This is a genomic window from Rosistilla oblonga (assembly GCF_007751715.1).
Classification (GTDB): Bacteria; Planctomycetota; Planctomycetia; order Pirellulales; family Pirellulaceae; genus Rosistilla; species Rosistilla oblonga.
On sequence record NZ_CP036292.1, the window covers coordinates 1,384,112 to 1,614,797 of the forward strand.

The window sequence follows — 230,686 nt, forward strand, 5'->3', positions numbered from 1 at the left end:
CGGGTTGTCTTGGAAGTATTGCATTTCGCGATACATCTCCCGCAGCGATTCAAACCGCCGCTCCAACACAATTCGCTGAGCGATCTGGCCGATACCTCGCGTCCCCGATCGGAAGGTGTCGGGATAACCTGGCGAGAAGTTGACTGCCGATACGGTCCCACCGATGCCGTCGACTTGCATCGCTGCATGCTGCACCTTGCGAACCATGTTCATTCGGTCGAGCATCGGCGTCCGGCTGGTGCTCGCTTCGATGGACGACTTCGGGATTCGAAGCACGATTTCGACGGGCGTAAGTGGGCCGATCTGAGTTTCAAACCATTCGTAATCCTGCAGGATCTTGGCGCCGGGCGAAAACAGATCGTGGACCCTGGCTGTCGATTGCAGCCGCGTGATGCCAGCGATTCCGGCCGCCATCGTCACTGCGGTGATCAGCAGGATCGCAGGCGACCAGCGGGCAATTCGATCGACCACGCCTTGAAATGCAAAGCCTTGATCCTCGCCGGCCCCAGTCGCCAGCTTCGCCGCCCAACGCCGCGGCGACCACAGTTCCAACTGGCACGGAAACAAAAGAAACAGGATCCCCGTTCCCAGTACGACGCCGACGGCGGCAAACAGTCCAAACTTCTGGATCGGCAGCAGGAAGCTAGTGACCAGGGAAATCAGTCCCAGGCTGGTCGTCAGCGACGACAGCCAGCAGGGCGCAAATGCATGCCGAATCGCTTTGCTTGGTGCTCCTTGCAGCCCTTCGCTGGCGACGACATCGCGGTAGATGTTGACCAGATGCACACCGGTGGAAATGCTGAGCACGAAGACCAACGAGGGGACCATCAGCATGACGCTGTCCATCGTCGATCCGGCAAACGAAATCAACGCCAGGCTAAGCATCTGGCAATAAACGGCGTTCATGAAGACAAACGCGCTGATTGCGATGCTGCGAAAACTGAGATAAAGGACAACGCAACCGATCGCATAACAGACGATCGTATACCACTCCATATTTTTCTGGCTGGCCTCATCGATTGCGACGCCATCGTAGGTCGATCCGGCGATATGAATCTGGTCGCTTGGCAAACCGACAACCCGCTTGGTCGTCTCGCGAACGTGAGCCAACATCGCATCGCGCAACTGCCACCCTTCAGCCGTTAGCATCAGCACAACCGAACTGATCACCGGATCTCCCGCCGCCTTGGGCGCACCGACGATCCAACCATTAAGGCGCGCAATCGCTTGCGATCTCTTAAGCGACAGCGGATTGTCGGTCAATTGCTTGACCAGATCGTTGCCCGACGTGACATACCGAAACAACCGAATCTGCCTTTGGCCTGCGATGTCGACAGGTTGCTGCAGTAGCTCCGTCAGCTCTGCCTGCCGCGGATCGTCCAGATGACAACCGTCCCAACTGAGTATCAGAACGTCGTCGCTAACGAATTGCTGCGAAAACCAAGCCAGATCCTTGGTCTCTTGGAACCGCTCGGGCAACCAGTCCTCGGGGCGGTTCGAATTGGTCGCCAAGGCGTCGATCGCGCCACGAGCGATCGGCAGCAAACCGAGCAACGCCAACAACAGGATGACGATTCGATAACGGTTAAAAATGTGAGACCTCATCATGCCCCAATTGGAAGCTAGTCTTGGACCATACGGACAGGGCTAAGATAATAGGCGATAATTTGGGGAAGGGTAAGCAGTTCAGCGGTCAGCAGCTGGCCCAGCGGAAGCGCGAGCGTGGTTTAGGTGCCCCGGCCCAAAAACGGAACGACCAGGTGTTGCAGAGCGATCGCCGCCAGTTCGGCGTTGACATCTTCCGTCGTTGGCGATTCGAGCGTGTCGGTCACCTCATCGGCGATCAGTTGAGCGAACCGCAGCCGCGCTGCCTCCAGCGTAATTCGAAATTTTTGGGGTGTAACCTGCGTTTCGAATTTGTTGCCAACACGAACCGCCAGCATCGACTCGGTGTCGTCGGGCTGCTCCGTTGCCAAGCGAAGTGCACTGTACTCAAAATTGCCGGGATTGGCGTGTTCGAATCGCTCCAATGCCCGCCATACGCGAGCCAGCAGACATTCCCGCCAGTTATCCAGCCAGGCCGGATCATCGACCTGCATCTGATCGATCGGCGGGACCACCTCCGACGGTTCGCGTCGATATTGTGCCGTCGCCGCCCCTCGAGCCGAACGCAACAGGTAATCGCGTAGACGCCCCTTTTCCGACTCGCCAAACCCCTTCGACGCGAGATGTCCCAACAGCAAGACCAACGATTTGTCGGCCGCTTCGCCATCGCCCCACAGATCGATCAGGTAGTTTCGCATCGCGGTGATGTAACGCATCGTGTAGCCGCCGGCGCTGTCGGCTTGCGACCAACGGGTCGATTGCCGCGCCAATTGGATCGTTCGATCGGTTGGGTGCGATGGGGACATGATCTGCTATTGAACCTTCAGGTGAAGGCGAGGGACTTTGTCGACGTCAGTTGATTCTTTGGAAAAGAATATTGTATTTTCGGCCTGCTTGCTGTGGCTGACCACGACAAACGTCACCTCGGGATCGGGGAACGTCAGTAGGAACGCATCCAGTTCGTCGCCGAAAAAACGGACGTTGTCGTTCGCCTTGTCGGCCAATCGCCCCTCGGTGTTGTCGATCGTGGTGCTGCACAGATACTTCGCTTTGCCAAGGTTCTGAGCCGTCGGAGAGTTCTTCCAGACCAGCGCTCCCTCCCCCTGCTCTTTCCACTGGCTAGCTTGTTGAGCGTCGAGCCCGTACAGGCGAAGTTCCAGTTTCGCCGCCGCGCCTCCTTTGACAGCGAGACTGATGACCGCGTCCTGCAGTTTGGCCAACGGGTGCTCCCAGCGGCTGACGTCGAACCTTAAATAGATGTACTGCAGCGAGCCGTCCGTTTTTTCAGGCAACTGCACCGACAGCAAATCCTGTTGGCCACGCGATTTGTCGTCGCCACGGACAACCGTCGTGTCGGCGCCGGTTCCCGAGCGTGTTGTGATCTGTTGGAATCCCGACAGCGGGCCGCTGGAATAATCGGCGGCCACCGAAATTTGAGCGGCAACTTGCGAGCTCAGTTGGTCGTCGGGAGTCATCAGTCGCAGGAAGAGATCGTAAGTTCCCGGCGGCAGATCTTCGCTTTCAAACCGCGCCAACATCTCCAACGACTTGCCTGGTGGAGGAATCCGAGCGCCGGCGACCCGCAGCGGGAACATCGTGGCCGGCCGCTCGCTGCCGCCGGATTGCGGTTTTAAGAAGACTCGGGCCTTGGCCGCGACACCCGCTTTGCCGGCCAGGATTGCGGGATCGACTTGGCGATTGGCTGCCGTATTCACCAAACGGAATCGAATCAGCCCCGACTGTCCCACCGTGATCCGATCGGATTCCAAAGTCACCGCCTCCATCTTCAATGGCGCAAGCATCTCGGTCGTCACGACAACCGGTTTGGCCTTGAGCGGTTTTGTCGGCGGTGCGGCGACGTTGTTTCCCGATTCCGGTGGGCTCGACTTGGGCCGCATCGCAACGATTCCCACCACCACAGCCAACAAAGCTGCGGCGATCGCCCCCGCGGCGAGCGGGATATTTGAGCGGCGGTTTTTCGTCGAACGCAAAGGACGTGTCGGTGGTGTGTCTTGAATCGTGATCTCGACCGGCAGGCTTTCGTTCGACGTCTCGGTGGCAGCAGCGGAAGGAGACGCCGGTTCATCGGTCAACGACTTCAGTTCCTCCAACAACGCGTTGGCGCTCGGCGGTCGATCCTTGGGCTCTTTTGAGAGCAACCGGTCGATGAGGTCCGACAGTTGAGGCGGAACATGTTCGACGAACTCGTTCAGCGAACGCGGCGAGTGGGCGATGATGGCGATCAACATCATCGCCACATTGGAATAGCGAAACGGCAGCTGACCGCTGCACATCTCGTACATCACGATCCCCAAACTGTACAGATCCGAGCGGTCGTCGACAGGTTCGTCGGCAGCTTGTTCGGGCGAGAGATAGCCGGGCGTGCCGACGACTGCGCCGCGACGCGACAGCGAATCGACGGGACCTGTCATCGCCGCTAGACCGAAGTCCAAGATCTTCGGCCGCCCCTTTTCGGCTTCGATCCAGATGTTCGCCGGTTTGATGTCGCGATGGATGATCCCCTGCTGATGCGCCGCGCCGAGCCCACGCGCGACCTGGCGTCCGATCGCGATGATCTGTTTCGTGTTGAACTTGTAGCCTTTGCGCAAGACCTGTTCGAGCGATTGGCCTTTCAGCAGCTCCATCGCCAAGAAAGGTGTGTTGTTCTGTTCATCGACCTCGAAGATCGTCGCCACATTGTCGTGGTGCACCGCCGCTTGAGCGCGGGCTTCGCGGACGAACCGATCCCGCGCATGCTTCGACGCCGCAATCCGCTGGCTCATCACTTTTAACGCGACTTTGCGCTGCAGCCGTTGGTCCTCGGCCAGAAAGACCTTCCCCATTCCCCCTTCGCCGATCAGCTCCAAAACTCGATACGCCCCCAGCCGCCCAAGCTCATCGGGCAGTTCTGGCGGTGACAAATACGGATAATCTTCGGAACGCGTGCTCATCCGCATTTTGGGGTGATCGAGATCGGGACGCTTGCCGTGGCGTTGGGCATCAAATCCCCAGACTAAGTCCCGCATCGGCCCTGTTCAACGGTAGAAATGCTCTGCCGGAGTAATTCTTCCGGTGCCCTCCCTCTCGATCGGACTCCGCTCGATCGTTCTCCTGGTGCAACCGGCTGGGCACCGTCGATCCGATCATCGCGGTTACGACTGAACCGGTGCCGTCGGGCGAGCTCATCGGGCGTCCCAGTTAGATCGCTCAGGCGGCTCGTTCAACCTGCGGGAATCCAGCCAGCCGAGTCCGAGTGCGTGTCGCTTTAAAAACACGTTGTGGTTTGGTCGGCATGGATTATGGCAATATCTCCCGTCCCGGTAGCGATCGTTGGAAACATTGGTTCAGCCGACCCTCGCATCACTCGACTACTTGCGACTTCGCCCGCAGCCGAGAGTTTCTCAAATCGCATTGGGCTCGGTTTGCAGGGCGCCCCAAAGCGCTTGGATCGCAAGCTCTGTCTCCTGCAAGCTCGCCGCTCCGCCAAGGCAGACTCGGAGCGCTTCGGGTGCTTCGATATCGACGCAGAAGCGATCCGATGCCACCACGCCCAACGCATAGCCGCGCATCCAATCGACAAGATGGGCCCGCGTCCAGGGTTTTTTCAAACGGATCCAGGCGTGAAAAGCATGTTCATCGGTTTGCACGATGTCGGCCGGCAGGTAGCGTTTGAGCAACCGCTGTCGCGCCCGGGTCGACGATCGCACCGATGCCAACACGGCGTCGGCCAGTCCCGATTCAATCCAATGAGTTGCCAAAGTGGCGCAGACCGGCGACGCCATTACGGAAACCGCTCGCAGCGCCGACAGCACGCCGCTGGCCCGTTGGTCGCGTGGGGCAACCAGATACGCGATCCGCAACCCCGGTGCCAAACACTTGGCTAACGTCGTCACGTAGAATGTGATCTCGGGGGCTAGCGCGGCAAACGGCGGTGGGCCGGCTGTCGGCAGCATCCCGTAAGCATCGTCTTCGATAATTGCGATCCCATGTTTGCGAGCGACCTGCACGATCTCGCTGCGGCGCTGGATCGGCATCGTTTCAACCGTTGGATTGCGAAGCGTTGGATTGACGTAAACCACACGCACCCGATTTTCTCGGGCCGCTCGATCGAGCGCCGCTGGCAACATCCCGTGAGCATCTCCAGGCAGCCCCATCAAGCGGCGGCGCAGCGTCGATGCGACTTCTTTGATTCCCGAATACGTGATCTGATCGCACCCGATCACATCGTCGGGCGATCCGATCTTGGCGACAATCGCTCCCAACGCAACATGCGCTCCCGCCGTCACGTAAACAGCTTCGGGACCGGCATCGATCCCGCGATTCGAAAGCCACCGGATCGCGGCGGCGCGATCGCGCATCGATCCGCCCAGCGGTTGGTATCGCAACACCGAAGGCATCGATTCGGAAACCACTTGAAACGAATCGGCGATCGCCGTCAGTACATCGGGATCGGCGACATCGGGCGGTTGATTCATGGATCGATCCGCGAGGTCAAATTGCCGGCCGACGCGGGTCGGTTGCGGCGAACTGCGGCGGACAAACGTCCCCGCCCCGACTCGAGCTTCGACCAGCCCGCGTCGCGCCGCTTCGGAGTATCCGCGGGCGATTGTGGTCACGTCCAAATTCAAGCGTTTGGCAAGCGTCCGTTGCGTCGGTAAATGGTCGCCACCTCGCAACCTCCCGTCTTGAATATCGGCAGCGATCGCTTCGGCCACAGCCAAATAGATCGGGATGTCTGGGCGCTCGACATCGGGCAACCAGTCGTCTCGTCGCTGCGATGTTTTGTTCTTCACAACCATCCCTCTCTCGAACCCGTGAACGCCAATTGGCCGGAAGTGCGTGGCTCCTAGCCTAGATGAATAGCCATTCAATCGCTAGCAGCTTCTGTGTTGTAAATCGCAACTAAAGTGAACGTTGCACCAGTCGAGTTTCAATTGCGCGGTTGATTTGCCTATTGATTGACTGCATCCAAAAGGTCGATTGAATGGATTGCTAACGATCTGCCAAAGCTAGATTGACGGGGCGGCTGCGGTGGAGCATTACTACTTCCATGAGCACCCATTCACCCGATCCGACCACGACTTCCAAGCCCAAGCTGACTCGCGATGAACAGATCAAGGCGGACAGCCAATATCTCGCTGGGGAGATCGCCCAAGAGTTGGCCGACGAATCACCGAGCTTTGGGACCGAGACGCTGAAGCTGCTGAAGTTCCACGGCACCTACCAACAGGACGACCGCGATCAACGCAGCGTGCTCCGCAAACAGGGAAAGGAGAAGGCGTTCTCGATGATGGTCCGCTGCCGGATTCCTGGCGGTCGGTTGACGCCGCGACAGTTTCTCGCACATTTGGATATCTGTGACCTTCTGGGCAATTCGACCATGAAGATCACCACGCGTCAGACGATCCAATTGCATGGTGTCGTGCGACGTGACTTGCAGCAAACCATTCGCAAGATCAACGCAATCGGACTATCGACACTCGCTGCCTGCGGGGATGTCAATCGCAACGTGATGTGCTGCCCTCGCAAGCAAAACGATCCCGTTCATCGCGAACTCCAACGCCTTGCGGATGCCTTGGCTGTCTCGCTCGCTCCGCAAACATCCGCTTATCACGAACTGTGGGTCACCGACGTACAAACGGGGGAACGCATGTTCGCATCCCACACTCCCAGCGATCCGTCCGGGGATGAAAGCGAGGGCGGAGCGGAGGCACCATCAAATGTCGAGCCGCTGTATGGGCCGACCTATCTGCCGCGAAAATTCAAATGTGGGATCGCATTGCCAGCGGACAACTGCATCGATATCTACACCCAAGACCTTGGCTTCCTGGCAGTCGTTCGCGACGGACGCGTGATCGGATACAACGTGTTGGTCGGGGGCGGAATGGGGACCACGCCCAGCCAAAAGAAGACCTATCCAGCGGTTGCCAAACGGATGGCGTTCTGCACCGCGGAACAAGCTGTCGACGTAGCGAAAGCTGTTTTGATCGTGCAACGCGACAATGGGGATCGAAGCGATCGAAAGGTCGCCAGGATGAAGTATCTTGTCGACCGTTGGGGAATCGAAACGTTTCGCCAGCATGTCCAGCGTCTGCTTAACTTCCCGTTGGGAGATTGCACCGAGGATGATGTCCAGGACGTCGACGATCACATGGGCTGGCAAGCTCAGGACGATGGGCTCTTCTCTTACGGGGTGAGCATCGAAAACGGGCGAGTCAAAGATCAAGCCGCCAAGCAACTGAAAACCGGGCTGCGAGAGATCGTCAACTATCTGGGAACGGAGGTTCGTTTGGCGGGGAACCAGAGTCTGATCTTCTGCGACATCCGCCCCGACCAACGCCAACGCATCGCCGAGATCCTGGTTGCCAATGGGATTCGCCCGACCGAAGAGGTAAGCATGGCGCGACGGTACGCGATGGCTTGCGTGGCACTTCCGTCGTGTGGTTTGGCGATTACCGAAGCCGAACGGCGACTGCCGGGATTGATCGACGACCTGGAACGCGAACTCGCACGTCTGGGGCTGTGTGCCAAGCGGTTCACGATCCGCATGACCGGTTGCCCCAATGGATGTGCCCGCCCCTACGTCGCCGATATCGGCTTGGTTGGCAAAGCGGTCGATCGCTACACGATCTACGTTGGCGGAACCTTGCTTGGAACGCGGTTGGCTTTCATCTATCGCGACATGGTCGCCGCGTCGGACCTGGTGCCTCAGTTGGTCCAGCTGTTCACAGCCTACAAACATCACGCCAGCGATGGCGAAAGCTTTGGCGATTTCTGTAATCGATTCGGTGATGGGCTCGCGGCGATCGTCGACGACACCGCAGCGAGTCTAACTGTCGACGGGCCTACATCGATTTAATGCAGCAGCAAACGGCAGCAAGTCTCTCCACGGCTCGCTTCCTTTCGGATAACTCAGGAGCAAACAATGGAACAACTAAAAGGTTTGTGGCGCGACACGAAATACCTGTGGCTCGGGTTTGCGTTTGCCAGCGTCGCATTTGCTGCGTTTGGATCCTGGTACCACTTGGCCGTGATCCCCTGCCTGCCCGTCTGTTTCACCTATTTCGCATGGATGCGGTACGACGAAAACGGCAAACCCAAAAACGATTTCAACGGCGCCGACCATTAAACAGTGGTTGCAAGCCTGCGGAATGGCGTCGACGCCCGCTTCGTGGGAGCGTCCGGATGCCTGGCGATGCCGTTATTCGCAGTTCTCCGACCCGTGGGCGTTTCTTGCTCGCTCGCGGTGTCATCGCTGGCAAGCCGAATCCAAAATCTTCGGCCGTCCCTTTTCGGCTTCGATCTAGATGTTCGCCGGATTGGTTTCCCGGTGGATGATCTCGTGCTGATCCGCCGCGCCGAGCCCACGCGCGATCTGGCGTGCGATCGCGATGATCTGTTTCGCGTTGAACTTGTAGCTTTTCCGTAAAACCTTTTTCGAGCGATTATCCCTTCAGTAGCTCCATCGCCAAGGAAGGTGTGTTGTTCTGTTCATCGACGCCGCAATCTGCTGGCTCATAACTTTTGAAGCGACTTTGCACTGCAGCCGTTGGGGCTTTCGGCTGGAATGACCTTCCCCATTCTCACTTCGCCGATCAGCTCCAAAACTAGATACGCCCCCAGCCGATCAAGTCGCTCGCAGTAATCTACTCGCCTTCTCAGGCGGCCCCCCAACGCTTGGCTTTTTGCGTAGCGTTTCAGCGATTCGAGTCGCTATCCGTTCCGCATTCGAATTGTAAACGCGGCCTGTGGATCGCAATGTAATAACGCACGCCTGGCCTACCAATGTGTGGTGCCTGCGCTGGCGTACTGTGACAAGAAACCGGACGCGGTGGTCGTGGAGATTTTGTCGAGTTTATTTCACTTCCTGGCAAACCCTGGCGGCGCCGGAGGGACGCTGTGAATAACTTGTTGTGGGGCGACGAGGTTATCGGCAGAGGTTGATGAAGCACGTCATTGGACGCATGCGGCAACTTCCAATTGCAAATTTACAAGGACGTTCCCATGAACAATACGAGTCGCAAATCTCGACGCGTTAGAAAATCAAAGTGGTGGTTGTCGATGTTGCTCGCGACCGGACTGCCAGCCGTGTGTGCGCCCAACCAATCCGAGGCCCAACAATATGGAGCCCGTTACGGACTGGGGCACGTTGCCGGCGAGGGTGTCGGTCTGGACGATGGTTACACGCGGATCGGCGCGTTTGTTCCGCTGATGCAACCCAGCAGCGATGTGCTGTTTTTCACCGATACTCAACTGCTCCTTTATAACGAACAAACCGAAGCCAAAGGGGGAAATTTGGGGGGCGGTGTTCGCTATTTCGACGCGACGATGAATCGCATCTTCGGCGGATACACGTATTACGATTACCGCGATCGCGACATCGCGCAATACCATCAGGTCGGCTTCGGTTTTGAGACGCTAGGGTCGGTCTTCGATGCCCGGATGAACGTCAACTTGCCAACCAACACCGACGTGCAACAGGTCTCGACGGGGCTGTTGGGGACACCACGTTTCGGAGGTGCCGCGGGGCAGAACATCATCGTTGGAGTCGAAGGTTATCAGCAGGCATTGACCACGATCGACGGCGAGATGGGAGGCCTGCTGTACGGGGAGGATGCCTTCCAGATCAAGGCATTTATTGGTGGATATGGCCTGTATGGTCAGGATACAAGCGAAGCGGGCGTGAAGGGGCGGTTGGAGTTCCGCGTCAACGATACCGCTTGGGTAAACGGCTTTCTGCAAAACGATGGCCTGTTCGGTACGACGGGGGGAATGTCGGTCGAATTCCGATTTGGACGTGGCAATCCGGGCAGCTCGTTGCAAAGCGTTTCGAACCGGATGAACGATCCGGTCCATCGACGCAATCACATCGCGGTCCACGATACGTACCAGGACATCCTGGCAACCGCCGCTGGCAACGCGATTACGGTGTTGCACGTCGACAGCAATTCCGCGGCAGGCAGCGGCGGCGTGTTTGATCCGGTCAACACGTTGGCGGCTGCATCGAACCAGCCGCAAGATATCGTGTTTGTGCACGGCGACAGTGTCTTTGATGGCGAATCCATTCTCGTCAGCACCGAAGGGCAGAGGTTGTTGGGGGAAGGTTTTGCCCACAGCTTTGTTAGCGATCAGGGCTCGTTTTTGCTGCCGCGAGTTAATCCAAACGCTGCGACGCCGCGGATTATCAACGCCCCGGACACTGCGATCACGGTGGCGGCCGACAACGTGGAGGTGGCCGGTTTTGCGATCGCCGACACCGGCAGATTTGGCATCTTTGGTGATGGCGTCAGCGGCTTTGACGTCCATAACAATACGATTGAGCGGTCTTTTGTTGGCGTCTTTTTCGACAACGTCAACGGGACCGGTTCGATCCAGAGCAACACTGCCAACAACAATCAATTCTTAGGGATTTCAGTGGTGGGGAATATGACCGGTGATATTGCGAATAACACCGCGAATGACAACTCGGGCCCAGGGTATGCGTCTGGCATCGTGGTGGATGGCAATTTGGACGGCAATATGATCTTCAACACCACCAACGGCAACCAAGGGATAGGGATTGTTGTCACCGGTAACGTGACAGGTGACCTGGCGGCCAACACCGCCAACAATTCGGATGGGGGATCGGGTATCGTGGTTCAGGGCAGGGTCAACGGCCTGGTGCAAGCCAACTCGGCGAACAACAACGAGCGATACGGCATGGAGATCGGCGGGGATGTGATCGGCGATGTGCTGGACAACGTCACTAACGAAAACGGCGATGGCGGCTTGTTCATCGAAGGTCAATTGCTTGGCTCGCTCGCTCGCAACGAGGCCAACGATAATCTGAGTTCGCTGGGGCTGTTGCAAAGCGGCAGCGGGCTGTTTGTCCTAGGCGGTGTGGAAGGCGATATCGTCGAAAACTCGACAAACGCCAACGCCGTCGACGGGATGTTTATCCGCAGCGATGTGACCGGCGATGTTAGTGGCAATTGGTCTCAAGAAAACGGCGGCAACGGAATCACAATCGTTGGCGATCTTACGGGAGATATGAACAATAACAACGCGGTCTTGAACGCTCAAAATGGTGCGCGTGTGCTGGGCAGCCAGACGGGCAATGTCGTCGGCAATACATTTGACGACAACGGAAACGGATTGTTCATCAGCGGAAGCCTGGTCGGCGAGGTTCGCGACAACATCGCCAGCGGAAACAACGATCAAGGCATCGATATCGCCAACAACCTGACAAGCACTGCTGTCACTGGCAATATGACAAATCGCAACCTCGGTCATGGCTTCCGCGTGGGAGGCGATGTTCTGAGAGCCGCTCCGGGAAATCCGGTGGTCTTCGAAAACAACCAGGCCAATGAGAACCGGAACAACGGATTCGAGTTTGCGGGAAACGTTGACGCAGTGATTCGTGATACGGTTGCCAATGACAACGGTGGGCATGGTCTGCGAGTGGGAGGACTCGCAGTTGGGCAAGTAATCCAAAATCAAACCAACGCCAATGGTGGATCGGGAATGCGTTTTGAAGGCGATGTCGCAGGCCTAGCAGCTCCAGGCTCGGCGCCTCTCGCGTTCGCATCCAACGAAGCAAACGGAAACGGCACCGCAGGACTCCACAATGGGATTCATGTTGGTGGCGGTGTCTATGGCTTGGTGGCGGGTAACGTCACCAACGATAACAGTGTCAATGGCTTCCAAGCCGGAGACGTTGCCGGAGAATATTTCTACAACAACACTGCGAACAACAATCAGTTCAATGGGATCGTCTTGGAAGATGTCAATGTTCCCGGCGCGGGACGATTTTCGCTTAACACCGCCAACGGCAACGGCGGCGACGGAATCCGAATGAACGACACCAACGCCACGATCAGCAACAACACGGCCAGCAACAATGGCGACGACGGGATCGATGTTGACGGCACACTCTTTGCCGCACCAGGGCCCAATACTTTGCTTGGCAACGGAGACGCCGACGGTGGCGATCTCGATAACAGCGGATTCGAAGGAGATCAGCCCGGCGAATAGTTGCTCCTCTTGAATCGCTTCAGATATCGTTCGTGAGTGAACGTGACTGCAGGGGGCTCCGCGAAGATTTCGCGGGGTCCCCTGTCTCTTATTTACAGCACCAGTTAATCTGCGCGGATTGTTGTTAATCACACCTTCTGGTATCACAACCATTGCCGTCACAACAGCGAGCCTCATCAAGATCCATTAATTTCGAATATTCATGAATAGGCTGACAAAATCCACGCGAGCGTGGAGCGACTTGATGCAGGATGTGCGTTCGGGCGATCCCGCTGCATTGGACGAATTACTTGCTTTGACTGGCCACTATTTGAATGAGGCCTCGGCGCGTTACCCATTGCCAGCAAACATTCGGTCCAAGTTGAGCGATTCCGATCTGGTGCAAAACACCCTGCTGGAAATCGCTCAAGATCTCGCCAAATTCCGCGGTACAAACCAAGCCGCATTTCTGGACTGGGCTCAACGCACGCTGCGGAACAATTTTGTCGATGCGCGACGCAAGTTCCACGATGCCGAACGACGCGACGTGCGGCGCGAAGTCGAACTCGAGTCGGGACTTTTCCATCGCGAGGGTTCGCCAAGCAGGATCGTGAAGAGAGCCGAACGCGATGAACAACTGGAACAGGCGATCGCAGCGCTCCCCGATCGCGCTCGCAAAGTGATCGAATTGCGCAACATCAAAGGGATGAGCTGGGAAGCGGTTGGCGACCGATTAGACGTTTCCGCCGATGCGGCCCGAAAATTGTGGACCCGCGCCGTAAAACGCCTCCAAGAAATATTGGCAGTTCAGGAGAGTAGCTTTGGCTAACCCCGCCGCCGATGGCGACGACCCCGTCCGTCCGGCAAGCGATCGACAGTTCGACGAATCTGCAAGTTCCGAAGACCCACGCCGCGATTCCTCTTTCACCGAACCAGCGTCCGATGAATTCGACGAAAACGACGAACAATTCAGGGCCGTCGTGCAACGTCTGCAGCGTCGCTGGCCGCAGGATGCAAAGACCGATTATAAATTCGAGACGATCGATCATTCCGAATTGAGAATCGCGAACTACGCATCGGGAACAAAGGTCGGTCGATTTATCCTTGAGCACAAAGTGGGGCAAGGAGGTTTTGGGATCGTCTTCAAAGCGATCGACCCGCAATTAGAGCGCGATGTCGCCATCAAACTTCCCCGTGTCGATTGCGATGCGGGGCAAACCGATCGCATCCATCGCGAGGCGAGAATCGTTGCGACGCTGGAACATCCCAACATCGTCCGCGTCTACGAAGCTGGGATCGACGGCGAAACCTCGTTTATCGTTTCCCAGTTCTGCGACGGCCCCGATCTGAGAATGTGGCTGCTGTCCAACGACAACCATCCGTCACCGGAGCAGTCGGCCGAACTGATCGCCGAGCTCGCCGATGCGATCGCGTACGCCCATCACAATGGCGTCCTGCACCGCGACATCAAACCGGGCAATGTGCTGTTGTTTCCGAACAACGGTTCGACGCCAGCGTCTTCGAAACCCGCGCGATGTCGTTTGCCGTTCATACCAAAGATCACCGATTTCGGCCTTGCGTCGATGCAGTCCGACGATTGGTCCCGAACCCGCACTAGCGTGGTGATCGGGACTCCGATGTACATGGCTCCCGAATGCATGGGGGCCGGTACGCAGCGGCCCGGCGCGGGATGCGACATCTACAGCCTGGGAGCCATTCTTTACGAATTGCTAACCAAGCGACCACCGTTGGAAGGTGAGTTCTTCGGTCAGTTGCTGCATCGGATTGGCAACGACGTCCCCGTGCCGCCGCACGTGGTCTTCCCGGACGTCCCCATCGATCTCTCGTTGATCTGCAGCAAGTGCCTGAGCAAAGAGGTCGACGATCGGTATCGATCCGCCGAGGAGTTGCACGACGACCTCCGCCGTTTCCTCGACGGCCAGCCGATCCATGCGCGATTGCCCACCTGGCGAGATCGTTTTGCGCGGTGGACCTCACGCCCCCAACGACTCCGATTCGCCGGGCTCTATACGATCTGGATGCACTTAATCGTCGTCAGCTGGCTGGTGGTGCAATTATCCACCTCCATCGCGCTGGGAGTAAAGCTGCCGGACATGGCTGCGCACATCCGCGACATCGCGATGGTTTCGTGTCTGTTGCACTTGCCCAACGCCTGGCTCGGTTGGCGCGTGTTCCGCGGTTCGCGGTGGGCGTTTATCCCCGCGATGCTTACAAGCGCCGCGTCGTTTGGGATCCTCTGCTATTCGGCATTCAACTCCAGCGTTGCGTTCGATTACAACTATCCCACCACGCTCTCGAAAGTTGCGATCTTCTCGATCCTGATCATTGCCAGCCTGATCGATTCGCTCAATTACGTGTTTGCGACCCCAGCTCATTTGCGCACGGCCCAGCCCGACAACGATTTCCGCCGATCCTTGCTCTAGGCTCTGGCCTCCCCCTCGATCGCGTCCTGCGCCAGATTCGCACCGGTAGAACTCAGGGCAAGTGGATAATTTCATTTGAATCGCTGTGGAAAGAATCCGACGGCGTGATAAAACACATCGATTGAGATTGGCAATCGACTGAGGGCCCGGTTTTGACAGAGACACGAAGTGAATCGCTGGACAACTCCCCTGAAAGGCCAGACGCCCTGACACCGCACACGGTAACAACCCTTTCAGACAGGAGCGTCGAAGAGGTTTTTCTACGGCCAGGGATGAAGGTCGATCGGTTTGTGCTAGAACGCGAAGTGGGCCGCGGTGGATTTGGAATCGTCTACCAAGCGTTGGATCCCAATCTAAATCGTTTCGTGGCGCTGAAGATACCGCGTTGCGATTCGCGCGACGCGCACGTCAGCCGCTTGCAACGCGAGGCGCAAATAATCGCCACGCTCGACCATCCTGGCATCTGCCGGGTCTATGAAGCGCAGTTCGATAGCCGCATCCCCTACATCGTTTCCCAATTGTGCGACGGTCCCGATCTGCGCGAGTGGTTGCTGGACAACCCCAATCGATTGAGCTTTGAAGCGATCGCCGAACTGATTGGTCTGTTGGCCGATGCCCTGCAATACGCTCACAGCCAAGGAGTGCTGCATCGCGACATCAAACCGGGCAACGTGCTGTTATTCCCACCAAAAGCTGACAACACCACCCCCTCGACGCTCTCCTTCCAGCCTCGGCTGACCGATTTTGGCCTGGCCTCGATGTCCTCTGCCGATTGGTCCAACACACGTACCAGTGTGGTCCTGGGAACGTTGATGTACATGGCACCCGAGTGCCTCGACGGCGCCGAGTCCGCGCCAGCCGCCGGGGCAGACATCTACAGTCTCGGCGCGATGATGTACGAACTGCTGACCGGCCAACCGCTCATGGAAGGCGCCCAGCTAGGCGAATTTCTGCAGCGAATCTCCAACGAAACGCCCGAGCTGCCACATCGCATCCGCCCCGATACGCCGATCGATCTGTCGTTGATCTGCAGCAAATGCCTTCGCAAAGAGGTCGACGAACGCTACCGATCCGCTGCGGAACTAAGCGATGACTTGCAGCGGTATCTCGATGGCCGTCCCGTCGTAGCGCGGATGCCCACCCGGTACGAACGATTTACCAAATGGTGCTCGCAGCCCCAGCGACTCCGCATCGCCGGGCTCTCATCGCTGTGGTGTCATCTATTAGTCGTAGGATGGATGTTCTCCCAACTGGCCGTCATCATCCCCCTGGGGCTCACTTCTCAAGCCGACATCGTCCAGTCGGTACAAGATTTTGTCTGGAGTGCGGGCTTGGTTCATCTGCCCAAAGCGTGGCTCGGCTATCGCCTAATCCGTGGTTCGCGTTGGGCCTTCTGGATATCTGCGGTAACCAGTCTAGGATGTCTGTCCATCTTTCTCGTTTCCGCTTTCGACACCAGCGCCGCCTTTGAACACAGCTTTCCCACGCCGCTGACCAAGGTCTCGGTCTTCTCGATATTGATCATCGCCTGTCTTGTTGAATCGATCAATTATCTGCTAGCGATTCCAGCTTACCTTCGCACCCGAGCCAAGAAACCTCGCCAACAGCCGGTGTCGTGATGAACGCGGAGCATTCGAACATCAATTCCCCGCAATCCGACCGAACAATCGGTATTCTCGTCCGCATTGGCAAACAACCAACCGCTGCCGTTTCGGTTTGATCATCCGGCAGTTATTATCGATGCATGGAAGTATCATCAGAACTCGCAGATGCGATCGTACGTTATGTTCACAGTCCCGAATATCGACCCTGCAAGCCGAAGCAGATCATGCAGGCGTTGGAGTTGGAGGACGAACAATATCGCGAAGTCCGCCGCACGGTGAAGTGGCTCGTCCTGCAAGGACAACTCGATTACGCATCGAACCATCTCGTGATTCCGCCCGGTGAGGTGCATGCGACCAAGCGGCGGCAGAGTTCTCCGCTGGTCCGCGGCATCTTTCGGCTGGCTCAAGCCGGTTTTGGCTTCATCCGCCAAGAGGGAACCGGCGAACAAGCGGCTCCGCTGGAGGACGTCTTTGTGCCCGAACCGTATGTCGCCGACGCCTTCGACGGCGACTTTGTCGAAGCCCGTCTGGTCACCAACCGCTCGCGATCGCGGGGCGGAATGGAAGGGCATATCGAACGGGTGATCAAACGCGCCACGCGGCAGTTTTCCGGAACGTTCCGCAAAAGCGGGCAGGAGAATCTCGTCCTTCTGGATGGCACGCATCTGAAGCATCCGATCTCGGTCGGCGATACGCGGGGCTTGCCGCTGAAGAACGATGACAAAGTGGTTGTCGAAGTCGTTCAGTTCCCCGAGCGCGACGGCAGCGGCGGCCAGGGCGTGATCATGGAGGTCTTGGGGAGCAGCAAAAATCCGGCTGTCGATACGATGGCGGTGATGCGGCAATACGGTTTGCCCGAAGAGTTCCCCGAGGAAGTGATGGCCGCAGCGCGGGAACAAGCCGACAAGTTTGACGAATCGATTCCGGCCGACCGTCGCGATCTGACCGATCTGCTGACGCTGACGATCGATCCGTTTGATGCCCGTGATTTCGACGATGCGATCTCGCTGCAGGCGATCGAAAACGATCACTGGCGGCTGTCGGTTCACATCGCCGACGTCTCGCACTTCATCCCCGAAGGATCGATCCTCGATCAGGATGCCAAGCAGCGGGCGACCAGCGTCTATCTGCCCGACCGCGTCGTGCCGATGATCCCCGAGATCATCAGCAACCATTTGGCCAGTCTGCAGCCCGATCGGGTTCGGTATGCGAAGACCGTCGAAATCGAATTCACCGGCGGCGGTGCGGTTGTCGCCACGCAGGTCTACAACAGCGCGATCCGCAGCGATTGTCGGCTGACTTACGAACAGGTCGATCAGTTTTTAGATAACCCCGACTTGATGCGGCAGAAGCTGGGGGATGCGATCTGCGATCAATTGCAGCGAATGCACACGTTGGCGATGAAGCTGCGAGCCCGCCGGATGGAGCAGGGATCGCTCGAAATGGACCTGCCCGAGATCAAGATCGATCTCGATTCCAACGGCAAGGTCCGCGGTGCCCATCTGGTCGTTAACACCGAAAGCCACCAGGTGATCGAAGAATTTATGCTCGCCGCGAACCAAGGCGTTGCGACTTGGTTCGACGACATGAAGTTCGATTTCCTGCGCCGCATCCACCCCGCTCCCGAACGCCGCAAGCTGCGCCAACTGGCTCAATTCCTGAAGGATATCGGTATCCCCGGGGATGATTTAGAGAACCGCCACGCGGTCCGCCGAGTCTTGAAATCGGTCAAGAACACGCCGTTGGATTATGCGGTCAACTACGCTGTACTTAAGGCGACTAACAAAGCGATCTACGGTCCGCATCGCGAGGGGCACTACGCTTTGGCGATGGATCACTATTGCCACTTCACCAGCCCGATCCGCCGCTATCCCGACCTCACGATCCATCGGATGGTGCAGAAGTTGACCGAAGGGAACAAGAATCCCAGCGATCCGATGCCGGTGTTGATCCGATTGGGGCACCACTGCAGCGATCAAGAGAAGAACGCCGAAGCAGCCGAACGCGAATTGATCCGCATCAAGTTGCTGCATCATATGAATAAGAATATCGGCGAAACCTTTGAAGCCGTGGTCACGCGGGTCCATCCCGACGGACTGTACGCACGCGGGATCAAGATGCCGGCCGAAGGTTACATCTCGATCGATAAACTGCCGCCGGACAACTACCGCTTCGAACGCAAGGGGCATCGATTGGAAGGCTTCCGCGAAGGGAACCAGTTCCGGCTGGGAGATCGCGTGGTGGTCAAGATCGACAAGGTCGACATGCAGGCGCGGGAGCTGTTCTACGGCTTGGTCAGCAAGGATCGCGGCAAGGGGCCGAAGCACCATCTGAAGAACAAAGCCAAGCCGGCGACGGCGGGAACTGCGAAAAAACGGGACCGCCGCGGCGGCAAAAAGAAACGCAAACACTAGCGGTCTCGGTGGGGGCAAATCGCGACACGCGAAGGGCCACGCCAGCACGGCGGCGACGAGAATCGACGAAGAATTTGCATCGGGGCGGCGGAGCGTGCATGATTGGTGCTTCCTGCCTTTCCCGCTTTCCTCCGTTTTCTCGTTTCAAGAGTGCTGTGATGGAACCCCGCCGCTTTGTTGCTTGCCTGTTTGCACTGAGTCTATTGGTTATGAGTCACCAGGTTGTTGGCCAATCGACCGCGCCCGAATTGACGACGCTCGATTCCCACTTCCCGATGCAGGTCCCCGCCAGCAAGCAGGCGATCGAGTCGCAGAACGAACACGTTCGCACGATGCTGCGATTGGCTAACGGATTGATTCCGATGCCCGAGTTGGCCGATCCGCAGCCGACGATTTATGGCCGCCGCGAAATGGACGGCTACAGCATCGAAAAGATCTACTTCGAGAGCCTGCCCGGTTTTTATGTGACCGGGAATTTGTATCGCCCCGCCAAGGCAGCCGACAAGGCGCCGATCGTCTTGAGCGCCCACGGCCACTGGACCGACGGTCGATTCTACGACGCCGGTGACAAAGCGGCGCGAGCGGCGATCGCGATGGGAGCCGAGCGTTTTGAATCGGCAGCTCATAACGTCATCCAAGCTCGCTGCGTGCAGTTCGCGCGGATGGGATGTGTCGTCTTGAACTGGGATATGGTCGGGCACGCCGACAGTCAACAGATCTCGATCGACCGGATTCACGGTTTCCGCACTCAGGCCGCCGAGATCGAAAACACCGCCGACGGTTGGTTGTTGTTCAGTCCTCAGGCCGAAAGCCATCTGCAATCGCCGATGGGGCTGCAGACGATCAATACGTTGCAGGCGGTCCGCGTCGCTCAGATGCTGCCGGGCGTCGATTCGTCGCGAATCGCGATGACGGGAGCCAGCGGTGGCGGAACGCAGACCTTCGTCGCCGCTGCGATCCAACCAGCGATCACCGCCGCGTTTCCCGCGGTGATGGTCAGCACGGGGATGCAGGGAGGATGCACCTGCGAAAACGCTTGCTATCTGAGGATCGATGGCGGAAACATTCACATCGCATCGTGCATCGCTCCGCGTTGGTTGGGGATGACCGCTGCGGACGATTGGACTCGCACGATGCCGACCGACGGATTTCCCGAACTGCAACGCGTCTACGAATTGTTTGGCGCCAAGAACCGCGTCAGCCTCGCCCCGGCGATCCACTTCAAGCACAACTACAATCACGTCAGCCGCGTCGCCTGTTATTCGATGCTGAACAAAGCGTTTGGGCTGGGGCTGCAGGAGCCGATCCTCGAATCCGACTTCCAACGGTTGACCGCGGAAGAGCTGACCGTTTGGGATGACCAGCACCCTGCCCCGCCGGCTGGCTTGGACTTCGAACGCAAGCTGCTGAAGGCTTGGCACGAATCGACGCAGCGGAAACTCCAGCGGACGCTAGCGGTTGCTGATGACAAGGGAGCAGGATTTCGCGACGTCGCTGGGCCCGCGGTCGAAGCGATGGTTGGATACCGCGCCGACGAAGGCGTTGCAAAAGCTGAATTCGATTTGGCGTCGAAGCAGGAAGATAATGGCAGCCTGGTGATGACGGGGGACCTGACGTCGGCTGGCGAGGCGGACAAGTTGCCCGTCTACTTCAACTATCCCGATCAATGGAACGGCAACGTCACGCTGGTCGCCGACGTCGGCGGAATCGCCGCGGTCGAGAAACGCCTGGCCGATCCGGAGTCTCCCTACGCGAAACTGCTGGCATGGGGAACCTGTATCGCCACCTGCGATCTGCCCGCTGCCGAAGGAGATGACGAGGGGACGAAACAGAAACTGGTCCGCCAGGATCGGCTAGCCGCCTGTTTCACCTACGGATACAACCGCGCTTTGTTGCTGCGTCGCGCGAAGTCGTTGCTAACGTTGGCTCAGTTCATGCGCAACCACGAGCGGACTCCAAAGCAGATCCAGATGGATGGTCTTGGGGAAGCGGGCCCGATCGTCGCGGTAGCTGGTGCTGTCGCGGGACCGTTGGTCGACGGTTGCCGCATCGACCGCGGAGACTTCCGCTTCCAGGATGTCGCCAACATCGCCGACGCCAACTTTGTTCCCGGCGGAGCCCGCTATCTGGACCTGCCTGGAATCTTGGCCCTTCACGCACCGCGGCCGTTGGAAGTGAACGGCGGGGCAAAGGGAACGTTCGACGCAACGGAAGCTCAGTATAAGAAGATGGGGGCACTGGGCAGCTTGAAGATCGCCGAACACGAGTCGGCTAATAGCCAATGATGCGCAAGTGTCTTGCGACTTGAAGCGACTTTTGAACAGGGGAATGTTTGTGGATTGATCGATTGCCCTTGTTCCGATTTTTCCGTCGCGATAGAGTTGGCAGCGGAGAGTTATCCGTTGCCGCAGATGATTCGATTTTTGCTAACGCGTCACCGATTGTTCCCCCGATAGAATACGTGGACAGTCATCCTGAACGCTAGCAAAGTCGCTTATTTCTGCTACGGATTGCATTTCCCAACGACACGGAATGCGGCGTATTAGATTGTCCTGATGCGGGTTTTCCACATCACCAATACTGCCGCATGGCCTGTCGCATCACTGCGGCCAGGTTGCATCTTCACCGTACAGGGAGCCTTCTACCGATGCAGATTTTTGGTCCATACCGCGTGAGTACACCTCAGCCGACCAATAATGTTTCGCGCACCAATCAAGTTGTCGAAAATCGAGCCACCAGTGGCTCGAGCCAACCCGTCGATCAATTAGACCTTTCCTCGGAAGCTCAAGGGATCAATCGTCTCTCGGGAGCCAACGAGACCGGCGTGGTCGATGGCATTCGGTTTGATAAAGTGGCGGATATCCGGCGGCAGATCGCCGACGGCAGCTACGACACCGACGACAAATTGAGCGCGGCGTTGGATCGTTTGTTGGACGAAGTGGGTTAATCCCCCGCGGCGGCCCGACTTGCGGAGCGCAAACCCGAACCAGCGAATGACGGCCTGCCATTGGTCCCCGCTTGCCAAAGGCGTATACTTCTTCGCTTGACGCACCCGATGCCACCGGCGTCCACTTTTCGAGGACGCGGTGTCGTTTTCTCTCGCGTTCGGTTTAAACTGGAAGGGGCTTCCAGCATTATGCGTTGCCTCCCGAATTCCCCTGTCGTGCTTTGAGTTACGTAGTTGTGTCCGATTCAGCCCCACTTGGAAAAGTTGCCGTTTCGCTGACTCCCCAAGAGAGATTTGAGGAGTTTTTGCAGAGTCGCGGCCAACGGAACACCGAGCAGCGTCGATTTCTTGTCGATCGCGTGTTCAGTAACCACGAGCACTTCGACGTCGATTCGCTGATCGAGCAACTGCCGCGCAAGGGGCAGGAAAACTACGTCAGCCGTCCGACGGTCTACCGCGCCCTCAAGGAATTTGTCGATGCTGGGCTGTTGCGCTGCTTCCAGTTGGAGGGGCGTTCGGTCTACGAACACGATTACGGTTATCCGCAGCACGATCATTTGTACTGCACTCGCTGCCAGAAATTGATCGAGTTCACAAGCGAAGAGATCATGAAAATTCGGTCTCAGGTCGCGGTCCAACACAGCTTCCGTGTGACCAGCCATCGCTTGATCATTCAGGGGGTCTGCCAGGACTGCTCCCGCCGGCGGAAGAAACGCAAGCAGGACCTAATCTAGGTCTGTTTCCCCCAAATTGGAGTGCTGTAGGGGTGGCGACGTTGCCACTACTGGCAATTAATTGGGTTGCTTGGGTAATATGAAGGCGTTCAACGGGGAAACGCCTTGCGATTCGACTCTCGCACTGCCGAAAATGAATGGGGTTCCGTGCTGCCAGCATGTCTCAGAAGCAATCTGATGGCATCGGCCCAGCAAGTCAATTCTTCACTCACTTGGACTAAGGCTCGTGAATTCAACAACTCGATTTTGTACGGGAGCTCTGATTGGGCTGTGCGCTGTATTAAGCAACGCGCTGACCCCGGCAGCATCATCTGCTCAGGCATTCCCCCCCAATCGCACGTTGCTGTCCAACGAGACCCAAGCGATTTTCGAGTTTCTCGATGTGCCGCGGTTTGAAGCCCGCTGGGAGAATTCGGTTACCGGGTCGCTCTCGGAATCGCAGGTTTTTAAACCGTTTTTCGATTCCCAACGGGAGTCGCTCCGCCAGCGTCTGTCCGAATCGGGGCTGGCGTTCAACTTCACGCTGAACGATATCCGTGCGATCGCCGCGGGCGAAGCGACGCTCGCTTGGCTGCAACTGCGGAATACCAACGCGGTTTGCATCCTGATCGACACCCGCGGCCGCGACGCTCAGACGGCGGAGGTGCTGCAACGCATCGATGCTGAACTGAAGGAGCACCGCGGCGCGACGATGACCAAGATCGATTACCGAGGTCACGCCGTATCGACCTACATATTAAAGAAGAAGCTGGGCCAGATCAAAGTCGAGCAGTTTAGTTATGTTCGCATCGACGGCCGATTGATCGCGGCGGATCAATTGGATGCCGTCAAAGGCTTGGTCGATCGCATCGATGGTTCGGGCGACCTGATCAAGGCGAACGACTTTGTGGCGGTGGAGTCGAAGATTGGCGAAGGTGCCGATGACGATATCCGTTGGTTTGTGCGGCCGCTGGGTTTCGCTCGCGTGTTGGAAGCTCGCAGCGGTGGCTTGAAGAAGCAACAGCTCGATACGATTCAATTGCTGCAGGAACAGGGTTTCGATGCGATCCGTTCGGCGGGGGGCCACGTCCGCTTGGACGATGAGAAGTTCGACGTTCGTCATCAGACTTACGTCAACGCGCCGCCAACCACCGATCTGCCCAGCAAATACAAGTTGGCCGGCCGGATGCTGCAGTTCCCCAACGTCGACGAACAGGATCCGCCGGCTTGGGTGCTCCCCACCGTCGCCTCTTATCTCGACGGAAACTGGAAGTTGGAAGAAGCCTTCTGGGCCGCCGAGACGCTTGTCAATCAAGCCGTTGGCGATGAGATCTTCCGCCGCGTCGTCGATGGTATCAAGAAAGACAAAGACGGTCCGCAGATCGATCTGGCCAACGACATCATCGCCAACTTTCGCGAGCGGGTGATCATGCTGACCGACAACGTCGAACCGGTTTCCAAAGACAGCGAACGGATGCTGATCGGTGTGCTGTTGAAGAACGAGGCGGTCGTTAAGGCAGCGATCGACAAGGCGATGAAAAGCGATCCCAACGCCAAGGAATTCCCCTACGCTCACCACAACTGGATCTGGCAGGTCACGCAGCCCGACGAGGCCGATGATGAAATCGAGCTCGAAGGTTTTGAAGACTTTGAAGAGTTCATCGACGAAACCGATGGCAAGCAGGCCACGCCGCTGTTGAACCAATGGGCGATCACTGTCTACGACGGCTATCTGTTGTTTTCCAGCCACGCACAGATGCTTGTCGATTCGATCGAACACCAGCGTCAATCCGAGCGTCAGGCGTTGCAGGACGCTCCCGATTTCGTGCGGATGCGTGCGGCGTTGCTGGACCAATACGGACCCGATCGTGCGATCTGGCGGGTGCTGCGATCCGACCGCGCCTTTCAAGCCAAATATGAACTGCTGCGTCGCGGTGAGTTGAAGCAGTCCGATTCGGTGCTGGCGGCAATCGTTCGCCGACTCTTCAAGGATTCCGAAGACACTCCCGAAGAGGAGGACTTGAAGGTCGACGGCGCGAAACTGCCTGCCTACGACGTCTTCAAAGAGCATCTGCAACCGTCGGGCGTGACCCTGAAGACCGAGCCCGACGGCTGGTTCCTGCGGGGACTGATGCTCAAACCGATCGATGCTCCCGCACCAAACGTCGCGGCCCAGCGGTAGCCGCCCGCGCTGCGGGGAGCCGCAAGTTCCTCATCTCGAATCCTGGAGTAAACACTTATGGCCAACGACCCCATCGCTTTACTGGCACCAGGATTGCGCGGTTGGACGATCGCTGATCGCTTCGATTTTGCGGAGCGAGGCGAGATCTCGCTCGACTCCGGAACGCTTTCGATCGGCAAGGGCCGACCGGCCAGTGGACTCAGCTATCGCGGGCCGCAACCGGGCGACTTCTACCGCATCGCTTGGGAGGCTCGCCGCACCGCCGGCAGCGACTTCTTCTGCGGCCTGACCTTTCCGATCCGCGGCAGCCACGCGACGCTGATCGTCGGCGGTTGGGGGGGCGGTGTGATCGGGATCTCGAACATCGACAACATGTCGGCTGTCGAAAATCCGACGACCGAATATCGCGAGTTCGAACTGAACCGCTGGTATCGGTTTGAGATGGAGGTCAACAAAACGGCGGTGCTGTTTGCGATCGATGGTGAACGCGTGATCGATCTGGATCACGACGAACACAAATATTCGGTCTGGTGGGAGCAAGAGCAGATGGCGCCGATCGGGCTGGCCACCTGGGATACCGCCAGCGAGATCCGCAAGCTGACGCTGACGAATCTCGACGGCTGATGCATCGCCGCGATGCCGAGGATCTGCGTCGCGCTGCCGATGCAAATCAGAACGGAACCGAAGAATAAAAAAAGAGCCTGGCCGGAAACTTTCCGGCCAGGCTCTTTCTGCTTAAGCAGCTTGAACTCGCGGCGATCTTATTCGTCGGCCAGCGGTTCTTTCTTCTCGGTGATCACTTCGCACTTCTCAGCTTCGTCAGCGTTCATCTGAGTGTATTCCGACCATTCGTCGGGAACGTTGTCTTCGTGGAAGATCGCTTCGACGGGACATTCGGGAACACACGCTTCGCAATCGATGCATTCTTCGGGGTGGATGTAAAGCATCTTCTCACCCTCGTAAAAGCATTCGACGGGGCAGACGACAACGCAATCTGTATATTTGCAACCGAAGCAAGGTTGAGCTACTACATGAGTCATTCTTGAAAACCTTTCTGGATCTTTTCTTACGCGAATCTGGATGGGGCCTTGGGGAGCCAGCCGGCCAGAAAACTCACATCCCTGAATTCAGTTGATCGGTAACGTACCTGTCACAGCACCAATCTTTTCCAATTTCCCCGCAGACACAAGACGACAAACGACCGCATAAAGGTTCGCGCTTGCATCAGTCGGAATCGTAAAGCTCCAAACGACTTATGTCAACGAAACCAACGCTCCAAATCACGCGATCGGCCTAACATTTTGCGGGCTCTCTATTGAGATCCGATCTCGCTAAGCCGGCTTGGATTCATCACTCGGTTCCCGGCGACCAAGCGTTCTGCGCCCGCCATCGCAACCAGTGGTCGGCGATCACGATCGCGACCATCGCTTCGGCCATCGGGATGAACCGCGGCAGCAGGCAGGGATCGTGGCGGCCGCGCGTGCGGATCGTCGTCGCCTCACCCGAACTGGTCACCGTCGCCTGTTCGATCGGCAGGCTGCTGGTCGGTTTCACCGCCGCGCGAAGCACGATCGGCAATCCCGTCGAGATGCCTCCCAACATGCCGCCGTGCCGGTTCGACTTGGTTGTAATCTGGCCATCTTCGCCGGTGGTAAACAGGTCGTTGTGTTCGCTGCCACGCATCGTCACACACCCAAACCCGATCCCATATTCGACTCCCAAGACCGCCGGCAGACTGAACAACGCCTTGGCCAGATCGGCTTTCAATTTGTCGAACACCGGTTCGCCTAGTCCCGCCGGGATGTTGGCCGCCACGATCTCCGCCGCACCGCCGATCGAATCGCCCGCTTTGCGGACCTCTTCGATCTTGGCGATCATCTGCTGGGCAACCGCTTCGTCGGGACAGCGGACGATGTTCGGTTGGCCGTCGGCGAACTCTTCCACTTGCTGCAGCGTGACGCTCGCCGGATTGGCGATCTCCGCTTTCAGATCGCCCACCTGCGTCACGTAGCCAAGCACGCGGCCGCCAAACGCTTCGGCGAGGATCTTCTTCGCTAGCGCTCCGGCCGCAACGCGGGCTGTCGTTTCGCGAGCGCTCGAACGTCCGCCGCCGCGGTAGTCGCGGAAACCGTATTTCTGATCGAAGGTGAAATCGGCGTGCCCCGGCCGATATTTGTCTTTGATGTCGGAGTAGTCTTTGCTGCGTTGATCCTGGTTGCGGATCAAGATCGCCAGACTGGTCCCGGTGGTCCGCCCCTCGAAGACGCCGGCGAGGATCTCCGGTTCATCGGACTCCTTCCGCTGCGTCACGATCTTGCTTTGGCCGGGTCGGCGGCGAGCCAGATCGGGCAGCAGGTCGTCGACTGAAAACGGGATTCCAGCGGGGACGCCGTCGATGATCACGACGTTACCGGGGCCGTGGCTCTCGCCAGCTGTCGTAATTCGCAGTGCCTGTCCGAACGAGTTGCCTGTCATGGGGATCCGTTTCGTGTGAAGTCAAACTGTCCCCAGTCGCAAAAACTGACGCAGAAACCAGGGATTCCTGCCGAGAATCGTCAAATCCAGCCCCGAAACGCGTGCCAAAGGGCCTTATTTCGGTCAAAATCCTCGAGTGCAAAGGTTTCACTTGCGGGACGCTAATACCGTACCTAAGATGAAATTGAACGCCAACCGACGGCAACTCATCCGGCCTATACCGGTATTTTGTCAGAAATCTTCTCCTCCGAACAGAGACGCTATTCTTGACACTCTCGGACATCGATCGACAACTGCTGGATCGTTGCTTGGACAACGAGCCACAATCTTGGGAAGCGTTTATCGATCGCTTCTTGGGGCTCGTGGTCCACGTCGTCAACCACACCGCCACATCGCGCGGCGTTACGCTGCCCGTTGCGGAACGAGACGACATGGTTGCGGAAGTCTTCCTGACCCTCGTCAACAACGACCGAGCGGTGCTGCGTCGCTTCCGGCGTCAGAGTAGTCTGGCGACCTATCTGACAGTCATCGCTCGCCGCGTGATCGTGCATCAACTGGCGACCGCTCAGCGGAATGCGGCTCAGAAAAATCGCATCGCCAGCGAAGAGACGCTGATCAGCCCGGTGGAACAACAGATCGAGGATCGCGATCAGCTGGAACAGTTGCTCTCGCGGCTCGATCCCAAAGAAGCCGATGTGGTGCGGATGCACCATCTGGAAGGGAAGACCTACCGCGAGATCGGCAACCATCTTGGCCTGCCCGAAAACAGTGTCGGCCCGATGCTCAGCCGCGCCCGCGACAAGATGCGTCAAAGCCAACCGGGCGTCTAGCCGGTTGCGATGAACGCCTCAACATTCTCTTTGCGCATTCAGGGCCAAAGGCCAGGCGATTTGCCTAGCCCAGGCCAGCGGCCTGGGACCCCATCGCACGCGAACATCGCGAGGGCCAACGGCCCGGCAATTTGTCGGCGAAGTGATTCGAACTCAGAGCAAATCGGCGGGCCGTTGGCCCTAAGGATCGAAGGCGGCAATCGCCAAACCCGGGCCGATGGCCTGGGTGCAAATTGCTGGAGCTTCGCCCCGCCAAACCAAATCGGCTCCCGAAACGAGTCCCATGGACCGCGAAGCGGCCCCAAATGGTAGCCGGTGGTTTGAGCGTAGCGAACACCACCGGAACAGATCGCGGAAACAAACGACGCCCCCGACCGGTGTCGCACGTCGATCTACGATCCCTCCGGGAGCGTCGCGCTTGTGGGCATCGTGTTCCGGAGGTGCGCCGCTGCGCGACGACCTCCGGCTACCATCTGCGATCTCTGCGGGAACGTTGCGCTCGGTACCCTCTACAGCATCGCGCTCATTCGCCGACCGCGGCAGCTTGGCGTGACAGAGGCGTCGGCGTCTGTTCGAGAGCTTCCGCGGTCCCTCCGCGTCGCCAATCGGCCACGCCAGTTGCTTCGCCTGTCTCGAGGTCGATCATGATGCTGTGAGCGGCTCCCTGGCGGCGGGTGGGAGACAGATCGACGTGATGGCCGCGGGCTTCCAGATCGGCCTTCATCGATTCGAACAATCCACCACTTGTCGATTCGAAACGGATCTGGTCGGGGAACCACTGGTGATGGAACCGCGGGGCTTCGATCGCTTTTTCGAGCGATCGATTCATAAACAACGTCTGGACCAGGATCTCCGTCACGGTGTTGATGATCGTCCGGCCGCCGGGGCTGCCAACCAACAGTTTCGCCTGGCCATCGACGCGAACAATCGTTGGCGATTGGGAACTGAGCATCCGTTTTCCAGGAGCCAGCAGATTGGCGGCGGTTCCGATCTTCCCTTCCTTGTTGGTGTAACCGGGGTACCAATTGAAGTCTCCCATCTCGTTGTTCAGCAGAAAACCGGTTCCGGGAACGACGATCCGGCAGCCGAAAGTTCCTTCCAATGTGTAGGTGTTACTGACGGCGAGGCCATCGGCATCGATGACTGAGAAATGAGTCGTCTCGGGGCTCTCGTAGGGACCTTCGCTCAACGGGATCGATCCGGCGATCGCTTCGCTAGGCGTTGCGACGTCGGGGCGAATCGTTTTGGCAAGCTCGACGGCATGTTCTGTCGTGAGCAGATGTTCTGGGATCTCGACAAAGTTGGGATCGCCCAGCCAAGCAGCTCGTTCGCGAAAACCACGTCGCATCGCCTCGACTAGATAATGGACCTGATCGGTCGTCCAGAAAGCATCCGTCGCCGCTGGCAGCGGAATCGCGGCGAGCATTCGCAAATGCATCAACACCGTGATCCCACCCGACGACGGCGGCGCGGCTCCAAAGATTTCGTACTGGCCGATCTTGCCAGCGATCGCCGGCTGGATCTCGGCGGTGTAGTTCTTCAAGTCGCTCTTGGTGATCAGGCCGCCGTTGCGCTTCATCTCGGCCACGATCTTGTCGGCGATCGCCCCTTCATAAAAAGCGTTTGGTCCTTGGTTCGCGATCAATTCCAACGTGTCTGCCAGATCGGGCTGAACCAGCACGTCGCCCGCTTTCCAGAACCTGTCCGCGGGAGGGCCGTAGACTCGACGCAGTTCGGCGAACCGCGGTTCGGTTTGAATCGATTGCAGTTTAAACAGCGAGTTCAGCGAGTAGGCCAAGTATTCGTCGACAACAAACCCGTTGCGAGCCAGTGCAATACACGGTTGGATGATCTCATCCCACGGCAACTTGCCATATTTGGCGTGAGCCAACGCCATGCCGCGGACCGTTCCAGGGACGCCCGCCATGCGGCTGTGGTGCCGCTGTTTCCATTTGTCGAAGCTGTATTCGTCGACGCTTGCCGGAGCTGTTTCGCGATAGTTGACGCAGACGACCTCTTCGTCGGGAGGAGCGATCATCATGAACCCGCCGCCGCCGATATTGCCAGCTTCCGGCCAAGTGACCTGCAATCCGAAGGCGACTCCAATCGCCGCGTCGACCGCGTTACCGCCTTTGGCGAGTATCTCTCGTCCCACCTTGGAAGCCTCGGCGGTGTTCGATACGACAACTCCACTCTTCCCCGTCGCTACATCGACAGGCGTGCGATCCGGCAACGGGAACTTCGCCTGGGCATTGGCGACGCCGCTGAACAGGAACGCTGCAAAAACAGTTACAACGACGACCGTCAACAGACACTTTCGGGATGACCTGAATCCAGGTTGGAACGATATAAACATTGTCTTCATCATCTTTGCAGGTGAGACGAGGAGGAAAGTTAGGTATTTCGCGAGCATTCGAATCACTTCGAATTGATCGATGGGAAATGTGATTGGAATGTGGTTTGTGGAGCAGTCGAACCGCCACCGGACGGGCGAACGACTGGCCAGTTGATGTTACGTTTTAAGACTCTATTGTCTTTCGATCTCAATCGGCGGGCTATTCAAATCAATGGGCTTGCTGCCGGCCCAGCGGATCCCTTCGACCATAATCGAGTTTGGGCCGCCGGACGATTCGGGATGCGGGCTAAAGCACAGAACTCGCCCGTCGTGAAACATCGTTCGCACGATGGCGTGAGTTCCAACCATGGCACCTTTGGGAGCGCCCTTCTTCGCAATCTCGGTCTCGTAAGTCGCGAGGACTTCATAGCCCGGAAGCTCTGGATTGTCGTGGGGGATCAACAGCGGCCCCTGTCCGTAATAGACATCCAATTCGGTTGCTTTCGATTTCAGCACCTTGCGTCCGCTGGGAGAGAGCCCCAACGAGACAGTTCCGGTTCCGCGAGCCCAGTGGCTGCGATCCCAAACCCTTGCGTTGACGATCCCTAACGACCACGTGTACTGAGACGATGCGAGGTAGGATCCGGCGCAGATCCCGACATAGCCGCCGCCGGACCGGACGAAGCTCTTCACCACCTCGCGTCCTTCTTCGCCCAGCTTTTCAGCCTGCTTGCTGCCCGATCCACCCGGCATGATCAAGACGTCGAACTTCTCCAAAATGCCTTTTTGGATCTCTTCCGGTGTCACGCGGACCGCATCGAATCCCGCATCGCGAACCAGGATTCGTTTCAGGTTTTTGGGGCCATTGGCAGAGCCGTCAGAATGGTCGTAGATCGCGACGCGTATCAGGTTGTCGCGCTCCGTTCCAGGTAACGATTCCGCACGGGCAGATTCTGTAGTGACTAGGCTACAGAACAGCAACAATTGGCAGAACGTCGCGAGCGATCCAAGAGGAGCTTGGGGGAAGGCGTAGTTTGATCGTAGCATTGGTGAAGACTTTTCCGGGTTTCAGGTAGGCGAGGGTGGAGGGAAGCGTGCAAGCGATAGACGCTAATTCGAGGAGGTGGCGAAGCTCGAATCATCGAACACTGGCGGCTTGGGCGCTGGTTTTGCCAAGGCGATAGTTTTCGCTTCTTGTAATTCCTTCGACATCGCTTGCATCGCCGCGCGTGATGCTTCGGTGTGTAGCTTTTTGATCTCATGCACCGGTGCCTTGCCTTGAGACCACCGCTGTTTGGCGCGAAGTGTCGTCGTTAGTAGACGATCCTCGAGAGCCCACAGATCGCTCCAGATACCGGGCAGCAAGTCGCTGCGGATCGCTTCTTTGTCCGGGGTAAGGCTCCACTCGCGAAGCGTGATTGCGATCTCTCCAATTTCTCCACCACGCTCGTCCGTCAGATCATCGGCGACGCCCGCGACAACAAACGATGGGACCGCGATGGTGAATTTGGGATCGCCCAACATCGTCCACATCGTGGTCAGGCGAGGATCTTCGCCGGGGCGGACGCCATGGAATACCGCAGCCGATACCGTGGTCGTGCGGCTGATCGTATTTTTGGTTGCAATTCGCGTGGGGAGAGTGCCCGGCTTGCCGTTGACCGAACCTGGCAACGGATTGCCATGTTCGTCGCTCAAGTCTCGAGCGCATTGCCGGAGGACTTCTTCGACTGAGATACCATCCGATGACGTCAGTTCGAGAATACCACAAGCTCGCAGGTAGCGATCGCTCGACGAGACATCGCTCAGTTCAACGGGACTCGGATTTGCGCCGAGTTCCTGAGCGGTCGTTGCAAAGTTGGAGCGAACGATGTAGCCGCGTGGGGCGACCTTGGGATCGTTGGCGTCAAACATCTTGTACTGCTTGGGCCCGGTTTCAAACAACGCAGCTCCGCCTTGAGCATCGATGACACCAAAGTTTGCGATCGTCGCCCGCCCGCTGTTGTTGGTCTCTTTCAGTAAGTTCTCGAAGTCGGCAACGGTCGCACATGTCTGCAACGCCATCCGCATCAGGGTTCCGTTGCCGGGGCCCGACGTCTTGCCCTCGATCTTCAAATCTTTGCTGAGTGAATTTTCGATGCAGAACCCCGCCTCGTTGACTCCCATCCAGACCGACGATCGGCTGCCCGCATTAACGACGGCGATCGCTTTGAATTTCCCGCCAGTGATCTCCGCCATTTCGTTGTGCAACCGACTGCCGTAGTCGCGATTCTTCCACAAGATTGGACGGCCATCGGGGGTTGCGCTTCCGCTGATCACAGCCGTCGTGCAAGCCAAAGCTTGAGCAACCATGCCGTTCTCTGTAAGCAGTAGCAAGAGCGGGAGAGACATTTCCAGAAGGCGGGATCGCATCATGATTTTCATCATTGCGTACTTCTTGTGCTGAGGTGGGGAGTTTCAGGCGGGGCACGTTTGGCTGCAACCATGTGGCCTAACGTACTGCTGATATTACCAGAAGATCGGTGTGACGCCGGTGTTATTGCCAGGATTTCGATTGATCCGCTGGGGCAGTCGATTGCGCGGCACAGTCTGCCAACGGAGAATGTTTCCTGGAACGGCACGCGTTGCCGCGAGTTTCCGAAGGTGATTTCGGCCCCTCAAGCTTGCGGTCGGGTGGCCGCCGAATTCTATATCAGCCATGGCTTTGAGTAGATCGGCTATCCCGGCCCGCCCGATCGTTACAACGATCGTGATGAAGTCTAGCCGGAGGCCGAGAGGGGCTGGTTGAGGATGCTATTGCAGCCACGCCCATCCGGTCTGTTCCGGGCGATCGAAGCCCCACGAAGCGGCCAGCGCGTCGGCGGCTTGTTCGATGTCGGTGATCTCTCCCCAGCCGCCGTTATGCAGATGTGCGTGAGCGAATTCGTGAGCGATCACGTATTTGGCAAACGCTTCGGAGGCCCGATCCAGCTTCGGTCGCAGCACGACACAGCGGCTCCCCTTCCCCACGGCACCTGGGCTGGCGATGAACAGCCGCGATCCCTTGCCAGGTTGGTAATCTTCGATCGCGACATCGAACCGTGGATCGCTGGCGAAATCCAACTGCACGTCCGCCGGCAGAGATTCCAACACATCCAGCACGCGCTGTTGCAACGCCGGAAATTCGGCAAACGGTTTGATGAAAGTCGCAAAAGCCTCGCGGTGGTCTGACATAGTTGTTCTGCATCAACCGGCGATTCAAGGATCCAGGGAACGGAAACTGTAGGCTAGCCGATTTCGATTGCCTGCGTCTTCCGAACCGCAAAATATAGCGGTTCGCCCTGCTGCCCCCAACTGCCCCGCTCCAAAGTCAGCACCGCATCTCTCGTCGCCGCCGCGGATCGTTAATATTCGTCGATCGTATAATTGATCGGCGCTTTGGTTGTCTCTAGCCTATGGAGTCGAACGTCCCCCAAACTGGACCGTCTAACGCAACCGGATAAGCATCGAAGGATACCACGATGAACTCTCAATCGCACGCAACGCAGCCGACAACCGATCAAAGGAATGAGGCTCGCAAACGCCCCCGCCCGGCAAGCAAGCTCCAACGACTGGCATCCCAGGCAAACTCGCTTGTCGGCCGATCGATTTGCGTTGCGATCCGAACGTTGTCGATACTTTTGATCGTCGGGGCTGCTGTCTCAACGGTGCTGACGACTACGATGAGCACGGTCGCAGCCAAGGAGACGTCGTCGCCGGTTGAGTTTCGAATTGGATTTTTCAATATCTATTTGGGGCTGGCCGATACATCACATCGCGCTGCGGTTGTGCGGCAGATCCAACGCACCGCCCCCGATATCATGGGGCTCAGCGAGATCAATAACGCGGACCATTCACTGCTGCCGACGCTGGTCCCTGGGCTGCCCAACGTGGTCACTCAGCCCGGCGGCTTGCAGCCGGCGTTGCTCACCCGTTATCCGGTACTGTCGTCCGGCTCGCTTGGCTCCACCGCACCAGCGAACGAATTCCGACGCAAGCACTTGTGGGCTGTGCTCGATGTGGGGCATGAGAGTCGGAACTTGTTGGTCTACGTCGTTCACACCGAATCGTGGTGTTACAAAGGGCCATGTGCAAACGTCAAAAGGCCTGCGTTGGAGTTCCCGCGAGCGATCGAATGGATTCGGCTGAAGCAAGACATCCAGGCGAAGCGGAAGCAAGATCCCAATCTCGATGTCGTCGTGATGGGAGATTGGAACGACGATAACCGCAGTCCGCAAACCGACGCGTTTGCGGCCCAGCCGGACGGAGTGTTCAGCGGGTTTGTGTTAGGTGCTGATATCGACTTTCCCGTCCAGCATGCACCCTATCCCGACTATCAATGTGAGCAAGCTGGTCTACGGTTGCTGGAGTCGACCGACACCGATGGTAACCGCAACACCGTTTGGGCTGGCACGCCAAATCCGGCGCTGCAGACCGCTGTGAAAATCGACTACATCGCCCACAGCGAGGGGATCAAAGTTGCAGGGCACGAAGTCCTCAATTCCGAAGTCAGCGACCCCGATGCGGGACTGCGGAAATACGGCGAGCCGTTAAACGTCGGTGATTCTCGCACCGCCAGCGATCACTTGATGGTCTTCGCCGACATGGCTATCGAATAGTCTTCGCAGCAGTTGGGAACGGAAGCCATCGACCAAACCAGATCATCCTTGCGGCATGTCGCGTTGAAATCGGTTGACTCGTTTACGGATCACCGATAGACGCCGCGATAGGTTGTCCCTTGGCTGACCTGCGGGACGTAGCCGCTAGCCGGTGCGTAGGGTGGCTGCTGTGGAGCGTATTGCGGTTGCGGCGGTGGATAGTTTGCCGCCGGCATCGCCGCTTGAGCCTGCGGCGGCGGATAGTTTGTCTGCGGGTAATTCGCTGGTGGCGGACTAGCCGTTGGCGGCGGGAAACCTTGCAGCGGCGCGTAATTGGCCTGCGGTGGCGGGACGGTGTAGGTCGGCGGCACCGGGCTCATCGGCGGCTGGCCGATCCGGGTTAGGTCGATCGGCCGCTCGTTGCCATCTTCAGGCATCGCAAACAGTCGCGGATCGTCCGACAACAATTGGTTCACCGAATACGAACCGATTTCGATCTTCAGCGCCAACGGTTCGCCTCCGTTGGGCGTCAGCCGCAGTTGAACATCGTGCGGCAGACTGCATTGCACTTCCTCAAAGTAGCGAAAGTCCTCGCCCGAGGCGTTTGCCAGCAAGCGACCATCGGGACCGTACAGCAGCAATTCGGTGACCACACCTTGCCGCTGGTCGATCACCATCACGCGGCGATACGTTCCGTCGACCATCGGTTGCGACAGCTTCAGTTCCAGCTTGCCGTCAGCTCGCACCGTCGGCCCTTCTTCGATCTGGCTGACGTCGATGTGAGCCATCCCCAAGGCGTCGACCAACCACGTCGGATCGACCGGCAGGATCGCTCGCTGCAATTGCCGTTGGTAATCTTCGTGTCGAGCGAAATAGAGACTGGTCCCCATCCCTTCGGGAATCTTCATCCAGAACAGCTCTTCATTGCTCCCCAGATCCATCCCGCTTCCCATCACCACGGGTAGGCTGGCTCGCATCCGGATCCGCCGCGGCCGTTCCAACGCCAGGTTCGCGCGCAGGCTGGGCAGCGCCGGCATGCTCAGGACCTTGATCGATGCGGAGGTGCTTTGCAGTTTTTCGATCCGATCGGTTCGATTGACAGCCGCCGCCAATTCCTCGCGCGACGGAGTCCCTTCGAAGATCTCCGGCGGCGGACTGAAATCGGTGACCGCTTTGCCACGATAACAAGTTGCACCACCGGCGACCCAGGTCACGGACAGCGTCAGCAGAATCTGCAGCCAGCGTTGGCGATGCGATGGTTCCGAGTTGGGGCCCCGTGGATTCATGATTCCTCGACTTCGCAGTAGAGCAGTTCGGTCAATTCGTCGCGGATCTGATCCCGCTCTTCCCGCGGGATCTCGCACTCGGCGACTTCGATTTGCGAGTTGTCGGCGATCACCTGGACCACCAACATCCCTTCGACTGCCCCTTCTTCATGGTCCAACGGGCGGACGACCCGCTTCCGCATCAACATCAGTGCCAGCAGATAGCGAACCGCTTCGCGATGCGGTTGTTCGGACATTTGTTTCAGCAGATCCAACAGGACGTGGTTGGGCGCCAGCTTCATCCGACCAGCTCCCGCTTCGGGCATCTTGCCCTGCCACCAACCGATCGCCTCTTCGGGCGGTCCTTCCCAGGCCTCGGCGGAGATGTCCTTGCGCGCGAAATCCTCGTCGTCTTCGAAGACGACGGAATAAAACGTTTCGCCAGGCTTCAGCGGCCGATCCAGGACGCTGCAGCGTCGCGAGCAACGGCTGACTTTATATTCCGACAACAAGACTGGGGTGCCTCAAGCAACGGCCGATTCCCGCGGCCAGAAAGGTCGCCCCTCCCGGCCAATAGCAAATGGTCAACGACCTGGCTTCTACCACATCGGAAACGGCCAAAGCAATAGATATGAAAGGCATCCCCCGCGCTGGAGTCGAGGCTTCAGCCGAACGATGCGCACCGTCGGCTGAAGCCTCGACTCCAACGCACCGCGGGACATTACGCCTGCGTCCGGAAGAACGTATCGCGGCGGCCGCCGTTGCCTTCGACGAAGCGGATTTTTGCGAAACATTGCGGGCAGCGTCCCTCGTAAAACGCTCCGCCTTTGCGATCGCGATAGGCCCGCACGTAGATGTTGCAGCAAGAGAAGACCACGCCCAAAAACGGTTTGGCTTTGCTGTCGCCGCCGCGACTGGCCGAACCGTTGGGATCACTCGTTAGATCAAGCTGTTCAGAAGGCTCCATCCTGGCAACCCTGCTAGCAATACAAGGAAACGTCACGCATCGACTCAGCCGTCTATTTCGGCCGACGGCTATCTATCGATTAACCGCGATTTCGATCCGCTGCAATACTTCTTCGCGTCCCAGAATTGCTAGCGTTTCAAACATCCCAAATCCGACAGCCTGACCGGTCGTGGCAACTCGCAACGCGTGGATGATCTGACCGATCTTGATCCCCTTGGCCTCGACAAACGCCTTCACGGCGACTTCGGTTCCGGCGACGCTGAAGTCGTCGGCTTTACCGAGTTCAACGGCCAGGTCTTTCAGCAGCCCCACCGCCTCTTCGGGCTTGCGGATTCGTTTTTCGAAATCCTTCTCGACGTAGGTCAGTCGATCGGCCGGGATGAAACAGAATTCGTAATCGATGATGTCGCCGGCAACTTTCAAGCGATCGCCAACCGCCGCCACGATCTGCCGCACGCGCGACCGCGTCGCGTCGTCGGCTTCCGCAACCCAGCCCGCTTTGACAAGGAACGGCAACGCCATTTCGACCTTCCGATCAACGTCGAAGTCGGCCATGTGATCGGCTTCGAAAGCCAACAGCTTCTGCGGATCGAAACTGGCCGGACTCTTATTGACCCGAGCCAAAGTGAAGTGCTTGATCATCTCTTCGCGCGTGAACCGTTCGGTCGAACCGTCCAGCGACCATCCCAGCAGCATCAGATAGTTCAAGATCGCATCGGGCAGGAAACCGATCTCGCGATAGAAGTCGACGATCACGGGATTAAACGTGTTGGCATCGGTATCCATCCCGATCCGGTCGGCGATCCGTTTGCCGTAATCGGTTAGCGCCGCGAAGTCGCGTTGCTTCAGATATTTGTCCAGCTTCCGTTTGCTCAGCTTCGCCGATCCGCCCGGTTCGGCTACGTAAGGCAGGTGCGCGAACTGTGGCAGTTCGAACCCAAGCGACTCGGCGATGAAGATCTGCCGCGGCGTGTTAGGCAGGTGCTCGGCGGCGCGAACGACGTGAGTGATCTCAAAATCGTGGTCGTCGACGACGGTCGCCAAGTGATACAGGCACGAACCATCGGCTCGTTGGATCACGTGGTCCTGTTCGGCGGCCCAGTCGACGCGGACTTCGCCACGGACCAGGTCGTCGATTTGGCAAACTCCCTCGCGAGGCATCTTCAACCGCACCACGCCGGCTCGCCCTTCGGATTCGAACGCCGCCGCTTGCTCATCGGTTTCCGCCATCCAACGTCGGTCGTAGACGAATGCGCCCCCCGCTTTCTCGGCCGCCTCACGCTGCTGCTGCAGCTCTTCCGGCTTGGCAAAGTCGCGGTAGGCATGCCCCGATTTCAGCAATTGGTCGACAGCTTCGCGATGGCGATCGGCTCGCTGCGACTGATAATAGGGAGCGTGCGGCCCGTCGACTTCGGGGCCTTCGTCCCAGTCCATTCCCAACCAGCGGAAGCCATCCAAAATCGGCTGCAACGCTTCTTCGACGTTCCGCTGTTGATCGGTGTCGTCGATCCGCAAGATGAACTGGCCTCCCGCCTGCCGTGCGAGCAGCCAATTGAACAGCGCCGTGCGAACGCCGCCGATGTGAAGGTAACCTGTCGGACTGGGGGCAAAGCGAGTGCGGATCATAGAACTGGGGTGTCGATGGAAACGAGAATCAAAAGCGAACGTCAAATAACATTAAGATGGTGAAGCGAAGCTCACGCCGCTGGGCGTTGCCACGACCACCGGCATCGGCGTCGATTCCACGCCGATTCGCCCCATTAGCCTGATCGATTGGGCGAAGATCCGCTAGTCCACCCAGCGTCCCGCGGCCGATCGAACCAACGTCTCACATCGAGATCCTCGGAGAATCACGTCCCATGGCCGAAAACAAAACTCAGCCGACCGACGCCAGCGTCGACGATTTTATCGCAGCGATCGACAACTCGCGACGGCGGGCGGACGCTTTGACAGCTTTGGCGATCTACAAGGAAATCACTCGCCTGCCAGCGGTGATGTGGGGGCCGTCGATCATTGGGTTCGGAACATATCACTACGTTTACGCGACGGGGCGCGAAGGGGACATGCCAGCGGCCGCCTTCTCGCCACGCAAGTCGAACATGACCTTCTACGTCAGCGACACCTTCGACGGTGCCGATTCGCTGTACCAACGACTGGGGAAACACAAGCGATCGGTCGCCTGTCTGTACATCAACAAGCTCGACGACGTCGACTTGGAGGTCCTACGCGAGATCATCGCCCGGCAATACCCCCACGGATACGCCTGCTGATGCAGGCTGGAGACGAATGCCCCGCGCTGGAGTCGAGGCTTCAGCCGATCGATCTCGTCGTTTAACCGCGTGCCCAGCGGGCCGCGCGTTACGAGAAGCTGGCCCCACGAATTGGCAAGACAAGCCGCAAACTGCGCGGGGCGTTGCCCACGCGGTTAAACGATGCGCTCTGCACCGTAGTCGCGTGTCGTTTAACCGCGTGCCCAGCGGGCCGCGCGTTACGAGAAGCTGGCCCCACGAATTGGCGAGACAAGCCGCAAAACGCGCGGGGCGTTGCCCGCGCGGTTAAACTATGCGCTCTGCACCGTGGTCGCGTTTTCGTTTCACCGCGTGCCCAGCGGGCCGCGCTTCCTGGGCGGCGATCACGCAACTATCGACGATGATCGCGCGGGGCGTTGCCCACGCGGTTAAACGAAGCGGTGAAGTATAAAAACTACTTCTTTGCGTACTGGCGCAGCGGCTTGGGCAGCGGGAAGGAGACCTTTTCCTCGCGGACGGTTTTCAGTTCGACTTCGGCGGCAAAGTTCTCTTCGAGCCACTGGATCGTGGCGTTGACGACCGATTCGGGAGCGCTGGCACCGGCGGTGACCAAGACGGTCCAATCGGCTTGGAACTGGTCGACCGAAAGGTCTTCGGGACCGTCGATCAAGAAGGCGGGGCGATCGGGCGATTCGGCCAGCTCGCGCAGGCGTTGGCTGTTGCTACTGTTCTGGCTCCCCAGCACGATCACCGCGTCGGCGTCGTCGCTCAACAATCGCACTGCCTCCTGGCGGTTCTGCGTCGCGTAGCAGATGTCGTCTTTGGGGGGGCCCTTGAGTTCGGGGAAGCGAGCCTTCAAGCGGTTGATGATCCGCGTCGCGTCGTCGACACTCAAGGTGGTCTGCGTCAGATAAGCCAGCTTCGATTCGTCCGACACGTCCAACTTGTCGACATCCTCTTCGGTTTCGACAAGGATGATCGCCTCGGGAGCTTCCCCCATCGTGCCGATCACCTCGTCGTGCCCATCGTGCCCGATCAAGAAGATGGTGTAGCCCTGCTTGGCGTATCGGATCGCTTCCAGATGGACCTTGGTCACCAGCGGGCAGGTGGCGTCGATCGCCGTCAAGTTCCGCTGTTTCGCAAGTTCACGCGTCGCGGGAGCGACGCCGTGAGCGGAGAAGAGGACGGTGGCCCCTTCGGGAACGTCGGTCAATTCGTTGACAAAGACGGCCCCTTTGGAACGGAAGGTGCGGACGACGTATTGGTTGTGGACGATCTCGTGATAGACATAGACCGGCGGCCCCATCGCTTCCAACGCGATCTCCAGGCTCTCGACCGCCATGTTGACGCCCGCACAGAACCCACGCGGCGCGGCAAGGTGAATTTTCATAGTAGAATCGTCTTTATCCCAAGGTCATCAATTTCGTCGAAGTTCCGCTACCGATAGGATAACCGGACAACGATTTTCTGCCTAACGCCCTTTTCGCGTTCTCCTTAGGCGAAGTCGTCGTTGATTTGCAGCCGGCCGCCGCAGTCGCGGCCACCACCGATTCGCTCCGTCGCAGTCCCCCTTCATATTAAATAGGTCCTCGCCATGCCAGCCTATCGTGTCGAGCGTTCGATCCTGATCGATGCGGACGCTGAAACCGTGTTCGATACCGTCGCCGATTTCAGCACCTGGAGCACCTGGTCCCCCTGGTTGGTGATCGCCCACGAAGCTGTCGTGACCGTGACCGATGACCCCAAGAGCGTCGGATCGATCTATCGCTGGAGCGGCGAATTCGTCGGCCGGGGGGAGATCGAACACCGCCAATTGGATCGACCTCGCAAAATCGTCGACACGCTGCGATTCGAAAAGCCGTTCAAATCGACGTCGCAGGTCGAATTCAGCGTGCAAAGTGAAGCTGGCCAGACGCGACTCTCCTGGGCGATGGATGGCACCCTCCCCTGGTTCCTGTTCTGGATGCGACGCAACATGGAGACCTTTATAGGCATGGATTACCAGCGCGGACTCAAAATGCTCCGCGAATACATCCAGACCGGCCGCGTGTTGTCCAAGAGCACCGTCGAGGGGATCGAAAAAATTCCGCCGCGCCGCGTGATCGGGCTCCGCGAGTCATGCCAGTTGGCCGAGATCGGCCCGGTGATGGAGAAGACCTTCGCCCGCGTTGGGGAAGAGTTCTCGCGACGCAATCTGCCGTTGGACGGGGAGATGTTGAGCGTCTACCACCCCAGCGACATGATGCGTGGCCAGTTCGAATTCACTTGCGGATTTGTCGTCGATCCAAGCGTCCCACTGCCGGCGGGGCTCGTCGAGTGCTCGATCCCGGCAGCCAAGGCGTTGCACATCAAGCATGTCGGCAGTTACGAAAACCTAGGCAATGCGTGGAGTGGTGCTCACCAGTTTGCCAATTACCGAAAACGTAAACTCGCGAAGACCGAGACGCTGGAGATCTACCGCAACACGCCGGAGGATACGGCCGACGAAGACCTTGTCACCGACATCTATCTGCCGCTGCGATAGCTTTCAGTTTTTAAACCGCCAACGGGCAACCGATTTTTGCGAGCCGACCGCCGCCCCCCGGGCCAAGATCCGATCCCCGCGTGCGAATCCCTTTGGGGACGCCGCGTTTAAGTAACCACAACGATTCCTGGTCGGGTCCAAAAAACGAAGTTGGCCACCCAGTGCAAATCTGCGATTCGATGTAAGGTATCAACTAGGCACGCGATAGCAGCTTGTCGGTTTAATCACAACGAGCTTCCTTGCATTAGCCGTTTGGGCGTTAGCCCCGGTTTAGTGGCAGCGGAACTGGGGCTAACGCCCAAACGGCTGATTAAACCGACAAGCCGCTAGCGTCCGGTTCTCCCGTAAGAAAAAACACCTAACGAGCGAAGTCCCATGTCCGACGATGTCACTCCCGAAAACGAACCGGCTGCCACCGATGCGACCACCCCGCCGGCACGCAAGCCGGTGATCCTGGTCGCGCTGACGCTGTTGTTCGCCGCCTTCACGATCGGCGGTCGCTACTTCATCATCGAACTGGAAGACTTGGCTGGCATCAGCATGGATGTGCTGAACGTGATCACCTTGTTCGGCACCGGGGCGTTGTTGCTGGGATGGGCTGGCTGGGCGTTGCTGTTGAGCGGTTGGAACTGGCCGCAGCGGATCGCGGTGGCGGGGCTGTTGATCGGACTTCCGCTCGGATTTCTGAGTCTGTTTCGCCCGGTCGGCGGCGGCGATATCAATTTCCTGAGGTTTGAACCGGTCTGGACCGAGCGAGCTCAACCGGCGGCGCTGGCCGACGACGCCGCGGTTGTGACCGTCGATCTGAAAACCGAAACGCCGGCCGATTTCGCTCAGTTCCTGGGACGCGAGCAGACCGGCAGCGTCGACGCTCAGATCGATCCCGAAAAATTCGCCGACAGCCCAATCCTTTGGAAGCAAACGATCGGCCTCGGTTGGCCGGGCTTCGTCGCTCGCAATGGCTTTGCCGTCACGATGGAACAGCGTGGCGTCAACGAATGCGTCAGCTGTTATAAGATCGACGATGGCACGCTGGTCTGGTTGTACGAACATCCGGCCCGGCACCGCGACGCGATGAACCTCGGACATGTCGGTCCGCGGTCGACACCCGTCATCCACGACGGCCGGGTTTACGCCGTCGGTGCGGTCGGCAACTTCGTCTGCTTGGACGGCGCCGATGGAACGCCGCTGTGGCAGGTGGATCTGAACGAACTGCTGGATATCGAGCTGGCGGAAACGACCGACAACGATGGACTGACGGTTCAATACGAAGAGAACACGTCGCTGGCGTGGGGCCGCAGCAATTCTCCGTTGATCGTCGACGACAGCGTGATCATCGCCGGTGGTGGGCCGCGCGATGGAGACAAAGCGACGTTGATGGCCTTCGATCTGCAGACGGGCGAACTGAAGTGGCGCGGCGGCGACGAGATGATCGCTTACGGATCGCCCACGATCGCAACGGTCTCTGGCATCCGACAGATCCTGATGACCGCGGAGAGCCAGGCGATGGGATTCAATCCCGAAACCGGCGACGTGTTATGGACGTTCGAACGCAGCGGCGACAGCGACGGCGGCGCGAACACCTCGCAGTTGTCGGTCGTGTCGGAGACTGACGTGATGACGACTAAAGGCTATCCCGGCGGCGGTGGCGAACGGATCCGATTGAACGTCGACGGCGACAAGATCACGCCCGAATCGGTCTGGTATAACGCCAGCGTTCTGAAAACAAAACTGACCAGCCCCGTGATCTACGACGGCCACGCATACTCGCTTTCCAACGGGTTTATGGAATCGACCGACCTCAGCGACGGAACGCGAAACTGGAAACAGCGCGGCCGGTTTGGGCACGGTCAGATCCTGTTGGTCGGCGACAAGATCTTGATCCACAGCGAATCGGGGACGCTGCATTTGATCGACGCTTCGCCCGAAGAGTATCACGAATACGGCGAGATCAAAACGATCGACGGCATCTGCTGGAACACGCTTTGTCTGTACGGATCGAAGCTGTTGGTCCGCAGCGATTTGGAAGCCGCTTGCATCGACCTGCCGATGTTGAGTCAGCCCGCTGCGGATCCCGTAGCCTCGGAAAATCCCGAGCCCTAGGCACAGCGGCCCAAAGGTTGGAATTGCCCCGCATTTGCACTACGCTCATCCAGTGAAATCCGCATCGTGCCCTCCCCGAAAAACTCGCTGAAGGCTCGTTTCTCGACCCTCCCAGCTCCGCCGGGCGGGTGAAGTTGCCAGTCGAACGCCCCCGTCCGCCGCAGACAACACCCTTCCGGGCTGTGACCTGAAACCCTCCATGCCTTCCCCCGCCAGCCCGCTCGAAAATTCGCACGCCGCGCCGCCAAGCCTCGCTGAAAGCCAAGCCTACTGCCGACGTTATGCTCGCGCGCGACGGGAGAACTTTGTCGTCGCCAGTTGCTGTCTGCCGCGCGATCTCCGCCAGGACTTCTACAACCTCTACACCTACTGTCGCACCGCGGACGATCTCGCCGACGAGATCGCTTCGCCAGCCGAGAGTCTTTACCTGTTGGATCTTTGGCAACAGCAGCTTGATTGCTGTTACGACGGTCAACCGACGCACATCGCTTTTGTGGCGTTACAATCGACGATCGAGCGTTTTTCGATTCCGCAGAAACCTTTCCTGGATCTATTGGCTGCCTTTCGCCGCGACCAAGACCAATCGCGATACGCGACGCAGGAGGAACTGGCGGACTACTGCCGCTATTCGGCCAACCCGGTCGGGCATCTGATCCTGCACTTGGCGGAGGCGTTCGATCCGTCGCGGGCGCTACTGTCCGATTCGATCTGCACCGGTTTGCAGTTAACCAACCATTGGCAGGACGTTGGCGAGGACTTTCACCGCGGGCGAGTCTATCTGCCGCAAGACCGCTGCGAGGCGTGGGGCGTTACCGATGCGATGCTCGCCGCGCCGACAGCCTCTGCGGAATTGAAGTCGCTCGTTTCCGAACAGGTCGAAATCGCAAGCCGCTTGTTTGACGATGGCCGCCCGCTACTGAAACAAGTTCCCCGCTGGCTGCGGTTGGATTTGGAGTTGATCCTTGCGGGCGGCGAAGCGGCGCTGCAAGCGATCCGCGACGCCGATTTTGATATCCTGGGCAAACGGTGCAAAGTGCCGTTGAAGACGCGGCTCGCCTGGGTCGCGCGTACCGCTTGGCTGCAGTGGTCTGCCCGATGAACAACTCTCCCGCTTCGATCGCCGCCAGCTATGCCGTAGCCGCTCGCGTGGCTCGGCAAGCAGCCAGCAGCTTCTATCCTTCGTTCTGGCTGCTACCGCGAGCCAAGCGACAAGCGATGTGCGCGTTCTACGCTTTTGCTCGACTGACCGACGACGCCGCCGATGCGGCGGGGGAGATCGCCGACAAGCGACGCTGGCTGGAGGATTGGAGGCGGTTGATCGAGTCAACCGTCGCGGAGGATCAGCTCCCGCAAGCGTTTCCCACACATTCTGCGGATGCTGAATCGCTGCAGCGGTCCGAGCAGGCAATGCAGATCCTGCCCGCGTTGCAGCACGCGCAGCAACGCTACGCGATCGCTCCGACGCTGCTGCTCGAAATCATCGACGGCGCGCTCGCCGACCAGCAGGACCGATCGATCACAACGCAACAAGATCTGGACACTTACTGCTACCAAGTTGCATCGACTGTTGGGCTGGTCTGTCTGCAGATTTGGGAGTTTCAAGGGGAAGCAACTCGGCAGGCGGCGATCGATTGTGGCAAAGCGTTCCAGTTAACGAACATCTTGCGCGACGTCCGCGAAGACCTGCAGCGTGGGCGATGTTATCTGCCGCAGTCCGATCTGCAGCGGTTTGGCGTCGATCCGCAGCGGCCCGCCGACGAACAACAGGCAGCTTGGGAAGAATTGCTGAGGTATTACGGTGACCGCGCCGAGTCGTATTACCAGCAGGGTTGGCTCGCTTGGGATGGCATCCATCCCGACGGGCGACCGATGTTCAGCATGATGTGGCACAGCTATCACGCGTTGTTAAAGAAGATCCGCCAGCAACCGCTGCAGGTTTTGCAGCGACGTGTGCGACTGACGTGGCGGCAGAAAATGAACATCGCCGCCAGCCACTTTGTCCCTGGCTATCCGCGGCGACTTGCCGCCGTGTCGCCTCGCCGCGATGAAGAGGCTTGATCGATGGAGACGTCACCGCCGCGCATCGCGATCGTCGGAGGAGGATTGGCCGGGATGGCCGCTGCGCTGGGGCTATCGCAGGCCGGATTGAAGGTGACGCTAATCGAAGCTCGCAGCAAAACCGGCGGCCGCGCTGGTTCCTTCATCGATCCGACCACGGGGACGGAGATCGATTATTGCCAACACGTCGGCATGGGCTGCTGCACGAACCTGCTGGACCTTTTAAAGCGGACCGGTCAGCTGGACGATTGGCGGCGTTATCGATCACTGACGTTCATCGGTCCGGCGGGAGAAGTCTGTCCGTTTGCGGGATCGCGTTGGTTGCCCGCTCCGCTGCATTTGATGGAGGCGTTTTCGGGTTTAAGCTACCTGTCGCAAGACCTTCGCAAAACGATCGCTCAGGGAATTTGGAAGCTGATGCGTCTGCGTCCGGAAGACCAAGCGAACTGGCCGACGATGCAGGATTGGTTGACCGCTGCGGGGCAATCCGAAGCGGCGATTCGAGAATTTTGGGACGTGATTCTGGTCAGCGCCCTCGGGGAGGCGACCGATCGCGTCGCTGTCGCTCCGGCGCGGAAGGTCCTGGTCGACGGCTTCCTTTCGCACCGTGATGCCGGCGACGTCTGGGTGCCTCAGTTGCCTCTTTCGGTCTTGTTTGGTCAACGCTTGCCCGACGACTTAACCCGGCGTGGCGTCGAGATCCGATTGTCGGCGCGGGCAACCGGGATCGAGAGTCACGGCGGACGCGCGACCGGCGTGCGGTTGAGCGATGGCTCGACGATCGCCGCCGATTATCTGTTGATCGCGACGCCGTGGCATCAATTGCAAAATGTATTGGGGGACGCCAGCGATGCGGTCGACGATGGCGAATCGATCGCATCGATCCCCGCCTCGCCGATCACGGGGATCCATTTGTGGTGCGACCGGCCGCTGACCGATGCGGATCACTTAGTTTTTGTCGGCCGCACGATCCAGTGGCTGTTCCGCCCCACGTTTGCTGGGGATCAACCGGGCCGCATTTATCATCAAATCGTGATCAGTGGATCGCGCGACTTACCGCCGCGGCAACAGTTGTTGGACGAAGTCATCGCCGAACTTCGCGAATTGCTACCCGCAGCCCGCGAGGCAAACGTTGTCGATTCGCGGATCGTGACCGATCCCAAATCGGTCTACTCGGTTTCGCTGGCGACTGAAAAACGTCGGCCCGCCGCGACAACACGGTTACCCAACTTGTGGCTCGCTGGCGACTGGACCGCCACCGGTTGGCCCGCGACGATGGAATCGGCCGTGATCAGCGGCTATCGCGCGGCCGACCAGATCGCAGACAACTTGGGGCGGCGGAGCGGGAATGAGCAGCCGGCGCTGGCGAAATCATGGCTCGCCCGGTTGTTGATTCGTTAGGTGCAGTGGCTGTAAGAAAACGCGGGGCGTTGCCCGCGCGGTTAAACTATGCGCTCTGCACGTGGTCGCGACTTCGTTTAACCGCGTGCCCAGCGGGCCGCGCGTCTTGGGCGGCGATCGCGTAACTATCGTCTGCGGTCGCGCGGGGCGTTGCCGCCGCGGTTGAACTATGCGCTCTGCACGTGGGCGCGCCTTCGTTTAACCGCGTGCCCAGCGGGCCGCGCGTCCTGGGCGGCGATCGCGTAGCTATCGACTGCGGTCGCGCGGGGCGTTGCCGCCGCGGTTAAACTATGCGCTTCGTAGCGTGGTATTGATTGGGGCGCGGGGCTTTCGCCAACTCTTGGCATTCCAACGTCGATACAATGAACCCCTGAATACTTCGTCGCGAAAAAAACATTCGCTGATTAGTTCCCCATTAAACCGAGCGGATTGGCTGCAGTGGGGCTTAGTGTGCCGGTGAGTTGGCTGTAGCGGGTTGCATTGCGGCGTTCGTTTGCTTTGCCCCCTCGACGCCCACTCAATCTGAGGTAAATTTTGGAGCAAACGCAACGGCCTCGCAACTGCGGGGTAGCAGTCGATTTCGTTGCGTCGCTCGCAATCCCCCTCCCCACAAGATCGCTTCACGGCGGCGTGCTACCCCAGCACGTAGACAACTGAGACAAAGGAAGTCAGCAATGAACGCAGGCATTGTATGGTTGGTTTGTTTTGCATCGGCTATCGCGGCCCTCGTTTGGGCGCGGCGGTTTTATACCGCGATGATGGAGGCCGATGAAGGAACTGATCTGATGCGAGAAATCGCAGAGAGTGTTCGCCAAGGGGCTGACGCCTATCTGAAGCAACAGTACCGCTGGGTCACGATCGTCTTTATTGTTGTCGCGGCGCTGTTGTCCGTGGCGGCATACGGCTTCGGATTGCAGAGCGGATTTGTGCCGATCGCGTTTGTCACCGGCGGCTTCTTCTCCGGGCTGTGCGGTTGGTTTGGGATGAAGACGGCGACGCAGGCGAGCAGCCGGACCGCCGCCGCAGCTCGCCACTCCCTGGACCAAGGCTTGCAGATCGCCTTTCGCAGCGGTGCGGTGATGGGGCTGACCGTCGTCGGGATGGGACTGATCTACATCACCGTCTGGTTTGCGATCCTGTATTGGATCTGCCCGATGCTGGGGCATCCACTGTCGCTGCAACAGATCTCGATCGCGATGCTCAGCTTCGGGATGGGAGCCAGTGCGCAAGCGCTGTTCGCTCGCGTCGGCGGCGGGATCTTTACCAAAGCTGCCGATGTCGGAGCCGACCTTGTGGGCAAAGTCGAATCGGACATGCGAGAGGATTCGCCGCAGAATCCAGCCACGATCGCCGATAACGTCGGCGACAACGTCGGCGACGTCGCAGGGATGGGAGCCGATCTGTACGAATCGTATTGCGGTTCGATCCTGGCAGCGTCGGCGTTGGGCGTGGCTGCGATGAGCAATCCGGCGCTGATGCCCGAAGGCGTCTCGGTCGAATCGGCCCAGTTAGACGCAATGTTGTTGCCGATGGCGATCTCCGGCGTTGGGATCCTGCTGTCGATCGCTGGCATCTATCGCGTTCGGACCGGCGAAAACACTTCGCAGACACAACTGCTGCACGCGTTGGCTCGCGGTATCAATTTTTCAGCCGCCTTGGTCGTCGTCGCGGCGGTGTTGGTCAGTCTGTGGCTGATGCCTCGTATTCCCGGCACCATGCTGTGGGGCGTGTTGCCCGGCGTGGCGGTCAGCATCATCGTGGGCCTGGGAGCCGGATGGTTGATCGGCAAGTGGACCGAATACGCGACAAGCGACGAAGAACAACCGACGCGAAAGCTGGCCGAACAAGCCGAGACCGGGCCGGCGACGCTGATCATCTGCGGCATCGCCGACGGCATGATGAGCGTTTGGGTGCCGGTGATCATCGTCTGCGCTGCGACGCTGGCCGCGTACGGTTTCGCCTGCGGCGGTCACTTCAACAACTTTCAATACTTCCCGCTGGGCCTGTACGGCGTTGGCATCGCCGCGGTCGGGATGCTCAGCACGCTCGGGATCACGCTGGCGACCGACGCCTACGGACCGATCGCCGATAATGCTGGCGGCAACGCGGAGATGGCGGGGCTGGAAGAAACCGTTCGCCAGCGAACCGACGCGCTGGACAGCTTGGGCAACACGACGGCGGCGACAGGTAAAGGCTTTGCGATTGGTTCGGCAGCGTTAACGGCGTTGGCGTTGTTGGCAGCGTATGTCGAAGGAGTCCGCGACGGCTTCGATCGCTGGGCGACGGCGGAGGTGGTGCAGATCGATGAAGATGGTCTTTATAAGATCGCACCGTCGTTTGCACTCGAAAAGGCGGGCGAGGAAGTCACCCCGTTTCTGTTGATGCCAACCACCTCGCTCGATCCGACGTCGTTGGACGGCTGGAATGCGATCGACACGTCGGCGGGGCCGGCGCGGATCGACGCGGCGGTAGTCTCGCAAATCGAAAACGGTGTCCCTCTGCTCGCGTCGACTCAGGAAAACCTGATCTCCACGCGAACCGCGACGATCCGCGACTTCATGCGTTATTACGACGGGTCGCTGATGAATCCGCGCGTCCTGGTTGGGATGTTCATGGGGGCGATGGCGACGTTCCTGTTCTGTGCGATGACGATGAAAGCTGTCGGCCGCGCCGCGCAAGGAATGGTCTTGGAGGTCCGCCGTCAATTAAAGGAGAACCCGGGAATCAGGACCGGCGAAGTCAAACCCGACTACGAACGCCCGGTGGCAATCAGCACCAAAGCGGCTCAGCGCGAGATGGTGTTGCCAAGTCTGATCGGGCTGTTGCTGCCGATTGCGATCGGGTTGGTGCTTGGCGTCGGCGGCGTGATCGGTTTGTTGGCGGGATGTTTGACTAGCGGCTTCTGCCTGGCGATCTTCATGTCCAACGCGGGCGGATCTTGGGATAATGCCAAGAAATACATCGAGAGCGGTGCGCATGGCGGCAAGGGGAGCGAGGCGCACAAAGCGGCCGTTGTCGGCGATACCGTCGGCGATCCGTTCAAAGATACCAGCGGCCCTAGCCTGAACATCCTGATCAAATTGATGAGCATGGTCAGCGTCGTCGTCGCCGGCCTCGTCGTCCGCTTCAGCCTGGTCGCAATGGGCATTCTGTAGCCCCGCGGGGCTCACCGCCCTCTTTCTCGCGTTTGCAACAACGCACGGGCATAACAAACATCGAGAAGTCCGCCACACGATTCCTGGAACCGTGTGACAGTCGGACTTCTCGATATCTCATTCGCCGACCACTCTGCAATGGTTGTTACGGTTATGCAGCGGCCTGTGCCGATCACTGGCATAGAAAAGCTTTGCGTTGGCGGTTCGTTTAGTTAGAATCGCAGGAGCGACGTACAGTTTGTACTCGATCGATCACCAACACGATGTGGTATCCGCGCGTCGCCGGAGCCGGTGGCGTCGGCGGTTTCCGATGTTGTTGGTGTTGGTCCCGATGCGCCGGATCTTCTCGTCCAACGGCTGAGCTCTGAAAGCTCTCGCTATGGAATTGAAGTCTTTCGCAGCGGTACTTCGATCGGTTGGCTACATGGTGGGCGTGTGCGCACACCAACAAGATGGCTTGTCGTGTAAAGGCAATACCGCTGAACGAAGGAGCCTCGGACCGTGGAAAGAATTAGCGGCGGGATGTAGTGGACGAGGTTACGAGTCCCAGCGATTTGGTCTGATGCAAAAGGACTCGTAACCTCGTCCACTACGCTTCGTTGAACGGTATTGCGTGTAAGGGGGCCGCGCTGGCAGCGGTTGAGGCATTTCAGGGGAATCGTCGGCTAGTCACCCCGACGATGGGAGCAATCTGGTTGCGGTTCGGCGGGAAACCGTCTGTGTATTGGCTGCCGTTTTGCTGCCCGATACACCGGGTGATCGCGGAGGAAGGGGGAGTTGAAAGAATGAATGATTCGATCCAAGCCGCCCGGGAACCGGTTGCGGTCATGAGGTGGAGCGAGCTGCCATCGGCCAAGCCAACCCACGCCCTGGTCGAAAACGTCGACTTGGTTATCATCCGCGATGCCGATGAAGTTTTTGCCCTCTACGGACGCTGCTTGCATCGCGGCGCGATGCTCTCCGATGGACATATCGACGGACACAATTTGATCTGCGGCGTCCATCACTGGGACTTTCAATACCGCACCGGTGTCAGCGAATACAACAACAAAGAACGGCTGGCAAAATTTGCTGCCTGGGTCGATGTCGATCGCGATGCGGTGATGGTCGACGCGGCGGAGATTCGTGCCTGGCACCGGCAACATCCTCAGCCGTACAACCGCGATGCCTATCTCGGGCAATACGCCGATCCGACTTCAGCGACGTTGGAAGAACCGCACAATAGCCACATTCAGCGACTGGCCCGCGAGGGGCTTTCGGTTCTCGGACATCATGGCCCCGTTTCGGCGATGGGCGTTCCGTTGGCCCAGCTTCCCAGTTGGGACGACCTGCAATTTGTCACCGCCCAGTTCGCGCGGATGCCAATGTTGGATGATCACCCCGTTGGCACCGAGACCGTTATCGGGCCCAACGCCCGGCGACCGCTGAAGCTGAAGATTCCGATCTTTGTCAGCGACATGAGCTTTGGCGCATTGTCGGAAGAAGCAAAAGTCGCGATGGCGCGAGGCGCCGAATTGGCTGGCACGGGAATCTGCAGTGGCGAAGGGGGGATGCTGCCCGAGGAACAAGCTGAAAACAGCCGCTACTTCTACGAACTCGCCTCGGGCCGCTTCGGTTGGTCGATCGAGAAGGTCAGCCAAGTTCAAGCGTTCCATTTCAAAGGGGGCCAGGGAGCGAAAACCGGAACCGGCGGCCATCTACCCGGCAGCAAGGTGTGTGGCAAGATCGCCGAAGTCCGCGGTCTGACGCCGGGGACGCCCGCGATCAGCCCCGCCCGGTTCCCCGACCTCACTTGTCTGGACGATTTTAAACGCGTTGCCGCTGAGGTGCGTTCCCAGTCCGATGGCATCCCGGTTGGCGTCAAGATGTCGGCACAACATATCGAAGACGATATCGATTTCGCGCTCGATCTGGGTGTCGACTACATCATCTTGGACGGACGTGGTGGCGGGACCGGAGCGGCACCGGACATCTTCAAAAACAACATTTCGGTTCCGACCATTCCAGCGATCGCTCGGGCTCGCAAGCACCTCGATTTGCGTCGAGCCAGCGGCATCAGCCTGATTGCTACCGGCGGGCTGCGAACCGAAAGCGATTTCTTGAAGGCGTTGGCCTTGGGGGCTGATGCCGTCGCGATCGCCAACAGTGCGATGCAGGCGATCGGTTGCCTGGGGATGCGTGCCTGCGAGACAAACAACTGCCCTGTCGGCATCGCCACACAACAAGAACATCTACGCCAACGGTTGCAGATCCACGCCTCGGCGACGCGGTTGAAGAACTTTCTCGATGCCAGTGTCGAATTGATGTGCGTGATGGCGCGAGCTTGTGGGCATGACCACTTGAACAAATTCAATCTCGCCGACCTGACAACCTTTGACAAGACGATGGCCCAGTTGACGGGTGTCCGGTTTGCTGGCGTCTCGCCGTGAACGTTGATCTCCGGGCTGCTTGCTGACAACCAATCACTTGCTGTTCCTAACCCTTTCCTTCCACTTTGGAGAACGTAGAGATGAGTCAATTTTCCGATAGCCCACTGCTGCAAAAGACCCGCGAATTTGTCGAGCGTGTTGTGAACAAAGGCGAGTTTGTCGAAGTCATGCAGGACTACTTTGACGACAACGAGTATGTACAGATCGAAGGGGATGGTCGCACGCTTAACAGCAAGCAAGAGATCATCGATTTCGAAGTCGATGCGCTGAAATCGGTCACGAAGTATCACGGCGGAACGATCGGTGCGATTGGCGTTGCCCAAGACGATGGCAATGGCAACGGTGTCACGATGGCTGAATACAGTTTCAGTTACGACACGACGGATGGGAAAACCGTTGTGTTAGAAGAAACACAGATCGCCAAATGGAAGAATGGCAAAATGGTTTACAACCGCTATTACTTCAACCCCAACGCGTAGCGGTCTGAGGTGATTTCGATGGCATCGACGAACTGGACCAAAGCGCTTGAACCCGACGAACTGCCCGAAGGTCGTGTGAAGACGGTCGTGATCGGCACGCATTCGCTGTGTCTGACTCACTACGACGGCCAATACGGGGCACTCGATAACCATTGCCCTCATCAAGGAGGGCCATTGGGCGAGGGTTCGATTGAAAAAGGGCTGCTGCGTTGCCCCTGGCACGGTTGGGACTATTGTCCGTTAACCGGAAAGCCGCCGGGGGACCAGTTCGACGATGGCGTCCCAACCTACGCCGTCGAAGTTCGCGACGACGGCGTTTACGTTGCCATCGATTCACCACCGGAGCATCATCAGACCGTTTCCGATCTAATGATCCAAACCATGGTCAACTGGGGCGTTCGTTGGTGCTTTGGGATGGTTGGCCATTCCAATTTGCACATCGCGGATGCGATTCGACGCAAGGAACTCACTGGCGAGATGACGTTCATCGGCATCCGCCACGAGGGCGCTGCGTCGTTTGCTTGTTCCGCTTACGGAAAACTGACCGGACGGCCTGCATCCTGTTTGGCGATTGCGGGCCCCGGCGCAACCAATCTATTAACCGGGCTGTGGGATGCGAATGTCGATCGCGCTCCCGTGATCGCGTTGACCGGTCAAGTTGCCAGCCAAGTGCTCGGCCGGCACAACTTTCAAGAGATCCCGTTGGAGAAAGCCTTTGGCGATGTCGCCGGTTATTCTCACACGGTGTTAACAAATTCCGACCACTCCGAATTGATGTCCCTTGCCTGCAAGTCGGCACTGGTCAATCAATCCGTATCCCATCTGATCTTCCCCGACGAGATCGCTGGCCTGGATCAGCCCGACGCCTCGGCCGCTACTCCCGACGGCCGAATCGCCTCACGTAAGGTCTCGCCTCCCGAGTCGCCGTATCAGCAGGCCCTTGCGATGTTACAGTCGGCCAAGCGACCGGTAATCATCGTCGGCCACGGAGCTCGATACGAGATGGACTGCGTCGTCGAACTTGCTAAACAGTTAGATGCACCGGTGCTGACAACCTTCAAAGGCAAGGGCTTGATTCCCGACTCGCATCCGCTGGGCTGCGGCGTGTTAGGACGCAGCGGAACGCCAATCGCTTCTCACTTCATGAACGAATCGGACGTGTTGCTAGTGCTGGGAGCCTCGTTCTCCAACCATACCGGAATCACTCCCAAGAAGCCGACGATTCAAGTCGATTTGGATCCGATGACGTTGGCCAAATTTCACTCGGTCGATTGCTTGGTCAACGGCGACATCGGGATCGTGGCCGATCGCTTGAAGGCTGATCTACAAGTGAACGCAGCGATCGACCAGCGCGGTGAGATCGCAGAACGCTGGAAGATCTGGAACCGCGAAAAGGCGAGTCGACGAAGTGACGATCGCGCCGCGGGAGTCAACTCCGCATCGATCTTCGCCGCATTGTCGGCCGCCGTCGACGACGACGCGATTATCGCAGTCGATGTCGGCAACAACGCCTACTCGTTTGGTCGCTACTTCGAATGCAACCGCCAAGCGATCTTGATGTCCGGATACCTTGGATCGATCGGATTTGCGTTTCCTGCAGCGATGGGTGCCTGGGCGGCGACTCAGGAATCTGGCACTCCCTACAGCGGCCGCCAAGTTGTCTCGGTTTCTGGCGACGGTGGATTTGGGCAGTACCTTGCCGAGTTCTCAACGGCTGTCAAATACCAAATGAACATTACCCATGTGCTGCTGCACAACAAAGAGCTGGGAAAGATCTCCAAAGAGCAGCGTGCTGGAATGTGGGAGGTTTGGCAGACGTCGTTGCACAATCCCAGCTTTGCCCAATATGCAACCCTCTGCGGTGGATTGGGGATCCGTGTCGAATCCGCAGCCGAGCTGGATGCTGCCTATCAGCAGGCGCTTGCCTATCGGGGACCCGCGATCGTGGAGATCATGTCTGACAGCGAACTGATCTAGGATCCGACAACACATTCATATCGGGAATCGCTGCAGCGGAACACGATTCTAGTAACGACACCAACAACCGAACTTTGTTTTATGGCATGTTTTCAGATCCTTTCGCTAATCGGTGGCGGTATTCGTGGCGCATTTATCACGGCGTTCCTCGATCGTATCGAACAGAAATCAGGCCGACCGATTGCGGAGTCGTTCGATTTGATCGCGGGAACTTCGACTGGCGGCATCATCGCTGCGGGACTGGCGATGGGAAAACCCGCCGCTGAGATGCACGAGTTTTACGCAAAATACGGGGCGATGATCTTCACGCCTCGACCTCGCTACAAAGCCAAAGGGATCTGGAAACTTCTGTTCCCTGTCGCCAATCACATCTTCCGTCGCAAGACCGGAGGCGGGTTGGATGCGGCGTTCCGCGCGAGGTTTTGTCCTCACGCCTTGCAGGCCGCTTTCGACGAAGGTTTTGGCGACGCGACGATGCGGGAAGTCGATTTCACCCGTCTGATCATTCCAACGTTCAACTTAACCAGCGGCCAGCCCTACGTTTTTCGGTCGCCTCATTTGCCCAAAGGCTTCTACGATCAAGACCTCAAAGTTTCCGATGTCGTGATTGCTGCGACCGCCGCGCCAACCTATTTCCCGCATCGCGTGATCGCAGGCCAATCGTACATCGATGGAGGAGTTTGGGCAGCCGATCCGAGCATGTTGGCGTTTGCCGAAGCGATCCGTATCGGACAGTTCGCCCGTGGCGTTTCGCCCCAAGAACAAACGATTCAGAACGATCGGGATGTGGAGACCGAGGCCGATTCGAAGGCGATTCACGATGCGCAGGTGAGTGCCATGAGTGAGATTCGGTTGTTGTCGATCGGCACCGGCCGCGCCCAATTTTCGCTCAGCCCGCCGGGCGCCGATGCGGGACTGTTGTACTGGGCACCGAGGGTGGCCGAAGTAATGGGAACGTCGCAGGTTCAAGGAATCCATCAGCCGCTGAAGTTTCTGCTCGGCGATCGCTATCGCCACATCAACTTTAAGATGAAGGAACGTTGGCCGTTGGACGCGGTGCAGCACATCCCAGAACTGTTCCGGATGGGAGTCGAGCGAGCGGACCAGAGTTCCGCGATGATCGATGAGGAATTCCTCAGCCACCAGCGGCAACAATTTGTCCGCGTCGAGAATGCGTCCGGTGCTACTGAATTGAACGAGTTTGGATTTGAATAACAAGCGTCGCGGCCAGATTGAATTCCCCGATCGGTTGCAGCGTCTGGTGATCGGCACGCTGCTGATGCTGCTGACCTTGTGGGGGCTCAGCGAACGTTTCGAATGGACACGCGTGGTCGCGCTGATGCTCCAACTGGAGTTGCTGCTGACGGGAATCGCTGGCTGGTGTCCTATCTACTGGGGCTGCCGCACCTTCATCCCGCCCAAGTAAAACGCCCGTCTCGGCTGAAAATGCAACGGCCGGCGCGCTCGTCCCGGCTCCAGAGAGCTCGTCGGGATTGTTTGCTATCTGGGATAAAGATGCTTTAGCGCGATCGAAAGCATCGATGCCATGGAGCACGAGCGGCTCGTAGATCGAACTCTCCGATCGTGTTACGATTGGCCAGTCGCTACCATCTCGCGGCATTTCCCTGGAAGAGAGAGTCTCACGTGAGTGACCGCATCGTTTTTGAAGGTATCCGATTTAACGTCCATGAGATCGACGTGCCGACGGCTGACGGCAGCCCGATCAAGCGGCATGTCGCTCGGCATCCCGGCGCGGTGGTGATCGCGCCGCTGTTGGACAACGATCGCGTTGTGTTGATTCAAAACACGCGAGCGACCGTTGGCAAGACGTTGATGGAGTTGCCCGCCGGGACGCGCGAACCCAACGAAGCTGCCGAAGTCACAGCGGCTCGCGAGTTGATCGAAGAGACTGGCTATCGCGCCGGCAAGCTGACGCGGGCTCTCCAGTTCTACGCCTCGCCGGGGATCACCGACGAATTGATGCATCTGTTTATCGCCGAGGATCTGACCGAAGGGGATCATGCGCGGGAAGCGGGGGAAGCGATCGTGAACCGGATCACCACCTGGGCGGAGATCGACGCGATGATCGATCGCGGCGAATTCGAAGATGGCAAAACGCTGACCGGCCTGCTGTGGGTTCGCCGTTGGCTGGACCGTCAAAACCGCTAACTGAACCTCTTGTCGACGCCTTTCTTTTCTGAACACCTCGCCTCTCATAAGTCATCATGCAAACCACCACGCTGTTAGCCGGAATCCCCGCCGAAAACGCCTCGCTGTTTCACCGCATGCCGTTGTCCGTCGGCGATCCCGCGGCTTGGATCCAAGTCGATGATGAGACGACGGTAATCGTGCGGGACATCGAAGTCGACCGCGCGCGGCGACAACTGACCGCCAACCACTTCGGTTCGCCCGGCGAATACGCTCCCGCCGGTGGGCTGAGTCCCGATCGCGCGACCGCTACGGCTCAAGCGGTTGCCGAGTTTCTGGCTCGCAAAAAGATCGCATCGATTCAAACCGATCGCACACTGCCGTTCATCTTCGCTTGGCACATCCAACAAGCGGGAATCGAGATCGCCTACAACGCCGACCTGGGCGTGATCGATCGCCGCAGCAAGAGCGACCGCGAACTGGAGTGTTTGCAAACGGCTCAAGAGATGACGCAGCGGGCGATGGAGTTGGCGTGCCGCACGATCGCCGCAAGCACCGCCAATGCCAGCGGCCAATTGGTGCACGAAGGGGAATTGCTGACCAGCGAACGCGTCAAAGCGATCGCCGCGCAGTTCTTTCTCGAGCACAACTTTGCCATGGAACACGGATCGATCGTCGCGACGGCTCCCGAAGTCGCCGACTGTCACCACGCCGGCGCCGGGCCGCTGAGAACCGAGGTGCCGATCGTCGTCGATCTGTTCCCGCGCGATTTGTCCAGCCGCTACTGGGGCGATTGCACGCGGACTGTTGTTCACGGGCAAGCGTCCGAAGAAGTCAAGCATATGCACGCGGCGGTGGTTCAGGCCAAAGCCGCTGCGACGGCTGCACTGCGAGTGGGAAACACCGGCGACGCGGTGCACCAAGCGTCGACCGACGTCTTGATCGACCGCGGCTATCCGCTGTCGCGCGGCACGGTCACCGACCATCCATCGATTCAACATGGCACGGGGCACGGGATCGGGCTGGAGATTCACGAACCGATTCTGTTGGATGACGGCGGCCCTGAGATCCTGCCAAATGAAGTCCTCACGATCGAGCCCGGTTTGTATGGTCGCAGCCTCGGCGGTGTCCGCGTTGAGGACATGGTTGCCGCAACCACCGACGGCCCCGTCGTCTTCGGCACGCTGCATCAAGGACTCGATTGGAAGTGACCGCGGCGAGCAATTAGAATGTTCAACGCGATCGTTCTCCGTTTGCCAACCGCCCCGCTTTTGTCTGCCTCTCCAGGACCTTTGAGCATGTCACCTCGCTATCTTTTCACTGCCGTTGTGCTGCTTGTCGTCAGCATCGCTTCCGTCGCGTCGGCTCAACGGCCAGGCCGCGTTGCGCGTCCGACAGGCGATTCGTCCGTCAGCGATCCCGAACTGTTGGGGCTGCACAAGGAGTTCGTTTCCAAAGCGGAGAAGTTGGCGGCGGAATACGAACGGAAGAAGAACCTCGACGGAGCCCGCGAGGTTTACGAATCGATGACCCGTTTGATTCCCGAATACGAAGCGGCTCAGCTGGGGCTGAAACGAATCTTAAACGCTCAATCGACCCAGGATCGCAAGGTGGTCGAGGTCCAAGCGAATCGCGACTGGCAGGATACGCAGATCATTCTTGTCAAAGGGAACCCGGTCCACATCGAAGCCAAAGGAACTTGGTTTGTCGTCAACGAGACCGATGCCAACGGCTTGGTGATTCCCAAAGAGATCGATCCGAAGAATAACAAGATCAAACTGGGGACGCTGATCGGGATGATCGTCAGCCAGCCGGACGTCAGCAAATTAAAGCCGTTCCCGATCGGCAACGGGACCGATTTTATCGCTCCCGAAACGGGCAGGTTGGTGTTGCGGATGTTCGACGTCGAACCGCGCGACAACAAAGGAAGCATGTCGGTCTTGGTGCAAAGCACCTTCGGCCGCCCGTAGAGCCGACATCCACGTCACCCCTCGTTTAACGAAGGATCCTCGGACCGTGGAAAAAAATTAGCGGCGGGACGTAGTGGACGAGGTTACGAGTCCCAGCGATTGGGGCTGGTGCAAAAGGACTCGTAGCCTCGTCCACTACGCTTCGTTGTTTAACCGCGTGCCCAGCGGGCCGCGCGTCCAGTCGCGTGACAAGCGTGGAGCTATCGACGTAACCGCGCGGGCGTTGCCACCGCGGTTAAACGATTGGCTCTTCAGCTTCCGCAGCTTCGGCGACTGGTTCGCCCCAGCCTGGTTCAAAGATTTTGCTGCACTCGGTACAGACGACTTCGGTTGCCAAGCAGGTGTCGGCGATCGGTTGTTTGGTCTGGCAGTGATCGCACTGCACTTCGACGTTCATCGGCAGCTTGCCCAAGGCGTCGAGCTGTTCATCGGAGAGATCGGGGATCTCGATATCTTCGGGCGCGATCGTGACCAACAGTTCACGCGTGATCTCCTGGATTCCGGCCAGCCGATTTGCCAGCCGACGGACCGTCCGTTCGAAGGCGTTGCGGGCGGTCCGGCCGTTGCCGAAGTGACGGTCTCGTGTGGCGTATAAGAAGGTCAGCCCATGCAGCACGCGGCGTCGGGTTTCGCTGGGCAGTTCGTATTTCGCCTTGCCACACATCAAACCGAAGATGCGACTCAATTCGCCCGGCGTGTAATCGATGAACTCCATCGTCGTGCCGACCCGCGAACTGAGCCCGGGGTTGGACCGGATCATCGTGTTCATTTCGTTGGGATATCCGGCTAGGATCACGACCAGCCGATCGCGTTGATCCTCCATCCGTTTCAGCAGCGTTTGGATCGCTTCGCGGCCGTATTGATCCTGCCCGCTGGCATCGATCAGCGTGTACGCCTCGTCGATAAACAGCACGCCGTCGAGCGCTTCGTCGATCTTGGCATTGGTCTTCGGGCCGGTCTGCCCCGCGTATTCGGCGACCAGCCCGCTGCGGTCGGTCTCTGCCAATTGCCCTTTATCCAATACGCCAAGAGCTCCAAAGATGTCGGCGATGATCCGGGCGACAGTCGTCTTGCCGGTTCCCGGATTGCCGACAAACGACATGTGCAGGCTCGGTTCGGTCGTCGGCAGCCCCTCGGCGACGCGGCGTGCTTCCATCTTCAAGAAGTTCGTCAGCGTGGAAACCTGTTCTTTGATGTTCTCCAATCCGATCAACTCGTTCAGCTTCGCCAGCGACTTCTGCAACCGCTCCTCGGGCGACAGCTGAGGTTCCGGTTCGGCAGCCGGCTCGGCCGTCGTGGGCCCGGCCTGCGCAGAAGCCGTCGGCGCTGGCGATGCCTGTCGCAGCGGAGGCTCTGGATTCTTGCGCAGCCGCTGCGAGTCCTCGCCGACTTTGCGAACCACCTCGCGCTCGGTTCGGCTGTCGCCAGCAAAATGAGCTTCGGTTTGCGCCGCCGCTTGATCGAGATCGTCTTGTAATTGACGCAGCCGCGCCGCGTCGGCGGTTCCGATCAAACCGTCCGCTTTGGCGACGATGTTCGCCATCCGGATCGCCAACGCCATGACTTCGCCCCAGCGATCGCGCAGCGGCGGCAGGACGATAAAGGGTTGGATCAGGTCGTGCCACTCGAAGTTCTCGGCTTCGTCCAACAGCCACTCGACCGCCTTACGCAGCTGAGCTCCCATGATCGGTTTGCCCCACAGATGCGTCAGCAGCACGCGGCCCAGTTGACGCTGTTCGATCAGGTTGGCCGCTTGGCTGGAGGCACCGACGGCGAAGACTTTCATGATGAAGCCGCTGTGCAGGTCGTCCATCTGGCTGACGAAATCGGTCTCGCCACCGTCGAGCATCCAGGCGTCGTGGTCGACGATCTGACGACCGCTGCTGATGAACAGGTCGCGCGTCTGTTGCAAGGCTTCGCGGTAGGTGCGGATCGAAGCCAAGATGGCGTCGTCGTTGGGAGTGTCCATTGCCTGTGGTCCAATTGATATGCGGTGATACAAACGCCAGCGTCTCGCTAGAATATCAGCATTTGCATTGGCGTGGAATCAACCGGGGACAGCATGATGGGCTTCATTCGCCAATGGCAGACGCAGTGGACGGCGATGTCGACCGACCAGCGGCGGCGGGCGGCTTGGGCATTCGCTTGGTTCTTCTGCATTCTGTTGGCCTACTTTGTGATCCGCCCGGTCCGCGAGACGATGGGGATCCAAGGAGGCACGAAACAGTTGCCGTGGCTTTTCCTGGGCACTTTCACAACGATGCTGATCGCCGTGCCGATCTATTCATTTGTTGTGGCTCGCTGCCAACGCAAACGTTTGGTGCCGATCGTCTACCGTTTTTTTGCCGTCAACCTGCTGCTGTTCTGGTTGGCGATGCACGTCGAAAGCGCCCAGGTCCACGTTTGGGTCGCGCGATGTTTCTTCATCTGGACCAGCGTCTTCAGCCTGTTTAACACATCGGTCTTCTGGAGCGTGCTGGCCGATCTCTATGACAGTCGCCAAGCCAAACGCGTCTTTGGAATGATCGCTGTCGGAGGCACGTTGGGAGCGATCGTCGGTTCGCTGTTGACGTCGCTGCTGTCGACGATCCTGGGCGTGCAGAACCTGCTGTGGTTGCCGATCGTGCTGTTGGAAGTCGGCGTCTTTTGCGCTGGCCGGATGATGAGAGCCGAACCGCCCGCAGTCGACGTTCACGATACCGACGGGGTTGCTGAATCGGAGTCGTCGGCTGACGCAAAGTCTGCCGACGACGAACCGGCACCGGGCGGAGGGATCTTCGAAGGGATCACACACGTCGCCCGTTCGCCTTACCTGGCGATGATCTGTCTGTTCCTGTTGCTGGGCCAATTGACCGGCACGCATTTTTATCTGGTGCAAGCGGAACTTGTGAAAGAGTTTATCCCCGAACGCGACGCGCAGACCGCTTTGTTTGGCAAGCTGAATCTGTTCACTCAGTTGCTGACGCTGGGGTTACAAGCCGGTGTGGTCGGGCTCGTGCTGCGAAGGATGGGAGTCGCGGCGGCGCTAGTGCTGCTGCCGGTCGTCTGCTTGCTGGCGTTGATCGGACTGGGACTGTTCCCATCGATCGCCGTTCTAGCGATCAGCGACGTCGTCCGCCGCGGGGTCGTCTACGGCGTGACGGTTCCGTCGCGAGAGGTCTTGTTCACGGTGGTCGATCGCGCCGACAAATACAAATCGAAAAGCTTCATCGACACCGTCGTGGTCCGCGGCGGCGATGCGATCAGCGGCCAAGCGTTTGCCTTCGTCCGGCAGTGGCATCTTGGACTGGCCGCGATGAACGCGTTGATGATCCCCGTCGTCATCGCCTGGGGAATTCTGGCGATCTACCTGGGACGCCAACAAACCCGCCGCGCCGCGGCGGGTGAAGCCGATTGAATGCCGCAGCCTTCTAATCTTCGAACTGCACGGCGGTCGTTACCATCGCGTCGCGAGTGTCGGTTAACGACAGGAACCATGTGTTCGCATCGGCGGGCGGTTTGGGAGCGGTGATCGTCTGGCCATCGATCTTGGCGGGAACCGTCTGCCAGTCGCGTTTTGATCGCGGGCCGCTGTCGGTGGTGTAGTGCAGGTTGGCCGCTTTCAGTGGCACCGCGCTGGTGTACTGCAGCGTGACCTGATCGCCATCGATCTGCGGAGTCGCGGGGGCGGGCAACGGATCTCCGCCGCGGCAATACGAATCGATGAACCGCCCGATCTCCTGAGGCTTCCAACCGGCGGGATGGCTGTGTCCCATTTTGACTTCGATCCGCATCTGCTTGGTCCCTGGAACGACGTCGAAGCTCTTTTGGTAGCTGTCCAGCGGATAGTGGACATCGTTGGTGCCGTTGACGAACAGGATCGGCACGCGGCAGTGTCGCAGTTGGCTGCCCGGATCATAGACAGCGACCCAGTCGTCGCGTCGATCGCCCAGGCGGTCGATCGACGGCTTCTGAACCGATTCCCCTTCGTGCAAGAAGCCGCAGCCGTAGACGGGGACCGCCGCTTTGAAGCGGTCGTCCAGCGAAGCGGCCAGACAGGTCGTGTACCCGCCCCAGCTGATCCCCGTCACCGCGGTCCGCTCGGCATCGACGTCGTCGAACGAACGGATCAGCGAATGAGCTCGCAAGACCGAGGCCGCAGCGTGGAAGGGCCAGTCGTCGGAGACCTCGCCGCCGATCGAATCAAACTTTTCGACGTGTCCCTGGTTGGGGCCGCCGTTTTCCAGTCGAGTCCGCGTGTTGGCGGGGTAACCCTGATTGGCAATTGGGACTCCCGTCTCGGGATTGAACGTGGGGGCGCTGGGGCGGCTGCCGCCAAGATCCATCGCGATCGCCGCGTAGCCTCGCTTGGCCCACAACCAAACCCATTCGGCAAACGCGGTCCCGCCACCACCATGGATCAGCACCACGGCGGGGTACTTGGCATCGGCGGTCCCTTCGCCAAGGGTGGTTGGCGAGGCGTAGAAGGCGAAAACCTCGGTCGGTTTGCCGCGATAGTCTTCGCCAGCGTACAGCAGCGAGTGGACGGGGCCCGTTTGGTCGACCCACCGCATCTCGGGCGTCTGCTTCGCCGACGCGACCATCGCCGTCAGAGTTTGAGAGACGTTTTCGTCCTTCGCATCTTGGGCGGTTAGTAGAACGGGGGGGAGCAGCAGAACCAGCATCAACGCGAAAGATCGTTTCATCTTGCCTGTCGGAGGTATAGGGGGAGGGGGAATCGTTGCCAGCGGGGGCGGAGCGGCTATTGTAACACGGCGGATTTTGCCGATCCGAGATTGCAGAGCCAGCCAGCAGGGGGAACTTGCCCTGCGGGCTGCTCTTGTTCGCGGGCTCGATTCGAGCGACAATAGGAATTGCAAGCTTTTCCGGGCTCTGAACCCTTCAAATCCCCGTCACACTCCCACTTTTCTTTGATCTCTATGGCCAAGCAACAAGAAGAACCCCAACTTTGGCAGACCGTAGCACCTTGCGAATTTAAAGGGATTCACGAGGATTCGGGGCTCGCCCAGGGCTTGCTGATCTCGGCGCGTCAGTCGCCAGGTTTTCCCGTTTTGGCGGGGCAGTTGGGGCACGCGTTTGCCAACCGAGCGACCCATCTGATGCTCGATTACAACGCTCAAATGGTCAACATGCGTTATCAAATCGACGGCATGTGGGAACAATTGCCGCCGCTGCCGCGCGACGCGGGGGACGCGATGCTTGTCGCCGCGAAAACGTTGTGCCGGATGAATCCCGCCGATCGCAAGAACGCTCAGCAAGGCAAAACGCTGGCGATCATGGGGCGCGACAAATACAACGTCAAGATTCAGAGCCAGGGTGTGCCGACGGGCGAGCGGGTGATGCTGACTCTGGACAAGAAGGACATCCCCTTCAAGACGCTCGACGATCTGGGGATGCGCGACAAGATGCAGGTCCAGCTGAAAGAGGCGCTCAACGATAAGGGGCATATGGTCGTAATCAGTGCTCCCAAGGGGGGCGGTCTGACGACGTCGTGGACGATCGCATTGGAAGCTGCCGATAAATTTGTCAGCGATTTCCAGGCGATCGAGCCGAAGGGGAGCGACGAACCGGACATCATCAACGTCAGCCCGAACTACTTTGGCCCCGATGCCAAAAACGATACCGCTCGCGATGCCGTGCGGGCGCTGTCGCTGCGTGAGCCCGACGTGTTTGTGATGCCAGAGCTTTACGACGAGGAAACGATCAAGCTGCTACATGCGCAAACCAAGATCGAAAAACAGGTGATCTCGCGGATCGTGGCTAGCGATGCTGTCGAAGCTTGTGCCCGGTTGGTCCACAAATATCGTGGCGCCGCCAAGGAGATCGTCGATATGCTGTCGCATGTCACCAACGTGCGACTGGCCCGTCGATTGTGCGAAACCTGCCGCCAAGGCTTCACGCCGCCGCCGCAATTGCTGCAAAAGCTGGGAATTCCGCAGGGCCGCGTGGCGATGATGTACCAGCCGTTTGTGCCGCCGCCGATCGAACAACAGGTCGATGAGAAAGGGAATCCGGCTCCGCTGCCACCCTGCCCCAAGTGTGCAAATCGCGGCTATTACGGCCGATTTGGGATTTATGAACTGCTGACCGTCGGTCCGAAACTGAAGGATGCGCTGCTGAAAACCAGCGACGTCAACAAGCTGCGGCAGGTGGCAAAAGCCGAAGGGCATCGCAATCTGCAAGACGAGGGGATCATGGCGGTGGCTCGCGGCACGACGAGCCTCGAGGAGATGCGGCGGATCTTTAGCAGCGGCAACAAATAGATCGCGACGCAACTTGTTTATCGCGTAGCACTTACGGCCCGCCGTGGAAGCTCTGGGCCCGTTGTCAATCAGGCGAAAATCGGTTAGAATTTCCGCCTCGATAGTGTTGCTGATATACCTTGTCCCAACCGCCCGTTTCGCGGCGGTAAGCCGAGGTCTTTCTTGGTCTGTTCCATGATCGCTCGCGCCGACGGTGATTCCACCCAAGGCGTGGGTTTTGAACCGCCCGATCTGAAGTGCCACCCTAGGCGTTTAACCGGTGATCGATGCGGACAGCGACAGTGGTGAAAGAGTAATCAAAGGACGCTTCATTGGCTGACGAAGAGAACGGAAACGGTAGCGGCGACGAAAACGAAAACGGCGGCGGTCCATCGCTCCCAATCGGAGGTGACAGCGGTGGCCACGGTGCCCTGCGAATGGTCGACCTGCCGATCGAAGATGAGTTGCGGGAGAGCTATCTGACGTACGCGATGAGCGTGATCGTCAGCCGAGCGTTGCCCGACGTTCGCGACGGTCTGAAGCCGAGCCAACGCCGGATCTTGGTCGCGATGAACGATCTGAACCTGGGCCCCCAATCGCGGCGGGTCAAGTGTGCGAAGATCTCCGGTGACACGTCGGGTAACTATCACCCGCACGGTGAAAGCGTGATCTATCCGACTCTGGTTCGGATGGCGCAAGAATGGAACATGCGGCACCTGTTGATCGACAAGCAGGGAAACTTCGGCTCGATCGCCGGTCTGCCCGCCGCGGCGATGCGGTATACCGAAGCTCGCTTGAGCGCCGTCGCAGCGATGATGCTGGACGATCTCAAGCTGGACACCGTCGATTACGTTCCGACGTACGATGAGGCTCGCACCGAACCGACGGTTTTGCCAGGCCGGTTCCCCAACCTGTTGGTCAACGGGTCCAACGGTATCGCGGTCGGCATGGCGACCAGCATCCCGCCGCACAATCTGAAAGAGATCTGCACGGCGATCATTCAGTTGGTCGAGAATCCCGATATCTCGATCGACGAATTGATGGACACCGTCCAGGGCCCCGACTTCCCGACCGGCGGAATCATCTGTGGCCGCGGTGGCATCCGACGCGGTTATTACACCGGCCGCAGTACCGTCGTGGTTCGCGCCCGCTGCCGCATCGAAACGGAAAAGAAACGCAACCGGATCGTCGTCAACGAGATCCCGTTCCAGCAGGCTCGCGACCGCGTGGTCGAAAAGATCGCAGCTCTGGTTACCGGAGACCGCATCAAGGGGATCGCGGGGATCCGCGACGAGAGCGACCTGAAAGAGCCGGTCCGATTGGTGATCGATCTCAAACGCGATGCCGATCCCGACGTTGTCCTGAATCAGCTGTATCAGTTCTCGCCGCTGCAGGACACTTTCTCGATCATCTTGTTGGCGCTAGTCGACGGCAAGCCGCGGGAATTGAACTTGCGGGAGATCCTGCAGGAGTTCGTTCGCCACCGCGTGACCGTAATCCGCCGCCGGACTCAGTTCCTGTTGGCTCGAGCGCGTCGCCGCAAGCACTCGGTCGAAGGTCTGTTGTTGGCATTGGCCGACATCGATCAGATCATCCAGATCATTCGCGCCAGCCGCACGCAGCCCGAAGCGAAGATCGGACTGATGGGCGTCGAGTGCCCTGCGTCGCTGATGGCTCGCGCTCTGGGCGACTCCGGATTCAACCAGTTCCAACAGGAGCGTGGTGTCTCCGATACGTATAGTTTGACAAGCGTTCAGGCTGACGAAATCCTGCGAATGCGGTTGGGCCAGTTGGTCAACCTGGAGCAGGAAAAGCTGGGCGAAGAGCACGCTCAATTGCTGATCGAGATCTCCGGCTACCTCGAGATCCTGGCCGATCAACAGCTGATCTACGACATGATCAAAGAGGATCTGGAAGAGATCATGCGTCGCTTTGGCGACAACCGCCGCACCGAGATCAGCGGCGAAGAGCTGGGAAATATCGACTTGGAAGACCTGATCCGCGAAGAGACGATGGTCGTCACGATCAGCCATCGCGGGTACATCAAACGCGTCGCTTCGAGCACCTACCGTGCGCAGCGTCGCGGCGGCAAGGGACTCAAGGGAGCGGCGACCGAAGAAGAGGATCCGATCGAACACTTGTTCGTCGCCAGCACGCACGCTTATCTGCTGTTCCTGACCACCAAAGGAAAGGTCTACTGGCAGAAGGTTTACGATCTGCCAAACCTCAGCCGCGAGAGCCGCGGACGCGCGATCGTCAACTTGTTGCAACTGGCTGAAGACGAAAAGATCGCCGCTTGCCTGCCGGTTCGCGACTTCAATCTGCCCGGGCACTTCGTGTTGATGGCAACGCAAGGCGGATTGGTCAAGAAGACGCCACTGGAAAACTACAGTCGGCCCAAGCGAGGCGGGATCATCGCGATCAAGTTGCGTGAAGGGGACGAATTGGTCAAAGCTGTGATCATCAAACCCGAAGACGAAGTCGTGCTGTCGACGGCTAAGGGAATGGCGATCCGGTTCTCCGAATCGGACGCTCGCCCGATGGGCCGCAACACGTCGGGCGTGAAGGGAATCAGCCTGGGCAAAGACGATCATTTGGTCGGCTTGGTCGTGGCCGATCCAAACGCCACGCTGCTGACGATCTGCGAACGCGGATACGGAAAGCGAACGCCGTTTGGCCCCAACGGAGACACCGACCCGACCGAAGACGAAACATCGTCGTCGGCGAAGTACCGCGTCCAGAACCGCGGCGGCAAAGGCGTTCGCGACATCAAGACGACCGACCGAAACGGTCAGGTGATCGGCAGCTTGCGAGTCGATGGCGACGAGGAGATCTTGATGATGACCGCGCGGGGCAAGATCCAACGCGTGGCTGCTGAAGAGATCAACGTGATCGGCCGTAACACCCAAGGGGTGCGGATCATGAACCTTGGCGAAGGCGATTCGCTGGCGGCGATCGTTCGCGTTCCGAAGGAAGAGGTTTCCGAAGAGGAAGAGGCTGCCGCGGCAGCTCCCGTCACCGCAGCTGATGCATCGGCACCGGCTAGCGATGGCGAGGCCGCTCCGGAAGCTGCGTCCGACAGCGAAGCGGCATCCGACGACACCGCGTCGCCCGATGACGAAAACGGCGCGGAGTAAGGCGAACCTCGATTGCCGGATCCAGCACCTCAACCGACACCTCCCCGCCATGCCCGCGTTGCGGTCATTGGCGGCGGGATCAGTGGCCTCGTCGCCGCTTTCGATCTGCGGCACCGGCATCCCGAATGGGATGTGGTGCTGTACGAAGCGAGCGATCGCGTCGGTGGTGTCATTTGCACGCTCCGGCAGGATGACTTTCTGCTGGAGTTTGGTGCCGACAGCTTTTCAGTCCAGCCTCCCGGTGCGATCCAGTTGTGCCGCGACTTGGGAATCGAAGATCGATTGGTCGATCCGCTGGAAGCCAACCGCCGGGCGTTTATCCTGCACGCCGGAAAACTGGTGCCGGTCCCCGAGGGCTTTGCTCTACTGAGACCGACCGATCTGAAGAAGCTGCTGGCCTCGCCACTGCTGTCGATTCCAGGGCGATTGCGATTGGTTGCCGAGGCGTTCATTCGAGGCAAATCGGATGACTCCGACGAGAGCCTGCAGAGCTTTGCAATCCGACGCTTCGGCCGCGAAGCCTTCGACCGATTGATCCAACCGCTGGTCGCGGGCATCTATACCGCCGACGCCAGCAAGTTGAGCATGCAGGCGACGATGCCGCAGTTTGTCGCTTTGGAAACCGAACACGGCGGGATGGTTCGCGCGACGCGGGCCCTGCAAAAGCAGAGTAAAGACGATGCGGCGCGGTCGGCCAGCGGAGCTCGATATGCCCAGTTCCGCAGCTTGCCCGGCGGGATGGGAGAGCTGTTCGACACATTGGTCGACCGGATCGACGAATCCAACATCCGCCGCGGGCAACGGATCGCTTCGCTGCAGCGAGAGGGCAACAGTTGGAACATCGAATCGGATCGAGGCGAAGCCGCATCATATGATGCAGTGATCGTCGCCCTGCCCGGCCCGGCTGCTTCGACGCTGCTGCGACCGCTTGCCCAAGAGGCTGCGGAAGAGTTGGCGGAGATTCCGTATGCAAGCTCGGCGCTGGTGCTGTTGGGCGTCGGCAAGGACCAAGTAGCGCATCCGCTGGACGGTTTCGGGATGGTTGTGCCAGCGATCGAGAAGCGGGAGATCATCGCTGCGAGTTTTCTAAATCGCAAGTTCGCCGATCGCGCCCCCGACGACATGCATCTGATTCGTGTCTTCATCGGCGGGGCGATGCAATCGCATCTGTTGGAACGCAGCGACGATGAGTTGATCGAAACCGCACGCCGCGAATTGGCAGCGATGATCGGTCTGCAAGGACCGGCGAAAATCCAGCGGGTCGCCCGCTGGAACAACGCGATGCCGCAATACCATGTCGGCCACTGCGATCGCCGCGATCGGGTCGAGCGGGCGATCGGCCAGCTGCCTGGACTGGAACTGGCTGGCAACGCACTACATGGCGTTGGAATCGCTCACTGTATCCGCACCGCCCGCGCGGCGGCTGACCGGATCGGCAAACATCTGGCGAGCCAACTCGGCGATTCGCCCCTCTAATTGCTTCCCGGCGGGGGGCCGTCTCCGCCTTCTAACGCTGCGGCGTCGCGATCTGTCGCGGACGGAATTTTCGGAAATTTCCGATCAAAGAAGATGCGAGAAAGACGCAAATAGGTTCAATTGGGAAGGATCTCCCGCCTGAATCGGTCGTCCCGCGAGTCGGCAAAGTCGCAATCGCTCGAAACGGGGCGTAGAATAGAAGAAAAGCTGCTTGCCGATCGGTCGGCTCGGAACGACCTGCGGTTATGACGTAAGGTTCCACGTCGCTCCGCAGCGCTTTGAAACCGGCGCGCAAACAAGTTTACCCACCTTTGTACGAGGGATTGCATAGATGAAATTTCGGAATCTCCAGTTCGCGCTGCGCCGTAGTGCCAGCTTGGCCCTGTTGCTGTTAGTGCCTGGAGCGGCGTTTGCCGACCTGCCAGCATTCGACAAAGTCTCCGAAGGCTACAAGAAACTGACCTCCTCGGATCAGCAGAGCGATAAGACTCTATTTAATGTCTGGACCCGCGAGAAAGATGGCCAAATGCTGGCCGAATTGCCTAAGGCATTTGCTGGCAAACGCTACTTCATCGCCTTGACCGTCGGCAGCGGTGACCGCTACGCCGGTCTGCAATCGGGCGACATGGTCGTCCAGTGGCGGCAGTACGACGAGCGATTGGCGCTTGTTTTGCCGAACCTGGAAGTCACCGCCAAGGGAGAAGCCGAAGCGAGTGCGTCGGTTAAGCGATTGTTCACCGACCGCGTTCTTTTGGACGTTCCGATTTTGGCCAAAGGCCCTTCGGGCGGCCCCGTGATCGATATGGACAACCTGTTGATCAGCAACGCCAGCAGCTTTTTTGGCAACCAAGTGCGGATCACCAAGTCGCGTATCTATAAGATCGAACAGGCGAAGGTCTTTCCCGAAAACGTCGAACTGGCGTACGAGATCGTCGGCAGCCGCGGCCAACTGCAAACAATTCACTATTCGTTCAGCGAAGTCCCTGCGACCAGCAACGGTTTCAAGCCGCGTAAGGCGGACGAACGAGTCGGTTATTTCACCACCGCTTTCACCGATCTGAGCAAATACACCGACGATGAAACACGCGTGCGGTACATCAATCGTTGGCACTTGGAGAAGCGAGATCCCAAGCTGCAGCTGAGCCCGCCGAAGAATCCGATCCGGTTTTATGTCGAACATACCGCACCGGTTCGCTACCGTCGTTGGATCAAGCAGGGCGTCGACTACTGGAACAAAGCGTTCGAGAAGGTTGGCATCGTCGATGCGATCGTGATCGAATATCAGGATGCGCCCAGCGGGGCTCATATGGAGAAGGATCCCGAAGATGTGCGGTACAACTTTATCCGTTGGCTGAACAACAACATCGGTACAGCGATTGGTCCAAGCCGCGTTCACCCTGAAACCGGACAGATCCTCGATGCCGATATCATCCTGACCGATGGTTGGATTCGCCACTTCAATTTCAACTACTACGAATTGATGCCCGAACTGGCGATGGAGGGGATGAGCCCCGAAACGCTGGCTTGGTTGGCTGACAATCCCAGCTGGGATCCTCGCGTTCGCTTGGCTCACCCCGCACAACGGTTGACGGTTCGCGAATCGGTCGCCCGTTCGTCCCGTTCGCCGATGGCTGGCCACAGCTTTGCCGCCGCCAATCCACAGTTGATGGGAGACGACGAATACGATGGCCTGTATGGCAACATCAGTCAGAAGAACGGCTTGTGCATGGCAGCTAACGGCCGCCGCATGGACCTCGCCCTGACTCGTATGAACTGGACCTTGGCTCTGCTCGAAGAAGAGAAGGCCGACGCTCAGAAGAAGAAAAAAGAAGAGGAAGAGAAAGCGGCTGCCGAGAAGAAAAAGGCGGAAGCTGCGAAAGCGAAAAAGGATGATTCCAAGGACGAAGATAAGAAGTCCGATGAAGCGAAGGACGACAAGAAGGACGATGCTAAGGATGAAGAAGCCGTAGCGAAAAAGGACGACAAGAAGGAAGAGAAGAAGGACGACGACAAGCCGAAAGACCAGCTGCTCGACGGGATTCCGGAGTGGTTTGTTGGACCGTTGTTGGCCGACCTGGTCGCTCACGAAGTCGGTCACACGCTGGGCCTCCGCCACAACTTCAAAGCCTCCAGCGTTCATTCGTTGGACGAGATCAACAGCGAAGCGATCAAGGGTAAAAAGACCTTTACCGGTTCGGTGATGGATTACACGCCGATCAACTTCCGCTTGGAATCGGGAGACGTTCAAGGCGATTACGCGATGATCGAAATCGGTCCCTACGATTATTGGGCCGTCGAATATGGTTACACCTTCACCGACGCCGATCTGCCGAAGATCCTGAAGCGTTGCCACGAACCGGAACTGCAGTATGCGACCGACGAAGACACATCGGGGCCCGACCCGTTGGCACGTCGGTACGACTTCGGTCGCGATCCGTTGGATTATGCCAAGGAGCAGATGAAGTTGGTTCAGTTGTATCGCAGCCGGATCCTGGACAAATTCGTCAAAGACGGCGACAGCTGGGCCAAGGCGCGTCGCGGTTATGAACTGACGTTAAGCAAGCAGACCAGCGCGGTCAGCATGATGGCCGGTTGGGTTGGCGGTGCGTTTGTGCATCGCGACAAGAAGGGGGATCCCGAGAATCGCAGCCCGATCGAAGTCGTTCCGGCAGAGCAACAGCGTGCTGCCCTGAACTTTGTCATCGAGACTTCGTTCAACGACGATTCTTATGGACTGACTCCCGACCTGTTGGCTCGAATGAGCGTCGACAAATGGCTCGACGAAGGCTTCAGCCGGGCGATGACCAACGAAGCGACCTGGCCGATCCACGACCGAATCCTCGGTCTGCAAGCCTCGGCGTTGACGATGATCATGAACCCGACGACGTTGCGACGCGTCTACGACAACGAATTCCGATTGCCAGCGGATCAGGATACGGTGACGCTGCCCGAACTGTTGGGCACGATTCGCACGGCCGTCTGGACGGAACTGGGCGAAAAATGTCCGGCCGATTGCAGCTCTCGCAATCCGATGATCTCCAGCTTGCGACGCAACTTGCAACGCGAGCATCTGGATCGTTTGATCGATTTGATGCTGAAGAAGACCGACACCAGTGCGGCCGCGAAACCTATCAGCAACCTGGCGATGATGCAGACGAAAGAGCTGAAGGATGAGATCGACAAATCGCTGGGCAAGTGCGGCGACGACATGGACGCTTATACCAAAGCCCACCTGTCGGAGTGCCAATCGCGGATCGAACAGGCGCTGAACGCTGGATACGTCTTCAACAGCGGCAACCAGCAACAGGGCCCGTTAATGTTCATCCTCTCGGGTGACGAACCATCGGCGGAGTGATCCCGATCGGGAGAATCCCAATCGATCTAGCTGCGGCGCGGTAAGCGTCGCAGCAAAAACAATACGATCGACGGAGTGAGCCTAGGCTCGCTTCGTCGATCGCTACGTTTGGGGGCAATGCAATCGCAGGTCCGCTGCCCTTCAGTCGCTCAAACGAGAGCAGCCAAGCAACCGCTCGGTAGTCTTCTCGTTTAACCGCAATACTGTTCAACGAAGCGTAGCGGACGAGGTCACGAGTCCTCTTGGATCAGACCAAATCGCTGGGACTCGTAACCTCGTCCACGACGTCCGTCCGCTAATTCTTTCGACGGTCCAAGGCTCCTTCGTTTAACCGCGTGGGCATCGCCCCGCGCTTCTCGTTTCCTGCCCGGCTCAATAGCCGCTCGGTTTAACCGAGGGCTGTCTTGTCACGTGCTTAGCGAACGAGGTAAGCCTAAAAGCTCTTCGACCAACTGCTGACGATCGACCAATCGGTTTCCAGTTGGATGCCGTTCAGGTCTTGGTGCAGCATCGGCACAAATTCGACATTCAGCAGATGGCCGCGGACCAATGCCGCCGCACCGAGTCCCAGGTTCAGCGTATATCCGCCGCGGAAGCTTTCGACGTTGGTGCTGATCATCGAGTCGGGGCTCATCGGATCGGCGCCGTCGTAGTTGGTCCGCCAGAGATTTTCGACGCGAATGCTGGTCGTGAAGTTATCGGTAATCAACTGGCTGTACCAGTTGTTCAGTCGGAATTCATCGCTGACCGAATATCCGCGATAGTTGCGGCCGATCGGCAGGTCGGTTTGAAACTGCGTACCAAACGAACCGAAATCGAAGTAGTGCTTCCAGGTGATGCCGGGGCGGGCATTAAAGGTTCCCGAACCGAGACGCATCGGATAGGGCATCGGTTGCTCCATCATTCCGCCCGAAGGAATGCTCGTCGTCCGGAAGATATCGCCGGTCGGCAGCGATCCGCCGAGATTCAAGATCACGTCGTCGTTGCTGTCGGTATACAAACCGATAAGTGCCCCGATCGTTGTGTCGCCAAATCCACTGTTATGCGTCGTGAACAAGCTGCCCGGGCCGCCACCGGCGGGATTCATCGGGCCGCGGGTGTGGTCCATCGTGATGCTTGGCAGCATGACCATCGCGTAGAGCGTGATATCCTCGGTCATTCCACGCATGATATGCACCATGTGCATCTCGTGCGTCATGTTATTGGGCGATGCCATGCGATTGGTGACGGGGTTGCTGGTCGCACCGAAATCGATCGCCTCGCTGTCGCTCAATCGCTGGGTGCCGGCGCGGTTGCCGTCCATGTACATGTTCATGTACTTGTATTCGACCATCCACTCGCCGGGAGCGTGCAGATGATCTCCCATCAAACCAGCCGGCGCATGCTTGTCGGCTCGAGACCGATACTCATCGTGCGCACTGGAAACATTTGCTGCCGCTAGCAGCATTAAGAACGCGACATTCAATCGCTTCATTTCAACATCCTTGCTCGCCTACATTTTCGGCCCGCCCCTCACTCTGTCGGAGATCGGAACGTCAGCTGTCGCATCATGAGCGAACTGGATCTGAAAGCCACATCGCTACGGCAGGCGTCGGAACAATCGTTCCAGCAGCTAAAAATTGACAGCGCCACCTGGCGGGGCTTTTTGCTGATTGCCGATCGCGGATCCTGCGGCTCGCGCCGCAGGCTTTATGCGATCGCCGCCTCCGCGGCTTTTAGCTCACCAGTTCAGCTGGTGGTGCTGCGCTGGACTGCTTCTCGCACGATCGCTCGCATTCTTGGTTCGGCGATCTGCGCTGCGGCTAGGACGTCGGCGTGGTCGGTGCGTTGGGGAGCGTCGGGACGGGCGATGTTGCTGACCATCGACATGCCCAATACTCGCATCCCGATCCGCTGAGCCTGCAGGACTTCCGGGACGGTGCTCATGCCAACCACGTCGGCTCCGATCTTACGCATGAAGCGGTATTCGGCGCGGGTTTCGTAGCTGGGGCCAAGCGTGGCGAGGTAGGTTCCCGAATGAGCCGGGAAACCGTTCAGCCGCGCCGTTTCGAGGGCTTTCTCGCTGAGCGCTTGATCGTAGGGGGATGCGCCACGCAAAGGGGCGTCGCTGCGCGTTTGCGGAGGATAGATTCCGTAATCGAATCGTTGCCCTGGGTGTCCGTGCAACATGTCGATGTGGTCGCGGATCACCACGATGTCGCCAACGCGATATTTTGGGTTCAGCCCGCCGGCGGCATTGGAGACGATCAGCGTGTGCGAACCGATCGCGGCCAAGACGCGGACCGGGAACGAAACCTGTTCGGTTGTCCAACCCTCGTAGCGATGGAAGCGGCCGGACATCGCGATCACCGGTTGGGAATCGAGCCAGCCGAAGATCAGTTGGCCGCTGTGCCCCGCGATCCACGATTGTCCCCAGTTGGGGATGTCGGAGTAATCGATCGCGATCGCATCTTCGATGTAGTCGGCGAGGTTTCCGAGCCCGCTGCCCAAGATGATCGCCACCCGCGGCAGTTCGGCTAGCTTGCACGCGATGAATTCCGCAGTCCGCAAAACTCGCTCGGCCGGACACTGTTGGTTGGGATGCTTGGTCATACGATTCTTGGTTGGAGGGCTCCGCGAAAATCAGAACGGCTGGATCGAGCCCGGGCTAATCATGGTGGGCTGTTAAGTGTTTGTGCTTATATAAATTAGCCGGCACGCGATAGCGAGGCGTTGTCCAAGGTAACCGGACGCTAACGCGTGCCGGCTGATACCTTAAATTGAAACACCAATCTGTGCTGGGGATTACGCCAGGCGGTCGTTGGCGAAATCGGCGACCGACTGGCGGACCAGGGTTCGCAGGTTCGGTTCGGCGGCGTTGGCGATCGCGATGATCTCCTCGACAACCGCTGGCTGCAGCGCGTCGGGCAAGCACATGTCGGTGATCACCGAAAATCCGACGACCTTCAGCCCGCAGTGGACCGCCACGATCACCTCCGGCACGGTGCTCATGCCAACGACATCGGCACCGATCGTCCGCAGGAATCTGTATTCGGCTCGGGTTTCCAGGTTCGGTCCGGCGACGGCGACAAAGACGCCTTTGTGGGCGCGAATGTTCTCGCGGCGGGCGATTTCCAAAGCTGTATCGACCAGCCGTTGGCTGTAGGGTTCGCACATGTCGGGGAAACGTGGCCCGAGTCGATCGTCGTTGATGCCGATCAATGGATTGTCACCCATCAGGTTGATCTGGTCTTCGATGACCATGATGTCCCCCGATTGGAAATAGGGATTCAGGCCGCCGCAAGCGTTCGAAACGACCAGCAATTCGGCTCCCAAAGCCTTCATCACGCGGACCGGCAGCGTGATCTGTTTCAGCGGATAGCCCTCGTACATATGGAAGCGGCCTTCCATCGCAACGACGGGGACGCCTTGCAATTTGCCGCAGACCAACCGCCCGCGATGGCTGGTGGCTGTCGAAGTCGGAAAGTGGGGGATCTCCGAATAGTCCAGCGAGGCCTCGATCTCGATCTCGTCGACAAGTCCACCCAGGCCTGTCCCGAGGATGATCCCGGCCCGCGGAGTGGTCCCCCAAGCGGCTTTGATCGCTGCTGTCGATTCTTGAATTTTGTCGTAGAGGTCGTGCATGCGGTTTCCTTTCAAGGGCTGGGCGGTCTATCAGTCACCCAGACGATCCGAAGTCGGTCGGCGCGGGTTGCCTTGGATGAACGATGCCGCATCATAAAACCATCGCCCCCAACGTGGCAACGGACTTGATCGGATTGGCATGTTCTGTTTCAAAAGTACTTCATCAGCCATCTCGGCCGCTGGTCTTGATTCGCAAACGGCAGCGACCCTTTGCACGAAAATCCGTTAAACTCAGCTTGCACCGTCGTCCCCCTCGGTTCGCCACCGTTTTTCCCGGCGGGAGGGCCGCATTTGTCGGCTGTTTTGTCTCGTTAATGTTCTTTAATCGCACGTTAAGCAGAAGCTATTCGCATGATCCCTTCCGTCGATCAGTTTGAAAAACTCGGAGCCTTCTATCTGGGCCGCGAGTACGATTTGAAAGCCGGCCGCAATCGCGACGACCTGCTGATGTACGATGCTAAAGATTTGTGCACTCACGCCCTCTGCGTCGGAATGACCGGCAGCGGCAAGACGGGGCTCTGTCTGTCACTGTTGGAAGAAGCCGCGATCGACGGCATTCCGGCTCTTTGCGTCGATCCCAAGGGAGACCTGGCGAATCTGCTGCTGACCTTCCCCGACTTCAATCCCGAAGATTACAAACCTTGGTTGGAACAGGGAGAAGCATCGCGGAAGGGGATCACGCTGGACGAATTGGCTGCCAGCAAGGCGAAGCTGTGGCAGGACGGACTGGCGTCGTGGGGGCAGGACGGCGAACGCATCCGCCGTTTTCAAGATTCGGTCGACATCGCCGTCTACACGCCTGGCAGCAACATCGGGCTGCCGTTGACGATTTTGAAGAGCTTCAACGCGCCGCCCCCCGAAATTTTGGAAGACAGCGAAGCGATGAGCGATCGGATCGCCAGCGCCGCATCGGGGCTGTTGGCGTTGGTCGGCGTCGATGCCGATCCGCTCTCCTCCCCCGATCACATCCTGCTGTCGAAGATTTTGGACACCAACTGGCGTGCCGGGAAAAACGTGACCATCGGCGACTTGATCGGGATGATCGCTTCGCCGCCGTTCGATCGCGTCGGCGTGATCAATCTCGATGCCTTCATGTCGCCAGCCGATCGAACCAAGCTGTCGATGCGGTTGAACAATCTGTTGGCCTCTCCCGCCTTCTCGACTTGGTTGGAAGGCGAAGCGTTGGACATTCAGCGGCTGATGTACACCGACGAGGGGAAGCCGCGGTTGACGATCCTGTCGATCGCCCATCTGTCGGATACCGAGCGGATGTTTTTCGTCACGATCCTGTTGAACGAATTGGTCGCCTGGATGCGGACGCAGAGCGGCACCAGCAGCTTGCGGGCGATGTTCTACATGGACGAGGTCTTCGGCTATTTCCCTCCCGTCGCTAAACCGCCATCGAAGGCGCCGATGCTGACGCTGCTGAAGCAGGCTCGGGCGTTTGGTTTGGGCGTCACGCTAGCGACTCAAAACCCGGTCGACCTCGACTACAAAGGGCTGTCGAACATCGGCACCTGGTTCTTGGGGCGGCTGCAAACCGAACGCGATAAGCAGCGTGTGCTCGAGGGACTCGAAGGAGCCGCGGCGCAGACCGGCGTGCCGTTTGACCGCCAAGAGATGGAACAGACGCTGGCCGGGTTGGGGAGCCGCGTCTTCTTGATGAACAACGTTCACGACGATGGGCCGCGCGTCTTTCAGTCGCGTTGGGCGCTGTCGTTCCTGTCGGGCCCGTTGGCTCGCGATCAGATCTCCCGGTTGATGAAGGACCGCCGAGAGCAGGCAGCCAAGGCGTTGGCCGAAAGTGGTGAACCGGCCGAATCGATCGCCGCCGGAAGCGCTCAAGGTTCGCGGCCGATGGTTCCCGCGGGGATCGAGGAGCGGTTTGTCTGCCCGACGCAAACACCGGCCGAATCGGCGTCGCTGGTCTACCGGCCGGCGATTTTGGGAAAGGGATCGCTGCACTTCGTCCGCAGCCGCGGGTCGATCGATCTGTGGCAGGATCAGATGCGAATCGTCTCTTGCGCCGCTGGCGTCCCCGATCCGCTGTGGATCGACAGCAAGCCCGCTCCACAGGATCTGCAGCTCAGCGATCGACCGGACGAAAGGTATACGTTCGCCGATCTGCCGACCGAATTGGTGAATGAGAAATCGTACAAGCGCTGGGCGGACGATCTGAAGGATTACTTCTACCGACACCAAACGCTGGCGGTCTACGAATGCGACGAAGTCGATCAGCTAGCGCCGCCGGGATCGACCGAGGTGCAGGCGCGATTGCACTTCAAACAAGCGGCTCGCGAGGCGCGGGATCGCGAGACGGAGAAGTTGCGTGACAAGTTCTCCTCGAAAATGCAATCGTTGGAAAAGAAGATTCGGACCGCCGAGGATCGCGTTTCCCGCGAAGCGTCGCAAGCCCAAGGGGCGACTTGGCAATCGATGATCCAGATCGGTTCGACGCTGTTAAACGGATTTATGGGGAACAAGATCAGCCGTCGGGCTTCGACAGCGGCCAACGGATGGAATCGCGCCGCGCGGCAGAAGGAGGATGTCCACCGCGCCGAAGCGGCGTTGCAAGCGTTGCACGGCGACATGGCCGATCTGGAAGAGGATTTGAAACGCGAGATCGACGAACTGGCCGAACGCTTTCATATCGAGAACCTGAAGCTGGAAGAGACGCTGATCAATCCACGCAAGGGGGATTTGCGAGTCGATTCGCCCGTGCTGCTGTGGACCCCGTGGCAAGTCGATTCGGTGGGGATCGCCCAGCGGCTGTTTTAGGGATCGCCGCGATGGTCGCCTTTCGCTCCGCGAAAGTGCGGATCCCGAATTCGCGCTCCGCGAACCGGACGCTAACGCGTGGCGGCTGATGGCCGCCTTTCGCTCCGCGAAAGTCGCGTCCGGCTCGCGACGCTCGAATACAGGGGCCGCACTTTCGCGGAGCGAAAGGCGACCTTGGGCAAATTCGCAGGCTTGCTGCGAGTGCAACGTTACCTGCTTTTTACGGTGCCAAATGCCGCAGCGCTCGGCGGTCGAGAGGACCGTTGTCGCGCGACGGCCCCTTTGCTGCAACTTGGACGCTCGTTAGGATTCGGCAGCTATGTCACATGGTCTGAACCCCGCTCAACACGAAGCCGTTAATACGCTCTCTGGTCCGCTGCTGGTCTTGGCCGGAGCGGGTACGGGGAAGACGCGCGTCGTCACCTTTCGTATCGCCAACCTGATCCGCAACGGCACCGCTGCCGATCGGATCCTTGCGGTGACGTTCACCAACAAAGCAGCGGGCGAGATGCAGGAGCGGATCGCCGAGCTTCTGGGGATCTCCAAACGCCCGTCCAAAAAAGACGATCGGCCGCGGCCCGTGATCGGCACGTTCCACTCGCAGTGCGTTCGCATCTTGCGCCAACACGCGACCAATCTGGGATACCCGAAGAAGTTCGCGATCTATGATCGATCGGATCAAGAGAGCATCGCGCGGAGCGTGCTTCGCGAATTGCGTTTGCCGACGGCGGCGCTGAAGCCGGGCGATCTGCTGTCGATCATCGGCCAATGGAAAAACGGCTCGATCCATCCCGACGCGGCGGTCAACGAAGCGCGAACCGACAAAGAGCACCTCGCGGCGGCTGGTTATCGGCGGTATCAGAATTCGCTGAAGGCTTGCGGCGCGATGGACTTCGACGATCTGTTGCTGAACACCGAGGTGCTGTTTACCGAACACGAAGAGGTTCGCCAATCGGAGGCCGATCGCTTCGATCACATCCTTGTCGATGAGTATCAGGACACCAACGGCAGCCAGTATCGGATCATCAAAGCGCTCGCCGATGCGCATCGCAATCTGTGTGTCGTGGGGGACGATGATCAATCGATTTATGGCTGGCGTGGAGCCGACGTTCGCCACATTTTGAACTTCAAGAAAGACTGGGAAGATGCGACCGTCGTCCGCTTGGAGGACAATTATCGCTCGACCGGATCGATCCTCGAAATGGCCAACCGGTTGATTCAGTACAACACGGTCCGGCACGACAAATCGCTAAAGCCGGCACGTCCGGCGGGACAGCGGCCGCGGATCTCGCAGTTCAAAGACGAGACCGAAGAATCGCAGCGCGTCGTCGGCGAGATCGGCCGGTTGATCGAATTGAATCACTACCAACCGGGCGAGATCGCGATCCTATTCCGGACCAAGGAACAGCCGCGGTTGTTCGAGCAGGAGTTGCGGAAGGCAGCCCTGCCCTACGTGATGATGGGCAGCCAGTCGTTTTTTGATCGACGCGAAGTCCGCGATGTCGTGGCGTATCTGAAGTGGGTCGAACAGCCCGACGATGAGGTCTCGCTGATGCGCGTGGCCAACACGCCGCCGCGCGGGCTGGGCCAGGGAACTGTCAAGTTGTTGATGGACGCCGCGGTGAAGCGAGGCCAGCCGATCTGGCAGGTGATGTGCGACGACACGGTCACATCGACGCTGCCGCCAGCGGCTCGCCGCGGAATCGACGACTTGCGTGGCATCCTTGTCGATGTGCAGAATCGGATCCGCGACGATGGACTGACCGAAGCGGTTAACACGCTGATCGCGCGAACGCGTTATATGGACGAGATCCGCACGCGTTACAACGAGCCCGAAGAGTGTGAAGCGAGAATCGCGTCGATCGGCGAAGTCGTCAACGCGGTCGATGCGTATGCCGATCGCGCCAAGAAACCCAGCCTGACCGACTTCCTCTCGGAGATCGCTCTTTCGGGACGCGAGATGGGGAACGAAAAAGATCGCGCTGCCCAACAGAACGCGATCTGGTTGCTGACGATGCACGCCGCCAAGGGGCTCGAATTCCCTGTCGTCTATATGGTCGGCATGGAGGATGGCCTGCTGCCTCACCACCGCAGCACCAAGGGAGACGACGACGCGATCGCTGAAGAGCGGCGGCTGTGTTACGTCGGGATCACCCGGGCGCAGGAAAAGCTGACTCTCTCGCTGGCGCTGACGCGTCGTAAATGGGGTAAGCCCCGGCCGACGACGCCCAGCCGGTTCCTGTACGAGATCACCGGCCAAGCCGATAATCCAAACCGCTACCGCAAGTAGCTCGTTGGTTCCCATGCCATGCTCAGCACCACCGCAGAATCGACCGACGACGATCCGCTGGCGTCGGTCTTGGGCGTGATCGATCTGAAGGAGGGCAAAGCCGTCCACGCGGTCCGCGGCAATCGCGACAGCTATCGGCCGGTTTGCTGTGCCGCGACAAATGATGGCGATCCGATCGCGTTGGCTCAAATGTATCTCGACTCCGACGTCGGCGGGTTGTACGTCGCCGATCTCGACGCGATCACCGCGGGGGCTCCTCACAACAAGCTCCTGAATCGCTTGGCGGATTTGGGAGCTCCGATCTGGATCGACGCCGGCGTCGTCGAATTGCAACTGCCCGCGTCCGACCGGATCGTCCGCGTCGTCGGGACCGAATCGATAGCCTCTTTGGAAGAGCTTGTGCCGCTGCGCGAGCGGTGGTCGGCTCGGCGGCATGGGATCGTTTTGAGCATCGATCTGCGCGAGAGAGTCGTTTTGGGGGGCTCGCCGGCTTTGGCAAGTCAAACGGCTGTCGAGATCGCTAGCCAAGCGATCAACAGCGGTTTCCGGCGGCTGATCGCGCTGGATCTGGCGGCTGTCGGGGCCGCTTCTGGCACCCTAACGTTGCCGATTTGCCAGGCTATCGCCGAGAAACACCCCCATGTGGAATTGACCTCCGGCGGCGGGATTCGGACGCTTGCCGACATCCATGTACTAAAAGAGGGGGGCTGTCGATACGTATTGGTCGGTACGGCCCTCCATGGTGGGCGAAAGAAGTTGTCCTTTGGCAGCGGAACTTGTTGACACACGCCAGTTTGCGGCGATAGTCTGTTTATAGGGATTTGTGTCCCGAATCCCTTCTTATCCCTTGGCGATTGCCGCCCCTATCGCTCCAGCCCTCGAGGTTCCGATGTCGCATCGCGTCGAAGCTACCCATGCCGCCAGTCTTCAAAACTCCCATCGCGCCCGACAGTTATTGGCTGCATGGTTTGTTGGATTGATCGCTGCAGTGGCGTTGGGGGCGATCGCATCGCCGGCTTGGGGCCAAGCGGCAGCTGGAAAGCCTCAATACGACGTGATGAAGTACCAGCCGAACTGGTTTACTGAAAAGTCGATCGTCAATCGGATCAAGCAGATTCGCAGCCAGATCGTCAGCGATCCAGCTCAGTTGAGCGAGCAGAAAGACTTCTTCGTCAAGATCTACCAAAACATCTTTGCATCGATGACCGACCCGGCGGAGTTTGCCAACTTGCAACCGCGCCGTGCCGAAGTGATGAAGGACATTTACAACGCCGCTCGCCGCGGCAACACGCAGGTTTCGCGTGGCCTGTCGATCATGTCGTTCCAGCAATGCAAAGCGATCGCTCAAGGAAACTACTACCCCGGTGCTCGGATCAACGCCGTCTTTATGATCGGCGAACTCAACGATCGCGAACCGAACTCGTTGGAAAAGAAAGCTCCGATCCCGATGCAAGCGGCGCTGCCGTTGTTGTTGGAGATCGTCGAAGATGCCAAGTACGACGATGGGCTGCGAGTCGCGGCGATCCAAGGGATCCAACGCCACGCTTCGCTGAACGCCGAGCGTTGGAAGCCTGAATTGCAAGACAAAGTCGCCGACCTGATGATCGCGACCGCTCAAGAGTCCGCTCCGAAAGATCGCAACCTCGAGGCCCACGGCTGGGTCCAGATGTTGGCGATCAACACGTTGGTCAGTCTGAAAAACCCGCGCCGCGTCGACCAAGTGGCCAAGCTGGTGATGGAGCTTCCGACCAAAGAGGATTCGTCGCAGATGGCTCTCGTTTACGCAGCCCGTGCGACTCCCAAGATCGAGATTCCCAAGGAGTTCAAACCGCAAGCCGATGCCGTTCTGAAGAGCTGGGCGACTCAGATCGTCGGCAGCATCGCGCGGGAGGCAAAGCGGATCGAAGACCTGGAAAAACCGCGTCCCAAAGCCTCGATGATGGGAATGGGAAGCGGTGAGATGGGAATGATGAGCGGCCCCGAAGGCTACGACATGGGCGGCATGGAGATGGGAATGGAAATGGGCATGGGGATGGGAATGCCGGGTGCGACGGCTGCCAAGCCGCAAACCGTGGAGATCATTCTCGCTCGCCGAATGCTCAACGACGTGATCGAATCGTTCCACCTCGGTCTGACCGGCACGCGGGCAAAGACCGATCCCGCGAGGGTCTCAAAGGGCCTCGTGGCTAATCTCAGCGACGAAAAAGAGAAGGCCGATGCGGTCCGCTTGGTGGCGCTGATCGATGAAGTCAAAGAGGGCGTCAACGATACGATGATTTCGAAGAATCTCGAATATGCCGAGAAGCTTCGCGAGCTCGAAGCAAAGCTGCAAGCGTTCGTTAATCCCGATGCCGCAGCCGATCCGAAGCCGGGGAACAATGCGAGCCCGTTCTTCGACGGCCCGTTTTCGAGTGCTCCTCCGGCGCTCAACCGCACCGAACCCAACGTCGCTTCGCGTCCTAAGGCAGCTGGACAGAACTAAGTTCGGTCAACGCCAGCTGGGTGATTCCGTATTTCCGCACGTCCCATTCGGCTGCGGTTAGTTCGGCGGTATCAAAAAAGTTGTCGCATTCGGCAACTAACACGCCGTGCGGATGGGCTTCGGCGGCGAAGCAGATCATCCGGTTCAGATCTTTGATCCGCGACTGGAACATCTCGTACGGCGGGCACATCAAAAAGACCCACGGCGTATCGGGCTCTTCGGCGTGCGCTTGGTGCATCAATGCACCGAGTCCACGAAACGCGTCTCCCGCGGTCAGCGAGATGCGCTCGGTGAGGTCGAGATCGGCGACGTTTTGACGGATCTGTTCCAGCGTTCGCCGGTTCTGCTCCATCGTCACGGCTCGGCTGGCTCCGCGGCTGATCGATTCGATCGCTAGCACGCCGGTGCCCCCAAAGGGATCGAAAACGATCGATCCTTTGATTCGTTGGCCGATCAGATTAAACAGGCTCTCACGCACCGAGTCTCGCATCGGACGCGTGCTACGGTCGCCGTTGTAGCGGACCTTGCGGCCCCGCATATCGCCTCCGATCACTCGCAGTGTGGTCGCTTTGGGCTTCACACCGCGCTTCGCCTCGGACGCCTGGTAAGGTTTTGATTTCTTCAAGAATTGTCACGTTTCGCAAGGATTTCACTGAACCGCCCAGGCGATTGCGTTCGTACAGCCTGGATTCTACGGTCTATCATGACGTCGCGTGGTGTGGCCATCAATGGGAGCCTGGGACAGGGCTGCGGATTGGATCTTGAAGATGAGAGTTGAAATGAGTTTACGAATTCTCGCCGCACCGCTGTTGCTGGCGATCTGCTTGACCAATCTGGCTGCCGCGCAAGAGTCCGACGGCGACCAAGCCGCCGCCGCCGAAACACCCGTGGCCGCGGAGCAACCGCCGGCAGAGGATGCGAAACCCGCGGCTGAAGAGAAGCCAGCTGAAGAGAAGCCAGCAGCCGAGGAGAAGCCAGCAGCCGAGGAGAAGCCTGCGGCGGACAAGCCTGCGGCTGAGGATGAAAAAACGGTGGCATCTCCCGAGGAGGTGAAGAAGTTGCAGGCGGTGTTCGATCAGCGGGTCAAGGAGTGGCGGAAAGCGACTCAGGAGTTTTGGGCCGAGGTCAACGAATTCCACACCGCTGGCGGCGACGTGAAATTCAGCGAACAGATCCGCTGGGCCGAGCGAGAATCGGCGACTCGCGACGCGATGCAGGCTGCGTTTCTGGCGGCTTCGGATTTAGTTTTCGCCGATCATGAAAATCGCGACGCGCGAACCTTTATGGCTCAATCGATCCTCTACCACGCGCAAAACGACTGGTACGAAGGGCTCAAAGATGCAGCGCTGGCGATGTTGGAAGTTGGCATCAAAGATGTCCAACTGAATGTGATCGCCGGTGTCGCCGCAGCGGCGACGGGAGACTTTGAAGTCGCCAAAGAGAATCTGAAACTGACTCCCGCCGAAGGCGATGAGGGGCTTTTGAAGGTCGCCCGCCGGATGAACTTTATGCTCGATCCGTTGCAGGAGGCGTGGGAGAAGGAGCAGAAGATTCGCCAGGCGGAAGCGGAAGCGGACGACCTGCCTCGCGTTTTGCTGAAGACGACGCGTGGTGATGTGTTGGTGGAACTGTTTGAAAATGAAGCTCCCAATACCGTCGCCAGCTTCATCTCGCTGGTCGAGGATGGTTTCTACAGCAACGTGCCGTTTTACCAAGTGGTCGAGCATGAGTTTGCTCAGACGGGCGATCGCGACGGCGATGGATCGGGAACTGCCGACTACCGCGTGCGCGACGAAGCGACTGGCGAGCGGGGGATCTTTCGCGGATCGTTGGTGTTGGCCAAGATCCCCAATCCCAACGCCGCTCACAATCCCGATGTGCCGGGAACGATCCCCGATACCGGCAGCAGCCAGTTCCTGATCACGCTGTTGCCCTTCAATCCCGACTACAAAGAACTCTGCTGCTTCGGCCGCGTGATCAGCGGGATGGGAGCGATCTCGACGCTCAACCGCGCCAAGGTCGAAAAGGAGAAGGACGCGCCGGTCGTGTTGCCCGATTCGATCATCGAAGCGGAAGTCGTGCGGAAGCGGGATCACGAATACAAACCCGAAACGCTTCCTTACTGATTCGCTTCGGCGGTCGCCGATCTAATCGACGAAGATTCCATTGAGCCGCTCGGCGAGCGGTTCCCAGCGATCGGCCGCCGCTTCGAAGTCGGCGTCCAGCCAGCGGACCGATTCTTCAGGCAGCACCCGCGGCTGTTCCTTGACGCTGCGGAACAACGGGATCTGCGAACTGTTCCCCATCGCCAGCCGCTTCTCGGTCTCGGGGCTCATCAAAAACAACGCCAACTGCTCCGCCGCGACCGGATGCGGTGCGTCCTTTAAGACAGCCAGCGTGTTGGGAATCCGCAGCGTTCCCATCTGATCGGGCTGCTGGTCGGGGTAGACGATCGCGACGGGAAAACCGAGGTCGCGTTCGATCACCGCGTCGTCGGTATCGGTCAGCCCCCAAGCGACTTGCCCGGCCGAGACCGCTTGTGCAACCTGCTTGTTCCCCGACAGCGTGACGGCGTTTTGTTGGATCTCGCGAAACAGAGCGTCCGCCTTTTCCTGACCCAACTGATTCTCGAGCACCGCCGCGTGCGTGGCCGTGGTGCCGAACAGCGGTCGCGCGATCGCCCCCTGCCCTTTCCATTTTGGATCGGCCAGATCCAAAACGCTTGTCGGCCATTGGTCCGGATCGGGCAATAGTTTTTTGTTCACGATCAGCACGCGAGCGCGAGCGGCAAACCCGCACCAAGTGCCATCCGACGCGATGCATCCGGCGGGCCAAACGGTATCGACCGGCCAGTCGATCTCTTTCAGCAAGCCGGCTTTCTGCAGCCGCACTGTGTGGATTATCTCGTTGTTCCAGAACAGATCGCAGACCGGGCGATCGCGTTCGCCGAGGATTCGGTTGACCAGCCCGATCGTCTTGGTCGATTCGATGTCGAACCGCGCGTTGACCTGGATCTCGCTGTCGACATGCCGGTCGAAGCTGCTCAACATCGGCGCGGCAAACTCTTGGTCGAGCGCCGAATAGACGACGACTTCGTTTTCGGGACGCGGCACACAGCCGCCGACCAACAGAATCAACGGAGCGATCAAACGGCAGCAATCGAGAGGGCGTTTCGTGTTGGGCATGTATCCAGCTATGATGGAGGGCTACGGAGAATCATCGTTTTGTTGTTCGACAAGCCAATCATTGTTGCAGGTTTCTCGCCGCCGCGAATCGGGGCCGCGCTGGCGTTATGCCTTTTCGTCGCCCCTTTTGCCGCTGCGCAGACGCGGCAATTCAGCGGCCGACACGTCACGATCCACACCGATCTGCCCGCTTCGGCGGCGCTCGATCAATTGCCGGCCGCCTTCGATGCCGCGGTCCCGCAGTGGTGCGAGTTTTTTGGCGTCGATCCCGATCGGCTCGCCGGCTGGCATGTGACTGCCTATCTGATGACCAGCCGCGACGCCTTCAAGCAGCGTGGTCTGTTGCCCGATCATCTCCCCGATTTCGCTCACGGCTACCAATACGGCAACTCCGTTTGGGTTGTCGATCAACCGTCGGACTACTACACCCGGCATCTGCTGTTGCACGAGGGAGTGCATGCGTTGATGTTCCAGTTGTTCGGCGGTGCCGGACCGGCGTGGTACATGGAAGGGATGGCGGAGTTGTTGGCGACGCATCGCTGGAGCGACGGCGAGATCGCGTTGCCGGTGATCCCCGAATCGCGGGAAGCGTTCCCGTTTTGGGGCCGTTTAAAAGTCATTCAATCGGCTCGCGACAAGGGCCAAGCGTTGCCGATCGACGCGGTGATGCGATACAGCCACAAAGCCCATCGGCAAGTCGAACCGTACGCCTGGAGCTGGGGAGCGCTGACGCTGTTGAACATGTATCCCGAATATCGCACCGCCGCGATCGCGGCGACCGATCGGGCGGGCCAACCGCCGCTGCAGTTCACTCGCAACTTTTACAGCGAACTCAAGGACCAGTGGCCTCAATTGCAGCTGCGTTGGCGGATGCTTGTCGACGGGCTCGACTACGGTTTTGATCCGCTGCGGAACCGGATCGATCTGACCAACTTTCCCGCCGCCGCCGAATCGTCGACCGCGACCAAACAGCTGGAGATCGCGGCCGATCGCGGCTGGCAATCGAGCGGGATTCGCGTCGCTGCAGGCCAAGCGATTCGGATCACCGCCCAAGGACGCTACACCTTGGGGGACGATCCGCGGCCGTGGGAATGCGAACCTCAAGGGGTGACGATCGAATATCACCGCGGCCATCCGTTGGGGATGCTGCTGGCGGCTGTCGCTCCGACAAGCGATGCCGATGCGACGCGGATGACAAATCCTCAGATCGTCGGCGTCGGCCGCGAGGGGACGTTTGTCGCGGAGTTCGATGGCCTGTTGTTGCTGCGGATCGGTGACGATCCCGCCGCGTTGGCCGATAACCGCGGCAGCGCGTCGGTCACCGTCAGTGTTGCCGCGGCGGAGCGGCCGTGAGTCGGCAAGGGGACGACGCGGGGCAGCTTTCATCGTCGCCGCGGCGTGTGGGATGGCGGTTCAGTCTGCGCGGGCTGCTGGGATTGGTCGTGGTCGTCACGATGGTCGGTTCGCATTTTTATACGAGCTGGAAATTGCGGCAGGCGATGGTCCAGCTGAAGCAGCTGCGCAGTGAAGTCGGCTACCTCAACGAGACCGATCGATCCAAGCTGGTCGTGGCGGTGGTCCCGACCGACGAACCGCTGACTTGGAAAATTCGAGTCCGAACCCCGGCGTTGCAATCCTATCAAATCGCCTACAGCACGCTTTGGCCGGCGGGATCGGCGGAGCCGACGTGGTATTCGGGGCAGCCGTTGCCCGGGGGGGAATCGCTGGTCACGCTGCGGTTGTTCAGTGACCCACGGGACAACCGCTGGAAAATCATTACACTGGTACGCAATCAGGGAAATCTGTGGCGGATGGCGACAGTCCTGTCCGATCGCCAGGCGGCGCTGTTTCGCGGATCGCACGATGCGATTCGCGGCGGCATTCAAGCCGAGACGGTCGTCGCCGCCGGACGTTCCCTGCGCGTGATCGAAGAGAAGTGGTTCGCTGGCGATGGGGGCCTGATGCTGTTTGGCCAAGAGGCGCCCGACGACGACATCGACGGTCTCTTTGCCGAGCTGCAACCGCTGCCCGGTCTGCCATTTGAAGTCCAAGAGAATCGACGTTAACCTCCTATTTTATAAGCCCAATGCCCAAAGACTTTCTTGCCAAAGCGGCCGATGAATACGACGTGATCGTGATCGGCAGCGGACTTGCGGGACTGACCACCGCCAACATCCTCGGTCGCCATGGCCATCGCGTTCTGCTGTTGGAACAGCATTACAAACTAGGCGGGCTGGCGACTTGGTTCCGCCGTCCCGGAGGGCATATCTTCGATATCTCGCTGCACGGTTTTCCCGCCGGGATGATCAAAAGCTGCAAGCGTTATTGGAACGATGACATCTCCGATCGGATCGTTCAACTGAAAAACGTCCGCTTCGAAAACCCGATGTTCTCGTTGACGACGACCTTCAATCGCAAGGACTTCACCAAACTGCTGACCGAACAGTTTGCCGTCGAACAGTCCGCCGTCGAAGGCTTCTTCGACACCGCCCGAAGCATGAACTTCTACGACGATCAAACGACGACCACGCGTCAATTGTTCGATCGCTTTTTCCCCGGCCGCGAGGATGTGATCCGGTTGCTGATGGAACCGATCACCTACGCCAACGGTTCGACGCTGGAAGATCCCGCGCTGACCTACGGGATCGTCTTTTCGAACTTCATGTCCAAGGGAGTCTTCATCTACGAAGGGGGAACCGAGGACCTGATCGCTCGAATGCAAAAGGAGCTGAAGAAGAACAACGTCGACATCTGCATCAATTGCCCCGTCGATAAGATCAACGTCAAAAATGGGCAGGTCGAATCGGTCGAGGTGCACAACCGAACGATCCGTACCAAGTCGGTGATCAGTAATTCCAATCTGCGATCGACGATCTTCAACATGGTCGGCAGCGAACATTTTGATCCGTCGTTTGTCGAAGAAGCCGAAGCGGTTCGCTTGAACAACAGCAGCACGCAGGTCTACATGGCGATGAAGCCGGGTGTGGAGATCGATGAATCGTGCGGCGATCTGTTGTTCACCAGCACCGCCCCGCTGTTCCGCACCGAAGCGTTGCTGAGCCGCGATATCACCAGCCGCACGTTCAGCTTCTATTACCCGCGAACACGCCCCGAAGGGAAGCGACGCTATGCGGTCGTCAGCAGCACCAACGCTCGCTGGGAGGATTGGTCGGGACTGAGCGAGACGCAGTACGAAGCGAGCAAGCAGGAGTTGATCGAGACGACGGTCGCCGCGTTGGACAAGTTTGTCCCCAACGTTCGCGAGAAGATCGACTGGGTCGAAGCCGCCACGCCGCGGACTTTCAATCACTACACTCGACACCAACTCGGCGCCAGCTTTGGCACCAAGTTCGAAGGTCTGGCGGTCAGCCGCAAGCTGCCCGAACAGATCGGCGGACTCTACCACGCCGGCAGCGTCGGGATCATCATGAGCGGCTGGTTGGGAGCGATCAACTACGGCGTGATCGTCGCCAACGACGTCGACCAACGCCTGATGAAACAAGAAGCCGCCCCGGCGTAGGCGACGGCTATAGGTCTCCTTGCGGTGTTCTAACAACCGCAAGGATTATGGGCGTTGCGAGGATCAGTGGTCTGTTGCGACGTCCGGGCGTTCGAACTTGGTGAACGTGCGGATGCCAAACAGAGCGATCACGACGAAACAGATCAGGGGCAAGTAGAACGAGCTGCGGACGCCTAGCTCGTCGATGAACTTGCCCTGCAACAGCGGCAGCACCGCGCCGCCGACGATCGCCATGATCAACCCGGCCGACCCGAGCTTGGCTTCCTCTTCGGGAAGATCTTTTAACGCGATCCCGTAGATCGTCGGGAACATCAGCGACATGCAGGCCGATACGAGGACCAAGCAGATCAGGCCGGTCTTGCCCGGCAACAGGATCGCTCCCAATGTGAAACCAACCGCCGCGATCGCAAACAACGCCAATAGTCGGCCGGCACTAACGTAATGCATCAAGAAGGTGCAGATGAATCGGCTGATTAAGAAGATCACCATCGCGGCGATGTTCCAGTTCTGAGCTTGGGCGAGCGTCAGCCCCACCTGTTCCATGCCGTAGTGAATCACAAACGTCCAACACGTGATCTGGGCTCCCACGTAAAACGCTTGCGCGATCACCCCTTCGCGATAATTCGGCCGGGCCAGCAATCGGCCGACGATCTCGAAGAAGGGGGCGTCCGGTTCGGGCTGTCGGAAATCGGGCATCTTGGCGACCGCAAACAGGCCCAGAAATGCCAACGCGACGGCAGCGATCGCGACGTAGGGCGTTCGCACCACGGCCAGGTCGTGCGTTTGGATCGCCAGGAACTCTTCCGGCGCTGTCGCTTTCATGTTCTTCAGTCCCGCGCTGGCAGCGCTATCCAATGCGCCAAACTCCGTGGCGAAATCGGGCAGCCCGTCGGGATACTCCGCGTGCAGGTACTGCACCGCGGCGGGATCGCGATTTTCGACAGCGTCGCGAAACGAACCGATGTTCAGGGCGGGGGCGATCAGCAGCGAGGCGACGATCATGCCGGTCAAGGATCCGATCGGATTGAAGGCTTGAGCTAGATTCAAACGCCGCGTCGCCGTTTCGGCGGGGCCCATCGCCAAGATGTAGGGATTGCAGCTGGTTTCCAGAAACGCCAATCCGAAGGTGAGCACATAAAAGCCGGCGATGAAGATCCAGAAATTGGTATTTAGGCTGGCCGGGATGCTCATCAACGCGCCGACGGCATAGAGCGCGAACCCGACCATGATCGCTCCTTTGTAGGAGAACCGGCGAATGAAAAACGCCGCCGGTAATGCCATCGTGAAGTAGCCGCTATAGAAAGCAAACTGGACCAGCGAACTCTGCGTGTTGCTGATCTGGAAGACCTCCTTAAAAACCTTCACCAGCGGGTTGGTCAGGTCATTGGCAAATCCCCACATCGAAAAACAGCAGGTCGTCAAAATGAACGCCAGCAAGTAGCGGCGTGGAACGACCGCGGGCTGGTCGTTGGCGAGTTCCGACGGCTCGCGATCGGCGAGCGATGAAGCTGATGTATCCATTGAGTATCTTGTATCCGCCTAGCTAATAATTCTGCGATTCCTTAGCTCACCCAGTGCGCCGACATATTGCCCGCGAGAGCCAGCATCGTTTCCAATCCGCTCGCCGCCATCGCGAGACAGCCCGAACGAGTCCACAGTCTATTCGATCACGATCCGTTTGCTCTACCGGAGCACCACGTGGACGTGCAAATTGCCAGGAGCGAAGAGAAGGACGTCTAGAACGCCTAAAATTGAGGCTGCCACACTTCACCCGCCCGGCGAAGCAGGGAGGGTCGAAAAACGAGCGATTAGCAAGTTTTTCGGGGAGGGCCTACTGCCGTATCGAACGACAGTGATTTGCACGAACTCGCCTCCCCGAACAACGCTTCGCTCGTTCGACCCTCCCCTTCAAACTGCGTTTGGCGGAGGGTGAAGGCTGACACCTTCTAGTCAAAAAGAAACTGCTTCGTGCTTTTTACCCGAGCTACACTGCGGGTTCGGATTTATGCAACATGAGCATGTTAACTCTATTGTATGGCGACACCACGGTTATGATGAGTTAGAGCGGCAACAGGCCTAAGCGTCTCGCTCTTACCGCGAGAAAGCTTCAGCGATGCAGTCGCACGATTACCTTAACTCACTCGACGAAAGCTGTGGTCGATTTTGCATGTCCGCAAAAGATGCTGGTCGTTGAAGTCGACGGCGGATACCACGACGGTGTCGTGGATGAAGATTTGAGACGTCAACGACACCTCCGATCACTGGGCTGGCAAACCATTCGCTTTACCGACAAGGAGGTTGAAGAGGATGCAGAAGCGGTAGCGCGTGCGATTGCCTGTAAACTAAACCTGCCGTACGAATTCAAAAATCGCAAAGCAACGGGGGCGGGAATGAAAAGCGTCAATCACCCTAAGCAACGCAGGTTGTGACTCGCGTCAAACGCTTCGACGAGCTCGCCATGCTTCCTTCTTGGTCCAGGGGTATCGGCCCACACTTCACCCGCCCGGCGAAGCAGGGAGGGTCGAAAAACGAGCGATTAGCAAGTTTTTCGGGGAGGCCCTACTGTCGTATCGAACGACAGTGATTTGCACGAACTCGCCTCCCCGAACAACGCTTCGCTCGTTCGACCCTCCCCTTCAAACTGCGTTTGGCGGAGGGTAAAGGATGGCGCCCACCTTGCGACCGCCAGCAGCCCACACCCCCGCCCGGCGAAGCAGTCTCCCTCTCGACAGGACTGATCTACATCAGCTGAAATATCCGTCTACTTTTTACCATGTGCTTTTAGCCTGCAACCAAACTCCGTGCCTTGGTGCCTCCGTGAGAGACTTCCGTTCCCCAGCAAACTGGCTCTCACAAATGCACCAAGGTACGGCGAAATCCTGAAGGCCACCTCAAATCGACTTTCGCGTATGATGGCGGTTTGATGCCACTGCCTTTGGCAAATTCTAAGCGACTCTCCCCGGCGACTGCCCCGACTTATGTTAGACCCATCGAACAACCTACTTGTTCAAGCCAATCCACCGTTTCGCTACCTGAAGCAATTCAATTCGGAAGAGTTCGCGAAGAAGGCGTCCTGCCGAGATCGACTTCGACAATCCGATACACGATGGTTTCCCGGCGACTATCTGTCTTCGGTGTTCGCTCGAGAATTGTGCGAGCGTCAGGCGTTGCCGTTCAAAGAGGTGCTGGAGAGTTTTGAATTTTTCGCCTGCGTGCGAAATCGGATTCGCAGCAAATCGGTGGCTGACTTGTGCTGCGGACACGGGCTGGTTGGAATCCTCTTCGCCATGTTCGATCGGGATGTCGAAGACGTTTGTCTGTTGGACAAAGTGCGTCCGCCGAGTTTTGATCTGATCCTCGCCGCGGCACAGGCGGTTGCCCCTTGGACTGAGGCAAAGATTCGTTACGTCGAAGCTCCGTTGAAACGAGCCATGGACCATCTCGATTCGGGGACCGCGATTTTAGGTGTCCATGCCTGCGGTGCAAAAACGGATCAGTGCATCGCCCATGCGATCTCGCTGCGAGGTACCGTTGCACTCCTGCCATGCTGCCGACAACATCGTTTGCACCCAGCACCGGAGTGTTTAAAGAACGTCCTAGGGGCTGATGTCGCCATCGACGTCGATCGCACCTACCGTATGCACGCGGCAGGCTACCGCGTTCGCTGGGATTATATCTCGCCCTCGATTACCGAAATGAATCGTGTCCTGATCGGCCGGCCGCAACCTCAAATCGACACCACGCCCGACACGCCCGCTGTCGCTTCGGCCAGCCAGTAGCTGCCGCTCGGTCGTCTTACTGCGGTGACTCGATGAGTTCCGCTTTTTCGGTTGCGTAGAGATTCCACAGCGTATCGAGTCGCGCGGCGATCTCCGTTTCGTTGCCGACGATCAACCAGTAGCGGTATCGATAGATCGATTTCGGGCCCATCAGGACTCGCGAGACCGGCGCGACATGCATGCAGGGGCCAGCCGTTGGATCGTCGCTGAGTCCCGCGGCATGCGGTCCAAAATTCCAGTGCTCCGTTGCGCTGGGTGAAAACAGTGCGACACCCTGCCCGGAGGCTTCGAACATCGCCATCGCTTGCCTTGGCGGCGACGCCTTGCCCCAGGGCGGCCCCGGACGTTGATGCTCGGGGCGCCATTTTCCCGATCCCAGATAGCTTCGCACGTCAGCGAAGTTGCGAGTGAAGTAGCAAGCGGGAACCTCCTGCGGATTCATTCTCGCGGTGCCCCAGCGATCCCCTTCGCGACGCATCGCTTGGAACTCGCATCGCACGCGGACGACGCCTGGCATGTTGGATTCCATCGTCGTCCACTGCCGCATCACCGCTTCAGCCTCTTCGTCGGCCATGTCCCACAGCTTGGGAATGGTTTCGGAATACAACCCATCCTCACGTTTTTCAAACACCGTCACGCGTGCCCAACTCCCCTGCCCTTTCACGCTGCCAACGCCACCTCCCTGGATCGGATTCCAGGACCACGGACTCCAGGACTTGTGCTGTCCATCGGCAGTTCGGTCGATCACGCGGCCGGCGTAATACGATTGTTGGATCAGCCGTCCCGGATCGGCAATGTTGACGAGGTTGCGAGGATATCCAGCAGAGGACAACCATGTAATCGCAGCTCCTTTCTCGCGGTCGATGCCCACTTTGATCGATCCGTTGTCGATCGTGATCAGATCCTCCGCGATCGATGTTTGCATGTTAACGCTGCAGACAATAAGCACAGCAATCCAAGTTTGCACGCGAGTTCGTTTCGGGAGATTCATGGTGGGATCCGCTTGCGCGTTAGTTGTTTGTTCTGCGGAGATTGTATCTCGAATCGCTGGGGATTTCGCGGCGTGGAGCGGTTACTTTCGGGAGGCCTTTTGCAAGGCGAGCTTTCGTTTCTGCATGCGCCTCCGACGAGGCGAGGTTTGTGAATTCGTTCGGGTCGTTTTCCAAATCGTACAGTTCTTCAAAGCCATCGTCGTAGCGGATGTAGCGATAGCGTTCATCGGAGACCGCATGCGACGGTTCGGGGCCAAAGGCGTACGACGTCAGCGACAACCGATCTCGCTTCCGCCCCGGATCTTTTAATTGCGGAACCAAGGAGAGCCCATCGCACTGCGACGGGATCGGCAAACCAGCCAGCTCGCACAGCGTAGGGTAGAGGTCGGTGAGCGTCGCCGGTTGGCGAGTCGCTTGGCCATCGGCACTCACTCCCGGGGCGTGGATGAACATCGGCACGCGGGTCGTTTGATCCCACAGGCAAAACTTTTCCCAGTTCTGTTTTTCGCCGATGTGGAATCCGTGATCGCTCCAGAGGACGACGATCGTATTCTCTTTGATCGGCGAAGCATCCAAGGCATCGAGCAACCGCCCGAGCTGATGATCGGTGTAGCTGATGCTGGCCAGATAGCCTTGCATCATCTTGCGCCACAATCGATTTTTTATCACCCAACGATGCCACGATTGTCGCTCGGGAACTCGGGCATCGTCGAGATCATTGTCCAAAGTTTCCGGCAATGTGATCTGATCGATCGGGTGCATGTCGAAGTATTTTTTAGGGACTTCAAACGGGATGTGAGGACGAAACAATCCTACCGCCAGGAAGAGAGGTTTGTCGTGTTTGGCATTCAGTTGCTGGGCAGCCCAATCGACAACCATATGGTCGCCGGTTTGTGCATCGGGAACCAACAGCGGTTGTGCGCCAAACAGATTGCGGCCGCCAACGGGGCGTCCCGGCGAGATGCCGGCTCGCGCGTCGGGGATGATCCGCGGCCGCGGCCAGTCGGCGGAGATCGGATCCAGAGGATCGCCGCGGTAGGCGTCCCAGGCGTCGGGATCGTTCTGCGAATCGCCGCGAGTCCACTGCAACGTGTGAAAGATCTTCCCACCGCCGGCCGCGTGGTATCCGTGATTGCGGAAGTGTTGGGATAAGACAACCGCATCTTTCAACGCTGGCGATTCGTCGCGCCAACGCGGACCGTGTGCCCGAAACAGATTGTTGTAGAGTCCCGAGCTAATCGGATGCACGCCGGTCATCGTGGCCACGCGCGACGCGTGGCAGACCGGTGCCGCGCAGTGGGCGTTGGCAAACGTCACGCTCCGTTTCGCAAGCCGTTCGAAATTGGGAGTCTTCACGCCCGCCTGATTATCCAGCGGCGAGATGTAATCGTTTAGATCGTCGATCGCGATGAACAACACGTTCGGCTTGGGCGGATCGGCGGCTTCCGTAGCGACCGAAGTCGCCAGCGCTACGCAAAGTAGAATGACTGTCTGTTTCATCTGTTTGTTCCGTCTTGGTTTGCTCCTCGCATGCGGTTGGCATGCGGAGGTTGTTCTATCCGGCGCTTGGCATTCGCCCGCAAGCACAGTGTTTTCTCGTTTAACCGCGTGGGCATCGCCCCGCGTTTTCGAGGGACGCGCGGCCCAACGTTTTTTTTCGTTTAACCGCGTGGGCAACGCCCCGCGTTTTCGAGGGACGCGCGGCCCGCTGGGACCGCGGTTAAACGAAATACTGTTCAACGAAGCGTAGTGGACGAGGTTACGAGTCCTTTTGCATCAGACCAAATCGCTGGGACTCGTAACCTCCTGCTGATTACCCACAAGTCGTCGCAAAAACAGCTCGTTTTGGCACGGTATTTGCGCTTGTAGTATTTCATTTTGCACAATGAAATCTTAAGGTGAAAGCATGCAACCGACCAGTATCGCATACGAATTTCAAGATATTCAACTTGGAGACAAACGTCTCAACGATCGAGCCGAAGCGTTGCTCGCCTCGCTGGCGGCCAACCCTTCGGCCAGTATCAACGAAGCTTGCAGTGGCTGGGACGAAACCAAAGCCGCCTACCGTCTATTCGATAACCCCAACGTCGATCCCGAAGCCATTCTCGGGGCTCACGCTGAAAAGACACTCCAACGAATCAAGGCCCAAGACACCGTTTGTATCGCACAAGATACCACCGAACTGGACTACACCGCGCATCCGCCCGAAGGCGTCCGTAATCTCGATCGCTTAGGCCGCCGTGGACTTTACGATCATTCCCACATCGCCTTCACTCCAGAGAAACTTTGTCTCGGGGTGGTCGGTGTTAAGTTTTACGATCGCGACAAAGAAGCGCTCGGCACCAGCAAGAAGCGAGAAGGCCAACCCCTACACACCGGCGAAGGGCAACGATGGCTCGATGGTTATCGCAAGGCCTGCGAGATCGCCGGAAAATGTCCTGAAACTCAGATCGTTTCGCTGGCCGATCGCGAAGGAGACATCTACGACATTTTCGTCGAAGCCGATCAGCATGAAACACCGGCTCAGTTCGTCATTCGCTCGCAGCGAAAACGCTCGTTGCCGGAGAAAGACCCCGATGGCGGGCCTGCGGCTTATAAGAAAATGCGTGCCGAAATCGCATCCGCCCAGCCGGTCGCTTACCGCGAAGTCCAGCTTCCCAAAACGCCCGAGCGAACCAAAGGATCGGGAAACAAACAACACCCCGGCCGTGAAGCACGCACTGCGAAGTTAGAAATTCGAGCGAAGCGGATGACTCTTCGTGCGCCACACAACAAGCAGTCTTCGATGCCGCCGGTCGAGATCAGTGTCGTTTGGGTGAGCGAAATCGATGGCCCAGGCGACGGAACCGAAGTCGACTGGCTGTTACTGAGTTCTCTGCCGGTCGACACGATTGCCCAGACGCTGCGGATTGTGGATTTGTATGTGGCTCGTTGGCCAATCGAAGTATTCTTTCGAGTTTTCAAAACTGGCTGCCGGGTCGAAGAGATCCAACTCGAAGCGAGAGACCGACTGATCCGCGCGTTGATGTTTTACAAAGTGATCGCATGGCGGATCATGTTTGTGACCTTCTTAGGCCGCGAGTGTCCAGAGCTTCCCTGTGATGTCGTCTTCAGCGAAGCGGAATGGAAGTCGGTCTGGAAAGTGGTGGAAAAGACGGCTCCTCCAAAGCAAGCTCCTGAGCTGTCACAATTCATCCCAGTCCTTGCGACCCTTGGCGGCTACAATCACCGCGAAGGCGACGGTCCGCCGGGAGCCGAAGTGATCTGGCGAGGCACGCGGCGAATGCTCGACTTCGCCCTCTGCTGGCAAGCCTTCGGACCAGACCAATGACTTGTGGGTAATCGACAGCTCGTAACCTCGTCCACTACATCCCGCCGCTAATTCTTTCCACGGTCCGAGGCTCCTTCGTTAATCGAAACGTTTAGGTCGATCGGTCTATGGCGTGAAGTGATGTAGCACGTGGCCCGCCCGATCGGTCAGGAGGATATTCGAGATTCGGATTTTACCGGCTGCTGTCGACGGATCGATACGGACAGCGTCGATAGGACTGCTCGGCGTGAACTCAATAGCATACTGGTGTGTTGCGTCATCGTGCTCGGGTTCAAACGTCACGCTTCGCGCTGCCAGGAAAGGCGGGCGGACACCTTGTTCACGCCAGAAGATTTGCCCACGGCCGGTGGAGTTCGATCGCATAGCAAAGCGAAGTGTCAACGGTTGTTGTGAGACCGGTTTGGGCAAGCCGTAGATCATATAAGGATCGCCGCCATCGCTGGTGAGGACCAACGCGTCGCCGTCACGTTTCAGCGTGCAGGTGCCATCGGGCTGCCAGCCTGCGACCGGCTTGCCACGTGGCTTGGCTGACTTCTTCGCTTGCTTGCCTCCTGTATTTTTCAGCCTTCCCATCCCTTCCATCCGCGGACGGTATTGCGACGGATCGAATCGCTTATTTCGCTGCGGGCGAACCGCATTGGTGTCGACCAAAAACGCTTCGATCAACGCATCCATCTGTTGCACCCGCTCGGGATGTTTTGCCGACAGATCGTGCTGTTCGCCGATGTCCTCCGCAAGATGGAACAGTTTGTAGCGGTGTTTTCCCGCTTCACCGCTGTGGAAGATGCGGATCAGTTTCCAATCGTTCTGGTGGACGCTGACCGCAGGTGGCAACCATTCGGGAATCGGAGGGCTGTGAGGGAAGTAGGTGAAGATCGCGTCGCGATCGAGCGATCCGCCCTGCAGCGCCGGTGTGATGCTGATTCCGTCAAACATTTGATCTGACTGTTTTTCGATCGATAACATCTCCAGCAGCGTCGGGTAGAAGTCGCTGCTCTGGATCACTTCGTCGCTGCGTGAGTTGGCCGCGACAACACCTGGCTGCACCACGATCGCCGGCCCGCGGACGCCTCCTTCGTACATCGTCGCTTTGCCACCACGCAGCGGCGCGTTGCTGGTCGCCGTGGTGCCGTCGACTTGGTTGTACATGTTACCGCCGTTATCCGAAGCGAAGATGATGATCGTGTTGTCGGCGATCTTCAGACGATCCAACGTGTCCAGCAGCGTGCCGACCGCATCATCCATGCTCTCGATCATCGCAGCGTAGGTAGGACTTCGCTGAGGATTTTTGGGATCGATTTGTTTTGCGTATCGATCGATCAACGCCTGTTTCGCATCAAACGGAGCGTGCACGCTGAACATCCAATAGTTCAAGAAGAACGGTCGCCGCTGGTTCTGTTCCATAAACGTCACAGCTTCGGAGGCCATCCGATCTTCGATGTGTTCATCGGGCGTCTGCGGATCGAAATCGGGATACCGCCAGGGAGCGACATAACTGCCAGCGGGACCGGGGCCTGCCCAGTGCGGCACGTCGATGTCGAAGCCATGTTCAAGAGGCGAATAGGGAGCGCTGCCGAGATGCCATTTCCCAAAGTGGGCGGTGGCGTAACCATTGTCTTTGAACATCTCCGCAAGCGTGTAGTAGCTGGTCTTTAGACGCGAGACCGAATTGGGAGACGTCGCCTTCAGATGAGGCGGGCCGGTCGAAGTCGCTTCGGCCGCAAGGATCACCTTCGGCAAATGACAATTGGGCGTCGTGATCCCCGTCCGCGCCGGACTCAGGCCCGTCAGGATGCTGGCTCGCGTCGGCGAACATAGCGGACTGGAGGAATAGGCGCGAGTGAACGTCATCCCGCGAGCCGCCAGCCGCTCGATATTTGGCGTCTTATAGAACTTGGTGGTGCCAAAGAGCGTCGTGTCGCTCCACCCCAGATCGTCCGCCAGGATGAATAGGACATTCGGTTTCGCCGCCAACAGATCTCCGTTCGGCGAGAACATACCGCCCGCAAGACAAGCAAAAAACAACAGCGAAGGGAGCGAGATCTTATTCAGAATCACAACAAACCTGTTTATGTAGGCGGCACGTGGAAAGAGCGAAGGACGAATCATCGACGCCGATGCGGCGAAAGGATCCGTTGAACCAGCCTGCCTATTCTAACAAGCGATACTAATTCAATGTCTCCGCGAGATCACCTCTTACCTACTTCAGATTGAACGCGTCGCACAGCTCGTCGATCACGCGTTTGGGCATCGCCGAAACCGCTCCGATACTCTTGGCATTGATTACCGCTTCGGCTGTCGATTCGAGGACTTCCAATCGGTCAAATGCATCCAGCACACTCGAGCCCGTCACCAGGACGCCATCGTTTTCCAGGATCGCTGCCGGGTTGCGGGAGGTGACAAAGTCGGCGATCGAACCGTCGGATCCGTACTGAACGCCGTAATCCGCTCGTCGCACGTCGCGAAGAAAGACGTAGCTTTCGGGAATCGTGCGGACATCAAACGGGACATCGGTCGCGCTGAAGGCGGTTGCGTTCACCGGATGCGCGAACACGATCGCTTGCACGTGCGGATGTCGCTTGTAGATCGCTTGGTGCGCACGTGCGGCGCGGCTGGCCAGTTTTCCCGACTCGCGTCGATCGCCGTCGACCAAGACAAAATCTTCCGCCGACAAGAGTTCGCGGTCTTTCTGCGTCGGCGTGATCAGAAACGCATCGCCATCCAGACGGGCCGAAAAGCTGCCTTCGGTGCTGATCAACAGTCGTTGCCGACAGCCGCGTTGAACAAACTCACACAACTGTCGGCGCAGCTCACGTTCGTCAGCCGATGCGACGCCGGGATCAAACGATTGGAAATCGACGCCACGCTGAGCGGCTTGATCCAATTGGGGATCGCTCAAAAATCGCAGCTCGCCCAACTGATTCGCTTTGATCAGCGTCTTGCCAGCAAATTCAAACGCTTCGAAACGCTTGAACGCCGACGCCAAACAATCCCCGCCGACGACAACGCCATGGTTTTCCAAGATCACGCTGTCGCAACCTTCGGAAAACGTGTTGGCGATACTCGCGCCAAGCGCTTCGCTGCCCGGACAGGCATACGGTGCAAAACCGATCTTGCCGCAAACGCTGTGCGCCTGGTGGAACAACCGCGTGTTGGGCGTCTGCTGACAGATACTGAAGGCAACCAAAGCGACGGGATGAGCGTGAACGATCGCCCCGATATCGGGCCGCGCCGCGTAGATCGCTTTGTGGAACGGGAACTCGCTCGACGGCGGATGCAAGCCATCGACGCTGCCATCGGCTGCGACACAGACGATGTCGTTGCGAGTCAGATTCCCTTTGTCGACTCGAGCCGGTGTGATCCAGATGTTGCCATCGGCATCGCGGATCGAGAGGTTGCCGCCGGATGTGGTTGTCATCCGGTAGCGGTAGATGCGATCCATCGTCCGCATGATCTCATCGCGTGGATGAACAAGGGCTCGAGTTGTATTCATGGTTCAGCAATTTCCAAGTTCGCGTAATCCGGGCCTTGATCTGACGCCGCGTCGCGACGGGCACGTTGCCCGCCGCGTCTGCATTTTACGGACGGGCGGGAAGCCTATCCTGCTTTCGGAGCCTATCCCAAGGGACGGACGACCGAGGTGCTGCGGTAGTAGTCCATCAGCGTTTCGATCGACAACACGCCGCCCCCCATGCCGCTCTTGTTGACGCCGCCGTAAGGGACGCCGTGGGCGAAGACGTTGTGGGCGTTGATCCAGCTGTTGCCGGCGGTCATCGATTCAGCCACGCGTGCCGCCCGATCGTCGTCTTTGGTCCAAACGCTGTTGGCCAATCCGTATTGCGTGTCGTTGGCCATCGCAATCGCTTCCTGTTCGGAACCGAACTTGGCCAAATAAGCAACGGGGCCAAAGATCTCTTCCTGAGCGGCGACATTGTCCAGCGAACCAGCCAGCAACGCCGGTTTGACGTAATTCCCTTCGTAGCCTTCGACGGTGGCAGCTCCGCCGCCGTACAAGCACTCCGCTCCGCCAGCTTTGCCTTTGTCCTGGTATCCCAACACGCGTTGGCATTGTTTTGGATTGACCACGGGGCCCATCTGAGCGTTTGGATCCAGGGGATGCCCGATTTTCACTTCCTTCAATCGATCGACGCAGTGTTTGACAAATTCGTCGTAGACGTTTTCGTGGATCAACCAACGCGTTGCGTCACAGCAGACTTGGCCGCTGTGGAAGGTGATCGCACCTACAAGTGCTTCCGCCGTCGCCTTGACGTCGACATCGTCGAAGACCACAGCAGCTCCCTTGCCGCCGAGTTCCAGTTTCACGGGGACCAGGTTGCGGCCACACGCTTCGCCCACCATCTGTCCGACTTCGGGCGATCCGGTGAACGACATCCGCTTGATCTTGGTGTTGTTCGACAACGCGGCACCCGCCGTCGCACCGCGGCCGGTGACAACATTGATCACGCCGTCGGGAACGCCCACTTTCTTGGCCAATTGAGCCAGATAGAGTGCCGACAACGAAGTGTCTTCGGCTGGCTTGATCACCACGGTGTTCCCGGCGGCCAAGGCGGGCGAGATGCCCCAACCGATCAACAGGAAGGGGAAGTTCCATGGGAAGATGAACGCGCACGCCCCCCATGGTTGCTTGAAAGTCCAAGCGTCGTGGCCGGGCACATCCAACTTGGTTCGCAGTTCCACCTTGTCGGCGAGGCCAACGAAATAGCGGAGCGTGTCGACGAAGTTTTGCACGTCACCAGCGGCTTGAGCTTGGATCTTGCCGGCGTCGAGCGCTTCGATCTGTGCGATGATTGCCTTGTCCGCTTCGACGGCGTCGGCCAGTCGCAATAAAATGCTGCTGCGTTCCTGCTGCGACAGCCCCGCCCAGGCGGGAAACGCTTCGTCAGCGATCTCCACGGCGCGATCGATTTCCGATGGGGAGAGGTCGTGGATTTCAGCGATCGTGTCGCCCGAACCGGGATCGATTGTCGGGATCAAGTTTCCCGAAGCCGCAGGGAAATCCTTGCCCCCCACGAAACTGGCAAATGGGCTCTGCTTCAGGAATGTCTCGACGGCTGGCAACAATTCGAACTTCGTCATAACGCTCATTTGGTAACTCCTGCGAGTGATTGGATTTCGTTTTTTTGTCGCTTTTGGGGGGCTCGTTCTCACCGGCGACTGTTTTGCAGATTCTTCATCTTATCGTTTCGGCGTGCGATGGCTTGCCCCCCAATGCAAATTGTCGCCCATCGGACGCTTTCAGGTCGTCGGCTCGCGGGGAGATCGAGATCGACGGGATCATCCTTTCGCCCTCATCGGCATGTTGATCCGGTGGTGACAGGGCTTTTAACTGTTTGTGCTTAGGCAAATTAGCCGGCATGCGTTAGCGGACTGTCGTTTTAGTCAGAACGAGCTTCCTTACATTGAGCCGTTTGGGCTTGGGCCCCGGTTTGGTGGCAGCGGAGCCGAGGCGAACGCTCAAACGGCTGATTCAACCGACAAGCCGCTAGTGGGCTGTCGATTTACTTACTTCAACTGAAGCCGCTGAGAATACGATCGACGTTCGCGAAGCGACGATTAGGCGCAGCGACAGAACAAATTCCGGCATCCGTATCCCCCGATAAGCGATGTTTCAACGCAAAGAATCCTACCCGGTGGGATCGGGGCCGGGGAATTTCCCAGCAGGTCCGAAGCGGGAGGGGGCTGCGCGAGATGCGACCCAAAGCCATGAAAAAGCTTGTGCTAGCGGGAAACCGCACCACTAGCGCAACCAGGAGTTGCAAACGGGGGGGCGGCCAGCGAGAATAACCACTGCTGACGAAGCTATTCTCACGGAGCAACCAGTGAGAACAAGCCCAAACACCCAATCCTCCGGGGATACCCTGGTGAGAAACATAGTTGCACTGGCCTTCGGGGGAGGTGTTGTGAGGAGTGATGGGAATCACGCTGCAACAAGTATTCAGGCAACATTTTGATGCGGTAGCTGCCAAGCGTCGCTTGTCGAGTGACATGTATCGGGCCGCCTGGGCTGTCCGGCATTGCCGTACTCGCGAGCTCGGCGGACATGTTAACAGCTGCCCAGTCGGACACGTCTGTCAGGTCGCTTACAACTCCTGTATGCACCGAAGTTGCCCGCAGTGCGCGTGGTTGCCGCGCGAGCAGTGGCTCGCCGGATGGAAACGACGACTGCTTCCCACGCCGCATCATCACATCGTCTTTACTGTCCCGCATTCACTCAACGAGTTGTGGCGATTCAACAAAGTCCAGTTCAGCAAGTTGTTGTTCGACGCTGCTTTCGAGACGCTGCACGAACTGCTCGCCGACCCGAAGTATCTCGGTGCGGTGCCTGGCATCTTGGCCGCCCTGCATACCTGGAATCAAAAGCTCGATGTCCATGTGCATCTGCATGTGTTGGTCACCGCAGGAGGTTTAGGGCCCCGAAAGCAATGGGGCAAATCGCAAAGGAAGTGCCTGTTGCCCAGGAAGGTGCTGATGATCAAGTTTCGTGGCAAGTTCAGGGCGTTTCTCCGCGAGAGGGTTGCCAAGAGACTGTTGCGGCTACCGCCGCAACTCAGCTCCGCCGGGTTCCTGGGTTTGCTTCAAAGCGTTGGCAGCCTCCCCTGGAACGTCAAGATTCACGAAGCGTACCTGCGTGGCGAGAGTGTCGCGATCTACCTGGCGAGGTACATCAAGGGGGGGCCGATGGGCCGCGCTCGACTGCTGGAAATTCGCGACGGCAAGGTCGAGTTTCGATATCGGTTGAGCGCTCTGGAAGGGGGCGACGGGAAGCGGCAAGGTATCGCGCAGTTGCCGGTTGAAAGCTTCATTCGACGCTGGCTCGAACATGTCCCACCGCGGCGGATGCAAACGGTTCGAGGAAGCGGTCTGTACTGTGGCAATCAACACAGTCAGCTCACCACTGCCCGCGAAAGCCTGGGACTTCGGCCGTTAGAACCATTGCCGCAGCAGCGGATGACGTGTCAAGAACGATGCGTTGCATCGGGGTACACCGCAGCCTCGCGCTGCAAACAATGTGGCGCGACACTCGTTTCACATTCCCCGTTTCCTGCCGGACGCGGTCCGCCCCGCTCCGCATTTCGACGTCGCTTTCCCGGACAGGTCGCATGAAGCTGCTGCAGAACTTCGCCCACACCAACCTCGCGTCACCCAGCGGTCCGAAGGTCCACTCGAACCACGCAGTCGCCATGCTGACAAGCGACCAGAATTGTTTGCAGGGGCACCATCGAAGTGGTAAAACTCTAAAGACAGCAACAGCTAAGAATCGCTGACACTCGACTAAATTAAAAAGTGCAACCAGACGCTGCACCGGATTTCGCCGTCACGCGTCACAAGAATCTACGTCTACACCGCGAAACCGGTGAGCTTAAACGTTATCTGACTACGTTGAGATGGAACCAACGCCGACCACAATACCAATCAAATGGACATTCTCCCATACGATCCCGGCGTTTTGCCCACATTGCCAGCCCCATCCGCGGGAGAACGCATCTCGTTTCGCGTTGACGGACTTCCACCGTACAAAGACGTTTCGCATTCAATCCGCAGCGTGACTCATCCACGATACAGATCATTTGTTGCACTGCGCAACGCTGCAACAGAAATAATGAATGGTCGCGCGTGGTACTTCGGACCGGTTAAACTCGACCTTACGATCCATGCACCTTCGATGCATCCCAATCGGGGCCTAAACGATTATCTGGGTGGCGTCATGGACACTCTCGACGGGTCAAGCGGTTTTACGTTCACGTATTTACCCATCGTCTTCGAAGATGACTGCCAAGTCTGTGCCTGTGCCACACGCTTCGTTCAAACGGATAATGCATTCTACGCCCTAGAGATTCAATTTATGGGCAACGATGTGGTCGATTTATAATCGCGTTGCAGGAAACGCCAGATAACCATCGCATGCAACGGAGCGGCGGTGGTGACTGTTTCGACAACGCACCATCATCGCCGCCGCCCGTTGATGCGTAACGTTATCCGACTTAGTTCTTCGCGATGGTTTTGCCCACTCATTTCACTAAAACAATCCTGACACGACAAGGAACCGACATATGAACTCGTTCTTCTTCTGGCTCACAATTGCCGCAAGTGCCGGTGCCTTGCTCTCGCAATTGCTGCATCTCGGTGTCATCGAAATCGTTATCATTGCAGTCGTTGCAAACTTTGGGTTCTATGGCTATCGTCGTCTTGCGCGTGACCGTAAACGCACTGCAATGAACTGATGCTCCACAAACTCCAACGCATGGATGACTTGCATCACACTTTGGAAAGACATGGCGGCCGACATGTACGCCCGGAGGCCTGTGCGACTGTGATGGCAAACTATCAACCTGCTGCCAATCGTCGGATAACAATACGTTGCACACGGAGCCGCGGGCCGCGCGGCTTTTTCTGCTTGCATGACTTTCGCCGCGGCCCGGTGAACGTTACCGTTGTGCCAAAAACTGAGGCCCCCAATGTCGCTTCAAGGTGAAGGCTCAATTACGTTTTGGTTGGATCATCCCGACGCGGATTGGCAAACCAACACAAGACCCTACAAGTTTGGCCCCATGTCGAGCCACGGGATCGAGGTAACAGCCTTCAAGAACCCTGACTTCACCGTGGCAATTCTGATCAGCGGTCCGCTTTCGCAGACGATCATGTTTCATGGGCCGATGCCCAAAGTTCTTCGACCCGATGGCGTGTTCGTCGCGATCACATGGCGCCACCCTGTGGTGACCCTTTACGTTGGTCCAGACAAAGTTGATGAGTTTGTGCTATCTGAGACTCACCGAGCTACCCTGCCGATCTGTATTACATCTCCGACTGACACGCCATCTCTCGACGTGGTTGGCGACGTGCTCGACAACTTCAGCCACGTGTTCAATACCGTTTCCGGGTTTCTAGACGCTACAGACCCACAGGTTTGTATCACGACGATCACAGATGGACTTGATCTGTCCAAGTTCTCCGTCGCATCATCCAGCACAGGGTCGTGGCAGGCATTTCTCAACGGCACTAAATCCGTATTTGACTTTGTGCGTCATCGATTCGGTGATTTTTTGGCTGTATGCTCTGGCTACGGCGATCGCCTTGCCCAAGCCCACGTTGCTTTAAAGGAAGCGGACGCTCGGATTCAACACGAAAAGGCCAACCAAGAAAAGCTTGCCACAATCGCTAAAGCTAATGAAATTGCGCGGGAGATCGGCAGCCATTTGACGTCGCACCGACAAGACATTTCTGAGGAGGACAAAGAACGGTTGCTCAACGAACATTTCTACAAGCCAATGCAACAACTTGCTTCCACCATCGTCACCAACGAACTTAGGATTGAATTCCAAAACTCATCAGACGATAGGGTGGCATAACAAATCGGTGCACACGGAGCCGCGGGTCGCGCGGGATTTGAAATCAACGTTGTTCGCCGCGGCCCGGTGACCTCGGACGTTCGCACACTGAAGAATGAAACCTGTTTGCCAGCATTGCAGCACACACTACGGCGAACTTCTTCGTAGTGAGCGATGGCGCGCGTTCCGCTGCACGACATGCCACACGGAGTCGTGCGAACTCTGTGTCGCCAGTGAGGACCAAGGCAACCACATCGCGTTTCTGCGCTGTCCGAATTGTGGCGGCGATTCGTTGGACGCTCTCGATCTGCGTGATCGGCACTCGATCTTTACGTCAACTGAACAACTGGCGTCATTCGTGGTTGGAATCGCCCTCCCCTGGGTAACTTGGTCAGTTTATCCTCGCCGAACCGAAACACTCATTCAACAGTCTCTACTGAAATTGTCTGATTTCAGACCACGGTTCGCTTTGCTGGACGAAGACGATGCAAAGGTGCGTGCATACTTGGCACAAGCGTTCCCAGATCGTTTCAACTGCGACACTCCGCAGGGATCGGGGGCACTGATTTGGATCGCCGACGGGACACCGCTACAATGTGCTGGTGGACCAAACGTGACCGAGTACGAGATTCTTAAAACATCGCGATCTTTGTGGACCACCGCAGCGAATTAGGTGCGAACCATGCGATGCAACGGAGCCGGGCTTGCAAGGTTTCACGAATGGAAAGTCAACTCTCCCGGCCCGCTGATCGCCACCGTTCGTCAACCTTTTCCACCACACGTCAAATGTACTTGCCTGGCAATTGCTTATGTCAAAAGCTCCTCATTACGCACTTCGGGCGTTGGTTCTGTTGCTTCTGTTGCAGCAGGGTTGTGGTATGGCAAAGCCGTCTGAAACGGACGAACTTAAGACCTTCGGATTGCTATACCACAACACTCAGCAGGTTTATCAGAAGCCACCGACAGAATGGAAGCAATTGTTTAAACTTGTAGACACTCCAAGCCTAAGAGAAGATTACGATCAGCTCACGCGGTTCAAGGACGCTGGCTACACCATAGTCTGGGGAACTGATGCAACGTCTCTGGCCGCATCCTCAACGATCCTTTGCTATGCTCCAAATACTTTGAAGGCCGGAGGTCCGGTCCTCTTCGCAAATGGTGCTGTAGTGCAGATGTCGGCTGAGGATCTTGCGAATGCGATTAAGAATGCAGAATGAGGCAATCGGTCAACATTGCCGCAGATTGACGAACCATCGCATGCACGGGAGTGGCGGTGGCCAGTCTGTTTTGAAATCAACGTCCTCTCCCGCCACCCCGTGATGCGGGACGTTATCCGACTGGAATCGAACGCATGGAGACAAACATCAATCCATACGCCTCCGACGCTACCAAGGCGGCGGGGGGGACCGATCCGTCACGAAATTGGGAGATAGCCGGTCGCCTCGCTGTTCTAGCTGTGACGGCCTCCTACCTCTGGAACGCGATTCGTGTTTGCTTCGACTCTGAAGCGCTCCGGCAGAATCTAGTGCTTGTCGTATTATTGGTCACTATCGGTGTTTTCGGTTTGTTTGTCATGGCGATGCCTTTGAATCGTTCTCGCCATCTTCGCTTCTTGCACGTCTGGGGCTGCCTTTCAATACTTCTGGCACTATACCTCGCGATTCCGCCAATCGCCGTGCATGCATGGCTCTTGATGTTGTGGAATATATCGCTGGTGGTTGGATCCATGTTCTCAGTTTACGCATTTCGGATAGCATTCTACTCTGTTGACAACCACGAGCGTGGTATGCCAGACGGCGGATAACCAGCGGATCCACCCGAGTCGGCGAGTCGGGGCGTTTAGACAATAGAAGATCTCTCGCACCGACCGGGTGATCCGTATCGTTATGCCTCATGAAACTCAGTGACCTTATCGATCCGTTGATGGTGCTTCTAAGTGACGCACATGCTGCAGAGCAGTTGCTCGACGCCGCTGACGGCCAGTTTGAGCGGCGGGCTTACATTCGCAGCACAATGGCAACAATCGAAGGGGCAATCTGGTTGCTCAAGCAGACGTGTCTGAAAGCGCACGCTCCGCGTGGTGCGAAACGCATGTCAATCGCCGAATACGCCATGCTTTCCGACGAGACCTATGACCTCAAGAACAACGGCGATGTCCGAACATCAACGAAATTCCTAAAACTGCCCGACAACCTGAGATTCACTGTCCAGATTTGCAATCGCTTATTTGGCTGTGAAATGGACCTACAGGTTGGTGCCGCTCCATGGGATAGGTTCCTAAAGGCTGTAGCTATTCGCAACCGGATAATGCATCCAAAAGTTTCAGCGGATTTTGAGATAACCGATCAAGAAATCGACGACTGCAAGAATGTAGTTGGATGGTTCAATACAATGTTTCATGATTTCGTGATGCAACTCACCAAGAATGCGGAGAACTTCAAGCCGCCAAGCGAGGCATGACAACGCAATGCACCGGAGCCGCGAAGTCGGGCGTTTTGACGATGGACAATCTTTCGTCGCGACCGGGTGCTTGCAATCGTTCTGCCACTGCCGTATTTATAATCGACGACTTCCATGAGAACCGAAAGCGAGAGCAAGACAGGGCGGTTGCGATTCTCCCTGAGGGTGTTGCTGATCGTGGTATTTATTGCCGCCGTCGTTTCCGCATGGACGGCGGCACGCCTGAAGAAGATTCGCACAGAAGAACGCATTGCATCGACGTGCCTTCAGCTTGGTGCGACCATTTCGTTGACCGACGACGACCGCGGTTGGATCACGGTATTACATTTCTCCAGGCCCACAAGCTTGAACGACGAACATTTACGAGAATTCGCGAAATTAAAACATCTAGAAGTACTGTGGTTGAGCCAGACACAGGTGACCGGCGATGGCCTCGAAGCACTTGAGCAGTTCCCTGCTCTTCGTGAGTTGCATGTCAACGAGAGCCAGCTCACACCTGAAGGAATACTGCATTTGAAGCAGCTCCAGCAGCTTGAGAAGATTCAGTTTTGGGGGCTACCTTTGAATGATCCTCGCGGCGAGCAAATACTCAAAATGCTACCCAACGTGCAATCCAATTGACGACATCTCGACGCTAATTGTCCAACGTCTCCCTCGGGGGTATGGCAGAACCATGCGGTGAACGGGAGCCGCCGATGACGCGGGTTTTAAAATCATAAGTTTTTGGCGGCGGCCCCGTTACCGCTGCCGTTCGGCCGCCCATTATCGGACCCCCTCAAAACGTTTCGGCCACCATGGCGGCAATGACGTTTCCAGTTCCGGATTTGTCGTCGGCCGAAGATAGAGATCGTGGATCGCCAACTGGCGCGATGGCCCCATGCCGATAACCCTCCTCCGGCGGCAACACAGCGGAGGCGTTGCGACAGCGGCGGTACAGGGCAGACGGTGCATTGGCACCGACGCGGTCGGTGTACACATCGAGCAATCGCGTGGCGTGCTCGACGCCATTCTCGGATGCCAGATAACGCGTGGCGCTGGGCAACGTGGTGCCAGGTCGCGGTCGATTCTGAGTCTAGATAGCAGCGGTTGTCGATTCGCTTTGCGGCGAGGGAGTGATTCGATACGAAAAAAGGCTTGGAACCAAATGTTCCAAGCCTCTTGATCGAATGTACTGTTTGAAGCGGTTCGCAAACGAACCACTGAAAGAAAAGTACCCCCGAAGGGATTCGAAGAATCAAGCGAATCGCCGGGTTAAACCGCAGTCGCAAGTCCCGGCGGTGCCGCTGGCGGTGTCATCCCTGCAGCAAGACGCCTTGGCAGCTGAACTTCTCTCAATCTGGCAATCGCTAGACCACCCCGCCCGCGACGACTTGCTTGCCGTCGCCCGTGGCCTGATCGCCGCAAGGCAGATCCCTGAACCAGAGGCCCAGGATCGCCCCAGGATCGCACCGAAGGGGCCGACGCGACAATCGAGACGCAAGGCAAGTTCTGCAGCGTCACACGCTAAACCGGACAACACCAACAAGCGGAAGACGGACGAACATGGAAGTGATTGAAGATTGGATTGATTCGGAAATTAAGCGGGAGATGGCAAGCTTTGGCCATCGCGGCCTGTCGGTCGAAGAGTCGGCCCGGCTGGTTTGTAGGTCGCCAGAGACAGTTGCGAAGTACCACGGCGGCTATTGCAAGCCGGTTTGGATTCCACTGCCTTCCGAGATCGCAGAGCGGGCTGCGGGGATCCGGCAACGCTGGGCGGAGGAGGAGCGACTTGCGCGAATGCAGGCGCCCGTCGATGTGGACTACGAACCGGCAGATTCATGCGGCACACGAAACGACGAAGGGAAGGTGAACACAAATGGATGAGACCGGAAAAGCTGACGAACAGACCGCCGCGAAGATCGTCGGTTCGCTGGGGGCAGTCGCGAAACACTTTGGTGTCCGCCGCGACACGGTCCGCAATGACTGGCGAACAAAGGGGATGCCAGGGGAGCTGGGAAACTACGACCTCGCTGCAATCGCGGCCTGGCGTGGACGGCGGCGACGAACGGCGCTAGACACGTCGGAGCTCGACGAAATCGAAGGTGGACCAACCGCAAAGCAAGTAGAGGACGCCAAGGCCCGCCGCGTGGTGGCCGACGCCCAGCGCGCACGGGCGGAAGCCGATCTAAAAAAGCTTGAACTGCGGATCCAAAGCGAAAACTTGATCCCGCTGGAACGCGTCGAAAACTTCCTTGCGGGACTTTTTACGGACATGCGAAGGCAGGTCTGCCGAATCGGCCTAGAGATGAAAGACGGCTATCCGGTCGAGCTGCAAGAGCGAATCAAAGCGGACTGCGATCGGTTGGTAGAGGCTTCGCTGGCAGAGGTCGAAAAGGCCGCCGCCGCATTGGCAGAAGTAGCGGAGGATCGATAGCCGTGAAAGCCTACCAAGTCAGAATTTGCGCGATCTTGAACGCGCTCGACAGCTGCCGTTGGGCGCTGACTGCCGACGACCTTTGCTTCATGCTGCGGATGGAAAACCACGAATACGACCAATCGACGATCCGGGCCGATTTGCACTTCCTGAAAGAGATCGACAGCGTGACGGCTGAAGACGCTGTCCGGCAAGATGGCAGAGCGGTGAAAAAGTGGCGTCGAAAGAAAGTTTGAGATTTTCCGGGCCGTTCGTCGTGGCGGCAAATGAGCCTTGTTAGTTTTGGGGGAACAGTCGACGGACGGGACGCAGCAACCAGGCGAGGATAGATCCAATGCACCGATTCAACTCAATGCCGTTTCAGCGGCGCAAGGTTAATCGAACAGTTGCAAGGCGGCAATTGCCGCCGCGTGTTGTCGCCACTGAAAGCGACTTTGACCCGCAGCCGCAAATGGACGAAATCGACGCGAAGATCGAACGACTCGACAAGATGATCGACGGACTGCTTGAAGCCTACGCAGGACGCGACGACGAACTTGCAAACCTTGGAATCCCGGGAGGGGACAAAATGGAAAGCGACCTAGACATTACTTACGTCGAACCAGTCGCCGAAATCGGCCGGCCACGAAACATCGAGCCGTACCTGTACGACAACATCGAGCGGACTTGGCTACGCCATCGCTTCCCCAGCGTCACAACGAACCTGCAGGAATTGGGCGCGGCTTTGCTCGCCTACCGGATGAACCCAGCTTCGCCAAAGCCGGTTAAGCGGTTCGAGCAGTTGGGGGTGGCTCAGTATGAAATCGGCGCGCTCGATGCCGAAGTTGCTTTCGGTGAAATGCTGGACTTCACTTTGAAATGTGAGGGCGAGACCGTTCAAGTCTCCGCTCAGAATGATGCCATCCTAGACCAGATTGCGATCATCGGCGCGATCGAGGTCTGAACGATAGGGAGCAAGCAGAGACTCCTTGGTAACGTAATTTACAACCCGACCCGAAGAACGAAAGAATCAGTAACATGGCAACCAAAACTCAACAAACGCCAGACCAGAGTCAACGACAGGCAATCGTCGACCTGATTGCAAACCAAGAGGCTGAACGACAGCACCAACTGCAGACCGCTTGCCTTGCGGTTGCGACCAACGAAAGCGTCGATGCCGCTTTTGTCCTAGAGCTTTGCAACCAACTCGATGTTGGTGGCGATGCTTTGGACGCTTTGATGCAACTGGCCGGTCGCGATGCCGAACAGCAGGACATCGAGCAACAGTTGACGGAGGCTGAGGCAAACAAGTCGGCTGCCTACGAGCGTGCTCGCGAGCTTGTCGATGCGGAAACACAGGCCGTCGCAAAGTACGAAAAATGGTTGTCGGAGAATCCACCGGATAGCGTGCCAACTGCTGCACAGTCTAAGGCGATTCGCAAGCAACGGTCCCCAGTTCTCGACGCCCAGGACGATCTGGCGGAGGCCCGCCGGATTGCTGACACTCGGAATCGAGAGGCGGACGCAGTTGCCAACAAGTTGAGTTACTTCCAGGCGGAAACGAAAAAACGCCGCAATGAAATCAAGGCCGAACACTCCGCCCTGTACTGGCTCTAGCGATTCGTGAGGAGCGGCCGCAGGCTGGACGGGGTTTCACTTGCCCCTGAAGGTCTGCGGCCCTCTTTTTTTGCAGCAACAACGAGACCGAGAACATGAACCCAACGATTGCCAAATTGACCCAAGCGGTTGACGACTTGCCCGAGGAACACGCTTGCGTTTTGCGGCCGATCGTCGCTGAGCTTGCGGAAGAAGACAAGCAGTTGGTTGACGCACTGGCTGACGTCACACTTGCGGGCCAACGCATGATGCACGAAACCCAGTCGGTTAAGCGTGAATTGGCAGCCGCAAACCGCAAGCTTGCCGGCCGATAAGGCACCCGCCAAGCAAGACACAAGACTTTCAGCGAGGGATAGAGCAATGGCTTCAGATGATGCCAAAATCCGCATGGATGGCGACACAACACCGGCGCGTGCAGCACTTCAGCAAGTTGTTGCGGAACTTCGGAAGATGGAGGGAACGATGGCCAAGATGGCCGGGAATTCCGCCAAGCAATCGCGAAGCGTCGCAAAAGAGTTGGGCGGAATTCAAAAGGCTGGCATGGGGGCAGTTAAAGGGCTTGCTGGTTTTGTTGGCGTTACAAGCTTCTTGACGGCCTCGCATCGTGCCGCCGCGTTGCTACGGTCAGAGCTTGAATCGATCAAGCGAATCGACACCGCCGCCGCCGATCAAGAGGTATCGCTGGGGCGTGAGTTGAAACGGTTTAAGCTTTTCTCCGGTGCGAATGGCCTGGACTTCGAAAGCTTGCGAGAGCGAGCGATCGCGGCATCGGGATCGACGCTAACGCCTGCGGAGATTATCAGCGCATCCCGCGAAACGGTTTCGGCTGGCTTCCGGGGGGGCGAGCAAAAGAAGCTTCGCGCAGAAGTGCCGATCAAACTTGCAGAATGGTTTGGGGACTCAATGTCCACCGACGAGTTCAAGGCGTTGTCGGCAGCCCTCGGGACGCTGACCGACAAGATTGACGGCTTTGATCTAGGACAAGGTGCAGCGATGAGTCTAAGCGCTTTGATGATGGCCCCGGGCGGCGATCCGGCCGCATTCAGTGAAAACATTCTTCGCGGACTTGTGCCAATTTTGGTTAACCAGTTCGGTTTTACCTTTGAACGCGCTCTGGAACTCGCTGTAACCGCGCAGAACACCACGCAAGACACGGAGGGTGCGCGCATTCGGACCAACCTTCCAAAGCAGTTGTCGCAAGTGCGAGAGGCTGGGCTGGTCTTCGGCGAGAATCTGTCGGGGGACGATCTGATCGACTTCCCCAAAGGTGACAGCGAGAACGCACAGAAGATCCGATTCCAGCTGCTGCGGTCTGCCGACAAGCGAGGCGTCGAGTTAGCGAACCGATTGAGGGATGCGAAAGCCGCTGGAGACGATGTAACCGCGCAGGCAATCATTGAGGAATCGGCAGGCGTTGCGAAAGTGCTGCTGAAGATGTTCGACAAAGAGAAGTTCAGTCAACTCAAACCCAAAGTCGCCGGCAAATCAACAGAGAAATTCTTGGGCCTGGACTTCATGCAATCGACGATTCCTGAGCAGGACACGAAAGGCTTCACGGCAATGCTGGCCGAAGTTGAAACCCAGTTAAAGGGTGGCCCAACCGCCGTTGCGGACTTACAAGAAACGATCCGGCAAAACAACTCGTCTGGCATGACCGCGGTTTCAACGCTGCAGAACGAATCCGATCGCACCATCGCGGTATTCAAAGGCGAGGACCGCGTTGGTGCGCTGCGGCAAACTGCGATTCAGAGCTTGCGAGGCATCAAGGAATCGGGCCGCATTGGAACCGAGACCGGCCGCGGTATCGACGAAACGATCGACCGCATCGGGCTAGCTGGTGCCAGTGAAGACGACGTGTTGGATTATTTCAATGATCGAATCGACAAGATCATTCGGGAGATCACGACGGAAACAGGCTACGTTCCCTCGATTGGATCGGGCCACGGATTCAGTCGCGGCGGTGGAAACGTCGGCCTGCGGACCAAGGAGAAGCTGACACCGTCGGAACAGCGGGAGGTTGACCAGCTGCGGAACCTCAAGGGCCGCGTCGGCGACGTGCGAGACGCGATCAAGGAAGAGGATAGCCAGAGGGTTGTCGAAGCGATTGATCGGCAAACCGAAGTTATGAAAGCCATGATGGGCAACCGGCCGCCCAAGTACAGTTCGGCCGCCGGTGCGATGCCCGTCGCCAGCCAAACTTCTGCCGAGTAGCGCCGGCCGCACTTTCGCGCTCAGTTCTGCTGTCCCGGTGGTTAGCCGAATGGATCTGCTGGAATACGATCTGTCTTGACTGACCTGCAAATCTCAGCTAATTGTCGCAATCAGTTGCACGCGAAATTTGACTCGATTAGGATGAAAACACCCGCAGAGTGGGTCTCTGCGGGTGCGATGTCAAGAAAAACTACTTTTTCTTGACCCAAAACATGAATGCCGCTTTACCGCATTCTTCAGCCCTCAACACTTTTCCGTTCCGAAGAGTGATGGTTTTGCTGAAGACCTGCTCGTAGCCCTCACGTTCTTCCTTTTTAGGTCGCACTTTCGACCCATCATTGCTGGACGTACTATCCATTTGAACTTCCTTCCGTAAACACGGCTGCATGCCGAAGTGTTGTCCAAACTAGCACGCGTACGTGTGGTACCTAGTTTGGTGTGGGTTGGCACGCGAACGCCACACGAACATTGTTACCGAAAACCCAATCTTAGCCAACAAGTGTTTCATGGTTGAACTTCATCAAGCGTACTTTTGGGACTGTCCAGACTGTGGCCGTGAGAACTTCTGCCGTGGAATCGTGCCTGAGTTTTCCCCGGAGGAATTGGAAGAACTCAGGGCTGACCATGGCGTCCAACCGTGGGAAACCGGGAATTTCGTCATGCGGCCTAATTCCGTAACCTGCAAGCATTGCGAACTGAAATTTTCCGTTTTAAGCCTTAAAGATGCTTGACACGATTTGACGATGCGGTTGATTCGTAATAAGATTCCTTCGCCTTCCAAGTAAACACGGCAAGGTAATAAGTTACAGGGTCAAGCTCGTTGGTACCGAGCTTGGCCCGTTTTTGTTGGTATTTTGCTTAACTGTATCGACTTGCCGTGATTCGTTGGGGCGAGATTCGCTGTTAGAGTCGCGAATTGGCTGGCTTCGTAAACGAGCCACGGCGGATTAGCGACTCAACTGGCAGCCAACGCCGAGGCCAAGAAGCCGGCCCCCTCATTCACTGGACGTCGCGATGAAGATTCTTGTGTCCAGCGTTGTGCGATTGCGTTCCCTGTAAATCTACCTGGATTGCACGTCAACATGCTAGCTAGCATTCTGCAGAGAGATCGATGCCCATCCTGGGCTGAAAAAAACATCGACGAGATCCCAGGAATACCTGCCATACTTTTGACGGTTCGACGCATTAGCAAGTAGCGTGCTCGCGATCTTTACGACCAGCGGGCGAAGGAGCGGATGCTTGCCGGTAAGAAACAGGACCCTGTGGAAGATCTTCCACAGGGTCCGACTAAAGCCCGCGACGAAGTCGGCAAGGTCTTCGGCGTGTCCGGCCGCTTGGTCGATCACGTCAAGCGAGTCAGATTGCCCGAAGTTCCTTCAGACGAAAAAAGCAACGCATGCACGCCAGGCAATCGCTTGACGCATCGTGGGCGTTGTCAAACTCCGACTGAAACAACTTTGCGTGAAGTTCATCAAGCTTGGGCCACTTAAAGCCACGGTGTGACGGGATGCGGCAGAAGTCGACGCTTTCCTTCATCGTGCATAGGAGGGGTTTTCGACGAAGCGGGTTTGGTATGCCAATGCGGGCACATTCTGCCCCGATTATGTTTGTATCGAAATCTACATTGTGAGCAACGACAGTTTTGGCGCTCGCAACGGCAGCAAGAAACGAATCGAGGATCGGCCGAAGCGGGCGGCCGTTTTCGCGTGCAAACGCAGTGGTGATTCCATGCACGCGTGTCGCCCCTGAATCAATCTTAAAGCCATCTGGCCGAATCAAATGATTCTCCAGCGGCTTAACCGTGTCGCCTGATTCCGCGATAACCCAAGCGAGCTGGACCACGCGTGGCCAATTGTTAGTGTCTGATTCATCCGCGTAGAAGTTTCGGGGCAGGCCCGACGTTTCGGTGTCAAAAAACAGATACATGTTGGCCCCTTCCATTCCAGAGCGGAGTCGACCAACCGGCCTGCAATTTGGCCAACATGATCGATTGTTGAATTAGTAGCTTCGGTAGATGTTTTATCCGCACACGGAGTGCGTTGGCAATAGTCGCGAGGCAAGCCTGGCGAGCACCGCCGCCACATGACACCATCGCAGCGGGCTATGTGCGCGGCTAAGGCTCGGGAGATTTACGACGCGAGGGCGAAGGAACGGCAGCGGGCCGCTGGTGGAAACCACGCAGCAAAAGCGGTTCCGGAAAATTTACCGGAACCGAAAAGGGACGCCCGCGACGCTGCCGGCAAGTCGGTCGAAATTGCAACGCGAACAGCCGACACCGCCAGCCGCAACCGCTCCCAAGTGCCGAAACAATCCCAAAAGCAGACGCAATTTGTTAGCCAACCCAAGGTGCCAGCGGACAAGCTTTGGGGCCACCGATTTTCTGGAGGTGGATTTGCCGAATTGCAGAGAATTGCTTTTCGTGGCGTCGCTTTGTGCCGATCCTTTACGAGTCGTCTGCCGAAAGCATCCCGAGGCCGAATCGAAATGTTTGCTACTCAACAAGCCGCCGGGGCACAGAGCCGAATCAGATGACGAAACGATTGGGGGCCAAGGCAGCAGTGCTTCTAGTCGCCCCATTCCTCACTCTGAGCGCAACGCGTCTGTTATCGGGGCATTCGCACGAAAAACGCAAATCTATACCTGGAACCAATAACAATGCCATTCAACGTAACGCAAGCAGCACGCCAACTGGGTGTTTCTAACGAAACCGTTCGCGTCGCAATTCGCGCAGGTCGATTGAAAGCCCGCTGTAATGGAAGTGGGAAAATCCGTCAGCATTTCATCATCGACGAAGCGGATCTTGAGGAGTTCAAGGCGGCCACCTTGTACGTCCCCGAGCCTGCCGCGTGGCGGTAATTCGGCATGCTAACGCTCCCCCGTCGCAATGCGGCAAAGGCGAGAAAGACTTGCAGGCAATCGAGTTAAACAATCGACACAGCGATCATCGATCACTCCCGAAAACAGGTGCTATTTGTTCGCTGGCACCTAGGGGCTGGCGTGCAAATTTTCGGTACCGGTTGGCTGGAAGTGTCCGCAATTCCGGACATCCCCCGCCGAGAATGTCCGGCGTGCTGGACAAACGCCGGGAAACCGATTCCGCAATTGTATTGACCCCTCGCGACCGCATCGGTTATAAATCGGGCGTCGGCCCCTCGCCTAGAAAACGAGACCGACCAGCCAAAGCCATCTCACATCGGCCAAGGCTGCAAACTGTATTACCTTCAAAACATGTGGTGCAAGCGTCCCGATGAGTAGCAGCATTCCCAAGCGTCGATCGGCATAGGCCGTTAGCAAGGTCTGTTGGCTGGGGCCGTAATACTCCCCGGTTTTCTACTGCTTATCGGGGCGCCTGCACGTACCGACCTAACGGTCGAAAGGCAGGCACCCTTATGTCTACCGTCCAAACCTCTCTGCATGAGAACCGGCTTTCCCGATTGACCGAAAGCGATTGGGTTTCCGGCCCCATCGCACCGGCACCTAAGCCGGTTCACCCCAAGCCCCACTGGATCAAGGGCCAAGACTTCGCCGACCAGTTGGCATGTTTTGCCATGCTCCTGGACGTCTCGAAACGCCAGTCCGAAGAGGACGCCAAGCGGACCATTTTTGCGTCGCTCGAGTCCATCGTCCTGCTGTGGTGGCGAGTCGAAGTCCGCAAACCGAACGTTTCACCGCTGCCCGCGAACTGCCCCAAAAAGTTGTTTGATCACGGGTGCCTTCGCAAAGCCGAGCTGCATGATCTGCAAGTTGCGTTCAAGCCCGCTGCGACGGCAACGCACCTGTTTCAGGCTGCTGACTCGTGTCTCAAGACGATGGAACTGCAATTCCAGGACCTTTTGGGCGGGGGGCTGTCGCAATGAGCACCACAACCGAAATCGCCGACGAGTCACGTGCCAACGACCGCCGAAGCGAGGCGAAATCGCTCATAGCCAGAGGAATGGACCAAACCGAAGCCTGCTGCCTGGCCGGATTCCGCGATCGGCCTGGCGAACGACTGAAACCGGATCCCAACACCGGCTGGATCCCAACACCGGATGAGATCCTATCCGAAGCTGCGAAGATCAGGTTGGAGTGGCCGGACGGGCTGGAACCATCCGGCCTCCAGCTGGCTGGCATTCGCAAGAATCGCGACACCCGCGCGGCACGTTGCTCGCGAACTGTTTCGATGCGGGAGCTTTCGGTCGACAAGCGATGGGAGGACGACAGTGAATAACCGCCAAGCCGTCTTGGACCGCTTCGACACGACGCCGGCCGATGCTATCCACCTTTGCGACCTGCAGCCGCTGCGCGACGGCACGCGACCGATAAGCGTGTCGATGCAACGCCGGGTCCTGCAATTCTTCGGTGGGTTCAAATCCGATCGATGTTGGTTGCCGATCGCGGAGATTGCTAAACAGCTTTGCCACGATGAACGCACGGTGCGGGCTGCAATTCGCGTTCTGGTTGCCGAGCAACTGTTGGTCGAAAGCGGACATCGCAACCGACGAACAAGGGCCGTCAACTGGGGCGAGATCGGACTTCGTATCCACCGCTCCGAATGTGGCCCGCTACCCTGTTCAACCGGGCAGGATGCCCAACCGGGCACCGGGCAATTGATGGCGGGCTGCCCTGATGAACCGGGCAGTAGTGCCCGCCCTATAACAGAACCAAGAGAACAATCGTCACCATCATCAAGGCGAGAGCCGAGACCGACGACGGCGAAGATCTTGGGTTCTGATTGGGAGCCCGCGGTCGAAGCGTTGCAGGGTGTTGGGCTAGGTCAGATCCCCAAAGCGATCGCGATGGCCAACGCCGCCGGGATGGCGCCCGATGAACTGGTCGACCTGGCCGCGATCGTCCGGCACGATTCCAGGCTGTCGGCTGGATCGATCATCGCAAGGTTGCGGGATGGCTGTTGGCCGGTCGACGACGTGGTCGGCATCGAAGGCGTTCAGCAAGCCCGACAGCGCCGCGCTGAGAAGATCCGCCAAGCACGCCACGATGCAGCAGAGACAGCCGAGAATCGACCCCAGCGTTGGATAATCGACGGTCTGGTCGGTCGAGATTTGCGAAAGGCCGGATTGATTGATCTGGCGGCCGATGCGGAGCTGCAAGCCGCCAACCGGATGGATGAGGTTGACCGGTTGCGGTGCGATCGGCTGGCGTTGGCGTGATCGCTTCCTGGTGGACAAACGGGCCAGACCGATCGCGGATTCTGGCCCGTTTACATTGTGGATAACTGGCATCGTTCGATGTTGAAAACGCGAACGGAAACGGGAACGAATCGCCGATGAAAACCGCTCGAAAACCGGCTCAATCCGCCCCGGTGAAACCGCCCGAAAAATGCCACCCTAGAAAAACGCGGCAAGTGCTTTTCTTTATAGGAGAAACGCACCGAACCGCCTCGATCGGCCCGAAAAAAGACCCACTTTCTCTTATAAAGAAAAAGGTACTACCCCGGGTGGGGGTGGGGCTCCGCGGGTCTTTGTCCCGAGAGCAAAACGCGCACACTTTTTTTGAAAAAAAGGGGACCACCCCCCCCCACCCAACCGGGGTGCAGGCATGGTTTTGACGCCGAAAAACGTAGGCGCGTAGGCAATTGGCGACGCGTCATTAACAATGGAAGTTGCGGCCGTGGTTGGTCGCAAAATGCCCCGGCCGAACCAGCTGGGGCGATCTTGGGTAGGCCGCTAGCTCCGGCCACACAAGGCGCAGCTGCAGGGTTTCACCTTTGCCCAGCAGCTGCGCTTTGGCCCTTCTCACACGAAAGGTGAATCTATGTTCGACTTGATACCGAGGCAGGGCGTTTCCGAGCATGCCAAGATTTTGCGGAAGATCGGAACCGACTGGAGCCCCACTACCCCTTGGGCCCGATCTGAAATTTCAAAGTCTGCACTGACTGAGCTATGCCGTGCCGGTTTGATTTTCGCGAGGCTAGATTATGGTTTCCGCCTTGCTGATGGAGGGGCGTTTCGCTGGCGGCTAAAACTGACTGGAGACCGCGGTGTCACTGGATTCTTGCGAAAGCAAATGGAAACCGCCGCCGCCGGCCGAACTGTTGAGCAGCGGAGTTTTGGTGAAATCGAAGAGGTTTGCTTGACGGAACTAGGAAGCTCCGCCAAGTCAGCTTCGGACTGGCAACGCAAGGTCTCGAGGTTTGTCGAACTGAGACGAGAACAAGGCTGGGCCGACGGGGTCGTTCGGATCGAAAGGGAGCAACAAACATCCCCGCAAGCCGCTTCCGTCAACATTGCGGCAAGCCAAGCAAACGCCGCGGCGAATGCGAGCGTAGGGGACATACACGTCACCGTTGTTAATGAGATCCAACCACCGGTCGTTGCGTCGCAAGGGACGACGGTTGCCGAGCCTGCCGAAGAAGAACCAGAAGGAGATCGCGGGCCGAGTGACTACGAATACTGGTGTTATCTGCTATACGGCGTCGCAGAGGCCTACCTGATCGAAAAGCACGGTTCCAGCCGCCCCCGACAGTCGGAGGTTTACGGGGTGCTGAAAACATCCTACGGGAACGAGATAGAAGCCCCTGGTGTTCCTGACAACTTCAAGATGCCAAACACAGAAGACGCATTCCTGAAGGCCTACCGTCGTGGCAAAAAGTCGCTTTCAAGAGCCAGGCCGGACAATTCGGACAAATAGCGGACAAGATCGGACAACTGAAAGAAAACGTTAAGTTTTTCAAGCCTGCAATTTGCGGGCTTTTTTTGTACCTGCCACCAAGACTCGGACGAATCGCATCGCTCGCCGCCCCATTGTGAACACCTCTTGTTTTTTGCAATGGGAGCAAAACATGGTAACGAGCGAATTGCTAACAGGCGCCGAGGTCCGCCAGCTGGTCGGAGTGTCTGCGCCAATCTGGATGGAGTTGATCGAGACCCAGCGCGTCCCGCACCCCGTCGACGTGGGCGGCCGGTTGAAGTGGCGACGGTCCGACATCCTCGAATGGGTGTCATCTATGAAGGCTGTGGGAATCTTCAATGCGAAGAAGCTGGAGGTGCCCGCGTGACTCGTGAGATCTATCTACGCGGCATCGATCCCGACCAATTCCGGGCCGAAATCGTCCGCGACGTCATCGAGGCTATCGGCCCTCTGTTGGCCGACAATCGCGAGCCGCGACTAGTCGACCGCCAACGCATGGCGGACCTGTTGGGCGTGTCGGTACCGCATCTCGACACGCTGGTCCGCGATGGCGTGATCCCGAGCAAACTGGTCGGCAAGCGTCGACTGTTCGATCCGGGGCCCGTGATCGCCGCGTTACCCACCGAGGGAGGCGTCGTCCAGTGAGCATTCAACAAACCGATCTGTTTGGCGCTTTCGACCGGGCCGCGATGGTCCCCGGCAACACAGAATCGAAGAAGACCCGCCGAGCGGCCTACGACGCCGCAAAACCCAAGGTGTCGGCCCGATCGCTGAGAGCGTTGGCTTTCCTCCACGATCGCGGATCACATGGCGCGACGCGCGAAGAGATCGCGATCGCACTGGGGACGGTACACCATGCGGTGTCATCGATCACGGGGCCACTAATCAAGCTGGGCTTGGCATCCGAGACCACGGGACGACGCGAGACATCGACCGGGACACGAGCTGTTGTCCTGGTCGCGACATCGCCGCGGGAGGTACTGGAATGATCGATCGACACACTATCTGGCGGCAGCGGTCGATCGAGATCGTTGCGCGACGATGCGGACTATCGCACCTTCCGCAACGCGATCAATTGCAGTTGTTACGCCAGCTGGTCGCCGAACGGCGGGCCGAAGTGGCCCGGAAATTGGAGGCGACGGAGTGAGCGGATTTATCAAGCTGCATCGCAAAATCGTTGACTCCGAGGTGTTCGCTGATGAGGGGATGTTTCACACCTGGACGATGCTTCTGCTGAAGTGCAACTGGAAGCCCGCGAAGTTCAAGGGCCGAACGGTGAAGCCTGGACAGATGGTCTTTGCTTGGAGGGAATTACCAGAGCGATTGCAGGGGCCGATGGTGAAGCCGTTGAGCATCAACACGCTACGAAAGCGGCTTCAGGCAATGGAATCGATTGGGATGTTGACGGTCGAGAACTGGGGCCGATGCACCGCGATCACAATCGTGAATTGGGGAAAGTATCAATCCGACATCGTGTCAAATTCTGACACGACAGACGGTCAAACAACGCAATCTACGGAAACCACCGTATCAAATTCTGACACGATAGCTGACACGATAGCTGACACGATAGCTGACACGATAGCTGACACAGATAGAAGAAGGTTAAAGAAGGGGAAGAATCCCCCTAAGTCCCCCAAGGGGGATCGGGGTGGTTTTGATCCTTTGAAGATCGAGATTCCAAGCAGCCTGGACAGCCCTGCGTTCCGTGCTGCATGGACTGAGTGGTGCCAGCATCGCGTCGAGCGCAAGGCCAAGCTGACAAAGACAGCCGCCGGAAAGCAGATCAAGCAGTTGGCCACCTGGGGGCACCAGCGGGCTGTCGCCGCGATCGATCACAGCGTACGCAGCGGATGGCAGGGCATCTTTGAGCCAAGCGGAAAATCGACGAACGCTCCTGAATCTGCAGGCCAGCACGAAATCACCCAACCACAACGACGCCAACGGAGGGCACCCGCATGACATCCGCCGCCGAAGAGATCGCCGAATTCGAAGAAATGTTGACCGCTGCAATCTTGGTCGACGCATCCGCCGGAGGCAACGCCATCGACGAAGTGCGGTCGAAGATCACGAGCCGAGACTTCACGCTGCCAGCGGCCCGTCGATTGTTTGCAGCGTTCGAGGACATCCGCGATAGCGGCGGGGTGCCTGACATCCTGCCCGTGGTTCAGCACCTGCGGGATTCCAACGGCGAGACAGTCAGCACGCGATACCTCCGCGAATTGGCCGGCAAGGGGCTTGCACACAACATCGACTACTATGTCGGCAAGATCGTCGATCGGGTTTGCCACGAACGGCACCGCAAGTTTCACGCGGACTTAGGGGGGCTGATCGATGGCGGCGCATCGCGGCCGGAGTTGCTGGAATTCATCGAACGATTTTCGACCAGCCTAACCGGCGGCATCTCACAGTCGCAGATCCGCAACGCCTACGACATCGGACAAAGCGTCCTAGCGAACCTCAGAGACGCCAAGCAGACGGGACGGGAACGCGGTATACGAACTGGCATTGTGCCGCTGGACGAACACACGAATGGGCTGCAGCCGTCCACGTTGACAACGATCGCCGCGAGGACATCGGTTGGCAAGTCGGCACTTGGCCTGCAGATCGCGGACCATGCTTGCCTAGCTGGCTATCACGTCCTGTATTGCTCGATGGAAATGTCGGGGGAAGAACTGATGGGCCGCAACGTTTCCAACGATTGCGGAATCGATTCTTCTCTGATCGCCGGTTGTGCGCTCGATGGCTCGATGGTGACCGACAGCGAGTTGTCAGAGATTGCTGTGAGCATTGAGCGGTACCGAGAAAAGCACTTGCTGATCTGGGACCCGCCGAGTCGGTCTATCACAGTGTCCGACATCCGCCGCCGTGCTAAGGCGATGCACATCGACCGCCCGTTGTCGCTTTGCGTCATCGACTACATCGACTTGGTTAAACCAGCCGACCGACAAACCGGCCGACGCGACATCGAGCTTGGCGACATCGCCAAAGGGCTCAAGAGCCTGGCAACGGAATTGAAGATCCCAGTTGTTGTGCTCGCGCAAATCAACCGCGCCGGAACCAACAGAGATGGCTCGAAAAACGAAGCCAAGCCGGATTTGCAACACATCGCCGACAGCGATCAGGTGGCGAGAGACTCCGACAACGTTTGGATTTTACATCGACCTCGACTCGATGAACCAGCGACAAGCCTGTTGATCCGAAAACAGCGAGGGGCACCAGTGTGCGAAATACCGCTCCACATGGCTTTACCCAAAACGCAGTTCACAGAACCGCCGATCAGCAGCCACACGAATTTCAACAAAGACCTACCCAGCGACCAATTGGATTACGACACGCTGGTTCGACGCGACTAGACCGACCCAACCAAATCACGTTACGATCAATTTGCCAACGGCTAGGCTGATCCCCGAAAACCGCAATCCTGAGCGGCTGCCGCTGGTGTTTTTTCAGGACGATCACAGGAAATCGATTCACGATGGCATCACTTCGCAAGGAATCCGACCGAGGCCGAACAGGCTGGCGACTGCAGTTTCGGCAAGCTGGCAAACGTCGATCGCTTTGGCTTGGCGACATGAGCAAACGGGCGGCCGATGGTGTCGCGCGGCACGTCGATGAACTGGCCAACGCCACCGCCGCGAATGTTTCACCCTCTGCAGACACGCTTCGATGGGCCGCCGGTCTCGACGGCCGGATCTATGAGACGTTGCACCGGTGGGGAATGGTCGAGGCTCGGGTTGCTGTCGATTCAGATTCCCGCATGTGCGCTACGTTCTTCCGCCGTTGGATCGCCACGAACTGCACCACCGCCCGCACGGCCAACAACTACGAACAAGCGGTGACGTGGTTCTGCAAGCACTTCGGGGACCGGCGGACGCTGTCGTCGATCACCCCAGCGGAGTTTGGCGAGTGGTTCCGATGGATGCGGCACGCCGACCGACTGGCAGAGTCGACGGCAAATAAGCACGCCAAGCGGATCAGGACGCTGTTCAAGGCGGCAATCGCTTCTCGACTCCTTACCGAGAACCCTGGCACGGGGACCAAGATCGGCGACGAAGTAAACCGCGACCGGGACCACTACGTCGACCGCGAAAGCGCCGCCACGATCATCGACAAATGTGACATCGAATGGGCCGCCATCTTTGGCCTATCGCGTTTCGCTGGTTTGCGTTGTCCATCGGAGGTCACCCGGTTGAAGTGGTCGGACGTCGATTGGGAGGCCGGCCGTCTGCGGATCGATTCACGGAAAACCGGCCTGCGGTTCTGTCCGCTCTTCCCCGAGTTGCGGCCGCTACTTGATGCCGCGTGGGATCTGGCACCCGAGAGGGCCGTCTACGTCATCCGCAACCACCGGGACGCCGAAGCCAACTTGCGTTCCCAGCTGAACCGGATCATCGAATCCGCGGGCCTGGTCCCCTGGCCTAAGGCGTTCGTCAACTTGCGAGCATCATGCCGGACGGACCTGGAGCAAAGGTTTCCGGGGCATGTTTGCGATGCCTGGTTGGGGCACTCTTCGAAGGTGGCCGCCAAGCATTACCTGCAAGTCCGACCCTCCGATTGGGCCGACGCGTTAGCAAGCGGCGCGCCAAATCTCGATAAATCGGCGGTGTCATTATCTGACGGCGGTGTCATCGGCGGTGACATAGAGGGCGATGATCTGGCATTTGCCAGCGGAGAAGATACGAAAAAACCCAGCAAAACCGGGCCGGTTTGTGCTGGGTATAGTCGTGAATGCTCTAATGAGTACCCCCGAAGGGATTCGAACCCCTAACCCCCGGTTCCGAAGACCGGTGCTCTATCCAGTTGAGCTACGGAGGCATCAGCACCGAAGTGCAATACCGTTGGCTGGCACAGAGCGATTTCGCTGCCGGTGCCAGACTGCCCAAATCTTACAAGATTTTCGCAGGCGTGCTAGTCCCGCAGGGGACAAATTTGCCGCCCCGCCAGTTTTGGCCCGCTATATGCCCTTTTCCTCTACTGACCGCTACAGGGTGAATGCCAAACGTTAACGCCCCAGTCTGCCGCATCGACGCCGTTATTGAAGCCAGGCGTCGGGATCGGCATCGCTCGGCATCCGCCAATCGCCCCGCGGCGACAGGCTGACGCTGCCCACTTTGGGGCCGTCGGGGACACATGTCCGTTTGAACTGATTCGCAAAGAACCGCTTGAAAAAGGTCTGCATCGTTTCGGCGAGCGTCGCGTCGTCGTAGGGCTGCGAAAAATTCGTCTGCTGGGCCAGCCAGAGGATCTTTTCGGGCGAATAGCCGTTGCGGATGAAGTGGAACAAAAAGAAGTCGTGCAGTTCGTACGCTCCGATCGTCGCTTCGGTGCTCTGACGGATCTCCCCGTCTTCGGTGGGGGGCATCAATTCGGGAGAGATCACCGCGTCGGCGATTTGGTGCAGCGTGGTCCGGACCGATTCGTCGAAGTGGTGGTCGCCGGCAAATCGGACCAGGAAGCGGACCAGCGTTTTTGGGACCGATGTGTTGACGTTGTACATCGACATGTGATCGCCGTTGTAGGTCGACCATCCCAACGCTTGTTCCGACAGATCGCCGGTTCCCAAGACAAAACCGCGACTCATCAGCACAAAGGTCCGAATCCGCGCCTGGATGTTTTCGAACACCAAGTCTTTGGCATCGTTGGGCGTTTTTATCAGCTGCTGCTGCAGCGTTTCGACGTCCATCTTTTCGGCATCGATTCCCAGCGGCTGATGCTGCAGCGATTGAAACGCTTGCAGGCACAACTGGCGAATGTCGATCGTCTCCCGCGTCACGCCCAGTTGTTGCATCAACCGATCGGCACTCTCGCGAGTCTGGTCGGTGGTTCCAAAGCCGGGCATCGTGATCCCGTGAATGCGCGAGGTCGGCCAGCCGTATCGCTGGCACATCTTCGCGGCAACGACCAACGCCAGGGTGCTGTCGAGGCCGCCGGAGACGCCGATGAAGAGGGGCATGTTTTCGGGCAGCTGACGAATTCGCTGGGCCAAGCCGGCCGATTGGATCTCAAAAATCTCGCTGCAGCGGTCGGCAAGTGTATTGGGATCGCTAGGGACAAACGGCCGCGGCGCGATGTCGCGCTGCAGTTCGCGATCGGGAGTGTGGGTGAGCGAAAAATCGATCTGGCGATAATCGCGCGGTAGCGAGCCACGGGCGTCGTCGAACGAACCGATCGTGCGGCGATCGTGCCCCAGTTTTTGTAGGTCAACGTCGACGGTGGCCGATGTCGCTCCCTGCCACGCCGGTTGGCCATCGCCCACGCGGCGCGAGTGGCTCAAGACGACTCCGTTTTCAGCGATCATGCAGTGCGCACCAAAGACGACATCGGTTGTCGATTCGGTCGGGCCGGCGCCGGCGTAAGCGTAGGCGGCGATGCAGCGTCCCGATTGCGATTTGACGAGATCGGTTCGCCAGCTGGCTTTGCCAACCGTTTCGGTGCTGGCGGACAGGTTTAATAGAATGTTAGCACCGGCGACAGCCATCAAGCCGCTGGGAGGATTGGGAGTCCAGAGATCCTCGCAGATCTCGATTCCCACGACTGCATCGCCCGATCGGAACAGCAGATCGATGCCAAAGGGAATCGATTGGTTGTCGACGGTAATCGTCGCCGGTTCGCTGCCGTCGGCGGCGCGAAACCACCGCGCCTCGTAAAACTCTTTGTAGTTCGGCAGGAACTGTTTCGGAACGATTCCCAACAGTTGGCCGTTGTCGATCGCGGCGGCGCAGTTGTACAGGCTGCCCGCGACGCTGACCGGCACGCCGACGACAACTAATTGATCGCGACCCGCCGATGCCGCGACGATCTGCTGCAAAGCCGCCATCGCCGCGTCGATCAATTGTTGTTGTCCAAACAGATCGGCGGCGGTGTAGCCGGTCAGGGAGAGTTCGGGAAAGAGGACGATGTCCGATTCGCCGTACTGTTGCAGCAGTTCCTCGATCTCGGCTGCGTTTTTACGAGGTGCACCAACATGAACTCGCGGGCTTGCGGCGGTGATGCGGACATATCCGTGGGGGTGCATGAGCGGGACGATCCTTGTTAGGCACAGGTTTTTGCAACGTGATTTGTAGTATACTCGCCACCGCCGCGGATCGGCGAGAGCGCTGAAGCGGGCGACGGGGCGCGTTGGGGTTGGCGTTTAGGTCGATCGGTCGTAGAACGCTAACGCTCGTTTTGCGAAGAACCGGACGCTAACGCGTGGCGGCTGATCGTTCCAATTGAATCACTGAATATTGCTGAAGCGGGCGATGTGATACCGGAGAGATATGCCCGATGAGTTCCCGATCGATCTATACCGACGACTGTTTGTTGTTTCTGGAAGAGCTGCGGCACAACAACGATTGCGCGTGGTTTGCGGAGAATAAGGAGCGGTATGAAGCTTCGGTCCGGGAGCCGAGCTTGCGGTTGATCGAAGCGATCGGCCCGCGGCTGGAAAAGCTGTCTCCCTTCTTTCCGGCGGTTCCCAAACGCGTTGGCGGTTCGTTGATGCGGATCCACCGCGACACGCGGTTCGCCAAAGACAAGACGCCCTACAAGACGAACGTCGGGATCCATTTTCGCCATGAAGTGGGCAAAGATGTCCACGCCCCTGGCTTCTACGTTCACATCGAGCCGGAGCGATGTTTTGTCGGTGCGGGATGTTGGCGTCCCGCTTCCCCGGCGCTGCTGGCGATTCGTCGCAAGATCGCCGACGAACCGACGCGTTGGAAACGGGCTCGCGACGCGAAGGCGTTTCGCGACAACTATCAGCTGGAAGGAGAGAGTCTGAAGACGACGCCTCGCGACTTTGCCAAAGACCATCCGATGATCGACGATCTGCGCCGCAAGGACTTCATCGGCTTGAGTCCGTTGGTCGAGAGCGACGTGACGTCGCCCGATCTGGTCTCGACAATCATCGCTCGGTTTCGAGCCGCGCGATCGTTGATGCAGTTCCTGTGCGAAAGCGCATGCGTGCCGTTCTGATCGCTGCCGCCGAGATCGGATGAAGCCCGAGCTGAGAAGGACTCAGAAGCCGCAGTCGAAGAAGATCTGGTGGTTTTCGAGCTGCAGTTTTAGCGGCAGCCGCAATTCGGAAGGCTGGTGCGGCAGCAGCGGTTGATCGGCGGCCAAGCAGTTTGTATTTGGCGCGTGGATCTCGGCGAGGATCCGGTCGGCGCCGATCCGTTTGATCTCCAGGTGGGATTCCGCGATCGCGGTTTCATTGGCATCGGCGATCACGCACCGCGTGCTGGCTTTATCAAAAGAGATCGAATACTTGCCGTCGGCATCGTCAGCTGTTTGTCGCCCAAAGCTGGTGACCAGTTTGACGCGATGTTCCAGCAGGCGTTCGTCCTCTTTTTTCAGGAAACAGAAGACGGGAAAGTTCTCATCCAAGGCGGTTTCCAGCACGCTGTGGAGTTCGCCGGCGGATGGGAATCCATCGAGCATCTCGTCGATCGTCGGGCGGTCGCCCCACTGGGATCGGACGATGAACTCATGTTCGAGCATCGACACATAATGTTCGGCATCGAGTTGCAACGCGGTCAGCATCCCGGCGTAATGACGGGTGTCGCGCGGTTCGTTGTCGATATTCAATCGCCAACGCCACTCGAGATCGATCATGGCGAATTCGACCGCCAGGTCGCGTCGATAGACCGGGCTGACGGTAGAGATCGCCTCCCACAAATTCAGAGGGTTGCCGCGTCGCCAAGACTGTTCAAATTGCTTCCACGCATCGCTTGTCTCTTCGTCGTTCGAATCAGTCATCGTTGTCTGCTAGTTCGATCTTCTTCAGGGTCTGGCGAATCAGACGAATGTGGCGTTGCACGCTGCGAATCGAAATTCTCAACGTGTCGGCGATAATAGGGTTGGCGTGTCCCTCTAACTGCATCAGCACGATGCTCTGCAAAATGTTCTTTCCCAATGCCTGCAGCAATTGGTCTAAGGTCTCTTGGACGATCAAGGCTTGTTCGGCGACCGGGCCGGTTGGGACCGATCGGATCGAAAAGAAACCGTTGCTGGACGAGTCGTCTCCCGCTTCGGAGATATGGATATAACGGCCGTCGCGTTTGGTGTATTTGATCGATTTGCGAAGCACGATCACACTCAACAAACGAAACAGATCCTGCTGAGTCTTCAGCTCTCCAAACCGCCCTGCTCCGGCTCCACTGACGAAGCTCCGCATCGCGCTGGCGGCAACACCTTCGACATCGCCGCCCAGTTGGCGGCTCCGCATCCGGCTGCGTGCAAACGCGACGAGGTAAGGGAAATACTGGTTGAAAACCTGTTCCAAGGCAAAGTTTTCACCGCGTCGTACCCCTTCGATCAATTCGTCGAGTTCTTGGCTGCTTCGATCGGAATCGTCATTCATTGTATTCTCGACTTGATTGAATTTATCGCTCAGGAGCGATTCATAGTTTCGCGTCAGAATCAATTCTGGTCCTGGAGGCGATTGATTGTCTAGAGAAATCCAGCAATTTAATCGATCGCCCGGGCGGTTACGGGATGTCCATTTCGGTTGCTTCGACGATCATCCCTGGGCCATCGCCCACGAGATCACCGCTGATGCCGACGGTCTGGGCAGTAATCACGCCCGGATCGATCCAATAGCCATCGGGAGTCAATTCCATTGTTCCCATATCGAGATCGAGGTTTCGCCGCACAACTTCGTAGTTGACCCAGATGTTTAGGAAGCCGTTTTGAGCGTTCAACAGATCGCTTAACGCGAAGATAATATCGCGAGCCGCGGTCGGGCCGCTCGACAATCCGCGAGCCTCTCGCAACAGTCGCAAGTCTTCGTTCAAACTGATCTGTTCAGCCGCCATACGGACCGCGGAGCGTTGCAGTTCGAAGTTCACCTGGTTGGCTCGCAGTTGGCGGATCTGGCCTCGCAGCAACTGCCATACGCCGTCCTCGTACTGATAATAATTACGGCGAGCTTGTTGGTATTCGATAAGCGATTGCCGGTAGGTGTTGCGTTCCTGCAGTCGGGTCAGCGGTGCGTCCCATTGCAGGCCAGCACGCAGGCGTCCCGCATCGCCGTTGAGTTTAAACGGATTGCTGTCGGTGTTCTGCAGGTCGCCGCTGAAGGTGATGTCGAGCGAGCTTTCCAGGTTGTCGGCGTTAAATTCGATCAGACGCCATGAATCGACAAGCGAAGCGCGAGCGTTGGCCCAGTCGCGTCGTTGTTGCCGCGCGATCTCGAGAGCCTCGGGGGCGCTGATATCGACTTCCGGCAGCGACACGCTTTCGATCCGGGCTCGGGCCTGGATCAGCTGCATCACCAACACGTCTTCGGCGATCGCAGCGATCAGATCTTGAGCAGCGAGGATGCCGTTGTCGCGAATCTGTTGCGACAGCGAACCATCGGCGTCGGCTTGAGCGGCCGTTTGCGATGCTCGCGACTGCAACATTTCCTGCAGCCCTTGGTCGATCGTATTGATCTCGATCGCATACGCGGTCATCCGTTTCTCAAGCTTGTTGTAATCATCGATCAACCCCTGCCCGATCCGATTGAAATCGGTCGGATCAAACAAGGCTTTGTCGACCATCGTCAACGGCAGCAGCGTGCAGATCTGATCCTTTTCGGTTTGGTAGATGTTCAACAGTTGCGACGAGGATCGCTGGCGATCGGGAACCGCTTCGGCCAACGCTTCGATATCGCGTTTCAGTCCTGGCAGGTCGGTTTCGATAAACGTCTTCTGCAGCTCTGACAGCGGAACCAGTTGTCCGTTCAGATCTGCCAGCAACTGGGCAACTTCCGGCGTCCAAGTGATTTTCAGCTCGGGAAGATTGGTCGCAGGGTTGATCGCCTCACGCCCTGTTTCCAGCAGCCGCGTGTTGATGTTGCCGACGACGGTACGGATGTCGGAGACCTGGTTGCGACGGTCTTTCAGATCGGGCGAGATCAATTGGAATTGATTCAGCACGGGGTCGCGGATCTCGACGCAGAGGTACGGAGGCAGTCCCAGGTCGCCCAGGAATGAGTCGACCGATGCGTTAAATGCCGCTTGTTGATTGACCAATTGGCTTTGTGCCGACAGGAGGGCTTGTTGAGCCTGAGCGACTTGCAGCCGTTGCCGTGGGATCGCTTCTTGGTCGGCGGGGATCGTGGTCAACATTTCGACAAGCGTATCGTTCAGCAGCAGCAGGTTCTCACGCAGCCGCGCCACGTTTTCCTCTTGGTTTTGAATCTGCAGTTGATCCTGCAGCAATCCCAGGAAGCCGCCCGCTTGAGCGACGCCGCCGCCACCGCCGATCCCCAGGTTTCCGCCGCCGCCGAGTCCTGCGAAGCCGCCGCCGAGTCCCGAGAAGCCTTCCAGGCCGACGCCGAAGACGCCGCCGCTGCGCGATGGGCCCGCATCGACGCTGCGACCGGTTGTGATCGAAAGATAGAAACTGCGGCGGTAGCGTTCGAAGGCGCGAACGTTCGCCAACAGCCGCCGTTCGGAGAGGGTCAGTCGTTCCATCACGCGGTCGCGGCCGGCATTGCGCAACAGCGGTTGAACGAGCGTAAAGTCGAGGATTGTCGAAGCGCTTTGCGTGTCGGGGCCGCTAAATTCCCATACGATCGAATTCGCCATCCCGACGACGAGGTCGGCACCGGTGGTGAAGCTGCGCTGCATCGACCAGGGGCGTTGGCCAACGCTGTAGGGGCCGACGGCCAGATTCGAACTGCTCTCGCCGCCAGATCCCGAACGCAACGGTCCGTCGGCTGTATAAAAGGATTGCAAGCCGCCGAAGAATTGCGTGTCGAAGCGGAACCGTTCGCTGCTGACATCCAACGCCGACAGGTAGAGGGTTTCGAGTTCTTGTTGGTAGCCGGGGGAATTCAACCGCGCCAATTGGAACGCGGTGTCGGAATCGAGCACCAGCACGCCGCGCTCATCCAACGGCAGGAACCGCCACCAATCGGGATTCTCCGCCGTGTTTGTGTCGCCGTTGGCGTGCCACAGCGGATAACCCCGCTTGCCGTCGACGCAGTTCATGTAGGTGTTCGATTTAGGATCGTCCTTGGGCATCGGCGGGCGATCGGGATCAAACGGATCGAACATCCGGCTCTGGCTGTCGATCTCGATCCGCAGCGCGTGCCCGGGATCTTCCCCGCTGTGACAGACCTTCTCGTCGATCAATTGGTACGCTTCGCGATCCGCCTTTTTGCGATACAGCGCACGGTTACAGCCAAGGTTGGGGAGGCCGACGCAAGCAATCAGCCCTACGATGGCAAATGACCTGAACTTCGCCGCGGCCAAACGCCGCGCAAGAATGATCTGGTTAACGGCTTCCATGCCTTAAATCCCTATGCCTGAAGTTGTTGCTGCGAGCCGACAGTCCATCGCTTGGACCGCGCAACCAACCGCCGTCGAAAACGCCGGGGCCGTTGCTACTCGTCTCGTATCCCAAGGTGGGGTGCCTGCGGTCGGTCGCAGTTTCGATCGTTTTCCATCTCCCCAACTCCTTCGCAGCCTGCGGGTTGCCACGATCCCCCGCCTGTGACGATGCGAGGGCGAGTGACGTTTGGCAGGCTTCGTCGCGATGGAGCGGTTTGTCGCTATCTGCGGGTGCGGATAGATCCGACCGATCGTGCCACGTGTTGGGACTATCAGTCCTGAATAGGTTCGGAGCGATTTGCGGTTCGACTTGAAACGGCTGGCGCGATTGAGCCTGGAGAAGCGCCCCGTGGGATCAGTTGATCCGGATATACCGGTTGTCCCGGTGTTGCCAATCGGCCTCAGGTCGACCACTCCAACGGAGGAACCATGGCCGGATTGACAGGTTTTGCTTGACGCTAGAAACGTCCCAACTTACCATCAAAGCATGGGTTAGACCTTCGTCAAACCTTTGCCCAACGCGATCGATCCCGCAAACGCTTGTCTCAGCTACTCTGGAACACCGATGGAAATCGTCATTCAAATACTGCTCGGCCTGTCAGTCATCGGATTCGGTGTGCTGATGTGGAAGAGTGCCGAGCGATGGACTTGGGTGCCATTGGTGATCGCGCCGATCGTGTTCATCGAGGCGGTGGTCTTTATGGGCTTGGTCGCGATGTCGTCCAAATCCCGCGTCGCATGGCAAAAGATCTCGGTCGAACTGGAAGAGCGTCTCGATAAGGCGACCGTTGAAGAGGAAGAGCTTAAATATGGCGTGATCGGTCTCGAAGGAGACCAGCGAGCCGTGGTGCCGATCGAATTGGCGCTGCAGAAATTGCGAGTCGAGGCTGGCCGCGTCTGGCGTGGGCTCTCCCCGCAAGGAGCCGCTCAAGGTCAATTCACTTTAAACATGCCGCAAAATCAAGCGGCCGCCGCCGCAGTCGATCCGGCTGCGGAACCGGCTGATCCAGCCGCCGCGCCAGCGGATGGTGCCGAATCGTCGGCGATCCCCGTCGATACGATCGTGTTCGCCTTTTCGGAGGTGATGGATCCGAATCAGAACCGCGTGCCGCAAACGTTCCTCGGACAATACCTGGTCACCCAAAGCAGCCCGCAATCGTTGACGCTGCAACCGCTGCGAGCCCTCTCGGCTCTCTCTAAGCGTCAGCAACAGGGAATCAGCCAAGCTCAATCCTGGGCGATCTATGAAGTCATGCCGCTGGATGGCCACGAGCCGTTTTTTGTCGAAGCGAGCCGGAAGCGAGACGAAGCGATCTTCGGCGATGCCGACGAAGAATTCTTGAATGCCGCTTTGGCTGGCAAAATTCCGGCAGAGGTGCTGCAGAGCTATTTAAAGGATGGCAAGCAGGCGCAATCGGATGATCCGCCCGAGGCGAAGTGGCGCAAGATCAAGCTGCTGAAAGATCATTCGGTGATCGTTGATGGTTCTGGCCAGCGGACCGCCACCGAGGGAAGCTATTTCGATCTCTTGGGACAAGCTGTCGACAGCCGGTTGCAGTTGGCCGACGGCGACGAAGTGCAGTTCAAAGCGGGGACCGAATTGGTCTTCAAGTATGAAGAAGCGACCGAGTTGATCAGCACCGGCGTGGCGGAATTGATCGATGAGATCTACGTCCGTCCGTTGAACGATTACGACGAGATCGAACGCCACGTCTTCGAACGCTTGGACGTGCTGGCTGAAAAAGTTGTCGTTCTGAACCGCGAAATCGCGATCATGAAAAAGGTCAAAGAAGCTAACGACACGATGTTGGTCAGCGGACAGGAAGACAAGTTGAAGCTGGAAGCGGAGCTGGCGCAACACCGCGTCGAGAAGGCTGCGATCGAAGCGTATGCCAAGGAATTGCAACAGCGAAAAGCTGCGATGCGAACCCAATTGGCAGCGTTGTACCAAGACAACGTCAAGATCGTTCGGAATCTCGAGCGGGTGCAAATGCAGCTGAAGCAACAGATCGATCAACGCACCGCTGCGGCCGGACTCTAATCTCTCTTCCGCCGCCGCAGGGTCGCAATAGCGAGTGCTGGCAAGATCTGCGGGTCGCGCCGATCGTGACGCCGCGGGCGACCCTACGCTTGGGCCACGCCAAGAAATTCATGCTCGCGAGTATTGCCGCTGGACGTTTGCCGTCGCGGTTGTCGACTGCTGTATAATGGCTCGCTGCCCGAGCGGTGTTTGTTCGCCGATCGCCGCGGAACACAAGCCGATGCCCTGCGGGCGGATCGTTCGACCGCGCGGCTTCATTCCCACCAAGGGGCTTTCCGGTCGTGGATCCATTTTTCATCACCTGTACGACCTGCAGTTCGCGGTTGAAGGTGCGCGATGAAAGTATGATCGGCCAGATCGTGGCCTGCCCCAACTGCCAAGCGATGGTCTTGGTGGAACCGCCGACCGAAGACCAGTTGACGATCGGGCGGCAGCACGACATCGACAGCCAGGCGATCACCAGCGAAGCGATTCACGAGGAACTGGAGTCCGAGGGAACGTTCGCCCAACCCGGTTCGGCCGACGCGACGGACGCCGATCTCGATGCCGCCGATTCGTCGGATTCGCAGTCCGTGTCAGCCTCTTTCGGGACCGCGCCCCCTGCGGAATGGCAGCCTTCCAGCTACCAAGGCTATCGCCAAATCGGCTTGATCGCCCTGGTCTCATTGATCGCAATCGTCAGCTCTGCCGCGATTTTCGGGCTGTTTATCCAATCGTCATTAAATAAAGAACAACAGGCAGCTGGAGAGATCGATCCCGCGGTAGAGGATGAACCCGCCGGCGGCGAACCGGCAGACGACGACTCCGCCAACGCCGACTCGACAGCGGAGGTTGATGAACCGCTGGAGGCCAGCGAGCCCGAAGACGCTGCAGCAGCGGCGACGCCAGCTGAATCCGACGGCGCGGCGTCTCCTGCCGCCGACGCGGAACCCGAATCGCAGCCGATGGCGACGACCGAGGCGGGAGATCCCGCTGACAGCGACCCCGCCGCGGCGGCAGTCGATAATCCCGCTGCGGATCCGAAAGCCAAGCTGCCAGCCGACGCGGCGAACGGTGCAGATCGGATTTTTGCTGAGGTGGGGCAGCCAGCTGAACAGCCCGAAGCGGGGACGATGGAGGAATTGCCGCCGAGTATGCAGATGTTTTCGAGCATCTTCGGCCAGGGGCTCGATCTGCAGGAACCCGAACCGAAGCCGCAAGCCAACGTGTTGAAGGCGATTCGTTTCGAACCGCCACCGGAACTCAGCACCCGCTATCCGGCGCCTCAGTCCCCCGTCGATGTGCAACAGCGGTTGCGGCAACCGCTGGGGATCAACCTCAATGCGACAACGCTGCACGCCAGCGTCGAAACGATTTCGGAGATCGTTTCGGTGCCGATCAGCTTCGATATCGAATCGCTCGATTCGGCCGGGATCAAGCTGGATGCAGCCGTCTCGGGCCGCTATCTGAACACAACCGCTGGCGATGCGCTGCGGGAGATCCTTGCGAAAGTCGGCTGTACGCTGCAGCAGACGGGCCCCGGGCAGATGGCGGTGCGAGCGGCCGAGCCGCAGATCGCCAAGGCTCTCGAGCCAGCGTTTGTGGTGGGCGACCTGCAAGATCCCGAACAGATCATCCACTTGGCGACTCAACTGGCTCATCTGGCCCAAGATCCGGCCGCATTGAGGTTCGACGCCGCGAGTGGCCGCGTGGAAGTGACGGGTTCGCCGCAAGCGATGTGGCGGACCGCGCTGGCGCTCGACGCGCTGCGGATCAGCCGAAATCTGCCTCCAAAACTGCCAGCGGCTCAAACGTCGCGATGGTTGGTCGACGGGAACCCCAGCGACTTGCCACGCCCCGATCCGGGAGCGATCGTGCTGGAGGGGGACCTGCCCCGTCCGATCGAACATTGGCTGACCCAAGTCGCTCAGCCGCAGAAGGCTCGCGTCCTGATCGACTGGCCCAGCGCTTGGCAATACGGTTTGACTCCCGAATACACCGTCCTCCCTTGGACCTCGCACGATTCGTTGGCTTCGTTGGAACAGGAGCTGTTGGAGCCGTTTGGGCTGACGATTCGCGATCTCGGCGACGGAAACTGGATCGTGACGACGCAGTACGCGTTGGCGATGTCGCCCAGAACGGTGGTCTTCAGCCCGCCGATCCCGGCGGAAACGCAATTTCTGGAGCGATTGGCGGCTGGTGCGGGGCACGAATCGCCGGAGACTTTTGCGGGGGTGATCGACCCCGTATCGCGGCGGCTGATCACTCGCGTATCGCAGTTTTTGCAGAGTCAGATCGGGGCGGAACTGTCGGCAAACCCGTAACTACTGGCGGGGAGCGGTTTTAGTGGCCTTTCGCGGCGATCCGGCCGAAGATATGGGCTACCGCACGAACGCAATTTAAGTCATACTGGGCGATCAAACCCTTATAAATTGGACGTGGTTTTTAATGCTCCGCTCGCATCTGATGCGGTCGGGAATCAAGCATTGGGGGCTGCGTGAAGTAGATATAGAACGTCAGTTTGTTGAGATTAGAGACACAATTTCATGGCCAAGAGCAATAAGAAAGCGGACACCATCTTCCTGGTCTGCGAAGAATCGGGCGATTACAACTACTCCATCCGTCGCAAAGGTGGCGGGGAAAAGTTGCGTCTGAAGAAATACTGCCCTCGTTTGCGCAAGCACACTTGGCACAACGAGAAGAAGAAATAATCTAAAAGTCAGCGGAAGGAAACGCCATGGCCAAGCGGTGGCGTCTGCTGCCTCATGATATGGGCCGGGTTGAGCATCTTATGCGCCAATCCCGGCTGCCTGCTGTGGTCGCCCAAGTGCTGATCCGGCGTGGCGTATTTCATTCCGAAGACGTCCAGCGGTTTCTCGAAAGCCGTTTGACCATGCTGCGTGACCCCGAGGATCTGCCCGGGGTTCCGGCCGCTGCTGATCAGATCCATCAAGCGATCCTCGATCGCAAATCGATTGTGATCTACGGCGATTACGACGCCGATGGGATCACCGGCACCGCGATCCTATTCAATGGGTTGAAGTTGCTTGGGGCGGACGTCAGCTATTTCGTCCCCAATCGGCTGGAGGATGGCTACGGTCTGAATTGCGATTCGATTCGCAAGCTGGCTACTCGCGGCAAGCAGATGGTGATCAGCGTCGATTGCGGGATCGCAAGTCCCGTCGAAGCTGATCTCTGCAAGGAGCTGGGCCTGGAATTGATCGTCACCGATCACCATCAGTTTGGCGATCGGTTGCCCGATGCCACGCTGGTCCATCCGCGTCTGCCAGGCACTCAGTATCCGTTTGCGGGGCTGTGTGGTGCGGGTGTCGCGTTCAAGCTGGCTTGGTCGGTTTGCCAGCGTGCCTGTGGCGCGAAGAAGGTGACCGAGCGGTTGCGTTCGTATCTGATGCAGTCGTTAGCGGTCGCCGCGATCGGCACGGTCGCCGACGTCGTTCCAATGTTGGATGAGAATCGGATTCTGGTCCACCACGGGCTGCGAAGCCTGTTGTCGAACCCATCGATCGGGATGCGCGAACTGCTGAAGATCACCAAGCTGGATCAGAAGTCGGCGCTCTCCAGCGAGGATATCGCTTTTATGCTCGCCCCACGGCTCAACGCGACCGGGCGGCTGGGGCAGGCTCAGTTGGGCGTCGAGCTGTTGACGACCGACAATCCCGTCCGCGCTGCGGCGTTGGCGGAGTATATCGACGGGCTCAACGGCAGTCGGCAGACGCTGGAGCGGAGCGTTTATCTGGCGGCTGATAAGCAAGCCAAGTCGGAGTTCGATCCCGATCAGGATCCGGCGCTAGTGCTCAGTGGAGTCGATTGGCACAAGGGAGTGATCGGCGTCGTCGCCGGGCGAATCGCCGAGAAGTACGGCCGACCGACGATCATCCTGTCGTTGGACGGTGCCGCGGGTAAGCCGGCTATCGGTTCGGCTCGGTCGGGCGGAATGGTCGACCTGCACGCGATGCTTGGCGAGTGCGACGAGCATCTGATCACCTACGGCGGTCACGCCGCAGCGGCTGGCGTGACCTTGGACGAGTCCTCGCTAGATCGTTTCCGCGAAGCGTTCTGCGAAGCGGTTTCACAAAACGTCCCCAGCGACTACGAGGCCGAGATCAGTATCGATGCCGAAGCGTCGTTCAGCTTGTGGAATCTAGAAACCGTCAAGCAGGTCGAGATGTTGGAGCCGTTTGGCGACAGCAATCCCCGGCCGATCTTCTGCGCCTCGGGAGTCTCGCTGAAAGAGCCCGCTCGGAAGATGGGAGGAGGCGACCGGCACCTGACCGTCAACCTCGTGCAGCAGAACAGCGCGATGCGAGCTGTTGCATTTGGAGCCGGTCAGTGGTGCGAGGAGCTGAACGAGTTGAACGCTCCGATCGATGTCGCCTACCGCCCAGTAATCAACGAGTTCCGTGGCTATCGGAAAGTCGAGATCCAGATCGTCGATTGGCGACCCTCGGGCCAGCGCGCTTCGGATTGATCGCGCGCCAGCGTTTTCATGTTTATCGCCGCCTGTTCTTTAAAGCGGGCAAACCCAGATGTTGCGATGACCTCTTAGGCCGTGGCGGCAACTGGCGTTTTGCGAGCCCCTTAAAGCGGGCGAACCCAGATGTTGCGATAGCGGACGGGGTTGCCGTGGTCTTGCAGCATGATCGATCCGCCCGGCGGGTGGCTGCTGTATTTCGAATTGGCTCGGCCGGTGGGGCCTGTCAGTTCGCGATGGTGATGCAGCAGCACGCCGTTATGGAAGACGGTCAGGTAAGCCGGCTTAGTCAGCTTTCCCTCGTCGTCGAATTCGGGCATCTCGTAGATCACGTCGTAAGCCTGCCATTCTCCCGGCGGTAGCGTGGCGTTGACCGCTGGTGGATATTGGCCGTAGACAGCGCCAGCTTGGCCGTCGGCGTAGGTTCGGTTGTTGTACGAATCGAGCACTTGGACCTCGAACGCCCCCCACAGCTTGATTCCGCTGTTTCCGCGTCCCTGGCCGTCTCCGACAACCTTCTTGGGCGAGGCCCATTCGATATGCAGTTGGCAGCTGCCGACGTTGTCCAGTGAGCAGAGGTATCCGGTGCCTCGCTTCGATTCCATGTAGCCGTCTTTGACGGTCCAGCGAGCGGGGGTGTATTGGCCTGGGACCTTGCTGTCTTGGTGGCCCCAGTTCGACAGATCGGTTCCGTCGAACAGCACGATCGCATCGCTTGGTGGAGCGGCGGGCGAGTCTGCTCCTGGCGTGACAGCGCGTGGGCGTGGACGCAGCAGATCGTGGATTCGCCACGGTTGCCCGGGCAGCAGTTGCGTGTCGGTGTAACCGATTGGTGTCATCGACTTGGGAGAAGCGTCAGCCGGTTTGGCCGCTGCTTTTTCCTCAGGCTTCTTCTCTTCAGCCGCTTTCTTGTCTTCGGCTGGCTTGTTCGGCTTCGCTTCCTGCTTTGGCTTTTCCGCCGCCGGTTGCTCCTTCGGCTTTTCGGCTTCCGGTTCGGCTGGCTTTTCAGCTGCCGCCGCGGGCGAATCAGCCGGCTTCGTCTCCGCCGCCGGTTGTTCGTTGGTCGCCGGAGTCTTGGCGGGGCTGTCTTGAGCGACGGCAAATGCCGCCGTAGCGACGATCAGGCAGAGGCAGGAGATCGAATGAGACATGGAGCGGTGTCATGGTGCAGAGTGGGAGGAGCGCGGCGAGTGTCGCCGCGCTAAAGAGGTATCGCTAACTGGCACAGCGCGAAGGCTGTGGCGAGCTAGTTTCCTTGGATCGCTTGAACAGCTTCGGCTGCCGCTTCGCGAACCATCGAGCTTTCGTCGCTCTGCAGTGCTTTCAGCTGGTCGACCGAACCCGCAGCGGCTTTGCCAAGCGTGCCGAGCGTGCGAGCAGCTTCCAAGCGGACGAATTCGTTTTCGAACTGCAGGGCTTCGGTCAGCAAGGGAACTGCTTGAGCGACCAACTTGGGATCGCCAGGCTGCAGTTTCAGCAGCGACCAAGCGGCCGAGAGTTGCAGGAACGAATCGTCGCACTTGAGGCGTTGCTGCAGTTCGCTCAACACAGAGTTCGATGTCGCGCCGATGCTTCCCAACGCGTAACATGCGCTGTAGCGAACGCGGCGATTGTCGTTGGACAGTTGAGCGACCAAGACGTCGCTGGCTGGCTGAGCGGCCGAACCGATCGAAGCGAGTGCGAATGCGATCTCACGGACTTGTTCGGGATCGTCGCTCGACTTCATCGCAGCGATCAGATCGGGTACCAGTGGCGCGGCGTCGGGTCCAAGTCGGCGAGCCAGTTCGATTCCCAGAGGGCGGAGCGATTTGTTAGCCAGGCCGGTTTTGATCACGCCCATCGCGGCGGTTCCCTTGTCGGCCAGGACGTCGACGATTTGCGAGATCACTGCCGGTTCGCTGTCTTGCAGCGCCTTGGTCATCGCTTGGATCACCATCGGGTTGGGGCCATCGCTGCCCGGTTTGATGTCGCCCAGAGCGCGGACTGCCAGTTGGCGGATGCGCGGTTGGTCGGACGAAAGGCCAGCGATGATCGCGGTCAGTGCGGTGGGCCGCTTTGCCGATTCGGGGTTCAGGGTCAGCAGGCTCCATCCGGCCAGCAGTTTCAATTCGGTGTCGGTCGCTTCGTCGAGAGTTGCTTCGAGAGCTTCGGCGCCCGATTTCGGTTCAGGGTATTGGCTGAGGGCAAAACAGGCAGCGTATTTGCCAGCTAGCGGCGCGTCGCTTTTCAGGACCTTAACCAGTCCGGGGACGATCTTCTCGCCATCGCCTTGGATCTTGCCGATCGCGATGATCGCTTGCAGTTGGACTTCGGGTTGAGCGTGGTCGACCAGCTCCATCAGTTGGGGAGTCAGTTCGGCAGCATCGGGGCCGATTTCGCTGACGACCAACAGAGCCCAGTAGGCGGCGTCGGGGTGAGTGAGCGTCTCGCGAAGAGCGGGGATCGCATCGCCACCCAGGTCGGCCATCGTGTGGATGACTTGCATGATCGTTTCGGGGTCGCTGCTCTTCAGGGTTTTAGCCCAGATCGGCATCGTCAATTCGCGCGGAGCTTTGATGCGGATCAAGGCCTTGATAACCGCATTGCGGACGCGTGGGTTGTTGTCCGTAGCGTGTGGGATCAGCGCTTTGGCGACGTCGACGTTGCCGTCGGCGAGGTAGCCCAGAGCGTAAGCCGACCGAGCGCGGAGGGCTGGTTTGTCGGAGTCGAGCAGTTTCACCAGGCCGTTGATCGCGGCGGTGCGGGCCGGGCCATCGGGCGTGCCAGCCAAGCCTTTGAGGGCGGCTGTCTGTTGTTCGGTTGTTCCCTGTCGCAATTCTTGCAGCAGCGAAGGGACGTCGGTGGCTTGGGCCTGGGCGAAGCTTGGGAGCGTCGTTTGGAGTATCAGTAGTGCCAGTAAAGCTTGGCAGGTACGCAGGGCGATGGACATATTTAGGAACTCGGTGATCGAGGAGGAACGGCTGCAGGGAAGGGAGGCGAGGCGAGCGATAAGGGGTTAGCCCGCAGCTTGTCGCGCTAGGTAAGACAAGCTTTTGATGAAGGCTTTCGCTTGCGAGACCTCTTGCATCGGCAGCGAGTCGAGCTCTGCACCGAGTTGGTCGTCGAGGGTTTCGCACAAGCGCGCGATCTCAAAATAAGCAGACGCTTCCAAGCGGCCGTCGGGGCTGCGTTCTTGCATCAGTTGTTCGATCCGTCGCCGGGTGCCATTCATCATGGGCTGCATCGTGGCGAGCGGCCAATGGATTTCACCGGTCTTGGGGTTGTACTGGCTTTCGGTCAGCGGCTTGGGACGCTTCATGTCCGCCATCCGGTGGACCTGTTCGGGAGTGATCTGGTTGCGATCGTAGCTCTTCGCTTCCTCGCGAATCCGTCGCTTTTCGTAGTAGGTCTCCGCGTATTTCACGCGGTTGTCCATCTGCAGCGAGCGAGCTTGTTCGACGTTGATCGCCGCTTTGGAGTTTTGCAGGTTGGCGTACCCGCTAGATCGGACCAAATCGGCCATTCCAGCCATCTCGCTACCCGCGATCGTCGATCCGGCACCGCTGCCGTAGCCACCGCCGTAAGAGTATGGGGGATATGGGTACTGAGCTAACGCCGGGGTTGCCGTCGCAGCCAAGCACGCAACGGTGAAGAGGAATCGCAACATGGGGGCAATCTTTTCTGAGGAATCGAAAACGCATTCGTACTATCAATCTTAGACTGAAATTCAGACTATTCAACTATTCCGTTGAGCTGCAGATACCATACCCGATCGGAGGTTCGGGCGGGAAAAAAACAGGACCACCGGTCCGCTGTTTGTCGTGTGCGATATATCATGCAGCCCCGGTTTGTATTTGCGACGGTGGGGCTGTGCGGGCGTTGGTCGGCGATCGGCCAAAAACTCTGCCATTCGCAAGCTCTGCCGGAGTCGGACATCCACGAAAACTCCACCGCCTACCCAGTTCTGGACAATCCTCAATGGAACAGAGTTTCTTAGCATGGCTGCGCGGCCGTCAGCGTTTGTTGCCACAAGTTGCCGTTGGTATCGGCGATGATGCCGCGGTCATCGATTGGCCTCAGTCGCGACAGTTGGTGACCAGCGTCGATACGATCGTCGATGGAGTCGACTTTTTGCTGGACCAACATTCACCTGCGGCGATCGGGCATAAGGCTCTGGCGGTCAATCTCAGCGATCTGGCCGCGATGGCTGCCGATCCGGTCGCAGCGCTTGTGGCGATTTCGTTGCCCAATGAAAACGCGACCCAGGTGGCGGCGGCGGTCTACGAGGGAATCCTCGCGACGGCGGCAGATTTTGGCGTCGCGATCAGCGGCGGCGACATCACCTGCTACGACGGTCCGCTGGCGATCTCGATCACGATCATCGGGCAGGCTGAGCCGCAGAAATCGTGGCTCCGCAGTGGTGCGCAACCCGACGACGCGGTTCTGGTCAGCGGTTCGCTGGGGGGCAGTATTCTGCAAAAGCACCTCGCGTTTACTCCGCGAGTCCGCCTGGCGCAACAGCTTCGCGACAACTTCAGGATCAACGCGGCGATCGACATCAGCGATGGCCTGCTGTTGGATCTGGACCGCTTGTGCGCCGCTAGCGGTTGTGGGATCGAGTTGGAGTTGGATCGGGTGCCGGTTTCGGAGGATGCACAAGCGTTGTCGCAGCAGGACGGCGGCGATCCGCTGGAACATGCGCTCGGCGACGGCGAGGATTATGAATTGATCCTCACCTGCCCTGCCGATCAGGCGGCCGAAATCTTGGCGGCTGACTTGGGAACGCCGCTGACTCAAATCGGAACTCTGACCAGCCGGACCGGGCTGTGGTCGAAGCTGCCTAATAAATTGATCCGCTTGTCGCCTCGCGGCTTTGTCCACGGCGGCTGATCCAGATTGCCGGGCGGGAGGTGAAATCGCCTGCCCGCCCTGCGGTTTTCGGGGAAGCGTGATCGCTAGGTAAACAGGGTCTGTCTGTTAAAGCAGACCAATGCGCGAAGCCGGAACTTCTGTAATGATCGTGCCGGCAGCGGGGGATGGGGCGCTCTATCGCCGGTCATCGGCCGAAGTTGATTTGCATTTCGCGATTCGTCTCGCAAACTTGGGCATCCTTCGCCCTTGCAGCACATACCGGAGAATCTTGTGCGACGAATTCAGCTTGCTTTCCTGGCTCTATCTCTTACTTCCCTAACCGGCTGCAGCGTCATCGGCGGCATCGAGCAATGGAAGTGCGATAACCTTGGGATGTGCCACTTCGGTATCCGTCCGACGCCGACCTGCGGCGCATCGCCTTGTCAGGAGCCTTCGTCTTGTGGCAGCCAGCCTTGCGGTGAACAGCCGTGTGGCGGTGGTCAACCGTGTCAGTCGCATCTGCACGAGCCCACGTTGGCAATTCCGCAGATCTAAAAGATCGCGATCTCCGCCGGACCGAAGGTGCTTCGGTCGCGACGCCCCGTGAGGCGCAAACCTCTCGTTTTTGAAGCCACCACAGCGAACTTGCTGAATCGGCGTGCGGATGCTTATCCCGCCGAATGCTCTTTGGGTGGCATGCCGTCCAGTTTTGGGCTGGCATATTGCGTGGCCTGTTGGTGGCCACGCGGTCGCGGGCCAGCCTAATGCTTGTAGGCTGGCTGGGATTGCCGACGAATGCCCTAGAGAATGAACTGGCGGACGCGGTTCGCTCTTCTTCTCGTCAGGCCCCTGCTGATATTCCGAATGGCACGATGTTGTGTGCTGTCGGTTCAGGCGAGATGGCAGCAGCGAATCGGGCCAGGTGCGTTTTTCGCACGGCTGATTGCTGGCTGCAGGGCCCGACGCTTTTCGTTTTTATTGCATCGGTAGCGGCGTCCGTCAGAGATCGGATGACCGATCTCTGCGAGAACGAGCTTACGCCGATTGCAGTTTCGAAGTCTTGATCAAGTGGTGCAGACGGCTCTTGGTGCGAGCTGCGGCGTTGCGGTGGATGATGTTCTTCGCACCAGCACGGTCCAATCGCTTGGCAGCCAGGCGGAACTGTTCTTCAGCAGCGCTAAAGTCGCCAGCTTGTACCGCTTCGCGAACCTTGCGGATTTGGGTGCGCATCGCGGTCTTGATCGCTTTGTTACGATCGCGACGGACAAAGCTCTGGCGGAGACGTTTTTTAGCACCTTCGGAATTTGGCATTCGTTGTTCCCTATACAAATCTCGTAGTAATTGATGCAATAGGAGCAGTTTGAGGACAGCGGGCCAAAATGTCTAGCCCAAAGTCACCGTTTCACCCCAACGAGCGACCGATTCATTCGGCGACCCGCATGCTTGGACACGTATATTTGATCGGAGCCGGTCCCGGCGATCCTCAGTTGATTACGCTGCGGGGGGTCCAATGTCTGAAAAAAGCAGACATCGTGCTGTACGATGGGCTAGTCAATTCGCAATTGCTGGCCCACGCCGCCGCCGATGCCGAGCTCGTCTGCGTCGGCAAACATGGCCAGCAACGGATCTGGACCCAAGACGAAATTCAAGTCGAATTGCTCCGCTTGGCGGGTGAGGGGCGGATCGTCGCCCGGCTCAAAGGTGGCGACCCGGCGGTCTTCGCGCGAGGAGCCGAAGAAGCCGCAGCGCTGTCGCAGGCGGGGATCCCGTTCGAAGTCGTCCCCGGAATCACAGCCGCCTTGGCTGCCGGAAGCTTCGCTGGCATCCCGATCACGCATCGCCACCACGCCTCTGCTGTGGCGTTGGTCACCGGGCATCAACAGGACAACGACGCCACCGATCTCGACTGGAACGCGTTGGCGAAGTTCCCCGGCACGTTGGTGATCTACATGGGAGTCACGACCGCCCACATTTGGTCGAAGGCTCTGATCGACGGCGGCAAGGCGACCGACACGCCCGTTGCGATCGTCCGCCGCTGCACCTGGTCGGACCAGCAGATCTTCCGCTGCACGTTGGCCGAGGTCGCCGATCGGTTGTCACCAGCCAACAAGATCCGCCCGCCGGCGATTGTGATCGTTGGGCCGGTTGCCGATCTGCCCGATCAGCTGGATTGGTTCCAGCGGCGCCCTTTGGTCGGGCAGCGCGTCTTGGTTACGCGTCCGAGTGGGCAAGCCGATGCGTTGGGGGAGGCCCTGAAAGAATTGGGCGCCGAGCCGTTGTATCAGCCCGCCGTCGAGATCGCTCCGCCAGCCGATTTTGCCGACGTCGACGACAGCATCGCCCGGCTTGCCGAATTCGACTGGATCGTCTTCAGCAGCCGCAATGGCGTCCAATACTATCTGGATCGGATCCTGGAGCTCGGCCGCGACATGCGGCTGCTGGGGCGTTGCCAGATCGCCGCGGTGGGCGATCGGACGGCGGAGGCTTTGCGGCGGTATGGCTTGCTGGCCGATCTGGTTCCCGAGGACTTCGAAGCTGCCTCGCTAGCGGCGTCGATGGCGCCGCAGGCCGCTGGGAAACAGATCCTTTCGATCCGCGCCAGTCGCGGCCGCGATGTCTTGCGACAGCAGTTGGTCGATGCGGGGGCAAGCGTCCGCGACGTGGTCGTTTATCAGAATCGCGACGTGCTTCAGGCGGACGCCAAGATCGGCCAGCGGATGGCCGACGGAGAGATCGATTGGACCACGGTCACCAGCAGTGCGATCGCGCGGTCGTTGGTGCAGATGTTTGGCGATTCGCTGAACCGGACCAAGCTGGCCAGTCTGAGTCCAATCACGACGCAGACGCTGCAGGGGCTCGGTTTTTCGGTAGCTTGCGAGGCCAAGCAGTACACGATGGATGGCCTGGTCGAAGCGATTCATCAGGCTGGCGATTAGCCGGATCGCGCGAGCGTCGCGCGATTTCCAGAGTTTTGCAGACCGGGCAGCTTACGCTTTTTCGGTCCCGACGCCGTCGGGGAGAGTGCCGTCGGCGACTTCGTTTTCCCACTGATCCATCAGCGGCCATTCGTTGGCAAGGGTGCCAAAGTCGGCCATTTTCAGATAGCCGCGCAGCCGATCGATGGTTGCGTTGAGCATCTTTTCGTCTTTGCGGAAGAACGGTCCGTGGCTGGGCAGCAGCCAGACGACGTCGCTGTCGCGAATCCGTTCGAGCGACTTGATGAAGTCGTTGATGTTGCTGCCGTGATGCGCATCGATCGCACCGACGCATCCGTCGCGATAGATGTTATCGCCACTGAACAGCACGTCGCCCAATCGGAACGACAGCTGGCTGTCGGTGTGCCCAGGCGTGTGCCAGACTTCCAGTTCCAGGTTGCCGATGCGGATCGTGTCGCCATCGTTGATCTGATGTTCGATCTCGACTGGCGGCATGTCCAAGTGGATGTTCTGAGCTTTGATCTCAGCAAACGTTGTCAGTTTGTCGCCGGTCTGCAACGCTTCGACAGCCAGCGGGTGCGACGTGACGGATGTCCGCAGCATCTGTTTCGCTTTGGCGAGCCCTTGGATGTGATCGACATCGGCATGCGTGGCGATCAGGGTCTTGCACTTCGACAGCGGAAAATCGAGTTGGCGAATCAGTTCGATGAACTCGTCGACGGTCTCTTCGTAACCGATGTCGATCAGCGTCCATTCGCCCTGGTCGTGGACGAGGTAGACGTTGCAGCCGAGTACTTCACCCGCCTGGAAGTTCAGTTCGATAACACCCGGAAACAGGGTTTTATGGGGCAACATTCGTCTGTTCGTGGCCTAAGTGAAAAGGAAAAATTATTTCCCTTAATGATAGGCCGCATCGCCCTAAAGCAACAGATGCGAGCTGGGCGAATTCGTCGATCGCTTCACCCCCGCTGTGGGCACGTTGCCCTGCCCTTTCGCAGCGACTATTCGACTTTGGTCGCTTCCATCTCGTAGATCGCGAGGTATTTGCCGTCGGGATACTTGTACTTTTCGGTCAGATGAAACTTCCCTTTGACAGCGACTGGCCGCGTTGAAAAGTTGGCGCTGTTGTCGCCGGTCATCTTGACCATGATGCAGTCATACAGAGCCGCGCCGGGACCGAAGCAGCATTCCTGGTTGTCGCGGACGAGGACAAACTGTTTGATCCCGACCTGTTGGAAGACCGATGCGGGGAGGATGAAGCCGCGAATCGTGACCTCTTTCCCTTGCAGGGCTTTGATCTCGGGAGTGACCATGCTGGGGTCGTAGTCGTCTTCCTTGTCCATCTCGAACAGGATCGTGTCGAACGAGATCTCTCCCTTGCGTTTGGGAGGCATTCGCCGGGGCGGAGCGGCTGGTTTGGCATCGGTCGGCGTCGGACGAACTCCGCGAGCCGGGCGTTCGGTCGTCGCCGCGGCGGCTTGTTCTTCTTGGCCTTTTTCTTTTTCGATCGGTGCGGCGGTTAGAGGCAGGACGACTGTCGATGCAAAGATCCAACAGGTCGCGATCCGCAGCATGCTGGAGGCGGGAGAGTGGGACAACATCTAGACGCTCGTTTCGTTGGGTGAAGGTTTTTTATTGCTTCACATAATCGGCTCGCAGTCGATAGAACAGAATGTTGTCGATGTCCTTTTTCGTGCGAAGCGATTTGTTCAGCTCGAATTGCCCGGCCAGCTTCATCTTCGTTCGCCCGTAGCGAACTGTCTTCGTGCCGGTCAGCGTGACTTCTATCATACTACTGGATCGCGGTTGGCCTCCGAAACAGCAGGTTCCCAGATCGGGTACCAAAATGAACTGTTTCAAAGCCCCTTCGCCCGACGCGGGGTGAATGTAGCCCTTGAGAAAAATATCTTCGCCGTCGATCTCAATCGCTTTTTCGGTCGGCGCGTCGGGGCCTTTGGCTCGTTCGAGTTCGTAGAACCCGACGCGTTGATACCCCTCGGGAACTTCGGTCAGATAGATGATGGTGTGCTCGGCGACGCCGCCGACCAGCAGCGCCACGTTCAGGAAGATCCCGGTTTTGGCGAGCATCAATCCGCCGTATTCTTCGGGAAACTGCTTGATCGAACGGACGGCGAAGATCCCGCAGGCCGCGCCAATCATCGCTAGCGAAAGGATCGGTTCGAACAGCGGCACCAGGCCCAGAAGGCCAACGATAAACAAGCTGACCGAGGCGATCGCCAGCTTGCTGAGGGCTCGATAGGGATAATCGACGGTGTCTGCGGTTGCAGACATCGGGGCAATGTCCGTGGCCATGGCTTTGTTGGGTCGGGCGGAATGAGGCAGCGACGAATGTCGGGAACTCAGGTCTGCGCCGGCAGAGTTCCCCCGCTGATGACAAGCCAGATCAGAATCGTCAGGCTCGTGGCGGTAATGCTTGATACGAACAACAGTCGCAGCGGGTTCACTGCGGAGATCGTGGTTGCCGATCGACCGACTTGCGGAAGCGCAGCCGTTGCCGCCGCCAATGGTTTCCCCGAATCGAAGACTTGGACCAGGCCCGATGCTGCGGAATCGGAGATTTGCGAAGTTTCCGCGTCTTTCTTAGGAGCGTCGGCTGCCGGGACGGGGAAGAACGTGTTGGCGCGACGAACCGCTGCCGGGTCGACTTTTTCCAGCTCGACAAGCGCCGCGGCCGCTTCGGGCAGCGGGCAGGCTCGCAAATAATTGATCACGGGAACGCGGACCCAGTTGTTGCCAGCTTCAGCCGTTTTGAACAGCTCCACCAAGGCATCGATCTGAGACCAGTCGCCCCAGCGAGCCAGATCGGGAATCACCAGATCGGCCAATTGCGGACGCTTCAGAACGTGGTGCAGCGAGCTGACCAATTGCTCTTTCGGAATCACATCGGTCTCGGTGCCATGGAATCGCAACGCCATGATCGCCGCGTACGTGTCGGCGTATTCTGCTTTTTTGTTGTCCAGGAAAAGTTTGTTCACCACGGGCAAGCCCTCGGCGCCGTTGAGCGTTAGATAACAAGCGATCAACGCATCGAGGCCGCCGCGAGTGCTCTTCTGCGTGCTGGTCAGCATCGCTTCGAGCATCGGGACGTCTTTTTTGTCGCCACACACGCCCAGCATCGTCAGATACAGCCGGCGGCGATCCGATGCGATTTCGGGATCTTTGATCCACTCGATCAATTGGTCGTGATGCATCTTGGGACCCAACGCTTTGACAGCCGAATACGGGGCGACAGCAAATTCGTCATAGGTGTCGCGCGCCAGCAAATCCTCTTCATCCTCCAAGAACTCTTGGAAGAAGACCAATCGTTCGACATCGTCGTCGGGCAGCTTGGTCAGTTTCAGCAGATAGTCTTCGGAGCGCTCGGTCAGCGGCAGCGGCGAAGACCACATCAGTTCGGGCGGATCGACGCCGGTCAGCATGAACCGTCGCCCTTTTTCCGCTTTGCCAAAATAAATCGATTTGACGCGTTGGTCGACTTTGACCAACTTCTCCCCTTTGAGGACAACCTTGACGGTCAGTTCGACTTCGCCGGTGTCCGATGGCTCGATCGCTTCGGTCGCTTCGGCGACGACGACAGCATCCATCGATGCCATCTCTTGGCGAAGGGTTTGGGAGACTGCGGTGCAGAAGGGGCAGGCCAACAGGTTGGTGGATTGGCTGAGCGTGGCGCAGATCAAAAGGAGGGGAACGAATCGACGTCCCATAGAACTATCCTCGGTTTAGGCGGGTGGGGTTCCTGCTGCCAACCGCTCCGCGTGCGAAGCTGTCGGCAGTGTGACGAATCGTCTCTACATAATAGGTGATTGTTCCGCAGAAAAGCACCCGTTGTCGCTTCGGATTGCCATAAAGTGCAAACTGGCCAAGCTTTGCAGATTGCAACGATTTTGTCGGCCACCTGAACATCCGACCGCCGAAAAGCGAGAGTCCAGTGCTTCATCCACATTTGAATTTTGGGTAGTGGACGAGGGCACGAGTCCTTTCGCGCCAGAGATTACGGGGACTCGTGACCTGGTCCACGACCAACAGTCCTAAAATCAAAGTTTGACAAACCACTAGTTCGCGTTGGCGTTTGTCGTGGCGGAGGTCTCCGCGCTTCGGGCGGGGCTGAACAGCGGTGACAGCAGCCCCACCAGTCCGACGACCAACAGCACGCACATCGTCACGCGTCGCAACCGGTGCCGGCCCAGCCACGTGCCAACGTGCAGCCCCATCCACGTCGCCACCAACAGCAGCGGGATGATCGCCATCGCCGTTAGCGAAGGGTTGATGATCCGCTGGCCGAACCAGTAGTACAGCAGTCCCCAGGCGGGGAGCATCGAGACCAGATACATCGTGAACAGAAACGCTCGCGTCCGCTTGGTGCTCCAGTCGTGAGCCTGCACCCACAGGACCATCATCGGGCCGCCCGTTCCGGTGCAGCCTTGGAAGAAGCCCGACGACAAGAAGGCGAGCCAGGTCCAGCCGACGTGCAGATGTTCGCGCGGCGTGGGGCGGAAGATCAGCAGCATCATCACGCACAGGATGACGACCGCCCCGATCAATTGACGCATGAATTGGACCGGGAAGCCATCGATCAACGAGAGGACCGCGATCCCGACCGGCAGCGATGCCATCCGAAGCGTTGCCGGAAAGGCAAACTCTTTCAGTTGCACTGTTTGGCGGTACTGCCACAGGCCCCATGCGTTTTGTGGCGTGGTCGCGACCAGCAGCGCCGCCTGCGTTTCGGGGATCCCCTGGCCAGCCCATAACATCAATGGCATGATGACCAGCCCGCCGGCAAAACCGGTCGCCGATTGGACGAAGATGCCCAGACAGACAACGGCAGCAAAGGCGGCGAGTTCTTCCAGTGGTAACATTTCCATCATGTTAGAGCGAGCTGGCGGTTTGGTGTAGGCCCGCCGCTGGAGTCGAGGCTTTAGCCGAAAATGCGCACCGTTGGAGTCAAGGCTTCAGCCGAAGATGCGCTCGGTCGGCTGAAGCCTTGACTCCAACGAAGATGCGCGCCGTCGGCTGAAGCCTCGACTCCAACACTTCTCAATCACGTTTCAAGCTGCCGATGTCCGATCTGTTATTTGTTTTCCCGCTGGCTGCGACAACCGCCTACATCGATCTGGCTTGGTGGCAGGTGGCGATCGCCGCCAGTCTGATCCTGATCAACGCAGCGGTCTCGCTGGCCCTGCGGTTGGATTTGGGCAAGCGGTTCCTCGTCGCTTCAGTCCGGCTGACACTGCAATTGATCCTGGTCGGATATGTGCTGCAGTGGATCTTTACCGTCAACCAACCCGCCGCGGTGCTGGCGATCGTCGCTCTGATGACGACGATCGCGGGGCTGTCGGCTGTCGGACGCAGCGAGCTGCGCTATCCCGGGATCTATGTCACCAGTCTGATCAGCGTCTGGGCCAGCAGCTGGATCGTGGCGGCGATCGCCGTCGTCTGGGTCGTCCAGCCCGATCCTTGGTGGCGTCCGCAGTACCTGATTCCGCTGGTCGGAATGATCTTGGGGAATGCGTTGACGGGGATCTCGCTCGGCTTAGATCGGTTCCTCAGCGAACTCAGTCGCGGAAGAGCGGTGATCGACGGAGCGCTCTGCCTGGGAGCGACCCGTTGGGAAGCTGTCCGCCCGACGGTCCGATCGGCGATGCGAACCGGGATGATACCGATCATGAACGCGATGACCGTCGCGGGAATCGTCAGCCTGCCGGGGATGATGACTGGGCAATTGCTGTCGGGAGTCGATCCGATGTCGGCGGTCAAGTATCAAATTGTGATCATGTTCCTGATCGCCGCAACCGTCGCGATCGGCACGCTCGGATCGATCATGATCAGCTACCGACGCTTGACCAACGACCAGCACGCCATCCGCTGGGACCGAATCGAAAAAAACGGCAAGTCGTAGAGAGGCCCTTTACATGTTGGGGACAGAAAGGCGAACGGAAGCGCCCGCACTCATTGAGGGCAACCTCCGCAACGCCATCTTTGTTAAGTACAACGTCGGCTAAGACGTGAAGGTTACGGTTTTCTAAACCGCAACAATGACCTTCTCGATCCAATCGAGTGCACCCTTGCTACGATAGAACCGATTTGTAGGTTCTTCAGTCTTTTGTTCAAAGTTCCTGCGTAAGGTGACTTCGTAAAGGCCGTCTTGGTGGTCGAATGTGATCAAAGGTGTTTTGCCGACTGCCTTTACTTTACCCTTGCCGACGTAGACAACGGCGCTGTCTTTGCCTTTCCTTTCGACTGCCAACGTTTCGAACTCGCTTCCACCAACTGCCTGTTGGTTGTAGCGATCACTGAGGATTTGATTGAACTCATTCCAATCTTGATCCGACTCCTGAGAATTCATGAGCTTAATAGAGAAAGTTCCTTGTTCTCGTTCAGCGGTTCCATGACGCTTGCAGGTCGCAATCATTGCGTCCATGTCAATTGAAACGACCTGAACCGGGGCTTCTGAATCGTCGGTTTGCACGACATCTCCAACTTTTAACACTGCGTACTCCATCTAAGGGTAAAAGTTTTGCTTGGCTCTTCATTAGCCAGTCTGGCAGTTGGGTCCATCCAATATGGACCAGTGCAACCAGCGTGCCACAATGGTCTTGGAGGGGCGATGTTTTAACAAATCGCTGTAGTTCTATTCTGGCGAGTGGCCGAGCAGTTATTCGCCGGTTGCGATCGTGACGCATGCAACTGTCGTATCGCCCGGGGGTGGAGCGGCAAATGTGCGGAGGATTGGAGGCCGATAAGACTTCGACGCGAACGGTCCATGTTTCCTTTCAGTCGATTGAGAGTTGTTATGCCATTTTTGGGCGGTAGCCTTGCATTTGAGAGATTCGACGTTTCGGGTTTTGATGCGCCGCAATTCATTGATGAGCACATCGAGGTCTTAGACAGCCATCGCGCTGGCCAGACGCAAACGTCGTCGACCGAAAACATTCACGTCGGTTTCCTCGGCGGATCGCATCTGTTTGATCCCGACTTCGACATCAGCAAGAACGTCATTAACGATGCGTTGCACTGTGGCGTGCGGATCGATACGAATCAGATCCCCGCCGCGATTCGCAACGCTTGGTTGCAGATGGAACTAGCGGCGCTGGCGAAAGATAATTCCAGCGGCGTGCCGACCAAGGCGCAGCGGAAGGAAGCCAAAGAAGCGGTCGAGCAACGCTGCGATGTCGAAGCGGCGACCGGCAAATATCGCAAGATGCAGCAGTTCCCGATTCTGTGGGACCAACGCAACAGCATGCTCTACTTCGGCGGATCCACCGGCACCGCCAGCGGTCACTGCGCCGACCTGCTGGAACGCACTTTCGAGATCGAACTGCGGCATGTCAGTGCCGGAACGATCGCGATGCAATGGGGACGCGACAACAAACAACTGGCCGATGTCGAAGACCTGGTTCCCGCCTGTTTTGTCCCCAACCATCACCATGGCGATATCGCCTGGACCAGCGAACATTCGCAAGCTCCCGACTTTTTGGGGAACGAGTTTTTGCTGTGGCTGTGGTGGACGTTGGAGAACGAAACCGACACCTTCGAACTGCCCGATGAGTCCGAGGTGACGGTGATGTTGAACAAGACGTTGACGCTGGAATGCCCCGCGGGCGAATCGGGCAAAGAGGTGATTTCGGCGGAAGCGCCGACGCGGTTGCCCGAAGCGATGCAAGCGGTTCGATGTGGCAAACTGCCTCGCAAAACCGGGATGACCGTTGTCCGCGATGGCCAGCAATTTGATCTGGTCCTGCAAGCCGAGACGTTTGCGATCAGCGGAGCCAAGATCCACGTCGACGAGGATATGGAGTTTGGCGTCGAGGACCGGATCGACGCGATCCGTGCGCTCAGCGAAACGATCGACCTGATGTTCCACGTCTTCTGCGCTCGCCGCGTCAGCAGCGCATGGTCGAAAGACCTCGGCGAGATCGTCAACTGGTTGGAAGTCAGCGATCAACGCGACCAGAAATCCGCAGCCTAAACGCAGCGGCTGGAGTCAAGGCTTCAGCCGACGGAGCGCAAAGTTGGAGTCGAGGCTTTAGCCGACGGTGCGCAACGGTCAAACCCAAACGAAGCCGCGGTAGCGGCGGCCGCATAAAGCCTGCGGCGCGAGCCGCAGGTTGCGTTCGATGCAATCTCCTCGCGAGCCTTGGTCAGGGGCGACACAGGTGCGCAATCTGTCGCCACCTCCGGGGCTTTTCGTTCTGATTGCGGCTTGTTCGGACCTGCGGCTCGCGCCGAGCCCTTTCAAGCTAGCATGGGCGTACCTCGGCATCCGTTTTGCACTGAGATCTAAGTAGCTTATTTATCGGAAGTTACGCGAAACGAGGTGGAATGATGACTGTTGATGAACTGCTTGATCGCTTCAAAAATGAGTGCCCTGTGGCGATGGGCACTCGACTGGTGCTCAATCATCTGCTCAGCGACGAGCGAATGGACACTCTATTTGCCACTCACGCAGGCTCTCAAAGATGCGGTGAACTCCTGTTCTCATCGGTCGCTGACATCATGGCCTGTGTTGCCTTGAACATCAAACCTTCGGTCAATGCTGCTTACAAAAAGCACAAAGAAAAACTGAAAGTCTCTGTCACATCCGTTTACAACAAGCTGCAAGGTATCGAGACCCAAGTGAGCCGCGCCTTGGTAAGTGAAACGGCGGCCGAGCTTTCGCAGTTGTGGGACCATCTCGAAGGTCCCAAACCACCGCCTGTGTTGAGCGGTTACAAGACACGGATCATCGACGGCAACCATCTGGCTGGGACCGAGCATCGAATCAAAGAGCTTCGGACCCTCGGCGCAGCCGCCTTGCCTGGCACCACTATCCCTATCTTAGATCCCGACAAGAAATTACTTATCGATGTGATTCTTAGTCGCGATGGGCATGCCAACGAAGCCACTTTACATCCAGAGATTCTTGAGCTTGTTGAAAAGGGGGAGGTCTGGATCGGCGACCGTCATTTTGCTTCACAGAAGATGATGACCACGATTGCCTTGGACAAGAAAGCCTTCTTTGTTTTTCGTCATTCAAAGGGCTTGTTACCAAATTGGGAATCGCAAGGAGAACGCCGGAAAATCGGGCGTTGTGACGGCGGAACACTGTACGAACAGACGATTGCGTTTACCTATCAAGGGCGTACGAGTTGCCCGCGGCGGGTCACGATCGAACTCGACACACCAACTCGCAAGGGCGACACCGCCGTTCACGTTTTGACCAATCTTCCCCAACGGGTTAGTGCGAAAAACGTGGCGAATGCTTATCGCAAGCGATGGAATATCGAAACCGCATTCCAGCATCTTGCCACGACACTGAACAGTGAGATAAATACGCTTGGATATCCTCAAGCGGCCCTGTTCAGTTTTTGCATGTCGATGATGATGTACAACCTAATAAGCGTAATAAAAACATCGATTGGCTGTGCAGCAGATGACGCGGATTTAGCCGACGAGGTTTCCAGTTACTATGCAGCCAAAGACGTCTCTGAATCGTGGAAGGGGTTCATGACGGCTGTGACTGAAAAGGAGTTTGATTCAGTCTATGGAAACCTAACCCTCAAACAGCTCGCCAAGGAGTTGGTCGACGTCGCTCGGAAACTCGATTTCAGTCAATACCGAAAGAGTCACAGAGGACCAAAGAAGCCACCACCGAAAAGGAAAAGCGGAAATCGTGGTAACCATGAATCGACAGCTAGAATCCTCGACCAAAGAGCCCCGAAATGCTAGCTTGAAAGGGCTCGGCTCGCGCCGCAGGCTTTATGCGATCGCCGCATACGCGGCTTGCAGATGCGATTGTCCGGCGTGATTGTCGCCACGCCGATCGACGGCGTGTCGGCCTCCGGCCTTGATGGGGGTGTTGGTCTAGAATCCCGGCGGCTTACACCGCCGGCAGATCTTGTGCCGGCCTCCGGCCTTAAAACTGGCGGTTCGGTTCCCACTCCCGGCGAACGCTTCCTGTTTTTCATGCACCCTTCGGTAGCCGCGGCAGCGGCGGCCGCATAAAGCCTGCGGCGCGAGCCAAATGGCACTCATTTTCACATTCCAGTAACATTTCCCTTCCCACCACATGCGATTGGCACTGAATTTGCGCTAGCGGTTTGGTTTTCTTTTGACTGCCAGAAAAAGCCATTCCATGTCGAGCGATGCAAGAACTCAGAACCTTAGTGCGGCTTTCGAACTGCTCAAACAGTGGACGGACATCGGCGATGCCGATGTGTTTGAAGAGCTTGGGCCAGCGGCCGTCTATAAAACAAGTGTAGTTCTGTGGCTGATGCTCTTCCAACGCCTCAACCCCAAGGCGAGTCTGCGAGATGCCGTTCTCCACTTTATCGCAACGGCTCCCCCGGAACTCAAGACGAACAAGCGACTTCGTGAGGGTTCGCTTTCGACGAAGAGCAGCAGTTACAGCGATGCACGACATCGGCTCAGCTTGAAGGCAGCTCATTGGTTCCAAGAGCGTGTCGCGTCGTCGATCGTTAACTCGACGGCGCCGACATGGGGTGACCGGCGTGTGTTCTTGATCGATGGAACGACCTTTACACTGGCTCCAGTGGCCGAGCTTCAGGCCGCTTACCCACCCGCCTCTAACCAGTACGGCGAAAGTGTGTGGCCAATCGCGTATGTGGTTTTCGCACATGAACTCAGCTCGGGGGCAGCAGTGCCTGAGGAGATTGGAGCTATGTATGGCCCAAACGCCGTCTCAGAAACTCGGCTTGCTCAAACTCTCATGAAGCGACTCCCGGCTAAATCCATCATCATGGCCGACGCTGGGTTCGGAATATTTTCGACTGCTTATCATGCCCATTTGAATGGACACAATTTTGTTCTACGGCTAAAGAAAGATCGATTCAATCGAATTCGGAAGCGGGCAGAGCTAATCCATTCGACAGCCACTTCGAAAAGCTACCGGGTGTCCTGGACTCCTTCGGCCAAGGAACGAGTAACCAATCCAGACCTCCCATCCGACTGTGTCATAGCGGCGATGATCCATGAATTGAAGATCGGGGAAGAGAGCCTCTACCTCGTCGAGGATATCGATGCGACGCCCAAGCAACTGCGCGATCTGTACTGGAAACGCAACGATATCGAAGTCGATATCCGCAACATCAAACTGGTAATCGGTACCGAAGAGATCCGAGCGAAGTCGAAGGAGATGTTTCTCAAAGAGTTCGCCTTGTCGATGGTAGCGTACAATTTAGCGACCCAATTGCGTCGCCAAGCCGCAGTGATTGCCGAGTGTGAGCCCCGCGAATTAAGCTTTACGGGCGTGTGGTCTGTCTACCGTCACATGCTGCAGGGGATTGAAGTCAGTGACCCCGGTCGTTGGATCGAACGTTTGGATCGCGTGCTGCACTACGCCTCAAAGCAAAAGCTTCCCAACCGCCCAGGCCGCAGTTATCCACGCGAGGCCTACGCCCGCCGCCCCAAAACCACCCACTTCCAGAAACGAAGAAAGAAAAGTAAACCCAACGATCCAGAAGAACCAACGTCAAAGTGAGTGCCATTGGGCGCGAGCCGCAGGTTGCGTTCGATGCAATCTCCACGCGAGCCCGGGTCAGGGGCGACACTCCGTGCGCAATCTGTCGCCACCTCCGGGGCTTTTCATCTGATTGCGGCTTGTCTGGACCTGCGGCTCGCGCCGCAGGCTTTATGCGATCGCCGCATCCGCGGCTTGTAGATGCGATTTGTCGGCTGAAGCCTTGACTCCAGCGCGGCGCTCATTGACTCCATCGCCGTAGCGCGGTGCTGCGCAATAGGCTGACGGCGGCGAACATGGCGATCCCTAACAGCGTCGCCATCGCCACGGCGGCGAAGGCTTCGTCGGCGCGCAAGCGGTCCATTTTTTGAGGGACCATAAATCCGAGGCCGTGGCCGCGGCTGCTGTTGCCGGCAAAAAACTCTCCCACGATCGCTCCGATCACCGCCAGTCCGGCCGATGTCCGCATCCCGGTGATCAGGTTGGGGACGGCGTGCGGTATCTGCAGCTTCCAAATCTGTTGCCATCGCGTGGCGTGGTTCAAACGAAACAGTTCCTGAAGGCCGCGCGGGACGCTTGTCAGGCCAGCGGTCGTGTTGGCGATGATCGGAAACAGGCTGACGATAAACGCGATCAGAACCACGCTCTCAAAGCCGGGTCCGCGGGTGTAGGTGATCAGCGGCGCGATCGCCACGATCGGGACGGTTTGCAAGATCACGGCGTAGGGAAAACAGCCGAGCCGCAGCAGCCGGAACTGGGCGAACACGATTGCGATCACCGATCCGGCAAGCGTGCTGAGAACGAAACCACAGACCGCCGCACGCGCCGTCAACCAAGTGGCCGCGGCGAGCTCCGGAGCGATCCGAACCGCAGCGGTGACGACGGTCCAAGGATAGGGAACGAAGTAATCCTCGACGGCGCACAGGTACTTCGCCGCCGACCAACCGGCGATCAACAGCACCAATGCCACCAACATCGGCCACAACGAATCGGTGAACCGTTCGACCCGCTGGTTCATTTGGCCTCTCCTCGCAACAACTGAGTCAAACGCTCGGTCAATCGATTGAATTCGATCGACGATCGCAAAGAAGCTTCGCGCGGGTGATCGAAGGGAACGTCGACGATCTCCGCGATCCGCGCCGGGCGATCGGTCATCACCAGCACGCGGTTGCTCAGGAAGATCGCTTCGCTGACGTTATGGGTGACAAACAATCCGGTCCATTGCTGTTGCCGCCACAATTGAAGGATCTGTTCGTTCAAGCGGCTGCGCAACAGATCGTCGAGCGCCGCGAAGGGTTCATCGAACAACATGATCTGCGGCTGCATCACGACAGCTCGAGCCAGCGAGACGCGCATCCGCATCCCGCCCGAAAGCATCGCCGGCAATTTGTTGCGATCGTCGTCGCGCAGACCGACCATCGACAGCACGCCCGCTGCGGCAGCGGTCGCTTCGTGGCGAGATTTCCCTGCCAGTTCCAACGGCAGCGCGATGTTCTCGAGGACCGTCCGCCAGGGGAGGAGCGTGGGATCTTGAAAGACGTAGGCGATCGGTGGGCGATCGCGATCGGCGACCGAAAGTTTCAAGCTGCCGCCGCTGGGACGCTGCAGGTCGGCGACCATCCGCAGCAGCGATGTCTTGCCGCAACCGCTGGGGCCAACGATCGCGACGAATTCGCCCGCTGCGATTTGAAGGTCCAGCGTTTCGATGATCGATTGCCCGTCGATCGATAGATTCAGCGAATCGGCAACAATCATCGAGTTGGAGTCTGCAGGGAGGGCGTTGGGATCGCGGGAAATCGAGCGCTGCGACGTTCGATGGGATCGACAATCGTATCAGAAAGTGGGCGGTCGGCCACCGTTGGGACTCATCCCGTCGGGATCTCCGATCACCGGCAGGTGCGTGTATTCGAGAGCTCGCCAAATGTCGCCCGACTTGCGGAACTTGACGATCAACCGGCGAGGGACCTGCGCGTTGGTGTGACTCTTGTCTTTCATCGAAACGGTGACGTTGATCGTGAAGTCGACGATCGCTTCGGGAGGCTGCAGATCGCTGCGGATCTCGAACTTGCGAAAGCCACCCATGTTGACCTGGGCCCGATCGAAGTGAAAGCGTGGCAGTTCCGCCTTGGCCGATTGGATCGCCGGTTCGGCATCGGGATCGATGAACTGAAAGACTCGCGCGTGGTCGTTCGCTTGCAGCGCTTCGGCGACCTGCAGGATCGAATCGACAAGCGATTCGCGGTCGGTCACCCAGATCTTTTCGACGTAGATCCCGATCGGAATCAACAGCAGGAAGACGCCAGCGATCACCAACCCCGCTCGCTTCCCCGTTTGCATCCAACCGTAAGCCGATGCGACGGCAAAGGCCAGCAGAATGAAGGTCAGCATGAACGGGCGTTCGGCGATTAGATCCACCATCGCACGGGTCTCCAAATCATCGGCGGTCGAGGCATCGTGGAGCTACGATTGTACGTCAGCCGAGGTGAGCCGTCGAACGGACGGTCAGCAGATCAGCCGCCACGCGCTGGCGGCTTGTCGGTCTAATCAGCCGATTGGGCGTTAGCCCCGGTTCCGCTGCCACTAAACCGGGGCTAACGCCCAAACGGCTAATGCAAGGAAGCTTGTTGTGACTAAACCGACGAGCCGCTGGCGCCTGCCGGCTGACACGTCTCCATTCGGGAGACCAATGCGCCGCCAGGATCAGGCGGCTTGAGGAAGCGTATCGTCCAGCGGTTGGATGTGCGTTCCGAGGGTCTCGATCTCGAGTTTGAAGATCCGATCGACCAATTGAGCCGCTGTTGGGCGGTCGGTCGCCGTCGGCGACGTCATCTCTTCCAACATCCCGACGACCGATTCGGGAACCTGGAATTTTTGCAACAGCTGGCGATTCAAAGGCTTCGCCGGGACTGCCGGTTTGTTGCGGCAGAGCATCTGTTGGAAGACGATTCCAAGCGAGTAGATATCCGATTGGCTGGTCGCTCTGCCCTTGCCTTGGATCTGTTCGGGAGCGGCGTAGGCGGGAGTTCCTTGGAAGCGATCGGCTTGCAGCGTGTCCCCTTCACGCATTGATAGTCCCAGATCGATCACCGTCAGGTGGCCGCTGAGACTGACCAGCATGTTGTCGGGTTTCACATCGCCGTGAATCCAACCGGATTGATGCAAGGCTTGGAGCGCTTGAGCGGCTTGGCGGATCCACCACAATCCGACTGGCAGAGGCTGCGAATATTTGCTGCCCAGCCAAGTCGAGAGCGGTTGTCCGTCCAGGCGTGGGAAGACGACATAGGGGCGCGGCGCGGAGAGCCGAGCGTCCAACAGCGCGATCAAATTGGGATGGCTGGCCGCTTGTGCGCTGGTCGCTTCCTGACGCAATTGCAGCTGGCCTTCCAGTTGCGCATCGATGCTGTCGGTGACCATTTTGACGACGTAGTCGGCGCGCGGGCTGCCGGCAGCTTCGGCGGGCTGCGCGTAAAACAGATCGGTCCAAGGCCCTTGGTGGAAGCATTCCAGCAAACGCCAAATGCCAACGCATTGATTCCGTTTTGCGCTGGGAACGCGATCCGTGGTGACACCTGTTCGATCGGTCATGTTCTCTCCGTCTGCCTTTGCAACGAGCCAAATAAATGCCCGTTAGCTAGGATCGGCGGATGAGATACTCGCCTGCAGATTGGGCGGCGCAACCGCTAAAGTCGACGCGACCGGCAACCCGGCATCCTGCGCCGACAATGCGGTTCAGCAGCGTTTTGCCCTGCAATTTGTCTACCCAAAGTCGCTTTCGGGGAGCAATGCTTGCAATTCGATCCAACGGGCTTCGGCTTCCGCCAGCTGCTCCGTCAGATCTTGGATCTCGTTGTGCAGGTCGAGCGCCTTTTTGGCATCGGTCGTTTCCAACAATTCTCGATTCAGCGCGTTCTTGCTGTCGTCCAGTCGAGCGATCTTCTTTTCGATGCTGCTGATCTCTTTCCGCAGTTTGCGGTCGTCGCGTCGCGCTGCGCGGTGGTCTCCCTTGGGCGCCTTGCCGGCGGGCGAGCCCGATTTGCCACGCTTGGCATTCAGTTCACGCTCTCCGTCGTCGACCTCCTTGTTGACCGCATACAGATACGATTCGTATCCGCTGCCGTAGTTCCGCACCTGTTGATCGCGGACCTCGATCACGCTGGTGGCGATCCGCTGCATGAAGTGCCGATCGTGGCTGGTGAAGATCACCGTACCCTTGTATTCCAACAACGCGTTGGCCAACGCATCGACAGTTTCGACGTCCAAGTGGTTGCCCGGTTCGTCGAGTACGAGGATGTTGTAATCGCCTAACAACAGGCCGGCCATACACAACCGAGCGCGTTCACCACCGGAGAGGACCGAGATCTTCTTGCGGGTGTGCGAATCGCGGAACAGCAACGATCCGGCGACGGCAAGGATCTGTTGATGCGTGGTCCCGGTGAGCGCCTTGGATTCCAAATATTCGAGGACGGTCCAGGTCGGCGTGAGGCTGGTGTAGACGTGTTGGGCGTACGTTCCGATCTCGCAACCGTAACCCCACTTCACCATCCCGGAGACAGGTTTCAACGATTTGACAAGCGTTCGCAGCAGCGTCGTTTTACCTTGGCCGTTGTCACCGACGATGCCCGCCCGTTCGCCATGTTCGATCTCCAGTTGAATCCCCGAAGCGACGGTATGATCGGGATATCCGATGCTGAGATCGAGACAGCGGACCGCAGGCCCTTGCCGCGGGTTGTCGATGATTGGCGCACGGATGTGGACCGTCGGCAGGTCGACTTCGACCTCGACGGTCTGCAGGCGTTCGAGTTGTTTTTGTTTGGATCGAGCTTGGCTGGCGGTGCTCGCGTTGGCGCGGTTCTTGTCGATAAACGTCTGCAATTGTTTCTGCTTGGCCAATACGGCGCTGTTGACGCGCAGATCGTGTTCGCGGCGTTCTTCCTGGTACTTCAAGAAGGCTTCGATCTTGCCCGGATACATCGTCAACTTGCCGCGGGTCAGGTCGAGGGTCTGATCGCAGGTCGCTTCCAGGAAGGCGCGATCGTGCGAAACGATCAGGCACGACGCGTTGAAGCCACGCAAAAAGTGCTCCAACAGAATCTGGGTACGAACGTCCAAGAAGTTTGTCGGTTCATCGAGAATTAACAGATTCGGTTCGTGCAGCAGCAGCGCGGCCAGTTTGACACGCGTTTGCCAACCGCCGGAGAGCTCTTTAACGGGACCTTCGAGGTAGACGCCTTTGAGTTCGAATTGGCCGGCGACCTCGCCGCACTTCCAATCGGGCTGGCCGCTGTCGCGCATCAGGAAGTCGAGCGCCGATTCGCCCGGTTCGAACGGGTCGTGCTGACGCAGGTATCCCACGCGCAGATTGTTGCTGTAGATGACCTCGCCCGAATCGAGTTCCTCTTCGCCCATGAAGATTCGCAGCAGGGTCGATTTGCCGGCGCCGTTGCGTCCGACCAAACCGAGTTTCACGTTGTCGACGATTGTTGCGTCGGCATCATCTAACAGGACTTGTTCGCCGTATCGTTTGAAACCGCCTTTGATTTGGAGCAGCGTTGCCATGGGGCCTTTGGGTCGTAGGAGGAAGCTTTGCGACGCCCGGCCGTGCAGGCAGCAGGCGTCGCATTTTTATAGAGGAAGGGGAAACTCGCGTGTCCGATTGTGAAGTATCGGCGAGGTCGCGGTTAGGGCTTGATTTCGCTGCCCAGCAGTTCCAGGAACGCTCGCATCCAAGCGGGATGGGCGGGCCAAGCCGGCGCGGTGACCAAGTTTCCGTCGACGTGCGCGTTGTCGAATCCGTCGGATGCCGGGACAAATTGGCCGCCGGCGACGGTGACTTCCGCGGCAACGGCTGGGTAGGCGCTACACTTGCGTCCTTCCAGCAGACCGGCGGCGACAAGGATCTGCGGTCCGTGGCAGACCGCGGCGATCGGTTTGTCGGCGGCGTGGAACGCCTTCACCAGATCGATCACCTTGGAATTCATCCGCAGGTATTCGGGAGCGCGGCCGCCGGGGATCACCAAGGCGTCATAGGCTGCTGCGTCGGCCGAATCGAAATCGGCGTTGATAGCAAAATTGTGGCCAGGTTTTTCGCTGTAGGTCTGATGCCCTTCGAAATCGTGGATCGCAGTCGCGACGGTTTGCCCCGCCTGCTTGCCGGGACAGACGGTGTCGACTTGGTGGCCGACGCACAGCAGAATTTGCAGCGGCACCATCGCTTCGTAATCTTCCACAAAATCGCCGACAAGCATCAGAATCTTTTTGGCAGCCATCGCCTGGGGGTCCTCGGGGCTAAAAGGGAGCAAAAATCGGTTGTCGCAGGAGGCTAACTCGCTCCAGACCACAGGCTAACCTGGGCCTCCTTTTTTAGCCAGGCACCCAGCCGAACGGCCCGCCGCAAAAAATATCATCGATTGGTGGAAATTCTGGCTTGACGTGGGCGGTTTCGGATTGGTACTCACCCTCCAGCCCACTGTTTTGTGTGATCGCAAAGCAGGAGGGCAAACGCGATCGTTTGGTTGGTCAGACGGTTGCGGAACTTGGATCGTTCGGTTCTGCGAAGAAATTGCCACGGATGGCGCACGCAGCGATCGGCGATCTTGATATCGCATCGAAAATGAATTTCGTTCGCGAACATTGGCTGGCGGGTTAGTTTTGCTTAAAGCGTGCCCGCGATGAAGGAGATTCGCGTTGATTGCAACGGTGAACTACAGACTTTGGATCGCATCAATCGCTCTGGTAGGAGCTGTGCTCTCAAGCCTTGATGTGAATACGCATGCTCAGGCCCCCGCCGACGCGCCGGTGCCTGTCCAGCCTCGTGCTGCCCAGCCAACTTCGTTTGATCCAGGCAAAGCCTTTGCCCTGGTTCAGCAAGCCAAGCAGGCGATAGCGGAGCGGAATCTGCCGGTTGCAGTTTCCGCCTTCCGCGAAGCTGCGGGGATGTTGCCGATGGTGCCCCAGCTGAGGCCCGAACTCGATGGGCTGTATCAACAGCTGCAATCGATGGGCGTTCAGGCGAAGGACCTGATGGCGATCGTCCCTTCGGTTTCCGCCGACCAGGCGCTCAAGCAAGCATTGCCCGGAGGCTTTAGCCTTCCGCCGATGCAATTGGCGGGCGGGGCGAATCCATCGGCCGCGATCGATATGACGCGGCTGCCAACAGCCGATGGTTCATCGAATCCCGAACAACAAAACCCGGCTATCACCAAGACGTCGCCGGTCGAACAGCGTTTGACCGAAGCGGGACGTTTGGTTGCGATGGGACAAGCTGCGATGAATCGCGGCGACTTCCGAACCGCTCAACGACTAGCGACGCAGGCCGACAGCTTGGAGGTGCCCGATGCAGCCTTCCGCCCAGGTCAAACGCGTCCTTGGCAGTTGATGTTGGATGCCGATTCGATGTCGCGTCGTCAGCCAGCGTCGTCTCAACAGGCTCAATTCAATCCAGCTCAGTTGGGCGGCGTGGTTCAAGCCGGTGCGACGATGCCGATCGGCAACACCGCGGGCAACGGCCAGGTTCAGCAGAGCGGATACAACGCGACCAATGAGGGTTCGCAGGTGATGCAGGTTCAAGCGAATCTGCCTCAAGTGCCTGAGCCCGGCGAAGCAGCGCAGATCTATCGCAAGGGTGTCGAAGCGCTTTCGGCTGGCAACAGCGAAGAAGCACGGGCCTTGTTCCTGGAAGCTTGGAAGAGCGAAGCGACCTTGGATCCTGCGACTCGCCAACAATTGAAAGACAAGCTGACGTTGATGCGTCCAGCGACTCTGACGCCTCCGATGGCAGAATCGACGGCTGCGTTTGATGCTGTCACTCAAGAGCAAACATTGGCTCGGGCACGTTTGATGCGTGAAGTGACCAGCGAATTGGCGAACGTCGAACAAGCCAAGAAGGACAATCCAATCGGAGCTCTGGAACGACTGCAACGTCTGCGTCGCAGCGTCGAAGGGAACACAGACGCCGATTCGGCATCGCGTCAGCAGATGCTGGCGATGGTCGATCGTCAGATCAGCACTCAAGAAAAATACGTCGAACAGAATCGTGCCCAGATCGATCTGGACATGACCAACGCTCGGATTCGCGAAGAGATCAACCAAGAGCAGTTCGACCTGATCGAATTGGACGAGAAGATCTCTCAATTGGTTGAACAGTTCAACGAACTGATGGATGACCAACGTTATCCCGAAGCGGAGATCATTGCCAAACAAGTCAATGAACTGAAACCCGATTCGCCGATCGCAACGCTGTTGTGGCACAATTCGCGAATGGGCATCCGCTTGAATCAAGCCGAAGAGATCAAGGGCAAAAAGGAGATCGGATTTGTCGATACCCTGCAGGCCGTCGATGAATCGTCGATTCCGTTCGACGACCGCAACCCATTGAAGTTTGCCGATGCTCGCGAATGGGCACCGATGAGCACCACGCGGTTGCAGCGTGAACGCGCCGCCAACCGTCGCATGGGCCCTCGCGAACAAGAGATCGAAAGTCGTCTGACGACTCCCGTGGAAGTGCGTTTCGACAACCGACCACTGGGCGAAGTGATCGACACGTTGAGCAAGATGACTGGCGTGCCGATGCACATCGACGATCGCGCTCTGTCGGCCTTCAACATGACTCGCGATCAATCGGTCAGCATCGATCTGAGCCAGCCGATCTCGCTACGCAGTGCCTTGCAATTGATCCTCAGCCCACTGGATTTGAGCTATGTGATCCGCAACGAAGTCTTGATGGTCACCAGCCGCGAGATGCAGCGATCGGATGTCTATCCTGTGACCTACCGCGTCGCATCGTTGGTACTGCCGATTCCTAACTTTACAACGTCGTACGAGACCGGATTGGCGGGAGCCATTCAAGCGGCTCACGCGATGGCGAACAATCGCTTGAACGTCAACACGGTCCCCGTGTCGTTGACCGGTCTGGCGGCAAATAACACTCCGATGTCGCCGACGTCGATGAACCCCAACATCTTGGCTCAAGGTGGCTTCACCGCTCCGGGAGCGTTTGGATTTGGCGGCAACGGCGGACATCAAGGTCAAACCACACAGCCCGGTTCGATGGGTGGTGGTGCGATCGCCGACTTCGATTCGCTGATGGAACTGATTCAAACCACCGTTGTTCCCGATACTTGGGAAGCGTTGGGTGGACCGAGTACGATGAGCCCTTATCCGGCCAACTTGAGCCTGGTTGTTAGCACGACCAGCGAAGTCCATGACCAGATCACTCAGCTGTTGGAATCGTTGCGTAAGCTGCAGAACTTGCAGGTCACGATCGAAGTTCGCTTCATCTCGCTGGCCGACAACTTCTTCGAGCGTATCGGACTCAGTTTCAACGCTCAGTTCGACGACAACGTTTCCGAACTGCCACTGGACGACCGCGGTCCTTCGGTTGCGATCGGTATCGGCGACTCCGCCGGCACGCCGACCGCCGACTTCGACTTTGTCTTTAACCAAGGCAGCTTCGGGGCCTCGGCACCAGCGTTTGGTGGATTCGATCCCGGTTCGGCAGCGAGCATTGGTTTTGCGATCCTCAGCGACATCGAAGCGTTCTTCTTCTTGGAAGCCGCTCAGGGTGACAGCCGAACAAACGTTCTGCAGGCACCTAAGGTGACGCTGTTCGACGGCCAGATCGCATCGATCAACGATCAATCGCAACGACCGTTTGTGATCAGCGTGACGCCGATCGTCGGTGACTTTGCCGTCGCTCAACAGCCGATCATCGTGGTCTTGAACGAAGGTACTGCGTTGAACGTGCAAGCGGTGGTCAGCGACGACCGACGCTTCGTCCGACTGACGTTGGTACCGTTCTTCAGCCAGATCGGTGACGTCGACACGTTTACGTTCGAAGGCCGTTCGTCGAGCAGCAATTCGTCTCGCCGCGACACCAACAACGACGGTGTGATCGACGAACAAGACGAAGAGGTTTCCGAGGAAGAAACCAACGAAGGTACCACGGTCCAGTTGCCGACCTTCGCGTTTACTTCGGTTTCGACAACGGTCAGTGTTCCCGATGGTGGAACGATCTTGTTGGGTGGTATCAAGCGATTGCGTGAAACACGATCCGAGCAGGGTGTGCCGATCTTGAGCAAGATCCCGTACATCAGCCGACTGTTTAAGAACGTCGGTACCGGACGTGAAACCAACAGTTTGATGCTGATGGTCACACCGCGGATCATCATCCAAGAAGAGGAAGAATTGGCTCAAACCGGATTCGATCCGACCCGTTAATCGGCTGCCAAATCTGTAGACTATCGACCCGCAGGAGTCGCGTTTCACGACGCTGCTCCTGCGGTTTTTTGTAGATAGAGCGGACCGCTGGCTGCGGAGCATTCTGTGGCCCAGCGCTTCGCTCGCGACACAACAGGATGACTTGCCCAGCCGCGTCGCATCTGGGCTGGGACCTTTTCTCGACTCCGAGCATTTCTTTGGGCTTACGACGATGAATTCGCTCATCTGCCAGCTGGTCCGACGCGCGCTTCACGCCGCTGCCTTGACCGGGATCGCTGTTTGCCTGATGGCGATCGATAGCGTGGGGCAGGAGCCAGAGGTGGAGCTGGCTTGGGACGATCAACCGGTCGTGCGGTTTCGCAAAAGCATGTTCCAAGGTGTGATTCTCGCGGGCGGCTACGTCAGCGACGCTGGAGATAACGCGCTGTCGATCGCGGACTACAAAGTCTCTGCGCGGTTGGCGGTTCCGTTGGGCAGCTTTCAGAATTTGTTGGTGCTGACGCCCAGCTTTCGGCAATATTTTGTCAACGCTGGCGATGCGATCGATGTGCCGGATCGGCTGTACGAGACCGGAGTGTCTCTCTTCACGCGGTATCAATGGAAACCGGGGCTCTCGATTTTGGCGATGGTTTCGCCCCAATTGCGGACCGATTTTGAAACCGAAGACGCCTCGTGGCGGTTGTCCGGTTTTGGCGTGATCGCGTGGGAATGGATTCCTGAAGTCTTAACCGTTTCGTTTGGCGCCGCCTATCTTGGCCGCGATGACCTGCCGGTGCTGCCGGCGGTTGGGCTCGATTGGCGGCCGAATGCAGATTGGCGATTGGAGTTGATGTTCCCGCGACCGCGGCTGATGCGTCGGATCGCCAAAAACGGACCGCTCAGCGAAACCTGGGCCTACGCCTCGATCGCTCCCGGCGGCAATACGTTCAACGTCCGGCGCAGCGATGGAAGCGACGACGAACTGACGCTCGGCGACATCCGCACAATGTTTGGCGTCGAACAGATTCGCGATGGCGGACGCGGCTGGTTTGCCGAGCTGGGGATCGCGTTTGCGAGAACGATCGAATACGAATCGGGAGACGAATACGACTTCGATGCCGGGATGTTTGGTAACGCCGGGGTGACGTTTTAAGGAGATTGTTGGAGTCGAGGCTTCAGCTGAAGATGCGCTCCGTCGGCTGAAGCCTCGACTCCAGCGCTTTGTCGGCTGAAGCCTTGACTCCAGCGCGGCGAGCTACTGGTTCGCCTGGCCTTTGATCGTTCGCTGAGCGACTTCCCATGCGGAATCGAGATGCTTCAGATAAGCTTCCGGATCGAGCAGACGGCTGGCGTCATCGGTTTCGATTTCGATCAACCAACCGGCCCCATACGGTTCCGCGTTGATCGCCGAAGGGTCGTCCAAGGCTTCCGGATTGATTGCTGTCAAACGACCGGCGAGGGGCGAATAGAGGTCGCTTTCAGCCTTCTTGCTCTCGATGCTGCCGATGTTTTCGCTGGCGGCGATCGTCGCTCCGGCGTCGACGATCCAGTCGAGGAAGTAGACGTCCTGCAGCAGCCGAACTGCGTAGGCGGACAATCCGAAACGGAAGCGTCCCGCGTCGGTAGGCATCGCCCACATATGGTTCTTGGCATACAGACGGTCTTGCGGAAAGCTCGCTTGGAACTCTCCCATGCTGAAGACCAGCGAGTCGTTCGACTCGGCAGACTCGCTCATGTGTAGCGAACCCCTTGGTGCTCGGGCTCAAAGAACGCGGGCAACAGCGAATCGGCACGCAGCAGACCATCCATCGTCAATTCGACTTGGTCGTCGGTGAAACTCAGCAGCCCCTCGTCGGCGTAGCCTTGCCAAACGTCGCGCCAGCGATCGATCACGTCGACGCCAAACTTCTGGCGGAAATAACCGACGTCCAGCACGCCCTTCTTCAGCAGCAAAACCATCTCGCGGATCAGCATCTGATGCTCGGTCGGTTGGAAACCGCGTCCCAGCGGCAAACGGCCCTCTTCGATCGCGCCCAGATACTGTTCCATACCGGGCAGGTTTTGGTAGTGGACGCCTTGGGCGTGGCCAAAGCTGGCGATCCCGGTGGCCAACAGATCGCTGCCACGCCACAGATTGTCGCGATAGCTGAAGCTGATTTTGTTGGGATCCTTGATCATCGTGTACGCGCTGCTGACGCTGTAACCGACCTTCTTCAGCTCTTCATACGCGTACGCAACCCAGGCTCGTTTGGTCGGCCAATCGGCGACGGGGGTCTCGATCTTGTTACCCAAGATGTCTTTGGAATAGACCGTGTTAAACGGCAGTTCCATCTGATAGATCGTGACGCTCTCGGGACTCAGTTCGATCACCTTCTCGATGTTGTACTTCCAATTGTCCCACGTCTCGCCGACCATTCCCGAGATCAGGTCGATGTTCACGTTGTTGAAATTGGCAGCTTCGATCCATTCCCAGGCGGTGTAGACCTGCTTGGAAAGGTGAGCGCGGCCGTTTTCTTCGAGCACCGAATCGGTGAAGTTCTCCACGCCAAGGCTCAGCCGCGTGACGCCCAAGGTTTCGCGAAGCGTCTTGACCTTGGTCTCGCTGAGCGTGCCCGGTTCGCATTCAAACGTCACCTCTTCGGCGCCATCCCAAGTGATGTGGCGGTGCAGTCGTTCCGAGAGCGCCGTCAATTGTTTGGGGCTGAGGAAGCTGGGAGTGCCGCCGCCGAAGTAGACGAATCGGAACGGTCGGTCCCCCATCACGGGCAACTGGCTGACCATTTCGATCTCGCTGCACAACGCGTCGACGTAGCGTTGCACCTCGGGGGCTTTAACGTCGGTGAAGACCTTGAAGTAGCAGAACTTGCAGCGTTTGCGGCAAAACGGGATGTGCAGGTACAGCCCCAGCGGCGTGTCGGGCTTGGGGGGACTGCCGAGCGTCTGCTCGACAGTTGGCAGGGCGTCGACCGTCCACTGAGAATAAGGAGGGTAGTTGGAGATGAAATAGCTGCCGACTTCAGTTTTGGAATCGGTGGTGCTCATGGAATCTCTCTTTTGGTGGTCGGATGGGGGCGGTGCGGGAAGACGAAAAACGTCCCGAGCGACGCGGTCTACGGTTGGAATCGACAACCCGCATGCATTCTTCGGCCCGAGCTGCTTAACAGTTTACTAGTAAATCAAGTTCTCGACAGCCATTGCCTATGGCAAATCCGTGTTTCAACGGGGAGGTGCCAGCCGAAACACAAACGCTTAATGGCTCGGCGGTCATTGCTTGCCGCCGAAGCAGAGCACATGTCCCTCTTCGGTCGTGAGAATCAGCTTTCCGTCGGCGATCGCGGGGGATGCTAGCAGAGCTCCTTTGACTTCATATTGCCAGGTCTGTTTGCCGTCATGCAGGTTGAACCGGTACAAGCGGCCATCGGTGGCGGCCAGCAGCACGCTGTCGCCAGCGATCACGGGAGATGCGTCGGCGCGGCGGCGGACCGTGGTCTGCCAGAGCTGTTTGCCGGTGGAAGCGTCGAGCGCCGTCAGACGTTTGCCTTGGCTGCTGACGACGACGACCTTGTCGGTTGCCGCGGCGCTGCTTCTGTATTCTTGCGATTTCTCGGGGTCTTCGTAGGTCCACTTACGAGTCCCCTTTTGCCAATCGAAGGCAAACACGTGCCCGCCGTAGGTTGGCAAAAAGGCTAGCGGACCGACAACCGCAGGCGTGCTGTTGGTGGGACTTTCCAAGGGCATCGGGTCGGACGCCTTTTTGCCGGTGTTCAGATCGACGACATGCAGCTGGCTGTCGCAGCCGCCCAGGAAAGTGCGGTCGCCCGCAACGGTGGCGGAGCAGCGGATTTGGTCGGCGGTTTCGTACTCCCAGACGACCGAGCCATCGGTCAGCTTCAACGCGTGCAGTTTGCCCGCTTCGGAGGTGATCAGGACTTTCTCGCCATGGAACATCGCTCCGGAATCGATCTGCCCGTCGGCTTCGAATTTCCAACGCTGGCTGCCGTCGGCGGTCGAAAGGGCGTAGACCATGCCGTCGTAATCGCCCAGGACCAACGTATCCCCTTGGATCGCGGGGGCCGCTAGAAAACCGGTATCGATCGAGACCTTCCAGATCAGCTTGCCATCGGCCAGGTTCAGGCAGAAGACGTTCCCCTCGGTATCGGCGGCGTAGATCCGCCCCGAATCGATCACCGGGGTCGCTTCGAAAGCTGCCGCGTCGGCGAAGTCCCAAAGCAGGGAAAGCGTTTCGGGGAGCGCGGCCTCGACCGCTCCGGTCGCTGCGAGATTGCCGCGTTGGACCGGCCACTGGGCCAAGCAATTGGAGACCGTCGCCACGCAGAGGAGGCTGGCCAGGAGAATGCCATCTGTTTTCAAAGGCTGCATCGCGTCGCTAATCGAGGGTTGCTGGAGCTGCGCGGGGCTGAACTGTAGCGCGTCCAAGGCGGATGAGCCGCGTGAGAGCGCGTTGACGAAAGAGCCCGCGTTCGGGAGTGGTTTCAAATCGGCAGGGGCAATCGGCGGCCTGGTGGCTGGCGAATGCCGATTCATTATACCGGGAACGGTCGCAGGGGGTGCAAACTGCCAAATTTTCTGACTTTTCAAATTCGTCGGGGGCGTATCTGACGAACTTTCTTCGCGTCGATTAAAGTGTATCGGATGACAAGGGATGCCGGCGCGGCAGCCATTGCAGAGATTTTTGTACACATCAGACAACCCTTGGTAAGATCTGTGGCCATGGACAGCAACGGATCCGATACCGTTATTACTTCGAAAATCGCTCCTGTCACCAGGTTTAAGTCGGACTTTATGATTTGTGTCAGCATTGGTCGCGGTCGCCATAAACGAATGATCGCCGAATATGAATGGATCGCTCAACAGGGGATCAAGCTTGTTGAGTTGCGGTTGGATTACCTGACGCGGACCGTCGATCTGCATCGCTTGTTGGGCGATAAGCATTGCGAGGTGATCGCCACGTGCCGTCGCCGCGAGGATGGCGGTCGCTGGAAAGGGAGCGAAGAAGATCGGTTGATGCTGTTGCGCTCGGCGATCGCTTCGGGAGTCGACTATGTCGATCTCGAGGGAGACATCGCTCACACCGTGCCGCGGTACGGGCGGACCAAACGCATCGTCAGCTATCACAACTTTGAGACGACGCCCGACGATCTTGCCGAACTGCACAGCGAATTGGCTCGCCGCGACGCCGACGTGGTCAAACTGGCGACGATGGCGAATTGCGTCGAGGATACGTTCCGGATGATGGAGCTTGTCAAAAACTCCGACGTCCCGACGATCGGGATCTGCATGGGCGACCTGGGGACTCCGACGCGGATCCTGCAGGGAAGCTGGGGATCGCCGCTGACCTTCGCGTCGATCGATTCGGAGCGGACGATGGCGCCGGGCCAAGTCGGTTGGAAGGAGATGCTGCGGTTGTACGATGCCGACAACATCAACGCCGATACGAACCTGTTTGGTGTGATCGCCGATCCGGTCGGGCACAGCTACAGCCCGTTGATTCACAACGCCGGCTTCAAGCACCAACAACTCAACAATCGTTACCTGCCGTTTCGCGTTCCTCCCGAAGATCTCGACTTCTTCATGGAGAACTGCCAGCGGATGGGGATCAAGGGGCTCAGCGTCACCATCCCTCACAAAGAAGAGGTGATGGAGTACCTGACCGAAATCGAGGCTTCGGCGCACGAGATCGGCGCGGTCAATACGATCGTCTTCGATGGCGACAAGCGTCGCGGTTTCAACACCGATTACCGCGCGGCGATGGATTGTTTGATGGAGTCGGTCGAGCACGATGCTTCGTCGGACGAACCGCTTCGCGGCAAGACGGCGTTGCTGTTGGGAGCCGGCGGTGTCTGCCGAGCGATCGCTTGGGGACTGCGGCAGCGCGGTGCGAACATCATCGTCACCGGAAGAAGTCCGGCGCGGGCCGAAGCTTTGGCCGCATCGGTCGGCGGCAACTCGATCGCTTGGGAAAACCGACACGATCCCGAGGTCGATATCTTGATCAACGGTACGCCGTTGGGAATGTATCCCAACCTCGACCAATCGCCTTACGATGGCCGCCAACTGCGAGCCGAAACGACGGTCTTCGAAACGATCTACAATCCGGGCCAAACGCTGCTGGTCAAGCTGGCGCGGCAAAAGGGATGCAAGATCGTCACCGGCGTCGATATGTTCATCCGCCAGGCAGCCTATCAATACAAGCTGTTCACTGGCAAGGAACCGCCGATCGCCGTGATGCGACAAGCCTTGGCTCGCGCTGTGAATCCCGCTCAGACTTGGGATGCGACCGAAGCGGCCAACGCCGACCAAGACGGCGACGACGAAGAGAGCTGAGATCCCGCGAGGCCGCGTGTTTGACGCGACCTTTGATCATCGATCCGCGAGGTTCAAAACGATCCGCGATCGGCAAGGCTCTCTTCCCAGCGGGAGGAGAGCCTCGTCAGCTGATCGCATGCTTGACTGCAAAGCCGTTGGCCGGCTTATTCTTTGCTCTCGACCAAGCTTTCGCCCTTGGAGAGGACCGACAGTTCGGTCGTCAATTGCTCGCGGAGATTCTCCAGCGACTGGAAGCCGAGGTGAACGTTTTCAACTTTGCCCGACTTGCCAATCATCACGGTCATCGGAAACCCGGTGACTTGGTAGGTCATCGCAATCGATGAATCCTCGTCGCGAGCGACGGTGATCGCCAGCTTCGACTGCTTCAAGAAGGCTTCGATCTCCGCCTTCGATTCGGCGTTGTTGATCGCGTACAAAACGACGCCTTTGTCTTTGAACTCCTCGGCGACTTCCGCGATCACTGGCATCGCCAATCGGCACGGGCCACACCAGGTTGCCCAGAAGTCGAGGATCACGACGTCTTTGCCGAGGTGCTTGGACAGCTTCAGGGTCGAATCGTCCATCAGCGGGGCTTCGAAATCAGGAGCGGGTTTGCCGACCAACGGGTGCGGTCCGCCTTCCATCGATTCGACCAAAGCTTCGACCGAAGCGAAGGCCTTGGCATCTTTAGGAGCTTCGAATTTGAAGGTGTCCGGACCGCCTTCGGCCCATTCCCACTTTTCAACGACGACGTTGACGACGAACTTAAACCCAGGAGTCTTCTGGACCTGCGGGTTGGCTCGCTTGATAAGTTCAGTCATGTCGATCAGCATCCCGGCCAGTTTGGGTTGCTTGCCGTCGGTGATCGTCAATTGGACAAAGCTGTCGTCGGCGCGATTCAGCTGCAACGTCTTGCCAGCTGGTTTGGCGTCCCCTTCGGGTTTGACCAATTCGACGCTGGTGACGTCGGTCAACAGGCTTTCGCGAGCCGATTCGCTGGGGATCGTCATCGCCAACAGAGCGTCGATGATCGGTCCGCCGGGCATGCCGGGTTCGACGATCAGATCGGCCAACGTGGCGGGGCTGTCTTTGGAGATGTAGGCGTCGGGGGTGACCAACATGTTCAACATCTTGCCGTCGGAAATGATGTCGACGTTCAGTTCTTCGCTGTCGACCCGGAGAGCGAACTTGTTAGGGAGTGCCGATGCGGCGGAGTAATCGGTCTTGGTTTCGAAGACAACTTGGCCTTCGGAGAAAACTTGTTCGCTGGTCTTAAATACGGCGGTGACCGCTTTGGCCGCTTTGATCTGATCGACAAACGCGGACAGTACAGGGGCTGCCTCGGGCGAGACCTTGGCCGGTTCCTGCGCGCTGAGCGAGCTGGCGGCAATGGCAAACAAGCCTGCGAGGGCCGGGGCCAGGTGGCGAGTAAACATCACTTGAATTCCTGTCAAAGGTTCTTTGGTGGGAGGTTTGGCTGGGCCGATCGCATTGCAGTCGATGGGCTGCCGTCGGTTGGTTCCGTGCCCATTCCTAACTGGTGTGCAAGGAGGGAGTTCCGTCAATCTTAGACGATCCCGACGCCCGAACCTATGCCGATGGAAGCGATTTCGAATTTATCGGCTGGTCGCCGGTTGGCGAAGAATCGCAGCCGGACGCTGTTGAGCCAAGTTCCGCTGGGGCAAGCGGCCGTCGACGGTGTCGACCGACACTGTCAGTCCGGCGACATAAAAAAGATACATATTCAGCATCGGGATGATCGACACATCCTGAAACATGCCGTTGAGCAGATAGCTGCTGACGGTCGCCAGCATCAGCAGGCCGATGTTTTGTGCCTCGGGACAGGCCGACGAACTGCGGGCGATCTGCCAGCCGGTAAATCCCCAGCAGATGACCAGGATGGTGAACAGACCTGCGCCGATCAGGCCGCTGTCGACCAGGTACGACAGCAGGACGTTGTGCTGATGGTAGGGCGTTGCTTTGCGGAGCGGCATCTCCCACTGAGGGGCCTGCGCGTACTCTTGGTTGAAATCGAAATAGTGCCCGTACCCGACGCCGCACAGCGGATGGTCTTTGAAAATTTCCCAAGCGATGATCGCCAGCATCGGTCGCAATTCGATCGATTCCGCCGCAGCGCTGGCCGACAGATTTTTGTCGCGTTTGAGATGGAGGATCTTGTCGCCAAAGCCGATCGCGATGACTGCCGCCAAGACGATCGCCGACGCGACCGCCCAGATTCGTAGCCCCCGGGAGATCCGATTCATCTGCGACAGCGAAACCGCAGCGGCTGCGGCGATCCAAACGCTACGGGTGAGCGTCGCATAGACGCCGCCGGCGGCTGCCAGCATCGCAAACCCATACCCGAACTTGGCGATACGGTTCCGTTGCTGAAACGCCAACAACATCGCGGCGAACGCAATCGACAACAGGAATCCATTGCCGGTTGGGTTCAGCAGCGGCCCGCGTCCACGCCCCAGAAATTCGACGAATTCGGGATCGATGATAAAGCGAGGGAAGATCACCGCCTTCAATTCCGCTTTTTCGGCTAGCGCGGTCAGCCCCAGATAGATCCCCAGCCCGATGAAGGTCCGCTGCACGATGCGCAGTTCGCGTCGCGACAGGCGTGAGAACCGGGCGACGAAATAGGTCCCCAGCGGCAGGAAGGCGTAGAAGATCCAGCGAGCGAGTGGTTCGGTCCCCGATCGGGGCGCGTCGGTTGTCATCAGGCTCAGCAGAAGCCAGCCGACGAAGGCGACGATCAACCAATCCATCCGGTTCATTTCGATCGGCCGGGTGCCGTCGCGGAGGCAGCGAACCACAAACAGTCCCAGCATGGCAAACCACAGGATGCGGTCGATGCTGAATTGGATCGGGCCGTTGATCGCAAAGAAGTTGGGGCCGAAGACCGTTCCGATGATCAAAACAGCCAGGACCAGCATTTGCAGCGAGACGCGGTGCGCAAGGTAGATACCCCACACTCCTGCGGCTAATGCAAACAGTAATCCTAAGAATTCCACCCGTCCTCTCCGGCAATCGAATCGTCACTCCAATGGTGCGATCAAACCTAGCTGCCAGAATCGAATGAGGGCGGGAAACTTAGGGCAAGAACCAAAAACTGCGACAACTTTTTAATGGGATCGCCTGACTTTGTGGCAGTTTCTCACAGGTAGCGTGCCGATTCTTGCAGCTGAAGTTAAACAGGGCGTTTCCGGGCGCGATTCGCCTACCGGGCCGCCTGTTTGCTTTCGCTGAGAATTCGATCGAGGATTCCGTTGACGAAACCGCGACTCTTGCGATCGCCGTACCGCTTGGCTATTTCGATCGCTTCGTTGATCGCGACTCGCCCGGGGGTTTTGCCGAAGACGATTTCGTAGATCCCCAATCGCAAGATATTGCGGTCGATGACTGCCATCCGGCTGATCGACCAATTGGACGAGTGTCTGGCGAGGAGCGAATCGATTTGTCCGCGATTATTCATGACTCCGCCCAGCAGCGAGCGAGCGAAGTCCGACAGAGCTGGGTGATTCCGCATCCGCGTTTCGATGAACTGATCGCGATCGCTGCGCGAACGCTCGGTTCCGAAATCGTATTCATATAAGAGCTGTAACGTGACTTCACGCGCTCGCCGACGAGTTGCCATAAGATCCAAATTCTGAAGTTGCTGATGTTGGGCCGTAAGTTAAGCACGCAATAACGTTTGCGCAAAGGGCCCTGCGATGATTGTCGCATCGGCTGCGGTGGTGTTGAAACCGATGCAATCCGAACGTTCATCAATTTTCGCTTGCCGTGAAAATATTTCCAGCCAAGCGTCCTAGAAAAGCAAGACTAGATTTATTCAGCAAAATTCCCATCCGTTATCCGAATGTCCGTGCCTCCATGGATTCATCCAATCCCGCGATCCCTGCATCTGAAAATGTCCAGCCCGAGGCGCGAGAGCCGTTTTTGGCCGATTCGCTTGCCGTAGGGCTGTTGGTTTCGCTGTCGATGACCGTGGTGCAGCGAGCCGTCGGGTTCGCCCGTAGTATCGGATTCTGCAAGTTTCTCGACGAAGAAACGCTGGGCCAGTGGGCGATGGCGCTCTGTTTTATCAATCTGATCACGCCGATCTTTCTGCTCGGTTTGCCGGGATCGATCGTCCGCTACGTCGAACATTTTCGTCGCCGCGGCCAATTGCAGGCCTTTATCTACCGGATCGTGTTTGGGACCGCCGTGTTGACGCTGCTGGCTGCGGTGTCGATGTTGGTTTGCCCTGGGCGATACGCCGAGTTGATCTTTCGCGACCCCAACGTCGTCCAGCCGGTGTTTGCTCTAGCGACCTGTTTGGTGGCGACGATCATCTTCAATTTCATGGAGCATTTGGTCAGCGGATTGCGGCAGGTTCGCGTCGCGTCGCTGATGCAGTTCGTGCACAGCGTCGGCTTTACCCTGCTGGCGATCAGCTGGATGGCGATCGGCGGCGGAGTTTCAGGGCTGATCCTGACCTTTGCTGCGGCGGCGATGTTGGGATGTGTCCCGGCGGCTTGGGTGCTGATGAGGAATTGGTCGGGGCTGCAGCGGTCGGATGACCCGCTGACGCATCGTTCTTTGGCGCGGCGGATCGCTCCTTATGCGGCTTCGCTGTGGGCGATCAATCTGATCGGCAACCTGTTCGATTTGTCGGACCGCTACATGATCCTGCACTTCAGCGTCGGTGGGCCCAGCGTCGGGCAAGCGATGGTCGGCGAGTATTTCAGCGCGCGGCTGCTGCCGATCTTTTTGCTCAGCCTGGGGACTCTGATCGGCGGTTCGTTGATGCCTTATCTGACGGCCGACTGGGAATCGGGGCGGAAGCGTCGGGTGAACCTGCGGCTTCGCAAAACGTTGTTGCTGCTCTCGGGAGCGTTTGCGTTTGGTTCGGCGGTGGGAATGTTGATCGCCCCATGGATGTTCAACAATCTATTGGACGGTCGTTATACGCAGGCGCTCGCTGTGATGCCGATCGCGTTTGTCTTCTGCGCCTGGAGCGGGCTGATCATCGTCGCTGAGAATTACCTGTGGTGCGCCGAGAAGGGGAAACTGATCGGCATCGCGCTGACGCTCGGCTTGCTGGCAAACATTCTGCTCAATCGGCTGCTGCTGCCGACGATGGGGCTATACGGAGCGATGCTTGCCACGGCGATCGCCAACCTCGTCGTGCTACTGATGGTGCTCTACTTTATGTCGACCCAAGGGTTTGTATTCGATCGCTCGATCGGCTTCGCTTTGATCTTGCCGGCGACGCTGCTGGCCGGGCCGTATTTTGCGCTGCTGGCGATCGCTGCGGTGATGGCGACTAGTTTGCACACGCAGCGTTACCTGGGAGAAGTGCTGGCCGAATTCCGCCAGCACGCTCTCAAATTGCATTCGCGTCTGGCGAACTCAAGCCTTGCGAATCTTTTCACGCCCCGACTTCACTCCTGAGGTCGCGTTCCGCGTGTCGACGATCAGAGATGAGTGTTCGACGATGAAGTCGTAATCGTAGGCGGAGTGATCGGTCGCGATCAGCACGCAATCCTGTTGGCTCAAGAATTCGGCGGTCAGTTCTTGGCTGGCCATCTCGGGCAGATCATGGTGCCGCATCTTGGGCAACTCAGGGACATGCGGATCGTTGTAGGTTAGATCGGCGCCGCGCTGCAGCAAGATTTCCATCAGCGTGAAGGAAGGGCTTTCGCGAGGATCGTCGACATCCTTTTTATAGGCGACGCCAAGCATGCAGATCTTGCTCCCCTTGATCGGCTTGCCGACTTCGTTCAGGAATTCGCTGGTCCGGTTGATCACATAGGTTGGCATCGACGAATTGACTTCACCAGCCAGTTCGATGAACCGGGTGTTGAGTCCCTGTTTGCGAGCTAACCAGCTGAGGTAAAACGGATCGATCGGGATGCAGTGGCCGCCGAGCCCCGGTCCGGGATAGAAGGCTTGGAAACCGAAGGGCTTCGTTTTCGCAGCGTTGATCACCGACCAGACGTCGATTCCCATCGAATCGAACAGGACTTTCAGTTCGTTGACCAGGGCGATGTTGACCGCACGATAGATGTTCTCGAGCACCTTGGCCGCTTCGGCGATCTCGCAGTTGTCGACAGGGATCGTTCCGGCAACGGCTTTGTTGTAGAGAGCGCAAGCGAGGTCGCGGCTGGGAATGTCGATACCGCCGACCACTTTAGGGATTCCGGCAGCGGAGAAGGTTGGATTTCCAGGGTCTTCGCGTTCGGGGCTGTAGGCAACGTAAAAGTCGACGCCAGCCTTGAGTCCGGACGTTTCCAAGATCGGCACCATCACGTCGCGAGTGGTGGTCGGGTAGGTCGTGCTTTCCAGGATCACGATTTGCCCGGGCCGCAGATGTGCGGCGATCGTGCGAGCTGTCGATTCTACAAACGACAGGTCGGGATCGCGGGCTTCATCCAACGGCGTGGGGACACAGATCAGCAGCGCGTCGGTCTCCGCCAGTTTGCTAGCGTCGACTGTCGCTGAGAAATTGGCATCTGAATACCACTTGGTAATTTTTTCATCGGCGATGTGCTTGATGTAGCTCTTCTTCGACTCCAGCGACTCAATTTTTCGCTCGTCGACATCAAACCCAAGGCAGCGAAAACCAGCTGACGAGAAGGCATCGATCAACGGCAAGCCGACATATCCGAGTCCCAGAACGCCAACGTAAGCGGTCCCTTGCTCGATGCGTTGCATTAATTCGTCGTAGTTATTTTTCATCGCGTGGTGCTGTCAGTTGGAAAGGGAATGGTCGGAGGAACGGGCACGAAACAATGCGGTTTGCTAGCGTTGCCGCTAGCGTGGCGATGCGATTTCGGCCGCTGTGCAATTTTGATTTCAACGTAGGATAGGCATTCAGGCCTTTCAGCTGCAAGCGAAATCGCTAGCGGGCGGGTATCTGTGCTCGCATAAATCGTGACTGCAGATAAATGCAGCTTTGTGCGCAGGTGAAAAATGCCGTTTGAAGCTGGTTTACGCTAGGTCAGGTCACAGCTGAGACGAACACGTAGCGTTTTAATATAGGAATACCCGCATCATCGCTAGCAAAAGCCTTAAGTCGAAAATCAAGCTTTCTCCACAGAGGCTATTTCAGTAGAGTTCCGCATCGACTAACCAAAATGGGCTCGCGCTAGCCAGCTAATTCGTCCGTCTTTAATTCTGCCGAGAAGCAACGTGCAAAGAGAATCCGCCCCCCGGCTGTCGGAAACCGAACAAGGAAGCGATGAATTTCCGGTGGCCGATGCAATACATGCGGCGCTGCGTTTCCTTAGGATGCTTCGCAGGAAGAAGCAATACATCGCGTTTTCGCTTCTAGTCACATGTGCTTTGGGGGCGTTTTATTACCTGACGGCGGACAAGGTATATGAAGCGAAGGCGCAACTGTTGGTGACGCAGACCAGTCCTGACATGCTCAACGCTGGCGTCTCATCGAATCTGACCAACGATGCATTGGTAGCAACTCACGAGCGATTGATTGAGAGTTCGGTTGTTCTCGGCGGTGCGTTAGATCGAATTCGCAAGCTTGATAACGAGTTGAAGATCGACCTCGTGGGCGTGTCGGAAGAGAAGTGGAAAGATTTACTGCGTAGCAATCTCTCTGCAAGTGCGGCGCGACGGACCAGTATCATTGAGCTTTCTTATCGATCCAAATCGACGCTCGCCGCGCGGGCTGTACTCGAAGCTGTCGTAGAGTCGTATCTCGAGTTTATCGACACCAGTCACAAAGATGTCTCGGTCGAGATCGCGACGATTCTCAAGGACGAGCTGCGAGAGAAGGAACACGACCTCAAAGCGAAACAAGAGGAGTGGGTTCAGGTGAGTCGCGAGGCAGGCGATCTTGGTCTGCGCAGCGGAAGCAACGTCGTTCATCCACTGGTCCAACGGGCGGTGAAGATGAACGACATTTTGGTCGCCGCTAGGGAAAAGCGATTAAAGCTTCAGGCGTCGAAAGTGGCAGTGAAACATGCGATCCAAACCGGTGGCGATCTGCGACAGTATTTGGTCGAACTGGAACCGACGATCGGCCGCGAACTAATGCTCAACGGACTCGGTATGAGTCCACGTTTTGCCCAGGTTAACGATCAGATTGAACAGAAGTTACTTGCCGATCGAGCCCTGTTGGAATCGCAAGCCAAGCACTTAGGTCCGGTGCATCCGAAGATTCAGATGCTGCAGCAGAAGATCGCCGATTCCGAGCGTTACTTGGCCGAATACCGAGCGAAAATAAATGCCGCCAACGGGCCTGACCAAGAACAACAGCTCGGTGATATGCTGCTGTCGATGATCAGTGAAGCACTTGCTGAGACGCAAGCAAATGAAGAACAGCTGGAGCGGGAGTACGCGGTCGCGGAAGCTGAAGCGGTTACGTTGAACAGCCGCATGACCTCACTGCAATTGGTCGAAAACGAACTGCAGCGGCTGCGCAATTGGCACGATACATTGTTGAATCAAATCGCCAACATCGACCTGCAAACCGAGGGAGGCGACATCCGGGTTTCCGTGGTTGGTGAACCTGTCGCGTCTCCCGGTGCGGTCGCTCCCCGCCTTAAAATAATCGGGTTGTTAAGTATTTTTGCAGGCTGCGGAATCGGGATTGCGATTGCGTATGTGACCGATCTGCTCGAGGATCGCTTTCAATCGCCTGACGAACTGCAGGAACAGGTTGGCGTTTCGGTGATCGCTATGATCCAGAGTTTAAATGGATCCGGGGAAGCGGGAGGCCAGAACCTGCATATGTTTACAAATCCCAAGAGCGCCGAAAGCGAAGCGTTCCGAACACTACGTACCTCGCTGTCTTTGCAAGGGAGCGATTTCTCAAAGCTGGCGATTACAAGTTCTGAACCTGGCGATGGAAAGACAACTGTGATCGCCAACCTTGCGGTTACTTACGCTACCGCGGGAAAACGAACGCTATTGATCGATTGCGATCTTCGTAAGCCAGGCTTAACTCGTTTGTTCGATATGCGCGGACTCGGTGGCGTCTCACAACTGCTGACCCAAGCGGACGTTGTTGCACCGATTTGGGCGAACGAAGTCAAGGGAACGGGGATTCCCAACCTGTCGATCATTCCCGCCGGTCCGCGACCGCAAGACCCGACCGAATTGTTCTCCAGTTCCCATTTTGGCGAACTGTTGGCATGGGCCGAAGCCAACTACGATCAGGTCCTTGTCGATTGCCCGCCAGTGGTCGCAGCGAGCGATGCAGCGATTATCGGTCGCTTCGTCGATGGTTTGATGATGGTTGTTCAACCTGCCAAGAATCATCGTAAGCTGGTGATTCGATCGGTCGAACAGTTGGGGCAGCTGGGAGTACAGTTAACCGGAATTATCTTGAATCGCGTTGACGACAGCGTTTCGGGGGGCCAATTCGGATACGGATATGGTTACGGCTATGGTTACGGATACGGCTATGGCGACGAAGAGCAAGACGAGGCGATCGACGCATTGCCAATGGAGCAAACGTCGACACAGTCACCTCACCGGAAAGCCGCATAGTCCCAGGCACGATCTCGTATCGCCGTATTGAACTTTCGAGGTTTCGGCGGCTGCCTAACGCAGCAAAATATCATGGACGATTCCCCTTCCACCATCGAACGGCTCGCAGGCAAGGCGTTTGACTGGGCACTCTACGGCGTGCTCTTTGTCGCACCGTTGTTCATGGGGGGACGAGGACCGTTGGGGAAGTTTGTCTTTGTCTGCTTCGTCAGCTTGATGACGCTCGCCTGGATCGTTCAATCTCTATGTCGCAAAGCCTTTGTGCTACGGTTAAGCGGTGCCGAGTGGATCATCGCGGCAGGAGCGCTATTGTTGGTGTTCCAGCTGATTCCGTGGCCCGAGTCAGTGCTACTGACCTTCTCGCCAAAACTCCGTGAATTATTGCCGATTTGGTTCTCATCCCCCGATCCCAACCATTTCCAAATCGGCACCTGGAACACGATTTCGTTGGCACCGAATGCCACTCGCCAAGCGTTGGCGGTCTACCTGGCTTATTCGCTGTTTTTCATGTTGTTGGTCCAGCGGATTCGGAAGCTTAAAGATGTTGAATGGCTGCTCCGTAGCCTGGCCTACGGCACGATTGGCTTGGCTGCCCTTGGGCTCGCTCAATTTCTCGCTAGCAACGGTAAATTTCTATGGCTTTATGAGCACCCTTTCCGAACAACGGACGGGGTCGTGACTGGGCCGTTCCAAAACAAAAACCACTTCGCTCATATGATGGCCTTGGGGATTGGGCCGCTGCTTTGGTTGCTGTCCATCGCGATCCGCGGAGACGCAACGCCAACGCATTCTTTTAAATCAAAACGGAATAGTCGTCGCCAATTTTCTGGAATGAAGGAGACTCAGGGCGTCTCGATCGAAGTCCTCGCAATCACCTTCGGAATCGGTTTGGTCACATTGGCAGCGATGCTTACGTTTTCACGTGGCGGTTTTCTCGTATTTGCTACGGCAACTCTTGTCGCTGTGGGGCTGTATCGCTGGCAGGGCCTCGGGCAGGGTACGATGTTCAAAATCGCCGCAGGTATTGGCACGATGGTTGTCGTGGCGCTTTGCATTTATGGTTATGAACCGCTCGCCCGGCGGTTGTCGACGCTGCACGAGTCGCAATCTCTTGAGGAGCTGTCACATGGACGCCGTGCCCTGTGGGACGCAATGCTTTCCGCCACACAAAACTTCTGGCTGACGGGCACAGGCATCGGTTCCCATCCCGATGTCTATCCGGTTTACATGGCAGAATTCTACAATGTCGACTTTACGCACGGCGAAAGCGGCTACCTGCAATTGTTGATGGAAGGTGGGGTTGGTGCGATTGCTTTGCTCGGGTGTGTCATGGGGTTTCTTTCCTGCCGCCTGCTCACCTGTCTGCGGCGTGTAGAATCATCCGCCCCCCAGCACACGATTCAGTTGGCGGCGCTAATCGCTCCGCTATGCGCGGGAATTGCAGTGAGCCTTATGCATTCCATTGGCGATTTTGTCTGGTATATTTCCGCCTGCATGTCTTGGACTCTAATTGTTATGGCTGCGGCCGTCCGCTTGTCAGAGCTGAGTCGCTCAAGTCGCGAATCTGGTGCAACAGGATCGGATTTGACTGGCGCCGGACGTTCGTTTTTTGGGTTGTTCCGCAGGTATGGTCAAGTAACAATTCCAGGCCCAGGGCACATCGTCGTTAGTGTGATTTGCATGGCGATGATTGGCTTTTCGATTACAACAATGTTGCCTTCGGCGCACGCCGCCACAGCTTGGAATCGATTTCGAGTTGTCACCAGAGATACAGCAGCGGGAGACGAAGAACGAAAAGGTCGCGAGGTAGCGTTACTTAAGAAAACGCTTGGCCTTGACCCCGCGCACCGGCAAGCAGGGGTACTGCTCGCCCAAGCGTCTTGGCGTGCGGAAAGCGATCCAGCGTCGAAAGTTATGGCTTCTGCCCCGACGAAAAATATCAGTGTTTTGCCTCCAGAAACTCTTCAGTTGGCGGTCACTGCGTTGACCCACAATCCGCTGTTGGGGACAGCCTATGTATTTGCCGTGCCTTCAGATTTCCTGGCCAATTCGACTGTCGCTTCCGATGCCCTGTTTGAGCAAGCATTACGAGTTCGGAAGCATGATGCACTAATTCACATGCTTCGAGGCAAGAGACAGATTTCTATGGGACGGTTAGATGACGGATTTAGGCATTGGCAATTCGCATTTAATCATGACCCAGGAATTCAGGCTTCGTTAATCGAGCAATTGCGGCCGATTTTCCCAGTGAGTTTTCTACTCGAAAAGTTGCAACCGGAAACACCTGGGTTATGGAGAATGTATTACGCATATCGGGAAGCGTCTGACCTGTCGGCAACGCAAATACTGGCGAAGCAATTAGTACATCGTTTGGCTACCAAACAAACGCAACAGAAAGACCCAGCAAAGCGCGCCGAGCTTTGCTACTCCTTGCACGCCTTGTATCGCCAGCTTGGCGAAGAACGACAGGTTGTCGACGCATTGCAGAAAGCCCTTGAGTGTCAGCCCAGCAATTACTCGTATCGGAAAGCGTTGGCTTTGGCGTTTTACCAACAAGACCACTTTGAACAAGCAGTAGAGCATCTTAAGTGGTGTCAAGCACGCAGATCGGATGACAGCAGTGTATCGCACGCGTTAGAAACCTGTCTCATACGCCAACTTGAAAATAATTCCGAGCATGCGAGGCGATGAAGTCGTCCAACGCACCAAATTTGTTACCAGGGAAGCCTGTCTTGTAGCAGAAAAAGAAACTTGATAGTACTGGCGGTGTGTTGTTGCGGTAAGCGGCTACAGAATCATTAGCGATCTGTACTCGCTACGGAAGAAGCATGCTCGCGATCGATACCCGATTCGACAGTGCTTTCTCAATTTGGCAACCACCGTATATGGTGGGCAAGAACGCGTGCCGTTGCACGTTAGAGTCGGTATTCGGTTGGATTAAATAAAGTAATGATTAAACGAGTTGTTGATGTTGTAATCTGCTCGATCACGCTGGTGCTGATCATGCCATTGCTTCTGGTTATTGCGTTAATGGTACTTGTCACCGATGGAATGCCCGTGTTGTTTCGACAGACTCGCGTTGGTAAAGACGGAGTCGATTTTAACTTAGTCAAATTTCGCACCATGTCACACCGCCCACCATCGCAGTTTGGCGACTTCGATGCGGGGGATGTATCTCGCGTCACGCGGATTGGCAAATTCCTGCGTCACTGGAAGCTAGACGAATTGCCTCAGTTATGGAATGTGCTTCGGGGCGACATGTCGCTTGTTGGGCCACGACCAGAGGTGCGAAAATGGGTAAATGTCTATCCTGCTGAATGGGCTGAGGTACTTAAGGTTCGTCCTGGGATCACCGATCCAGCATCGATTGTCTATCGTCATGAAGAATCTTTATTGGCTGCGAGCGATGAGCCTGAACGGTTCTACGCAGATACTGTCCTGCCATCCAAACTCACAATTTACAAAGAATACGTTTCCAGCGGCAACAATATTGCTAAGGATGCCGCAATTTTGCTCCGCACGATAGCGGCCGTCGCCGCACCACGCAAGGAATCTGCTTGATGAAAGTGCCATTTTTTAAGTTGTCCTGTGGCGACAATGAATACGCATATGTGCGTGATGTTCTTGATTCGGGATGGCTTACTACTGCGGGCAAGGCTCAAGAGTTCGAACTCCGATTTGCTGAGTGCGTCGGAGCAAAATACGCGGTCGCGGTAAATTCATGTACTGCGGCATTGCACCTAGCTTTAGACGCATTGGACGTAAAGCAGGGTGATCGCGTGTTTGTTCCTACGATGACGTTTACCGCGACAGCAGAAGTTGTCAACTATTTGGGAGCGCACCCAGTTTTCTTGGATTGTGATTACCTTACGCGAAATATTACCCCTGCGATCTTGCGTGATGCAATTACGCGATGTCCGGATATTAAAGTCCTGATGTTAGTTCACTTCGGCGGTCATCCCGCGCAGTTGTTAGATGACGAAAACGGCGACGAAGGTATTTTGGCGATTTGCAAACGTCATGGGATCCGAATTGTCCATGACGCTGCGCATGCCTTCCCCGCGCAGATCGATGGCAAATCGATTGGTGGCTTCCCTGACATTTCTTGCTTCAGCTTTTATGCCAATAAAACGATTACCACCGGAGAAGGTGGGATGTTGGCAACCGACGATGAAGCGGTCTACGCACGAGCGAAATTAATGCGATTGCATGGCATCGACCGTGACGTGTGGGATCGATTCACATCGAGCAAAGCCGGTTGGGAATACGATGTAGTCGCTCCAGGTTACAAGTACAACATGCCGGATCTAGCCGCTGCGGTTGGGCTGGCACAATTAGAGAACGCCAGCCTATTCCGGGCCGCTCGCCAACGATGCGCAGAGGTGTATTTCGCACGCCTCGGTAGCATTGAAGCCATAGATTTGCCACGTTCTGACGTGAGCCATGAAGACCACGCATGGCATCTATTCCCTATTACGCTCAATTCTTCGGCGTCTATCGAACGGGATTCACTTATACAAGAGCTTACCCAGGCGGGGATTGGCACGTCGGTGCATTATAAACCTCTGCACAGAATGACGTACTATCGTGACAGGTACCAGCTCAGGAAAGAAAAGTTCCCTTCGGCTGAACGTCTTTGGAGCGGAACATTGTCGCTTCCGTTGTATCCCACTATGACCAATGAACAATTGCAATACGTCTGCGATCAACTGTGGCGTTTGGCTGGTTCTTCCTGTTCATCGCTGAAATCTGCGGCGTGATGCAACCGACCTTAGATAACTCATGTCGAAGTCAACATGAATATGTATTGCTAACCCTCCAAGTAGTTTGGTAGGGATGCTAACTTGAATGTGCCATGAGGTTCATAACGTCAAACCTATACATGCAATTCATCAAAAATAGGTAAAAGGAACTGGGATGGATATCGAAAAATTAAAGTCCAACGCTGCTGCCGTTGCGACGCTTGGAAATCGTGACTGGCTGCTTTCGAACGGCGTGTACGATTGTGACAGCGGCTCGGATTACTATTGGGGAGAAGTGCCACAGGACGAGATGGAACAAGTAATTGTTGCCGCGGAGTCTGAGGGGTGGGAGCAGGCTGTTCGATCGCGGATACTGCCGAAATATCCTCATCTTGAAAACATGATTTTCGGCAGCTCTCGAGTCGATTGGATTGAACGACTACCGGGGAGCGGATTAAATATCTTGGACGTAGGGAGTGGTTGGGGACAAAACAGCTTCCTGATGGCGAAAAACCCCGCTAACTTTGTCGTTTCATTGGAGAAGATTCGTGCACGAGCCGCATTCCAGGCTGTGCGGATTCGGCAAGAAGGCGTGGGAAACATGCGTGTGTTTTCTGGGGGCCTTGAAGAATTTGACATGCCAGACAATTCATTCGACTTGGTGTCGTTTATTGGTGTGTTAGAATGGATCGGCCTTGCGGATCCGACCAGATCTCCGCGTGATGTGCAAGTCGACGCTCTGAAAAAGGTGCGCCGCATGCTGAAGCCAGGTGGCACCGTTTGCGTCGGGATTGAAAATCGTGTTGGTTTTAATAACTTCCTGGGCGCCAAGGACCATTCAGGGCTGCGGTTCACGTCGTTGATGCCACGCGCAGTCGCCAGCAAGTGGGTCGGGCTTAGGACTCCCGCATACCGATCGAATCAGAGCGCTGCTTCGTATCGTACATATACCTATAGCCGTGAGGGCTATGCGCAGCTGTTTAAAGATGCTGGATTCAGCGACTGCCACGTATGGGTATCCCACCCGCACTATGGGAACCCGAAGTGCCTGATCAACGCACGCAATAGCGAGGTGTCAGCATTCTTCCGCCAGGTGTACCGCCCATCTTCAATTAAAGACGTCTGCTTTACAAGCGCATTTCGGGTTCTAGGGCGATTGGGACTTGCGGCTAAAATGGCACCTCACTATGTGATGTTCGCGAGGGGGTAGCCGCGCATGAATTGTACTCTAGAACAGTTTGCAGCTTCAGCTGGCGGTCCGTTAGGTTGCCAAGTAACGGCAACTCAATACAGTTTTAACAGCGAACCGCATGGCGCCGTTAATCTGTTCATTGCTGATGAGACTGGGCCACGATTCGTGCTGAAGCGAGCTCGCGACAGCAAGCTCCATGCCGTGCTGGTTGACAGAAACAAAGAGCTTTCGGAATGCCTCGCGGCCGAACGGTGCAATGACGTTTCTGGCCAGCTCGTGACAGGGCGTGTTGTCGAATATTTGCACAAGTCTTGGATTTGCTTTCCGTTTGTTTTCGGAAAAAATGCCATGAGGCGTTGCCGCTTAGATTGGTCAGGGAGGTATCTGGACTCTACGTTCGAAACGTGTTTGAGGCTATGCCAAGCTCTAAGCGTGTCGGCAGTGACCCACGACGTAGCATTGGACTTTTGCAAGCAGGCTAACGCCAGCTTTAACGAGTCGTTTGATGAAACGAGTACAAATCGCTATATAGCAACACTTAAGCACACGTCGCTTCCTGTTGCTCCGACGCATAATGACATGTCTGCAGATAATTTCCTGGACGACGGCGTGCGTCTTTATTTGATAGATTGGGAATATTGGTGCATGGCGCCAGCCATATTTAATTTCTTTGATTTGCTCATGCATTTCCACTCTGTTGTTTCTGCCGGATATTTCCGCCGCCGCAAAATCGCAGACTATACATCAACTTTCCTGCGTGAGAATTGCCTCGAAACGCAGTTCTGGAAGAGCTTTCGGCTCAGCTTTCAGCAATCTGAATTCGGGACACTGGACCGCAAGCAATTGTCTGCGTTGTTCACCTCCTACTTGCAGACTAAAGCGTGCAACCAGTGGCGCACTTACCAATCACATTATTCGTATGATCGATCGTGGAAGCAGATTTTTGATGTGTGGCAGGGTGTTGAGCAAGAGCAGTCACCATTGTGGAACATACTAGGCTCCGAGTCACCTATCGCGACACGCTAGCAATTGAGAACATGTCATCCAACACCTTTATTAAAAATGTTTCAAGCAGCGGATTCGCGAGCTTTGCCGCACTCGGGTTGGGGTTTGCGTCCGGCGCAATTGCGGCGAACTTACTTGGTCCGAGCGGACGCGGTGATCTTGCGTCGTTGTTTTTGATATACAGCCTTGTAGCGCTAATAGGCGTGTCAGGCATAGATCAAGCTGTGGCGCTTTTGGTTGGTGAATCCAGGCAGAACTCTCGTAGGATTCAATCGGCGGGCTTGTTGGCAGCGGGTGTCTTGGCGTTGCTGATTACGCCTGTGTCCTATATTGCTATCGGCTGGGGCCTAGGGGGCGGAAAAGCGCATCTTGTTGATGATGCCAGGATTATTCTTTTGGGGCTTGGTGCGTATTTCTTTTGTCAAGTTTTCAATGCTATTGACCAAGGGGCGGGATTTTTTGGTCGCCGCGCCCTGTATATGGTTCTCCCGCCGGCAATCTATACGGCAGGATGTGTCTATCTAGCGTTCCAAGCGGTCGTTACTGTGCGACAATTCATCTTGTGGTATTTGTTCGGGTACAGTGTGGCACTAGTATTGCGCATTGTAACGGCGAGTGCTTCAGGGTTTCATGGCAGGAGCTACAGCACTTCGTCAATCTTCGAAGTATTCAGAAGAGGGGCGAGACTACACCTGCCCCAGCTGGCTTGGCTGTTAAGTTCTAAAGTCGATATGATCGTTGTCATTGCTGTCTTATCAAGTTTTGATGTTGGTCTATATGCCGTAGCGGTTGCTGTGGCCCAAATCCCAAAGCTTGTCGTTGATGCATATCTTGCTGTTTGTGTCACAACAATTTCTACGCAACGCAATGAAGAATTGAGGCAGAAATGTGCACTGGATTGCTTCCGGATGGCACAGTTGCTGTGTGCATCTATTGGCCTGTTAATGGTCGCCGGTGTTCCGTTTCTCATTCTTGTCGTATTCGGTGCCGAGTTTTCCCCCGCAATATTGCCAGCCGGAGCACTTAGCTTTGCGTCGCTTGTCATGTGTTTGGTCGCATCTGTGGATCGAAGCTTACGGGTTTTGCATTGCGTTAGGCCAGGGTTTATTGCATACGGAACAGCAGCTTTGCTGATGGTTTGCCTTGGAACGCCCATGGCCGTGCGTTATGGATTGATGGGGGTTTCGGTAGCCAGTGCATTGGGCAGCGCTATTTCATTAGTGGTTATCACATATTTGTTTGCGGCCCGGATTGAAGTGCCTTGGCTAAATCTTCTTTGTGTAAAGCCATATCGCTATGCTCGAAACAACACATTGTTTAGTAACGCTGCTTCAGTAAAGTTATGACATCAACGACTCTCGGTGCTATTTATTGCGTTCTTTCGGCCGGATTGTTTGTTTATGCAATCCAAAGTGCTACATGTGCACTGCGTTCGTTTGCTTACGCCGTCATTCTTAACACGCTTCCTCTTGTGGCGTTTGGATACCTGGGCAACAACGAAGAGACCCGGGTTGCGGGAGTCCCGATCGCATATATCCCATTTTGCGCAAGTGTCCTCGGTATTGCGTTCAGGACTGATTGGATTGATTTCCGAGTCGGGCGGCTTGATGTAGTCGGCGCAGCATTACTTGCGTTCATGTTGTTGCAAGCAGTGTTTCTCCAATCGCGTTTTTTTGGTTTTTTGCCCTATTATCTAATGTGGATATTAAATTTCGCGACACTTCACATGACAACTCGCGTAGTCTCTGGATTGTCACGTGAGCAGGTATCGCGAATTGTACACCACTTTGTGATTTCACTTGCAATTTGTTGCCTTGTTGGAATTGTGAAGTACTTCACGGGGATAGCTAGGGATGCAAACTTCATGCCAATGATGAACCGTAACGGAACGGCTTTTGTCATTGCAATTTGCACTCCGTTGATCTTGTTCCTGCGTGAGCAGCGATTGATTACAATTAGTCGAGTTGTAGTTTTGTATGCGGTCTACGCAATCTGCATCGTTTTCACATTTAGCCGAATGGGCATTATTGGATTCGTGTTTTCTACAGGATTTTATTTTATCGCATCTTTTTTGGCAGATTTCGTGTCTGGGAATTCTTCGAGATCTGCTTCGTCTAATCGATACGCAATTGTTGTCATGTGCCTCTTTGTTTCGCTGTTAATGCTGACGCCTCTTGCTGAAACTACTCGAGGGCGTTTCATTACTACGGTCCATACGATTTCACGCGTAATGGAGCACGCGGAGGTAGATTCTCGACTTGCCGACAGCAAGCGGCGGCGCTTACTCGATCAGGGGATGGATGTTGTCAGAACACACTTTTGGTTTGGTACAGGGGTCGGAGTTGAGTGCTATCAAGGGGCCCTTGCTGACCTTGGATGTGTTGAACTTGTTAAACCTCACAACTTCTACTTGTCCTATCTGGGGGAACTTGGGATCGTTGGGTTCAGCATTTTGATTGTCTATCTCGGTCTGTTGTATCGGCAACTATCGGCCGGCGCCGATTCCGGTATCGCAATGCTTAGCTTTCGTTCAATGTTTCTTGCAGCAATTTTGATGTTCACGATGAATGAGCATGTAACGATGCCCTTGCTTTGGTTTCTGTGGGGCATAGCGGTGGGTTTTGGGCGCGTCCGGCATGCTGCAAGGGCGCACGTGCAGCGGGATGCCGGCAGTATCTTCAATGGCAGCGGCGTTTGCGTGCTTTCTGTTCTTCCGAAGCAGCGGGGGGTTCTCTAAATGGTTGCATCAGCGTTTGGTTCAATGCAAACATCGGCCTGTTTGATTCTAGTTGTTAGAAACCAGCAGTCGCAAGTCGCTCGTGCAATATCGAGCCTTGCTATGCAAGACTATCCGAAGCATCTAACCGAGTTAGTCGTCGTCGACAATCGGTCTGTTGATGGGACGTTGCACGTTCTGCAGGAGGTCGCGGAGCGTATGCGGAAGCAAGGCGACAGAATTACCGTGCTAGAGAACGACAAGACGAGCTTGGCTTCCGGTTGGAATCTCGCAATTCGCAATACAAACGCGGATTTTGTTTGTCGAATCGATGCTCACGCAGAATTGGCGATTAACTATTTGCGTTTGGGTATTGAGACGATTTCTTGCGAAGGAATGCAACACTGTGTTTGTGTTGGCGGGGTGCTAGAGAGCCGGGGCCGTGGCGTGGGGCTCTCGGATGCAATCGCTGCGGCAATGTCCTGTCCGTTCGGTGTGGGCAACTCTGCATTTCGTGTTGGAGTGCGCGGAAGTCACCCAATTGAAACTGACACGGCTGTCTACGGAGTGTATCGTCGTGCACCAATTGCTACTGATGATATGCCGTTTGATGAATCTTTGGATCGCAATCAGGACATCGCATTGCATCACCTGCTTCGCAGAAGGGGGTGGACTTTTTTTACGAATCCTCAAATGCGAGCTGCTTATTATGTTAGAGACGCATTGAAGCCGTTTCTTAGAAAAGGTTTTGTCGATGGGTATTGGGTGATTCGATCGGGCCGGTTCTACGCCCGGCATATTGTGCCGTTGATGTTTGTTATTTACTTGGGTATCGCAATTGCACTAGCGACAACATTAGGGCTGTGTGTTTGGGTGCCGTTGTTCGTATATGCCTTGTTTGCGGTTGCGTATTCCATGCTGTATGGTAAGTCAATACCTGCCAAACTAGTGCTCCCTCTTCTGTTTTACTCGCTGCACGTTAGTTATGGAACGGGTTCGCTAGTCGCGTTACCTCGGTACGCATCCAATGTTTTGCTGCGATTATGTCGCATGGTGTTTTTTTGGAAAAACTAGACGGCGTTGCAGGCTGTTTGTAAAGTGCTGTCCAGTGTGATTCCCTAGCGAGGGCATTCTGACGCACTCCCCTATTCTTTACAAAACGCAGTGGGAAAGTCAGGGCGTCACCTTTATGGGCCCGCCCGGCCAGATGAAGCGAAATCTTTGAGGGCCAGGTTGCCCAAAACGCTGTGGGGGTCGATGTTTGTTGTAGTCAACTCGCCAAGCTTCAATCTTCTCGATTGCGTCGTCAAGCGCCAAGAACGAATTTCCATTTAGACATTCGGCGAGGACGCTTCCGTTGAATGATTCGATGAATGGGTAATCCGTTGGTTTTCCCGGCGTACTGAAGTCAAGCACGACGCCATTGGCATATGCCGACTGATCTAAAGCTATTGACGGGAACTCGGGACCGCTGTCAACGCGGATCCATTTCGGCAGCTTGCGATTGCGTGCCAGGCCTTTCAGAACTGTAATAGCATCATTGCGTCGCATCCGTTGCCCGCCCTCGATCGCACGACTCTCACGAGTAAAGTGATCGACTATCGTCAAAAGTCGAATCTGACGACCGCCGAATAACTCGCCGAACATAATAGCAGTCGTTAATGTGATTCGCATCTTGGCGATCGACGCGTGTTCGACAACTCACGCGTCGCTTCGGTATCTTTGTCCGTAGACTCAGTTTTCCCTCGCGGTAAAGCCGATAGATTCGCTTGGCGTTGTCAAACCAACGTTCTCGGCGAAGCAAGATATTCAATCGCCGATAGCCTTAGTGGACTCTGCTTGCGGCGAGTTCTTTCAGACGCATTCGTAGGGCGGCCTGCTCGTTGTTGGTGGGCTGGTAGCGATGACTCGAACGGGCTTAGCCAACCTAACCGCAAGCTCGGTGCTCGCTGATTCGGTAACAAGGCTTCGCTCCCTCGACGCATACACGAAGACGAGCCAGCCTCAGAGCTTTTCTGACAGAACATCCTGTAGAATATGTTTGTCCAAACTCAAGTCCGCCACCAACAACTTCAGTCGCTTATTCTCTTCTTGAAGATGCTTCAGACACCGAAGTTCTTCGGCGCCAAGCACGCCGAACTTCTTCCACCAGTAAAATGTCTGCTGGCTAATGCCAAGCCTGCGGTAAACCTCTTCAACAGGCGTTCCTGACTCTGCTTGCTGCAACGAGAAACCGATCTAATGGTCAGTGAATTTAGACTTCTTCATCCGCGTTCTCTCCATGGAAATGCCGACCCGATTTTAGCGCGACTTCCTCACTTTGCATGGATCAATTTCTGGGGGCAGGTCCGGCTGGCTCAATGAATCTCGTAGAGTGGCGACGCGATACGGTAAACTTGCCCGTTCCTAGCTTGCTTCGTTCAACTCGCCGCCATGCGGCGATTGCTCAAACTGCTTCGATAAACAGTGCCTAAGGTGCCTTGCCACCAAGCCGCTGAAAATAATATCGAACTTGAAGCTATGAATTAGGCCCCCCCCAGAAGCCAGGGTGCTTTCCGAACTGCCACGCGTTTTGTGTGCAACGATAGGTGGGATCAAGTCAGAGGCATGGTTAGGATTTGCCATTCAGTGCGTGCAGATTCAGTGCCGTTTACCGCTTTGACATGGAATTGTTCGCGACCGCCTGGCGTTAAGCCTGTTGCCAGGTAAGAGGTGCTGTTCGCCGGGATAGTCGCAAGCAGAACAGTTCCCGTTGCGGCTGTCCATCGGTAGATCTCGTAGCTGGTTTCGCTCTCTGAATCTTCCCACTGAAGCTGCGCCGAAGTACTTGACATAGCGGTGAGTGTGAAGTTTCCAGGGACTGTCGGCACAGTTTCCGCAGATGGCATCACGACAAGCTTCCAATCTGTTCGCGCCGACTTGTCGCCATTGATCGGGCGAACATGGAATTGTTCGCGACTGCCTGGCGTTAAGCCTGTTGCCAGGTAAGAGGTGCTGTCCGCCGGGATAGTCGCAAGCAGAACTGTTCCCGTTGCGGCTGTCCATCGGTAGATCTCGTAGCTGGTTTCGCTCTCTGAATCTTCCCACTGAAGCTGCGCCGAAGTACTTGACATAGCGGTGAGTGTGAAGTTTCCAGGGACTGTCGGCACAGTTTCCGCAGATGGCATCACGACAAGCTTCCAGTCTGTTCGCGCCGACTTGTCGCCATTGATCGGGCGAACATGGAATTGTTCGCGACCGCCTGGCGTTAAGCCTGTTGCCAGGTAAGAGGTGCTGTTCGCCGGGATAGTCGCAAGCAGAACAGTTCCCGTTGCGGCTGTCCATCGGTAGATCTCGTAGCTGGTTTCGCTCTCTGAATCTTCCCACTGAAGCTGCGCCGAAGTACTTGACATAGCGGTGAGTGTGAAGTTTCCAGGGACTGTCGGCACAGTTTCCGCAGATGGCATCACGACAAGCTTCCAGTCTGTTCGCGCCGACTTGTCGCCATTGATCGGGCGAACATGGAATTGTTCGCGACCGCCTGGCGTTAAGCCTGTTGCCAGGTAAGAGGTGCTGTTCGCCGGGATAGTCGCAAGCAGAACAGTTCCCGTTGCGGCTGTCCATCGGTAGATCTCGTAGCTGGTTTCGCTCTCTGAATCTTCCCACTGAAGCTGCGCCGAAGTACTTGACATAGCGGTGAGTGTGAAGTTTCCAGGGATTGTCGGCACAGTTTCCGCAGATGGCATCACGACAAGCTTCCAGTCTGTTCGCGCCGACTTGTCGCCATTGATCGGGCGAACATGGAATTGTTCGCGACCGCCTGGCGTTAAGCCTGTTGCCAGGTAAGAGGTGCTGTTCGCCGGGATAGTCGCAAGCAGAACAGTTCCCGTTGCGGCTGTCCATCGGTAGATCTCGTAGCTGGTTTCGCTCTCTGAATCTTCCCACTGAAGCTGCGCCGAAGTACTTGACATAGCGGTGAGTATGAAGTTTCCAGGGACTGTCGGCACAGTTTCCGCAGATGGCATCACGACAAGCTTCCAGTCTGTTCGCGCTGACTCAAACTCGTTGAACGCCTGCACGTAAAACCACTGTCGCAACCCTTGGGGGAGCCCGGCGGCGTTGTACGTTACGGTGTCTGCAGGCAACGTTTCCAGTAAGGTGGTGCCTGATAGACTGTTCCAGCCGTAAACACGATAGCCCGTTTCACCAATCGTATCGGACCAGTTCAGCGTTGCCTCGGTCGGCGATACTACAGTTAATACTAGATTGGATGGTGTGCCAAGTTCCAAGCCCCAATTAGCGTCCGAGGTAACCAAATCAAAAGCGACGTTCGATGAGCTAACCGAAAGGGATTCGAACGTAGCGCTGCCAACATGTCGGGTGAACGTTACGTCGTAGGTGCCTGGCGGGAGTTCGAGGGCGTAGGTGCCGTCGGTGTGCGTTGTTGTTGTGTATTCGGTGCTTGTGGTGTTGTTGGTTGCCGTAACGGTGATGCCGGCTTCGCCTTCTCCGGCGTCGGGTTGGTCGTTGTCGATCACGCTGTCGTCGAAGACGGTGCCGCTGAGGAAACGGGTGCCGATGTCCCAGCCGATGTCATCGAGCGTCGTCCAGTCCAACGGACTCATCGGTTTGCGTGTGCCGGTTGTTAAGCTGGGGTCGAGTGCGGCTTCGGCTCCTGCGTAGGAGACGTCGTGCTCAAAGTGCCCCCCGTCAACCGGGATCGGGCTGCCGTAGAGAGCGACCGACTTGGGGCCGGTGAAGTAGTCGCCGGGTTCGTTGTCGACAAGGGCTTGGTCCGCCGTGGAGAGTTCGGACAGTGATTTTGTCAGGCTAGTCCAGGTGTTGCCCGGTTGGTTGGAGATACCAAAGATGTGTCCCAGTTCATGTAACGCCACGCTGTAAAAATCAGTGGTCCCCGAGGTCGGTAATCCGACGTCAAAGTGCCATGTTGGCGAGGTGTCAAACGCGATACTGCCGCCCCAGGTACTCTGCTCATTCGCGCCGGATTGCCCACGCCACAAGACGGTGTCGACCCAATTAGGGTCGGTGTACTGGACGCCATACCCGGCGGATGCTTTGCCGAGCGTGGAACCGGTTAGATTGCGGGAGCCGACAAAGACGCGGACCTCGTTTTCAGCAAGCTGCAGATTCTGGAGATTAACGGTGCTGCCGGTCTCCGGATCTTGGAACGATGCGGTCCACGAGTTGCCGGCTGTAGGAGCCGGGATCGCGGTCAACGTATCGAGCAATCGCGTTTCGTAATCGGTTGCCGCCCGTTCCAGTGCAGCTTTGGCATCGGTGTCAAAGAATCCGGAATCGTCGTAGCTGTAGTCGAAGACGATATCGACGGCTAACAGGTCCCGCCGCTCCAAACTTTCCAGACGGATTCCGCGACGGCGCCCGCTGCGTGAGCGCCGAAGGTTAGATCGTTTGTTCGATTTGGTTCGGGAAGTCCACGATTTAAAGAAACTCATCAAAGCATCCAATCTCAATGCAACCAATGTCCATGTAGCCGTGGCCAACGAATTCATATCTGAATTGATGAACCTGCAGCATTCGCCATTGATGAATTTAGCTTAATTTTTGTCGTGAAGCGATTGCAAGGCTCCGAATTTGAGCTACCGGAAACTACTTTTGCTCTGACAATTTGAGTTTGTTGGCAAGTTGTTCGATCGCAAACTGTTTGCTGTCGACATGATATAGGTGACACTTTGTGCACTGGTCGCCGGCAGCTTGCGCTGTGTGGCATTTGGCACATGCGTCGAGTGTCAGTGGATCGAAGTCGTGGCCGGGATGTGGTTCACCCGTCGAGACGTTTTGTACAGTATTCTCGTCGGGCTTCCCTGCGACCTGGTGGCAGTATTTGCAGTCCATCAACATCGGTAGATTCATGTGTGGCCGATGTGAGAATCGCGTGAACGTCTTTCTTGGCCCTTGCTCGGGGGCCGCACGCCACGATGCCAACGAGTTGGCTCGCGCGGTCTGATGACAGCTGGTGCAAGCCTTGACCGTCTGCATCGACATGATCGCTTCGTAGTCGCTCGGGTGCATCGATTTGGCGCTGTTGGCTAGCCCGACCAACGCGACCAGCATCTGGTCGGCGTGTCCGCTGGGGCGATATCGCACGGCCAGTCGCAGCGAATCGCAGTACCAACCGCCGGCGGGCAACCGCTTGCTCGCATCAAACCGCTTCGGACGGGCGGGGGCTGGTTTGGCGGGCGCCGCTCCGGCCAAAGGATCGCTCAGAGGATCGTTTAACGGATCGCTCAGAGGATCGGTGAAAGGTTTTGCTAGCGGATCTGTTAGCGGATCGGAAGCCGGCCCCGACAGCGAAGGGACTTCCAGCGTGGGAGGCTCGGCCGGTTGCAGCATCGCCTCGGGAGCTTCGGTTTCTGGAACGCTAGGAATTTGTGCGATCTGTTCGACCGGCAGCTCTGGGCGTGGGATCGCCAGTTGGATGCGGAGCGGATTTTCGGGAACGATCTCCCAATCGGCGACTAATCGAATTTGCATCGCGCGGAGTGTTGGTGGGATCACGACCATCGGGCTGTCTTCGGGGAGCCAGTTCTTGCAAGCCGCTTCGATCAGTTGCGGCGAGAGCTTCGCCGCAAGCTGGCCTGTCGTCTGTTCGTCCAGCCCCGTCGCCAGGCTCAGTCGCTTGGCGATCGCGTCGTATCCCGTGTCGGCCATCTCATTCATCAAACGACGCACTCCGGCGGCGATGCTTTTGGCATCGGCCAGGTCGTTGGCGGCGTTTGAATCCAGCCGGCTCAGATCGCCGTTGGCCGGCAAGCGGTCCAACGCGGTGGCAACTTCGGGATCCGAACGCAACAACAGTCGCACGACCGGTGGTATCTTGCCGTCGAAGATCCCCGTCGCGTCGGCGGGCCAGGATCCGGCGGGATGGCCGCCGCGAGTCATCGCCTCGGTGTCGAGCATCGGAAATTGGACGATCGCAAATCCTTCGGCGATCCCGACTTCTAATGACTTGTCGTGGCAGCTGGCGCAGGCGACTTCAAACGATGCGGTCCGGCCAAGCTCTTGATCGGCGGTCGGCTGGTGGCAGCGATTGCAATCAAACGTTTCGTTCTCTTGGGCGAAGTGTTTGCCGGCGTGCGACGCATGGTTAAATGCGATCTTGCCGCCGCGGCCGTAGGGCCAATCGGTCCATTGGGGATGGCCGTGTGTAAAGCTGCTGAATTGATTTTTGTGGCAGGTCTGGCATTGCTCACTGGTCAGCGCCGACAGGTTTTGGTGGCTGCCGTGATGTTCGCGGTGACAGGTGGCACATGCGATATCGTCGTTCGCGACCGCTGCCCCGGGAAGCATCGCGTGCCAGCTGGATTTGTGTTCGGTCTGCGACAGGCTAACCAGTTGCAATTGCTCGGTCGAAAGGTTGTGTGCGTTCCGGGCTAGGCTGCGGTCAATCGTGTTGTGGTGGCAGTCCATGCACAATTGGGTTTGCGTCACGTTTTCGTGTGCGTCGCCGGCGGAGAAGAACCAACTGGACAGTGAGCCCTTGGCGGCGGGATGGCACGAAGCGCAGCGGTCGCTCTTCAGAGCACCGCCCAAAATTTGGGCGTGCGGTTGGATCAGGCCGCCCGGTGCGAAGGCTTCGGTTCGCCAGCGTCCTCCCAGCGAGATCAGGATCATGCTGACCGCGGTGAGGAAACAGAGGCTGGTTGCCACGCGGCGCTTTGCCTTCCACGATCGCTTTGGCGTGCAGGGAGTCGGCTTGAGTCCGCAGACGCCCTCTTCGTTGGGGCCCGAGTCGCACTTGCCGCCCAAGCAGGCGGGGCGGTTGCAGGACCAGGAGTCGCCGTTGGCGGTCGGCCGACAGGCGGACAACGCGGGACAATCCCCTTTGCCCGACGGGCCGTGTTGGCAGGGCGTGCCGGCGTCGCTCCAGCCGCAGACCCAGTTGTCACCGGGGCGGTCGTCGCGTGGCGGTTGTGGCAGCGGTTGATCGCTTTGTCTCATCTATCAAGCTCCCTGGAACCGTAACACCATCAACACATGCACTACGATGAAGACCAACATTGCCACGGTCAGCGCGATATGAATCGCCAGCCACATCCGCATTCGCAATTGGGTCGCATAGTGATAATCGAGGTCGTCGCGGTTGCGAATGAGTGCCGCCAAACGGCCTGCGGCTTGTTTCACGTTGCTGGCGAAATAGCGATCCAGTTCGCCCAGTTCGGTCAGCAGTCGACGCTTGCGATGGCTGGTCGGGACCAACACATATGCGAGGCTCGGCCGCGTCGAAAAATAGTGTTGCAGCCGCTCGCGATAAAACTTGGCGATCACCGGAACGTCGCCCGTCTGGCCGACTTCGGTAACGATCTCCGAAGCGCGATCGGCGATGGTGCGTCGGTGCCAACCGAAGCGATCGAAGCGGTATTCCCCCGCGATCGCAGTCAGTCGTTTCGCTCCGCGGCGGCTGATCCAAACGCCATACAAACCGCTGCCAGCGACCGACAGGAAGAGCAGCGAAAGGGTCGATTCGAAAAAGCCCGAGGCGATCACGACGGGAACATGCATCAGATAGATCGCCAACGCAAACAGGCCGGTGTAGATGTGAAACTGAGTCCAAACACGGACCGGCAGGATCGGCAGCATCACCAGTTTTTTACGCAGCCCCAGCAGCATCAGCAGTCCAACGCTGGCCAACAGAGTCCAGCCGGTCGCCATCGATGCGTGACCGAGTCGCTGGCGGATCAGCCAGGTGGCAACCGCTGCGATCAGGACAGCAATCGCTGTGATCGAGAGTGCGATCGTTCGTCGAGTTCGTTTGTGAAGCATTAGGGGTATCACCTTCGAGGGCTAACGGCGTCGGCTGATCCAATCGCTAAGATCTTCCAAGTTGCCCAGATCGATCCGGACCAAGGCGTCGTGTGGACAGGCGTTCTGGCAAGCGGGCCCCGAGGGTTGCGATTGGCAGAGGTCGCATTTGGTGGCTTTCATGATCGGCAAGCCGGCCGATTCGTCGAAATACATCCGACCTTTGGGATCGCGCATCGTCCGCATCTGAATGTTTTCATAAGGGCACGACGCGGCGCAAGTGCCACATCCGATGCAGATGTTCTCGTGGACCGAGACCGTGCCGGTTTCGGAATGGCGCGAGATCGCTCCGGTGGGACAACCGATCATGCAGACCGGGTCGGCACAGTGCATGCAAGCCTGCGTAAATTGGATCCCATCGTTGGCCGGACCACTGCGAGTGAACCGCGGATTGCCGTCGTGCGTCGTCGCGCACGCTTTGACGCAATCGTCGCAGCGTGTGCAGGCGTTCAAATCGATCACCATCGCTTGGCGACCGTTATTTAGTCGTTCCTGGACGATAAACTCCAGCATCCCGGTCGGCACTTGCGACGCGATGTCGTGCCGGGCGCGGGCTTGTTGATCGTCGCGAGAGATCGGATCGGGCAGCTCGGTCCGCCGGATGTACGGAAGCACGTATTCGGCGACGACTTCGATCGGGATGTGCAACGTGTCGACAAAGCCGACAGCTCGCAAAGATTCCTGCAGCGTGACGGGGGCTTGGTTGGAATCGCGATAGGTGTTGTGAACGATCTCGCGGAGGCCAAACATGTGCCCTTTGCCAAGATAAGCCAGCGTGCGATGCCCTTCACCGTAGCGAGAGCAGACGCGGGCGAAACCGCTGCGGATCAGCAACAGGTCGGTCGGCAGATGCCCTTCCATTGCGACAAGCGGTTCCGATTCGATCTGTTCGACCGGTTTCAGTTTCCGCGTGCGGCGGTAATCGGAATGCCATTCGAGTCGACCGAAGGAGCGCAACAGCGTCGCGTCGGCTACTTTTTGAAGACAGTTCTCCGGCAGGAAACGGAACAGTGGCGTTTCCCGCAGGTGAATCATCAGCCAGTTGGTGCGGTAGTTTTGTTCCAGCTGTTGGGCCAAAACGCGATCGCGTCGCAACAGACGCAAGCCCTGCCAGCGGACTTCGACAAGCGTCGCATGGCTGTCGGCGACGACGGTCGCTGTCCGCGGGGCGCGATACATCGCCGCGACTTCACCAAACATTTCACCGGGGCCGATCTGGAGCGTTCGTTCGTGCGTGACGACGCCATCGAAGTCTTGCAAAAAGATCGACGCCGTATCGCCGTGCTGCTGGACTCGCGACGATCCGCCCGGCGTGATCTGATCGACGGTTCGGACCTCGGGAAATTGAGGCTGCTTCCAGAGTGCGGAGATCGCCGAGAACCAGCTCTTCTGTTTGGCGGTCGCGCGGCCGAGCGACTGCGGTGGCAATTGCCCCAGCACGACGCGGACACTGCCGGCGAGGACCAGGAACGCACTGTTGCCATAATCCCCTTCGCGAACGATCACTTCGCCCGGTTGCACCTTGCGAATTCGGCAATCGTTGCGGAGCACTCCATCCAATGGCGTGTTAGCCGGGAACGCCGACTTATCCATTTCGGAGAATGGAGGCAGCGAACTGAGCCATTGCACGTCGCGCTCGAGCATGTCGGGATCAAAGGGTTGATCCCAACGCTGCGGTCTACGTATTTCGACGGTCGAGGTGGTTCCCATCCATGGGTCTCGCTGAAAGTGGGGGAGAGTGAAGTAGCGGCATTTTGAAGGAGATCGCTGGCCTGCGTCAATGCTATAAGTTTTGCTTTCGTAGGCATAGGAAAACGTGAGGAAATGCCCTGTGCCGTTGGAGCTCGGTCGGCAGCGATTACTTCCCCCTCCTCAAACGCAGTTTGAGTGGGAGGGTCGATCGAGCGAAGCAAAGTTCGGGGAGGGGAATTCGCGCAGCGAAGCGGCTTGATCCGCTGGTTAGGCCCTCCCCGGAAAACTTGCTAAACGCTCGTTTCCCGACCCTCCCAGCGTTGCTGGGCGAGTGAAGCGTGCAGGTGCCTTCACCCTCCCTCAAACGGAGTTTGAGTGGGAGGGTCGATCGAGCGAAGCAAAGTTCGGGGAGGGGAATTCGCGCAGCGAAGCGGCTTGATCCGCCGGTTAGGCCCTCCCCGGAAAACTTGCTAAACGCTCGATTCCCGACCCTCCCAGCGTTGCTGGGCGAGTGAAGCGTGCAGGTGCCTTCACCCTCCCTCAAACGGAGTTTGAGTGGGAGGGTCGAACGAGCGAAGCGTTGTTCGGGGAGGGGAGTTCGCGCAGCGAATCGGCTTGATCCGGCGGGTAGGCCGCTCTCCGGAAAACTCGCTGAAGGCTCGATATCCGACCCACCCAGCTGCGCCGGGCGGGTGAAGTTGTTGCTGGCAAAGATCACCAGGTGCTTGGGGCCACCACCGGTCGCCGGAAACGACAAAAGGCGACCCCGTGGAGGGTCGCCTTTTGCGAGCGTATCGATTGCGTGGGCAGAGCTTAAGGACTAGGCGCCGAATTCGACGCGGCGTGGTCCCAGTTGTTGCTGTAGGCGGGCAACAATGCTGCTGTGCATCTGGCTGACGCGACTTTCCGAAAGGTCCAGCGTAGCGCCGATCTCTTTCATCGTCAGCTCTTCATAATAATACAGAATGATGATCAGACGCTCGTTGCGGTTGAGCCCCTTGGTGACCAAACGCATCAGGTCGTTCTTTTGAACGCGACGCGTTGGGTCTTCACCCTTCTTGTCTTCCAGGACGTCGATTTCGCGAACGTCTTTGTAGCTGTCGGTCTCGTACCATTTCTTGTTCAGACTGACCAAACCGACGGCGTTGGCTTCCTGCTGCCACTTTTCCACTTCGGGAACGGTGATCTGCATGAACTCCGACAGTTCTTGAACGGTTGGCGGACGGCCGTGCTTTTCGTTCAGTTTCTTGTTCGCTTCGTTCAGCTTGCTCGCTTTGCTGCGAACCAAACGAGGAACCCAGTCCATCGAACGGAGTTCGTCGAGCATCGCACCGCGAATACGCGGAACGCAGTAGGTTTCAAACTTGACACCGCGGGAGCGGTCGAACGCATCGATCGCGTCCAGCAAGCCGAAGATACCTGCGCTGATCAGGTCGTCCAGTTCCACGCCTTCGGGCAACCGCTGCCAGATGCGTTCGCCGTTGTAGCGAACCAAAGGCATGTAGTTTTCAACCAGGCGGTTTCGCAGGTACTCATCGCGCACCTCCGGATTTGCCTTGTATTGGTCCCAAATCTCTTGGATTTCTTCTAATTCAGCTGCCGTCTTCGTTGCCATCCAAATCCTCCGTGATCTTCACCGGCACGTTTTCATATGAACCTCTCTCCGCTGCTAGCATCCATGCCGCTGACGAAAAGAAATTCAGTTTGCCCACAAACGCTATGACGTGCGGGAATTTTGTTTATCGGCTTCCATTTCGTTGAAGTGCTCAATCACCTCAGCCAAACGTTGCCTAAATCGAACTTCCACTGTTTGACATATCACTTGGTCCGCGATCGCACCGATGATGTAACCGACACCACTGGCCACGACCATACCAAACAGCCCTAACGTTACGACAGACGAAAGATCGTCGCTGTTGATAGCACCTCGTAAGGCGATCAGTCCGAGAGCCATCGCTCCGAGCGAAACCGCATACGATCGAGCCACCAGGTGGATCCTCCGACACCAGACGTTAAAGCTGTGCGATACATTCCCACAGGGGAAAGGTCGCCGCTTTACTGGTATCGTCCACATCGCGTTCACTTGTTCAGTCCGTTCGATCAGATTCTAAAAATTTTATTTTAGTGCGGGCGAGTTAAATCCGACTCTCGGAAGTTTTTGCTCGCCTATGGCATCTTTTTTGCGTAGTTTTCTAGTTTGATGGCAAGAGCAAATTGCGCGATTGCGCAGATTTTGTTGCCATCGTTGAGCCCTTCAAATTCGCCTGGCTTGCGCCACTTGCGCGATCATCCGGCGGCGGCAGCATGTCGCCATCGGAAGTCTGCGGCGGCAGCGGAAAAGCGTCATCATTTGTTTCGTTTGATTCAGCGCTTCGCAGGCCGAGAGCCAGGTCGACCAAGCGGCTTGGTTGCGGCAGATCGATGTCGTCGGGAACGTTTTGTCCCGTCGTGACGTAGCTGATCGGGGGAACGCCCGGGCCAGCAAACCGCATCAGATCGGGTTGCTGTTGGACTTCATCTAACTTGGAAACGATCACCGCACCGGGACGCAGGACCGCAAAGTTTTCGATCGCCGATTCGATCGCCGACCGGGACGACGTGGCAGACAATACTAAATGAGTTTCTTGGGGCTGGGCATGAGCCAGCAGTTTTCGGGTGACTTCCAGTTGTTGGATGTCGCGCGGGCTGCGACCCACGGTATCGATCAGGATCAGATCGACATCGCTCAGCCGAGCGATCGCCGCTCGCATTTCGTCCGCTCCCGAAACGACTTCCATCGGCAGCTGCATGACCTGAGCATATTTATGCAGTTGGTCGACCGCGGCGATGCGGAAGGTATCGATCGTGATCAGGCCGACGTTCCGTTTTTCCAGCAGCCGGAATCCGGCGGCTAGCTTGGCGATCGTTGTTGTTTTGCCAACGCCCGTGGGGCCGACTAGTGCGACGATCCGCTGTCCCTCTTGGGGAACATCGATCGGGCCGGTCGTGCGAAATCGTTTGCGGAGCGCTTGCCGCAGCACGGGGATCAGATCCTCGTCGGCCGTTGCGTCGTCGATCGGCGATTGGCTGGCGATGTATTCGGCGCTGGCCGAATCGAGTCCTTGAGCGATCAAGGCTTGGGCGACCCGCGAATTCGATTGGCTCGCGGGGGCGGTCGCTGGCGTTGGTGCGGGGCCAGTCGTCTTCGACTGTTCTAGTGCCTGAACGACCTGCGATAGCCGATTGACTTGTTCGGTTAAGTGTTGAACTTGTGGCGAGGTGGTCTGCGCCGCGGGGGCAGGCGTTGGGGGCGAATCGATCCGGCGAGCTGCTGGCGGGCTGGATGTTCGCTGGTTGACGACCGGTTTGGGTTTCAAGCCGGCGGTGACTTCGACGTGCGATTTACCAAGCAGTCCAAAGATGCCGCGATGGACGTCGCGCGTATGCAGAACCGTCGCGTCGCTACCCATCTGACGACGGATCTCGGCGAGCGCTTCCTGCAGCGTCGGGGCTTGGAAAGTGCGAATGTGCATCGTCGGTTACTCCTCGTACGGCTGGCCGAGGCGTCTGTTCGCTGTGTGGAATTGTGTACGTGTCATTATAATAATCGAAGCGATTTGGTTAGCCCTGGGCCTTCGGGTCGGTCGGTTTTTCTTTCGCCGGCGGATCGGTGACAAGGCCGATCGATTCGATTGCTGTGTCTTGAGTGATCTCGTTGTACGAAAGGATGTGGATGCGAGGCAACGACGAATTTGTCAATTGCTTCAGACCGGGGCGAATTCGTGGGCTGACCAACACCACCGGCGGATGCCCCGCCGCGGTCAGCTTTTTCAGTTCCTCACCCAATCGGTTGCAGGTGACGTCGACGGCCGCAGGGGACATGCGAATGAACAGGCCGCGATCGTTGTGTTCGATCCCCGCGGCGATCCGATCTTCGAGCGCCGGATCCATCGTCACGACGTGCAGGCGACTGTGTTCGTCTCGATATCGCGTGCTGATCGTCCGCGCCAAGCGATGGCGAACGTATTCGGTCAGCCAAACAGGGTCTTTGGTTTTGGGAGCGTAATCGCCGAGGGTCTCGAGGATCGTGGAGAGTTGGCGGATCGGGATGTCTTCGCGAAGCAGCATCTGCAGCACCTGCTGCACCTCGGCCAGCTTCATCACGCCGGGGACCAATTCGTCGACAACCGTCGGAGCCGTCTTTTGCAATTCGTCGATCAGGTGTTTGGTCGCATCGCGCGACAGCAGTTCTTCGGCGTGTCGCTTGGCGATCATCTTTAGATGCGTCGTGATCACGCTGCCCGGTTCGGCGATTCGATATCCGTAGATCATCGCTTGTTCGCGCCGCGTTGGATCGATCCAGACCGCGGGCTGGTTGTACATCGGGTCGCGCGTCTGTTGCCCTTCGATCGCTCCGGTCGTCATCCCTTGGTCCATCGCCAGCAGATGCCCGGGTTGGACCATTCCATTGGCGACCGGATTTCCGGCGATGCGAATCTCGTATTTGTAGTCGGGCATGTTGCGATTGTCGCGAACGCGGACCTTCGGCAGGATGATGCCGATGTCCGACGCGATCTGGTTGCGGATGCCACTGATCCGCTCCATCAAGTCGCCTCCCTTGGCGGGGCTGGCCAGCGGGATCAGTTCCAGGCCCAGATTGACCTCCATCGGATCGATCGCCAGTCGATCTTCGACGCGCGGTTCTTCGGGAGCCGCTTTGGCGGCGGCTTCGTCGGCCGATTGCTGCTGTTGGCGATTCTCTTTATCGATCGCCGAGCGGTTCATGACGACGGCTAGTCCGATACATCCGAGCCCGATCGTGGCCATCGGCAGGGTCGGCAGATTGGTCATCAACATGATGAACAAGAACGCGCCGGCGACTGTTAAAACGCGGGGATTACTGAACAGCTGGGTCAGGAATTCGACCGGCAGATTCGATTTTTGTGTGCTTCGCGTGACCAACAACGCCGCGGCCAACGAGATCAGCAGCGCGGGAACTTGGCTGACCAGACCATCGCCGATCGTCAATTTGGTAAAGAGCGCCGCCGCATCCGACAGGCTCATTCCCGCCTGCACGATACCGACATACAGACCGCCGATCACGTTGATTACGGTGATGATAATACCGGCGATCGCATCGCCGCGGACGAACTTATTGGCACCGTCCATCGCACCGTAGAAATCGGCTTGGTTGGTGACATCCAGCCGCCGTTGTTGAGCTTCTTTTTCGTCGATGATCCCCGCACTCAGATCGGCGTCGATCGCCATCTGTTTACCTGGCATCCCGTCCAATGCAAAACGGGCGGCAACTTCACTGATCCGGGTCGAACCCTTGGTGATCACGACAAATTGGATCACGACGATGATCACAAAGATGATCAACCCGACCTCGACCCGGTCACCCGAGACAAACTCGCCAAAACTCTGGATCACGCCGCCAGCGGCTTCCATCTGCCGATCCCCGGCTCCGGTCAAAATTAACCGAGTGGTGGCAACGTTTAGCACCAAGCGAGCTAATGTTGTGGCCAACAGGAGGGATGGGAAGACACTGAACTCCAGCGGACTGGGGACATAGACGGTGGTCAGCAGGACGATCACCGCGATCGTGATGTTCGCCGACAGCAAGATATCCATCAGCCCCGGCGGCAGCGGAACCAAAATAACTACCAAAGAGCCAATGATGCCCAGAGGTAGGATGAGGTCTCGGTAGCGAAGCAGCAGGTTCATGAATCGATTGATCGCAAACTTGGGTTCTATCGATGCCCCATTGGACTGGACTAGGAATTTTCCTAGTCGAATGACAGTCGCAAGGCGGCAGGAGAGTAGCCAATCGCTTGCCTAGGGTCCAGATCGTTTGTGATGGATTCGCGCAAGTCACATTCAGCAATCGGCTTACGTGTACCGGGATGAGGTGACGACAGCGAGGCGGCAAAACAGTTCCGAAAAAAATACGGTTTTGTTGTCGCTATTTCGTCGCTGAACGCATTAGTGGGATAGAAGACGAAACTTTTTAGTTGCACGCAGCCCTATCGGGGGGCGTGGTTTTACCAGGTTGTTTCATGTCCGCACGAATTAATTCATTGCCGATACGCCCTGAACGCGTCATGTCCGAACGGAAGCAGCGGGTGGCCCAGGCCTACCTTGAATCCCTCTACACGGGGGATGACACCGCCAGTTTCCCCGAGCGTGAGCGGGAATCGACAGTCGCAGTTCCAAGGAACCTCGCCGACGAAAAGATCTTCGACGGACCCGAGCTGCCGATCCTGGGAGCGGGTGAGCGCTTCGGCCCCTTCATGATCAAGGGGCTGTTGGGCAGCGGCGGAGTCGCCAATGTCTATCGAGCAAGCGATCGGATGGACGCAGACGTTGCGATCAAAGTGCCGCGCATCGCCAGTCCGTGGATCAACGACCTGATCGGCCGCGAGTTTCGATTGACGCGGTCGATCGCCGATCGTGGCGTGGTCGAAGTCCAGGGACTATATAACGTCGACAACATCCACGTGATCTCGCAGGAATTGATCGATGGGACGTCGATCGATAAGTGGGTTCGTCAGGGAATCCCGACGGGACAACTGCCATCGTTGGATCGCGTTTATTCGGCGATCGCTCAACTGGCTCAAGCTCTCGACAGCTTGCACAAACAAAACTATGTCCACCGCGACATCAAACCGAACAACGTTTTGGTCGACGGTTCAGGCCGGGTGAAGCTTATCGATTTTGGTTTGGCCACGCGGATCCGAACGCTCGGCAATTGGAGCAATCCCGAATTCCAATTGGGAACCTTTCGGTATCTCGCTCCCGAGATCGCACTGAGCTGCTGTCAAACGACAGCGTCGGATATCTACAGTTTCGGACGCGTCCTGTTTTATCTGTTGGCGGGCCGTTTGCCTTGCCTGGATCTGCCGTTGCAACCCGATTGGTCCGACGCGCGAATTGCGTCGCAGTTGAATCAGCAGTTGCCTTGTGGAACGCCGAGCGATCTGGTCAACCTTTGCATTGGAACCAATGCGTTTGATCCCGATCAACGTCCGTCGGCCGAGGAGATCACCGATTACTTGCAGTCAGCAACTTCCAAGCGAAAGCGGCGGCAAGCGGCGACCGCGGAATGCTTGCAAACCAAGCTGCGTCAAACGGTCAAAGCGAACTCCGCCGAAAGCGGTTTGGTCGTGCTGGCTCTCGAAGAGACCCAACAGGCATTTTTGGGCGACACCATGGATGCGCTCTCCGGAGACGACAACTATCTGGTGCTTAAAGGGCAGACTTGCGCCGGAGAGAATCTCCCATATCGGGCGATCAACCCTATCGTAAGCGAACTGGGACAGTGGTTGCAGAACTTGGATCCCTGCTTGCGTCGCGCATGGCCGCTGATGCCCGATTCCCCCGCAATCGCCGACTGGCCCATTTTGGGACTGCTCGCTTCTTCACACACGCGCTTCGCTCAGGCCACCTCTCTCAACGGGGCGAGAGAGACTGGCCTGAGCGATTTAGCGTGGCTGTTCCAAACGCTGGCCGAAGATCGCACGATCGTGCTGTGTATCGAACACCTGCAGCATGCCGACGGAGCCAGTTGGCAGTTCCTGCGACAGCTGCAAACCGTCGCTGAAAAACACCGCGTGCTGATCTTTGCATCGGTCGACGCCAACGACGCGGTGGCGATGAAGCAGGTTCAATCGATGGTGTCGGCGGACAACATCCACGCGATCTAACGCGATCTGTCCGAGTTGCGTTCGGCCGATTGTTTGCGGCCGACCGACTGTTGAGTTCGACCGACAGTTAAGTTCGACCGACGATGGTATGTCGGTCGATTGGCAGAGTGCAGATCCTGTCGCTAAGCGACCTAAGATCGCTGCAACATTCTCTGGCGTGGCGATGCCGGCTTCGCCATCGGGGATCCAGAATCCGGATCCGCGAGCATCGATTAGTTGTTGCTGGCTAGATACAGTCGGCTGTTTCTCAGCAGCGAACCTTTTTCGAAGTCGATGTTTTTCAACGCGACGGCGTATTCGGTCTTCGCGGTGAAGTAGCTTGTTTGGGCGTCGCTGAGTCGACGTTGGGCATCCAACAGTTGTTCCAGATTGACCGGCAGCCCTGCCCTTCGGTTGGCTTCGAGCGTTTCGACGGCATCGGCTGCGGCGAGGAAGCGGTTCATGTTGGTCTGCGTTTGCTGAAACGCGCGATCCGCTTCGGCAACCATGGCTGCCAAGTCATGGGTCACGCGCCGCGATTGTTCGGTGAGGATCGCTTGTTCGCGGGCCAGTTGCAGCTTTGCATTTTGCACCGCCGCGTGCGCCTGGCGGAATCCGACCGGCAGCGACAGTTCAAAACCGGCTTCCCATTCCTGGAAGTCGCCGCTGCCGAGATCGCGGAACGCGGAATCGTTGCCGATCCAGTTCTTGTCGAGTCCGCGATAGCGATAGCGGCCGATCATATCTAATTGTGGCAACAGGAAGTTTTTCGCAGCGAGCAGTTCCAATCGGCGTCGTTCGACAACCAACCGCTGCTTTCTGAGTTCCACGCGCTGGCGAAGCGCTTCGGCGGCGATCGAATCCCAATCGAAGCGAATCGGTGCGGCGACCGGTTCATCGCTGGGCCGCAGCAATTGTTCGCCACGTTGCGGCAGACCGATCATCAACCGCAACTTCCGTTCGGCGGCTTGCACACCGCCGACACCGGCGAATACACCGCCTTGGGTTCCGCTGCCCGATTCGGTCCGCTGCGTCGCTTTGCCAGCAATCGCATCTTCTAGTTCCGATTGGAAACGATAGTACTGCTCGCGAGCAAGTGCTTCGGCAGCACCGGATCGCCGGTTGGCAACCTTCTGCGCTTCGTAGTTCAACCACGTTTCGCGACTCTTCTCCAACGCAAAGTGTTTGGCGTCGAAGTCGCGGTAGGCGAAGTAGAGATCCCAATACGCGTTGGTCACATCGCTAACAAAACGACGCAACGCGAGTTCGAATTCCATGTCGTTGATGTCGCTGTTGACCTTCGCGATCAAGATCCCGTTATAGACACCGGGCCCGCCGCCGGGGCCGGCGATGCGATTGAAAGTCAATCCGCCGCCTTGCAACAAGGGCTGCCTGATCTCGCCCTCGAGTTGTTGTTGCCAAGCGCTGGGAGTGATGTTGCCGGTCGCGTTGTTGGCGTCGTAGTCGGTGATGCTGCGAAGCGCGAATTCGGCTCCCGTCGCACTTCGCTTGCTCAATTGAGCGATGTAGTCGTGGCGATCCTGAATGAAGACGTTTGATCCGCCGCCGAAGAAGCGGTTGTTGAAACGGCGGTCGTTGTTCTGGAACGTGGCCAGTACATCCAGTTGTGCGTCGAACGCACTCAACGCTCCCTCGATTCCAAACCGTGGATCGGTCTGCTGCAACGGGCGACTTTGTTCTGTCACGACGAGATCGGGAGACCGCATGATCGTGGCTCCCAGTTCTCGCATCACTTGCGTGCTGGAGAGGGCCGTCGACAACGCTTCTTCCAGCGTTATCTCCCAATATTGGATCTCGTTGCCCGACTTAAAGTCTTCCAACGTCAACGGACGCGTATCCGCTGTGTGCTCGATGCTACCAGCATTTCCGGTGTCGACACGACACATCACTGCATCGACATCGGTCGTGTCGTGGCATATCGTTTGGGACGCTTGATGATACGTGCGACAACCGGCGGCGGTTAGAGCCAGCATCGCAATCGCCCACGCCCACACCAGGATCTGCTGGTCCGCTCGCTGTCGGTGCGATTGTGTGATGCAGGTTTGGTGGTGCTCAACCATGGTGCAACCAAATGCCCAACTGGGGTGCCAACGGAAAATACAACGTCGCTCATCTCCATTGGTCGTTCCGATGGCAGTATCAAATCCATTCGAACCGCTGCGATTCGCACAACCGGTCCGAGTTCGGGGCTGCACCAATGGTGCAATCGGACTAATCGGTCGATTCGCGGCAATCGGCAAAGTTTGCCAACTCGGTCGACTAGGCCGCCGGCTGTGTAATCGATAGTCCCGATGTATCGGCTGTATCGTTGGAGTGATCCAAATCGAAGCGGTTTTATCGCCGCCATCGCCAAGGCCTGCCGATCGCTTGATAGCATGAAGGCTTGGGAAACTTCTTTATGCATGATTTCAAGACAACCGATGATCTGCTGCCGCATCCGCATGTGGAGCGTTTCTTTGCGCAGGTCGATCGAATCTGTGCCGCCGGCGATGACGCGCCACCGTTGTTTCCCGATTTGATCGATCGCTTGATAGCCGATGGGATCGTGGCGTCCGCTGCCTTTTGGTGCTGCGAGCTGGGGCAGACCACTTTGTCGGCGCGGTCGCCCGCTTGGCAGCTTCCGCTGCCCCATCCATTGCCCGATCTCTTGTCGCAAACCGCGGTAGGAGCGGCGGCGTCGATCGTACTGAACGCACCCGATGCCAGCGAAACCGCGACCGCTGGCCAACGCATCGCGACCGTTTATCGTGGCGGTTCCGAAGCGTTGTTGATTCTCGATGCGATGGTTCAGCCGGCGGCGTCACCGGCCGCGCTGCGGCAGCGTCAGGAATTGCTCGAAGGTTTTGCAGAGCTGGCGGGCAACCGCTGGGTTCGGGATCGCTTTGAAGCGTTGTCGCTTCGCCGCGACCCGCGCGATCCCCGGCAAGCGATGCTCGATCTCGTTGTCGACGAATCCAAGTCGATCGACGAAGCGACGCGTGAGCTAGCGAATCTGCTGTTAAATGCGACCGATGTCGATCGCGTCAGCTTGCTGCAATACCAAGCGGGCGCGACCCGTTTGCTGGCGTTGGCTCCGGCGGGAAAGATCGATCGCCGATCCGTATTGGTCCGTCAACTGACGTCGCTCGTGACGCAAGTCGCCGCCGGTGACGGGACCCTCGCCTATTCGATGGGTTTGCCATCGGACGACGCCCCGCAGGAAAGCTTGCTGCAATTCATCGACGAAGCGGAGAGTCGGCAGGTTGAAGTTCAGATGGATCAGTCGCGGTTGCAAGCCAATCCGACGGCGATCGTTCTGGAACGTTTCACCGTCGATCCGGCGTCGATGTCGCGCGATCGCGGGCTGGCATTGCAGGCGTTGCCCGTTCTGCGGCATTTGCTCGACCAGCACAACAGCGGTTTCCGGCGGCTGCTGAATCGAGTTCGCCACGCGTCGCCGGCGCGAAACGCAGCGATCGCCTCGCTTGTCGGCGTGGTGATGTTGCTGGCATTGCTGTGCATCCCTAGCGACTTCTGGATTCCCGTCGATGGCCATCTGCATCCGGTCGCCTCGCGAGGTGTGTTTGCGCCCGGGGAAGGTGTGATCGACAGCTTATACGTCGTCGATGGAGCCGTTGTTGCCGAGGGAGACAAGTTGTTGTCGATCCGTGATCCTCAGTTGGAACTGCGCGGTAGCGAATTGGACGGACAGATCGCAACGCTAAAGTCGCAGCTGGCGTCGGCTCAGGCAGCTCGCGGGCAAGGCGTCCGCGATGCGTCGCGCACTCGCAGCGGCGATCTTTCGGCGCAAGAACAAGATCTGGAGATGCAGTTGGCTGGGCTGCAGCGGCAACGCGAGTTGGTCTCGAAACATCGGCAGCAGCTGGACGTCGCAAGTCCTTTGGCCGGCACGGTGCAACGCTGGGATATGGAGCGTGAGTTGCGAGATCGGCCGGTCGCGCATGGGCAACATTTGTTGGACGTGATCGACGCCGATTCAGCTTGGGAATTGCGGTTGGATGTTCCCGATCATTTGATCGGTTACGTACTTGCTGCTCCACAAGACGATCCGTTGCCGGTCGAGTTTCGGATTCGCAGCGCACCGCAAGACGTCATGCCCGCTGTCGTGCGGCAGATCGCGGAATCATCACAGGTCGATGCACAGGGGCAGACGAGTGTCTTGGTCGCCGCTGGAATCGGTGACGAAGCGTTGCACGATCCACGGATTGGTGCGGGAGTGGTCGCGAGGATCTATTGCGGACGACGTTCGTTGGCGTTTGTCTGGTTTCGCGAGCTGATCGAATTTTGTCAACGCAGTTTCTACTTTTAACGGAGACGATCGCAATGGTCTCATTTCATCGACGCTATCTGTGCAGCGTTTGTTTGGCTCTGCTCGGGGCGTCGACACTCCCGGCGGGCGATCCGCTGGTGTTGCAGCGTGTGTTTGTCAAACGGATCGCCGACGTCGAACTCGCCGCTCCCAAAGCGGGTCTGCTGGCCAAGGTCTCCGTTGCCGAAGGGGCTTCGGTTTCCAAGGACCAGCCGCTGGCGAAGCTGGATGATCGGAACGCTCAAATCGATCTGCAGCGCGCGAAGATCGAATACGAAGTGGCGGTGCAGGAACTCAGCGATCGAGCGGAGATCGAATTGGCGCAGAAGCGACTCGAAGCCGCTGAGCAAGCGCGAAAGCAATTTGCGATTGAAAACGATGCCGCGCATCGGCTTGCCGAAAATCGGTTAGCTGTCCAAGCGACGGAGAAGTCGGCAGCGGTTGCAAAAAATGAACTCGATCGCGCACAACACGCTCGCAACGAGTTTGCCGATAGTGTTTCCGAATCGGAGATCGAAGGTTTGGCACTCACTTATCAGCAGGCGGAACTCGAGTCGCAGCAGGCAGAGTTTCAACGCCAACAGGATCTGCTGGCTGCTAACGCGTCGGACGAAGCGCTGCTGTCGCATCGTTTGGCGGCGGAGCAGGCGTCGATCGAATTGCAGCAAACCAAGACCGATCTGCAACTGGCGCGATTGAACGCGGACCTCTATCAAAATGCGCTCGATGCGGCGCAGCTGCAACTGGCTCAGCATCAGGTGCAGGCTCCGTTCGACGGTGTTGTGGTCGAACTGTATCGGCAGCAGGGGGAATGGGTGAAGCCGGGCGATCCGATCGTGCGGGTGCTGCGCTTGGATCGGTTGCGTGTCGAAGGCTTTCTGCCGACCCACTTGCTGCGGAGCGATCTGGTTGGTTCGCCAGCCGAGATTCACGTCGTTGGATTTGCCAAACAGTCGCTGGTCTTTCAAGGAGAGGTTTCGTTTGTCTCGCCCGAAGTCGACGCGGTGAACAACGAGGTTGCGATCTGGGCAGAATTTGATAATCCCGAACTGCTGGCCTGGCCGGGAATGCAAGGGACGCTCACGATCCACTTGCCCTTGCCCGATACCGCAGGCAAATCGCCACAATCGGATACTGAAGAGACACCGCAGCAGTGAGCCAATCGATGAATCAAGTTGCGTTTCCACAACCGCTGGCGTCAACGCCGCGGTTGGTGCTGCGCAACGATTTGATTCACCGTCGCTTGCAGATGGGCGACCGCACGCTATGGGTGACCAAAGATCCGATCGCGGGCGATTTCTTCTATTTCAGCGAACGCGAATACACGCTGCTGTCCGCGTTGGATGGTCGATCACCCGACGCGATCGCCGCCGATTATCGGCGGCATCACGGCAACGATGTCTTATCGCCCGATGGTCTGGTTGCGTTTCTGGCGGAGGTCCAACGCAGCGGTTTGTTGCGTGGGACGACCACCACGCCGGAAAGCGAACCGCCGGCCGCGGCGCGTTCGCAAGGTGGATTTGGCGGGGGGCTGATGTCGCCGTTGGCGATCCGTCTGCCCGGCGTTAATCCCGACAGGTTGTTGGATTTTATCGAACCGAAAACTCGCTGGATCTTCGCCCCGCTGACGCTTTGGCTGGCAGTGCTTTGGATGGTTTTGGGGGCGGTGATCGTCGGTTTGCGAGCGGAAACGTTTTTTCTCGAGCTTCGTCAATCGCAGGCCTGGGCCTCGGCAGGGATGATGGGAGTTGTGATCGTGGTGATCGCGCTCACGAAGATCGTGCACGAACTGGCCCACGCGGTGACGTGCCGGCGCTACGGCGGTTCGTGCACCGAGATCGGGCTGATGTTTTTGGTCATGATTCCCTGTTTGTACTGCGACGTTTCCAACGCTTGGCTGCAACCGCGACGAAGCCGAAGGATCGCGGTCTCGGCGGCAGGAATGTTCGCGGAACTTTGGATCGCCGCAACCGCGGCGGTGTTGTGGTCGATCACGATCGACGGCCCGCTGCACTGGACCTGTTTGTCGATCGTTGTGGTCTGCAGCGTCAGTACGCTGTTGTTTAATGGCAATCCGCTGATGCGATACGATGGCTATTACATCCTCTCGGATCTGTTGCGGATTCCCAACTTGGCGTCGGAGAGTTCCGCGGCGATGATGCGACGCACCAAGCAATTGCTGACGGGGATCGTTCCGGCGGATCGCGGCAAGGGATCCGAACCGCTGTTGATAGGATATGCGATCGCGAGCCTTGTCTATCGATTAGTGGTGATCGGTGCGATCCTGTTTGCGATCCACAAACTCGCAATCGCCTATCACCTGCAAATTCTCGCCTGGATGGTGACCGCGCCGATGTTGTTTGGTTTGCTTCGTGGCAGTTGGCGTCAGGTCGGTACGCTACGGCTTTCGAATTGGGAGCGGCGAGCGATGCGACGCGGACGTGTTGCGATCGTCAACCTGCTGGTGATCCTTCTGCTTGCGGCTGGATTATTGATTCCTTGGCCTCAGCGGATCGTGTTGCCGTTTATCGCCAAAGTCGGCGACCAACAAGACGTCTATATCGCCCAGCCTGGCAGCTTGATGTCGGTTGTCGCCGAGGGGACGCGGGTGAAGCGAGGTGATGCGATCGCCAGCCTGCGAAATCGCGAGCTGGATCTGGAGTTGGAATCGCTTGCCGCCGAGGAGACCACGCTGGAACAGCGGTTGGATCGCGTGGCATCGCTGCGCAGCGAAGATCCGACGGCCGCTGCGCAAATACCGGCGCTGCGAGAGTGGATCGCAGCGATCAAAGAAAAGATCGCGCTGCGAAAACGAGAACAAGCCGCTCTGCAGGTCGTCGCGCCGCGCGACGGGATGGTGTTTGCAGCCGCATCGCCTGGTGAATCGGCAACCGCAGCGGGGGGCGACGCCGGCTGGACCGGTTCGCTGTTGGATGATCGCAACCTCGGTTGCTTCCTGACGCGTGGAACTCATCTGTGTTCGATCGGATCTCCCGACGAACGAACCGTCGCGCTCTTCGCCTCGCACCGCGAGATCGGTTTCATTCGACTAGGACAGACGGTGGAATTACATCGGCTCGGGGCTCCCGGTGCCCGCGTGTCGGGCATCGTGACGCGGATCGATGCACAACCGGTCAGCCAGCTGCCGCATGAGCTGGTTGTCAATCAATTGGTGTCGGTCGAACCCAACGCCGGAAGCGGCGACCAGCCGATGGAGCCGACTTACCAAGTCGAGGTCGCGTTGTCGGATGTTGACCAGCCGCTGCGGCTGCGCGCGACCGGCAGCGCGCGAGTCCACGTCGGCTACCAATCACTGCTGCAACGTCTGTCGCGGTTTCTCGCCGATTCGCTGCGGTTTGAACTGAATCCCTGACCACCGCTGCAGCGACAAGCGATCTGGGATGCTGTCGGGGGGCGAGCTCCGCCGCGTGATTCGCTCGCGCTGCCCGAGCTGTAGGCGTGCGTGCTTTTGTTCTGGGCAGGGATTCCCTCAGGGCACACTTGTGTGACGGATTGTCTCGCCTTAAATGGCAACCATTTCATCTCCGATCAATTTGCGTAATGGTGGATCGGGTGCCTTCGTTTGCAGTGTTTTCTAATGCGGCGCGTTTTAATGGCGACGTTGACTTGATGAATTATGCAAAGTTGGCGGCTGCTTTTTAGCGATTGTTCGGCGTTTGGCATGTCAGCTGCAATAGTGAAAACGCAGTCGCGTGGGGCTCGGAAAGCTCCTTCCGATAGATCGGCGGTACTGTTCGGAGCCGTAAAACCCTCGGGGATCAAAAACAACTTTCGCGTCATATATAAGACGCTGATTCGATTCGATTATGAGTTCGGTACTGGGCGTCCGGTGAGTAGAGGTGTTGTTTATGGCGTCGGCCAATCGGTTTGGTGTGACTGTATCTGCTCGGGGTAGAGAAAGGTAGAGACAAGATGACTAGCTTTGTCGAACTGACGGGGGTGGGGAAGACCTATCAAGAGCCGCATGGTCGTGCGGTCATCGTCGAAAATTTTGATCTCAACATCGCCAAGGGGGAGTCTGTTTCTCTGCTGGGCGGATCCGGTTGCGGCAAGAGTACGATCCTGACGATGGTGGCAGGTTTGACCGCCATCACCGATGGCGGCATTCTCGTCGACGGTCATGGAGTTCACGGTCCTGGACCCGATCGCCGCGTGATCTTTTCGTCCCCCGGTCTGCTGCCGTGGATGACGGTGTTCGACAATGTGATGCTTTCGGTTCGGCAGGCCTGCCCCGAGGAGAGTGTCGAACAATGGCGGGCATCCGCCGACGACTATCTTGTCCAACTTGGACTCACCGCCACGCGAGATCGCAAGGCGATGACGCTCTCCACCGCGGCGCAACAGCGCGTTGGGATCGCCCGTTCGTTGGCGCTGAATCCTAAGATCTTGCTGTTGGACGATCCCTTCGATCAACTGGATTCCAAGGCGCGCCGAGAGCTTCAGGATGTGCTGTTGGATCTACAGGGACGCCATCGATTGACAACGTTGATGATCACGCGCGACGTCGAAGAGGCGTTGATTCTCAGCGACCGCGTCGTTCTGATGACCCACGCTCCCAAAGCGACAGTCGGTCGAATCATCGACGTTCCGTTTTCCCGTCCACGCTCGCGGACTGCATTGATGAAAGACGCTCGCTATCTCGAACTGCGACAGCAAATCAAAGCGTTCCTCGACGAAGAGGAACGCAACTGCGCCGCTTGATTGGCTGTAGAACCGCAGCGATCGATTTCCTCTTCAAACGGAAGTCAGCTTTCGTCTATCGCGGTTGGCATTGTTGAAACAGCTTCAGCGCAGCAACGGTCATCGGCACGTTATGGACTCGCAGAATGTGCATCCCTGCCGCGGCCATCGCTAGCGAAACGCCAACGGTTCCGGCGTCGCGAAGGATCAGATCGTCGCCGGTCTGTTTGCCGATAAAACCTTTCCGCGAGTGCCCGATCAAAATCGGCACGCCCAGCTTTAGGAACTCGGACACGCCCCGCAATAACTCGATGTTGTGTTCGTGCATCTTGCCGAAACCGATGCCTGGATCGAGACAGATCCGCTGGGCTTCGATCCCGTGATCCAGGCACTGCTGTTTGCGGTCTGCCAAGTATTGATAGATCTCATGCACGACGTTGTCGTAACGCGGATCGTCTTGCATCGTTTGGGGAGTCCCCTGCATGTGCATCGCGCAGACTGCCACCGCGTTTCGCGCGGCGACGTCGAACATCTGCGGATCGCCTTGCAGGCCGGAGACGTCGTTGATGATCTCCGCTCCCGCATCGATCGCCGCTTGGGCGACAACCGCTTTGGATGTGTCGATCGAGATCGGGCATGACAGCCGCCCTTGCAGCTGTTGGATCACCGGAACCACGCGTCGCAGTTCCTCGTTGGCATCGACCGCGGGAGCATACGGACGTGTGCTTTCGCCACCGATATCGATGATCCCGGCCCCGGCATCCTCCATCGCCAACGCCGCGTCGACTGCCGCAGTGCAATCGGCCAGCCGCCCGCCGTCGGAGAAGCTATCGGGAGTCGCGTTCAAGATTCCCATCACTACGGGAGTCGATTCGAAGGTGATCGAACGCTTGGGCAGTTTCCAGATCGGCGGCATGGTCGGTTCCAACAAAAAGAAAGCTCCGCGATCGGGAATCGCGGAGCCGTGTAGGACAGGACTGGAGGTCGGCGGACGATTATTCGTCGGTTGCCTTTTTGACAGCGTCAGCAGCTTCGTTGACCTTCTTCTTGGCAGCGTCGGTGGCATCGCCAGCCGCTTCTTTGACTGCTTCAACTGCTTCGCCGGTCTTTTCTTTGACAGCTTCAACCGCGTCGCCGGCGGTCGCTTTAGCAGCTTCCATCGTGTCGGCAGCAGCGTCGCCAGCCTTGTCAGCACCTTCTTCAGCGTGATCGGCCATATCGCCAACCGCTTCTTCGGTTGCGGTCGATGCATCGTCCTTCATCTTGGTCGCGTCTTCGCAACCGACAACCAAGAACATCATCATCAGCGACGCACACAGCAAACTTACACGTAACATCGTCTTCACCTTCTTTACACAACGGAATTTTGTTGAAATTCGAATCCGTTCACGCCTTAAGACTCTCCGTAGTCCCCTAAATAGATTTTCCTTAACAATAGGTTAACGCGATAGGGGGCAAACCGAACCGCTTAGTAAAGTTTCTTCCCGAATACTTTCACCATCCTGCGTATCTAGCCGGATATTGTTCACAACGCTTACGATCGGCAGATCCCTAACGCCTGGTTGTGCCCGGTTATTGCTAGAGCCAGTCGGGAAGGGAGCGTTTATTTTGCCAGGCGGTCCTCTTTTCTCCAGCTTCACTTGACGGGCGTTAGCGAACCGGTTTACGGAGGTCGTCGATAAACCGTTTTGAATCACGAGTTCCGGAAACGCCGTCGCATGTCCGAGCAAAAGTTACGCTTCCCGATCCTCTGCATCGGCCTGATCACGATGCTGTCGGGCTGTCGCGTCGGAACCGGTGTGCACGTCTGGCAGCCGCCGCTGGCCGCAAATGCCGCGGGCAAACGCATCGCCGTCGCGCCGCCGGTCGGTCCGCGGGCGTTGGCTGGTGAGTTGTCCCAGTCGATCGCCAGAGAGCAACCCAAGTTGCCGCAGCGAGCCGAACTCGTGTCGCAATATGAACTGTCGCAGTCCGACGCGATCCAGTTGGTCTCGTTCGACGGTCGGGCGCCGAGCGATCTGGCTCTATTGCCGGTGGCCAAGCAAGCTGGGCTCGATTTTTTGTTGGTCGGCGAAGTGCTGAACGATCCCTTTGGTGACAGCCGCCAACCGTTGGCTCACGACGATCCCGATTTCCAATTCAAGTTGGGGCAGTTTTTACAGAGCCGCGACGACGACCAGATCCTGGCTTTTTCGTGGCGGGTGATCGATGTCGAAAACGGGCAGACGGTCTGGGCGAATCCGATGTCGGTCTCCAAAGCGTTCGTCGATCGGACCTACCCCGATCTGGCCGGGCAACAAACTTCGCTCAGCCAGCAATTGCAAGCGGCGGCGGGACGCGAAACCTGGAAGTTGTTTGCTCCTTTTGTCGATCAATATCAGACGGAACTTGCGGTTCCCTGGATCTCGTTGGGAGCCAAACAGACGCGTGAGGGAAATCGATACGCTTTGGAGGGAGAATGGCAGCAGGCCGAAGCCTGTTGGCGGCAGGTGTTGGCGGAGCATCCGCGGCAGCTTGCGGCACTGCACAATTTGGCGGTCGCCGCAGTCGCCCGACAGGACTATGCCGAAGCGAGACGTTTGGCGACCGAAGCCCTTTCCAAGCGAGATTCCCGGCTGTTTCAAGAGACCTTGGTTTGGGTAGAAGCCCGCCAGCGGGAGTATCACCAGGCGTTTGGGCTGCCCGATCCGGTGGGAGGTTGGACCTACCAAGCATCCCGGCCAGCAGCGGTTTCGCTTGGCAGCGACAGCCGCGGCAAATCGCAATTGTCGGCGACTGACTGAAACTCAGCAGCGGCGGTATAAAATGGAACGGTATCTGCACCGCATTTGCCGCAACGCGATTCCTTTTGCTATCAGAAACTTCTCTTAAATATGACACAGCCTCTTTCATCCGTTCGCTGGCCCGCTGAGTGGGAACCGCAAGACGCACTCTGGCTCTCCTGGCCGCACAATCGCGAGACCTGGCCGGGGCTGTATGAACCGGTGCCGAAGGCCTTTACCAACCTGGCCCGGCAGATCGCATTGGCGACGCCGGTCCGCGTTTTGGCCGGATCGGCCGTGGCTGCCGAAGCGGATCAGGTGCTGCGAGGGATCTCCAATCTGGAACTCGTCGACGTCGAGACCAACGATTGCTGGATCCGCGATTATGGACCGACCTTTGTCCACGCCGCCGACGGTTCGCTGGCTGGCGTCGATTGGCGATACAACAGCTGGGGCGGGAAGTATCCCCCTTGGGATCGCGACGCCGCAGCAGCTGAAAAAATCCTAAAGCAGATCGGCGTCAAACGGATTCCGTCGACGCTCTGTCTCGAAGGTGGAGCGATCGAAACCGATGGCGCCGGGCGGTTGCTGCTGACTCCCGATTGCGTCCTCACCGACACGCGGAACCCCGGCGGCGACAAGGCTCAGGTCGAAGCAGAGCTCTCCGAAAAGCTGGGCGTACGCGAATTCATCTGGCTCACCGGCGGTGGTCTGATCGGCGACGATACCGATGGCCATATCGACCAGTTAGCCCGGTTTGTCGATCCCGAAAACCTGGTGATCGCATCGTGTGAGCCGAGCGATCCGAACTACCCGGCTCTCGAAGCCAATTACCAGCAACTGGTGCGTTGGGCGGACGAAGCCGACGGGAATTTCCAGATCCATCGGCTGCCGATCCCCGCGCCTCGCGACGTCGATGGACAGCGGGTGCCGGAATGTTATTGCAATTTTTTGATCAGCGGGCCGCAGGTGCTGGTGCCGACCTTTGCCGATCCCGAATCGGATCGGCGAGCGGTGGCGATCCTCCGCAACCTGATGCCCCAACATGACGTCGTGCCGTTGGATGCCTCATCGCTCAGCTGGGGGCTTGGAGCGTTTCATTGCATGAGCCAACAACAACCTCGCCCGCAGGTGCCGAACTAAAATTGAAGCGGAACCGGCTCGCTTCGTCCTCCGCTGATAGAGGGGCGTCGCAACCGGATGATTCGTAAACTAAGCTTCCTTATACATCGTTGAACGATGCTCTGGGGGGGTGGAGACATACGCCGTGGTTCGCTGGCCAACATGTGCCGGTGTTTTTCCTCGTTTCCCAAAAAGTGAAACCTTGAATTTTTCATCACGCTCGGGATCGCAGAAACGACTTCGTCACAACGCGCTGCGTCAGCCGCGGCGTTTGCGGGCTGAGCAGTTGGAGTGTCGCCGACTGTTGGCGGTCGCTGAAGGGACGCCCTACGAATTCAGCACGAAGTTCGACGCTTCGGCGCTTGTCGGTTCGGTCAGTGGATCGGTCCAGTGGGGCGATGGTAGCACGTCGGCGGCAACGGTTTCATCGATCAACACCAACGGTCCGCTGACCGCAGTGATTCGGTACGACTACGACACGCGAGGCTTCTTCACCACCGCGCGGCGAGCGTTGCTGCAATCCGCAGTCGATGCGATGGTCGAACGTCTGAACGATTCGTTGGACGCGATCACTCCCAGTGCCAGCAACACTTGGACGGCGACATTCGCAAATCCGTCGGACCGCACCAAACAAGTATCGATCAAAAATCTCAACGTCAAAGCAAACGAGTTGATCATCTACGCCGGCGCTCAACCGCTGCCGGGCTCGCAATTGGGTGAAGGTTCGTATGGCGGCTACTCCGCGTCGGGAACGCAGAGTTTTCTCAACAGCGTCGCCACGCGTGGTCAGTCCGGGGCCGCGGGCACCAAACCAACCGACTTCGGTCCTTGGGGCGGTTCGATTACCTTCGATAGCGAGATCACCGATTGGTATTTCGGCAGTGACATCGACGGGATTCAGCCGGGCGAAGTCGATTTCGTTTCGGTGGCGATGCATGAAGTCGCGCACATCTTAGGATTTGGGACATCGGCAAGTTGGAATCAGTTGGTCTCCGGTGGAGGCTTCGCCGGGGCCAAGTCGCGAGCTGCCTACGACGGCAGTGGCAACGTGCCACTCAGCGGTGGACACTGGGCCGCGACAGTCACCGACGCTGGACAAGCGACACTGTTGGATCCCATTCTTTCACGCGGC

Annotated in this window: 174 protein-coding genes, 1 tRNA gene and 1 pseudogene (2 of these 176 cut by a window edge); 104 read left to right on the plus strand and 72 right to left on the minus strand. The window is 57.8% G+C overall.

Annotation, left to right across the window (positions count from 1 at the left end; genetic code table 11):
• The 4 genes from CA51_RS04900 to CA51_RS04915 all read right to left on the minus strand — a co-directional run.
• Positions 1-1,608, minus strand: partial view of an efflux RND transporter permease subunit gene (locus tag CA51_RS04900; protein ID WP_145118321.1) — the 5' portion only. It extends 681 nt beyond the left edge of the window; only the first 1,608 of its 2,289 coding nucleotides appear in the window; the start codon lies at positions 1,606-1,608; its stop codon lies beyond the left edge, outside the window.
• A gap of 119 nt (positions 1,609-1,727) precedes the next feature.
• A complete protein-coding gene (locus CA51_RS04905; RefSeq protein ID WP_145118323.1) occupies positions 1,728-2,411 on the minus strand; it encodes a hypothetical protein in 684 nt (227 codons plus the stop codon).
• 6 nt (positions 2,412-2,417) lie between these two features.
• Positions 2,418-4,631, minus strand: a complete 2,214-nt coding sequence (locus CA51_RS04910) for a serine/threonine-protein kinase (RefSeq protein ID WP_145118325.1) — start codon at positions 4,629-4,631, stop codon at positions 2,418-2,420.
• A 375-nt stretch (positions 4,632-5,006) separates the two neighbouring features.
• Positions 5,007-6,398: an aminotransferase-like domain-containing protein gene (locus CA51_RS04915; RefSeq protein WP_197451603.1), complete on the minus strand. Its 1,392-nt coding sequence runs from the start codon at positions 6,396-6,398 to the stop codon at positions 5,007-5,009.
• 257 nt (positions 6,399-6,655) lie between these two features.
• Between CA51_RS04915 and CA51_RS04920 the strand changes: the two genes are divergently transcribed.
• The 13 genes from CA51_RS04920 to CA51_RS04980 all read left to right on the plus strand — a co-directional run bounded on the left by CA51_RS04920 (position 6,656) and on the right by CA51_RS04980 (position 25,525).
• Positions 6,656-8,464 carry an NADPH-dependent assimilatory sulfite reductase hemoprotein subunit gene (locus tag CA51_RS04920; RefSeq protein ID WP_145118329.1) on the plus strand — a complete coding sequence of 603 codons (1,809 nt, stop codon included), beginning with the start codon at positions 6,656-6,658 and terminating at the stop codon, positions 8,462-8,464.
• Between the two features lie 66 nt (positions 8,465-8,530).
• Positions 8,531-8,734, plus strand: coding sequence for a hypothetical protein (locus tag CA51_RS04925; protein ID WP_145118331.1), 204 nt, complete (start codon positions 8,531-8,533; stop codon positions 8,732-8,734).
• 117 nt (positions 8,735-8,851) lie between these two features.
• Positions 8,852-9,034, plus strand: coding sequence for a hypothetical protein (locus tag CA51_RS04930; RefSeq protein WP_145118333.1), 183 nt, complete (start codon positions 8,852-8,854; stop codon positions 9,032-9,034).
• Between the two features lie 575 nt (positions 9,035-9,609).
• A complete protein-coding gene (locus tag CA51_RS04935) occupies positions 9,610-12,618 on the plus strand; it encodes a right-handed parallel beta-helix repeat-containing protein (protein ID WP_145118335.1) in 3,009 nt (1,002 codons plus the stop codon).
• A 202-nt stretch (positions 12,619-12,820) separates the two neighbouring features.
• On the plus strand, positions 12,821-13,426 hold the full coding sequence (locus CA51_RS04940) for a sigma-70 family RNA polymerase sigma factor (RefSeq protein WP_145118337.1): 606 nt from the start codon (positions 12,821-12,823) through the stop codon (positions 13,424-13,426).
• Positions 13,419-15,041 carry a serine/threonine protein kinase gene (locus CA51_RS04945; RefSeq protein ID WP_145118339.1) on the plus strand — a complete coding sequence of 541 codons (1,623 nt, stop codon included), beginning with the start codon at positions 13,419-13,421 and terminating at the stop codon, positions 15,039-15,041. Before CA51_RS04940 ends, CA51_RS04945 begins: the two co-directional genes overlap by 8 nt.
• Before the next feature lie 290 nt (positions 15,042-15,331).
• Positions 15,332-16,660, plus strand: a complete 1,329-nt coding sequence (locus tag CA51_RS04950) for a serine/threonine-protein kinase (protein WP_231746008.1) — start codon at positions 15,332-15,334, stop codon at positions 16,658-16,660.
• Between the two features lie 125 nt (positions 16,661-16,785).
• Positions 16,786-19,059 (plus strand): ribonuclease R, encoded by a 2,274-nt coding sequence (gene rnr, locus CA51_RS04955; protein WP_145118343.1) that lies wholly within the window; start codon positions 16,786-16,788, stop codon positions 19,057-19,059.
• Between the two features lie 209 nt (positions 19,060-19,268).
• Complete coding sequence (locus CA51_RS04960) at positions 19,269-21,344, plus strand: alpha/beta hydrolase family protein (RefSeq protein WP_197451605.1); 2,076 nt, start codon at positions 19,269-19,271, stop codon at positions 21,342-21,344.
• 386 nt (positions 21,345-21,730) lie between these two features.
• Entirely contained in the window at positions 21,731-22,006 is a 276-nt protein-coding gene (locus CA51_RS04965; protein ID WP_231746009.1) for a flagellar biosynthesis anti-sigma factor FlgM, read from the plus strand.
• Between the two features lie 236 nt (positions 22,007-22,242).
• A complete protein-coding gene (locus tag CA51_RS04970; protein ID WP_145118349.1) occupies positions 22,243-22,740 on the plus strand; it encodes a Fur family transcriptional regulator in 498 nt (165 codons plus the stop codon).
• Positions 22,741-23,080: 340 nt separating this feature from the next.
• Positions 23,081-24,901: a hypothetical protein gene (locus CA51_RS04975; protein ID WP_145118351.1), complete on the plus strand. Its 1,821-nt coding sequence runs from the start codon at positions 23,081-23,083 to the stop codon at positions 24,899-24,901.
• Positions 24,902-24,958: 57 nt separating this feature from the next.
• Positions 24,959-25,525 carry a 3-keto-alpha-glucoside-1,2-lyase-like domain-containing protein gene (locus tag CA51_RS04980; protein WP_145118353.1) on the plus strand — a complete coding sequence of 189 codons (567 nt, stop codon included), beginning with the start codon at positions 24,959-24,961 and terminating at the stop codon, positions 25,523-25,525.
• A 137-nt stretch (positions 25,526-25,662) separates the two neighbouring features.
• Here CA51_RS04980 and CA51_RS04985 read toward each other — a convergent pair whose 3' ends face one another.
• Positions 25,663-25,941 carry a ferredoxin family protein gene (locus CA51_RS04985; RefSeq protein WP_145118355.1) on the minus strand — a complete coding sequence of 93 codons (279 nt, stop codon included), beginning with the start codon at positions 25,939-25,941 and terminating at the stop codon, positions 25,663-25,665.
• Between the two features lie 310 nt (positions 25,942-26,251).
• Positions 26,252-27,376: a chorismate synthase gene (gene aroC / locus CA51_RS04990; RefSeq protein WP_145118357.1), complete on the minus strand. Its 1,125-nt coding sequence runs from the start codon at positions 27,374-27,376 to the stop codon at positions 26,252-26,254.
• A gap of 266 nt (positions 27,377-27,642) precedes the next feature.
• Here aroC and CA51_RS04995 point away from each other — a divergent pair, with 266 nt between their 5' ends.
• A complete protein-coding gene (locus CA51_RS04995) occupies positions 27,643-28,206 on the plus strand; it encodes an RNA polymerase sigma factor (protein WP_145118359.1) in 564 nt (187 codons plus the stop codon).
• A gap of 523 nt (positions 28,207-28,729) precedes the next feature.
• Here CA51_RS04995 and ggt read toward each other — a convergent pair.
• From ggt to CA51_RS05015, 4 genes are all read right to left on the minus strand, one after another.
• Positions 28,730-30,514 (minus strand): gamma-glutamyltransferase, encoded by a 1,785-nt coding sequence (gene ggt, locus CA51_RS05000; protein ID WP_231746010.1) that lies wholly within the window; start codon positions 30,512-30,514, stop codon positions 28,730-28,732.
• Between the two features lie 219 nt (positions 30,515-30,733).
• The gene (locus CA51_RS05005; RefSeq protein ID WP_145118363.1) at positions 30,734-31,588 is read right to left on the minus strand and encodes a BPL-N domain-containing protein; all 855 of its coding nucleotides are present in this window, start codon (positions 31,586-31,588) and stop codon (positions 30,734-30,736) included.
• 63 nt (positions 31,589-31,651) lie between these two features.
• The gene (locus CA51_RS05010) at positions 31,652-32,890 is read right to left on the minus strand and encodes a carcinine hydrolase/isopenicillin-N N-acyltransferase family protein (protein WP_231746011.1); all 1,239 of its coding nucleotides are present in this window, start codon (positions 32,888-32,890) and stop codon (positions 31,652-31,654) included.
• A gap of 441 nt (positions 32,891-33,331) precedes the next feature.
• On the minus strand, positions 33,332-33,751 hold the full coding sequence (locus tag CA51_RS05015; protein WP_145090666.1) for a M78 family metallopeptidase domain-containing protein: 420 nt from the start codon (positions 33,749-33,751) through the stop codon (positions 33,332-33,334).
• A 287-nt stretch (positions 33,752-34,038) separates the two neighbouring features.
• On the opposite strand from CA51_RS05015, the gene CA51_RS05020 reads away from it, so the two are divergent.
• Positions 34,039-35,175, plus strand: a complete 1,137-nt coding sequence (locus CA51_RS05020; protein ID WP_145118365.1) for an endonuclease/exonuclease/phosphatase family protein — start codon at positions 34,039-34,041, stop codon at positions 35,173-35,175.
• Positions 35,176-35,264: 89 nt separating this feature from the next.
• Here the strand turns inward: CA51_RS05020 and CA51_RS05025 are convergent, their stop codons facing one another.
• The 4 genes from CA51_RS05025 to gltX form a co-directional block, all read right to left on the minus strand.
• Positions 35,265-36,440 (minus strand): hypothetical protein, encoded by a 1,176-nt coding sequence (locus tag CA51_RS05025; protein WP_145118367.1) that lies wholly within the window; start codon positions 36,438-36,440, stop codon positions 35,265-35,267.
• The gene (locus CA51_RS05030; RefSeq protein WP_145118369.1) at positions 36,437-36,931 is read right to left on the minus strand and encodes a hypothetical protein; all 495 of its coding nucleotides are present in this window, start codon (positions 36,929-36,931) and stop codon (positions 36,437-36,439) included. Before CA51_RS05030 ends, CA51_RS05025 begins: the two co-directional genes overlap by 4 nt.
• Positions 36,932-37,140: 209 nt before the next feature.
• Positions 37,141-37,386 (minus strand): hypothetical protein, encoded by a 246-nt coding sequence (locus CA51_RS05035; protein ID WP_145118371.1) that lies wholly within the window; start codon positions 37,384-37,386, stop codon positions 37,141-37,143.
• Between the two features lie 72 nt (positions 37,387-37,458).
• Entirely contained in the window at positions 37,459-39,012 is a 1,554-nt protein-coding gene (gene gltX / locus CA51_RS05040) for a glutamate--tRNA ligase (protein WP_145118373.1), read from the minus strand.
• A 233-nt stretch (positions 39,013-39,245) separates the two neighbouring features.
• Between gltX and CA51_RS05045 the strand changes: the two genes are divergently transcribed.
• Positions 39,246-39,656 carry a DUF1801 domain-containing protein gene (locus tag CA51_RS05045; protein ID WP_145118375.1) on the plus strand — a complete coding sequence of 137 codons (411 nt, stop codon included), beginning with the start codon at positions 39,246-39,248 and terminating at the stop codon, positions 39,654-39,656.
• 433 nt (positions 39,657-40,089) lie between these two features.
• Here CA51_RS05045 and ispH read toward each other — a convergent pair whose 3' ends face one another.
• Positions 40,090-41,025, minus strand: a complete 936-nt coding sequence (gene ispH, locus CA51_RS05050; RefSeq protein ID WP_145118377.1) for a 4-hydroxy-3-methylbut-2-enyl diphosphate reductase — start codon at positions 41,023-41,025, stop codon at positions 40,090-40,092.
• A gap of 204 nt (positions 41,026-41,229) precedes the next feature.
• Between ispH and CA51_RS05055 the strand changes: the two genes are divergently transcribed.
• The 14 genes from CA51_RS05055 (at position 41,230) to CA51_RS05120 (ending at position 59,879) form a co-directional block, all read left to right on the plus strand.
• Positions 41,230-42,159 carry an SRPBCC family protein gene (locus tag CA51_RS05055; protein ID WP_145118379.1) on the plus strand — a complete coding sequence of 310 codons (930 nt, stop codon included), beginning with the start codon at positions 41,230-41,232 and terminating at the stop codon, positions 42,157-42,159.
• Between the two features lie 375 nt (positions 42,160-42,534).
• Complete coding sequence (locus CA51_RS05060) at positions 42,535-44,262, plus strand: outer membrane protein assembly factor BamB family protein (RefSeq protein ID WP_145118381.1); 1,728 nt, start codon at positions 42,535-42,537, stop codon at positions 44,260-44,262.
• Between the two features lie 199 nt (positions 44,263-44,461).
• Positions 44,462-45,361, plus strand: coding sequence for a squalene synthase HpnC (gene hpnC / locus CA51_RS05065; RefSeq protein ID WP_145118383.1), 900 nt, complete (start codon positions 44,462-44,464; stop codon positions 45,359-45,361).
• Positions 45,358-46,320, plus strand: coding sequence for a phytoene/squalene synthase family protein (locus CA51_RS05070; protein ID WP_145118385.1), 963 nt, complete (start codon positions 45,358-45,360; stop codon positions 46,318-46,320). Before hpnC ends, CA51_RS05070 begins: the two co-directional genes overlap by 4 nt.
• A 3-nt stretch (positions 46,321-46,323) precedes the next feature.
• Positions 46,324-47,721 (plus strand): hydroxysqualene dehydroxylase HpnE, encoded by a 1,398-nt coding sequence (gene hpnE, locus CA51_RS05075; RefSeq protein WP_145118387.1) that lies wholly within the window; start codon positions 46,324-46,326, stop codon positions 47,719-47,721.
• Positions 47,722-48,395: 674 nt separating this feature from the next.
• Positions 48,396-50,876 carry a sodium-translocating pyrophosphatase gene (locus tag CA51_RS05080; protein ID WP_145118389.1) on the plus strand — a complete coding sequence of 827 codons (2,481 nt, stop codon included), beginning with the start codon at positions 48,396-48,398 and terminating at the stop codon, positions 50,874-50,876.
• A gap of 785 nt (positions 50,877-51,661) precedes the next feature.
• Complete coding sequence (locus CA51_RS05085; RefSeq protein WP_145118392.1) at positions 51,662-53,305, plus strand: glutamate synthase-related protein; 1,644 nt, start codon at positions 51,662-51,664, stop codon at positions 53,303-53,305.
• A gap of 80 nt (positions 53,306-53,385) precedes the next feature.
• Positions 53,386-53,784 (plus strand): hypothetical protein, encoded by a 399-nt coding sequence (locus CA51_RS05090; RefSeq protein ID WP_145118394.1) that lies wholly within the window; start codon positions 53,386-53,388, stop codon positions 53,782-53,784.
• Between the two features lie 18 nt (positions 53,785-53,802).
• Positions 53,803-55,761, plus strand: a complete 1,959-nt coding sequence (locus CA51_RS05095) for a thiamine pyrophosphate-dependent enzyme (protein ID WP_145118396.1) — start codon at positions 53,803-53,805, stop codon at positions 55,759-55,761.
• A gap of 81 nt (positions 55,762-55,842) precedes the next feature.
• Positions 55,843-56,976 carry a patatin-like phospholipase family protein gene (locus tag CA51_RS05100; protein WP_145118398.1) on the plus strand — a complete coding sequence of 378 codons (1,134 nt, stop codon included), beginning with the start codon at positions 55,843-55,845 and terminating at the stop codon, positions 56,974-56,976.
• Entirely contained in the window at positions 56,969-57,187 is a 219-nt protein-coding gene (locus CA51_RS05105) for a YgaP-like transmembrane domain (RefSeq protein WP_145118400.1), read from the plus strand. Before CA51_RS05100 ends, CA51_RS05105 begins: the two co-directional genes overlap by 8 nt.
• 218 nt (positions 57,188-57,405) lie before the next feature.
• Positions 57,406-57,930 (plus strand): NUDIX hydrolase, encoded by a 525-nt coding sequence (locus tag CA51_RS05110; RefSeq protein ID WP_145118404.1) that lies wholly within the window; start codon positions 57,406-57,408, stop codon positions 57,928-57,930.
• A gap of 56 nt (positions 57,931-57,986) precedes the next feature.
• A complete protein-coding gene (locus tag CA51_RS05115; RefSeq protein WP_145118406.1) occupies positions 57,987-59,120 on the plus strand; it encodes a M24 family metallopeptidase in 1,134 nt (377 codons plus the stop codon).
• A gap of 87 nt (positions 59,121-59,207) precedes the next feature.
• On the plus strand, positions 59,208-59,879 hold the full coding sequence (locus CA51_RS05120) for a hypothetical protein (protein ID WP_145118408.1): 672 nt from the start codon (positions 59,208-59,210) through the stop codon (positions 59,877-59,879).
• Between the two features lie 235 nt (positions 59,880-60,114).
• Here CA51_RS05120 and CA51_RS05125 read toward each other — a convergent pair whose 3' ends face one another.
• The gene (locus CA51_RS05125) at positions 60,115-61,848 is read right to left on the minus strand and encodes an AAA family ATPase (RefSeq protein ID WP_145118410.1); all 1,734 of its coding nucleotides are present in this window, start codon (positions 61,846-61,848) and stop codon (positions 60,115-60,117) included.
• A gap of 72 nt (positions 61,849-61,920) precedes the next feature.
• Here CA51_RS05125 and CA51_RS05130 point away from each other — a divergent pair, with 72 nt between their 5' ends.
• Positions 61,921-63,276, plus strand: a complete 1,356-nt coding sequence (locus CA51_RS05130) for an NTP/NDP exchange transporter (RefSeq protein ID WP_231746012.1) — start codon at positions 61,921-61,923, stop codon at positions 63,274-63,276.
• A 13-nt stretch (positions 63,277-63,289) separates the two neighbouring features.
• Here the strand turns inward: CA51_RS05130 and CA51_RS05135 are convergent, their stop codons facing one another.
• Positions 63,290-64,564, minus strand: a complete 1,275-nt coding sequence (locus CA51_RS05135) for an alpha/beta hydrolase family protein (RefSeq protein WP_197451607.1) — start codon at positions 64,562-64,564, stop codon at positions 63,290-63,292.
• 234 nt (positions 64,565-64,798) lie between these two features.
• On the opposite strand from CA51_RS05135, the gene CA51_RS05140 reads away from it, so the two are divergent.
• The 4 genes from CA51_RS05140 to CA51_RS05155 all read left to right on the plus strand — a co-directional run bounded on the left by CA51_RS05140 (position 64,799) and on the right by CA51_RS05155 (position 74,089).
• A complete protein-coding gene (locus tag CA51_RS05140) occupies positions 64,799-66,142 on the plus strand; it encodes an ATPase, T2SS/T4P/T4SS family (protein ID WP_145118412.1) in 1,344 nt (447 codons plus the stop codon).
• A gap of 311 nt (positions 66,143-66,453) precedes the next feature.
• Positions 66,454-69,258, plus strand: a complete 2,805-nt coding sequence (gene gyrA / locus CA51_RS05145) for a DNA gyrase subunit A (RefSeq protein WP_417732276.1) — start codon at positions 66,454-66,456, stop codon at positions 69,256-69,258.
• Positions 69,259-69,270: 12 nt separating this feature from the next.
• On the plus strand, positions 69,271-70,734 hold the full coding sequence (gene hemG / locus CA51_RS05150) for a protoporphyrinogen oxidase (RefSeq protein WP_145118414.1): 1,464 nt from the start codon (positions 69,271-69,273) through the stop codon (positions 70,732-70,734).
• Positions 70,735-71,065: 331 nt separating this feature from the next.
• Positions 71,066-74,089 (plus strand): zinc-dependent metalloprotease, encoded by a 3,024-nt coding sequence (locus CA51_RS05155; RefSeq protein WP_145118416.1) that lies wholly within the window; start codon positions 71,066-71,068, stop codon positions 74,087-74,089.
• Positions 74,090-74,522: 433 nt separating this feature from the next.
• Here the strand turns inward: CA51_RS05155 and CA51_RS05160 are convergent, their stop codons facing one another.
• The 3 genes from CA51_RS05160 to CA51_RS05170 all read right to left on the minus strand — a co-directional run bounded on the left by CA51_RS05160 (position 74,523) and on the right by CA51_RS05170 (position 77,713).
• Positions 74,523-75,563, minus strand: coding sequence for a transporter family protein (locus CA51_RS05160; RefSeq protein ID WP_145118418.1), 1,041 nt, complete (start codon positions 75,561-75,563; stop codon positions 74,523-74,525).
• A 254-nt stretch (positions 75,564-75,817) separates the two neighbouring features.
• Positions 75,818-76,681, minus strand: a complete 864-nt coding sequence (locus tag CA51_RS05165; protein ID WP_145118420.1) for a purine-nucleoside phosphorylase — start codon at positions 76,679-76,681, stop codon at positions 75,818-75,820.
• A 192-nt stretch (positions 76,682-76,873) separates the two neighbouring features.
• Complete coding sequence (locus tag CA51_RS05170; RefSeq protein WP_145118422.1) at positions 76,874-77,713, minus strand: purine-nucleoside phosphorylase; 840 nt, start codon at positions 77,711-77,713, stop codon at positions 76,874-76,876.
• Between the two features lie 351 nt (positions 77,714-78,064).
• Here CA51_RS05170 and CA51_RS05175 point away from each other — a divergent pair, with 351 nt between their 5' ends.
• The 4 genes from CA51_RS05175 (at position 78,065) to CA51_RS05190 (ending at position 85,263) form a co-directional block, all read left to right on the plus strand.
• On the plus strand, positions 78,065-80,491 hold the full coding sequence (locus tag CA51_RS05175; protein ID WP_145118424.1) for an ATP-binding protein: 2,427 nt from the start codon (positions 78,065-78,067) through the stop codon (positions 80,489-80,491).
• Between the two features lie 319 nt (positions 80,492-80,810).
• The gene (locus CA51_RS05180) at positions 80,811-82,781 is read left to right on the plus strand and encodes an ATP-dependent helicase (RefSeq protein WP_145118426.1); all 1,971 of its coding nucleotides are present in this window, start codon (positions 80,811-80,813) and stop codon (positions 82,779-82,781) included.
• Positions 82,782-82,799: 18 nt separating this feature from the next.
• The gene (locus tag CA51_RS05185) at positions 82,800-83,564 is read left to right on the plus strand and encodes a HisA/HisF-related TIM barrel protein (protein WP_145118428.1); all 765 of its coding nucleotides are present in this window, start codon (positions 82,800-82,802) and stop codon (positions 83,562-83,564) included.
• Positions 83,565-83,670: 106 nt separating this feature from the next.
• Entirely contained in the window at positions 83,671-85,263 is a 1,593-nt protein-coding gene (locus CA51_RS05190; protein WP_145118430.1) for a hypothetical protein, read from the plus strand.
• Here the strand turns inward: CA51_RS05190 and CA51_RS05195 are convergent.
• Positions 85,241-85,888 (minus strand): RsmD family RNA methyltransferase, encoded by a 648-nt coding sequence (locus CA51_RS05195; protein WP_145118432.1) that lies wholly within the window; start codon positions 85,886-85,888, stop codon positions 85,241-85,243. The two genes, CA51_RS05190 and CA51_RS05195, sit on opposite strands and share 23 nt — an antisense overlap.
• A 154-nt stretch (positions 85,889-86,042) precedes the next feature.
• Between CA51_RS05195 and CA51_RS05200 the strand changes: the two genes are divergently transcribed.
• Positions 86,043-87,389 carry a peptidylprolyl isomerase gene (locus tag CA51_RS05200; RefSeq protein ID WP_197451608.1) on the plus strand — a complete coding sequence of 449 codons (1,347 nt, stop codon included), beginning with the start codon at positions 86,043-86,045 and terminating at the stop codon, positions 87,387-87,389.
• A gap of 21 nt (positions 87,390-87,410) precedes the next feature.
• On the opposite strand, the gene CA51_RS05205 is transcribed toward CA51_RS05200, so the two are convergent.
• Entirely contained in the window at positions 87,411-88,448 is a 1,038-nt protein-coding gene (locus CA51_RS05205) for an extracellular solute-binding protein (protein ID WP_145118436.1), read from the minus strand.
• A 39-nt stretch (positions 88,449-88,487) separates the two neighbouring features.
• On the opposite strand from CA51_RS05205, the gene CA51_RS05210 reads away from it, so the two are divergent.
• Genes CA51_RS05210 through CA51_RS05220 form a run of 3 tightly spaced genes read left to right on the plus strand, consistent with a single transcriptional unit; the run spans position 88,488 to position 91,968 of the window.
• On the plus strand, positions 88,488-89,801 hold the full coding sequence (locus CA51_RS05210) for a hypothetical protein (RefSeq protein ID WP_145118438.1): 1,314 nt from the start codon (positions 88,488-88,490) through the stop codon (positions 89,799-89,801).
• On the plus strand, positions 89,798-90,514 hold the full coding sequence (locus CA51_RS05215) for a hypothetical protein (protein ID WP_145118440.1): 717 nt from the start codon (positions 89,798-89,800) through the stop codon (positions 90,512-90,514). The genes CA51_RS05210 and CA51_RS05215 overlap by 4 nt, the downstream gene beginning before the upstream one ends.
• A 20-nt stretch (positions 90,515-90,534) precedes the next feature.
• Positions 90,535-91,968 (plus strand): phytoene desaturase family protein, encoded by a 1,434-nt coding sequence (locus CA51_RS05220; RefSeq protein WP_145118442.1) that lies wholly within the window; start codon positions 90,535-90,537, stop codon positions 91,966-91,968.
• Positions 91,969-92,031: 63 nt separating this feature from the next.
• Here CA51_RS05220 and CA51_RS05225 read toward each other — a convergent pair whose 3' ends face one another.
• The gene (locus CA51_RS05225; RefSeq protein ID WP_145118444.1) at positions 92,032-93,489 is read right to left on the minus strand and encodes a sugar MFS transporter; all 1,458 of its coding nucleotides are present in this window, start codon (positions 93,487-93,489) and stop codon (positions 92,032-92,034) included.
• A gap of 632 nt (positions 93,490-94,121) precedes the next feature.
• Between CA51_RS05225 and CA51_RS05230 the strand changes: the two genes are divergently transcribed.
• Entirely contained in the window at positions 94,122-94,397 is a 276-nt protein-coding gene (locus tag CA51_RS05230; protein ID WP_145118446.1) for an endonuclease domain-containing protein, read from the plus strand.
• 705 nt (positions 94,398-95,102) lie between these two features.
• Positions 95,103-95,747, plus strand: a complete 645-nt coding sequence (locus CA51_RS05235) for a hypothetical protein (protein ID WP_145118448.1) — start codon at positions 95,103-95,105, stop codon at positions 95,745-95,747.
• A 16-nt stretch (positions 95,748-95,763) separates the two neighbouring features.
• On the opposite strand, the gene CA51_RS05240 is transcribed toward CA51_RS05235, so the two are convergent.
• Both CA51_RS05240 and CA51_RS05245 read right to left on the minus strand, forming a co-directional pair.
• On the minus strand, positions 95,764-96,672 hold the full coding sequence (locus CA51_RS05240; RefSeq protein ID WP_145118450.1) for a hypothetical protein: 909 nt from the start codon (positions 96,670-96,672) through the stop codon (positions 95,764-95,766).
• Positions 96,673-96,757: 85 nt separating this feature from the next.
• Positions 96,758-98,239 carry a sulfatase gene (locus CA51_RS05245; RefSeq protein WP_145118451.1) on the minus strand — a complete coding sequence of 494 codons (1,482 nt, stop codon included), beginning with the start codon at positions 98,237-98,239 and terminating at the stop codon, positions 96,758-96,760.
• A gap of 406 nt (positions 98,240-98,645) precedes the next feature.
• Here CA51_RS05245 and CA51_RS05250 point away from each other — a divergent pair, with 406 nt between their 5' ends.
• Positions 98,646-100,070 (plus strand): IS4 family transposase, encoded by a 1,425-nt coding sequence (locus CA51_RS05250; protein ID WP_145118453.1) that lies wholly within the window; start codon positions 98,646-98,648, stop codon positions 100,068-100,070.
• A gap of 105 nt (positions 100,071-100,175) precedes the next feature.
• Here the strand turns inward: CA51_RS05250 and CA51_RS05255 are convergent, their stop codons facing one another.
• From CA51_RS05255 to CA51_RS05265, 3 genes are all read right to left on the minus strand, one after another.
• Positions 100,176-102,128 (minus strand): sulfatase, encoded by a 1,953-nt coding sequence (locus CA51_RS05255; protein ID WP_231746013.1) that lies wholly within the window; start codon positions 102,126-102,128, stop codon positions 100,176-100,178.
• Positions 102,129-102,270: 142 nt separating this feature from the next.
• Positions 102,271-103,563 carry a class II aldolase/adducin family protein gene (locus CA51_RS05260; RefSeq protein ID WP_145118457.1) on the minus strand — a complete coding sequence of 431 codons (1,293 nt, stop codon included), beginning with the start codon at positions 103,561-103,563 and terminating at the stop codon, positions 102,271-102,273.
• A gap of 122 nt (positions 103,564-103,685) precedes the next feature.
• Positions 103,686-105,176, minus strand: a complete 1,491-nt coding sequence (locus tag CA51_RS05265) for an aldehyde dehydrogenase family protein (RefSeq protein ID WP_145118459.1) — start codon at positions 105,174-105,176, stop codon at positions 103,686-103,688.
• 825 nt (positions 105,177-106,001) lie between these two features.
• Here CA51_RS05265 and CA51_RS05270 point away from each other — a divergent pair.
• The 8 genes from CA51_RS05270 (at position 106,002) to CA51_RS05300 (ending at position 112,498) form a co-directional block, all read left to right on the plus strand.
• On the plus strand, positions 106,002-107,195 hold the full coding sequence (locus CA51_RS05270; protein WP_145118461.1) for an IS91 family transposase: 1,194 nt from the start codon (positions 106,002-106,004) through the stop codon (positions 107,193-107,195).
• A 313-nt stretch (positions 107,196-107,508) separates the two neighbouring features.
• A complete protein-coding gene (locus tag CA51_RS05275) occupies positions 107,509-107,961 on the plus strand; it encodes a hypothetical protein (RefSeq protein ID WP_145118463.1) in 453 nt (150 codons plus the stop codon).
• A 181-nt stretch (positions 107,962-108,142) separates the two neighbouring features.
• A complete protein-coding gene (locus tag CA51_RS25655) occupies positions 108,143-108,313 on the plus strand; it encodes a hypothetical protein (RefSeq protein ID WP_197451609.1) in 171 nt (56 codons plus the stop codon).
• 234 nt (positions 108,314-108,547) lie between these two features.
• Positions 108,548-109,438: a hypothetical protein gene (locus tag CA51_RS05280; protein WP_145118465.1), complete on the plus strand. Its 891-nt coding sequence runs from the start codon at positions 108,548-108,550 to the stop codon at positions 109,436-109,438.
• Positions 109,439-110,226: 788 nt separating this feature from the next.
• Positions 110,227-110,634, plus strand: a complete 408-nt coding sequence (locus CA51_RS05285; protein WP_145118469.1) for a hypothetical protein — start codon at positions 110,227-110,229, stop codon at positions 110,632-110,634.
• 134 nt (positions 110,635-110,768) lie between these two features.
• A complete protein-coding gene (locus tag CA51_RS05290; protein ID WP_145118471.1) occupies positions 110,769-111,221 on the plus strand; it encodes a hypothetical protein in 453 nt (150 codons plus the stop codon).
• An 89-nt stretch (positions 111,222-111,310) separates the two neighbouring features.
• Positions 111,311-111,877 carry a hypothetical protein gene (locus CA51_RS05295; protein WP_145118472.1) on the plus strand — a complete coding sequence of 189 codons (567 nt, stop codon included), beginning with the start codon at positions 111,311-111,313 and terminating at the stop codon, positions 111,875-111,877.
• Between the two features lie 114 nt (positions 111,878-111,991).
• Positions 111,992-112,498 (plus strand): leucine-rich repeat domain-containing protein, encoded by a 507-nt coding sequence (locus CA51_RS05300; RefSeq protein WP_145118473.1) that lies wholly within the window; start codon positions 111,992-111,994, stop codon positions 112,496-112,498.
• A 154-nt stretch (positions 112,499-112,652) separates the two neighbouring features.
• Here CA51_RS05300 and CA51_RS25660 read toward each other — a convergent pair whose 3' ends face one another.
• Positions 112,653-112,919: a hypothetical protein gene (locus CA51_RS25660; RefSeq protein ID WP_197451610.1), complete on the minus strand. Its 267-nt coding sequence runs from the start codon at positions 112,917-112,919 to the stop codon at positions 112,653-112,655.
• 500 nt (positions 112,920-113,419) lie between these two features.
• Here CA51_RS25660 and CA51_RS05305 point away from each other — a divergent pair, with 500 nt between their 5' ends.
• The 7 genes from CA51_RS05305 to CA51_RS05335 all read left to right on the plus strand — a co-directional run bounded on the left by CA51_RS05305 (position 113,420) and on the right by CA51_RS05335 (position 118,097).
• Positions 113,420-113,740 carry a hypothetical protein gene (locus CA51_RS05305; protein ID WP_145118475.1) on the plus strand — a complete coding sequence of 107 codons (321 nt, stop codon included), beginning with the start codon at positions 113,420-113,422 and terminating at the stop codon, positions 113,738-113,740.
• Positions 113,733-114,290, plus strand: coding sequence for a terminase small subunit (locus tag CA51_RS05310; RefSeq protein WP_145118477.1), 558 nt, complete (start codon positions 113,733-113,735; stop codon positions 114,288-114,290). Before CA51_RS05305 ends, CA51_RS05310 begins: the two co-directional genes overlap by 8 nt.
• Before the next feature lie 2 nt (positions 114,291-114,292).
• Positions 114,293-114,526: a hypothetical protein gene (locus tag CA51_RS05315; RefSeq protein WP_145118479.1), complete on the plus strand. Its 234-nt coding sequence runs from the start codon at positions 114,293-114,295 to the stop codon at positions 114,524-114,526.
• 254 nt (positions 114,527-114,780) lie between these two features.
• The gene (locus CA51_RS05320; RefSeq protein ID WP_145118481.1) at positions 114,781-115,233 is read left to right on the plus strand and encodes a hypothetical protein; all 453 of its coding nucleotides are present in this window, start codon (positions 114,781-114,783) and stop codon (positions 115,231-115,233) included.
• A 74-nt stretch (positions 115,234-115,307) separates the two neighbouring features.
• Positions 115,308-115,886 carry a hypothetical protein gene (locus CA51_RS05325; protein WP_145118483.1) on the plus strand — a complete coding sequence of 193 codons (579 nt, stop codon included), beginning with the start codon at positions 115,308-115,310 and terminating at the stop codon, positions 115,884-115,886.
• 95 nt (positions 115,887-115,981) lie between these two features.
• Positions 115,982-116,200, plus strand: a complete 219-nt coding sequence (locus tag CA51_RS05330) for a hypothetical protein (protein WP_145118485.1) — start codon at positions 115,982-115,984, stop codon at positions 116,198-116,200.
• A gap of 46 nt (positions 116,201-116,246) precedes the next feature.
• Positions 116,247-118,097 (plus strand): hypothetical protein, encoded by a 1,851-nt coding sequence (locus tag CA51_RS05335; protein WP_145118487.1) that lies wholly within the window; start codon positions 116,247-116,249, stop codon positions 118,095-118,097.
• A gap of 190 nt (positions 118,098-118,287) precedes the next feature.
• Here CA51_RS05335 and CA51_RS25665 read toward each other — a convergent pair whose 3' ends face one another.
• From CA51_RS25665 to CA51_RS05345, 3 genes are all read right to left on the minus strand, one after another.
• The gene (locus CA51_RS25665; protein WP_197451611.1) at positions 118,288-118,455 is read right to left on the minus strand and encodes a hypothetical protein; all 168 of its coding nucleotides are present in this window, start codon (positions 118,453-118,455) and stop codon (positions 118,288-118,290) included.
• Between the two features lie 727 nt (positions 118,456-119,182).
• Entirely contained in the window at positions 119,183-119,443 is a 261-nt protein-coding gene (locus tag CA51_RS05340) for a hypothetical protein (protein WP_145118489.1), read from the minus strand.
• A gap of 10 nt (positions 119,444-119,453) precedes the next feature.
• Positions 119,454-120,023, minus strand: coding sequence for a 3'-5' exonuclease (locus CA51_RS05345; protein ID WP_197451612.1), 570 nt, complete (start codon positions 120,021-120,023; stop codon positions 119,454-119,456).
• Between the two features lie 729 nt (positions 120,024-120,752).
• Here CA51_RS05345 and CA51_RS05350 point away from each other — a divergent pair.
• The 11 genes from CA51_RS05350 to CA51_RS05400 all read left to right on the plus strand — a co-directional run bounded on the left by CA51_RS05350 (position 120,753) and on the right by CA51_RS05400 (position 129,498).
• Complete coding sequence (locus CA51_RS05350) at positions 120,753-120,953, plus strand: helix-turn-helix domain-containing protein (RefSeq protein WP_145118493.1); 201 nt, start codon at positions 120,753-120,755, stop codon at positions 120,951-120,953.
• 533 nt (positions 120,954-121,486) lie between these two features.
• Positions 121,487-121,954 (plus strand): hypothetical protein, encoded by a 468-nt coding sequence (locus tag CA51_RS05355; protein WP_145118495.1) that lies wholly within the window; start codon positions 121,487-121,489, stop codon positions 121,952-121,954.
• Positions 121,951-122,307 (plus strand): hypothetical protein, encoded by a 357-nt coding sequence (locus CA51_RS05360; protein WP_145118497.1) that lies wholly within the window; start codon positions 121,951-121,953, stop codon positions 122,305-122,307. The genes CA51_RS05355 and CA51_RS05360 overlap by 4 nt, the downstream gene beginning before the upstream one ends.
• Positions 122,308-122,800: 493 nt before the next feature.
• The gene (locus tag CA51_RS05365; RefSeq protein WP_145118499.1) at positions 122,801-123,247 is read left to right on the plus strand and encodes a hypothetical protein; all 447 of its coding nucleotides are present in this window, start codon (positions 122,801-122,803) and stop codon (positions 123,245-123,247) included.
• A gap of 604 nt (positions 123,248-123,851) precedes the next feature.
• Positions 123,852-124,727: a hypothetical protein gene (locus CA51_RS05370; protein WP_145118501.1), complete on the plus strand. Its 876-nt coding sequence runs from the start codon at positions 123,852-123,854 to the stop codon at positions 124,725-124,727.
• Between the two features lie 151 nt (positions 124,728-124,878).
• Entirely contained in the window at positions 124,879-125,094 is a 216-nt protein-coding gene (locus CA51_RS05375; protein ID WP_145118503.1) for a helix-turn-helix transcriptional regulator, read from the plus strand.
• The gene (locus tag CA51_RS05380; RefSeq protein ID WP_231746014.1) at positions 125,091-125,372 is read left to right on the plus strand and encodes a MerR family transcriptional regulator; all 282 of its coding nucleotides are present in this window, start codon (positions 125,091-125,093) and stop codon (positions 125,370-125,372) included. Before CA51_RS05375 ends, CA51_RS05380 begins: the two co-directional genes overlap by 4 nt.
• A complete protein-coding gene (locus tag CA51_RS05385; RefSeq protein WP_145118505.1) occupies positions 125,369-125,716 on the plus strand; it encodes a hypothetical protein in 348 nt (115 codons plus the stop codon). Before CA51_RS05380 ends, CA51_RS05385 begins: the two co-directional genes overlap by 4 nt.
• Before the next feature lie 154 nt (positions 125,717-125,870).
• Positions 125,871-126,689, plus strand: a complete 819-nt coding sequence (locus tag CA51_RS05390; RefSeq protein WP_145118507.1) for a hypothetical protein — start codon at positions 125,871-125,873, stop codon at positions 126,687-126,689.
• The gene (locus tag CA51_RS05395) at positions 126,686-128,083 is read left to right on the plus strand and encodes a replicative DNA helicase (protein WP_145118509.1); all 1,398 of its coding nucleotides are present in this window, start codon (positions 126,686-126,688) and stop codon (positions 128,081-128,083) included. Before CA51_RS05390 ends, CA51_RS05395 begins: the two co-directional genes overlap by 4 nt.
• A gap of 218 nt (positions 128,084-128,301) precedes the next feature.
• The gene (locus CA51_RS05400) at positions 128,302-129,498 is read left to right on the plus strand and encodes a tyrosine-type recombinase/integrase (RefSeq protein WP_197451613.1); all 1,197 of its coding nucleotides are present in this window, start codon (positions 128,302-128,304) and stop codon (positions 129,496-129,498) included.
• Here the strand turns inward: CA51_RS05400 and CA51_RS05405 are convergent.
• Together CA51_RS05405 and CA51_RS05410 are read right to left on the minus strand one after the other, a co-directional pair.
• Positions 129,472-129,545: transfer RNA gene (locus CA51_RS05405), tRNA-Arg, on the minus strand. The two genes, CA51_RS05400 and CA51_RS05405, sit on opposite strands and share 27 nt — an antisense overlap.
• Before the next feature lie 217 nt (positions 129,546-129,762).
• Positions 129,763-131,745 (minus strand): NAD(+) synthase, encoded by a 1,983-nt coding sequence (locus CA51_RS05410; protein WP_145118513.1) that lies wholly within the window; start codon positions 131,743-131,745, stop codon positions 129,763-129,765.
• A 251-nt stretch (positions 131,746-131,996) separates the two neighbouring features.
• Here CA51_RS05410 and CA51_RS05415 point away from each other — a divergent pair, with 251 nt between their 5' ends.
• Entirely contained in the window at positions 131,997-132,686 is a 690-nt protein-coding gene (locus CA51_RS05415) for a DUF2461 domain-containing protein (protein WP_145118515.1), read from the plus strand.
• Positions 132,687-132,728: 42 nt separating this feature from the next.
• On the opposite strand, the gene CA51_RS05420 is transcribed toward CA51_RS05415, so the two are convergent.
• From CA51_RS05420 to CA51_RS25670, 3 genes are all read right to left on the minus strand, one after another.
• On the minus strand, positions 132,729-133,469 hold the full coding sequence (locus CA51_RS05420) for a hypothetical protein (RefSeq protein ID WP_145118517.1): 741 nt from the start codon (positions 133,467-133,469) through the stop codon (positions 132,729-132,731).
• Entirely contained in the window at positions 133,462-134,073 is a 612-nt protein-coding gene (locus CA51_RS05425; RefSeq protein WP_145118519.1) for an RNA polymerase sigma factor, read from the minus strand. Before CA51_RS05425 ends, CA51_RS05420 begins: the two co-directional genes overlap by 8 nt.
• 127 nt (positions 134,074-134,200) lie before the next feature.
• The gene (locus CA51_RS25670; protein ID WP_197451614.1) at positions 134,201-136,990 is read right to left on the minus strand and encodes a TolC family protein; all 2,790 of its coding nucleotides are present in this window, start codon (positions 136,988-136,990) and stop codon (positions 134,201-134,203) included.
• Between the two features lie 607 nt (positions 136,991-137,597).
• Here CA51_RS25670 and CA51_RS05435 point away from each other — a divergent pair.
• The 4 genes from CA51_RS05435 to recJ all read left to right on the plus strand — a co-directional run bounded on the left by CA51_RS05435 (position 137,598) and on the right by recJ (position 143,541).
• The gene (locus CA51_RS05435) at positions 137,598-139,073 is read left to right on the plus strand and encodes a hypothetical protein (protein WP_145118521.1); all 1,476 of its coding nucleotides are present in this window, start codon (positions 137,598-137,600) and stop codon (positions 139,071-139,073) included.
• 281 nt (positions 139,074-139,354) lie between these two features.
• A complete protein-coding gene (locus tag CA51_RS05440; RefSeq protein ID WP_145118523.1) occupies positions 139,355-141,376 on the plus strand; it encodes a hypothetical protein in 2,022 nt (673 codons plus the stop codon).
• Positions 141,377-141,598: 222 nt separating this feature from the next.
• Positions 141,599-141,763, plus strand: coding sequence for a 50S ribosomal protein L33 (rpmG, locus tag CA51_RS05445; protein ID WP_145091005.1), 165 nt, complete (start codon positions 141,599-141,601; stop codon positions 141,761-141,763).
• An 80-nt stretch (positions 141,764-141,843) separates the two neighbouring features.
• Positions 141,844-143,541, plus strand: coding sequence for a single-stranded-DNA-specific exonuclease RecJ (gene recJ / locus CA51_RS05450; protein WP_231746015.1), 1,698 nt, complete (start codon positions 141,844-141,846; stop codon positions 143,539-143,541).
• A gap of 110 nt (positions 143,542-143,651) precedes the next feature.
• Here recJ and CA51_RS05455 read toward each other — a convergent pair whose 3' ends face one another.
• The 3 genes from CA51_RS05455 to CA51_RS05465 all read right to left on the minus strand — a co-directional run bounded on the left by CA51_RS05455 (position 143,652) and on the right by CA51_RS05465 (position 147,190).
• A complete protein-coding gene (locus tag CA51_RS05455) occupies positions 143,652-144,695 on the minus strand; it encodes a 3-keto-disaccharide hydrolase (RefSeq protein ID WP_197451615.1) in 1,044 nt (347 codons plus the stop codon).
• A 95-nt stretch (positions 144,696-144,790) separates the two neighbouring features.
• Positions 144,791-146,473, minus strand: coding sequence for a HEAT repeat domain-containing protein (locus tag CA51_RS05460; protein WP_145118527.1), 1,683 nt, complete (start codon positions 146,471-146,473; stop codon positions 144,791-144,793).
• Positions 146,474-146,539: 66 nt separating this feature from the next.
• Positions 146,540-147,190, minus strand: coding sequence for a hypothetical protein (locus CA51_RS05465; protein WP_145118529.1), 651 nt, complete (start codon positions 147,188-147,190; stop codon positions 146,540-146,542).
• 311 nt (positions 147,191-147,501) lie between these two features.
• On the opposite strand from CA51_RS05465, the gene CA51_RS05470 reads away from it, so the two are divergent.
• Positions 147,502-148,413 (plus strand): thiamine-phosphate kinase, encoded by a 912-nt coding sequence (locus tag CA51_RS05470; RefSeq protein WP_145118531.1) that lies wholly within the window; start codon positions 147,502-147,504, stop codon positions 148,411-148,413.
• 996 nt (positions 148,414-149,409) lie between these two features.
• Here the strand turns inward: CA51_RS05470 and rpsT are convergent.
• Complete coding sequence (gene rpsT, locus CA51_RS05475) at positions 149,410-149,685, minus strand: 30S ribosomal protein S20 (protein WP_145118533.1); 276 nt, start codon at positions 149,683-149,685, stop codon at positions 149,410-149,412.
• A gap of 128 nt (positions 149,686-149,813) precedes the next feature.
• Here rpsT and cobA point away from each other — a divergent pair, with 128 nt between their 5' ends.
• Entirely contained in the window at positions 149,814-151,310 is a 1,497-nt protein-coding gene (cobA, locus tag CA51_RS05480) for a uroporphyrinogen-III C-methyltransferase (RefSeq protein ID WP_145118535.1), read from the plus strand.
• 51 nt (positions 151,311-151,361) lie between these two features.
• Here the strand turns inward: cobA and CA51_RS05485 are convergent, their stop codons facing one another.
• From CA51_RS05485 to CA51_RS05505, 5 genes are all read right to left on the minus strand, one after another.
• Positions 151,362-152,165, minus strand: coding sequence for an MBL fold metallo-hydrolase (locus CA51_RS05485; protein WP_145118537.1), 804 nt, complete (start codon positions 152,163-152,165; stop codon positions 151,362-151,364).
• Between the two features lie 146 nt (positions 152,166-152,311).
• On the minus strand, positions 152,312-152,911 hold the full coding sequence (locus tag CA51_RS05490) for a DUF3299 domain-containing protein (RefSeq protein WP_145118539.1): 600 nt from the start codon (positions 152,909-152,911) through the stop codon (positions 152,312-152,314).
• 31 nt (positions 152,912-152,942) lie between these two features.
• Positions 152,943-153,602 carry a DUF3299 domain-containing protein gene (locus CA51_RS05495; protein ID WP_231746016.1) on the minus strand — a complete coding sequence of 220 codons (660 nt, stop codon included), beginning with the start codon at positions 153,600-153,602 and terminating at the stop codon, positions 152,943-152,945.
• 68 nt (positions 153,603-153,670) lie between these two features.
• Positions 153,671-155,035, minus strand: coding sequence for a HEAT repeat domain-containing protein (locus CA51_RS05500; RefSeq protein WP_197451616.1), 1,365 nt, complete (start codon positions 155,033-155,035; stop codon positions 153,671-153,673).
• A gap of 348 nt (positions 155,036-155,383) precedes the next feature.
• Positions 155,384-156,187 (minus strand): sulfite exporter TauE/SafE family protein, encoded by an 804-nt coding sequence (locus CA51_RS05505; protein ID WP_231746017.1) that lies wholly within the window; start codon positions 156,185-156,187, stop codon positions 155,384-155,386.
• Between the two features lie 200 nt (positions 156,188-156,387).
• On the opposite strand from CA51_RS05505, the gene CA51_RS05510 reads away from it, so the two are divergent.
• Complete coding sequence (locus CA51_RS05510; protein ID WP_145118545.1) at positions 156,388-157,227, plus strand: ABC transporter permease; 840 nt, start codon at positions 156,388-156,390, stop codon at positions 157,225-157,227.
• A gap of 123 nt (positions 157,228-157,350) precedes the next feature.
• On the opposite strand, the gene CA51_RS05515 is transcribed toward CA51_RS05510, so the two are convergent.
• Entirely contained in the window at positions 157,351-157,818 is a 468-nt protein-coding gene (locus CA51_RS05515; protein ID WP_145118547.1) for a hypothetical protein, read from the minus strand.
• A gap of 303 nt (positions 157,819-158,121) precedes the next feature.
• On the opposite strand from CA51_RS05515, the gene CA51_RS05520 reads away from it, so the two are divergent.
• The 3 genes from CA51_RS05520 to CA51_RS05530 all read left to right on the plus strand — a co-directional run bounded on the left by CA51_RS05520 (position 158,122) and on the right by CA51_RS05530 (position 162,807).
• Complete coding sequence (locus tag CA51_RS05520) at positions 158,122-159,297, plus strand: hypothetical protein (RefSeq protein WP_145118549.1); 1,176 nt, start codon at positions 158,122-158,124, stop codon at positions 159,295-159,297.
• A gap of 356 nt (positions 159,298-159,653) precedes the next feature.
• Positions 159,654-161,036, plus strand: a complete 1,383-nt coding sequence (locus CA51_RS05525) for a transposase (RefSeq protein ID WP_231746018.1) — start codon at positions 159,654-159,656, stop codon at positions 161,034-161,036.
• A 382-nt stretch (positions 161,037-161,418) separates the two neighbouring features.
• Positions 161,419-162,807 carry an IS4 family transposase gene (locus tag CA51_RS05530; protein ID WP_231745945.1) on the plus strand — a complete coding sequence of 463 codons (1,389 nt, stop codon included), beginning with the start codon at positions 161,419-161,421 and terminating at the stop codon, positions 162,805-162,807.
• Between the two features lie 220 nt (positions 162,808-163,027).
• On the opposite strand, the gene CA51_RS05535 is transcribed toward CA51_RS05530, so the two are convergent.
• The 6 genes from CA51_RS05535 to CA51_RS05560 form a co-directional block, all read right to left on the minus strand.
• Positions 163,028-163,804, minus strand: a complete 777-nt coding sequence (locus tag CA51_RS05535; RefSeq protein ID WP_145118553.1) for an ABC transporter permease — start codon at positions 163,802-163,804, stop codon at positions 163,028-163,030.
• Positions 163,801-164,541 (minus strand): ABC transporter ATP-binding protein, encoded by a 741-nt coding sequence (locus tag CA51_RS05540; protein WP_145118555.1) that lies wholly within the window; start codon positions 164,539-164,541, stop codon positions 163,801-163,803. Before CA51_RS05540 ends, CA51_RS05535 begins: the two co-directional genes overlap by 4 nt.
• A gap of 78 nt (positions 164,542-164,619) precedes the next feature.
• Positions 164,620-165,204, minus strand: coding sequence for a hypothetical protein (locus tag CA51_RS05545; protein ID WP_145118557.1), 585 nt, complete (start codon positions 165,202-165,204; stop codon positions 164,620-164,622).
• Between the two features lie 282 nt (positions 165,205-165,486).
• Positions 165,487-166,371 (minus strand): serine/threonine-protein kinase, encoded by an 885-nt coding sequence (locus tag CA51_RS05550; RefSeq protein ID WP_145118559.1) that lies wholly within the window; start codon positions 166,369-166,371, stop codon positions 165,487-165,489.
• A gap of 171 nt (positions 166,372-166,542) precedes the next feature.
• Entirely contained in the window at positions 166,543-168,342 is a 1,800-nt protein-coding gene (locus tag CA51_RS05555; RefSeq protein ID WP_145118561.1) for an ABC-F family ATP-binding cassette domain-containing protein, read from the minus strand.
• Positions 168,343-168,464: 122 nt separating this feature from the next.
• Positions 168,465-169,052, minus strand: coding sequence for a DJ-1/PfpI family protein (locus CA51_RS05560; RefSeq protein ID WP_145118563.1), 588 nt, complete (start codon positions 169,050-169,052; stop codon positions 168,465-168,467).
• 493 nt (positions 169,053-169,545) lie between these two features.
• Between CA51_RS05560 and CA51_RS05565 the strand changes: the two genes are divergently transcribed.
• Positions 169,546-173,001 carry a type II secretion system protein GspD gene (locus CA51_RS05565; RefSeq protein WP_231746019.1) on the plus strand — a complete coding sequence of 1,152 codons (3,456 nt, stop codon included), beginning with the start codon at positions 169,546-169,548 and terminating at the stop codon, positions 172,999-173,001.
• Between the two features lie 211 nt (positions 173,002-173,212).
• Positions 173,213-174,133 carry a hypothetical protein gene (locus tag CA51_RS05570; RefSeq protein WP_145118565.1) on the plus strand — a complete coding sequence of 307 codons (921 nt, stop codon included), beginning with the start codon at positions 173,213-173,215 and terminating at the stop codon, positions 174,131-174,133.
• 102 nt (positions 174,134-174,235) lie between these two features.
• On the opposite strand, the gene CA51_RS05575 is transcribed toward CA51_RS05570, so the two are convergent.
• From CA51_RS05575 to CA51_RS05585, 3 genes are all read right to left on the minus strand, one after another.
• On the minus strand, positions 174,236-174,715 hold the full coding sequence (locus CA51_RS05575) for a glycine cleavage system protein H (protein ID WP_145118567.1): 480 nt from the start codon (positions 174,713-174,715) through the stop codon (positions 174,236-174,238).
• Positions 174,712-176,022, minus strand: a complete 1,311-nt coding sequence (locus CA51_RS05580) for a coproporphyrinogen-III oxidase family protein (RefSeq protein WP_145118569.1) — start codon at positions 176,020-176,022, stop codon at positions 174,712-174,714. Before CA51_RS05580 ends, CA51_RS05575 begins: the two co-directional genes overlap by 4 nt.
• 222 nt (positions 176,023-176,244) lie before the next feature.
• Positions 176,245-177,360, minus strand: a complete 1,116-nt coding sequence (locus tag CA51_RS05585; RefSeq protein WP_197451617.1) for an outer membrane protein assembly factor BamB family protein — start codon at positions 177,358-177,360, stop codon at positions 176,245-176,247.
• A 351-nt stretch (positions 177,361-177,711) separates the two neighbouring features.
• On the opposite strand from CA51_RS05585, the gene aroE reads away from it, so the two are divergent.
• A complete protein-coding gene (gene aroE, locus CA51_RS05590; RefSeq protein ID WP_338052335.1) occupies positions 177,712-179,325 on the plus strand; it encodes a shikimate dehydrogenase in 1,614 nt (537 codons plus the stop codon).
• 146 nt (positions 179,326-179,471) lie between these two features.
• On the opposite strand, the gene CA51_RS05595 is transcribed toward aroE, so the two are convergent.
• The 3 genes from CA51_RS05595 to nusB all read right to left on the minus strand — a co-directional run bounded on the left by CA51_RS05595 (position 179,472) and on the right by nusB (position 182,947).
• Positions 179,472-180,743, minus strand: a complete 1,272-nt coding sequence (locus tag CA51_RS05595; RefSeq protein ID WP_145118575.1) for a redoxin domain-containing protein — start codon at positions 180,741-180,743, stop codon at positions 179,472-179,474.
• Between the two features lie 180 nt (positions 180,744-180,923).
• Positions 180,924-182,324, minus strand: coding sequence for an O-antigen ligase family protein (locus CA51_RS05600; RefSeq protein ID WP_145118577.1), 1,401 nt, complete (start codon positions 182,322-182,324; stop codon positions 180,924-180,926).
• Between the two features lie 206 nt (positions 182,325-182,530).
• Positions 182,531-182,947, minus strand: a complete 417-nt coding sequence (gene nusB / locus CA51_RS05605) for a transcription antitermination factor NusB (protein ID WP_145118579.1) — start codon at positions 182,945-182,947, stop codon at positions 182,531-182,533.
• 236 nt (positions 182,948-183,183) lie between these two features.
• Here nusB and CA51_RS05610 point away from each other — a divergent pair, with 236 nt between their 5' ends.
• Positions 183,184-184,746 carry a lipopolysaccharide biosynthesis protein gene (locus CA51_RS05610; protein WP_145118581.1) on the plus strand — a complete coding sequence of 521 codons (1,563 nt, stop codon included), beginning with the start codon at positions 183,184-183,186 and terminating at the stop codon, positions 184,744-184,746.
• On the opposite strand, the gene CA51_RS05615 is transcribed toward CA51_RS05610, so the two are convergent.
• Positions 184,705-186,033 carry a nucleotide sugar dehydrogenase gene (locus tag CA51_RS05615; RefSeq protein ID WP_145118583.1) on the minus strand — a complete coding sequence of 443 codons (1,329 nt, stop codon included), beginning with the start codon at positions 186,031-186,033 and terminating at the stop codon, positions 184,705-184,707. The two genes, CA51_RS05610 and CA51_RS05615, sit on opposite strands and share 42 nt — an antisense overlap.
• 513 nt (positions 186,034-186,546) lie before the next feature.
• On the opposite strand from CA51_RS05615, the gene CA51_RS05620 reads away from it, so the two are divergent.
• From CA51_RS05620 to CA51_RS05660, 9 genes are all read left to right on the plus strand, one after another.
• Positions 186,547-188,808 carry a polysaccharide biosynthesis tyrosine autokinase gene (locus tag CA51_RS05620; RefSeq protein ID WP_145118585.1) on the plus strand — a complete coding sequence of 754 codons (2,262 nt, stop codon included), beginning with the start codon at positions 186,547-186,549 and terminating at the stop codon, positions 188,806-188,808.
• Positions 188,809-188,880: 72 nt separating this feature from the next.
• On the plus strand, positions 188,881-191,499 hold the full coding sequence (locus tag CA51_RS05625; protein ID WP_145118586.1) for an O-antigen ligase family protein: 2,619 nt from the start codon (positions 188,881-188,883) through the stop codon (positions 191,497-191,499).
• A 258-nt stretch (positions 191,500-191,757) separates the two neighbouring features.
• On the plus strand, positions 191,758-192,369 hold the full coding sequence (locus CA51_RS05630) for a sugar transferase (protein WP_145118588.1): 612 nt from the start codon (positions 191,758-191,760) through the stop codon (positions 192,367-192,369).
• A complete protein-coding gene (locus CA51_RS05635) occupies positions 192,369-193,568 on the plus strand; it encodes a DegT/DnrJ/EryC1/StrS family aminotransferase (RefSeq protein WP_145118589.1) in 1,200 nt (399 codons plus the stop codon). The genes CA51_RS05630 and CA51_RS05635 overlap by 1 nt, the downstream gene beginning before the upstream one ends.
• A gap of 157 nt (positions 193,569-193,725) precedes the next feature.
• On the plus strand, positions 193,726-194,760 hold the full coding sequence (locus tag CA51_RS05640) for a class I SAM-dependent methyltransferase (RefSeq protein ID WP_145118591.1): 1,035 nt from the start codon (positions 193,726-193,728) through the stop codon (positions 194,758-194,760).
• A 6-nt stretch (positions 194,761-194,766) separates the two neighbouring features.
• Positions 194,767-195,768, plus strand: coding sequence for a phosphotransferase (locus CA51_RS05645; RefSeq protein ID WP_145118593.1), 1,002 nt, complete (start codon positions 194,767-194,769; stop codon positions 195,766-195,768).
• Positions 195,769-195,779: 11 nt separating this feature from the next.
• Complete coding sequence (locus CA51_RS05650; protein WP_145118595.1) at positions 195,780-197,093, plus strand: lipopolysaccharide biosynthesis protein; 1,314 nt, start codon at positions 195,780-195,782, stop codon at positions 197,091-197,093.
• A complete protein-coding gene (locus CA51_RS05655; RefSeq protein WP_145118597.1) occupies positions 197,090-198,484 on the plus strand; it encodes an O-antigen ligase family protein in 1,395 nt (464 codons plus the stop codon). The genes CA51_RS05650 and CA51_RS05655 overlap by 4 nt, the downstream gene beginning before the upstream one ends.
• A 24-nt stretch (positions 198,485-198,508) precedes the next feature.
• Positions 198,509-199,537, plus strand: a complete 1,029-nt coding sequence (locus tag CA51_RS05660) for a glycosyltransferase (protein WP_197451618.1) — start codon at positions 198,509-198,511, stop codon at positions 199,535-199,537.
• Between the two features lie 99 nt (positions 199,538-199,636).
• On the opposite strand, the pseudogene CA51_RS26490 reads toward CA51_RS05660, so the two are convergent.
• From CA51_RS26490 to flhA, 9 genes and pseudogenes are all read right to left on the minus strand, one after another.
• Positions 199,637-200,701 (minus strand): annotated as a pseudogene (locus CA51_RS26490) (IS3 family transposase).
• A 356-nt stretch (positions 200,702-201,057) separates the two neighbouring features.
• Positions 201,058-203,814: a fibronectin type III domain-containing protein gene (locus CA51_RS05675; protein WP_197451620.1), complete on the minus strand. Its 2,757-nt coding sequence runs from the start codon at positions 203,812-203,814 to the stop codon at positions 201,058-201,060.
• Between the two features lie 256 nt (positions 203,815-204,070).
• Positions 204,071-206,422 (minus strand): cytochrome c3 family protein, encoded by a 2,352-nt coding sequence (locus tag CA51_RS25675; protein ID WP_197451621.1) that lies wholly within the window; start codon positions 206,420-206,422, stop codon positions 204,071-204,073.
• Positions 206,423-206,425: 3 nt separating this feature from the next.
• The gene (locus tag CA51_RS05685; protein ID WP_145118606.1) at positions 206,426-207,244 is read right to left on the minus strand and encodes a hypothetical protein; all 819 of its coding nucleotides are present in this window, start codon (positions 207,242-207,244) and stop codon (positions 206,426-206,428) included.
• 21 nt (positions 207,245-207,265) lie between these two features.
• Positions 207,266-208,993, minus strand: a complete 1,728-nt coding sequence (locus CA51_RS05690; RefSeq protein ID WP_145118608.1) for a 4Fe-4S dicluster domain-containing protein — start codon at positions 208,991-208,993, stop codon at positions 207,266-207,268.
• An 802-nt stretch (positions 208,994-209,795) separates the two neighbouring features.
• The gene (locus CA51_RS05695; protein ID WP_145118610.1) at positions 209,796-210,590 is read right to left on the minus strand and encodes a FliA/WhiG family RNA polymerase sigma factor; all 795 of its coding nucleotides are present in this window, start codon (positions 210,588-210,590) and stop codon (positions 209,796-209,798) included.
• A 102-nt stretch (positions 210,591-210,692) separates the two neighbouring features.
• Positions 210,693-210,962 (minus strand): hypothetical protein, encoded by a 270-nt coding sequence (locus CA51_RS05700; protein WP_145118612.1) that lies wholly within the window; start codon positions 210,960-210,962, stop codon positions 210,693-210,695.
• A gap of 205 nt (positions 210,963-211,167) precedes the next feature.
• On the minus strand, positions 211,168-212,487 hold the full coding sequence (gene flhF, locus CA51_RS05705; RefSeq protein ID WP_145118614.1) for a flagellar biosynthesis GTPase FlhF: 1,320 nt from the start codon (positions 212,485-212,487) through the stop codon (positions 211,168-211,170).
• Between the two features lie 88 nt (positions 212,488-212,575).
• The gene (gene flhA / locus CA51_RS05710) at positions 212,576-214,681 is read right to left on the minus strand and encodes a flagellar biosynthesis protein FlhA (RefSeq protein ID WP_145118616.1); all 2,106 of its coding nucleotides are present in this window, start codon (positions 214,679-214,681) and stop codon (positions 212,576-212,578) included.
• 377 nt (positions 214,682-215,058) lie between these two features.
• Between flhA and CA51_RS05715 the strand changes: the two genes are divergently transcribed.
• On the plus strand, positions 215,059-216,660 hold the full coding sequence (locus CA51_RS05715; RefSeq protein ID WP_197451622.1) for a serine/threonine-protein kinase: 1,602 nt from the start codon (positions 215,059-215,061) through the stop codon (positions 216,658-216,660).
• A gap of 212 nt (positions 216,661-216,872) precedes the next feature.
• Here the strand turns inward: CA51_RS05715 and CA51_RS05720 are convergent, their stop codons facing one another.
• Positions 216,873-218,720: a TolC family protein gene (locus CA51_RS05720; RefSeq protein WP_231746021.1), complete on the minus strand. Its 1,848-nt coding sequence runs from the start codon at positions 218,718-218,720 to the stop codon at positions 216,873-216,875.
• 338 nt (positions 218,721-219,058) lie between these two features.
• Between CA51_RS05720 and CA51_RS05725 the strand changes: the two genes are divergently transcribed.
• The 4 genes from CA51_RS05725 to CA51_RS05740 all read left to right on the plus strand — a co-directional run bounded on the left by CA51_RS05725 (position 219,059) and on the right by CA51_RS05740 (position 225,691).
• Positions 219,059-220,969, plus strand: a complete 1,911-nt coding sequence (locus CA51_RS05725) for an efflux RND transporter periplasmic adaptor subunit (RefSeq protein WP_145118620.1) — start codon at positions 219,059-219,061, stop codon at positions 220,967-220,969.
• Positions 220,970-220,983: 14 nt separating this feature from the next.
• Entirely contained in the window at positions 220,984-222,126 is a 1,143-nt protein-coding gene (locus CA51_RS05730; protein WP_145118622.1) for an HlyD family secretion protein, read from the plus strand.
• A gap of 8 nt (positions 222,127-222,134) precedes the next feature.
• Positions 222,135-224,342: a hypothetical protein gene (locus CA51_RS05735; RefSeq protein WP_145118624.1), complete on the plus strand. Its 2,208-nt coding sequence runs from the start codon at positions 222,135-222,137 to the stop codon at positions 224,340-224,342.
• Positions 224,343-224,902: 560 nt separating this feature from the next.
• Complete coding sequence (locus tag CA51_RS05740; RefSeq protein ID WP_145118626.1) at positions 224,903-225,691, plus strand: ABC transporter ATP-binding protein; 789 nt, start codon at positions 224,903-224,905, stop codon at positions 225,689-225,691.
• A 55-nt stretch (positions 225,692-225,746) separates the two neighbouring features.
• Here the strand turns inward: CA51_RS05740 and folP are convergent, their stop codons facing one another.
• Together folP and CA51_RS05750 are read right to left on the minus strand one after the other, a co-directional pair.
• Positions 225,747-226,586, minus strand: a complete 840-nt coding sequence (gene folP, locus CA51_RS05745; protein ID WP_231746022.1) for a dihydropteroate synthase — start codon at positions 226,584-226,586, stop codon at positions 225,747-225,749.
• Positions 226,587-226,665: 79 nt separating this feature from the next.
• The gene (locus CA51_RS05750; protein ID WP_145118628.1) at positions 226,666-227,007 is read right to left on the minus strand and encodes a hypothetical protein; all 342 of its coding nucleotides are present in this window, start codon (positions 227,005-227,007) and stop codon (positions 226,666-226,668) included.
• Positions 227,008-227,388: 381 nt separating this feature from the next.
• Between CA51_RS05750 and CA51_RS05755 the strand changes: the two genes are divergently transcribed.
• From CA51_RS05755 to CA51_RS05765, 3 genes are all read left to right on the plus strand, one after another.
• The gene (locus CA51_RS05755) at positions 227,389-228,453 is read left to right on the plus strand and encodes a tetratricopeptide repeat protein (RefSeq protein ID WP_145118630.1); all 1,065 of its coding nucleotides are present in this window, start codon (positions 227,389-227,391) and stop codon (positions 228,451-228,453) included.
• Positions 228,454-228,543: 90 nt separating this feature from the next.
• Positions 228,544-229,575 carry an agmatine deiminase family protein gene (locus tag CA51_RS05760; RefSeq protein WP_145118632.1) on the plus strand — a complete coding sequence of 344 codons (1,032 nt, stop codon included), beginning with the start codon at positions 228,544-228,546 and terminating at the stop codon, positions 229,573-229,575.
• Between the two features lie 181 nt (positions 229,576-229,756).
• Positions 229,757-230,686 carry the 5' end (the start) of a dockerin type I domain-containing protein gene (locus CA51_RS05765; RefSeq protein WP_145118634.1) on the plus strand. 1,467 nt of this gene lie beyond the right edge of the window, so only the first 930 of its 2,397 coding nucleotides appear in the window; its start codon is at positions 229,757-229,759; the stop codon falls past the right edge of the window.

Bases quoted from the DNA above. Each gene is read 5' to 3' on its own strand.
- CA51_RS04905 (WP_145118323.1), bottom strand. From the start codon at position 2,411: ATGTCCCCATCGCACCCAACCGATCGAACGATCCAATTGGCGCGGCAA.
- CA51_RS04910 (WP_145118325.1), bottom strand. From the start codon at position 4,631: ATGCGGGACTTAGTCTGGGGATTTGATGCCCAACGCCACGGCAAGCGT.
- CA51_RS04920 (WP_145118329.1), top strand. From the start codon at position 6,656: ATGAGCACCCATTCACCCGATCCGACCACGACTTCCAAGCCCAAGCTG.
- CA51_RS04925 (WP_145118331.1), top strand. From the start codon at position 8,531: ATGGAACAACTAAAAGGTTTGTGGCGCGACACGAAATACCTGTGGCTC.
- CA51_RS04935 (WP_145118335.1), top strand. From the start codon at position 9,610: ATGAACAATACGAGTCGCAAATCTCGACGCGTTAGAAAATCAAAGTGG.
- CA51_RS04940 (WP_145118337.1), top strand. From the start codon at position 12,821: ATGAATAGGCTGACAAAATCCACGCGAGCGTGGAGCGACTTGATGCAG.
- rnr (WP_145118343.1), top strand. From the start codon at position 16,786: ATGGAAGTATCATCAGAACTCGCAGATGCGATCGTACGTTATGTTCAC.
- CA51_RS04960 (WP_197451605.1), top strand. From the start codon at position 19,269: ATGAGTCACCAGGTTGTTGGCCAATCGACCGCGCCCGAATTGACGACG.
- CA51_RS04980 (WP_145118353.1), top strand. From the start codon at position 24,959: ATGGCCAACGACCCCATCGCTTTACTGGCACCAGGATTGCGCGGTTGG.
- CA51_RS04985 (WP_145118355.1), bottom strand. From the start codon at position 25,941: ATGACTCATGTAGTAGCTCAACCTTGCTTCGGTTGCAAATATACAGAT.
- aroC (WP_145118357.1), bottom strand. From the start codon at position 27,376: ATGACAGGCAACTCGTTCGGACAGGCACTGCGAATTACGACAGCTGGC.
- CA51_RS05005 (WP_145118363.1), bottom strand. From the start codon at position 31,588: ATGCTACGATCAAACTACGCCTTCCCCCAAGCTCCTCTTGGATCGCTC.
- CA51_RS05010 (WP_231746011.1), bottom strand. From the start codon at position 32,890: ATGGTTGCTCAAGCTTTGGCTTGCACGACGGCTGTGATCAGCGGAAGC.
- CA51_RS05015 (WP_145090666.1), bottom strand. From the start codon at position 33,751: ATGTCAGACCACCGCGAGGCTTTTGCGACTTTCATCAAACCGTTTGCC.
- CA51_RS05020 (WP_145118365.1), top strand. From the start codon at position 34,039: ATGAACTCTCAATCGCACGCAACGCAGCCGACAACCGATCAAAGGAAT.
- CA51_RS05025 (WP_145118367.1), bottom strand. From the start codon at position 36,440: ATGAATCCACGGGGCCCCAACTCGGAACCATCGCATCGCCAACGCTGG.
- CA51_RS05035 (WP_145118371.1), bottom strand. From the start codon at position 37,386: ATGGAGCCTTCTGAACAGCTTGATCTAACGAGTGATCCCAACGGTTCG.
- gltX (WP_145118373.1), bottom strand. From the start codon at position 39,012: ATGATCCGCACTCGCTTTGCCCCCAGTCCGACAGGTTACCTTCACATC.
- CA51_RS05045 (WP_145118375.1), top strand. From the start codon at position 39,246: ATGGCCGAAAACAAAACTCAGCCGACCGACGCCAGCGTCGACGATTTT.
- ispH (WP_145118377.1), bottom strand. From the start codon at position 41,025: ATGAAAATTCACCTTGCCGCGCCGCGTGGGTTCTGTGCGGGCGTCAAC.
- CA51_RS05055 (WP_145118379.1), top strand. From the start codon at position 41,230: ATGCCAGCCTATCGTGTCGAGCGTTCGATCCTGATCGATGCGGACGCT.
- CA51_RS05060 (WP_145118381.1), top strand. From the start codon at position 42,535: ATGTCCGACGATGTCACTCCCGAAAACGAACCGGCTGCCACCGATGCG.
- hpnC (WP_145118383.1), top strand. From the start codon at position 44,462: ATGCCTTCCCCCGCCAGCCCGCTCGAAAATTCGCACGCCGCGCCGCCA.
- CA51_RS05070 (WP_145118385.1), top strand. From the start codon at position 45,358: ATGAACAACTCTCCCGCTTCGATCGCCGCCAGCTATGCCGTAGCCGCT.
- hpnE (WP_145118387.1), top strand. From the start codon at position 46,324: ATGGAGACGTCACCGCCGCGCATCGCGATCGTCGGAGGAGGATTGGCC.
- CA51_RS05080 (WP_145118389.1), top strand. From the start codon at position 48,396: ATGAACGCAGGCATTGTATGGTTGGTTTGTTTTGCATCGGCTATCGCG.
- CA51_RS05085 (WP_145118392.1), top strand. From the start codon at position 51,662: ATGAATGATTCGATCCAAGCCGCCCGGGAACCGGTTGCGGTCATGAGG.
- CA51_RS05090 (WP_145118394.1), top strand. From the start codon at position 53,386: ATGAGTCAATTTTCCGATAGCCCACTGCTGCAAAAGACCCGCGAATTT.
- CA51_RS05095 (WP_145118396.1), top strand. From the start codon at position 53,803: ATGGCATCGACGAACTGGACCAAAGCGCTTGAACCCGACGAACTGCCC.
- CA51_RS05100 (WP_145118398.1), top strand. From the start codon at position 55,843: ATGGCATGTTTTCAGATCCTTTCGCTAATCGGTGGCGGTATTCGTGGC.
- CA51_RS05115 (WP_145118406.1), top strand. From the start codon at position 57,987: ATGCAAACCACCACGCTGTTAGCCGGAATCCCCGCCGAAAACGCCTCG.
- CA51_RS05120 (WP_145118408.1), top strand. From the start codon at position 59,208: ATGTCACCTCGCTATCTTTTCACTGCCGTTGTGCTGCTTGTCGTCAGC.
- CA51_RS05125 (WP_145118410.1), bottom strand. From the start codon at position 61,848: ATGGACACTCCCAACGACGACGCCATCTTGGCTTCGATCCGCACCTAC.
- CA51_RS05135 (WP_197451607.1), bottom strand. From the start codon at position 64,564: ATGAAACGATCTTTCGCGTTGATGCTGGTTCTGCTGCTCCCCCCCGTT.
- CA51_RS05140 (WP_145118412.1), top strand. From the start codon at position 64,799: ATGGCCAAGCAACAAGAAGAACCCCAACTTTGGCAGACCGTAGCACCT.
- CA51_RS05155 (WP_145118416.1), top strand. From the start codon at position 71,066: ATGAAATTTCGGAATCTCCAGTTCGCGCTGCGCCGTAGTGCCAGCTTG.
- CA51_RS05160 (WP_145118418.1), bottom strand. From the start codon at position 75,563: ATGAAGCGATTGAATGTCGCGTTCTTAATGCTGCTAGCGGCAGCAAAT.
- CA51_RS05165 (WP_145118420.1), bottom strand. From the start codon at position 76,681: ATGACCAAGCATCCCAACCAACAGTGTCCGGCCGAGCGAGTTTTGCGG.
- CA51_RS05170 (WP_145118422.1), bottom strand. From the start codon at position 77,713: ATGCACGACCTCTACGACAAAATTCAAGAATCGACAGCAGCGATCAAA.
- CA51_RS05175 (WP_145118424.1), top strand. From the start codon at position 78,065: ATGATCCCTTCCGTCGATCAGTTTGAAAAACTCGGAGCCTTCTATCTG.
- CA51_RS05180 (WP_145118426.1), top strand. From the start codon at position 80,811: ATGTCACATGGTCTGAACCCCGCTCAACACGAAGCCGTTAATACGCTC.
- CA51_RS05185 (WP_145118428.1), top strand. From the start codon at position 82,800: ATGCTCAGCACCACCGCAGAATCGACCGACGACGATCCGCTGGCGTCG.
- CA51_RS05190 (WP_145118430.1), top strand. From the start codon at position 83,671: ATGTCGCATCGCGTCGAAGCTACCCATGCCGCCAGTCTTCAAAACTCC.
- CA51_RS05200 (WP_197451608.1), top strand. From the start codon at position 86,043: ATGAGTTTACGAATTCTCGCCGCACCGCTGTTGCTGGCGATCTGCTTG.
- CA51_RS05205 (WP_145118436.1), bottom strand. From the start codon at position 88,448: ATGCCCAACACGAAACGCCCTCTCGATTGCTGCCGTTTGATCGCTCCG.
- CA51_RS05220 (WP_145118442.1), top strand. From the start codon at position 90,535: ATGCCCAAAGACTTTCTTGCCAAAGCGGCCGATGAATACGACGTGATC.
- CA51_RS05225 (WP_145118444.1), bottom strand. From the start codon at position 93,489: ATGGATACATCAGCTTCATCGCTCGCCGATCGCGAGCCGTCGGAACTC.
- CA51_RS05240 (WP_145118450.1), bottom strand. From the start codon at position 96,672: ATGCAAACATCGATCGCGGAGGATCTGATCACGATCGACAACGGATCG.
- CA51_RS05245 (WP_145118451.1), bottom strand. From the start codon at position 98,239: ATGAAACAGACAGTCATTCTACTTTGCGTAGCGCTGGCGACTTCGGTC.
- CA51_RS05250 (WP_145118453.1), top strand. From the start codon at position 98,646: ATGCAACCGACCAGTATCGCATACGAATTTCAAGATATTCAACTTGGA.
- CA51_RS05260 (WP_145118457.1), bottom strand. From the start codon at position 103,563: ATGAATACAACTCGAGCCCTTGTTCATCCACGCGATGAGATCATGCGG.
- CA51_RS05265 (WP_145118459.1), bottom strand. From the start codon at position 105,176: ATGAGCGTTATGACGAAGTTCGAATTGTTGCCAGCCGTCGAGACATTC.
- CA51_RS05270 (WP_145118461.1), top strand. From the start codon at position 106,002: ATGGGAATCACGCTGCAACAAGTATTCAGGCAACATTTTGATGCGGTA.
- CA51_RS05275 (WP_145118463.1), top strand. From the start codon at position 107,509: ATGGACATTCTCCCATACGATCCCGGCGTTTTGCCCACATTGCCAGCC.
- CA51_RS25655 (WP_197451609.1), top strand. From the start codon at position 108,143: ATGAACTCGTTCTTCTTCTGGCTCACAATTGCCGCAAGTGCCGGTGCC.
- CA51_RS05280 (WP_145118465.1), top strand. From the start codon at position 108,548: ATGTCGCTTCAAGGTGAAGGCTCAATTACGTTTTGGTTGGATCATCCC.
- CA51_RS05285 (WP_145118469.1), top strand. From the start codon at position 110,227: ATGTCAAAAGCTCCTCATTACGCACTTCGGGCGTTGGTTCTGTTGCTT.
- CA51_RS05290 (WP_145118471.1), top strand. From the start codon at position 110,769: ATGGAGACAAACATCAATCCATACGCCTCCGACGCTACCAAGGCGGCG.
- CA51_RS05295 (WP_145118472.1), top strand. From the start codon at position 111,311: ATGAAACTCAGTGACCTTATCGATCCGTTGATGGTGCTTCTAAGTGAC.
- CA51_RS05300 (WP_145118473.1), top strand. From the start codon at position 111,992: ATGAGAACCGAAAGCGAGAGCAAGACAGGGCGGTTGCGATTCTCCCTG.
- CA51_RS05305 (WP_145118475.1), top strand. From the start codon at position 113,420: ATGGAAGTGATTGAAGATTGGATTGATTCGGAAATTAAGCGGGAGATG.
- CA51_RS05310 (WP_145118477.1), top strand. From the start codon at position 113,733: ATGGATGAGACCGGAAAAGCTGACGAACAGACCGCCGCGAAGATCGTC.
- CA51_RS05320 (WP_145118481.1), top strand. From the start codon at position 114,781: ATGATCGACGGACTGCTTGAAGCCTACGCAGGACGCGACGACGAACTT.
- CA51_RS05325 (WP_145118483.1), top strand. From the start codon at position 115,308: ATGGCAACCAAAACTCAACAAACGCCAGACCAGAGTCAACGACAGGCA.
- CA51_RS05330 (WP_145118485.1), top strand. From the start codon at position 115,982: ATGAACCCAACGATTGCCAAATTGACCCAAGCGGTTGACGACTTGCCC.
- CA51_RS05335 (WP_145118487.1), top strand. From the start codon at position 116,247: ATGGCTTCAGATGATGCCAAAATCCGCATGGATGGCGACACAACACCG.
- CA51_RS25665 (WP_197451611.1), bottom strand. From the start codon at position 118,455: ATGGATAGTACGTCCAGCAATGATGGGTCGAAAGTGCGACCTAAAAAG.
- CA51_RS05345 (WP_197451612.1), bottom strand. From the start codon at position 120,023: ATGTATCTGTTTTTTGACACCGAAACGTCGGGCCTGCCCCGAAACTTC.
- CA51_RS05350 (WP_145118493.1), top strand. From the start codon at position 120,753: ATGCCATTCAACGTAACGCAAGCAGCACGCCAACTGGGTGTTTCTAAC.
- CA51_RS05355 (WP_145118495.1), top strand. From the start codon at position 121,487: ATGTCTACCGTCCAAACCTCTCTGCATGAGAACCGGCTTTCCCGATTG.
- CA51_RS05360 (WP_145118497.1), top strand. From the start codon at position 121,951: ATGAGCACCACAACCGAAATCGCCGACGAGTCACGTGCCAACGACCGC.
- CA51_RS05370 (WP_145118501.1), top strand. From the start codon at position 123,852: ATGTTCGACTTGATACCGAGGCAGGGCGTTTCCGAGCATGCCAAGATT.
- CA51_RS05375 (WP_145118503.1), top strand. From the start codon at position 124,879: ATGGTAACGAGCGAATTGCTAACAGGCGCCGAGGTCCGCCAGCTGGTC.
- CA51_RS05395 (WP_145118509.1), top strand. From the start codon at position 126,686: ATGACATCCGCCGCCGAAGAGATCGCCGAATTCGAAGAAATGTTGACC.
- CA51_RS05400 (WP_197451613.1), top strand. From the start codon at position 128,302: ATGAGCAAACGGGCGGCCGATGGTGTCGCGCGGCACGTCGATGAACTG.
- CA51_RS05410 (WP_145118513.1), bottom strand. From the start codon at position 131,745: ATGCACCCCCACGGATATGTCCGCATCACCGCCGCAAGCCCGCGAGTT.
- CA51_RS05415 (WP_145118515.1), top strand. From the start codon at position 131,997: ATGAGTTCCCGATCGATCTATACCGACGACTGTTTGTTGTTTCTGGAA.
- CA51_RS05420 (WP_145118517.1), bottom strand. From the start codon at position 133,469: ATGACTGATTCGAACGACGAAGAGACAAGCGATGCGTGGAAGCAATTT.
- CA51_RS05425 (WP_145118519.1), bottom strand. From the start codon at position 134,073: ATGAATGACGATTCCGATCGAAGCAGCCAAGAACTCGACGAATTGATC.
- CA51_RS25670 (WP_197451614.1), bottom strand. From the start codon at position 136,990: ATGGAAGCCGTTAACCAGATCATTCTTGCGCGGCGTTTGGCCGCGGCG.
- CA51_RS05435 (WP_145118521.1), top strand. From the start codon at position 137,598: ATGGAAATCGTCATTCAAATACTGCTCGGCCTGTCAGTCATCGGATTC.
- rpmG (WP_145091005.1), top strand. From the start codon at position 141,599: ATGGCCAAGAGCAATAAGAAAGCGGACACCATCTTCCTGGTCTGCGAA.
- recJ (WP_231746015.1), top strand. From the start codon at position 141,844: ATGCGCCAATCCCGGCTGCCTGCTGTGGTCGCCCAAGTGCTGATCCGG.
- CA51_RS05455 (WP_197451615.1), bottom strand. From the start codon at position 144,695: ATGTCTCATTCGATCTCCTGCCTCTGCCTGATCGTCGCTACGGCGGCA.
- CA51_RS05460 (WP_145118527.1), bottom strand. From the start codon at position 146,473: ATGTCCATCGCCCTGCGTACCTGCCAAGCTTTACTGGCACTACTGATA.
- CA51_RS05465 (WP_145118529.1), bottom strand. From the start codon at position 147,190: ATGTTGCGATTCCTCTTCACCGTTGCGTGCTTGGCTGCGACGGCAACC.
- CA51_RS05470 (WP_145118531.1), top strand. From the start codon at position 147,502: ATGGAACAGAGTTTCTTAGCATGGCTGCGCGGCCGTCAGCGTTTGTTG.
- rpsT (WP_145118533.1), bottom strand. From the start codon at position 149,685: ATGCCAAATTCCGAAGGTGCTAAAAAACGTCTCCGCCAGAGCTTTGTC.
- cobA (WP_145118535.1), top strand. From the start codon at position 149,814: ATGCTTGGACACGTATATTTGATCGGAGCCGGTCCCGGCGATCCTCAG.
- CA51_RS05485 (WP_145118537.1), bottom strand. From the start codon at position 152,165: ATGTTGCCCCATAAAACCCTGTTTCCGGGTGTTATCGAACTGAACTTC.
- CA51_RS05490 (WP_145118539.1), bottom strand. From the start codon at position 152,911: ATGTTGTCCCACTCTCCCGCCTCCAGCATGCTGCGGATCGCGACCTGT.
- CA51_RS05495 (WP_231746016.1), bottom strand. From the start codon at position 153,602: ATGTCTGCAACCGCAGACACCGTCGATTATCCCTATCGAGCCCTCAGC.
- CA51_RS05500 (WP_197451616.1), bottom strand. From the start codon at position 155,035: ATGGGACGTCGATTCGTTCCCCTCCTTTTGATCTGCGCCACGCTCAGC.
- CA51_RS05505 (WP_231746017.1), bottom strand. From the start codon at position 156,187: ATGTTACCACTGGAAGAACTCGCCGCCTTTGCTGCCGTTGTCTGTCTG.
- CA51_RS05510 (WP_145118545.1), top strand. From the start codon at position 156,388: ATGTCCGATCTGTTATTTGTTTTCCCGCTGGCTGCGACAACCGCCTAC.
- CA51_RS05520 (WP_145118549.1), top strand. From the start codon at position 158,122: ATGCCATTTTTGGGCGGTAGCCTTGCATTTGAGAGATTCGACGTTTCG.
- CA51_RS05525 (WP_231746018.1), top strand. From the start codon at position 159,654: ATGACTGTTGATGAACTGCTTGATCGCTTCAAAAATGAGTGCCCTGTG.
- CA51_RS05535 (WP_145118553.1), bottom strand. From the start codon at position 163,804: ATGAACCAGCGGGTCGAACGGTTCACCGATTCGTTGTGGCCGATGTTG.
- CA51_RS05540 (WP_145118555.1), bottom strand. From the start codon at position 164,541: ATGATTGTTGCCGATTCGCTGAATCTATCGATCGACGGGCAATCGATC.
- CA51_RS05545 (WP_145118557.1), bottom strand. From the start codon at position 165,204: ATGGTGGATCTAATCGCCGAACGCCCGTTCATGCTGACCTTCATTCTG.
- CA51_RS05550 (WP_145118559.1), bottom strand. From the start codon at position 166,371: ATGACCGATCGAACAGGTGTCACCACGGATCGCGTTCCCAGCGCAAAA.
- CA51_RS05555 (WP_145118561.1), bottom strand. From the start codon at position 168,342: ATGGCAACGCTGCTCCAAATCAAAGGCGGTTTCAAACGATACGGCGAA.
- CA51_RS05560 (WP_145118563.1), bottom strand. From the start codon at position 169,052: ATGGCTGCCAAAAAGATTCTGATGCTTGTCGGCGATTTTGTGGAAGAT.
- CA51_RS05570 (WP_145118565.1), top strand. From the start codon at position 173,213: ATGAATTCGCTCATCTGCCAGCTGGTCCGACGCGCGCTTCACGCCGCT.
- CA51_RS05575 (WP_145118567.1), bottom strand. From the start codon at position 174,715: ATGAGCGAGTCTGCCGAGTCGAACGACTCGCTGGTCTTCAGCATGGGA.
- CA51_RS05580 (WP_145118569.1), bottom strand. From the start codon at position 176,022: ATGAGCACCACCGATTCCAAAACTGAAGTCGGCAGCTATTTCATCTCC.
- CA51_RS05585 (WP_197451617.1), bottom strand. From the start codon at position 177,360: ATGCAGCCTTTGAAAACAGATGGCATTCTCCTGGCCAGCCTCCTCTGC.
- aroE (WP_338052335.1), top strand. From the start codon at position 177,712: ATGGACAGCAACGGATCCGATACCGTTATTACTTCGAAAATCGCTCCT.
- CA51_RS05595 (WP_145118575.1), bottom strand. From the start codon at position 180,743: ATGTTTACTCGCCACCTGGCCCCGGCCCTCGCAGGCTTGTTTGCCATT.
- nusB (WP_145118579.1), bottom strand. From the start codon at position 182,947: ATGGCAACTCGTCGGCGAGCGCGTGAAGTCACGTTACAGCTCTTATAT.
- CA51_RS05610 (WP_145118581.1), top strand. From the start codon at position 183,184: ATGGATTCATCCAATCCCGCGATCCCTGCATCTGAAAATGTCCAGCCC.
- CA51_RS05615 (WP_145118583.1), bottom strand. From the start codon at position 186,033: ATGAAAAATAACTACGACGAATTAATGCAACGCATCGAGCAAGGGACC.
- CA51_RS05625 (WP_145118586.1), top strand. From the start codon at position 188,881: ATGGACGATTCCCCTTCCACCATCGAACGGCTCGCAGGCAAGGCGTTT.
- CA51_RS05630 (WP_145118588.1), top strand. From the start codon at position 191,758: ATGATTAAACGAGTTGTTGATGTTGTAATCTGCTCGATCACGCTGGTG.
- CA51_RS05635 (WP_145118589.1), top strand. From the start codon at position 192,369: ATGAAAGTGCCATTTTTTAAGTTGTCCTGTGGCGACAATGAATACGCA.
- CA51_RS05640 (WP_145118591.1), top strand. From the start codon at position 193,726: ATGGATATCGAAAAATTAAAGTCCAACGCTGCTGCCGTTGCGACGCTT.
- CA51_RS05645 (WP_145118593.1), top strand. From the start codon at position 194,767: ATGAATTGTACTCTAGAACAGTTTGCAGCTTCAGCTGGCGGTCCGTTA.
- CA51_RS05650 (WP_145118595.1), top strand. From the start codon at position 195,780: ATGTCATCCAACACCTTTATTAAAAATGTTTCAAGCAGCGGATTCGCG.
- CA51_RS05655 (WP_145118597.1), top strand. From the start codon at position 197,090: ATGACATCAACGACTCTCGGTGCTATTTATTGCGTTCTTTCGGCCGGA.
- CA51_RS05660 (WP_197451618.1), top strand. From the start codon at position 198,509: ATGCAAACATCGGCCTGTTTGATTCTAGTTGTTAGAAACCAGCAGTCG.
- CA51_RS25675 (WP_197451621.1), bottom strand. From the start codon at position 206,422: ATGAGACAAAGCGATCAACCGCTGCCACAACCGCCACGCGACGACCGC.
- CA51_RS05685 (WP_145118606.1), bottom strand. From the start codon at position 207,244: ATGCTTCACAAACGAACTCGACGAACGATCGCACTCTCGATCACAGCG.
- CA51_RS05690 (WP_145118608.1), bottom strand. From the start codon at position 208,993: ATGGGAACCACCTCGACCGTCGAAATACGTAGACCGCAGCGTTGGGAT.
- CA51_RS05695 (WP_145118610.1), bottom strand. From the start codon at position 210,590: ATGGCAACGAAGACGGCAGCTGAATTAGAAGAAATCCAAGAGATTTGG.
- flhF (WP_145118614.1), bottom strand. From the start codon at position 212,487: ATGCACATTCGCACTTTCCAAGCCCCGACGCTGCAGGAAGCGCTCGCC.
- flhA (WP_145118616.1), bottom strand. From the start codon at position 214,681: ATGAACCTGCTGCTTCGCTACCGAGACCTCATCCTACCTCTGGGCATC.
- CA51_RS05715 (WP_197451622.1), top strand. From the start codon at position 215,059: ATGTCCGAACGGAAGCAGCGGGTGGCCCAGGCCTACCTTGAATCCCTC.
- CA51_RS05720 (WP_231746021.1), bottom strand. From the start codon at position 218,720: ATGGTTGAGCACCACCAAACCTGCATCACACAATCGCACCGACAGCGA.
- CA51_RS05725 (WP_145118620.1), top strand. From the start codon at position 219,059: ATGCATGATTTCAAGACAACCGATGATCTGCTGCCGCATCCGCATGTG.
- CA51_RS05730 (WP_145118622.1), top strand. From the start codon at position 220,984: ATGGTCTCATTTCATCGACGCTATCTGTGCAGCGTTTGTTTGGCTCTG.
- CA51_RS05735 (WP_145118624.1), top strand. From the start codon at position 222,135: ATGAATCAAGTTGCGTTTCCACAACCGCTGGCGTCAACGCCGCGGTTG.
- CA51_RS05740 (WP_145118626.1), top strand. From the start codon at position 224,903: ATGACTAGCTTTGTCGAACTGACGGGGGTGGGGAAGACCTATCAAGAG.
- folP (WP_231746022.1), bottom strand. From the start codon at position 226,586: ATGCCGCCGATCTGGAAACTGCCCAAGCGTTCGATCACCTTCGAATCG.
- CA51_RS05750 (WP_145118628.1), bottom strand. From the start codon at position 227,007: ATGTTACGTGTAAGTTTGCTGTGTGCGTCGCTGATGATGATGTTCTTG.
- CA51_RS05755 (WP_145118630.1), top strand. From the start codon at position 227,389: ATGTCCGAGCAAAAGTTACGCTTCCCGATCCTCTGCATCGGCCTGATC.
- CA51_RS05760 (WP_145118632.1), top strand. From the start codon at position 228,544: ATGACACAGCCTCTTTCATCCGTTCGCTGGCCCGCTGAGTGGGAACCG.